Source organism: Rhizomicrobium palustre (assembly GCF_011761565.1).
In the GTDB taxonomy this organism is placed as follows: Bacteria; Pseudomonadota; Alphaproteobacteria; order Micropepsales; family Micropepsaceae; genus Rhizomicrobium; species Rhizomicrobium palustre.
Genome location: NZ_JAASRM010000001.1, coordinates 1,881,581 through 2,112,266 on the forward strand (window position 1 = coordinate 1,881,581; position 230,686 = coordinate 2,112,266).

Consider the following 230,686-nt stretch of genomic DNA (forward strand, 5'->3'; position numbering starts at 1 on the left):
TCCAGCCGCAAAGGATAACGCGTCTCCAGAATTTCAGGATCGGTGATGCGGGTATTGGTCATTTGGGTATGGACAGCAGAGGCGCCATGAAATCCCGGCCCCGCGCCTGCACCGCCGCAGATGGTTTCATAATATTGATAGGCGTCGTTGCCGATCAGGAAGTTGTTCATGGTCGCTTGCGAGGAAGCCATGGTGGCGAGCGCGCCGAACAGCGCGTTGCATACCGCTTGGCTGACTTCCGTATTGCCAGCCACCACCGCGCGGCCAGGGCGCGGCGCAAGGAAACTTCCTCCCGGGATGATCAGCTTCAAGGGCTTCAAACAGCCTTCATTCAGCGGCAGCTCGTCGCCGACCAGACTGCGGAAGACGAACAACACCACCGCGCGGGTCACGGCGGGCGGGGCGTTGAAATTGCCCTCACGCTCCGGCCCCGTGCCGGAAAAATCGATCACCGCCTCGCGCGCGGCATGATCCACGCACACCGAAACGCATAACGGCGCACCGTCATCCATCACATAGTGAAACGCGCCATCCGACAGCCGCGCAATCGTGCGCCGCACGCATTCCTCGGCATTGGCCATGACATGGCCGGTATAAGCTTGCGTTGCCTCCCAGCCATAGCGCGCCACTAGCGTTTTCATCTCGGCAATACCGGCCTGGTTCGCGGCGATTTGCGCGCGGATATCCGCGACATTGGCATCGGCATTGCGGGCAGGGTAGGGCGCATCGGCGAGCAGAGCGCGGAAGGCTTCCTCGCGGAAGACACCATCACGGCAGAGAAGAAAATCATCGATCACCACGCCTTCTTCTTCCAAACGCTTGGCGTTGGGTGGGGTCGAGCCAGGAGTCGCGCCGCCAATATCGGAATGATGGCCGCGATTACCGACGAAGAATCGCAACACCATGCCGCTCTCGTCAAACACCGGTGCGATCACGGTGATGTCGGGCAGATGCGTGCCGCCATTATAGGGGTTGTTCAGCGTGAACATGTCCCCCGGGCGAATATCGCTGCCGCGCTTGGCCAAAATGCTGCGCACGCTCTCGCTCATGGCGCCCAGATGCACCGGCACATGCGGGGCGTTGGCGATGAGATTGCCGCTGGCGTCAAACACGGCGCAGGAAAAATCCAGCCGCTCGCGAATGTTCACGGAGGTGGCGGTGTTCTTTAGCACCACGCCCATGCGCTCCGCCGCCGCCATGAAAAGATTGTTGAACAGCTCCAGCAGCATGGGGTCGGCTTTCTCTGCCGCTGCAACGGTCGTGTTCCGCCGTGGCACCATACGGGTCAGCACCAGCTCGCCGCCGCGCTGCATCTCGGCGCGCCAGCCGGGCTCCACCATGGTGGTCGCGATCTCTTCGCTGATCAGGGCTGGGCCATCGATTTTGTCGCCAGCTCCCAAATGCGCGCGGGCATAAACCGGCGCCATCACGCTTTCGCCGCCGCACCACAGCGCGACACGCTCCAGCGCTGTTGGCACACCAGTCCCTGCCGCAGCGTTCGGTAGTTTCGGCCGCTCGCCCTTCTTCACGATTTCGCAGGTCACCGATTCCAGCACGATTGCGCGTTCCGGGGCTGCAAAGCCAAAGCGGCGGCGATGCGCATCTTCGAAGCTTGCGCGCATGGCTGTTTCGTCGGCGAATGCTACCGGCAACGCAGTTTCCGTGCCCTGATAGCGCAGGTTGGTGGTGGCGATGCGCTGTCCGCCAACCAGCTTCTGTTCAAGCTCGGCGGCCATCGTATCCAGCAGCGCCTTCGCCGCTTCAATCGCGCCTACATCCAGCAGTCGATCCACCGCTTGACGCGCCACCAGGCCTTCATCGGCCATGCCCATGCCAAAGGCCGAAAGAACGCCCGCGAAGGGATGGATCAACACGCTGCTCATGCCCAATTCGTCGGCCACAAGGCAAGCATGCTGCCCGCCCGCGCCACCAAAGCACTGCAAGGTGAATTCCGCCGGATCATGCCCCTTCTCCAGCGAGATTTGCTTGATTGCCTGGGCCATATTGGAAACAGCAATGGCCAAAAAGTCTTCTGCAAGCGCGCGCGGATCGCGGCGCACGCCGGTTGCCGCCAAAATCTCTTCCGCTAACGCCGCGAATTTCTCTGCCACCACTGCTGCATCGAGCGGTTGGTCGCCATGCGGCCCGAAAATCGTGGGGAACCGTTCGGGGCGAATTTTTCCACACATCACATTGGCATCGGTAATGGTGAGCGGCCCGCCCCGGCGATAACAGGCAGGTCCAGGGTCTGCGCCCGCGCTATCCGGCCCGACCGAAAGCCTTGCACCATCGAAATGCAGAATGGAGCCGCCGCCAGCCGCCACCGTGTTGATCGCCATCATGGGTACGCGCAAATCCACGCCCGCCACTTGGGTGTCGAAGACGCGTTCGAACTCTCCAGCATAAAGCGAAACATCGGTAGAGGTCCCGCCCATATCAAAGCCGATCACCTTCGCGATGCCTGCAGCCTCCGCGGTGCGGGCTGCGCCTACAATCCCGCCCGCAGGCCCCGAAAGGATTGCGTCCTTGCCTTGAAACAATGCCGCGTCCGCGAGCCCGCCGCTCGATTGCATGAAGGCGAGCGGTGCGCCGCCCAGTGCGGAAGATACCTTATCAACATAGCGGCGCAGCACCGGCGAAAGATAAGCGTCCGCCACCGTGGTTGCGGCGCGGGCTACGAGGCCTAAGAGTGGACTCACCGTATGGCTCAAAGAGACTTGGCTAAATCCCGTTTCGCGCGCCAATGCAGCCAAACGCAGTTCCATTTCCGGAAAGGCCCAGGCGTGGATCAGCGCGATCGCGACTGCGTCAAGACCTTCGCGCCGCCGCCGCACAAACATCGCGCGCGCCGCCTCTTCGTCGAGCGCCGCTAATACGCTGCCATCCGCCGCGATACGGGCCTGCACTTCTTCCACTGCCTCATAAAGCGGCGCAGGCTTCTTGATTTCCAGATCGAATAATTTAGGCCGTGCCTGCGGGCCGATCTCCAAGACATCTCCGAAGCCTCTATTGATCACAAACAAGGTCCGCGCGCCTTTGCGTTCCAACAACGCGTTGGTGGCGACCGTCGTGCCCATGCGCACGCTGTGCAGAGCTTCGCGCGGTGGTGTCGCGCTTTCCGGCAGGCCCATCAGCGTGGCAATGCCTGCAACCGCAGCGTCGCTATAACGCTCTGGACATTGGCTGAGCATCTTCACGACCGTAAAATGCCCATCAGGCCCGCGCCCCACCACATCGGTGAAGGTGCCGCCGCGATCAATCCAGAATTGCCACGTGTTTTGCATCTGGGAAACTTGCATAACTGGGCCTGATCCCGTCAACTCACCTTAGCGGCAAGAGGGCGCGGCAAGGGGGCTTCATGATCGTTCTGTCGGGCATCGGGGTGGTTATTTTAGGCTTTGCCTTGCGCCTCAATCCGCTCGTTGTTGTGGCGGCGGCCGCCATTGTCACCGGGCTTTGCGCTGGCATGGACCCCGTGGTGGTGATCTCCGCCCTGGGCAAGGCATTCGTGGATAACCGCTTCATGGCGGTGGCGTGGCTGGTGTTGCCGGTGATCGGGCTTCTGGAACGCGCCGGATTGCGCGAACGCGCGAAGACCTTGATCTCGCGAATGAAGGGTGCCACGGCCGGGCGCGTATTGATGGGGTATTTCGTTATTCGCCAGTTCACTGCGACGCTGGGCCTGACCGCGCTCGGTGGGCATGTGCCGATGGTGCGCCCCTTGATCGCGCCTATGGCTGAGGCCGCCGCTGAACGTCAAACCACGCTAACGCCGGAAAAGCGCGAGATGGTGCGGGCCAATGCGGCGGCGGCTGACAACATCGCGCTGTTTTTTGGCGAGGATGTTTTCATCGCTATTGGCTCCATTCTTTTGATCTGCGGCTTCCTTGCACAAAACGGGGTCAATGCCGCTCCCTTAGATATCGCGCTCTGGGCTATCCCTACAGCCTTGCTCGCGCTGGTGATCCATCTTGCACGGCTCTGGCGTTTTGATCGCCGGCTTGGAGCCAAGAAATGATTGGGCTTGAAACTATCTATGTTCTTGCTGGCGGCATGTTTGCGGCTTTCGCCTTCAGTCATGCCGTGGACCGCGCCAACCCCGCCCGCTGGCGCTCAACGCTGTTCTGGGGTGTTTTCGCAACGCTCTTGATTTTGGGCTCCTATCTTCCGCATTTCGTTTCCGGAGTGATGGTCCTGGTGCTGGTCGGGCTCGCCTGGATCGGCCTAAAACCTGGCCCCGATGCAACCACGGATGAGCAAACGCGCAAAAAATCCGCCGCCCGCCTCGGCAATGCGCTTTTCATTGCAGCGCTTGCCATACCGGTGGTGACGCTCGCAGGTACGCTGGCATTTCCGCATTTCAAGTCTCTGGTGGATGCCAAGCATGTCACGCTGATCGCCTTGGCACTGGGGGCGACGGTCGGTCTGTTGCTGGCTATGAGTCTCACCCGCGCGCCACTCTCCGCCGCGGCTGCAGAGGGACGCCGTCTGGTCGATTCTATTGGCTGGGCCACGGTGCTGCCGCAAATGCTCGCCGCGCTGGGCGGCATGTTTGCAGCCGCAGGCGTGGGCGCTATTATCGCCAAGCTCACCAGTGCCGCCATTCCCATGTCGGACGCGCATGTGGCGCAAACGATCACGGTGGTGGTCTATACTTGCGGCATGGCGCTTTTCACTATGATCATGGGCAACGCTTTCGCGGCTTTTCCGGTGATGACAGCGGGGATCGGTCTGCCGCTGATCGTGGGAAAATTCGGCGGCGACCCGGTGGTGATGAGCGCGCTTGGCATGCTTTCGGGCTTCTGTGGCACACTGATGACCCCCATGGCCGCCAATTTCAATATTGTGCCGGCGGCAGTGTTGGAGCTAAAGGATCGCAATGCCGTGATTAAAGTGCAAATTCCCACGGCACTCTTGCTTCTTTTCGCCAACACAGTGCTTATGAGCATCTTCGTGTACCGGTGAGACGCCATGCTGCAACTCAATTCCGATATCGCTGAACGCTTTGCCTTGATCGCGCTGGGCCATGTCACCCGCGAATATCCCAGCAAGCTCGATCATATGATGTATAGCGCGAGCGATGCGCGGACGCCGCGCGATCTGCATCCCATCTTCTTCGGCAGTTTTGATTGGCATAGCTGTGTGCATGGCTATTGGATGCTGGCGCGCCTTGCCCGGCTCTATCCTGACATGGGTCCCGCCTCTGCCATCGCGGCGCGTTTTGAGGAAAGCTTCACGCCCGAAGCGATTGACGCAGAGCTTTCTTATCTCGAACAGCCTTCGTCACGCAGCTTCGAACGGCCGTATGGCTGGGCGTGGGCTTTGATGCTCGCCGCCGAATTACGCTTATGGAATCCCACACTGGCGGAAGCTTTTGACGGTATCGAACAGAATATCGTTTTGCGCTTTCACGCCTATCTGCCGATGCTGACCTATGCCGTGCGCACGGGCGTGCATTCCTCCACGGCCTTCGCGTTGATTTTGGCGAGCGAATATGCGGCGGTGGCAAAGGACACCTCGCTGCGCGATCTGTTATCCACGCGCGCCCGTCATTGGTATGGCAATGACCGTGCCGCTCAAGCCTGGGAACCGGGCGGCGATGAATTCCTTTCGCCCACGCTTTGCGAAGCCGAAGCCATGCGCCGCCTTCTGCCGCGCGCGGAATTTCTTAGCTGGTTCGATGCTTTTCTGCCGGAATTGGCGCGTGGTAAACCTGAAACGCTTTTCATTCCAGCCCATGTCAGTGATCGCAGCGATGGCAAGACGGCGCATCTCGATGGCGTCAATCTCAGCCGCGCCTGGTGCATGCGTGCGCTGGCCAGCTCGCTTCCTGATAAGGGGTGTCGCGATCTTTTGCGCCGGGCTGCCGAAGCTCATGTCCAAGCCGCTATGCCCCATGTCGCGGGGGATTATATGGGTGAACATTGGCTGGCGAGTTTCGCCACTCTGGCATTGACCACCTGAACTGCATAAGAGAACGGCGCTGCCGCCTAGTTTTTGCGCAAGTTTTAGCGATGCGCATTTCGCGGAACACTGCCTATTGCCAAGCCTTTAGCGCGATGGAACAGTCCTAAGCGGGCATTCGGGCGGGCAAATTTCCACAGATGAGCATCCAGGTCGCGCTGCATCATCGTACCTCCTATCGGTATGATCGTCTCATCGCCTTGGGTCCGCAGGTCATCCGGCTGCGCCCCGCCGCCCATTGCCGGACGCCCATCCTCAATTATGCGCTGAAGGTCAGCCCTGAGCCGCACTTCCTCAATTGGTTGCAGGATCCGCAATCCAATTGGCTGGCGCGTCTGGTGGTGCCTGAAAAAACCGATCATCTCGATGTCACCATCGATCTCACCGCCCAGCTCAACATCATCAACCCATTCGATTTCTTTCTTGAGCCCAAGGCTGAGGTCTTTCCGTTCGCTTACGACAAAGAAATTCAGGAAGATCTGAAGCCTTATCTTGCGAAGGGGCGGATGGGGGATGCCTTCAAGCAATATCTCGCGGGCGTGGACCGCAGCGAGAAGCCGACCACTGGTTTTCTCTTCGATTTGAACGCGCGGCTGCAGCATGACATCAGCTATCTCATCCGTATGGAGCCGGGCATCCAGACGCCCGAGCAAACGCTGCTCTTGCGTTCCGGCTCCTGCCGCGATTCCGCTTGGCTCCTGGTGCAGCTCTTGCGTCATCTTGGATTCGCCGCGCGCTTTGCCTCTGGCTATCTCATCCAGTTAAAGCCCGATGTGAAATCGCTGGATGGCCCATCGGGCACCGATCATGATTTCACCGATCTGCATGCCTGGTGCGAAGTCTATCTGCCGGGCGCGGGCTGGGTTGGGCTTGATCCTACTTCTGGGCTCTTCGCGGGCGAGGGCCATATTCCGCTCGCATGCACCGCCAATCCACGTCATGCCGCACCGATTGATGGCGCATTGGAAGATTGCGAAGTCGAGTTCGAATTCGACATGCACATTACCCGCGTGGTGGAGCCGCCGCGCGTCACCAAGCCCTATACGCCGGAAATCTGGCAATCGATCTTAAGCCTCGGCGATGAAACCGATGCCGCGATCAAGGCTGCCGATATGCGCCTCACCATGGGCGGTGAACCGACTTTCGTCTCCATTGATGATATGGACGGCGCCGAATGGACCACTGCGGCGGTTGGTCCCGCCAAGCGCGGCCTTGCCGATACGCTGATCCGCCGCTTGCAAAAGCGTTTCGCGCCGGGTGGGTTGCTGCATTATGGCCAAGGCAAATGGTATCCTGGTGAAAGCCTGCCGCGCTGGGCCTTCGCGCTCTATTGGCGTGGAGATGGTCAACCCTTGTGGCGCGATCCCGATCGCATTGCCGCGGAGCGCAAAGACTACAAGCCCGATGATGGCACTGCGCGTACTCTCATCACCGGCATCGCTCGCCGTCTCGACATCAATCCGGCCTACGCAATCGAAGCCTATGAATATCCTTGGCATTACATCGGCAAGGAGCAGAGCCTGCCGGTCAATGTCGATCCTTTGGATTCGAAATTGGAAGATGCGGAGGAGCGCGCTCGTCTTGCCAAGGTGTTCGCGCGTGGTCTGAAAAAGCCTGCGGGCTTTGTGCTTCCGGTGCAGCGCTGGAATACAGAAGCGGGCCGCAAATGGCGCTCGGAGCTTTGGCAAATCCGCGCCGGGCGCCTGCATCTGATGCCGGGCGATTCTCCTTTGGGCTTCCGTCTGCCGCTGAACGCCTTGCCCTGGGTGCCGCCAGCGGCAAGGCCTTTCATTCCACCGCCCGATCCATTTGACAATCTTCCCCCGCTGCCCGAGCGCGATTCCCTGCGCCAACCTTATCTTTCTAGAGCCACCGACGATTCAGCTTGGCGTCAGCGTCTGGTGCATCTGGAGCAAGACCCGCCGGTGGAGGGCGCCAGCGTGCGCACCGCGCTCACGGTGGAGCCGCGCGATGGACGGCTCTGTGTGTTCATGCCGCCGACGGACAACGCCGCCGATTATCTCGATCTTTTGATGGCGATCGAGGATGCGGCGGCTGAATGTGACGCGGCGATCCATATTGAAGGCTATCCCCCGCCGTATGACCCGCGCATCAACCTCATCAAGGTCACGCCTGATCCCGGTGTGATCGAGGTGAACATTCACCCCGCCAATTCCTGGCGCGAGCAGGTGGCGATCACCGAAGCGATTTATGAGGAAGCGCATTTCTCGCGTCTCGGTACCGAGAAATTCATGCTCGATGGCCGTCACACCGGCACTGGCGGTGGCAATCACATTGTGGTCGGCGCGGCGCACCCTTCCGATAGTCCGTTCCTGCGCCGTCCCGATCTATTGAAGAGCTTGATCGCGTTTTGGCAGAATCATCCCTCGCTCTCGTATCTCTTCTCCGGCCTCTTCATCGGCCCAACCTCTCAGGCGCCACGTATCGATGAAGCCCGTCACGATTCGCTCTATGAGATGGAGATTGCCTTTTCCCAGGTGCCTGATCCCGGGCTTGGATATATTCCGCCTTGGCTGGTGGATCGCATCTTCCGCAATCTCCTGGTCGATGTGAGTGGCAATACCCACCGCAGCGAAATCTCCATCGACAAGCTTTATTCGCCTGATGGCCCCACGGGGCGATTGGGTCTGGTCGAGTTTCGCGGCTTTGAAATGCCTCCCCATGCCGAGATGAGTCTCGCACAGAATCTTCTTCTTCGGGCGCTGTTGGTGCGGTTCTGGAATAAACCCTATCCTGGCAAGCTGGTGCGCTGGGGCACGGCGCTGCATGACCATATGCTCTTGCCGCATTTCCTCTGGGCCGATTTCTCAGACGTCATCACCGATCTCAACGAGGCCGGCTTTGCTTTCGATGCGGAATGGTTCCGCCCGCATTGGGAATTCCGTTTTCCGCTTTACGGCAAGGTGCAATATGGCGGCGTGCGGCTGGAGCTGCGTCAAGCGCTCGAACCTTGGAATGTGATGGGCGAGGAGGGCGCGGTGGGCGGAACTGTTCGCTTTGTCGACAGTTCTGTGGAGCGGCTCGAGGTGAAGGCAGATGGTTTGGTCGATGGCCGCCACAAGATTTTGGTCAATGGCCGCTGCGTTCCGTTAAAACCCGTATCGGTGGGATCGGCGGTCGGCGGGGTGCGTTATCGCGCCTGGCTTCCGGCCTCTACGCTTCATCCCACGATTTATGCGCACGCGCCCCTCACGGCAGAGGTGTGGGATGGTTGGCGCAAGCGTTCGTTAGGAGGTTGCACCTACCATGTTGCCCATCCGGGAGGGCGTAACTACGTAACTTTCCCAGTGAATGCCTATGAAGCAGAAGGGCGCCGTCTTGCGCGGTTTGAACCGTTCGGCTTTACCTGTGGCCTCTTCAGCCCACCGGTTGAGTCGCCGAATGCCGATTACCCGCACACCCTCGATCTGCGCCGTCCCGTAAATTCCTGAGATAAGCATCTTGATCCGCAAGAAACACAGCACGGAAACCGCAAGCCGCTATGACGAGATGCATGGCGCGGGCGGCCGCGTGCGTGAAGCTTGGCAGCCTTTGGCCGAGGCGCTCGGCGCCATGTCGTCTCAAGAATATGCCCGCCGTCAGGATGCGGCGCAGAGCATGCTGCGCGACAATGGCGTCACTTATAATGTCTATGACGAGCAGGATGGCCAATCGCGCCGTTGGCGGCTGGATATTCTTCCCTTTGTCATCGCGCCCGAGGAATGGGAAAAGCTCGAGGCCGCTGTCATTCAGCGCGCGCGTCTCGCCGATGCGCTCCTCGCTGATATCTATGGCCCGCAGAAGCTCATCGCCGATGGCGTGCTGCCGCCGCATATCGTTTCCGGCCATCCGCAGTTTCTGCGTCCGCTGAAAGGTGTCGAGCCGCCGGGCGGCGTTCATATCCATCTCTACTCGGTCGATCTTGCCCGCATGCCCGATGGTGGCTGGAAGGTTCTGGCCTCGCGCGCGGATTCGGTCAGCGGCATCGGCTATGCCCTCGAAAACCGCATCGTGGTGGGGCAAGTCTTTTCCGATCTTTTCCGCGATATGCATGTGCAGCGGCTGGCGGCGTTTTTCCAATCTTATCGCGAGAGTGTGCAGGGGTTGGCTGGCCCTGGTCGCGCCGTGCTGCTCACCCCTGGCCCGCATAACGAAGCCTATTTCGAACACGCCTTCCTTTCGCATTATCTCGATCTCACCTTGGTCGAAGGCGATGATCTGGTGGTGCATGACGATCGCGTCTTCCTCAAAACCCTGCATGGGCTGGAACGCGTCTCGGTGATTTTCCGCCGGGTGGATTCGGATTTCTGCGATCCCTTGGAGCTGCGGTCGGATTCCGCGCTGGGTGTGCCGGGCCTGTTGCAGGCGGTGCGTGCGGGTAATGTCGTGCTCGCCAACAGCCTTGGCGCCAGTGTGGTGGAAAGCCCCGCGCTCGATGCTTATCTGCACGCAGTCTCTCACGCTCTCCTCGGCGAAGAGCTTGTCATTCCCGATATCCCCACCGTGTGGTGTGGCACCGAATGGGGGCGCCAAGAAGCGTTAGCGCGGATTGATCGTTCCATCCTGCGCGGCGCTTTCGATTCCCGCCCGCTGTTTTCGCGCCGGTCCACCGCAAGGCTGGGACGCGAACTCTCCGCCGCCGATAAGCGGGCGTACAAGGCGCTGCTCACGCGGCGGGGCGCCACGCAAGTCACGCAAGATGTGGTGCCGCTGGGCGGTGCGCCGATTTTCGCCGATGGCAAGCTCACCCAGCGCCCTGTTTCGCTGCGCCTCTTCGCGGCTTGGACCAAGAATGGCTATGTGGTGATGCCCGGCGGGCTCGCGCGTGTCGCCGAGAATGAAACCGTGCGCGCCCTCTCGCTGCAATCAGGTGCGGTGTCGAAAGACGTCTGGGTGCCGACGCCGGGCCCGGTCTCGACCTTCAGCCTGTTGAAGCAAACCCGCGAAGACGTCGCCATTGTGCGCACCGGCAATTCGCCGCCCAGCCGCGCCATGGATAATCTTTTCTGGCTCGGCCGTTATAGTGAGCGGGCCGACAATCTCGCCCGCGTTTTGCGCGCGGTGGTACAGCGTTTGGGTGAAGGCGCGCCTGCCGATCCTGCCGTGCATGGCTTTCTCGCGGGCCTCACCGAATCTTTCTTGCCCGCGCGTTTGCCGCGCAAGGATGGCCTGCTATCCGATTTGCGCAGTCTCATCTCGGATCGCACCAATTTCGCAGGCCTGCCGCAAATCCTGGGCTGCGTGCGCCGCACCGCCTGGTCCGCGCGCGACCGTCTCTCGCTCGATACTTGGCAGACCATCCATTTGATGACCGAGCCGGATGTCTTGCCGCCCACCAATCGCCCCTTTGATAGCGCCGAGGCGCTCTCCAGCCTCGATATGCTGGTGCGGCGCAGCGCGGCCTTCGCGGGTCATTGCGCGGAGAACATGACGCGCGGCCCCAACTGGCTCTTCACCGATCTTGGCCGCCGTGTCGAGCGCGCCCAGCATCTGGCTTGGCTGGTGGGGCGCATCGCCGAGAATGGCGAGCTTGCCGAAAGTGAACGCATCCGCATCGGGCTTGAGATTTCGTCGAGCGTGATGACCTATCGCTCGCGCTATATGAATATCTTCCATATGGCGCCGCTGCTCGATCTCTTGCTGCTCGATGAAACCAATCCCCGCTCGGTGGCTTTCCAATTGATCGCCGCCGAGAAATCGCTGGAAGAACTCGCGCGTTTGACGCCAGAAGGGCAGGGCACGGCGGCCGTGAAATTTGCTGCCAACCTGCGCGGGCTTTGCGTCCGCCCGAGCTTGCTCGACGATCTCGCCACAGACCCCGCCAGTTTGAAGACCTATCTGGCTGAGGTTGAGATCGGTGCCGCTGGCATTTCCGACGCCCTTACCGATGCTTATTTCCGCCACGCCATTCGCCGGCGCACCGGCAGCCGCGAGGAGTGAGCATGGAATACTTCGTCCGCCATCGCACCGCTTATCGCTACTTGCAGGATGTGTCCTCGTCCTGTCACCTCGCGCATCTTTTGCCGCGTTCCACCCCGCGCCAGAGCGTGACGGAGTCCAAACTGATTTTCTCGCCCGAGCCGCAGCGCAATGAGGCGGGCACGGATTATTTCGGCAATCAGAAGAATCTCTTCACCATCGAAGAGAGCCACACCGTGCTCGAGGTGATTTCCGAAAGCCGGGTGACGGTGCAGCCCGCCCCAAGCTTCGCGCCCGGCCATGATCTTGCCTGGGAAAAGGTGCGCAGCCTTTTGGAAGAAGCTGGCGATGCGCAATCGCGTGCTGCCGCCGAATTTCTTTTCGATACGCCGCAAGTGGTGGCGAGTGCCGAGCTCGCTGCTTATGCCGAAGAAAGCTTCACGCCGGGAAGGGGCATCCTTTCCGCTGCGGCCGATCTTACGACACGGGTACATAGGGATTTTCGCTACGACACCACTGTGACCGATGTGTATACGCCGGTGGAAAAGGTCTTCCGTATCCGCGCAGGCGTCTGCCAGGATTTGGCGCATGTCGCGATTGCCGCGATCCGCGCCATTGGCCTGTCGGCACGCTATGTCAGCGGCTATCTTCTCACCTCACCGCCGCCGGGGCAGCCCAGGCTCGTCGGTGCAGATGCCAGCCATGCCTGGTTTTCGATTTGGGTGCCCGAGTGCGGCTGGATCGATTTTGATCCCACCAACAATATGCAAGCCGGTGAAAGTCACATCACCGCCGCTTGGGGGCGCGATTACGCAGATGTTGCGCCTATCGCGGGCGTTATCACCGGTGGCGGCGATCATATCGTCGAAGTCGGCGTCGATGTCGTGCCCGTGAGTGAGCTGGAAGCCTAAGCGAATTGTTGGCCGGCCGGGCTGGTATCATAACCGCCCATGGCTTCCAGTTCCTGGCGGAAACTCGCGCGGCCCAGTGTCTCGCATAGGGTCTGCACCTCGGCCATGTCGAGATTTTTCTTCCTCAGCACCAAATCATAGCGCTCGCGCAGCAGCGGTACGAAGCCAAGCCCGAACACCCTGGCCGCGCTCTTGCTTGCGATGGCGGCGTCGGCGGCGCCGGAATGGATTTGCATCGCGGCAGGCAGATGTCCGCTGGTGAGCCGGTCATAGCCTTTCACTGCTTTGGGTGAAATCCCTAGCTTGGCGATTTCCGCGTCGAGGAGAATGCGCACCGCCGCGCCCTTCTCGCGATTGACGATGGTGATGTCCTTGCGCTTGAGGTCAGCGATGGAGGTGACCGCTTTGGGATTGCCCCGCGCCACCACCAGCCCTAACTCCCAATGGGAGAAACCGATCACCGCGGCGCTGCGCCGGTCGAAAAGCTTCTTCACTTCGGCAAGATTGGATTCGCCGGTTTCGCTATCGCGCAGATGCGTGCCTGCGATATGCACCAGCCCTTCGCGCAAAAGCCCCAGCGCCGTGGTGCTGTTGCGGTTGACCACCACAAGCTCGATCCCCGCGCGGCGCAAATGGCGCGCCAGCACCGAAATCCCCGGATCGCAGCCCGCCACCAGCAGCCGCTTACCCAGCTCCAGCCGTCCGTGAAACGGCAGCACTTCAACGCGTCCGCCCGATTTGGGTTTGGTCAGCAGCACGGCATCGGCAGGCGGCAAGCTCCAGTCCACGCTATCGGGCGCTGCCGCGATCAGCTGCCCGTCGACCTGGCAAAGCTGCACCGGCTGGCCTTCATAGGCAGTCTGGCCACCACCGAGGAGGGTGGCTTCCAGGCTCTCGGCGGGTTTGGTCTCTTCTTCTTCGAGCTGGAAAAGATCTTCCACCTTGGTGGAAAGGGCGCGGGCGAGCTTCAGCGCCACGATGGTATTGGGCACATAGCTGCCCGCCTCGATGGCATAGATGGTCTGACGCGAAATCCCGACCTCCGCGGCGAGGGAGGCGGCGGCCATCCCGCGTTTCTGCCGCATCTCGTGAAGCTTGTTGCCTGCCGTCATAGCCAAATCCTCCGCACCCCTGCATAACACGGGATGCGCAAGAGGGTGAGGCTACTTCGCGCCGCCAAGAAGCTTGCGGGCCAAAGCCGCGGCGCCATCCGCCGAAATCCCTTTCGCTTTGCCACAGAGGGGGATGCCGTCGTTTTTCAGCACATGCCAGAGCATGGCGCCATCTTTGGGATTGGTTTTGGAGGCCAAGGGTCCATCGCGCAGGCTGCGCTCTACGCTATAAGGTTTGGAGGAAGCCTGCTCAAACTGATCGGTTTGAAGTTTGGCGTTCTTGCAGACGGCGTCCTGATCGCGCCCCACCAGAACCGCCTTGCCCCAGCCTTCGGGGGCGGGTTCGAAGCCGATATTCACGATCACCCGGGCCGGAAGCAGAGCCCGGTAAAGCTGCCAGCCCAAAACGGGGTCATAGGCGAGCCCGGCGTCATAGCTCATCACCTCGACCATATCGATGGCGGCCGCTGCCGCGGGATCGCGAAACACCAGCCGCTCGCGGCCGGTATTGGCGTCGGTTTCGCCCACTTTCCCGCCGCAAGGGGCTGTGCCCGTCGCCTTTGTGCAATCGGCACCCGTGGACCAGGCCGCCAGGGAGAGGGTTTTGCCTTGGGCGGCGCGCCGAAGGCTTAAGATCGCGCCGCGATAGGGGGCGATATCGCCGCCTTCGATCTCGTAATCGACATCGATTCCGTCAAAACCCAATTCGCGGACGAATCGGGCGATCTGGTTTGTGACAGGCCCCGGCTTGCCTGCCTCTGCCGCCAGCGCGTCCCATTTCAAATAGCTCGTGCCGCCCACGGCCAAGAGCACCTTGGTGCCGCGCTTCTTTACCGCCGCGATCTGGCGCTTCAGTTCAGCAGGGCTGCCTTCGAATTGCAGCCCGGTCCCGGCAAAGCTTTTTCCATCCCAGGAAAAATCTGGTCTCGCAAAAGCGACAATGACATGGCTGTAAGCTGGGTTCACCGATGACAGCGCTGACGCGCTCTCCCAGCTCGGAAAATAGCCAGCCACCACACGGGCCTGCGCCGTTTGTGCCAAAACGGCAAAAAGGAGGGCGGCTGAGATCCGCCAGGGAAAAATCTTCTGCATAGCTGCCGAGCGCCGAAATTCCTTTAAGGCTTAGCATGTTGGTGCGCGGCTGGGCAGCGGGTGATCTCGGGCGGGGAATTCCTCGCGCTTCTTCCTGTGTGGGGGCGAAAAACCTCAAATTTCCCAGGATACTTCGTTGTCTCAGATCGGCTCCATCCGGTTTCCCACCGCGAATTTGCCCGAGAGCCTATCAGACGACACAAATTTTATCGGTTACACGCATGTGCCTTCTGGTGGCGGTACGGAAGTTTCGCTTACCATCGTCAAGAGAAATCTGACATTGAATGTAATGAGTGCTGCTCCAAAACCTCGGAACCACAATCTCTCCAAAAGGACCAGTGACACCGATGTCTTGATCGGGTCCCGGTTGCGCCTGTGGCGCCGGACAATGGATGTCGATGCTTGTGCCTTAGCGGCCAAGATTGGCATCACGTACCAGCAGCTTCAGAAATACGAAAAAGGAATGAACCGCATCAGCGCGTCGCGGCTATTCACTATTGCGAAAGTGCTGGATGTACCGATTGAATATTTCTATCGCGATGTGGCCTTGGCTGAGCCGGGCGGCGAAGCGGTACCGCATGCCGAGCAGATCTCGCTTTTGGCCAATGGCGCGGGAACAGATGTGCTCCGGCATTATCTGACGATTCCGAAACCGGAGGTTCGCAAGGCGCTGCTCGCATTGATGCGCAGCCTCGTCCGGCGCGAGGCAGACGCCCCCGGTACTGATTCTCCCGCCTGATCCAAGCGCGCCACCGCCACGTTTCGAGCGGTGGTTTCGCAAAAGGATCCTTGGGAATGGCCTATCTGATCGGCTTTGCCGCTTCGGCTCTCGCTTTTGTGATCGCCGACATGTTCTGGCTCGGCACCATGGTGGGGCGGCTTTATCGTCCGGCCCTCGGGGATCTCCTGCTTGAAGGGGTGAATCTGCCGCCGGCGATCATTTTCTACCTTCTTTACCCGGCAGGGCTTTTGCTTTTTGCTGTTCTGCCGGGGATGAAGGCGCAATCCCTTGCGCTCGCTGCATTTTATGGCGCGCTCTTCGGGCTGTTCACCTATGGCACCTACGATCTTACCAACTTTGCCACGCTCAAGGGCTGGCCGCTTTCGATCACGCTGATCGACATGGCGTGGGGCACGGTGCTGGGCGGATTCGCGGCCCTGATTGGCACTGCGGCAGCGCTGCGCTGGGCCGCCTGATCAGCCAAATTCTGGATCAGAGCCGGACGAGGGGCGTCAGCAGCGCCCCCAGCCAGCCGGTCAGCCTCAAATGTCCTTCCATGGCCACCAGGCAAAGGCAGTCCGCGCCAGGATCGACTGTCGGCTGATGATTGATGCCGGAATCTCCGAAATCGAAATCGCCCGGGCCGAAATGGCCGCCGTCATGGGAAAAGCCGCCCTCAATCACGCAGGTTAGCTCGGTTCCCGCATGGGTATGGTGGCGCAGCTTTGCCCCCGGTGCGGATTTCAAGAGGAACACCCGCGCGGCGCTCGGCACCGGCAGATGAATCGGACGCATAGAAAGACCCGGCGCCACCATACGCCACTTCCCGGCATTGTACCGCCGTACGAAAGCTGGCAGGCCTGCCACTGGAAGAGAAGGTGGCGCTGCAATGGATGCGCGCGGCGGCGCAATGGTGTCGAGCTTCGCCGAAAGCGCGACGAAAGCGCCTTCGCCCATGGGGGCGGGCGATAGGTCGGCAAACAAAGCTCCGCCCACTTCGGTGAACAGGGAGACGGCCTTTTGGCAATCGGCGCAAGCAGCCAGGTGAGTCGCCACAGCAATATGACGGCCAAGATCCAGCGTTCCGGCGGCATAGCCGGTGAGCAGGCTTTCATCGGGATGATGTTCGATGCTCATGCGACTGAACCCAAACGCTTGCGCAGCCGCTCCATGGCGAGACGCAGCCGCGATTTCACCGTACCGAGGGGTAAACCCAGAAGAGCGGAGATTTCGCCATGCGCCCGCTCCTCAAAGAAGGAAAGCTCCACCACTTTGCGCTGATCCGTAGGCAATTCGCTTAAGGCGGCGCGAAGCTGGGCCTGCTGTTCCGACGTCATCAGGGTCTCATCTGCCAGGGCGCCGCCATCGACGCGAAACTCCGCTTCGACATCTTCCACTTCCTTGATGCCGCCGCGCTTTGCCCGCCGCGCAGCGTCGATGCGCACATTGCGCGCGATGGTGAAAATCCAAGCCGCCGCGCCATGGCTCGTAGCATCGAAAAGCTCGGCTTTACGCCAAACCAACAGCATCACTTCCTGGGCCAGCTCCTCGGCTTCAGCGTCCTTCGCCGAGAGGCGCAGCATGTAGCTCTTCACCCTTGGGGCGAAATGACCGAACAGCCGCGCGAACGCTTCGCGGTCCCGGGTGGAGGCTACCGCCGCAATTGCTTCAGACCAGTCCGTCTCGCAGGCCTGGAGGTTCACGCTTTTCCCCATACGGCGTCCACCAGCCGGAAACGGCAGGACACGCGCTGTGAGTTCGACTGCCGCAAGCATATCGCCTGTAACGGCGCGGTGCATCTTTTGGATCACTGATCCAAGCCCGCCAAATCCACGTTCTGGTCAGGGAATATCTAATGGGACGGTTGGGATGGAGCGGCGCAGGATCGCTGTGGTGGGGTCGGGCATTTCGGGGCTGTCGGCAGCTTGGCTGCTCGCGGGTCGCCATCAGGTCACGCTCTATGAAAAGGGCGAGCGTCTCGGCGGCCACAGCAACACGGTGGAGGTGATGCTGGATGGCGCCCCCGTCGCGGTGGATACCGGCTTTATTGTCTTCAACCGCAAAACCTATCCCAATCTCACTGCGCTCTTTGCCCATCTCGGGGTGCGGGCCGCAGATTCCGATATGTCCTTCGCCATCTCATTGGAGCGGGGGCGCACCGAATATCATTGCGGCGGGCTTGCTGGAATTTTCGCCCAGAAGCGCAATCTTTTCTCGCCGCGCCATTGGCGCATGGTGGCCGATATTGTCCGCTTCCAGCGCGAGGTACGTGCAGATATGACCCGCCCTGGATCTTCCTCGCTCTCCTTGCAGGAATATTTCGATAGGGGCGGTTATGGTCCCGCCTTCCGGGAAGATCATCTTCTGCCTATGGCGAGCGCGATCTGGTCTTCGGCCCATGCCGACACGCTGGGGCTACCGGTCGAGGCATTGGTGCAGTTCTTCGACAATCACGGTCTTCTCACCCTTGAAAAGACGGTGAAATGGGAAACCGTTCTAGGTGGATCGAAGAACTACGTGAAATCCCTGGCCCAGGGCTTCGAGATCAAGCTTGATCGCCCGGTAGCTGCCATTCGCCGGCAGAAGGATGGTGTGGTGATCGAGGATGGTGCGGGCGGATCGGAGCGCTTCGACGATGTGGTGATTGCCGCCCACGCGGATCAGGCGCTGAAGATGCTCGTGGATGCGGATGCAGCGGAACACGAAACCCTCGGCGCATTCCGTTACAGCCGCAATCTTGCGGTGCTGCATCGCGATGAGAGTTTTATGCCGAGGAAGCGCAATGTTTGGTCAAGCTGGAACTTTGTCGGCCGCCGCGGTGCGCCGCAGGATCGCGTGGCTGTGACCTATTGGATGAACCGTTTGCAGCCGCTCGCCACGAAGCGCGATCTCTTTGTTACGCTCAACCCGGAGCACACGCCGCGCCATGGCACGCTGCTCCACAGCGAGGTCTATCATCATCCGATTTTCAACAGCCAGACCGCCGCCGCGCAGAAGAAGCTCTGGTCCCTGCAGGGGCGCCGTAACACCTGGTTTGCAGGCGCTTATTTCGGCGCTGGCTTTCATGAGGATGGTCTTCAGGCTGGTCTTGCCGTCGCCGAGCAATTGGGCGGGGTGCGCCGTCCATGGAATGTGATGAACGAATCCGGCCGCATCCATGTCGGAGAGCCTGTCATGGCCAGCCTCGCATGACCCCGGCACTCTATGCGGGCACGGTGATGCATCGCCGCTATAAGCAGCGCCATCACGCCTTTCGCTACCGCGTTTTCTGGGGGTTGTTCGATCTCGATGAGATGGGCGCGCAAGGCTTGCGGCTCTTCTCCTATAATAGGCCCAATCTCTTTTCGCTCTATGACCGCGATCATGGCGATGGCAGCGATACGCCCTTGCGTCGTCAAGTGGATGTCCTGCTCGCCCGCCATGGTCTCGATCTGAGGGATGGCAAAGTCTTCCTTTTGGCCATGCCGCGTACGCTGGGCTACAGCTTCAATCCCTTAAGCCTCTATTTTTGCCACGACGCGGGCAGTGCGCTGAAGGCGGTGATCTATCAGGTCCACAACACCTTCGGCGGGCGGCACCATTATGTGCAGATGCTCGACCACGCGGCCCCGCAGATCCGGTTTTCCTGCGCCAAGAATTTCTATGTCTCGCCATTTCTGGAGATGGACCTTGCCTATCGGTTCCGGCTTACCTTGCCGGGCGAGCGTGTCGCCGTGGCCATTCAGGCTTCTGAGGCTGGGCGGGCTGTTCTGGATGCCGCCCTGACGGCAGAGCGGCGCCCCTTTACGGATTGGGCGCTCTTCAAGCTCGCGCTCTCTATCCCCGCGGTCACGTTGAAAGTGATCGCAGCGATCCATTGGGAGGCGGTGCGGTTGCGGATCAAAGGCATCGCACCGAATTTCCCTGAGGTTTCGAAGAGCGTTCTAAGAAAATAGCTATTCCGTAAGAACGAAATTGCTACTTTTTTATGCGTGCCTAATTTGTTCTCAATGCGGTTGAGGATTTCGAATAATAGCCGTAAACTCAACGCCAACTGGGGATGGAGTTATTTCACAGCTCAGTGGTTGTACTCAGATTTCCTCGCCGATTAGCGGAGATATGATGCGTAAAGTGGTTCTCGCGGGAGTTTTGCTATTCGGGCTTGCTGCGCCAGCCCTAGCTGACGGGGTCGATCCCCAAGCCGCAGCGGACGAAGCGCATTTGAACGAGGTGGTGTGCAAAAAGCAGCCGCCGCCGGTTGGTTCACGCATTGGCGAGAAGACGGTATGTCTCACCAATCGCGAATGGCAGGCCAAGTGGGCCGCCGCCAAACGTGATTCCCAGGCGATGCAGAGCAGTACGATAGGGGCTGGCGGCGCGGGCAAATAACCCATCCTGCCGGCTTGGCTGAAAGGGGGTAAGTATGCGCTTGTTGATTTGTATGGGAGTCTTCGCGGCCGCCATTGCCGGTCCGGTGATGGCAGAGGAGAATGTCCAGCAGCCGTCCGAGATGTCTACGACCAGCGAGGCTTGGCTGAATCAGACGGTTTGCAAGCGACGACCGCCGCCGACCGGCTCACGCATTGGCGGCGAGAAAGTCTGTATGACCAATCGCCAGTGGCAATTCATGTGGTCAGAGGCGCGGCATGGGGTGGATCGTATGCAGAACAAGCCCATATCCAAGGGCGGCAGTGGCAGCTGATCCTTTTTAACGCAAGCCCTTTGTGCGCAGGAACTCGCCGTAATCCCGGTCGAACGTCAGAATGTGCCGCGTCAACCATTCCTTGAGGAAGGTGCTGAGCGCGTTCATAGCCTCTTCATCGGGATCGGCAAGCAGCTTGCTCTGCAAGGCGAACACCTCGCGGCGAAGCTGCTTATGGGCATTGCGGTGAGCCTCTTTCTGAGGATAGGCCCAATCGTCGAAATACATTTCCTCGTGCCGGAAATGTTGAATGGTATGCTCCATCAGCCGGTAGCACAAAGATTCCAGCCGGTAATGATCGCCTGCTTCCAACGCCTCATGGAGCTGGTTGAGGATCGCGATCAGTTCCAGATGCTCTTTGTCGAACAGCTCTACGCCCATGCTGTAGTGCTCCGACCAATCGATAAGGGCCATGTCAGCGCACTCCTTTATTCATGAGGTAGGTGCCATAGGCTTGGTCTTCGATCAGGATGTGATCGAACCACCAGCTCTTCAGGAATTTCAGCATCTCTTCCGTGGCCCTCAGGCCGTGAAAGCCGGAGCCATTGCTCGAGGTGATGGCATGGCGAAAGCCGCACATTTTTCCATACAGCGCGGCATGGCTGGCGCAATGAGGTTTGGCCGCGGGATAGGACCAGTCGTCGAAATACATTTCCTCATGGCGAAAATGCATCGCGGTATAATCGATCAGGTGATCGACCTCTCGCAACAGATCGGCCTGGCCGCACCCCGCCTGAAGCGCCTCATGCAGCCGGTTGATGACTGCGATCAACTTTTTGTGCTCATCGTCGAAAATGGCGATGCCGACCTTCAGGGCGGTGTTCCATTCCATGTAAGCCATTCGGACACCCCCTTTTGGCGTAGCGCTTCCCCCATAGGTAGGGTATCCCGGCTGGGGTACCTCTCCGGGCGCGACAAGGTGTCCGTTTGGGAAGTGGGTTGTCGCAGGGTGAGCGCAAATTGACCCGGCCTAGGCGCTTGACTTGCACAACGCGTCCGCAGACTGTAAGCGCTGTCAAGAGTTCAGGGAAAGCGACGACATGGAAGCGGCCGAGGCCGACTTTCGTCCGCCAGAGGCACAAAGCTGGGCGGGCCGGATCAAGGGCGAACTGGCAGGAAACATCCTGCCTTTCTGGCCCCGCTATGTCTTGGACCGGGAAGGCGGCGGCTTTTTCGGTGAGGTCGGGCCTGACCTCTCCATCCGCAAACAGGCGCCGCGCGCTTCCGTCCTGAACACCCGTCTTTTGTGGACCTATGCCACGGCGGCGCGCGAAATTTCCCCCGAATGGCGGCCTATCGCCGATTGGGCGTTCGAATATGTTCGTAAGAACTTCTGGGACCCGCAGCATGGTGGCCTCTTCTGGCAGCTGGATGGTAAGGGGGCGCCGCTAGACCCGCGCAAGCAGACCTATGCCCAAGCCTTCGGGATTTACGCGCTGGCCGAATATCACCGCCTCACAGGCGATGCTGCCCCGCTTGAGCTTGCCAAGCGGCTCTACCTTTTGATCGAACAACACGCTTTTGATCCTGAATTCGGCGGCTATATCGAAGCGCGCGGCCGCGCTTTCGAGCCCCTGGCCGATATGCGGCTCTCGGAGAAGGATCTCAACAGCCCCAAATCCATGAACACGCATCTGCATGTTCTGGAGGGCTACACCAATCTTTTGCGCGTCTGGCCAGATCCAGGGCTGAAGGAAAAGCAGAAGGCCCTGATCACGGTGATGCTTGACCGCATCGCCGATGCGGAAACCGGCCATTTTAAGCTCTTCTTTGATGAGCGTTGGGCCTCGCTCAACGATCACGTCTCCTTTGGTCATGACATCGAAGGTAGCTGGCTCTTGTGGGAAGCCGCTGAAGTGCTCGGCGATGCAGCTCTGATCGAACGGGTCCGCATTGTTGCGATTAAAATGGCGCGCGTGGCATTGGCTGAAGGTCTCGATGCCGATGGCTCCATGCTCTTCGATGCCGATACAACCGGCCGCCTTCTCGATGTGAAGAAACATTGGTGGGTGCAGGCCGAGGCGGTGGTGGGCTTCTACAACGCCTATCAATTGACCGGTGAAGAGGCGTTCCGCGCAGCGTCCTTCAAAGCCTGGGAATTCATCGAACATCATGTCGTGGATCGCGTGCATGGAGAATGGCACGCCAAGCTCAGCCGCGAGGGTGTCGCCCTCACGGAGGCCGAAGATCCCGATTCCGTATTAGCCGGCCCGTGGAAATGCCCCTATCACAACGCACGGGTCTGCTACGAAATGCTCAATCGCCTAATGCCCAATATCCTGGGGAGGAGTGAAAACAAAACGCCATGAAATACGGCTATTTTGACGACAAGGCCCGCGAATACGTCATCACGCGCCCGGATACGCCGATGCCGTGGATCAACTACATCGGCTGCGAGGGATATTTCGGTATCCTCTCCGCAACGGCCGGCGGCTACTCCTATTACAAGGATGCGCGCCTGCGCCGCCTCACGCGTGGACGCTACAACAACGTGCCGCTGGATTTCGGCGGCCGTTACATTTACGTGCGTGACAATGCCGATGGCAGCTTCTTCTCGCCGTCCTGGATGCCGGTACGCGGCAAGCTCGACGACTATTCCTGCCGCCATGGCATGGGCTATTCGGTGATCTCGGGTAAGAAGAACGGCATCGCTGCCTCCACGCGCTATTTCGTGCCGATGGGCGAGAATCTCGAAATCTGGGATTTCACCGTCACCAACGAACGGGCGGAAAGCGCTGACCTTTCTATCTTCTCCATCGCCGAGTTCTGCCTCTGGGATGCGCAGGACGATGCCACCAACTTCCAGCGCAATTTCTCCACCGGCCAGGTCGAAGTGGAAGATGAGGTCATCTATCACAAGACCGAATATCGCGAGCGCCGCAACCACTTCGCCTGGTTTGCCTGTTCGGAAAAGCTGACCGGCTTTGATACGCAGCGCGAAGCGTTCTTGGGTCCCTGGCGCGGCTGGGAGGACCCAAAGGCGGTCGCTGAAGGCAAGTCGGGTGACTCTATTGCACATGGCTGGCAGCCGGTGGCGTCCAACCACATCAAGCTGAGCCTTAAGCCTGGTGAAACCCGCCGCATCGTCTTTGTGCTTGGTTATCACGAGAACCCGAGGGATCAGAAATTCGATCCGCCGAACTCGCAGACCATCAATAAGAAGCTGGTGAAGCCCACCATCGCCAAGTTCCGCGATCCCAAGAATGTGGATGCGGCTTTCGCGGCGCTGAAGGAAAACTGGGACACGCTGCTCGGCAAGATTCAGGTGCAGACCCCGGACGTGCATACCGACCGCATGGTCAATGTCTGGAACGCCTATCAGTGCATGGCGACCTTCAACATGTCGCGTTCGGCTTCGACCTTCGAATCCGGCATCGGCCGCGGCTTGGGCTTCCGCGATTCCAACCAGGACCTTTTGGGCTTTGTGCATATGGTGCCGGAACGCGCCCGTCAGCGCATTCTGGATCTCGCCGCCACGCAATTCGCCAGCGGCGGGGCCTATCACCAGTATCAGCCGATGACCAAGAAGGGGAACAACGACATCGGCGGCGGCTTTAACGACGATCCGCATTGGCTGATCATCGGTGTCGCACAGTACTTGAAGGAAACCGGCGATTTCTCGATCCTCGATGAAAAGGTGCCCTTCGACACCACGCCGGGCACCGAAGTTCCGCTCTATGAGCATCTGCGCCGTTCGATCCAATACGCGCTCGACAATATCGGTCCGCATGGTTTGCCGCTGATCGGTCAGGCCGACTGGAACGACTGCCTCAACCTCAACTGCTTCTCCGACGAGCCGGGCCAATCCTTCCAGTGCCTGAAAGGCGCGACCGACGGCAAGACCGCGGAGTCCGTCTTCATCGGCGGCTTGATGGTTCTGTCCTGCAAAGAGCTTGCGGGTGTTGCCAAAGCCGCGGGCAAACCGGGCGATGTCGAAACCTATCTCGAACTCGCGCAGAAGATGGACGAAACCGTCAGGAAGCATGGTTGGGACGGCGAATGGTTCCTGCGCGCGTATGACAATTTCGGCAAGAAGATCGGCTCGCACGAAAACGAAGAAGGCAAGATCTATATCGAACCGCAGGGCTTCTGCGTCATCGCCGGCATCGGTGTGGAAGACGGCACGGCCCGCAAGGCATTGGATTCGGTGAATAAGCACCTCGCCACCAAACATGGCATCGTGCTGCAGCAGCCGGCTTATACCCGCTATTACATCGAGCTTGGCGAAATCTCGTCCTATCCGCCGGGCTACAAGGAAAACGCGGGCATCTTCTGCCACAACAATCCCTGGGTCATCATCGCTGAAACCATTCTGGGCAATGGCGATCAGGCGCATGATTACTACACCCGCATCTGCCCCTCGGCGCGTGAGGAAATCTCGGATCTGCACAAGAACGAGCCCTATGTCTTCTCACAGATGATCGCTGGCAAGGATGCGCCCACCCATGGCGAGGCCAAGAACTCCTGGCTGACGGGTACCGCGGCCTGGACCTTTTTTGCCGCGACCGCGTACATCCTCGGCATTCGCGCCGAATATGATGGCCTGCGCGTGCAGCCGGTCATTCCGAAGGCTTGGGATGGCTTCACCGCCACCCGCGTTTTCCGCGGCGTGACCTTCGACATCAGTGTGAAGCGCGCGGGCAAGGGCAACCGCGTTGCCCTCACCGTGGATGGCAAAGCCATCGACGGCACCATTGTTCCGCTGCCGAAAGACGGCGCCAAGACGGTGAAGGTCGAGGCTGTGCTGAGTTAAGTCTCGCTTCCTCCTGAAGCAGTGAAGGGGCCGGTCCATTTCATACGAAGGGCCGGCCCTTTTGTTTTGGTGTCAGGCAAAGCGCCGTTGCAAACGGGCCATGATAATGAGAAGGAACGGGATCGGCACCCAGGCCCATTGGGCAAGGCCGACTTCGGCTTTTAGGCCGAAGAATATGCCCGCCGCGAAGCAGAGGCTGGGGCTGAAAGTGCGGGCTGCATTGAAATAACGCCGCGCCGCCGTGGTGCCGCCTACCAGCTTTCCGCCGCTGCGCGTGGCCATCAGCACCAGCAGGGTAAGGGTGGCCGAGCTGCCCAGATTGACCGACCAATAAATCGCCCAGACCAGGCCGGTATTAACGCCATGGGAGAGCAGCGCCGCCGCGAAGGGCATCAGTGTGACCGTCAAGAGAAAGAGGAAATTGCAGATCGCCACCGGCCAGTCAAAAATCTGAATGAGTTTGGTCACCCGCATATGGATGAACCACCATAGCCCGGCCAAGCAGAAGCTGTTGATGAAGGAAACGAAGGCGCTCGCCATCCCGCCCAGGGTATCGGCAATACTAGCCTCCAGATGCTCGGGCGGGCGCAAATCCAGAACAAGCAGCGTCAGGGCGATGGCAAAGACGGCATCCGAGAAAAAGAGCATGCGGTCCAATAGCCGCTTGTTGACCTCCGCTTCGGTTTGCGCATGACCAGCTTTGTGTTGCACGCAGATCTCCCCACTAGATGCGTAGCTGCCAAGATGGCACTCGGCGCAATATTTGCGGCCTGCTCGCGCAACACGCAAGCGTGAATGCCGCTTTCTCCCATAGCTGGTGCCGCCCCGCCGCGATTTTGGCTATGCTGGGTCTCAAAAGATCAGAAAACCTAGGGAGAACGCTATGGCAGACCTCATGCATCGTCGTGGTCTTTTGCAGATGAGTGGCGCGGTTATCGCGGCACCTTATCTTTGGCTGCCGACAAGGGCCGAAGAACCGCAATGGGCAACGCAAACGGTGGCGCCTTTTGTAGAGGTTGAGATCGCAAGCGGAAAAATCAAGGGCGGCCACAGCCGCGGCGCGCTTGCCTTCAAAGCCATTCCTTATGCGGGCTCGGTCTCGGGCAAGAACCGCTTCAAGGCGCCGCCGCCGGTCGAGTCTTGGACTGGCGTGCGGGACTGCACCCGCCTTGGGTCTCCTGCGCCGCAAGGTCCCGGCACCACCTTCGGTGAACATGAGCCCAAGCCAGCCGAGGATTGTTTGATCCTCAATGTCTGGACCCCAGCCGTGAAAGACGGCGGCAAGCGGCCAGTGATGTTTTATCTGCATGGTGGCGGCTTCACCACCGGCTCGGGCGGGCAGAATATTCAGGATGGATCGCATCTTGCCGCTACCTATGACGTGGTGGTGGTGGCGATCAATCATCGCCTTGGCCTGCTGGGGTATCTCTATCTCGGCGAGCTCGGCGATTATCCCGAAAGCGGCAATCAGGGTCAGCTCGATATGGTTGCCGCGCTCTCCTGGGTGAAGCAGAATATTTCCGTTTTCGGCGGCGATCCGAACAATGTGATGGTGTTCGGCGAATCCGGTGGCGGTTACAAGACCGCCATGCTGATGGGCATGCCATCGGCGCACGGATTATTCCACAAAGCCGGTATCCAAAGCGGTCCTGGTTTGCGCGGCATGAGCAGAGCGGAGGCAACCGAAACAACGCGCCGTGTGCTCGCAGCCTTTAATCTCACCGATCCTGCCAAGCTTTTTGATGTGCCGGTGGAGAAGATTCTCGGCCTTCAGCTGGCGGAAGGCAAAGGTGCCCTCGCCACGCCCACCAAGGAATGGGCCGCGCATCATGCTCCAAAACCGGGTGACCGCAGCATGGCTGGCACATTCGGTCCAGTCACGGATGGAAAAGTCCTGCCCGCCGATCCTTTCGATCCGGTGCCAACGCCGCTTTCGGCCAGTATGCCGCTTCTCATCGGCAACACGCGGGACGAGGCGGTGTTCTTTTATCGCGATGATCCGGCCTTTTTCAAAAAGGATGAGGCGGCCGTCCGAGCCATGGCGCAGCAGGCGCTCGGCGCCAAGGGTGATGAGGTTCTCGCGCTGTATAAAAAGAACCGTCCGAATGCCTCGCCTGCGGAACTCGTCATCGCGGTCGCGACGGCGATGAGCTTCGGCAATGACACGATCACGCTGGCGGATCGCAAATCCCAGCAGCCCGCGCCGGTCTATCGTTATCGCTACGACTATCAATCCAATGCGCCGGTCAAGGGCAGTGATTGGACAATCCGCGCCGGACATGCGAGCGACATTTCGCTCGTCTTCCTCAATCAGGAAATTCTCGATCTGCAAGGCAATGGCCCCGGCCTCAATGAAGCCGCGCATGCCATGAGCAGCTATTTCACCAGCTTCGCCCGCAACGCCGCGCCCAAAGCCGCAAACCAGCCCGCATGGCCGCGCTACTCCACGGCAAAGCGCCCGGTGATGCTGATCAACAGCCAATGCCAGGTGGTGAACGACCCCGATAGCGAGGAGCGCAAATTCTGGCAGAGCCGGGGGTGAGAGGTCTCTGTCGTAAAATGTAAACCCGCTTCTGGGAATGGTTTTCGCGTGCGCCCAATCGCGTTAGCCTGAATCGCCATCTCGGGGGCGGGTTTCATGATCTGTCGTTCGCTGGTTGCTGCAGTATTTCTTGCGGGCCTGATGCCTGTTCTCGCTGCGCCTATCGCACCGGGCATTGGCGAACAGACCGCGCCGCTCACCGAGCCGCTGGAAATTTTCACCTACCGTCCGGCGAACTGCACGCCAACGGGCTACCTGCTCGTCTTTCATGGTGTGGACCGCAATGCCGATACCTATCGCGATGATGCCGAGCCTCTAGCGGATCGCTTTTGCCTCATTGCAGTGGCACCGCTCTTCGATAAGCAGCGCTTTCCCAATTGGCGTTATCAGCATGGCGGGGTGGTGCATCGTGGTGCTGCGCAGCGGCCGGAGCACTATACGGCCAGCTCGTTCTCAATCTGGTCGATTGGCTGAGGCAGCAGAATGGGGCTCTGCCCTATACGCTGATCGGCCATTCGGCGGGGGCGCAGTTTCTCAGCCGCATGGCTGCCTACACGCCGAATGATGCGCGCCGGATTTTGATTGCCAACCCTTCCACCCACGTGCTGGCAAGTCTGGACGAAGAGCCGCCCTATGGCTTTCGCGGAATGAAGGAAGAGGCGCTGAAACGCTATCTCGCCGCGTCGGTCACTATTCTTTTGGGGCAGGAAGATACCGGCGCCAAAAATCTGGCCGAAGATGAGCGCGCCGAAGCGCAAGGCAAGACCCGCTACGAGCGGGGCAAGAATGCTTTTCAGCAAGCCCAAGCCACGGCGCAACAGCACGGCTGGGCTTTCAATTGGGTTTTGGTGGAGGTGCCCGGCGTTGGTCACAGCGCCAGATCGATGTTCGCTGCCGCCGCGCTTGCACCGCATTAGCCCATGTGCTGCGGCGCTCAGGCGCCCTTGCGAGCTGGGCTCGACGACTCCACTTAAATAGGTTGTTTGACATCGCCAGGAATAAATGTTGTCGCCCGCGCGGGGAGCTCCCCCCTCCCTTCCTCGCCCAAACACGACAATCAATGATCAATCGCTTGTGGTTTTAGGCATCGCGGGGTCTACAGCTTGAAAGCCTCCCCCAAAACAAAAGGGCCGGATGTCTCCGGCCCTTTCGCATCTTGAAATCGGTTTGCCTTATTCCGCCGGAACGGCTTCCGGCTTCTTGGCGATCTCGTGATCGGGATAGGCATTGTCGAGGTGGCGGAACCAGGTGAAGAACAGGGTCAGGCTCGTCACCACCACGATGGCCAGCGCAATTTCGGCCCGCTCATATTCGCGGATCACGAAATAGACCGGCATCGCCACCAGCGAGGTCTGCCAGATGATGCCCACGGCGATATTGAACATGTCGCGGACAAAATCCGGATTGGGCTTGAAGCTCGGGTCTTCGGCCTGGACCTTCTTCAGGATCGGGCCCCAGAAACCCCAGGGGCGCGTCTTCTTATAGAAGGCTTTCAGCACTTCCTCATCTTCCGGCTTGGTCAGGAGCGTACCGGCGAAGCAGCCGACCAGCGAGACCAAGAGGATAACGGGGAAGCAGACCAGCGCGGTCGGCAGGGTCATGAAGTCCCGCACCAGCGCCGGCATGTCCGGGTTGGCGTGCAGCGCGGCTTGCAGCTCGGCCGGGAACATGAAGGGCAGCAACATCGCCGAGACGATGCCGGTCACCATACCCCAGAAATAGCCGTAGCCGTTGAAGCGCCACCAATACCATTTGATCACGTTAGAGGCCGCATAGCCGCCCCACAGCGCCGCCGTGATCCAGCCCACCACGTTGTTGATGGAGGTGATGAACCAGCCGATGCAGATGCCGATCACCACAATAGTGAGGGAGGAGATGATGGAGAGCCGCACGCAGGTCTTTTCCGACGCATTCGGATTGATGAAGCGGCGGTAGATGTCGTTGACGATATAGGGCGGGGCGGCATTCACCGTCGCCGCGAAGTTGGACATGAAGGCGGCCAGAAGACCGGCCACCGTGATGCCGAGCAGGCCCGGCGGCACGTATTTGAACAGCGCGTCGGGCAGGATCTTTTCGAAATCCATTGCCGCGCCCATCTTGTTGATGTCGCCGGTGTAGAAAGCCAGCGCCAGGATGGCGAGGCCCGCCACCATGAAGTAACGCGGCACGTTGAGGACGACGCTCACCACCGCGCTCATCTTGCAGGCTTCGCGGGCATTGCGGGTGGAGAGGACGCGCTGCATATCGTAGTTCGGGGCGGGACCCGCTGCCGAAACCAGGATGCCTTTGGAGAGCAGCATCAGGAAGAGCAGGCCAAACAGCGAGGAGCCGTCTTCCAGAATCTTCTGATTGGCCGCAGGAACCAGTTTCGACCAATCGAGCCCGGTCTGCCAGCCGAAAAAGATGTTGTCCCAGCCTGCCGGAATTGCAGCATGGACGGCTTCGGGGCTCACCTTGTTCATGGCGATGATGCCAATGGCAATCGCGGCAATCGATAGCAGGCAGAATTGCATCACCTCGGTGATCACCACCGAGAACATGCCGCCCTTCACCACATAAGCCGCGGTCAGGCCCATCAGGATGAGGGCATAGAGATTGGCATTGGTGACCGGATCGCCCGAGAGCTGCCAGGGCAGGAATTCTGTGGCGAATTTGCCGATGCCCTTGAAGCCATAGGTGAAGAAGGAGATCACGCCGACGAGCGCGAACACCACCACAATAATGTGGGAGAGCTGGGCGCCTTTATTGTCGCCGAAGCGGAATTTGATCCATTCGGCGCCGGTGGTCACGCCAGAGCGGCGCAGCCAGCCCGAGAGATAGACCATCAGGAAAATCTGGTTGAAGACCGGCCACATCCACGGGATCCAGACCGATTTCAGCCCATAGATGAAGAGCCAGTAGACGAGCAGCATGGTGCCCGCCACGTCGAACATGCCCGAGGCGTTGGAGACGCCAAGCACCCACCAAGGCAGCACATTGCCACCCAGGAAGTAGGATTTGGTGTCACGCGCGGCGCGGTGAGATACCCAGTACCCAACGATGACGCTGGTCGCCAGGAACGCGAGGATGATCGCGATATCTAAGAGGCTAAGAGTCACGGCGGTCCCCCTGTAGACCTTTATTGTGGTAGGCGCAGACCTTCTTGCATCCCCCGGACAGTGTCAAGAAAGCGCTGTCATAAGGTGAGGCGCAAATACAGCGACCAATTGTGCGCTGGGGAACAATTAACCGTTACGGGCAGATTGGGAGCGCTATCGCTGGGTTTTTCGACGCCACAGGGCAAAGCCCCCAAGCCCGGCCAGCACCAACAATGCCGCGCCGCCGCCTGCAAACCACCAGCGATGATGGGAAACATACCGCCGCGCCGCTTGCCACATCAGCTTGCGTTCCAGCGCTGCGGCGGCTTTGAAGTCGGGCGCCGGGCATTGGCGGCCAAAGCTCTTGGCAAAGGGCACACGCGCCCCTTCCTTTACATAGCGGTGCCAGATTGCCGCGGCCCGCGCTGGATCGCGTCCAGACCATGCCGCCGCATGGCAGAGAATGGCCGCAAAGGCCTGGCTCTTGGCCGGTACGAGGCTCGCCGCCCGCATGGCCTCGTCAATGGCGAGATAGCGGTAATGGAAGCGTTGGTCGGGCTTGGGCGCACTTGCAGTGAAGCGCTCCACCTCACCTTTGCTGATCAGTGGCGCTGACGCGAGCTTGGGCCGGCCTAATCCCGTGTCGAAATCCCCACCGGTATAGAAATAGTCGGGCGCGCCCTCCGCCCCCAAGATCTCCATGCCGGATTGGCGCGCGAGGCTTGCCGCCGCAAACAGCTTCTCGGCCTCGTTCACATGGCTCCAGCTTCGCGCCGCTGAGGTGAGGGAGGCGATATAGGCCTTGGCGCCCGTCCGCACTTTGTCATCGCTGAAATAGGCTGGGGCCTCATCAAAGCGGCCATCACGCATCAGCCGCCGTGCCAGAAGATCGCGCAGCGCTGCATGGGCGTTAAAACTGGTCTGCCAGGCGTTGGGTTGATCAGATTTCGTCACCGTGACCGCGGGTATGTGCGTGTCGACATATTTCTTTAGTTCGTCCGTCGTCAGAACCCGCTCGGCGAGATAAGCCACGTCCGGCCAATAGGTGCCCGACACCGGCATCAGCCGATCGAGTGCCTCGACATATTCACCCCGTGCCAAGGTAACCACCGCGCTTTCGCCTAGCACCACCTTCTTGTTCGCGTCTTCCAGCGTGTCCGAGGTGGGAAAGCGCTTGGCGGCTTCGGCGTAGAGTTTCTGTGAACCCGCAAGGTCACCCTTCTGTGCCGCGAGCTTCGCCTTGATCCAGAAGGAGAGGGCACCGTCTTTCTTCTGCGCGAAGTTTGCCGCGCATTTCCAATCGCCCTGATCGTAGCAAAGCGCAGCAATACGGTCCGCACCAGCCGGATGGGCGTATTTGGAAAGGATGGCTGTGAGGTCCTTGAAGGCGCTGCGATATTGCTGCTGCTCCGGCCATGTCGAGTTCAACCTGACATTATCGATATGCTGCCCCCCGGCGCTGCCGGTCGGGTTGGAGGAAAACCGAAGCGCGTACGCGACCATGATCTCTTGCGCTTGGGGCAGATGCGCCACCGCCTTCATGCGATCTGGCGCATCCAGCAGCAGCTCCGCTGTCAGCCTAAGGGATTGTGTGCCGTTATTGGAGCCGCGCGCCGCCTGTTCGGCATAAAGTGCTACAGCCTTCTCTATCTCTTTGGCAAAGGCAGGTGCGGCTGCGGCGGGAAGTGTGCGGCCTCGATATTTCGTGGCCTCCGCCGCTAACTGCGAATCCGATGAAACCGTGCTTCCGCCTTCCAGCAAGACTTCCGCGGCCCGCAAATGCAGGCGCGCCTCTTCACCGAAGCTTGCGACCGCTAAGCCTAACGGATCAGGCGCGCCCTTCTTGGCTGCCGCCCGCGTCTTTTCAAAATATCCGGCCGCGGCAGCCGGATCGTCCCGTTCCGCAGCGAGTTTGCCGAGCATGAAATGGGCCCAGACAATCCGCGATTGGGCCTCGTGCGCGGGAAGTCCGAGGATTTGCGAGAATTCGCCGGCCGCAAAATCCGCATCGGATTTGTGATAGGCAACCGCACCCGCGGCGTAATGAAGGATCGCTTGCGGCAAGCCTTGGCCTTTGCTTAAGGCTTCTGCCCCGCTTGCCGAGGCCCGCACCGCTTTTAGAAGAGCTTTTTGCGCTTGCGGAAGTCCCGCACTCTCTGCCGCTGCTAATTCCCGGGCGGCATTGGCTGCCCGCTCATCGCCTGCGGAAAAGCTCCAGCCGGTCACTACGGTTTCGACCGCTTTCAGTTTGTCTTTGGGCGCTGCAATATGCGCCGCCTCGAAATCGAAACTGTTCGCGGGGGTGGCTTTCAGTGTGGCTTGGCGGTCATCCAGCAATTGCCAGGGAAAGAAGGGTCCGCAGGCGATAGCCGCCGCACCACACAGCGCCAAGATACTCGTGCCTGCTACCCAGTTACGGCTCTGCATGGAAATCCCCCGGCGCGCAGCGCGCCCAGCCAATGACCAAGCCATGATGACCAGGAATGAAAGCGTTTTGAAGACGGAGTAGCTGGTTTTTTTGCGCCTCATAGCGATAGGCGCCAATCCCATCGGCGACGTGGCACGCCCGCGGCAGGGAAATTTCGGCCGGCAAAGTAAGATCCGTAGCACCGCGATTGATCAGCATTATATCCACCGCGCCAGGAACGCTCCCCGGCTGCGCCTCAAGGGTAAGGTTGTGTTTCGGCGCTTCCCCCCGCATTACCAATTTCAGCGTTTCGAGCGACCAGATGCGTTTGTCGCCCGCAACCGGCAATCGGAACCAGACCAGGCCCGCGAAATGCTTCGGCGGGTTGCGCATCAAGTCGCCGACAAGCGGCGCCACGTTTTGCGGCTCGGCCAGAAGTTCCTCCGCCGAGGCACCGCTGACCAGTTTCGGGCTTTCGCTTTCCATGGCGACCACCGCGCCGCCTGCTCCCCGGATGATGCGGGTGCCATAATCTGGCAAGGCAACCCTGAAGGGTTTGTTGGTGATGCGATCAAACCGGTCAATCCATCGCCGCGCCAGTTTGGGATCGAACAGTCCTTGCGCGGGCGAGCGCACGGCATGCACTTGCAGCACGGTTTCATCGCTCGCCGCCAACACGGCGGGCAGGTTTGGTGCATCGAGCCAGGCAGGTAACACGGTGATCGAAATCCGGCGTGGGATGGCCGCGTGCAACTCTGTCAGGAAGCGGGTGTAATCAGCCAGCCTTGCGCTGCCGCAGTCGAAATCGATCTCAAGCCCAGCTTGCTTCGGCCATGCTGCGGTAAGGCGGCGGATATCCGCAATCAGCCGCTTGCGATCAAAGCGCGCCAGGGTGCCATCAATCCGCACCACGCCTGTCACCGGCTTTGTTGCGAGTGCCGCCCATTCTATCGCGAAGGGACGAAGATGCCCGTCCAATGTTGTCTCGGCGGCCAAAACGCGCCGCTCGCCAAACAATTCCAGGCTATTGCTGAGCGCAGCCTTGAGCGCCGGTGTCCAAACCCGCTGCCAAACATAGACATCCTGGGACAGGGCGCCCGCCTGACTGGCGCTCAGGAACGCCAAGCTCGCCGCGATGACCCATTTGTGCATATGCCCTCCGGATTTTCGTGCGCTTTTCAAAAAGTCTTGTCGTAATCGCCTTAGCCTCGTCTCAATTTTGCCTGCCATAAGAGGCGGCAAGGCGATGTGAAATTCGGCAACCACTGCAAACGGCCTCATCTTCTAGGCGAATTTTATGCCATTCTGAAGCTATTCGCGTCTGCGTTGCTTAAAATTTGAAGCACCGATCTCTATTTCACCCGATTCTTTCCCTCTCGCAGCCTTGGAAGCTTCATCGGGCGGACAAATCATCCGTGCACGGTATGAGCATCGAAACGTTGTTCAAAACCCACGCGGAGATCAAATAATTATGAAGCGTATCGTCCTTGCCCTGTCTGCCGTTGCCCTTCTCTCGAGCGCCGCTTCTGCTGGCGAAATCGTGCGTCACAAGGAAGTTTCTTTCGCTGACCTCAACCTCGCGAGCAAGGATGGCGCCGCCGAACTTCATGCGCGCCTTCTCAATGCCGCCAATGACGTCTGCGCCGATACGAAGGACGCCACGACCGCGCCGTATTACGAAGATTGCCGCGCCGCCGCTGTGAAGCAGGCGATCGCCGAAGTGGGCGTGAAGCTGTCCAAGCGGATTGCCGCTGCCCGCTAAGCCTTAGCGCAGGTGACGAGAACTGGGCGGGCCCTTTGGTCCGCCCTTTTTCTTTGGGTTGGGATTCAGGAATAGCTGGCTAAAAGTTCGGCGGCGAATTGAGACAGGGTGTCGTCGCGCGCGCCCATCACCACAATGCGATCGCCAGGCAGGGCAAGAGAGAGCAGATTCTCGCCGCAAGCTTTGCGGTCGGCAAAGGCAAAAGCTTGGCGCCCCCTTGTGGCGACGGCAGTGGTGATTTCCGAGCTGGAAATGTCGCGATCCACTGTGCCGCCGAAATAGACCGGCTCCGGCATGACCAGAACATCGTCTGGGCCAAGCTCGCGCGCAAAGGTGTCTATAAAGTCTTCGCGCATCATTTTTAATGGCCCGTAGCCATGCGGCTGGAACATCACCAGCAAGCGCCCCGGAAAGTCATGCAAGGTGGAGAGCGTGGCGGTGATCTTGTCGGGGTTATGTGCGAAATCGTCGATCACAGTCACGCCCTTGGCCGTGCCGACCACATCCATCCGCCGCTTGACGCCTTCAAAATGCGATAAGGCTTCGGCGGCATCGCCAAGCGCCACCCCTGCCGCCCGCGCCGCCGCCAGCGCCGCCAGACCATTAGCGACGTTGTGACGCCCGGGTACGCGCAGCTTCAGCCGCGCTTCATGTGTGCCCTCGCGCACGGCAAAGCTGATTCCATCCTGGGCTGGGCTGAGATCGTGACCATAGAAATGGGCGGAAGGGTCTTTCAGGCTGAAGGTGATGGCATTCGCACCCTTAAGGGCGGCTGCTTCCGCATTGTCGAGGTTGACGACCGCGGTGGTGGCGCGGCCAAGGAAGGCTCTAAACAGCGCCCGCAGCTCTTCCATCGATTTATGGTCATGAGCGATGTTGTTGAGCACCGCGATGTTGGGATTATAGAGCGCGATAGAGCCATCGCTTTCATCCACCTCCGAGACGAAGGTGTCGCTTTTGCCGACGACGGCGCTGGCGAAGGGAATTTCAGGGCGGACGAAATTCTTCATCACCGCCCCATTCATGATCGTGGGCGCGCGCCCCGTGGCGGAAAGGATCCAGCCGAGCATGCCGGTGGTGGTGGATTTGCCGCTGGTGCCGGCCACCGCAATAGCGCAATGGGAGGCGTTGAAGAGCTTGGCCAGGAGCTGTGCGCGGGTCTCGATCACCGCGCCGATGCGTTGGGCTGCCGCGACATCGGGCACGCTTGATTCAATCGCCGCCGAGACGACCACGGTCGCCGCAGGATCAACGACTCCGCTGCCATCCTGCGGATAAAGGCTGATGCCATTTGCTTCCAGAAAGGCGAACTTCTCGGGCGTGCGGCCCTGGTCGCGTGAGCGGTCGGAGCCGGAAATTTCCGCGCCCTTGCCTTTGAGGATAAGGGCAAGCGGCAGCATTCCGCTTCCGCCGATGCCGCAAAAGAAATAGCGCCTGTTCAGACTCATGGGTCACGTTTATAAGTGCCCGCCGCCGAATGGGAAAGCCAGATGGTCATAAAACGCATCGGGATTGTCGCCCCGGCCGCGAGGCTGGACCCGGCTGTTGCCGAGCGTGTGCGCCTTATGGCGGCCGCGATGGCGGATGGTCCAGAACTTGTCATTCACCCGCAATGTTATCTCTCAGAGGGCCATTTCGCCGGTCCGGATGCGGCACGGGCGGAGGCTTTTCTCGATGTGGCCAATGACCCGGATATCGATGCGCTTTGGGTGGCGCGCGGCGGCTATGGTTCTTGCCGGATCGCTGAAGCGGTTTTGGGCCGGCTGAATGATGCGGCGCGCGAAAAAGTCTATCTCGGCTATAGCGATGCCGGCTTTCTTCTGGCCGGACTTTACGCCAAAGGCTGCCGCGTCGCGCATGGCCCCATGCCGATGGATTTGAACCGGCAAGGCGGAGAGGGCGCAGTGGCGCGGGCCTTATCCTGGTTTGCCGCAGGCGATAGTGGCGCGCTCGAAGCCTCTCTTGATGCCGAGACGCCCACCTGCGCCTTCAATATGGTGATCCTCAGCCATCTCCTGGGAACATCATTGGAGCCAGATCTCAGAGGTCATGTTCTGATGCTGGAGGAGGTGTCTGAGCATCTTTACCGTATCGATCGCACCATGTTTCATCTCACCGCCCATCCGGCCTTGCGTCAGGTGGCGGGGATAAAACTCGGACGGGTCAATGATATTATCCCGAATGATCCGGTCTTCGCCGAAACCGAAGAAGAGATCGTCATGCGCTGGTGTCGGCAGTCTGGCATAGCCTATTTGGGACGCGCCGATATCGGCCATGACGCCGATAACAAGATCGTGCCGTTCGGGCTTTTCCGCAGGCCTTAGGCTTCGTCTGAGCTTTGCGTCTCGGTCTGGTGCTTTTGCAGCCAAGCGGGCAGAGCGGTTTGGGTGAGCTGCACGGCGGCGATCAAGCCTGCATGCGCCGGTTCGATATTTTCCCCTTTGCGGCAGGCATCCCGCAGCGCTCCGGCCGCAGCTACGAGCTTCATTGCCCCTACATTTGCCGCGGTGCCTGCGAGTTCATGCGCAATTCTGGCTGCCCCTGAGACGTCCTGATGGGCGATCGCTTCCGCGATGGTGGTGGCCTGCACCTTAAGATTGGCAAGGAACAGATTCAGGAAGCTGTCCGCTTCGGCCTTGCCGAGAACCCGCTCGAGCCCTTCCAGAACGGAGGAATCGAGCTCTTCTGGTCCGCTCTCCTTTGGGGCGCTTTGTCCTGCCGCGATGGTGGCGATTTTTTCCATCAAGGCCTGGGGTTGAATCGGCTTGGCGATGTAATCGTCCATCCCCGCCTTCAGATATTCTTCGCGGGCGCCCATCATGGCGTTGGCCGTCATAGCGATGATCGGGACCTTGCCCTTGGGGCCGTTCAACTTGCGAATGCGGGCGGTGGCGGCAACCCCGTCGAGTTCCGGCATCTGGATGTCCATCAGCACGACATCGTAATCGCTGGTCATCACCGCCTGGACGGCTTTCAGCCCGGTATCGACGACATCGATGCTGTGGCCGGTGTTTTCCAAAAGCGCGAGGGCGAATTTCTGATTGATGCGGTTGTCTTCCGCCAAAAGGATCCGCAGCGGCTGGGAGGAGGAAGGGGCGGCAATAGTTGCTTGCTGGGTTTTCGCGTCTTCTTCGTATTGCGGCTTTGTGCTGATGATGCTGACAAGGCAATCGTGCAGGAATTGCTGGCGCAGCGGTTTTTCCAGCACATAGTCGAGATGGATGCTCTTGTCCTCAATGGCTTGGCGTCCGGCCGAGGTTACCAGCACCAGCTTCATGTCGCTCATATGCGGGGTGGCGCGAATCTGCTTGGCGAGTTCGACACCGGTCTGTCCCGGCATCATATGATCGAGGAACACCACGTCGTAAGGCTTGCCGCGATGCCAGGCGCGCTGCAATTCGGCCATCGCAGCAAAGGCGTCTTCGCAAGCGGCGGTTTCCATGCCGAGCATGCGTAGCTGGCGGCCGAGAAGCTCGAGATTGGTCTGGATATCGTCCACCATCAGCGCGCGCAGAGTTTTCGTTTGTGCCGGCAAGGCATCGCTGCGAGCGCTTACCGTGCGAGTACGCGGCAATTTGAGTTCGAACCAGAAGGTCGAACCCTTGCCGGGCGTGGAAACCATATCGATATGGCCACCCATCAGCTCGACAAGCTGGCGGCAGATGGCAAGGCCCAGGCCTGTGCCGCCAAAGCGCCGTGTGGCGGAACCGTCGACTTGCGAGAATTTCTGGAAGAGGTGCTGGCGCTCATTCTCCGCGATGCCCATGCCGGTGTCGGTGACTTCAAAGCGCAAGGGCACGCAGTCATCGCTCAAGGAGGAGGTTCGCCGGACGAGCACGGATACAGCGCCGGTATCGGTGAATTTGATGGCGTTGCTCATCAGGTTGAGCAGCACTTGGCGAATCCGCAAAGGATCGCCCATGTAACAGCCGCGCGCATGCGGCTCGACAAATACAATGAGGTCGAGATTTTTCTCCCGCGCCTTGCCGGACATCACCGCCACGGTGCGCTCCACGATGGGCAGAAGATCAAATTCGCTATTGTCGATTTCGAGCTTGCCGGCTTCAAGCTTGGAAAGATCCAGAATGTCGTTGACGACGGTGAGAAGGGCCTCGCCGGATTCGTGAATGATTTCGGCGAAGCGCCGCTGCTCGGGGTTAAGCGGCGTATTGAGTAGAAGCTCGCTCATGCCCAACACGCCGTTCATGGGCGTGCGCACTTCATGGCTCATATTGGCGAGAAATTCGCTCTTGGCGCGGTTGCCGGCTTCGGCTTGTTCCTTGGCCGCCAGGATTTCGGCTTCCATGCCTTCTCTGCGGCGCAACTGCGCGATCAACAATGTGCCAAGCCCGATGATGAGAAGCGAAATGAGGCCGAGCCCAAGGCCTTCGGTGCGCGCGCCTTCGCGCCAGGAATCGAGCGCGGTCGCACGCGGCCTTACAGCAGTAACCGTCAAGCCATAGCGTTCAGCCGAAGCTGACAAATAGGCCTGATCGGGAGGAACTGGCACTGCGCCGCTGGTCGAAATGCTGAGCCGCGTATCTTTGGGCAACGAGAGACTCTCGCGAAAATGCTTCAGTAGCCCGGCGGTGTAAGCGGTATCAGTGGTGGGTTTGGTCTCTTCGGCATTTCCTAGCGGGACGGAAAGCTCAAACCTGTTCAGCATCGCCGCGTAATCAACATAGGCCCGCGCCACGGTGTTGAGAGCGTTACGCTCTTCGCTGAGACGGTCGTTGTATTCGCTGATGGTCAGCCAGCCATAGCCAGCCCACATCACCGCGAGCAGGATGGTGATCGCGGTAATGACCCAGAAGCTGGGTGGATGTGTGCGGGCGGCCGGCTCGGACATGAGACCCTTGATCAAGTACTACTATTTGGCTCGCTTTTTGAGCCTGATCCAATTGGGGCTAATACCCAGTTAAGTCTACCAGTGCGTGTTAGTACCTATACGTCAGCTCTGGCCTTGAGGGAAGTTCTCATTTTGTTCTAATATGCCTGCCCTTTGAAATCGGCAGGTCCTGTGACCCTCACCAGCACACAGAATATAGAAAAGGTCGCCGCGCTGCGGGCGGTCCTGGTTTCTGCTGGTGAAACACAGAAGCGGGTGCGCTTGGGGCCCGCCCGGCTGGATGATGTTTTGGGGGGCGGGCTGAAATGCGGGGCTTTGCACGAAATTTTCGCGGCGCCCTCGCATGAAACCGCAGCGAGCGGATTTGCCGCTGGCTTGGCGGGCCGGATCGGTGGTCCGGTTTTCTGGATTGCTCAGGAATACAGCCTCTTAGAGCATGGGGGGCTGGCGGCCACTGGATTTACCGAACTCGGCCTCCCTCCCGACCGGCTTTATCTTTTACGCGCGCCGGATGTAACGGGGGTGCTGCGGGCGGGGTTGGAGGCTATGTCCTGCCCGGCGCTTGGCGCTGTGGTGCTCGAAGTGACCGGTGATTCGAAGCTTCTGGATCTCGTTGCCTATCGCAAACTGACTCTGGCTGCGGCGGAAAGCAGAGTGACGGTGTTGCTCTTGCGCTTCGGCTCCAGGCCCAGCCTCGGGGTGGCCGAAACCCGCTGGCGGATCCGTAGTCTTCCCTCTGGTGAAAATACCGAGGTCTGGGGTGCGCCTGTGCTGGAGGCGGAATTGCAGCGCAACCGGGCGGGGCGTGGCGGGTGTTGGAGTATAGAGTGGAGTTGTGACGATGGCCTCTTCCGAGCGGCGAATCCTGGCGCTGTGGTTTCCGAGGCTGGCGACCGATCGTTTGCGGCGCCGCTGGCGGAGATCTCCGCCGCCTGGTGCCTCGCTGCCGCTGATCATGGTGGCGAAGGTAGAGAATGCGATGCGGCTTACCGCTGTCGATGCCAAGGCCGAGTGGCTTGGGCTTCAGCCGGGCATGGCCTTGGCGAGCGCGCGCGCGCGGGTTCCCGCGCTGAAGGTCATGGCCGCCAATGCGCCGGCCGATTCGAAACTGCTCGCCCGTCTGGCCGATTGGTGTGACGGCTATTCCCCCTTTGTCGCAATGGATGCGCCGCGGGGCCTGTTTCTGGATGTCACCGGCTCGACGCATCTCTTCGGTGGCGAGCAGGCCATGCTGCAAACCTTGAAGAAAGATCTGCGCCGCCAAGGCTTCGAAGTGCAGGCCGCGCTGGCTGGAACCGCCATGGCCGCGCGGGCACTGGCGCGCTACCGCGATGAAGCGGTGGTACCGGTGGGCGGCGATCACGAGGCGCTATCCGGCTTGCCGGTGGAGGCCTTGGCGCTGGACGCATCCGTCACCCATGCCTTTCGCCGGGCGGGGTTGAAGACTGTGGGCAAGGTCGCTTCACGCAGTCGCGCCGAACTCACCGCTCGTTTTGGCGCCGCCATGGTGGCGCGTCTCGATACGGCTTTGGGATATGCTGAAACCCCCATCAGCCCGCGCCTGACATTGCCCCCTTATCGGGTTGAGCGTCGTTTTCCTGAGCCGGTGTCGACAGAAGCAGTCATGCTTGCCTGCCTCAAACAGCTCGCAGGCTATCTGGCCAAGAGCTTGGAGGAGCGGGGCGAGGGCGCCAGGATGCTGGAAGCAGTGTTCTTCCGCGCCGATGGTGCTATCCGGCGTATCGCGGTCGAAACCGGTAGCCCCACCCGCGATCCCGCCCTTTTGGAGCGGCTTTTCCGCGAAAAGCTCGATGCGCTCATCGATCCGCTCGATCCAGGCTTCGGCTTCGATCTCATTCGCCTGGAAGCGCTGCGCAGTGAAGCCTGCCGCGATGATGCCGCCCAGCTTGGCGATAAGGCTGCCGACGAAAAACAGATTCACCACTTGATCGACCGCCTCGCGGCGCGCTTTGGCAGCGCGCGCGTTCTCGCTTTCCGCGCCCAAGACACCCATATTCCCGAACGCGCTTTCGCGGCGGTTCCGGCCCAATATGCAGAGTCTGCTAAGCACGCCTGGAAAGCGCTGCGCCGTTCGGCAGAAGCCCCCCGCCGTCCCTTGCGCCAGATGGTGCCGGAGCCGGTCTCGATCCTGTCCGATAACCGCTTTCGCTGGCGCAATGTGGTGCACCGCATCTCCCGCATGGAAGGGCCGGAGCGCATTGCCATGGAATGGTGGCGCGCCCCGGGACCGGCCCGCGATTACTTCCGGGTAGAGGATGACGAGGGGCGCCGCTATTGGCTCTATAAAGAAGAGGGTGAGCGCTGGTTCATGCACGGGGTGTTTGCATGAACTCCTATGCGGAGATCGCCGTCACCACCAATTTCTCTTTTTTGCGCGGCGCCTCACATCCGGCTGAGATGGTAGAAACCGCTGCGTGTCTGAAATACGCCGCCATCGGTATTGCTGACCGCAATTCTCTGGCAGGCGTGGTGCGCGCCTATGATGCCATTCAACAGCTAGAGGGCGAGAAGCCTAAGCTCCTGGTCGGGGCGCGGCTGGTTTTCGCGGACGGCACGCCGGATATCATTGCCTATCCCAGTGATCGTGAAGCCTATGGGCGGCTCTGCCGTCTCATAAGTGTCGGTAAGTTGCGTGCCGCGAAAGGCGAATGCGTCTTGGCGCTGGACGATCTCTTGGAATGGCAAGAGGGTCTGTTGCTGGTGGTGATGGCGCCGCGCTTCGGGGAAGGAATAGAGGCACCAGAGCATAAGCATGCTTGGAATATTTCCGCGCTCGGTGTGGTCCATCCAGAATGGCAGGCGCGCGAGATCGCATCGCTTCTGCCGATACTGACGGCGGAGGCGCAGGGTCGGGTCTGGCTTGGGGTGTCGATGCCGCTCATGGGCGATGATGCCCGCCGTCTCACCTATTGGAAATGTGTGGCAGATGCCGCCAGCGTGCCACTCATCGCCACCAATGATCCCGTCTATCACATTCCTCAACGCCGCCCGTTGCATGATGTCGTCACCTGTATTCGCGAACATGTCAGCCTCGCCAATGCAGGGCGCCGGTTGGAAGCCAATGGGGAACGGCATCTGAAATCCTCGCGGGAGATGGCCGAGCTTTTTGCGGCGGCACCAGAAGCGATCACCGAAACGCTGAAGCTGGCGGAACGGGTCGGTTTCAGCCTTGATCAGATTCAATACAATTACCCCGACGAGCCGGTGCCCGAGGGCAAGACTGCGCAGCAGCATCTCGAAGACCTCACCTGGGCGGGCGCCAAAGCGACGTATCACGGCTTCGTGCCGGAGAAGGTGGAAAAGACTCTGAAAAAAGAACTGCGTCTGATCGATCAGATGCAGATCGCGCCGTATTTCCTCACCGTGCACGACATTGTTTCTTTCGCTAAGGAAAAGGAAATCCTCTGCCAGGGGCGTGGCTCGTCGGCCAATTCCGCGGTCTGCTTTGTGCTTGGCATCACCGCTGTCGATCCCACTGAAGTCGATCTCTTGTTCGAGCGCTTCGTCTCCCAGGAGCGCAAAGAGCCGCCCGATATCGATGTCGATTTCGAGCATGAGCGCCGCGAAGAGGTGATCCAGGAAATCTATAGCCGTTATGGCCGCCACCGCGCCGCGCTTGCCGCCACGGTGATCCGCTATCGCCCAAGGAGTGCCATTCGCGAGGTCGGCAAGGTTTTTGGTCTGACCGAGGATGTCACCTCGGCCCTGGCTTCAGGGGTATGGGGAAGCTGGGGCGGGCGGCTGAAAGACAGCGAGGTGCGCCAGGGCCTGCTCGATCCCAGGAATGCGTTGATCGCCCGCGCGGTGGGGCTTGCCAATGAGCTGATCGGTTTTCCCCGCCATCTCTCGCAGCATGTCGGCGGCTTCGTGCTTACCCATGACCGGCTGGATGAACTCGTGCCGGTGGGCCCGGCCACCATGAAGGACCGTTGGTTCATCGAATGGGATAAGGACGATATCGACGTCCTGCGCATGATGAAGGTCGATTGCCTGGCCCTCGGCATGCTGACCTGCATCCGCAAGGCCTTCGATCTCATCCGGGTGCATGAGGGCAAGACCCTCACTCTGGCGGGCATCCCGCGCAAGGATGAATCCGTTTACAAGATGCTGCAGGAGGCCGACGCCATAGGCGTCTTCCAGGTCGAAAGCCGGGCGCAGATGAACATGCTGCCACGGCTTAAGCCGGAAAATTTCTACGATCTTGTCATCGAGGTTGCGATTGTCCGCCCCGGTCCGATCCAAGGCGACATGGTGCATCCTTATCTTCGCCGCCGCTCTGGGAAGGAAGAGGTCACCTTTCCCTCGCCTGCGCCCGAACATGGCCCGCCCGATGAGCTTTATGAGGTGCTTAACAAGACCAAGGGCGTGCCGCTGTTTCAGGAACAGGCGATGCGGCTCGCCATTGTGGCAGCGAAATTCTCGCCTGAAGAGGCCAATGGTCTGCGCCGGGCAATGGCAACCTTCCGCAATCTCGGCACCATCGACAGTTTCCGTGAAAAATTCGTCGGCCGCATGGTGGCGCGCGGCTATGAACAGGACTACGCCGAACGCTGTTTCCGTCAGATCGAGGGCTTCGGCTCTTATGGTTTTCCCGAGAGCCATGCGGCGAGCTTTGCCCATCTGGTCTATGTCTCGGCTTGGCTGAAGAAGCACCATCCGGCGGCGTTCTGCTGTGCGCTGCTCAATTCCCAGCCCATGGGCTTCTACGCCCCCGCCGAAATCGTCCGCGACGCCCGCGAGCATGGGGTCGATGTCCGCCATGTCGACGTCAATTTCAGCGATTGGCATAACACGCTGGAACCCGGCCTTGCGGTGCGGCTGGGTTTTCGCCAAGTCGAGAGCTTTCGCGAGGACTGGGCCGAGACCCTGCGCCTTGCCCGTGGCAATGGCTATCGCAGCGTCGAATCGCTCGCCAAGCGCACGGTGCTGCCCAAGCGCGCCATGGTGATCCTCGCGGAAGCTGATTCTTTCCAGTCTTTGGCCACCGACCGGCGCGAAACCTTGTGGGCAGTTCGTCGCATCGCCGACCCGTCGGGCCTGCCGCTCTTTGACGCGCAGTATGTCGAGGCGCAGGAGCCGGAGAATATCGCGCCGCTGCCTGTGATGCCGCTCTCTGAACATGTGCTGGCCGATTATCAGATGCTGCGCCTGTCGCTGCGCGCACATCTCATGGAGTTCTTGCGGCCGCTCTTCGAAATCGAAGGCAGCAAAAGCTGTGCCGAAATCAATCAAGCCCCGGACGGCACGCCGGTCGCCTGCGCGGGAATTGTGCTCGTGCGGCAGATGCCCGGTGACGCGGGCGTAGTATTTGTAACATTGAGTGATGACACCGGGGTCACCAACGTTGTGGTCTGGCCACGTCTGGTCGAAACCTTCCGGCGTGAGATTATGTCTGCACGTCTCTTGCTCGTTTGCGGAAAAATTCAGCGCAGTGAAGAGGGCGTGGTGCATTTGGTCGCGGAGCGCATTTTCGACCGGACAATAGAGCTGGAGCGTCTTTCCGAAGACGGAGATGCTGTTTCAGATGGCCTGAGCGCGATGCATCGTCATCCGCGCAATGTGCGGGCCGTGCCGAAGTCGCGTGATTTCCATTAAGCCTGAGCGCGATGAGAATCGCTATCAGCCCAAACTGTGCCGATAAGATGCATTCAGAATGCCTAATAATAGGCACACCTAACAGTTTCCTCATAAGACAATTGAGTACGCGTCGTATTTGATTTTCCGCAAAAGCGGGGCTGTTTGTCGCGATACCCCAAATTTGCGTTTTCGCCTATGTATCCTGTTGCACTCTGCGATTACAGCAGAGGAGAAAAAAAGAGGCCCACACGGATTTGCGTGCCTCATCAGGGTTCGCGTCCAGGCGAGGTCTCTCTGCATAACTAAAAAGCAGGGAACCAGGATTATGTCACATATCGTCTACGGCGTCTGGAACGGAGCCGTTCACGACTACCGCGATCCAACAAAACCGGCGCCGGAAAATCCCGTTGCGTTGAAAAACATCGACGTCTTCAACGAAGGAAACCCCGTGCGCGCTTTCGTCGGCGACCGGGGTTTTTTCGTGTTCGACAAGGGCGTCAGCCTGATCGATACCTTCTGGCGCTATATGGACAAGGCTGCTGAACAGTCTTGCGGCAAGTGCACCCCCTGCCGGATGGGCACGGTGCTAGTCCGTGATGCGCTCGCTTCCCTGCGCAAGGGCGAGCTTTCCGCCCTCAACCTTGATGATATCACGGCGCTCGCCCGCCAAATGAACGATACCTCGCTTTGCGGTCTCGGCATGACCTGCGGCCGGGCGCTGCTCGATGCCCTGGAAAATTTCCGTGACGAGTTCGAGGCCGAGATCGAAGAAGGCAAGCAACCCGATCAGGAAGGCATGGTCTATGTCACCGCGCCCTGCATCGAGGCTTGCCCCTCCAAGATCAACGTGCCGCAATACATCGATTACATCCGCGACGGTAAGCCGTCCCATTCGCTCGGCGTCATCCTGCAGAAATACCCGATGGCCGCCACCTGCGGCCGCGTCTGCGTGCGCTTCTGCGAAATGGCCTGCCGCCGTAATCTGGTTGACGAAGCGGTGGGCATCAAAACCCTGAAGCGCTATGTCGCCGACTATCAGAAAGACACCGGCGCGCTCACCTTCTCCAAGAGCATGATCGCCGAACCGCTGCCGTCCTCCTTCAAGGTCGCGGTTGTGGGGGCCGGCCCGGCGGGCGTATCCGCCGCCTATCACCTTCTGTTGCACGGCTATCATGTCGATATCTATGAAGCGATGCCGCAAGCTGGCGGCATGGCCGCGATCGGCATTCCCTCCTACCGCCTGCCGAAGGACATCCTGAAGTCCGAAATGGACATCATCACCGCGTTAGGTGGCCGCTTCCTCTTCAACCAGAAGCTCGGCAAGGATTATTCGGTCGACGATCTCTTCGCCAAAGGCTACCGCGCCGTGTTCCTCGGCCTTGGCTGCCAGGAAGGCACCAAGATGGGCGTCGCCAACGAAGACACCTCGCTCAAGGGGTATGAATCCGGCATCGGCTTCCTGCTCAAGGTGCATGACCATGTGGCGGGCATCAAGCCGGTCAAGCTGGAAGGCGATGTCGTGGTCGTCGGCGGCGGCAACGTCGCGATGGACTGCGTCCGCTCGGCTATCCGCATGGGCGCGCGCACGGTGCATCTCGTCTATCGCCGCACCCGCGATGACATGCCCGCCGACAAGGAAGAGATCACGGCCGCTGAGGCGGAAGGCATCGTGATGCATTATCTTACCAACCCGACCGAAATCCTTTCGGAAGACGGTAAGGTGGTGGGCGTGAAGCTGGTGCATATGCGCCAGACCGAGAAGGACGCCAAGGGCCGCCGTAATGTCGAGCCGATCCCCGGCACCGAACGCGTGCTGGCGTGCTCGACCGTGATCGCCGCCATTGGCCAGCAGGTCCAGTCCGGCGCCATCCAGGACAAGGATGGGGTCAAGCTCAACAAGTGGAAGTGCATCGACGCCGATCACGCCTCGCTGATGACCTCGCGCGAAGGTGTTTTCGCGGGCGGTGACTGCGAGACGGGTGCGGCGACGCTTATCAGCGCCATGGCGGCAGGCCTAAAAGCGGCGCGCGCCATCGACGATTGGGTGCGTCTCGGCAAGGTGCGGTTTTTCCCGCGCTCGCGCATGCGCCAGATCCTGAAAGACAACAACGTGCTCGCCCATGGCGTCGAGGAAATTCCGGTCAAGTCGGAATACCGCGTCCACCATCCCGAGCTTGATCCTGAAATCCGCAAGCAGATGTTTGAGGAGGTGGAGCGGCCGATCAGCCGCGAAGAGGCCTATCACGAGGCCAAGCGCTGCATGCGCTGCTATCGCGTCTATTCGGTGGTCACGGCGCAAGCCGTGCCCGAGTCCCACAATTAAGGAGCGCCCCACCATGGATAATCATCACAACAACGGCGGCGGCGAAAAGAAGATCCTGCACGCCACCATCAACGGCATGGCCGTCGAGGCCGAGGAAAACGAAACCATCCTGCATTGCGCCCGCCGCTATGGCGTCTATATCCCGACGCTGTGCGAGCTCGACGATATCGATCACACCCCCGGCACCTGCCGCGTCTGTCTGGTCGAGTTCGAAGTCACCAATGGCTCGGGCGTGAAGCTCGCCACCTCCTGCAATACACCGGTGGTGGAAGGCATGGTGGTGCAGACCCGCTCCCCGCGCGTCCGCAGCGCCCAGCGTTTGCAGGTCGAACTCCTCCTGGCTGACCACGATCAGGATTGCGCCACTTGCGTGCGCCACGGCAATTGCGAACTGCAAGACGTGGCCCAGTTCGTAGGCCTGCATGAAAACCGCTTCTTCAAGCCGGAATTCGTGGAGAAACGTCCGATCGACGATTCTTCGCCCGCCATGATCCGCGACATGTCCAAATGCATCCGCTGCCAGCGCTGCGTCGCGATTTGCCGCGAAGGCCAAGGCGTGGATGCGCTGGTGCAGATCGGTATCGGCCAGGAAAAGGCCGTCGGCTTGCGCAATGGTCTGAACCAGAAGGACTCTACGTGCGTCACTTGCGGCCAATGCGTGCTGGTCTGCCCGACCGGTGCGCTGGGAGAGCGTGACGAAACCGATAAGGTGCTCGATTGGATCTATGATCCCGAGATCGTCACCGTCTTCCAATTCGCCCCGGCTGTACGCGTGGCCTTTGGCGAGGAGTTCGGTCTTCCGGCGGGTGCCAATGTCCAAGGTCAGATCATCACGGCCCTAAAGCAGATCGGCGCCGATATCGTGCTCGATACCAACTTCGCCGCCGATTTGGTGATCATGGAAGAAAGCGCCGAGCTCTTGAAGCGGCTCTCCGCCGGCAAGCGCCCGACCTTCACCTCCTGCTGCCCGGCTTGGATCAATTTTGCGGAAATCCATTATCCGGAAATCCTGCCCTATCTCTCTTCGACCAAATCGCCGATGCAGTCGATGGGCGTGATCTGCAAAACCTATCTACCGGAAAAGATGGGCCTGGACCCGAAGAAGGTTCGCACCATCGCTATCATGCCCTGCACCGCGAAGAAGGACGAAGCGGCCCGCGGCCAGCTCAAGCTCGAAACCGGCGATGCCGAAATCGATGCCGTGCTGACCACCCGCGAATTCGCCCGCATGCTGCGCCGCGAGGGTGTCAACATCGCCAAATGCGAACCGTCGGATTTCGACAACCCGTATATGAGCGAGTTCTCCGGCGCGGGTGCCATTTTCGGTACCACCGGCGGCGTGATGGAAGCAGCCGTCCGCACCATGTACTACGTCGCCAATGGAAAAGAATATGACCTCATCGAATTCGAGCAGCTGCGCGGCTTCGATGGTGTGCGTTCGGCGACCGTCGATATGGGCGGCTCCATCGGCATCGTGAAAGTGGCGATGGCCCATGGGCTGAAGCCCGCGCGCGAACTGGTCGAGCAGGTACTCGCGGGTAAGGCTGATTTCGATTTCATCGAGATCATGGCTTGCCCGGGCGGCTGCGTCGATGGCGGCGGCAACCTTCGCTCCAAGAAGGCCTATATGCCGAACGCCATGAAGCGCCGCGGCACGCTCTACACGGTCGACCGTCAGCAGAAGGTCCGCCAGTCGCATAACAATGAGCAGATCAAAGCGCTCTATCGCGACTTCCTGGAGAAGCCGTATTCCGACAAGGCCCATCACCTCCTGCACACCATGTATAACGACCGCAAACTCGACCTGAAGCGGACAGTGAAGGAAATCTGGGACGATCTGACGATCTCCGATCCTCTGTATTAAAAAGCCGGTGGCGCGCCCGGGGGCGAGCCGCTGATAAGAACCAAGCCGTTGATACGGCTGTATCCTTGAGGGGGCCGAAAGGTCCCCTCTTTGTTTTTTGGGTCTTGATCTTTCGCAAGGAAAGAAAATTTCACCCCTGATTTTATGGGTTTGACCGGCGCGGGCCGGATCAAGCGGGACGTGTTCTTTCGAGCGTGTGCCCGGTCTTTTCGTTTGGGCATGCGCCGCCGTCCCTTTTTCGAGGGAGGAGCGGCATGGATGCGCAACAGCAATGGCGGACCGAGGTCGAACAGCTCGTCCGTGTCCATGGACGCAGCCGCACGGCCTTGATGCCGATCCTGCAGGATATCAACCGCGCCCATAGCTATATCCCGGAAGGCGCGATGCTGGCGGTCTCCTCCGCACTGTCTGTGCCACGCACCGAAGTCTATGGCGTCGCCAGCTTCTACGCCTATTTCAGCGTCAAGCCGCGCGGGCGTTATGTCATCCGCGTCTGCCGTACCATCTCCTGCGCCAAACAGGGCGAGTATCACCCCGCCATCGCCACCCTCATCACCGAGCTTGGTATCGGCTTTGGCGAAACCACGCCCGACGGCCTCTTCACGCTCGAGCAAACCAATTGCTGCGGCATGTGCGATCAAGGCCCCTCCATGGTGGTCAATGAAGACGTGCATGTGCGCCTCAGCGAGGCGAGCGTACGGGCGCTGCTGACTGAGTATCGCCAGCGTGCCGGAGCCGAATTGAAACATTAGGGGAGGCCAAAATGCCAGAATCCAAGATGGACCCGAAATCGGTACGCGGTTTTGTCGGCAACAAGCTCTCCTTCTCGGATATCTCCGCCAGCGAAGCCTTGAAATCCGCGGCGCAAATGGATGGCGAAGATATCGTCGCCATCGTCAATGCCTCCGGCCTTAAAGGGCGGGGCGGGGCAGGCTTTCCCACCGCCAAGAAATGGGAATATGCCCGCGGCCAGGAAGGCCATCCCAAATACATCATCGGCAATGCCGATGAGGGTGAGCCCGGCACGTTCAAGGACAGGCTGATCCTGACCGATTTTCCCGAACTCGTCTTCGCAGGCATGGCGATTGCTGGCCGCGCCGTAGGGGCGGAGTTCGGCATCCTGTACCTGCGCGCCGAATATGGCTGGCTGCGCGCCCATCTCGAAACCGCCATCGAACGCTGCCGCGACGAAGGCATGCTCGGCAAGGTGATCGGCGGGGCGAAGGATTTCTCCTTCGACATTTCCATCCGCATGGGCTCGGGCGCCTATATCTGTGGCGAGGAAACCGCGCTGCTGGAATCCCTTGAAGGCCGCCGGGGTGATGCACGCAACCGCATCCCCTTCCCGGTGCAGGCGGGCTATCTCGGCAAGCCCACCGTGGTGAACAATGTCGAGACCCTGGCCTGGGTGCCCTGCATTCTCCTGAAAGGCCCTTCCTGGTTTGCATCCCGCGGCACCCGAAAGGCGCCCGGCGCTTGGCTCTTTTCGGTCTCGGGCGATTGCAAGCGGCCCGGTGTTTACGAATATCCCTTCGGTACCTCGCTTCGCCAAATCCTCGCCGATGTCGGCGCGGAGGATGCCAAGGCGGTGCAGGTGGGCGGGGCGAGCGGAACTTGCGTGCCGCCCGCAGAATTTGACCGCACGCTCACACCCGGCGATCTTGCCACCGGAGGCTCGATTATCGTCTTCGGCCCGGGGCAGGACATGTTCGCGGTGGCGGAGAATTTCCAGCATTTCTTCGCCGATGAATCTTGCGGCCAATGCATTCCCTGCCGGGTCGGCAATCAGCGCCTTCTGGAAGCCATCGCGCGCATGCGCAAAGTAGGGCTCGACCGCGAGGCCGAACGCAATGTGCGTCAGCTCGCCCAAACCATGAGCGTCGCCTCAAAATGCGGTCTCGGCCAGATGAGCCCGCGTGCCTTTCTTTCCATCCTCAACACTTTCGCGGGCGATCTGCCTGCCAAGCATGCGTGAAGGGGATCACCATGGACGTCGAAACCATCACCCTCACCATAGACGGCAAAGACATCTCCGTCGCGCCGGGCACCACAGTCCTGGAAGCAGCCCGCATCGCGGGGATTCATATTCCCACCCTCTGCCATCACGACGATCTCTGCTCGGAAGCGCTGTATTCCCAGACCAGCGAGAGCGATCGGCCCAAGCATGAAGAAAGCGGCATGCTGGCGACGCCGTCCTCCTGCCGCCTCTGTCTGGTGGAGGTGGAGGGGCTTTCCAAGCTCCATGCCTCCTGCGCTTTGCCGGTGCATGGGCCGATGACGGTTCGCACCACCTCGGCCGCGATCCGCCATGCCCGCCGCGATATTCTCGAATTGATGATGAGCGAGCATTACGGCGATTGCTTCGCCTGCGCCCGCAACGGCACCTGCGAATTGCAAAAGCTCTGCGAGGATTACGGCGTCACCAGCGAGCGCTTTGGCCGCCCCCGTGCGCCGCTCTTCGACAAGGCCGCGCCCGGCAACATCATCATGCGCGACATGAATAAATGCATCCTCTGCCGTCGCTGCGTGCGCATGTGCGCGCTCTATCAGGGCGTCTATGCGCTGACCACCGAGGGGCGCGGCGATCACAGCCGCATCTCGACCTTCATGGGCCGAGAAATGAAGGATGCAGCATGCATCAATTGCGGCCAATGCATTAATCGCTGCCCAACCGGGGCGCTGACCGAACGCGACGACACCGAAGCGGTGTGGCAGGCGATCGAGGACCCGGACAAGATCGTGGTGATCCAGACCGCGCCTGCGCCCCGCGCCGCGATTGGCGAGGCTTTTGGCTGCGAGCCCGGCACCGCGCTCACCTATCAGCTCAACACAGCGCTGCGCCGGATCGGCTTCGACAAGGTGTTCGACACCACCTTCTCCGCCGACCTCACCATCATGGAAGAGGGCGCCGAGCTGCTCTCCCGGCTTTATAAAGGGCTTGTGCTCAAGGATAACGCGGCGCGGCTGCCGCAATTCACCTCCTGCTCGCCGGGCTGGATCAAATTCATCGAGCATTTCTATCCGGCGTATCTGCCCAACCTCTCCTCGGCCAAAAGCCCGCAGCAGATGATGGGCGCGGTGATCAAAACTTATTTCGCCGAAAAGAATGGCTGGGACCCGTCCCGCATCGTCTCGGTCTCGCTGATGCCTTGCACCGCCAAGAAATTCGAAGCGGCGCGGCCCGAGATGGATTCCAGCGGTTTCCGCGATGTCGATTACGCGCTGACCACCCGCGAGGTGGCGCGAATGCTGAAACAGGCGGGCATTGAACTACCCAAGCTGGAAGGCTCGCCTTTCGATGATCCCTTCGGCGTGTCGTCCGGTTCCGGGGTAATTTTCGGGGCGACGGGCGGGGTGATGGAGGCCGCGCTCAGAACCGTGGTCGAACTCGTGACCGGCGAAAAAGTGGAATACCTTTTCGACAAGGCCGACATCAAACCGGTGCGCGGCTTCGATGGGGTGCGGATGGCCGAAATCCCCATCACGTCGGTTGGGCCGGTGCCGAAGCTGCTCGCCCATCTAATGCCGGATTTCGACTGGCTGAAAGGCGTCACCCTCCGCGTCGGTTTGGCACATGGCACCATCAATGCCATGCGGGTGCTGCAGGATGTCGCTGAGGGCGGGCCGCTTTCGACCTGTCATTTCATCGAATTCATGGCTTGCCCGGGCGGCTGCCTGGGCGGGGGCGGGCAGCCCATTCCGACCGACCGGGAAATACGTACCGCCCGCGCCAAGGCGCTCTATGGCGAGGATGCGCATGACGTGGTACGCAAGTCTCACGAAAATGCGGATGTGTTACGCATCTATCGCGAGTTTTTCACGGAAGGGCCGCTAAGCCGCAAGAGCCATGAACTTTTGCACACCCGCTACAAAGAAAGGGTCTAGGCCTTCCTCGCCAGAATTCGCTGAACTGGCGGCAAAGCCGGAGCTCACGCGCGCCGATCTGATCAAGCTGCTCTCTGCCAAGGCGGAAGACGAAATCGAAGCGGTCCGTGCCGAAGCCGAGCGGGTGCTACTGGCCGAATGCGGCAATGGTGTTTACCTGCGCGGGCTGGTCGAAGCCTCCAACGCCTGCGCCTGCGATTGCCTTTATTGCGGCATCCGAAAATCCAACCGCGAGGTTAACCGCTACACGCTTTCGCTGGAAGATATCCTCTCCTGCGCCCGCCAATGCGCCGAGATGGGCTATGGCTCGATGGTGATCCAATCGGGCGAGCGTGCGGACAAGAAATTCATCGATCTCATCGAAGAGGCGGTGCGCCGCATCCGCATCGAAACGGTCAGCGAGAAACAGCCCGAAGGTCTCGGCATCACGCTCTGCATCGGCCAGCAGACGAAGGAAACCTATCAACGCCTCTATGCGGCCGGAGCGCATCGCTATCTGCTGCGTATCGAGAGCACCAATCCCAAACTCTTCGCAGCCATCCATCCCGCCGAGCAAAGCTTCGAAAGCCGGGTGGAATGTTTGAAGCTGTTGCGCGAGGTCGGCTATCAGGTCGGCACCGGCGTGATGATCGGCCTGCCGGGCCAAACCCTCGAAGACCTCGCTGACGATATTCTCTTCTTCTCCACCCTCGATATCGACATGATCGGCATGGGTCCGTTCATCCCGCATGCAGGCACGCCTTTGGGCGATTTGCCTTGCCCAGATGTGGCCGAGCGCTTACGGCTGGCTTTCCTGATGATTGCCGTGACGCGCCTCAAGCTTCGCGACGTGAACATCGCGGCGACCACCGCACTTCAGGCGCTCGATCCCATCGGGCGCGAAAAGGGCCTTCGTTTCGGGGCCAATGTGATCATGCCCCAGATGTCGCCCACCGAAGTGCGCGCTGATTACCAGCTTTATCCCGGCAAGCCTTGCATCGACGAGAATGCGAAAGACTGCCAATCCTGCCTGAATATGCGGGTGGAATTTGCGGGCCGCAAAATCGGGCTTTACGCCTGGGGCGACTCTCTCCATGCCAGGAAGCGTCAAACTGGGGGCGGGCATGGCTGAACGGCAGGAAAGCGATGGCCTCGGCGAAATTGCGATTGCCGACGGCGCTTTGTGGGGCATCCATACAGAACGGGCGCGGCTGAATTTTCCCACCACGGGGCGGCGCGTACCTTATGTGCTGATCGCCTCCATGGCGGTGGTCAAACACGCCTGCGCGGTGACCAATGCCGAGCTTGGGCATTTAAAGCGCGACGCCGCTGACGCGATTATTGCCGCTTGTGCTGAGGTGTGTGAGGGCGGGGCGATGGAGCGCCAGTTTCCGCTCGACGCGTTGCAAGGCGGGGCCGGCACCTCCACCAATATGAATCTCAATGAGGTGATTGCCAATCTCGCATTGGCGCATCTCGGCAAGGCGCCGGGCGACTATGCGAGCGTGCATCCCTTGCACCACGTTAATCTCCATCAATCGACCAACGACGTATATCCCACCGCCTTGCGCATAGCCGCGATTGCGGGCGTGCGGCGGCTCGCCGATTCCTTCGCCAAGCTGCAAGGCGCCTTCCAGGAAAAGGAAACCGCCTTTCAAGCGATCCCGAAAATGGGCCGCACCGAATTGCAGCCCGCCGTGCCGATGACGCTGGGCCAGGAGTTTTCCGCTTTTGCCGAAGCCATCGCGCGCGACCGCTGGCGCACCTTTAAATGCGAAGAGAGGCTCAGGCTCGTCAATCTTGGCGGCACCGCGATTGGCACTGGGCTGACCGCGCCGCGCGCTTTCATCTTCCGTGTCATCGAAGTCTTGCGCGCGCTGACCGGCATGGGTCTGGCACGCAGCGAAAATGTTATCGACGGCACGGCCAATGCAGATGCCTTTGTCGAGGTTTCGGGAATCCTCAAAGCCTCCGCCGCCAATCTCTCCAAGATCGCGGCCGATCTGCGTCTGTTGCATTTCCTGGGCGAAATCGCGCTGCCACCCTTGCAGGCGGGGTCCTCCATCATGCCGGGCAAGATCAATCCGGTGATGACGGAGTCGGTGATGCAGATCGCCATGGCAGTCAGGGCCAATGATGCGGTGATCGCCGAATGCGCCGCCCATGGCACGCTGCAGATCAATGAGTATATGCCGCTTCTGGCCTTCACGCTTCTGGAAAGCCTGGAGATGCTGAACTCCGCCGCGCGTGCTTTCACCAAACATGTTGCCGCTATCGAAGCGGATGCTGCGCGCTGCGCCGCGTATCTTTCCGACAGTCCGACGCTCGTCACCGCCTTTCTGCCCAAGATCGGTTATGAGCGCGCCGAGGTACTGGCGAAAGAATACGCCGTTGCCAAAGCCGGTAAGCCCGAACTTTCTTTGCGGGAGTTTCTGGTCTCGCGCCTCGGTCACGGCATCGTGGACGAAGTTCTCTCCGCACCCAACCTCATCAAACTTGGTCACTAGCTTCATGCGGAAGAGGGTCGGATAATTTTACGTCATGGCCGGGCTCGACCCGGCCATCCAGTCTTTTGCGTGGCCATGACGGTGATACAAAAACAAAAAGACAAATCGGGATTTGGAAACATGGATCTGCCGGTTACTCCTAAAGCCAGCCGCCTTCATATCGGCATCGCCGGGCGGGTGAATGTCGGCAAATCCTCTTTCCTCAATATGTTGGCGGGCCAAGACCTCGCTATCACCTCCGCTCTGCCGGGCACCACTACCGATGTGGTTGAAAAGACCATGGAGCTGTTGCCGCTCGGCCCTGTAACCCTGATCGATACGGCAGGTATCGATGATGCGTCCGAGCTTGGCAGCCAGCGCATCGCCATGACCCAAAAGGCGCTGCGCCGTGCCGACATATTGGCGCTGGTGGTCACGCCGGACGCCTGGAGCGCTTACGAGGATAATCTCATCAACGAGGCGCGCGCCGCCAAGGTGCCGGTCCTGATCGTGATCAATAAGACCGACCTTGCCGAGCCTTCGGCGGATTTTCTCTCGCTGATCGACGTCAAGCGGCTGGCCTGGATTTCCGGCAGCGCCACGGGCGGAGCTGCGGAAAGCTTCCGTCAAGCCTTCAAGGATGCGGTGCGCGGTCTTTTGCCCACATTATATACAGCACCACCGAGCCTTCTGGGCGATCTCTTGCCGCCGGGCGGTCTCGCGGTACTGGTGGTGCCGATTGATCTGGGCGCACCCGCAGGGCGATTAATCGTGCCCCAGGTCCAAGCTTTGCGCGATCTGCTCGATAGCGATGCCAGCGCTCTGGTGGTGAAGGATCGCGAATACGCCGCGACCCTTTCGCGTCTCAAAACGCCGCCTGATCTCGTCGTTTGCGATTCCCAGGTGGTAGCGCGTGTCGTTGCCGATACGCCGCAGGGTATTCCGCTCACGACCTTCTCGATCCTCTTTGCCCGTTTTAAAGGCGATCTCAATGCGCTGGCCCGCGGGGCAGGCGTTTTGAACCGGCTGAAGCCCGGCGATCGCATCCTGATTGCGGAAGGCTGCTCCCACCATCCCCTGGAAGACGATATCGGCCGGGTGAAAATTCCGCGCTGGCTCCGGCAATTTTCAGGCTGCGAACTCGATATATCCACCTGCGCCGGCCATGATTTCCCGGCCGATCTCAAGGATTATCGGCTTATTATACACTGTGGCGGATGTGTGATGACGCGCCATGAGGTCTTGGCGCGCATGGGTGAAGCCGAGACGGTTCAGACAGAAATGACCAATTACGGGCTCGCCATTTCGGTGCTTCAAGGGGTGCTGGAAAGGGCACTATCGCCATTTCCAGGCGCTTTAGCAGCCTATAAGGGGCATTTTGGTACGTAAAAACGCCTAAGCGGCCCTTGCAAGTCAGTTATTCTTCACTAGCTATTCCCCGTAATGTGACTGGTATTCGTCGGCGGAGGGCATTATCGCCCTGTCGCGCACATTTTTACGGGAATCACAATGGCACGCGAAGAAACCTTGCGCGACGGTAGCGCTCTGGCGATGCAGAGCTCTGGCCGCTTCATGACCGGCCGCATGCGCTGGGTTTTGATCATTTCCGGGATCGTCTTCGCGCTTTTGATCCTCTGGCTGAAATTCGTGCCTTGGCTGTTCATGAATGTGATCATGTCCAAGAGCGACTTTATCCAGCCGCAGGCGGTTTCGACCACCCATGCCGTCAAATTGCCGTGGCAAGGCCAGGTTTCCTCTGTGGGTACGTTGCATGCCGTGCAAGGCGCGGATATGGCCGCGGAAGTGGCCGGCATCGTCACCAAGATCAATTTCCAGCCCGGCCAGGACGTCCAGAAGGGTGATCTCCTCATCCAGCTGCGCGATGACAGCGACCGGGGCACGCTCGCCGCGCTGCGTGCCACCGCCGATCAATATACCGTGACCTACAAGCGCAACGCCGCGTTGGCCCAGTCCAACGCTATTTCCAAGCAGGCCTATGATCAGGCGCTCGCCAATTGGAAGTCGGCGGTTGCTCAGGCCGAAGCCCAAGCCGCGATGGTGGAGAAGAAAGCCATTCGTGCCCCCTTCTCGGGCCGCATCGGTATTCGTCAGGTGGATGTCGGCCAGTATGTCAATGCAGGCACCACGATGGTCACCCTGCAGCAGCTCGATCCCATCAATGTCGATTTCACCGTGGCCCAACAGCAGGCTGTGATCCTGAAGCCGGGCGATCCGATCACGGTGACGACCGACGCGGTGCCGGGCAAGGTCTTCAAGGGCAAGATCCTGGCGCTCGACCCCAAGGTGGATTCGGCCACCCGCAATGTTCGCGTGCGCGCCGAAATCAGCAATCCAGGCAAAATCCTCCTGCCGGGCATGTTTGCAAATGTCAGCACCGATATCGGCACGCCGCGTCCGCAGCTCACCCTGCCGCAGACCGCCGTCACTTATAATCCCTATGGTGACGTCGTCTATGTGGTGACGCCGGCCAAGAACGATAAGGGCAAGGACATTCTGGTTGCCAATCAGCGCTTCGTCACGGTTGGCGAAACCCGCGGCGACCAGGTGGCCATCCTGTCGGGGATCACCGAGAAAGACGTGGTCGTCAGCGCCGGTCAGCTCAAGCTGAAGAATGGCGCTGTCGTCTTCGTCAATAATTCGATCCGTATGCCCAATGACGCTGCGCCTAACCCGATCCAGCAATAGGCCCGTTTAAGAGATAGGCGCGACGCCCATGAATTTTACCGATCTCTTCATCAAGCGCCCGGTCCTTGCGATCGTGGTGAGCTTGGCCATTTTCGTGATCGGCCTAAGAGCAATCACCTCTCTGCCGGTACGCCAGTATCCGGTGATGCAGAACGCCGTGGTGACCATCACCACGGCCTATTACGGCGCCAGCCCTGAAACGGTGGCGGGCTTCATCACCACGCCGCTGGAAAACGCGGTCGCCCAGGCGGACGGCATCGACTACATGTCGTCCAAATCGGTGCAGGGGATGTCGACCATCACCGTCAATCTGCGCCTCAACCAAGACGCCTCCAAAGCGCTGGCGCAGATCATTACCCAGGTCAATTCGGTCAAGAACCAGATGCCACCGCAGGCGCAGGCCTCGGTGATCTCCATCGCGGTCGGCCAATCGACGGCGGCGCTCTACATCACCTTCAATTCCAAGGTGCTGCCGACCAACAAGATTACCGACTATCTGATCCGCGTGGTGCAGCCACAGATTCAGGCCGTGCCGGGCGTGCAGCAGGCCCAGATTCTCGGCGGCAAGACCTTCGCCATCCGCGTCTGGCTCGATCCCCAGAAGCTCGCCGCCTACAACCTCACGGCTACGGACGTTTATAATGTCCTTGGCTCGAACAACTATCTTTCCGCTGTGGGCCGTACCCGCGGGCAGATGGTGCAGATCAACCTGACCGCCTCGACCAATCTGCATTCGGTGGCGGAGTTCGAAAATCTCAACATCAAATCCAGCAACGGGGCCTATGTACGGCTCGCCGATGTAGCGCAGGTGACCCTCGGCTCGACGGATTACGATTCCCAGGCCCGCTTCGACGGTAACCAGGGCGTGGTGATCGCGGTCAACGTCACCCCCAGCGCCAACGTGCTGGATGTGATCAAGGGCGTGCGGGCGACGTTGCCCACCATCAATGCCCAGCTGCCGAAGGGGTTGGACTCCTTTGTCGCCTATGACTCGACCAAGTTCATCTCCTCGGCCATCGATGAGGTGGAGCACACCCTGATCGAGGCGATCATCATCGTGATTTTGGTGATCTTCGTCTTCCTGGGGTCTCCGCGCGCGGTGATCATCCCCATTGTGACCATCCCCTTGTCGCTCATCGGCGCGGGGATATTCATGATGGCCTTTGGCTTCACGCTGAACCTTCTCACCCTTTTGGCCTTCGTGCTTGCCATCGGCCTGGTGGTGGACGACGCCATCATCGTGGTGGAGAACGTCAGCCGCCACATCGAGGAGGGCAAGAGTCCCTACGACGCCTCGATCCTGGCGGCACGCGAGCTTGGCGGGCCGATCATCGCCATGGGTATCGTGCTCATCGCGGTCTATGTGCCGATTGGCTTCATCGGCGGCTTGACCGGCGCGCTCTTCACCGAGTTCGCCTTCACCCTGGTGGGCGCGGTGGCGATCTCGACCATCGTGGCCTTGACCTTGTCGCCTATGATGTCGAGCCGTCTGCTCCTGCCGCATGGTGCGCGCCGTTCCGATCTTGAGCGCCGCATCGTTACTTATATCGACGAGAAGTTCGAGAAGCTGCACACGGCCTACAGCAAGGCGCTGCATAGCGTTCTGAACGACCTGCGTGTGGTGGTGGTGTTTGCCGCGATCATCTTTGTGATGATCGGTTTCCTCTTCGTCTCGTCCAAGAACGAACTGGCGCCGAGCGAAGACCAGGGCTTCATGCTGGCCATGCTGACGCCCTCGCCGACCTCGACTCTGGAACAATCCTCTATCTGGCAGGCCCAGGCCCTGAAAGTGGCGCGGTCTTTCCCGGAGACGGACCACACCTTCCAGATCTCGTCCTCGACCATGAACCTGATGGGCATCGTCTTGAAGCCCTGGAGCGAACGCAGCCGTTCGGCCGATCAGATTCAGCAGTCGCAGGATAAGACCAAGGTCACGTTGCAGTCGGAACTCTCCAAGATCGCGGGCGTGCGCGCTGCGGCCTTCCAGATTCCGCCGCTGCCGGGCCCGGGTGGCCTTGGCGTCCAGTACGTCATTCAGACCACGCAGGGCTTCACCCAGCTCAACGAGGTGACGCAGAAGATCGTTGATGAAGCCGAGAAATCGGGCAACTTCTTCTACATCGACTCCAGCCTGAAATACGACAACCCGCAGATCGAAGTCGTGATCGACCGCGATAAGGTGGCGGGCATGGGGCTGACCATGAGCGATGTCGGCAATGCGCTGACCTCGATGCTGGGCGGCGGTTATGTCAACTACTTCGACCTTTCGGGCCGCGCCTATCAGGTGATCCCGCAGGTGCAGCAGAACTTCCGCCTCAATGCGAGCCAGCTCTCGAGCTATTACATCCGCTCGTCGAGCGGCTCCTCGATCCCGCTGTCCACCGTGGCGACGCTGAAGAGCAAGGTCACCCCGGAATCGCTCGATCACTTCCAGCAGCAGAATGCGGCCACTTTGACCCTCATTCCGCGGCCGGGCATCACCACGGGCGATGCCGTCAATATCCTGAACGGGATCGCCGAAAAGGTGATGCCGCCGGGTTATAAGGTGGACTATGCCGGTGCCACCCGCCAGTTCATGCAGGAATCGAGCGCGCTGATCGAAACCTTCGCTTTCGCGCTGATCATCATCTTCCTGGCGCTGGCGGCTCTGTTCGAAAGCTTCCGCGATCCTCTGACCATCCTTGTCTCGGTGCCGATGTCGATTGCCGGTGCGCTTCTCTTCGTCGCCTTGGGCGTCGGCGGGGCGAGCCTCAACATCTACACCGAGGTGGGTCTCGTCACCCTGATCGGCCTGATCTCCAAGCACGGCATTCTGATCGTGCGCTTCGCCAACGACCTTCAGATCCACCAGGGCTATTCCAAGCGCCAGGCGGTGGAAGAGGCCGCGGCGATCCGCTTGCGCCCGATCCTGATGACCACCGCAGCCATGGTCTTGGGCGTGATGCCTTTGATCTTCGCGGCGGGTGCAGGCGCGGCAGCGCGCTACAACCTCGGTCTGGTGATCGCGACCGGTCTTGCCATCGGCACGCTCTTCACCCTCTTCGTGGTGCCCGCGATCTACGTCCTGATCGCCCAGCAGCACAAACATGAAGAAGCTGAACCCGCAGCGCATTAAGCCGCTGAAGTTCTTCGAAAAAACGAAAGGCCGCTGGGAACAGCGGCCTTTTTTCTTTCGTCATGGCCAGGTCAGGTCCGGCCATGACGGGTAGAGTAGGGGGGCGATCTCCCAAAAACAAAAGGGCCGCCTTTTGGGCGACCCTTGGAATTCTTGCGATATAACGAATGTGGGAATTAGGGGCGCAGGGTTCAAGGGGTAATTCGAAAATTTCCTCGAACCCGGACCGCGCGCCCCTTACCAGTTACACATCGCGCCGCCCTGTTCCAGGCGGTTCACCGGCAAATACGCCCGCTTATAGGGATACTTGGCGGCTTCCTTCTCATCGATATCGCAGCCATGGCCCGGGGTTTCGCTCGGATGCATGAAGCCGTCCTCGAAGGTGTAATTGACCTTGAAGATGCTCTCCATCTGCTCGGAATGGGGCATGTGCTCCTGAATACCGAAATTATGGATCGCCATATCGAAATGCAGGGCGCTCGCCATGGTGATGGGGGAGAGGTCGGTGGCGCCATGAAAGCCCGTCTTCACATTGAAGAGATCGGCGAAATGCGCGATCTGGCGCAGATGCGTGATGCCGCCCGCATGCACGATGGTGGCGCGGATATAATCGATGAGCTGCTCTTGGATCAGGGTACGGCAGTCCCAGATCGAGTTGAAGATTTCGCCAATCGCCAAGGGCGTGGTGGTGTGCTTGCGGATGATGCGGAAGTTTTCCTGATTGTCGTCATCCACCGTGTCTTCCAGCCAGAAGAGGCGATAGGGCTCCAGATCCTTGCCGAGGCGCGCCGCTTCGATCGGGGTGAGGCGGTGATGCACGTCGTGGAGCAGATGCACGTCATCGCCCAAAACGCGGCGGCCCTCTTCGAAGAGCTTCGGCAGCGAGCGCATGTACTTCTCGGTCGACCAGAGGTTTTCGGTCGGGATATCGGCATCGGCGGGCTCGTAAGCCTCTTTGCCTTTCGGCACGCCATAGGTCGATTTCAGCCCCGGCACGCCCGCCTGCAAGCGGATGGCCTTATAGCCCATCTCCTTATGCTTCACGGCGTCTTCCAGCGTGTCCTCGATGGTTTTGCCATTGGCATGGCAATAGACCAGCACGTTGTCGCGGCTCGCCCCGCCGAGGAGCTGATAGAGCGGCAGACCCGCCACCTTGGCCTTGATGTCCCACAGCGCCATGTCCACCGCGGCAATCGCCGACATGGTGACCGGTCCCCGGCGCCAATAGGCTCCGCGATAGAGGAACTGCCAGATGTCCTCGATACGGTGAGCGTCGCGCCCGATCAGGCAGGGGATGACGTGATCTTGAAGATAGCTGGCTACGGCCAGCTCGCGGCCATTCAGGGTGGCATCGCCGACGCCATAGACGCCATCCTTGGTTTCGATCTTCAGGGTCACGAAATTGCGGCCCGGACTCGATACGATGACGCGGGCGGCTTCGATCTTGAGCATGGCAGTTCTCCCTGGGCGATGCTATTGTGACCGGTAACACAAGCGGTGGGGCAGGGCGAGTCAAGGGGCTGTATTGCCGGGGGCCAGCATGCCGCATCGCAGGATCGGTTTTCAAACGGCTTGGGCAGCGGCGGCGCTAAAACGCCCGTTGCTCTTTGATAACGCTAACACTAAGCTTTGTGTCCATAAACGAGCTGCCGGATGAACGCAAATGTGGAGGGGCCATTGCGATGCCCGCCCCCATTGCGAAGTTTGAGGCGGTCATAACAAAGTGAGGGCCGCCGTCTCCCAAGGAGCGAGCGGAAAAGAGCCCGGCAAAAGCCGGCGACAGGGAGGGATGAATGAGTCACAAACTTTCTTTCACCGAGAAGGCTGGCTATGCCCTCGGCGATCTGGCAGCCAATTTCGTCTTCCAATTCATGATCTCGCTGCAGGTGACGTTCTATGTGGACGTCTTCGGCCTGCCGCCAGATCAAGCCGCCTTCATGTTCCTGGTGGTCGGCATCGCGGTCGCCTTCGTCAACCCGATCATGGGCGTGATCGCGGACCGCACGGTGACCAAATGGGGTAAATTCCGCCCCTGGCTGATCTGGACGGCGCTGCCTTTCGGCGTCATCGGCGTCTTGACCTTCACCACCCCCGATATCTCGCCCGCCGCCAAGCTGATCTATGCCTGGGTCACCTATGCGTTGCTGCGCGGCATCTACACGGTCAACAACGTGCCTTACGCCTCGATCAATGCGGTGATGACCGATGATCCCGATGAGCGTAACTCGGCCTCGCAATTCCGTCAGATCGCGGCCAATTCCGCAGGCTTCATCGTCGGCGCCCTGGTGGTGCCGCTGATCAACATCTTCGCGGGCGGCTCCAAGAACCCGGCCGATCTGGCGCGCGGTTATCAATACACCATGGGCATTTTGATGGTCACCGCCATGGTGATGTTCGTGATCTGCTTCCTCACCACCAAGGAACGCATCATTCCCGATCCGCAGCAGAAGCGCTCGCTGAAGCAGGATGTGTCCGATCTCTTCTCGAACAAGCCCTGGGCGATTCTCTTCCTTGCCACGCTGTTCTATTTCGCCGCCCTCTGCATGCGCGGCAATGCCATGCTGCCCTATTGCAAGCTCTTCCAGGGCGATGAGAACATCTTCTCCTGGCTGAACGGTTTCGGCCTCGCCTCGCTGCTCGTCGGCGTCGCCTGCTCGAACTTTGTTTCGATCCGCATCGGCAAGAAGCATCTCTTCTTCATCTCCATGCTGCTTACCGGCCTTCTCACCGTTTCCTTGATCTTCCTGCCCGCGGGTAACACCCCGCTGGTGGTCGGTGTGGAAGTGCTGCGCCAGTTCTCCTTCGGTATCTCCGGTCCGATCCTGTGGTCGATGATGGGCGACGTCGCCGATTACGGCGAATGGAAGAAGGGCCGCCGCGCCGATGGCATCATCACCTCTGCGGTGGTGTTCGCCCTCTGGATCGGCCTCACCCTCGGCCAGGCGGCTGTGGGCGCGCTGTTCTCCTTCTATGGCTATGCCGCTGGCACCGCGACCCAGACTCCGGAAGCCGTTCATGGCGTGGTGTTGACCGGCGGTCTTTATGCCGGTGCCTGCTTCCTGATCGCTGCGGCGCTTCTCATGGTCTATCCGCTTAACCGCGCGGAAAATAAGAAGATCGCCGAGGATTTGATCGCGCGCCGCAAGGCCCGTCAGGCCTGATCGCCGCGCTTTATCTTAAGACCGGCAGCGCCCATGAAAACTTGGGGGCTGCCGGTGGTTCCCCCACAATAAAATAAGAGGAAACCCATGAGCATCCGCCGTCCGCTTTCCGGCCCGATCGGGTTCAATGCCCAGCATTCGCCTATGGGCGCCTTCATGAGCTTTACCTGCGGCAATCCCGGTACCAAAGGCGGTATCGGCCTGCAGATCGGCCAGCCCGCCGACCAGGAAGTCTTCATCGGCCTGATCGATGGCGACCGCTATGCCGACGCCACGCTGAAGTGTCTGCCCTTCTATGTCGGTGCGGCCTCCAACGCTGCCGAAGCCTTCATGGTGGAACAGGCTGGTCCCTCTGAAGCCAATGTGCGTCCGGATGCCGAACCCTTCGCCGAGAACGAAATCAAGCGCTCTTATGGCTGGGCGACCGATAGCTGGGAAGCCGGCGATCTCACCTTCACGGTTTTCTCGCCCTTCGGCCCGATCCCGGACCCCTCCAAGTCCTCCGACCGCGATATGCGCGATGCGCTGCGCCCCGCCGTGGTGGCTCAGCTCATCATCGACAATACCAAGGGCACCAAGCCCAAGACCGGCATCTTCGCCCTCAACCATTCGCGCCCCGGCCCACGCATGATCACCGACGATCTCGGCGGCTCGGCCCGTGTCGGTTTTGCCTTCCGCCGTGAGGCGGGTGTTGCCGCCGAGGTGGTGGATATCACGGGCAATGGTGCGAGCGATAAGCCGCATGCTTTCGGCTTCATGCGCTGGTCGGCGACGGATGGCATCCGCGAGAAGTTCAACCCCGTGCATCTGTTGGGTTCCTGCCCGGGCATCGGCTTCGAAGTTCCGGCGGGCAAGCGCTATGCGATGACGCTGGCGATCGGCTCTTATCTGGAAGCTCCGGTCACCACGGGCCTGTCGGGCAAGTATCTTTATACGCGCTACTACACCGATCTCACCGATGTGCTGCGTTCGACGCTGGATGCCGCTGCCAAGGTGATCGAAAAATCCGATGCGCTCGATGCCAAGCTCGAAGCCGCCACGCTCTCCGATGATCAGAAGTTCCTCATCGCGCACGCGACCCACAGCTATTACGGCTCGACCCAGCTCCTCGAAATCGACAAGCAGCCCTTCTGGGTCGTGAACGAAGGCGAGTACTGCATGATGAACACGCTCGACCTTTCGGTCGACCATGTGTTCTGGGAACTCGACCATAATCCCTGGGTGGTGAAGAACCTGCTCGATAATTTCGTCAGCCATTACAGCTACACCGACAAGGTGAAGGTCTATAAGGATGCGGGCGTGTCGGTGCACAGCTTCGACCATGACCCGAGCCAGCCGCCGCCCCCGCCGGATGCAGCCCAGCTCTCGCGCGCCTATGAGACGGCGCCGGGCGGCATCAGCTTCTGCCATGACATGGGTGCGCATAATAACTTCGCGCCCAAGGGCCGTTCCTCTTACGAGCTTGCCAACCTGACCTCGACCTTCAGCTATATGACGGTCGAACAGCTCTGCAACTGGACGCTGACGGCGGCCTGCTATCTCGCCAAGACGCGCGACACCTCCTGGCTGAAGAAGAACAAGAAGATCGTCGAGGAAGTCCTGGAAAGCTTCGTCAATCGCGGCGGCGAGGTGGGCTTTGCCCAGTTCGACTCCGACAAGACGGCGGGCGGCCAGGAAATCACCACCTATGACAGCCTCGACCATAGCCTCGCCCAGACGCGCAACAACGTCTATATGGCGGTGAAGTGCTGGGCCTCCTATCGCGCCCTGAACCTGTTGTTCCGCGACCTTGGCGACAAGAAAGCCGCCCAGAAGGCGCAGGAGCTGGCCGAGAAGGTAGCTGGTTTCGTCGCCGATCAGGCGGTCGATGGCGTTTTGCCCGCGATCTTCGAGAAGGACAATCCGGGCTACAATTCCCGCATCCTTCCCGCCGTTGAGGGCTGCGTCTATCCCTACTACTTCGCCAAGACCGGTTATGCCGGCATCAAGCCGGAAGAGGTGTATGCCAGCGCCGCCGAGAAGCGCATGTATGACGCGCTGAAGCTGCACACCGAAAAGCTGCTGCTCGACCCGGAAAAGCGCTCGGTCTTCGCCGATGGCGGCATTAAGCTCTCTTCTACGTCTAACAATAGCTGGATGAGCAAGATCTCGATCTTCCTCGATGTGACGCGCCGCGTGTTTGGTCTGAACGCCAATCCGGCGGTGGCTGAGGTGATCAAGAAGGCCGACGCCGCACATGTTACTTGGCAGGCAGTGGGTTCGGCCTATTGGGCTTGCTGCGACCAGATCGTGTCGGGCGAGGGTAAGGCGAGCCGCTATTACCCGCGCATCATCACCAGCGCGCTTTGGATCGACTAAGCGCCGCTGCGAGCATCAGGCGTTGGAACGGCCGGGCGAAAATCCGGCCGTTTCTTTTAAAAGCAAGAACACACGGGAGAAACTAATGCGCAAATTTGGGATGTTTGCCGCCGCCGCAGCGATTACGGCGCTGATGGTTCCGGCCATGGCCGTCGAGACGCTGAAGGACGCCTTCAAAGGCGATTTCGTGGTGGGCGCCGCGCTCAACGCACGTCAGATCACTGGGCGCGATGCCAAGGGCGATGCCATCGTCTTGAAAGAGTTCAACACCATTTCGCCCGAGAACGATCTGAAATGGGAACGCATTCATCCCAAGCTCGGCGGCTATGATTTCTCCATCGCCGATCAGTATGTGGAATTCGGCCAGAGGAATAATCTCTACACCGTCGGCCATGTTCTGGTGTGGCACGCTCAGACGCCGAAATGGGTGTTCGAGAATGCCGATGGCACGCCCGTCAGCAAGGACGAGCTTTTCGCCCGCGTGAAAGAGCACATCTTCACCATCGTCGGTCGCTATAAGGGCAAGATCAAAGCCTGGGATGTGATCAACGAAGTCGTCGGCGACGATGGCAAGATGCGCCAATCGCTCTGGTATAAGATCGGCGGCGAAGAGCTGTTCGTGCAAGCCTTCAAATGGGCGCATGAAGCGAACCCCAAAGCCGAACTGACCTATAACGACTACAACATCGAAAATCCGGGCAAGCGCGAAGAGGCGTTGGCGCTGGTCAAGCGGCTGAAAGCGGCGGGCGCGCCCATCACCACCGTCGGCATTCAAGCCCATTACACCCTTGCCGAACCCGACCTGAAACTTCTCGACGAGGCCATCACCAAATTCTCCGCCCTTGGCGTGAAGGTGGCGCTGACCGAGCTTGATATCGACGTGTTGCCCCGCCCCAATATGGGCGCGACCGCTGATGTCTCGCTGAAATTCGCGTCTGACCCGAAATATAATCCCTATGTGAACGGGCTTCCGGATGACGTGCAGGCCAAACTCACCGAGCGTTACGCGCAAGTCTTCGCCATCGCGAAGGCCCATAAGGATGTGGTGAACCGCATCACGCTCTGGGGCGTGACCGATGGCGATAGCTGGCACAATGGCTGGCCGATCCCGGGCCGCACCGCCTATTCGCTGCTCTTCGACCGTGCCGGAAATCCCAAGCCTGCTGTGGCGGCCATTCTTAAGGATGCTGGGAAGTAAGCCCGCTTCTGACGAAAGTCAGAAAGGTTTCCCAATTAGGCTGCATCGTGTGACCGAAGGGGTGTTGGCGCCAAGCCAGCGCCCCTTTTGTTACGAGGGTGCCAACGGCAGGCATTTCGGTCGTGCCAAGCGCGCCCGCGCCGAGAAGCTGATAGACCGGGCTTGCCGCGACTGTCGCCAAAAACATGCCGCGCTGATCGGTCCAGGCATCTTCCATCGGGTTGGTGCCATCGCCGATACCGGCACTGATCAAGACGGGGCGCGGGGCTGCGAGCGCGATCAGCTCATGGCCGTCTACCGGCAGATCGGCAGCGGTTTTGGGGCCGCCATAGGCGATGAAATTGCCCGCCATCCAATGATGCTCACCTTCGCCGGAAAGGTTCTCAAGCTTTTCCCCGAAATTTCGCCGCAGCAATTTCGCCCCGCCCGCGCCCGACGAGGAGATGTAGCCAAAAGCGAGGCGCGGCTCGAACGCCATCGCCACCAACGCCGCCTTGCCATAGCGCGAATGCCCCGCCACACCGATCTTTCGCGCATCCACGCGCTTGTCCGTGGACAGAAGATCGATCACCCGGCTCACGCCCCAGCCCCAAGCGCGCAAAGCGCCCCATTGATCGGGTGTACGATAGCCGCCGCGATTGGTGAGCCCGATAATCCCTTCACGCAGTTTCTTGGGGTCATCGGCCTGCACGCTGGTCGGCACATATTCGACATAGCCCCAGCCCGCTTTCAAAAGCTGGTCACGCCAATCTTCGCCTTGCCCCGCGGGGACCGGCATATTCTCCCAAGGTCCTTTGAAGGTCAGCACGATCATCACCGGCACTGGGCCTTTGACACCTGCGGGCAGGGTGACGTCGGCGACGATATCGACTTTCAGCGCAGGGTAGGCACTGTTATCGGCATGGCCGATATAATGGGTGGTGACGGCCTTCACGGCGCGGGCCGGGGGAACCTCCGCGCCGGTCATTTCCCAGCGCACCGCCGGGACCTCTTTCGGCACGCGGCCATAGATCTCGCGCTCGAACAGTTCCGCGATTTCTGGGCGGCGTTTGCTCCACCAATCCTTCGGCGTTTTCACCGCGGTTCCATCCGCCGCGACCAGCGGATCGGGCAGGGTGTAGCTTCCGGCTTTTGTCTCATCGAAATTGGCAAAGTTGGGCGAGGCGCGGTTGAAGCCTTCCGCACCGGGCCGGACGGAGGTGATAGACAGCACCTCTAACATCCTCTGGTAATCGGATGGCTCCGCCGACACTTTTTCCGCGATGAAGGGGATGATCAAAAGGGCGAGAGAAGCTCGCAGAAACCGTCGCATGCCGTAAAGCCTCGTTGAGCCATTCGGGGATCGGTGATACCGGTATCAGCACCGTACAAAACAAAGAGCCGCTGGATGATAAACCCAAAGCCGCGGCCGACAAGGAGGATGCCATGACCTTATCGCGCCGTCAGTGCATTGCCGCGAGCCTTGCCGCCGCAGGCAGCCTTGCGATGCCCGAAGCTCTGGCGAAAACCGTGAAGGCTGGCACCGCACCGGATTCCCTGAACGCCATCGCCAAAGGCAAAGGCCTGATGTTCGGCAGCTCCATCGGCGAGAAATCGACCGAAGGCGAAGTGGCGCTTCTGCCGCCCGAAATCCGCGCTCAGCCCCGCCGCGCCGCCTCCTTTGCCGATCCCAAAGTGCGCGAGATCACCTTGCGCGAATGCGGCATCGTGGTGCCGGAAAATGAACTGAAATGGTATGCGGTGCGTCCCGACCCCGTGACCTATGATTGGTCCGGCGCCGACACCATCATCCATTGGGCCCGCAAGAATGGACTTTTGGTGCGCGGCCATAACCTTTTCTGGAATGCCATGCGCTGGACGCCCAAATGGGTCTCCGAGGTCGATTTCGGCTCGCGCCCAGCCACGGCCGCTGAAAAGATGCTGCGCGATCACATCTTCAAGGTCTGCAAACGCTACGGCAATGCGATCTTCAGCTATGACGTGATCAACGAGACCATCGATTCCAAGACCGGCGAGCTGGAGCCGACGCCGTTCACCAAAATTCTCGGCTACAACGTGATGGACATCTGCTTCCACGCCGCCAAGGAAGCCGCTCCCCATGCCGAGCTGGTCTATAACGATTTCCCGAGCTGGGGCGCCGACGGCACCCATCGCGCCGCTATCGTCAAGCTGCTCGAATATGCCAAGAAGAAGAATCTGCCGCTCGATACCCTCGGCGTGCAGGCCCATATCGGCTTTGGCAATACCGGCGGCGGCCCGGGCAGCCAGCGCGACGAGACCGCCTGGCGCAAATTCCTCGATGATGTGACGGGCGAGGGCTTTGGCCTCATCATCTCGGAATTCGACATCAACGATAAATCCGCCCCCACCGAGATCAAGGCCCGGGACGCGGAAGTGGCGGCGCTGACCAAGACCTGGCTCGACATCATGCTGGCCTATCCCCAGATGCGCTATGTCATGGCCTGGGGGCTGGTCGATAAATACTCCTGGCTGCAGGAATTCATCCCGCGCGCCGATGGCACGCCGCAGCGTTGCGCCCTTTATGACAACGACTACCGCGCCAAGCCCTTGCGCGAGGCCTTCGCGGCGGCTTTTGCCGCGGCCCCGGCCCGCCCGCCCATGAAAGTCAGCCCCTGAAAGCCTTCAAACCTTGATGAGGCAAGAATAACCATCTTGGCCGAACCAGCCCGGCGGCAGTACGCTCGCCGCCTTGTTGGACCGGAGTGATAGATGACCTCCTTTTCCCGCCGCAATTGGCTTCTCTGTGCTGGGGCTTTCGCCGCTGAGGGCGCTTTCGCGGGCGCGCCTAAGCGCGAGAAGAAACATGGCCGTGGCCATATCCACCACCACACCAATTTCGAGGCGGCGGGCAGCGCGCCCGATAGCCTGAATGGTCTGGCGGTAGGAAAGGGCCTCGCCTTCGGGGCTTGCATCGGCACGGCCTCCAAGAAGCCGCCGCTTCTGAAATCGACCACAGCCAAGCCCGCCAAGCCGCGCCCCGCGGCCTTCGATGATCCCCAGCTTCGCGGCCTTTTCGTCTCGCAATGCGGCATCCTGGTGCCGGAGAATGAGCTGAAATGGTACGTCGTGCGCCCCGGCCCCAAGACGTATGATTTTGCCCGTGCCGATATGCTGATGGCTTTCGCGGCCCAATATAAGCTTGCGGTGCGCGGCCATACGCTGCTCTGGAACCGCTCGAAATGGTCGCCCGAATGGCTGAACAGCTATGACTTTGGCTCCAAACCCGTCGCGGAAGCCGAGCGGCTCTTGAAGGACCACATCAAGACGGTCGCCACCCGCTATGGCGAGCACATCTTCTCTTATGATGTCGTGAACGAGACCATCGCGCCTGCCACCGGCGAGATGGAAGACGCGCCCTTCACCAAGGTCCTGGGGCCGGAGGTCGTGGATCTTGCTTTCCGCCTGGCGCGCGAAGCCGCCCCCAAGGCGCAGCTCGTCTATAACGACTATATGGGCTGGGCGCCCAAAGATGCCGCCCATCGCGCGGGCGTCTTGAAGCTGCTCGAGCGCTTGAAGAAGAACAATGTTCCGATCGATGCTTTGGGGCTGCAATCCCATATTGACGCCGCCGCCATCTCGGGCGGAGTTCCTTCCAATGCCGATCTCGCCGAATGGAAGAAGTTCCTCGATGCCGTGGTGGCGATGGGGCTCGATATCATCATCAGCGAGTTCGACGTCAACGATAAGGGCCTTACCGGCAGCATCGCCGAGCGTGATCGGGCGGTGGCCGATTATGCGAAAGTCTATCTCGACACGGTCCTCGCCTATCCCCAGACTCGCTATGTAATGGCCTGGGGTCTGGCCGACCGCTATTCCTGGCTGCAAGGCTATGCAGCGCGGCCTGATGGGTTGCCGCAAAGATGTTTGCCTTACGACGATTCCTACCGTCCCAAAGCTTTGCGGCAGGCCATGGCTGATGCTTTTGCCGCCGCCCCCGCCCGTCCACTTCTGCCGTTGAAACCCGCATAAGGAGTTATCAGCATGGCTAGCCGGAGACAGGTCTTAAGCGGCGCGGCTGCCGCAATTCTTACCTCTGGCTGGCGGGCTTATGCCGCCGGGCGCCCCTATCGTGTGGGTGTGATCGGTTCGGCCTGGATGGGTCGCTGCAATCTTTTCGCCCTGATGCAGGTCGCGCCGGTGGAGGTGGTCGCCTTCGCTGATGTGGATGCGACCGCGCTGAAGAATCTCGTCAACGCCACCATGGCGTTCCCCGATTCCGTGGTGAAGCCGAAAAAGGCGCCCGCGACCTATAAAGACTATCGCCAGATGCTGGCGCAGCATCACTTCGATATCGTCATCGTGGCGACGCCCGATCATTGGCATGCGCTGCCCGCGCTCGCCGCCATGAAGGCTCGCGCGCATGTCTATCTCGAAAAGCCGATCACGGTGGACATTGCCGAGGGCAAGGCACTCGTCACTGCGGCACGCAAATATAATCGCGTGGTGCAGGTCGGCACCCAGCGCCGCGCTTCCCCGCCCCATGCCGAAGCATGCAAACTGGTGCGCAGCGGCGAACTTGGCAAGGTCGGCATGGTGGAGCTTTATGGGCTTTATCATCAGCGCCCGGCGAAATTCAGCCCCGTTGTGGCGCCGCCCAAGACGCTTGATTGGGATTTCTATTGTGGACCCGCGCCGCTGGTGCCCTATCGCGCCGAGATCAATCCGATCAATTGGCGGGCCTTTCGCGAATTCGGCAATGGCTATATCGCCGATCTCGGCGTGCATTTCATCGATTGCGTGCGCTGGATGCTGGAGCTTTCCTGGCCCAAGACCATCAGCTCCGATGGCGGGGTCTATGTCGACAAGGCTTCGATTGCGAGCGTGGTCGATACCCAGACGGCGGTGTGGGATTACGGCGATACGCTTTTCACCTGGAAAGGCCGCCAATGGGGCGAGATTCCGGAAAACGAAGCCTGGGGCGCAAAGCTCTATGGCGAGAAGGGCACGCTGACGCTCACCTCTTCGGCCTACGAATTTTCGTCCCTGAAGGGTGCGATGCGCAGCGGCGATCTTTCGGAGGAACGCAAAAAGTTCCCCAATGATGTGAAGCTTGATCGCATGGATCGCGAACTGGTGCCACTGACGCGCCCGAATATGCGCGATTTCCTCGCCGCCATCGAACAGAACAAGCGCCCCATCGCCGATGTGGAGGAGGGCTATATCTCCACCTCCACCGCGATCCTCGCCAATATGGCGATGGATTTGAAACGGCCCTTACATTGGGATGCCAAAGCCGAACGCCTGATCGGCGATGACGAAGCCAATAAGCGGCTGATCCGGCCCTATCGTGCCCCTTGGGTGCATCCGGCGTTAGCCGCATAAAAACAAAACGAGGAAACGATGCTGCGCAAATTTCTGGTAGCTGGTGCCGCGCTCGCGCTTGCGGGTTGTGCGTCCGTTCCGCAATCACCGGTGCAACAGGCCGCGCCTGCGGTCAATCCCGCGCGCATCGATGCCACGCTGAAAAACTTCACCGATGCCGGAAAGCTCGCGGGCGCTTCGGCGCTGGTGACGGTCGATGGCAAGGAAGTTTATTCGGGCGCCTTTGGCTATTCCGATCGTGAAGCCAAAAAGCCGATGGCGCGCGATACCATTGTGCAGATCTATTCCATGACCAAGCCCATCACCGGTGTTGCGCTGATGAAGCTTTGGGAAGAGGGCAAGTTCCGGCTCGATGATCCGGTCGCCAAATACATTCCCGAGCTCGCCAATGTGAAGGTGCTGCAAGGTCTCGATGCCAAGGGCAAGCCCATCCTGGTGGCGCCGGTGCGCCAGATGACCATCCGCGATGTCACGCGCCACACGGCGGGGCTGACCTATTGCGGCGGCGATATCCGCCCCGAGATGGCGCAGTTCTGTGCCGATAAGCCGATGAAGCCGGAATATACGCTGGATGAATTTGCCCGCCGTTTGGGCCAGATCCCGCTGGAATACCAACCCGGCGAGCAGTGGAAATACTCTTTCGGTGTGGATGTGCAGGCGCTTCTTGTGCAGCGCATTTCCGGCATGCCCTTCGATCAATATCTGAAGAAGACCGTGCTTGATCCTCTCGGCATGAAGGATACCGGCTTCTATGTGCCGCCGGAAAAGCAGAACCGCCTGATGGCCGTCTATGATGTTGGGACCGACGGCACGCTGACGCGCGAGAATGACGCCGATGCGCTTTCCTTCCCCACCAAGCGCTGGCCGCTCACGCCCGGCGGCTATGGGCTTTCTTCCACCCTTGATGATTACAGCCGTTTTGCCCGCATGCTTTTGGGGGAAGGCGCGCTCGATGGCGTGCGCATTTTGCAGCCCTCCACCGTGCGGCTGATGTCCACCAGCGTGCTTGATCCCGCGGTGACCGATCGCATCTGGCTGCCGTCTAAAGGGCAGGTTGGTTTCGGGATTGATTTCGCCGTGCGCATCGCCCCGCCCAAGGCGGCGGATGAATCCAGCGGCGCGGTCGGCGAGTTCTTCTGGGATGGGCGCAATTACACGCTCTTCTGGGTGGATCCTAAAAACAAGCTCACCGCCGTCTTCTTCACCCAATACGTCCCCTTCGGACGTGTACCCGCCCACAAGGCTTTCCGCGATGCCGTCTATGAAGGATTCGATCCTTCGGCGGTCGCACCCAAACCATGAAAGACCAATAGGAAACACTCATGAAATTCCTGCCGCTTCTGGCGCTTGCCGCGCTGGGACTGACTGCCGCCGCGAGAGCCGATGACGGCTATGATCTGTGGCTGCGCTATCATCCGCTGGAAAAGCCGCTGGCTGCGCGCTATGCGCCTGCCGCGACCGAGGTTGTCAGCGCCGCCCATTCGGCGACTGCCGATGTTACCCGCGCCGAATTGGTGAAAGGGCTTTCGGGCCTTTTGGCCAAGAAGGTCGCGGTGGGTGAAAGCGTGCATCAAGCGGGCGCGGTGCTGTTCGGCACGCCGGAAAATTCCGCCACCATCAAGAACCTGAACCTGCCGCTTGGGCAGCTCGGGCCGGAAGGCTACCTCATCCGCTCGGCGGTGGTGGGGGGCAAGAAGCTTACCGTGATCGCAGGCAATAGCGATGTCGGCGTGCTTTATGGCGCCTATCGCTTCTTGAAGCTGATCCAGACCCATGAGGCCATCGACAAGCTCGATATTGCTTCGGCGCCGAAGGTGAAGCTGCGGCTTCTCAACCACTGGGACAATCTCGATGCCACTATCGAGCGTGGTTATGCCGGGTCGTCCATCTTCAAATGGTGGGAATTGCCCGAGCATGTCTCGCCGCGCATGGTCGATTACGCCCGCGCCAATGCCTCCATCGGCATCAATGGCACGGTGCTGATCAATGTGAACGCCTCTTCGCTGGTCCTGACGCAGGAATATCTGCAAAAGGCCGCCGCGCTGGCCGATACTTTCCGCCCCTATGGCATCAAGGTCTATCTTGTCGCCCGCTTTTCCGCACCGATTGAAATCGGTGGCCTGAAAACGGCGGACCCGCTTGATCCGCAGGTGCGCGAGTGGTGGAAGCACAAGGCGGATGAAATCTATCACTACATCCCCGATTTCGGCGGCTTTTTGATCAAGGCCAATTCCGAAGGCCAGCCCGGCCCCGGCGATTACGGCCGTACCCATGCCGAAGGCGCCAATATGTTTGCCGAAGCCTTGGCCCCGCATGGCGGCGTCGTGATGTGGCGCGCTTTCGTTTACAGCCACGAAGTGCCGGATGACCGCATCAAACAGGCCTATAACGAGTTCAAGCCGCTGGATGGCAAGTTCCTGCCGAACGTCATATTGCAGGTGAAGAACGGGCCGTTGGATTTCCAGCCGCGTGAGCCCTTCAGTGCTTTGTTCGGGGCGACGCCCGCGACCAATACCGGTCTCGAAGTGCAGATCACCAAGGAATATCTCGGTTTCAACACCCACCTCGTTTATCTCGGCACCATGTGGCAGGAGCTCTTGGGCTCCGACACCTTCGCCAAAGGCCCAGGCTCGACGGTTGCCAAGGTGATCGATGGCTCGATGTTCGGCTATAAGCAGACCATGATGGCCGGTGTCTCCAATATCGGTTCCGACCGCAATTGGTCCGGCTCGATCTTCGATCAAGCCAATTGGTATGCCTTCGGGCGCCTTGCCTGGGACCCGGAAGCGAAAGCCGATGTCATCGCGTCGGATTGGGTGAAGCAGACCTTCACCTCCAATCCCGCTTTCCTAAAACCCGTCACGGCCTTGATGATGGGCTCGCGTGAAACCGCGGTCGACTACATGACCCCGCTCGGCCTTGCCCATCAGATGGGAACCTCAGGCCATTACGGGCCGGGGCCGTGGGTGGATAGCGCGGGTCGCGCCGATTGGAATCCGGTCTACTACAATCGCGCTGACAAATCGGGCATCGGCTTTGAGCGCGGCCCCTCGGGCTCCAATGCCGTGGCGCAGTATTTCCCGCCGCTCTCCACCATCTGGGCCAAGCCCGAAACCACGCCGGAAAATCTGCTGCTCTGGTTCCATCATGTGCCGTGGAACTACGCCATGAAATCCGGTCGCCCCCTCTGGGATGAGCTGGTCGGGCGCTATGACCAGGGTGTTGCCAATGTCGATGCCATGGCGGCGGAATGGTTGAACCTGAAGCCCTATGTCGATGACGAACGCTTTGCGCTCACCGCCGATTACCTCACGATCCAAAAGCGTGATGCGCGGCTCTGGCGCGATGCTTCGATTGCCTATTTCCAATCGGTTTCGGGCCTGCCTTTGCCGGCAGGGGTGAAGAAACCCCCGCATAGCCTCGGGTTTTACGAGCAGCTCGAATGGCCTTATGCGCCGGGGCAGGGCGCGCCGGGCCGCAAGATCAAACCGCCGCCAGTCGAAGTGGCGCAATAAGAACAAACGAAGGGCAGATACTGATGAAACGGGCGATATTGGCTGCCGTGGCGCTGGCGGCGGTGGCAGGCGCGGCCAAGGCCGAGGATGGTTATGACCTCTGGCTGCGCTATCGCCCGTTGGAAAAAGCGGTTATCGCGCGCGATGTGCCTTATGCCTCCGCCATCATGGCGCAAGGCGCATCGCCCACCATCCTCGCGGCGCGCGAGGAATTGCAGCGCGGGCTTTCAGGGTTGTTGGGCAAGCGTGTCCCGCTCGCCACGGCGCTGAAATCCGGCACCATCCTGATCGGCACGCCGAAAGATCTCGCCATCGCCAAACTCGCCCTGCCGCTCGAAAAGGCGGGGGCAGAGGGCTATGTCATCAAAACCGTCGGCCGCACCACCGTGATCGCAGGCAATAGCGATGTCGGCGCGCTGCATGGCGCTTTTGCCTATCTGCGTTTGGTGCAAACCCGCGGCATGCTCAACTCTCTGGATATTGTGTCCGCGCCCAAGATCGGCCTGCGCATGCTCAACCATTGGGACAATGTCGATCGCACGCTGGAGCGCGGCTATTCGGGCATTTCCATCTTCAATTGGTGGGAGCTGCCGGGCCATCTTGATCCGCAGTATAAGGATTATGCCCGCGCTAATGCCTCGCTCGGCCTTAACGGCACGGTCTTGACCAATCCCTCAGGTGTTTCGGCGGCGACCAGCCTTGAAACCGCCTGGATCAAGAAAGCCGCGGCGCTGGCGGGCGTGATGCGTCCTTATGGCATCAAGGTCTATCTCTCGGTGCGTTTCTCTGCGCCGATGGAAGTCGGGGGCCTCAAAACCGCCGATCCGCTCGATCCCCAAGTCCGCCAGTGGTGGAAGGACAAGGCCGACGAGATCTACACCCTGATCCCCGATTTCGGCGGCTTTCTCGTAAAGGCCAATTCGGAAGGCCAGCCGGGGCCGCAGGATTACGGCCGTTCCCATGCCGATGGCGCCAATATGATGGCCGAAGCCTTGGCCCCGCATCACGGCATCGTCTTGTGGCGCGCCTTTGTCTATTCGCCGAGCCCCGAAGATCGCGTCAAACAATCCTATAACGAGTTCAAGCCGCTCGACGGCAAGTTCCTGCCTAATGTGATCGTGCAGTCGAAGAACGGTCCTCTGGATTTTCAGCCGCGCGAGCCCTTCAGCCCTGTTTTTGGCGGGTTGCCCAACACCTCCACGGGCATGGAATTTCAGATCACCAAGGAATATCTCGGTTTCGAAATCCATCTCGTTTATCTCGCGCCTCTCTGGCAGGAGGTGCTGCGCTCGGACACCTTCGCGAAGGGCGAGGGCTCGACGGTGGCCCGCGTGGTGGATGGCAGCCTCTTCCAGCGCCCGCTTTCCTCCATCGCGGGTGCGTCCAATATCGGCACCGCGCGTAACTGGTCGGGTTCGATCTTTGATCAGGCCAATTGGTATGCCTTCGGACGTCTCGCCTGGGACCCTGACCTCGACAGCAAAACCATCGCTGAGGAGTGGCTGAAGCAGACCTTCACCGCCGACCCCAAATTCGTGGAGCCCGTCACCGAGATGATGCTGGGGTCGCGCGAGACCGCGGTGGACTACATGACGCCGCTTGGCCTCGCCCATCAGATGGCGACCAGCCATCATTATGGCCCCGGCCCTTGGGTGGATGATGCCGGACGCCCCGATTGGAATCCGGTCTATTACGCGCGGGCCGATGAAAACGGCATTGGCGTGGATCGCACCGCCACCGGCGCCAATGCGGTCAGCCAATATGCCGCGCCCGTGGCGAAAGCCTTCTCCGATCCCAAGGCCACGCCTGAAAATCTGCTTCTATGGTTCCATCATCTGCCTTGGAGCTATGCGATGCCATCAGGTGGCAATTTATGGGAGTCTTTGGTGCATCATTACGCGCATGGCGTGAACAAGGTCGCTGAAATGCAGACGCGCTGGCAGGCGATGAAGCCCTTCGTGGACGCAGAGCGGTTTCAAATCACCGCTGATTTCCTTGCGATGCAGAAAGAGAACGCAGAGCTGTGGCGTGATGGCTCCATCGCGTATTTTCAGAGTGTCTCGCATTTGCCTTTGCCAGACGGCGTACCTGCGCCAGCGCACCCGTTGTCGTTTTATAAATCGCTCAAATTGCCTTTCGCGCCCGGCAGTCCCGGCCGTACAGCCTCGCCATTCGCACTGACGGGAAAGTGATTGCGGCGCGAAACTGTTCTGAAAATGGCGCCCAGGGTGATCGTAAGTGACGCATACGCAATTTCGCTGGGTGCAAGTTTTGTGGGTATGAGACCGATAACACTACTTGGTGCCATTTCAACGCGTTGTGCAATTCCTTAGAGTTATTCTATTCCTGATGAGGCGTGAAAGTGATGGTTCGAACATCAGAATTTTGAGTTAGACCATCACTTGCATTGGTGTCCGGCTGGCAACACACGCCCCTAAATGTCCAAATTCCTGCCTTTGTATTCTTGACCGGCCCCGGGCACAGGCTTAATCCTTTTCGCGACTGATACCGCTAACATCAGCAACGCGCCGGTAACGGCCAGGGTGGCAGTTAGGGAGACCGACAGCTTAAGCCTATAGGCCAGCCATAAACCGGCGAATGGTGGGTTACAGAACCCGCAAACAAAGCCATCGCACTAAGGGGAGGAATTGATGACATCCAAAGCGATGACTCGTACCCGCTTGTTGGGTACGACAGTATTGGCAGGCGTGGGCCTCGTGCTCGCCTCTGCGCCTGCTTTCGCGCAAGACCAGCTCGAAACGGTCACCGTGACCGGCTATCGCGCCTCTCTGGCGGAATCGACCAGCGCCAAGCGTGAATCGGTGAACTTCCAGGATTCGGTGTTCGCGCAGGACATCGGCAAGTTCCCGGACACCAACATCGCCGAAGCCTTCAACCGCATCCCTGGTGTGACCATCAACCGTGAGAACGACGGTTCGGGTATGCGCATCGCCATCCGCGGTCTCGACACCAACCACGTCAAGATCACGTTGAACGGCGCGACCGTGCAGACGGCTTCGACCGGCAACACCGATGCCGGCGGCGCCAACCGCGAAGTCGACCTCAACATCTTCCCGATCGAATTGTTCACCCAGCTCACGGTCGACAAGACCGCGAAGGCCGACCAGCTTGAAGGCGGCGCAGCGGGTAACGTGAACATGCGCAGCGCCCGTCCGTTCGACAATCCGGGCACGCATTTCTCATATAACATGCAGGCCACGGATTATGCCCGAAATGGCAACCCCGGCGGCCGCGGCACTCTGATTGCCAGCACCACCCAGGGCAAATTCGGCGTTCTCGTTGGTCTGTCGGGCGCCTGGAACCGCGTGATGATCACCGGTTACGAAGGTGCCTTCAACAGCCTGACCGTGCCGAGCCTGAGTGATGTGCAGTACTACACTCAGAAGCAGATCACCGCGTTTGAAGCCGCGGCTGGCGTGGCGCCGGGCGCCTATCCCGCGGGCAAGACCTCCTGGTGTACCACCAGCAACGCGACTTCGCCGAACACCACCTCGACTGCTCCGGTCTCGACCTGTAACCCCATTGGCGGCCAGAACGGCTGGAATCCCCCGAAGGTGTTCCCGAACACCGGCGTGCCTGCTGCGTATGTCGGCAAGACGGTGACGGGCGATGCGCTGCTCGCCTTGAACCCCGGCCTGACCCAGAACCAGATCGCCTCCGCGATCGTTCCGCGTACCGGCCGCCCGATGTTCGAAAAGGGCACCCGCAACCGTTACAACGGTATTCTCTCCTTCGAATACCGTCCCACGGATGCGATGCACTTCTACCTCGACAGCATCTTCGGCGTGCTCGAGAACAACCTGAACCGCGAAGACCTGATGTGGGGCGCGCGCTCGGGTGCCGCGATCCCGATGAACATGCAGGTCGATAAGAACAATGTCGTCACCTATGGCGACATGGCCAACGCCTATATGACGCTCGAAGCGCGTCCCTATAAGGAAAAGTCGGACTATATCAGCCTCAACCCGGGCATGGACTGGCAGGTTTCCGACCTGCTGAACGTCAAGGCCCAGGTCAACTACAGCCGCGCGCACTTCTTCCGCGACTCCCCGTCCTTCTTGTTCTCGACTCCGAACGCCATCGTGCATTACGACAACACTGGCGCGACGCCGACCTTCTCCATGTCGGGTCTCTCCGGCGCGAATGGTCTGCAGGATCCGACGAACTACGGCTGGTATTCGACCTCGGCCCTGCGTCTGCAGCAGGAACGCCGGTCTGAATTCACCGACGGCGCCCATCTCGACGTCTCCTATGGCGGCGACGAGTTCAGCGTTCAGGGCGGCTTTGCTTTCGACGATCAGTATCGCCTGATCCGTGGTTACGACAACGGTGGCCTCTTCGGCGAGGCTGGCTGTAACCTCAACCCGACGACCTATATCCCGGGTCCGAACAAGACCTTCTCTTGCGCGGCCACGCCGGACGCCATTCCGGGGGATTGGACCAAGTGGTGGGGTGTTACCGACATCAACGGCAATGGTTATACCAAGGGCATGGCTTTCCCGAAGGCGCAGGGCCCGCTCCTGCCGAACTCGGCCATCCCGCAGTATCTGTCGCCTGGCCCGAATGGCTTCGTAAATGTGAACTACGACGGCCTCAAGACGGCGACCAACTACCAATACTATGCCACCACCCCGCCGCCGGGTGCGCCTGCCAACCTCCAGGATCCGGGTCGTACCGGCTTCTCGACGGGCACGAACACCAACATCTCTTCAAGTATCATCGACGAGAAGACGACCGGTCTTTACTTCATGATCAACGGCACGCTGCATCGCGGCGAGCAGAAGCTGAAGTATAACATCGGTGCGCGTTGGGCTCGCACGATCCAGACGGTTACCGGCTACACCTCGGCCGTCGATCCGCGTAACACCTGGACGATCGATTGCGCCAATCCGACCTATGCCTCGCTTGTTCCGCTGGATGCCAACAAGAATCCGACCTGCACCACCGGCACTATCAATGTGGCGGCGCCGGATGGCACGCGTTATCCCAACTCTGTCGTCCCGACGACGGCGAAGTCCACCTATGAGGCTTTCCTGCCGTCTGTGAACCTGGTCTGGGAAGTGTTTGACGACTTCCAGATCCGCGGCGCTGTTTCGCGCACCATGACTCGCGCCAATCCCGCGAACATGCTGCCGAGCCTTGGTGGCGGCGGCTCGGGCGGCGACGCCTTCAGCCTCGGCAACCCGAATCTGCGTCCGTTCTACTCCACCAACATCGACCTCGGCGCCAACCTCTTTACCGGCGGCGAAGGTTATTTCGGTGTCGGCATCTTCAAGAAGATGGTCACGGGCTTCCCGAGCAACTACACCTCGTACCAGAAGTATCCGTGGCTGGCGCAGTACGGCACCGTGTTCGCCAACAACGCGGTCGGTTCTTCGCAGTACATCAACCTCGTCAATCTGGCGACGGCTGGCGGCTGCTGGGATCCGGCGAAGGGTTCTGCCAACACGCTGGATTGCGTCAACGTCCAGGTCACCCAGGCGCGCAACGCCTCTGGTCTGGAAACCATCAAGGGCGTCGAGCTGAACTGGGTCCAGCCGCTCGACTTCTACCTTGAGCAGTTCGGCATGAAGGGCTTTGGCTTCACCGCGAACGCGACCTTTGTCTCGACCAAGACAACGCCGAACTCGGCGGCTCCCTCGGTCGTCTTGGGCGTGTCGCCGATGACCATGAACCTGACCGCCTACTACGAAAACGACGGCATCATGCTGCGTGGGTCTTACTCCTACCAGCGCGGCACCATCGTCGGCTCGAACGCCTACGGCATCATCGCGGGCATCCCGAGCTTCACCGAAGAACGTTCGATGGACTATGGCCAGGTCGATATCTCCTCGAGCGTCAAGCTCTCCAAGTTCTTCGGAGAAATTCCGACGGATCCGGAGCTGACCTTCGACGTGCAGAACCTGACCCATGCCCTGAACGGCCGTTCCTACAAGCAGTATCCGAACCTGATGAACTACTCTTATCGTCCGGGTTCGCTGTTCCTGCTCGGCGTTCGCGGCAGCCTGTAAGTCATTTCCCACCGGCCCTGCCCAAAAGGCAGGGCCGGGTTACCTCCCTCGAACATTACGGCGCATCGCAAGATGCGCCGTTTTTTTGTTTGGGCGCAGGGCATCGCAAGATGTGCCGTAATGTTCGGGCGGGGTGGTCAGGCTGTGATTTCGCGTCTTCGCGTCACCGCGCCGCTGGAATTTTCCGTGACCAGAGGGTGGGATTTGCGGTAAAGATACCGGTACCATGACCGAAAAAACCGCCCCCCGCCTCAGCGCCAAGACCCTGCACCTCGCCAAGCAAGGGGTCGTGTTGCCCACATACGATCGCGCGAAAACAAGTATCGGTATCGTGCATTTTGGCCCGGGCGCTTTTCATCGCGGTCACCAGGCCTGCTATTTCGATTCCCTTCTCGCGTCTGATCCGCGCTGGGCGATCTCGGGCGCCGAGCTGATGCCGAACGGTCTGGCCGAGGCGGCGGTGGAGCAGGACCATCTTTATGTCGTGGCCCAGCTCGATGCGCAGCTTCGCTATCGCGTCGTTGGTTCGCATACGGAATATTTGAAGGCGCATGGCCAGACCGAAGCGATTTTCGCGCGGCTGATGGATCCGCGCGTCAAGCTCGCCACCATGACCGTGACCGAGAAAGGCTATTATCTCGGCGGTGATGGTAAGCTCGATCTTTCCAATCCGGCCATCAAAGCCGATCTCGAAAATCCCCATGCACCCAAGACCGTGATCGGCTGGGTGACCGAAGGCCTGGCGCGCCGCAAGGCTGCGAAGATGGTGCCGTTTGTGCCGGTCTCCTGCGATAACATGGTGATGAATGGCCATAAGCTGCATGCGGCTGTTCTGGCCTTTGCCGAAGCGCGCGGCGATAAGGACCTTTTGGCCTGGATTACCGATAACGTCCGCTTCCCCTCCACCATGGTGGATTCCATCACGCCTGCGGCTACCGATGAGCTGAAAGCGCGCATCGAAGCTGAAACGGGCCTTCGCGATGAAGCGCCGGTGCAGCGTGAAGCCTTCCTGCAATGGGTGGTGGAAGACATGCTGGGCGAGGATGCGCCCGATCTCGCCAGCGTCGGCGTGTTGATGGTGAAGGATGTTGCGGCTTACGAATTCGCCAAGCTGCGTCTTCTCAATGGCGCCCATTCCACGCTCGCTTATGCCGGGCTGATGCGCGGCCGCGAGTCGGTGGGCGAGGCGATGGCCGATGGAAAGCTCAGCCATGCCGTCGAACGCATGATGCGCGAAGATATGGTGCCGACGCTGCATCCCGCGCCCGGCCTCGACTTCTCAAGCTACATCACCGATCTGTTGAACCGCTTCCGCAATCCCGCGCTGACCCACAAGCTGATTCAGATCGCCTCCGATGGCTCCTTGAAGCTGCCGATCCGTATCCTTGGGCCGGTGGAAGATGCGCTCGCGGCAGGCCGTCCCATCACCCGCTTCATGATTTCGCTCGCTGCCTGGATGCGCTTTGTCGGCCGTCAGGCCAAGGCGGGCGTGGTGCTGGCCGATCCGATAGCCGCCAAGCTTGCCGCGGTCGGGGCGAGTCTCACAGGCAATCCGGCCACCGATGTCGCCGCGTTTCTCGCCTTAAGCGAAGTCTTCCCTGCCAAGTTGGCTGGGAACGAACAATTTAAGTCAGCGTTGACAAAGGCTTATGCGGATTTTGAGGCGCTGCTGGATTAATTGCGGCAGCGTCCATTTCCCCAGGTGAAAAGCCTGTGCGCAGCGTTATTTTGTCCATTGGCGGCGGTATAATCCTGTGTATGATAACGCTACCAAATTTAATCCGACTAGCGTAGTCTGGTATATAAGAGCCTCAAAATAAGCGTCCGGCCGTGAGCCGGGCCGGGGAGCGGCAGGAAGCATGTATCTAGGTATCGATATCGGCACCTCGAGTGTCAAAGCCGTCCTGATGGACGAAAAGGGTGCGCTGGTGGCGCAGGGTTCGTCCCCGCTCACCGTCGAGCGCCCGCATCCGTTATGGTCGGAGCAAAATCCCGATGCGTGGTGGCGAGCAACCGTTGCCGCGGTGCGCGCGCTGCCGGAGCGCGAACGTCAGACGGTGAAGGGCATTGGCCTTTCGGGCCAGATGCACGGCGCCACGCTGCTCGACGCAGCCGACAAGCCGCTGCGTCCCGCGATCCTGTGGAATGACGGCCGCTCGGAAGCCGAGTGCGCTGAGCTCGAAAAGAACGAGCCCCGTTCGCGCGCCATCACCGGCAATATCGCGATGCCGGGGTTCACCGCGCCGAAGCTGCTCTGGGTCAAGCACCATGAGCCCGAGATCTTTGCGAAGACCAAAACGGTTCTGCTGCCCAAGGATTATGTCCGCTTGAAACTCACCGGCGAGAAGGCCGGTGATATGAGCGACAACGCTGGCACGTTATGGCTCGATGTCGCCAAGCGCGACTGGTCTGATGAGATGCTGGCCGCGACCGGCCTCACCCGCGATCATATGCCGAAGGCTGTGGAAGGCACTGCGCCGACCGGCAAGCTGACGGCGGAAGCCGCTGAAGAACTCGGCCTGCCGCAAGTCGTGGTGGCGGGCGGTGGCGGCGACAATGCTGCTTCGGCGGTGGGCGTTGGCGTTGTGGCGCCGGGTCAGGCCTTCCTCTCGCTCGGCACCTCGGGCGTGCTTTTTGTCGTCAATGACAAGTTCCGTCCCAATCCGGAGAAGGCGGCGCATGCCTTCTGCCACGCCATTCCGGGCGTCTGGCACCAGATGGCGGTGATCCTGACGGCGGCGTCTGCGATCGACTGGGTTGCTAACCTCACCGGCATCAATGATGTGGTGGAAACGGTGGCGGGCGCCGAGCGTCGCGGCCTTCGTCCGCAAACCCCGATTTTCCTCCCTTATCTTTCCGGCGAGCGCACCCCGCATAACGATCCCTATGCGCGCGGCGTGTTCTTCGGCATGGGCGCCGACACCACCCAAGCTGATCTCGCTTATGCGGTGCTTGAAGGCGTGGCGTTCGCCTTCGCCGATGGCATCGATGTGTTGCGTGAAGCGGGCTCGGCCATCAACGACACCACTGTCGTTGGCGGCGCGGCGCGTCTTCCCTTCTGGGGCCCGATGCTCGCATCGGCTCTCGATATTCCGCTGACCTATCGGGAAGGCGGAGAAGTGGGCGGTGCTTTCGGTGCGGCCCGCCTTGGCCTCCTGGCCGCAACCGGGGCTGACCCGGTTGAAGTTTGCACGGCACCGAAAGTGTCGCGCGTCGTTGAACCAGTACAGCAATTGAAGGACCAGATGGCGCCCCGGCGGGCTCTGTTCGTGGACCTCTACAAGAGCCTCAAACCATCTTTCAGGGAGTTTGGCAGATGAGCATTTTTTCGGAAGTCGGGCCGATCAAGTATGAAGGTCCGGAAAGCACCAACCCGCTGGCCTATAAGGTCTATGACAAGGACCGCGTGGTTCTCGGCAAGAAGCTCGGCGAATGGCTGCGCTTGACGGTTGCCTATTGGCACTCGTTCTCCTCTTTCGGCTCCGACATGTTCGGCGGCGGCACCTGGAACCGTCCGTGGTCCGGTCATGTCACGCAGGAATTGGCCGCTGCCCGCGCCGATGCCGCGTTTGACTTCTTCACCCGCCTCGGCACGCCCTATTTCGCGTTCCATGACGCGGACGTGATCGCTGATGCGGCCACGATCGGCGAGCACATCGACAATCTGAAGAAGATGGAAGAAATCTTCCAGAAGAAGATGTCGCAGACCGGCGTGAAGCTGCTCTGGGGCACCGCGAATGCCTTCTCGCATCCGCGTTATGCCGCTGGCGCCGCCACCAATCCCGATCCGGAAGTGTTCGCCTATGCGGCGGCGCAGGTCCGTGCGGCCATCGAAACCACCCATCGCCTCGGCGGTGAGAACTACGTCCTCTGGGGCGGCCGCGAAGGCTACGACACGCTCCTCAACACCAACCTCAAGAAAGAGCTGGAGCATTTCGGCGCCTTCTTGAAGATGGTCGTCGAGCACAAGCACAAGATCGGCTTCAAGGGCACCATCCTGATCGAGCCGAAGCCCTTCGAGCCGACCAAGCATCAATATGACCGCGACACCGCCACCGTCTTCGGCTTCCTGCAGAAGAACGGCCTGGAAAAGGAAGTGAAGGTCAATATCGAAGTGAACCACGCCACGCTCGCCAACCTCGACTTCGAACATGAAGTTGAAATGGCCTATGCGCTCGGCATCATGGGCTCGCTCGACATCAACCGCGGCGACCCGCGCTCGGGCTGGGATACGGACCAGTTCCCGAACAATTCGCAGGATCTCTCGGTGGCCTTCCTGCCGATCCTGGAACATGGCGGCCTCGGCACCGGCGGCTGCAACTTCGACGCCAAGCTGCGCCGTCAGTCGGTCGATGTGAACGACCTCTATGCCGCGCACGTTGCCGGTATCGACACGCTGGCCCGCGCCGTTCTCTCGGCCGAAGCCATCATCAAGGACAAGCGCCTGGCCGATGCTAAGGCCGCTCGCTATGCCGGTTGGGAAGCCGGTCTTGGCAAGGACATCGAGGCTGGCAAGTACACCCTCGACACCCTGGCCGACCACGCGATCAAGGCGAACCTCAACCCGGCGCCGAAGTCGGGCAAGCAGGAAATCCTGGAATCGATCGTCTCGCAGTGCCAGAAGGTCTAAGCCTTACGGCCTAGAGCTTCGGGTCTACGCCTGAACCGAAGAACCTCCCTCTGCATCGCAGGGGGAGGTTTTTTGTTGTCTTTTTCACCTCCCCCTTGCGGGGAGGTCGATGCGCCGAAGCAGAGCGCAGGCGGATCGGGTGGGGGTAAGCGCAGACGCAAGCACTGCGCTTTCAGCATCGTGTCACCCCTCACGCATTTTCGAAATCACTTCGCCCGCGTCGCGATCCCTTCACCCGAAATGCTCCGCTTACGCTCTCGCATTTCGACCTCCCCGCAAGGGGGGAGGTTAAAATAGGTCCATATTCTGCGCCAGCGGTAACAGCATTTTCCCCTTTCACCTCCTCCTTGCGGGGGCGTGTAGCCCCAGCGTGCGAGCGAAGCGCGTAGGTGCTTCGGGTGGGGGTAAGCGCAATGGCTTGCCTCTATGCCAACGTCCGCTTTGAGCCAGAAGTTGCCGCTCATCCCGTTCAAAGCGCGCCCAAACTTCGCTACGATTAGGCGGGTGAGCACGGCAGGTGCCGTCAGAGGATGCATGTTCAAAAAGCTATTTTCGTTCCTGCGGTCATCGCCTCACATCCACATCCGACAAACTCCCCCAGGACGGATTTTGAACTCGTGGAGCTGCTAGACCGCTTTCTCGACGATCGCCTAAAATACGAGTTGGAATGGGACGATTTCATTTCCTGGGAACACGACAATCCGAACATTGAAGCAATCAGATTGCGGATTGCGGAAACCGAAAGCCTATTTTTCTCCAGTGCCATCTCTGATCGACAGTGTGCGGTGGATTTGCTGGTTGCCGAGCGAAACAGGGCTGCGGCCCTGGTTGGCGTGTCAGCTCGCACAAGCCCCGTCGTACAACTGCCCCTTCGCTGATCGTACTATGTGTGTCTGGCTGGCCTTCCAATGACAGCCTTGCTTTGCATTACAAACGGCAACAATTGGCGCAAAGCAGACTCCCGCATCTGCCTCTCACTGGCGTCATCAAATGTGATCGCTTCTTTGCTTGAAGCTATGCACCGCGCTTCCCATCTCAGTAAGGTTCTTTGACCGCGCTGAATCCAGAAATGCCCATCTGCTTCCACGCCTCCTCCGGGCCACGAGGGGGGGGAATCACGAAAAGTGAAAAACAGAAATCCGCGTTTCGGCTCCGCTTGCGCGCAGCCCTCTTGTAAGAAGGCGAATGTCGTGGCGCTCCAGGGGGTTGCCGCCCAAATCGGGGATTTGTTTTCACGTTTTTACATTTGGCGGAGCACTGCCCACGCGCACCGTCTTCCCAGCTTTCGCTGTCTTTCCCTTCATGAACTGAACAGTGTTTTTCTGCTGCTGACCGCGCGAAAGGTTCATTTTTCGGCAGCCTGACCGCGAAGCTGCCTCATCGGTATTCATTTACTAAAGAAGCGCAGGTTTTCTACGGCTTTAGCTTGAGCTCCCGCAGAAATTTAACAAAGATCAGCGACAGTGCCCCTGGGGGGTGATTCTCGCCCTTCCACTTGCGACAGGATTTTCGGACATAGACCATGGTCACCACGCCCCTTTTGGAATTGCCGGACGAAATTGCGAGCTTGCGATCCATTGCCTTGGATCTGCGCTGGACCTGGAGCCACGAAGGCGATGCGCTCTGGGGCTATATCGATGAGAAGCTGTGGGATCGCACCCTCAATCCCTGGACTGTGCTCCAGGGTGCCAGCCGCGAACGCTTGAAGCAGCTTGCCGCTGACAAGGCCTTCCTTGCCAAGCTCAAGGCCTTCGAGGATGCCCGCACCGAATACCTCACGACACCCGGCTGGTTCCGCGATGCGGGCGGCCATGCCAAAGTCGGCGGTATCGCATACTTTTCCATGGAGTTCGGTCTTGGCTCTTCGCTGCCGATCTATGCCGGCGGTCTCGGCATTCTCGCCGGTGACGTGCTGAAATCGGCGTCCGACCTCGACATTCCGGTGGTCGGCATCGGCCTTTTGTATCAGGAAGGCTATTTCCGCCAGCTGATCGACTCTGCGGGCATGCAGCTCGAAACCTATCCCTATAACGAGCCTGCCGCGATGCCGGTCGAGCCGGTGATTCTGCCGGAAGATGGCTGGCTGCGCATTGGCCTCGAACTGCCGGGCCGTATTGTCTATTTGCGCGTTTGGAAGGCTACCGTCGGCCGTGTCACCCTTTATCTTTTGGACTCCAACGATCCGGTGAACTCGCCGCTCGATCGCGGTATCACCGCGAAGCTTTATGGCGGCGGTCCGGAACTGCGCCTGATGCAGGAAATCGTGCTCGGCGTCGGCGGCTGGCGCGTGATCGAGGCGCTGCATCCCGAAGTCGAAATCTGCCACGTCAATGAAGGCCACGCCGCCTTCGCGATCATTGAGCGCGCCCGTCAATTGGCGCTGAAGTCGAATCTCGATTTCTGGGAAGCTTTGTGGGCGACGCGCGCTGGCAATCTCTTCACCACCCATACGCCGGTGGCGGCGGGCTTTGACCGCTTCCCCGCCGATCTCTTGCGCAAATATCTGCCTTATGTCGAAGGCGCGCTGCATGGGCGCGGCGTCAAGATCGATGATGTCATCGCCCTTGGCCGCGCCGATCCCAGTAATCACGACGAAGCCTTCAACATGGCGTTCCTGGCCGCGCGCGGCTCGGGCATCACCATCGGCGTGTCGCGCCTGCATGGCGAAGTCTCCCGCCGCATCTTCCAGCCGCTTTTCCCGCGCTGGCCGTCCTGCGAAGTGCCGGTCGGCTATGTCACCAACGGCGTGCATATCCCGACTTGGGATTCCACGGGCTCGGATCGCATCTGGAACAAGGTCTATGGCAAAGGCCGTTGGCGCACGCCCACGGGCAAAACCCGCGAGCCGGTTTCGCCGGACGTGATTTCGGATGAAGAACTCTGGTCGATGCGCGGCGAAGGCCGCCAACGTCTGGTGCGTTATGCCCGCCAGCACTTAAGCCGTCAGCTTCGTGAAGGTGGCTTCAGCCTCGATGAGATCCGTAGAGCCGACACCGTGCTGGACCCGAATGTCTTGACGCTCGGCTTCGCGCGCCGCTTCACTGAATATAAGCGCCCGAACCTTTTGCTGCGTGATCTCGAACGCTTCGACAAGCTCCTGCACAACGCCGCTTTCCCGGTGCAGATCGTGGTCGCAGGCAAGGCTCATCCGGCCGATGGCGTCGGCAAGGAAATGATCCAGAGCTGGATCAACCTGGCGCGCAATCCGCGCTATCGCCACCACGTCCTGTTCCTGGAGGATTACGACATCTCCCTGGCGCAGGAACTGACCCAAGGTGTCGACGTGTGGATCAACACGCCCCGCCGTCCGTGGGAAGCTTGCGGCACCTCCGGCATGAAGGTGCTGGTCAACGGCGGCATCAACTGCTCCACTCTCGATGGCTGGTGGGACGAGGCCTATACCGATGAGGTGGGCTGGTCGATCGGCGATGGTTCGGGCGGCGCGGCCGAAGATGTCGATGCCCGCGATATCCAGAGCCTCTATGAAGTGTTGGAAAAGAAGGTCATTCCGGAATTCTATGACCGTGACAGCACCGGCCTGCCGCGCGCTTGGCTGAATCGCATTCGCGAAAGCATGGGCCGCTTGACGCCGCAATTCTCCGGCGCGCGCATGATGACCGATTATGTCGAGCAGGCTTATTACCCGCTCGCCAAGACGGTGCGTGAACGCCTGAAGGACCGCTGCGCCGAGGCCAAGGCGATGAATCAGTGGGCGCGCCTACTGCATTCGCGCTGGAACTCGCTGCATATCGGCCAGCCGGTCATCAATCAGAACGATGGCGCGCCGCATGTGGTGGTGCCGGTCTATCTTGGCGAAGTCGAGCCGGGTTCGGTGCGGGTGGAAATGTTCGCCGATCAAACCGCCGAGCATGCGCCAGAGGTGATCATGCTCCATCAGGAGCATCCCATCGTGGGCTCGACCAATGGCTATATTTTCGCGGGCGCCATTTCTTCGCCGCGGCCGTTGGAAGATTTCACCGTGCGCGTGGTGCCTTATCATCCCGGCGCGCATCTGCCCGCCGAACTGCCGCTGATTTCCTGGCAGAAATAGGCCAGGAAATAGATATGTAAAATAAACAAGCCCCCGAGGAGATCTCTTCGGGGGCTTTGATTTTTTCCGTACGCTCAAAAGAAAAAACAAACAGCAATGCGAGGGCGAGAAACGCCCTCGAGCTTTGCCATGATCAGATGGTCAGACCACCTTCTTCAGATCCGCATCATCATGCGCGAGCTTGTCGGACACGCTCTTGGCCGGCGGGGTCGAGATCGGCAGCACCGGCAGCACAAAATCGGTCGACTCGCCGCCCATGGAAGCCATTGAAGCTTCTTGGACTTTTGCCGCGGCTTCACGTTCAAGCTCTTCCTTGGCGCGCAGCCAATATTCGGCGTCCTTGCCGTGCTGGCAGCCTTCGCTCTCCCACAGCAAATAGCTGCGGGTGCGGATTTCATCATCGGTGACAATGGGTGTCGTGGGCATGACGTTCTCCTGCCCGTCTTCGTTAGATGCCGGCTAACACGCGGCAATCTGCGCGACTGGCGCACACATCTTAACCAATCAAACTGCGGCTTGTCTTGTTGTTTCTGGTTCAGCAACGGATTTGTGTTGGTCCCTGTCGCCGAGGTCGATGGCGATGCCGCTCGCCGCGCTGTAGAGCGCTGCATATTGGGTGGCGCTGGCATCCCAACTGAAGTCTTGCGCCATCGCTTGCAGTTGCAGCCGCCGCCATGTCAGCGGCTCACGATAAAGTGTGAGAGCCCGTGTGATCGCCGCTTTCAGATCGTCGACAGCAATCTTGTCGAATACAAACCCCGTCGCGCTGCGGTCAGCAATGCTTGCCGCAGATGCGTCGACCACGGTGTCGGCAAGACCGCCCGTGCGGCGGACGATGGGCAAGGTGCCGTATTTCAAGGCGTAAAGCTGGGTCAGGCCGCAAGGCTCGAAACGCGCGGGGGCCAAGAGGATATCGGCGGCGGCTTGCAGGCGGTGCGCCATGGCTTCGTCATAGCCGATCACCGTCGCGCAGCGATGGCTATAGAGCTCGCGCGCCTGATCGAAGCCGGCTTCCATCTTGGGATCGCCTTCGCCGACGGAGACGAACTGCGTATCCTGGTTACAGAGCCAGGGCAGCGCCTCCAGGATCACGTCGGCCATCTTCTGGTGGGTGATGCGGCTGACAAAGCCGATCAGCGGCACATCGGGGCGCAGCGGCAGGCCAAGTTCCTCCTGCAAGGCGGCTTTGCAGGCCCGTTTACCGGAGATATCGCTCGCATGGAAATGATGCGGCAGCGCCGGATCGCTCGCGGGATTCCAGAGTGCGTCGTCTATCCCGTTGAGGATGCCGCTGAAATCGGCGCCACGCAGCTTTAAGACCCCTTCCATGCCACAGCCGAATTCGGGAGTGAGGATTTCGCGGGCGTAGGTCGGGCTGACGGTGGTCACCCGGTCGGCATAGCGAATCCCCGCCTTAAGGAAAGAAATCTGATTGTAGAACTCGATCCCGCCCGGCTGGAAATAGGCGCGCGGAAGGCGGAGCTTACTCAGCCATTCTGGAGAGAAATTGCCCTGGAAGGCCATGTTGTGCGTTGTAAAGATAGTCGCCGGACGTTCGGCCTCTTCGAGGGACAAATAAAAGGGCACCAAACCGGCATGCCAATCGTTGGCATGAACGATATCTGGCCGCCAGGATATGCCCAGGCGGTTCATTGCGAGGGCGGCGCTGACGTGAGCGAGATAAGCAAAGCGAAGAGGGTTATCCGGCCATTCCGCGCCGGCTTCGTCCTGATAGAGCCCGCCCGGGCGGCGGAAAAGGCTGTGGCTGTCGATCAGATAGACCGGCAGATCGCTGCCAGGAAACTTGCCTTCGACCAAGGTGGCATCGGCAATGCCGAGCAGCGGCGGGATTTTGGCAATGATGCGGGGTTTCTCGATGCGCATGAAAGCGCTCGGATAAGCGGGCATGACCAGACGGACATCGAGGCCGAGACGCCGCAAAGCCAGGGGCAGCGCACCCGACACGTCCGCCAGCCCTCCGGTCTTGGCGAGGGGGTAAGCTTCCGCCGTGGCAAACAGAACCCGCATATGGTCCTCTCGCGGAGACCTAGCATCGAAAATAATCGAATACGTCGGCCCGCTGTATTAGTCGGAAACTATAAAACCCTATTCTGGTAAAACTCTTATTACTGGAGCGAATCAAAAATGACACTCAGACCATCGTGACTGCAAATTTCATCTTCGTAAGATCAATGCACCTCCAAAAGGTCGGATAAAGCAATGCCGGAATCAGCAAAGCGTAGTGCCCCAGTGATGAACGTGCCGCGTGACGAGCGTATGCAAAGTATCGTCGGGGGCGATGATCACGATCCTTTTTCCTATCTGGGCCTGCATCACGATCCGGCCTCTGGCAGCTATGTGGTGCGGGTTTACCGCCCCGGCGCGGACCAGATCGCGGTACTGAACCGCTCCAGCGGTGCCGAAATTGCCAAGCTTTCCAAGGTACATGACGCGGGTCTCTTCGCAGGCACCATTGGCAAGGAGGGCGTTGATTACCGTCTCTCCGTTGATGGACGAGTGGAAGAAGACCCCTATCGTTTCGGGACCATTCTGGGCGATCTCGAGCGCTATCTGCATGCTGAGGGTAATTATTTGCGCGCCTACGAGAAAATGGGTGCGCACCCCACCGTTATGGATGGTGTCGAGGGCACCAGCTTCGCGGTTTGGGCGCCGAGCGCGCGCCGTGTCAGTGTCGTTGGTGACTTCAATCATTGGGATGGCCGTCGCCATGTCATGCGCCTGCATCCCGGTGCCGGCATCTGGGAAATTTTCATTCCGGAGGTGGGCGCGGGTGCGCGCTACAAATTTGAGATCAAGACGCAGGACGGCGCCGTTCTTTTGAAGGCCGATCCCTTCGCATTCCAGGCCGAGCTGCCGCCGAAGACGGCCTCGGTCGTCTCCGCCGATGCGAAGATTGGCGCGGTGCGCGAAGCCACGGGCAAGGGCCCGTCCTCAGACCGGCACGCGCCGATTTCGATCTATGAAGTGCATCTCGGCTCCTGGCGGCGAATCCCTGAAGAGGGCAATCGGGCGCTTAGCTATCGTGAACTCGCCGATACGCTCGTGCCCTATGTGAAAGAGATGGGCTTTACCCATATCGAAATGATGCCGATCAACGAGCATCCCTTTGGCGGCTCCTGGGGCTATCAGCCCACAGCACTTTTCGCGCCGACCAGCCGCTATGGCTCACCGGAAGATTTTCGCCATTTCGTGCGGGCCTGCCATGAGGCGGGCATTGGCGTGATCCTGGACTGGGCGGCGGGGCATTTCCCCTCCGATGCCCATGGCTTGCATCTTTTCGATGGCTCATATCTCTACGAGCATTCCGATCCGCGCGAAGGCTTCCACCCCGATTGGAACAGCTACATCTATAATTTCGGCCGTAACGAGGTGAAGGGCTTCCTGCATTCCAATGCGCTGTTCTGGCTGGACCGCTATGGCATCGATGGGCTGCGCGTGGATGCGGTCGCTTCGATGCTCTATCGCAATTACAGCCGCAAGGATGGCGAATGGGTGCCGAACAAATTCGGCGGCATCGAGAATCTGGAAGCTATCGACTTTTTGCGCCGTATGAATGAGCTCGTTTATGCCGAGCATGGCGACACGGCCACCATCGCAGAGGAATCCACCTCTTGGCCGATGGTCTCGCGGCCGGTCTATCTCGGCGGGCTCGGCTTTGGCTATAAATGGAACATGGGCTGGATGCACGACACGCTGCAGTACATGTCCAAAGAGCCGGTCTTCCGCAAATACCACCACAATGATCTGACCTTCGGTCTGATATATGCCTTCAGCGAGAATTTCATCCTGCCCCTCAGCCATGACGAGGTGGTACATGGCAAGGGTTCGCTGATCTGCAAGATGCCCGGCGATCTCTGGCAGAAGTTCGCCAACCTGCGCGCCTATTACACCTTCATGTATACGATGCCAGGCAAGAAGCTGCTCTTCATGGGGGCGGATATCGGCCAGTGGAACGAATGGAACCATGACGCGAGTCTGGATTGGCATTTGCTCGAACATAAGGAACATGCCGGGCTGAACCTTGCCCTGAAGGATCTCAACTGGCTCTATCGCAATCGCACGGCGCTCCATCAGAAGGATTGCGAGCCGGAAGGGTTCTCCTGGATCGATTGCAACGATACTGAGGCCAGCGTGATTTCCTATATTCGTCGCGGCAATGATCCTGACGACTTTGTAGTGGTCGTGTGCAACTTCACACCGGTGGTGCGCGAGAAATACCGCGTCGGCGTGCCGAAAGCGGGCAGCTATTACGAGGCCTTCAATTCGGATTCCGAATATTATGGCGGTAGCAATGTCGGCAACGGTGCGAATTTGAAAACGACAGGTCAAGCGGTTCACGCTCAGCCCGACAGCCTTTGCCTGACGCTTCCGCCGCTTGGCGCGATTGTCCTGGTGCCGGAGGGCCGCTGAACGTGACCACGGGCTTGCGGCTCAAACAGGGCCGTCCTTATCCCCTCGGCGCCCATTTCGACGGCGAGGGGGTGAATTTTGCGATCTTCTCCGCCCATGCGGAAAAGGTGGAACTCTGCCTGTTTGATGAGGCTGGGCATGAACGCGCCCGTGTCGCCTTGCCGGAAAAGAATGAGGATGTCTGGTTCGGTTATCTGCCTGTGGCCCGACCAGGGCTGCTTTATGGCTATCGCGTCTATGGGCCTTACGATCCATTGGGTGGGCATCGCTTCAATCCCAACAAGCTTCTTATCGATCCATACGCGCGGCTGTTGACGGGACCGATCGAATATAGCCCCCTGCAGCGCGGCTACCGCCAGGACGATCCGAGAGTGGATCTTTCTTTCGATACACGCGATTCCGCACCAGTGGTGCCCAAATGCATTGTCACTGCGCCGCTCGATGGTTTGATTGAAACGGCGATGCACACGCCGCGTTCGCACAGCGTGATCTATGAGTTGCATCTGCGCGGCTTCACCAAGCAGCACCCGGATGTTGACCCCGCGCTGCGTGGAACTTGCGCCGGCCTCTCTTCACCCGAGGTGGTGCGCTACATCCGCGATCTCGGCATTACGGCTGTCGAGCTGTTGCCCATTCACCCCTTCACCACCACTTCGGTGCTTGCCGCTGAGGGGTTGAGCGAATATTGGGGCTATAACTCGGTCAACTTCTTCGCCGCTGAGCCACGCTATCTCTCCAAGCCCGATATCTCCGAGTTCCGCCGCATGGTGCGCGCCTTCCATGATTCCGGGATCGAGGTGATACTGGATGTGGTTTTCAACCATTCCGGTGAAGGCAACGAGCTTGGCCCGACGCTTTCCTTCCGTGGCATCGACAACGCCAGCTATTACTGCCTTGCCGAAAACAAGAGCCGCTATCGTGATGTGACCGGCTGCGGCAATACCCTCAACCTCGATCATCCGCGCGTTCTGCAGATGGTGATGGATTCCCTGCGTTATTGGGTCGAAGTCATGGGGGTTGATGGTTTCCGCTTCGATCTCGCAGTTACCTTGGCGCGGCGCGAAGGAGAGTTCGATCCCACGGCTGCGCTCTTTGCCTGCATCGCGCAAGATCCGGTGCTGGTGAAAACCAAGATGATCGCCGAACCATGGGATCTTGGCCCAGGTGGTTATCGCCTTGGCGGCTTTCCCACGCGCTGGGTGGAATGGAATGACCGCTTCCGCAATGACATCCGCCGCTTCTGGCGCGGAGACGCGCGGGTGGGTGATCTGGCACAACGTCTCGCTGGTTCCAGCGACGTCTTTCCGGAGCGGCTGCCGACAGCGGGGGTGAATTTTATCACCGCGCATGACGGCTTCACGCTGGAAGATCTGGTTTCCTATAACTTCAAGCACAATGATGCCAATGGCGAAAACAATCGCGATGGCACGGGCGAGAACTTCTCCTGGAATTGCGGCATAGAAGGGGTGACCGAAGATCTCGCGGTGCTCAAGCTGCGTGAACGCCAGAAGCGCAATCTTTTGGCTAGCCTTCTTCTCTCGCAAGGCATCCCCATGCTGGTCGCTGGTGATGAATTTGGCCGGACCCAAAAAGGCAACAACAACGCTTATTGCCAGGACAATGAGATTGGTTGGGTGGATTGGAACGCGCTCTCCAAGAACCGCGATCTCGTCGCCTTTGTCCGCAAGCTGATCAAGCTTCGGGCCGATCATCCGGTGTTCCGCCGCTCCGCCTTTTTCCTCGGCGATCCCGCGGAAGGAAGTTATGTCAAGGATATCGTCTGGTTGGCGCCAGATGGCGAAGAGATGGGCGAAGCCGATTGGCAAGCCATGCATATGCGCGCGCTGGGCGTTCGCTATGCGGCCACCGCTGAAATGGACCTTGAAACCTATTCCCGGCGGCTCGATCCACATTCCTTCCTTTTGCTTGTGAATGGGGGAGAAGAGCCGGTCGAATTCGTGCTGCCTGATGTGCCGTTCGATTCCCGCTGGCATTGGATCGTCGACACCGGTGCGCCGGATGGCGAGGCTTCGGGCCGTTTTGCCGCTCAAACGAGATTTCACCTCGCAGCCCATAGCTTGGCGCTGTTCGAGGGTGATGTGTAACCAGGATAGTTCATGGACGCGAAAGAAGTTCTCCTGAAACTCGCCGCCGAGGCCGGCATCGAGGATCATTACTGGGATATGCATGGTGAGCGTCACGACACGACGCTTGAGACCATTCGCGGCCTGTTGAAGGCTTTCCACATTCCGGCCGAAACCGATGAAGAAGCTCTCGCGAGCCTGAACGCGTTCTGGCGCGAGCCCTGGATGCGTCTTCTGCCGCCTGTGCTGGTGCTGCAAGAAGGGGCGCCAGCTCTTATTCCCTTGCGCGCATGGGAAGAAGATGGGCAGAAGAGCATCAATTGGCAGCTCGTGCTGGAAGATGGCGAACCTTCTGGCGGTGTTGCGCGATTGGGCGATCTTCCCCATGACGATATCGCCTATTTCGATGGCAAGCGCGTTTTCCAGCATCGCTTGAAGCTCGACGCATTGCCCCCCGGTTATCACCGCTTTTCTGCAGATGGCTTCACCACACGGCTGATCGTGGCGCCTGCGCGCTGCTATCTGCCGGAAAAACTTAAGACCCAGCGCGTCTGGGGACTGATGCTGCAGCTCTACTCTCTCAAGTCCAAAGCCGATTGGGGTGTGGGCGATTTCGCCGATTTGAAAAAGCTCAGCGATACGGTGGCGGAGGCTGGTGGGGATGCCATTGGTCTTAACCCGCTACACACGCTGTTTCTCAATACGCCGGAAAACGCCAGTCCTTATTCCCCGGCGAGCCGTCTCTTTCGCAATCCGCTCTATCTCGCCATTCCCGAGATGGCGGATTTTGCCGAATGCGAGCCTGCGCAAACCCGCGCTGCGTCTGCCGATTATCGTGCAGCCTTGGAAAAGTCGCTTCATGAAGAGTTGGTGGACTACAAAACCGTCGCGGCACTGAAGCTGCCGGTGTTGGAGCTTCTCTATCAGAGCTTCGTCTCTCAGCATCTCGAAAAGAATGATGCGCGCGCCCAAGCCTTTAACGCCTATATCCGTGACAAGGGCCGCGATCTTGAGGGGCTGTGCACCTTCCAGGTGTTGGTCGAAAAACTCGGCACCCAGAACTGGCTGGAGTGGCCGCAGGAATTGCGTGATCGTGATGAGCCTGCCCTAACAGCCTTCCGAAGCGAGGCTTCCGCGCGCATCGGCTTCTACCAGTACCTGCAATGGCAATCCGAATTGCAGTTCGCCGAAGCCGCCAACCATGCGCGCGAGCAGGGCATGGCGGTGGGTCTTTATAACGACCTCGCCGTCAGCGTCGATGCCAGCAGTGCCGACCATTGGAATAACCAAGCCCTCTTTGCCACTGGTGCGCGCGTGGGTGCGCCGCCCGATCCCTTTAATGAGAAAGGGCAGGATTGGGGCGTGGTCCCGCTCAATCCCTTGCGCTTGCGCGAGACGGGCTACGACTATTTCACCGCGCTGCTGCGCTCCAACATGCGCCATGCAGGGGCCTTGCGCATCGATCATGTGATGGGGCTGACGCGGCTTTACATTGTGCCGCCGGGCGGCAAGCCTTCCGATGGTGCTTATGTGCGCTATCCTTTGACGGACCTGCTTGCGATCACCGCGCTCGAAAGCCAGCGCAACAAATGCCTCGTCATTGGCGAGGATCTCGGCACGGTTCCGGCGGGTTTCCGCGAGCGCCTGCAGGAAAGCGCGATCCTCTCCAGCCGTGTGCTTTACTTCGAGCGGTCACATGACACGTTTAAAGAACCTGCTGAATATCCCGGCCTTGCGGCGGTGTCGGTCTCAACCCACGATCTTGCCACTCTGTCGGGCTTCTGGGTGGGAGACGATCTCGCGGCCAAGGATCGCCTGGGTCTTTTCAAGGATGCGAAGGAACAGGATTTCGCGACCAAGATTCGCGCTGGGGATAAGGAGCAGCTTCTGGCGGCCCTCGCCAAACACAAGCTTTTGCCGAAGAGTGTTGATCCGGAAGCGGCATCCGATTTTGCGTGGTCGCCCGAGCTGACCTCAGCGGTGCACCGCTATATGGCCTCTGCGCCGTCGGCCCTTTTCATGGTGCAGATGGATGATTTCCTGGGGCAGGTGCATCAGGCCAATCTGCCGGGTTCGATCACGGAATATCCCAATTGGCGACGGAGGCTGGAACGGCCCTTGGAGGAGCTTTTGGCAGAGCCTGACCTCAAAGCGGCTATGGCGGCGATCACCAAAGCGCGCCAGCCGTTATAGCGCCGCGTTGCGGCGCAGTAGACAAAGGCCTACCGTCACCAAGCTTTTAAGGATGCGTCGCCATGGAAGGGCTTCATCGGATCGTCGCGGGCCACAGCTTCTTCGCCGGCATGGCGGAGGAGCACATCAATGTGCTCACCGGCTGCGCCAAGAATGTCCGCTTCGAGCCGGAGGAGTATCTCTTTCACGAAGGCGACACCGCAGATCAGCTTTACCTCCTGCGGGCGGGTACAGTGGCGCTGGAGGTGAACAAGCCCGGCGCATCAATCACGATTCAGACCGTGGGTGAGGGCGAGATCGTCGGTGCTTCCTGGCTGGTGCCGCCCTATCGCCGCGGTCTATCGGCTCGGGCTGTGGATCTCACGCGTGCGCTTGCCTTCGATGCGGCTTGCCTGCGCGGTAAATGCGAGGCCGATCACGACCTCGGCTATGAAATGATGAAGCGCTTTCTGCCGATCCTGATTCAGCGCCTGCGCGCGGCACGGCGGCAAATTCTGGAAGGCTAGGCGTTCTTCTCGCCTTTGGGTTTGGCTGCCTTTTTCGTTTTGGGGGCGGTAGTCTTTGCGGCCGTTTTCTTCGCGGCCGTCTTGCCGGGCTTTTTCGGCGCAACCTCTTTTGCGGTTTCCGCAGCGGCGAGTGCGACTGGCTCTTTGGCGGCGGGCTTCGCCACTTTGGTGGCTGCCTTTTTCACAGGCGTAACGCTCAGGATCTCGGCTTCGGCCTGTGCCCAATGTTCGTGCTCTTTGCCATGCGGGCGGCCATCAGCCTCCCACAGATAATAGGCCTTCAGGGCGATTGCCTGACGGATGTCATCTGAAATCGGTGCCTTCGCTTTCATCTCTACCTCCGAAGCACAACTAGTACGGCAGTCTTCAGAAAAACCGAAAACAATTTTTTCCGCAGCGATGGTGCAAAAGAAAACGCCGGCCCCGAAGGACCGGCGTTGCAAGTTCAGATGTGGAGGGTTTCTCAGAGGCCGTGTTTGCTGCGGCTCTCGGCTTCTTGAACCTTGAACTGATTGAAGCGGGGCAGGAACTTGTCCCAATCAATCGTATGGGCGTCGAGTTCCGGCCCGTCGATGCAAGCATGCTTGCGCACCATCTTGCCATCGATATTGACCGGCACCATGCAGGCGCCGCACATGCCCGTCGCATCCACCATGATGGAGTTGAGGCTGACGACGGTCGGAACCGCGTATTTCTGCGTCAGTTCCGAAACCGCCCGCATCATCAGCGGCGGGCCGATGGCGATGACTTCCGCGATGTGGCGGTCACCCACCTTCTTATCCGCATCCAGCCAGCGCTGCAGCGGGGTGGTGACAAAGCCCTTCTCGCCGAAGGTGCCGTCATTGGTGCAGTAGACGACGTTGAGCTGATCGCCGAACTCGGCCTTCAGCGCGTCCACGCGTTCGCCTTCACCGATCCAGAACAGGGCGCTCTGGGTGCGATAGCCGGCGATCAGAGTGACGTGATTGCCGAGGCGCAGGTGCTCACGGGCGATCGGATAGACCGGCGGCAGACCCAGGCCACCAGCGCAGAACACGACCGTTTCTGTCTTCGGGTCGTATTTGTGCAGGTGAGAGGGCAGGCCGAGCGGGCCCGCGATACCTTCCAGGCTTTCGCCCGGCTGCATCTTGTTCATCAGGAGCGAAGACACGCCCACGCCCTGGATCGCCAGGGTGATGGTGCCGTGTTTGGCGTCCCAGTCGGCGAGCGTCAGCGGGATCAGCTCACCTTTGGCGGTGGGCAGCACGCGGACGAACTGACCGGCCTTGGCGGATTTCGCCACCATCGGCGCCTTCACCGTGATCTCGACGATGTTGTCGGCGATTTCGCGGCGCTGGACGATGGTGAACTTGGTCTGAGCCTTGTTGGTGTATTCCCCAGCCTTGGCGACCATTTCCTTGATCTCGGCAGGCGAGTAGGGATTTTCGGCCGCGATCTGAATGGCGGCGGATTTGCCGTCGCCAGCCGCGTTCACCGCGGTGGAGCCGCCGCGGGTGGCATCGCCGCCCGAGTAGACATCCTTCAGCGTGGTCTCCAAGCCGTTCTCGACGATCAGCGTGCCCCATTTCGAGGTTTTGATACGGGGTTCGCTGTCCTTGATGATCGGGTTGGAGTCATTGCCCAGCGCCATGATGACGAGATCAACCGCGATGGTCTCGGTCTGACCCGTCGCCACCGGCGAACGGCGACCGGAGGCATCGGGAGCGCCCAGTTCCATGACGTCGAGGATGGCATGGCAGACCTTGTGATCGCCGCCCGAGACGAACTCGCGCGGGGACCGAAGGACGGCCAAGTTGATATCCTCTTCCAAGGCATGGGCCAGCTCTTCCACGCGGGCCGGCATTTCCTTCTTGGTGCGGCGATAGACGATGGTGACATTCGCCCCCAGGCGCTTGGACGTGCGCGCCGCATCCATCGCGGTGTTGCCACCGCCGATGATGATGACGTTCTTGTCCTTCACGATGGGAAGCGGCGTCTCGTATTCGTCCAGACGCGCCTGCATGAGATTGACGCGGGTGAGGAACTCATTGGCGCTCATCACGCCATTGAGATGCTCGCCCGGGATGTTCATGAAGCGCGGCAGGCCGGCGCCGGTACCGACGAAGATGCGATAGAAACCGGCATCTTTCAGGTCCTGCAAGGTGGCCGTCTTGCCGACGACGAAGTTCTTCACGAACTTGCCGCCGAGACGGTTGATCTTGCCGACCACATTGTCGATCAGCGCGTTGGGCAGACGGAATTCAGGAATGCCGTAGCGCAAGACGCCGCCGAGGTCGTGAAAGGCCTCGAACACCGTCACCGGATAGCCTTCGACCGAGAGGAGGTAGGCGTTGATCAAACCGGCGGGACCGGAACCGACCACCGCGATTGGCGGCTTCTCGGCGCGAGCCCATGGCGTGACGTAGTCCTTCCACTCGTTCTCGTCGATGCCGTTCTTCTCTTCTTCCAGGCGCTGGCGTTCCGGCAGATACCATTCAAGCTGGCCGATTTCGATCGGCTGGCCTGAGATATTGCAGACGCCTTGGCACTGGTGCTCTTGCGGGCAGACGCGGCCCGTCACGTTGGGCAGCGGGTTGAGCTGTTCGATCAGCTTCAAGGCATCCTTGAGTTTGCCTTGGCCCATGAGGTTGAGCAGATCCGGAATCTTGATGACCAGCGGGCAGCCGCCTTTTTTGCGGCCCTTGGCATCGAGACAGCCGGTCTGGCAGGGGCGGTCTTCGCACTGCTTGTCGCGCAGGACTTCAAGCCAGACGAAGAGGTCGACTTCGCGCATGGAGTAACCCAGCGCGCGATAGCCGAGATAACCCGTGGTCACCAGTTCGAAGTCGTTTTTGCGATCTTCGGCGGGGCGGACGTAGGGGTGAATGAAGTTTCCGCTCGGCCAGTTCTCCGACAAGCCCTTGAACATCGGGTATTTGTCGGAGAGATGCTTGTCGATCGCCTGGATGAACTTGCGCTTGAACTTGAGCGGAACCGCCCAGATGAACCGTTGCAGAATGGTCGACATTTCGTCGTCCTTCAGCAAGAGGTTCCACAGCACCTTGGTGAAGTCGGCGCCAAGTTCGTTCTGCTTGAACTCCCAGACAATCGCCGCCGTGCCGTCGTCAATGAAGACTTGGCGCAGAGACTTCGGATCGTTGAGGAGGCGCTTCCGCAGCAGCTGAAGCTGCTTTTGGAAGACCTGGAAGGCTTCTGTGCCTTCCAGCTCCTCGATCTGGGCTTCCGTCGTTTCGCGGGCCAGCGCTACCTGACGGTAGCGCGCAAGGTCCTCGCCGACGTTGTTTTTAATGGCCTCACTGCTCATGAATGATCTCCGCATCGCAATTGGCGGCGATACGCGCCAGCTTGGTCTTCAATTCGGCGCTCGGAGCCACCTTGGTTGCCGCGCCCGGGATGAGGTGCGCCACTTCCTTGGTTGAGCCATCGACCACCAGCTTGGTCTTTTCGAAGAGTTCAGGCAGTTCGGTGTAGCAGGTCTTGCAGTTGGTGCATTTGGACACGTCTTCGTCCATCGCGACCACCGCGCCATTGGCCGGAGCTTCCGCCACCGCTGCCGCTGCCGCCGGAGCGCCGCCGCCATTGAGGGCAAAGCCGACACCGCCAGCCGCCGGAGCCTTGGAAGAGGCCGCAAGTTCGCTCATCGCGCGGGCAATGGAGTCGATCGCGTTTTCGCGGTCGTCCACCGCCGCCTTATAGCGGGCCTGCAGAGCTTCCAATTCCACCTTGTGACCAGCATCCAGCTTCTGGACGTTGACGCCCGCCAGATACTGCATGGTGCGCCAGTATTTGCGGCGTTCTTCCACCAGATGGATGACCGTCTGGCTGACTTCCATCTTCACGAGCTCTTTCTTGTCGTTGACCGCATAGACGAACGGCACGACAGCGCTGCGCTCAGACACCGGCAGGTCGATATATTCCACGACTGGAACCGCCGTCAGATTGGCAGCAAGCTTGCGGAACTGCTTCTTGAAGCGGGTTTCCGTACGCGCGAAGTCCGCCGGGGTGTAGGGGAGATCAAGAAGCTTGGTCTCGCCATTCTCGACATATTCGAGCGTGAAGGTCGCCCAGTCCTTTGTCGGTTCCGGATTGCCGTCGATGGAGAAGCGTGCGTGCAGGTCTGCACCTTTCCGGGGATCATGGATGAACACCGGGCTGATGCGGGCTTCCACCGCCATACGGGCATGTTCGCTGGCAGCAGCATCCGCAATGCCATGCTCGGCTTGGCAAGGCGTATAGACGTCCAGCAGCGACGGGCCGTCATTGTGGTTCAGGTATTCCATCACCGCATGCAGGAAGTGACCCTGCATCGCCGTGGCGGTCTGCACCACAAAGACATTGGGATGGAAGGCGGCGATCAGGCCGAGATCCTTGCGGTCTTCCTGCTTGCCCGCATGGGCCGCACCGAAGCGCGAAAGGTCCGAATCCTGACCAGTTAGCGACGAGGTAGAGGCCTGGCCGCCGGTGTTCGAATACACACCGGTGTTCAAGACCACGACCTTGATCGGGGTGGAGGTGGCGAGCACGCGCGACAGGGCACCGAAGCCGATGTCGTAGGTGGCGCCGTCACCGCCCATGGAGACGATGGTCGGGAGCAAGTTCAGTTCTTCGGTGGTGAACTGGTTCCAGCCGAAGGTGCGGAAGAACTTGTCATGGACCTGCGGGTCATACTCGTCTTCCAGTTCCAGCTTCGCCGTGCGGAGCGCGATCACGTCCGTGGTGGCTTCCTGGGCAATACCTTCAAAGATGCCCTTGGCAACAGCCGGGGTGTCCTGGAACAGGCTGTTCACCCAGGGATCGTTGTAGGGGTTGAAGGGGAAGGTCGAAGCATAAACGCTCGAGCAGCCGGTCGCATTGGCGATGACGGTCGAGGCAGGGCCATTGCCGGTCGGGCCGCTTTCGAGATTGAAGAGGCGCTTTTCGAGCGTCTTGATCGTCTTCTCGATGCGGGCGGCGCGGGCGGGTTCGTCCACCGAGGCAAGCTTGGCGGTCAGTTTCGCCAGGATGGCCTCAACTTCCTTGGTGTGCTCTTTGCGGCGGCGTTCCTGGATCGCCCGATTGGTCGAGGTCACAAGGCGGATCGCCGTCACTTCACCGCAACCGCGGCAGCCGCCATGGCCGCCCGTCGTGGCGTAGTAGTTGTTACGGTCCAGCATCAGCCGCTTGATTTCACCATCGGGCTTGGTGGCGCTTTCGGTGAAGCGAGCGGGCGTGTTGGGCGTACGGCTGAGGAATTCGAAGCGGGTCTGGAGGTTTTCCAAGAGCGCTTCGTCCTGATGCTTGGTGACCAGCGCGTTCGGTCCGCAGACTTCCACGCATTCCTGGCAGCCAGAGCACTTCCACGGATCGATGGACACGGAATAAAGCCCACCCGCACCCGGGCTCGTCTTTTCCATGGCATCGAAGAAGGGACGGGTCCGCGCCACCGGGAAGACCGAAAGGGCGGTCGCCAGCTTGCCGAGGTTCTTCTTCAGGATGGCATTGTCCGTGCCGAGGGCTTCGACAGCCTGCGCCACGACGTCGTGGAGCGCCGGCGAGCCTTTGGCCTGGCGATAGGTCTCGCGCACCGCATCCGACAGGGCCGGGATCTGCTCTTTGATGGCATCGATCTGCGCGGGCGCAAGGTCGAGCTGGCGCACTGCCGTGTTGAGCAGGTCGCGGATGTCATGCACGGTGTTCGGGATCGCCGCATCCGGGCAAACCAGGGTGCATTCCATGCAGCCGGTGCAGAGTTCGGCGTTGAACAGGGGCACTTCACGGCGGAAGAGGCCCTTATCCTTGGCCGCGGCGCTGCCGGCGGGCAGGAACATGCCGGTACCCGGCAGAACCGGCGCTTCGCCGATGGTGCCATCGCGGAACGGTTTCGCCACCATATCCTCGAAATACTCATGGTCGAGGAAGTTGGAGGAGGCCGCCGGGCGGTTCGCCTTGCACAGGCTGGCCGAGATCGCATTGGTCTTGGTGCTGACCTGCACCGGGGCCTTTTCGGCTTCGAGGAATTCCGGCTTGGTGTAGTCCACCTTCTGGGTCGCCTCGAAGGCTTCCTTGATGACGGTGAGGTTGCCTTCGACAACCGCCGCACCCTTGGCGCCGAACTTCTTCTGCAAATCCTTGCGGATCTTCTCGAGCATGGCTTCTTCCGAAGCGTCCGCCACGATGCGATCGACATGGCCGCAAACCGCGCCGATGAAGGCGATGCCCATCATGCGGGTTTCGAGTTCCGGGGTCGGGGCATGGGGCTTGGCGACCTTGAAGCCGTCGATGACGAAGAATTTGATCTTCTTGTCACGGATGGTCTTACGGGCCGCGGCCGGCAGTTCCGCCCAGACTTCCAGCGGCGAATGCTCGGACTGCAGGATGAAGGTGCCGCCCTCGACAATGCCGCGCAGAGGATTGGAATGCGCGAACACCTTGTGGTCAGGGGAGACGACGATTTCGACATCCTCGATTTCGGCGTTGGATTGCAACACCGTCTCGGGGCTGAGGGTGATGTAGTAGTTGGTCGGCGCACCCGATTTTTCCGAGCCGTATTTCGGCGCGGCCTTGGAGTGCAGTTCCAGCACGGAAGCCAGAATATCCGTCAGGAGCTTGCCAGTAGCCATGGTGCCGTAGCCGCCCACAGAGTGGAAGCGGATGCGGAAGGCGCCCGGGGGCAACAGGTTCGGGTTGGCTTCGGTCTCGAGCTGCATCAGCTCGGTTTCCGGATAAGCTGCTTTAAGCTTTTCCTGGAGAGCGGCGATGCGCGGGGTCGGGTTCTTGGAGAAGAAGTTCGAACCCAGATAGATGAACGGCGCGTTCTTGGTTTCCATATTCTTGAACGCGGCGATCAGATGGCGGGGCTGCACGTCATGGGCGCCAAGGCCGAAGATGGCCGTGGTGAATTTGGGCAGCTTGTCGATGGCCGGGATGCCTTCATGGCGCGGACCAGCGGCATTTTCGACGCCCTTGAACATCGCCTGGGTCACGAAGGTGGTCAGCGCGGTGACGTCCGAGCGTTCCAGGATGGTGACGGCCTTCTTGCCTTTAAGAGCGGCGACGATTTCGGCTTCCGGGAAGGGCTGAAGGAGCTTCACGGAGATGACGCCGACCTTCTTGCCCTGGCTGCGCAGATATTTCGCAACCGCCAGCGCATCGTCGGTGCCCGAACCGAGGCCGACCATGACGTTTTCCGCGTCTTCGCAGAAATAGGTTTTGATCGGAGCGTATTCGCGGCCCGTCAGCTTGGTGTATTCGGCCATGGCTTCGCGCACGAATTTCGGCACGTCGCGGACGAAGTGGGTGCGATGGTCAGCGGAACCGGCCTGGAAGTCGGGCTGGTTCTGCACCGCGCCGGTCAGGCCCGGATTGTGGATGTCGACCAGCGAGGGAACGCGCTGGCGGGTGCCCTTCTCATAGGCGTTGACCCACTGGCGCTTGAACTGCGCCTGGAGCTCTTCCGGCACGAATTCGAGGACCTTGGAGACGAGCTTGCCGTCATTGTCCTTCTCGATCGCGTCAGCATTCTTGTCGAGGAAGGCTACCAGGCTCTTATAGCCGTCCACCGCGAAATCGGCTTCGTGCTTGGCAAGGTACTGCTTGACCTGCCAGACGCGGCCCTTGGCGCCGAACAGCATTTCCTGCGCCACGGTCGGGCAGGGGATGCGGTCCTGGGGATCGCCGAGGAACTCTTTGATGAGTTCTTTTTCCGGCATCAAGGTTTCGGACAGCATGTGGCTGGTGGTGAAGCCGTCCATCGTGTTGGTGACGGGGATCAGCGAGTTGGCGCTGACTTTATAAGAGATCACCGCAAGGTCGGCCGCTTCCTGGGGATTGGAGCCGAACAGGATGGTGTAGCCGGACTGCAGAAGGGCATAGACGTCGTCATGGCCCGCCATCACGTTCAGCGAATGCTTGGAGACGACGCGGGCCGCGCATTGCAGCACGAAACCGCCGACGCGTTTGCCGACGGTGACATAGTGGGATTCGATGCCGTACAGGATGCCCTGGCTAGACGAGGCGTTGGAAATGTACTTGCCGCCCGTCAATGCCGCGCCCAGCGCGCCCGATTGGGCGGAGTGCTCACCTTCCGGCTCGAAGAAGAAGGGGTGCTTGCCCCATACGTTCACGCCGCCTTGGGCCCGGAAAGCCTCATAGAGTTCCGCAATTTCCGTGGACGGAGTGATCGGGTAGCCGATAACGCCGCCGCACACATTGCCCATGACTTCGGCTACGGCGCCGTTACCGTGAATGACTGTAGGTGTACCTGGATATTTTACGTTCATGTTTTCCGCCCATTGCTTGTACGTTGATCGCACTATGGCGCGCCGAATAAGCGCACTTGTTGTTGTTGCTAAAGCCGCGCTCGTCTGCGAAATCGCGGTCAGCGATGTTCGCACCTTGCACTCCGGCATCGCCCCCGAACATGATTTGGATCAAGTTTCTCTCCTGGGCACCGGCGCTAAAAAATTTGCGGCCAGAAAAAGGCGATAAACTTGTGATGGTTATTGGGGAATAGTGCGTAAACGCGCAGCGGTGAGACGCAAAGGCGCACCGCGAATGCTGCTACAGATTCGTGACAGGATTGTAAGGCAGATCAGCAAAAGAAGTATGCAATGCACTTCTTTGTTTGCTCCACTAACTATCTGTGTTTGAGCTTCACCCGCATCTGCCGCTGCTCTGCAGCGTGAAATCGTGCTGCTTCGCAGCATGGGTGGTCGGCGGGTGCGCTAACCGAGCAGTCAAGCCCGTGCATCCAAAAGAGCTGTACCTCTTCGCCGTTGAATCCATAAGAAGATCAGACGGAATGGGCGGTATTGATAAAGGCGCCAAAAGAAAACGGCGACGGTCGCTTTCGCCACCGCCGCCGTTTCTCGGCCGCCAGGATTGGAGGAGAGGTTAGGAGTGAGGGGCGAACTTGAGGGGGGTGAAGTTGCCCTCATCCTGGCTGGTCCGGGGTTCTGCCGGCGGGGCCACGCGATAGGCCGCCGCAATCACGAGGTCGTCGCGTTCGCGCCAAAGGGTAAGGCCGCGTTCACGCGCCAGAGCCGAGCGGCGCGGAGTTGTGCTGCGGTTCTGAGCCCGCTGCCTCGGAACGCCTTCACGGAAAATCACGCGGATCAAGGTACCCATTTGGACTCACGAACCTTGTTGTTTCTGGAGATGATGAAACGCGAATGGAGCCGCGCTTGCTATGCGGATTGTCCCCTATTCCGCTGCGTTACCCCTGGTAACAAGGGTCGGTATTTAGCCGCATAAGCGCTTCTCCCGATCAGTATTTGCACGTTCAGTTATCCAATTTTTCATCGCAGATACGCGTGCGCGAGGGCGGCTTTGCGCTTCACAGATGCCAGTCTTCGGCTCTAGGGTTTGGCGATACCTTCCTGCCGCTTTCACAAGGATTTTCCATGCTGCAGACGACCCGCGCCGCCGCATTGGCCGCGCTTCTGGTTTTGGCATTCGCGGTCACTACGAGCCCTGCCGAGGCCCGCCACCGCCACCATCCCCATCATGCCGTTGCAGCCGCTAAGGCAGATCCCGCTTCGGTTGAGAGCAATGTTCTTCGGGCCAAGCTGAAGAACGGTCTGCGTGTAATTCTGATTAAAAATACCTTATCACCCGTGGTGGCGACCTCTGTGAACTACCTGGTGGGCTCCGATGAGACCCCGGAAGGCTTTCCCGGCACCGCCCACGCGCTCGAACACATGATGTTTCGCGGCAGCCCGGGGCTCTCGGCCGATCAGCTCGCCAATCTTGGCTCGATCATGGGCGGGGAGTTCAACGCCAATACCCGCGAGGCGCTGACGCAATATCTCTACACAGTTCCTTCGGAAGATCTCGACATTGCGCTTCGCATCGAGGCCTTGCGCATGCGCGATGTCGATGCCGATCAGGCAGCTTGGGAGAAGGAGCGCGGCGCCATTGAGCAGGAAGTGGCGCAGGATATGTCGGCGCCGGGCTACAAGCTTTATGAGCGCCTGCGCAAAGAGCTCTTCGCCGGCACGCCCTATGAGCACGATGCGCTGGGCTCACGCCCCAGTTTCGAAAAGACCACGGGCGCGATGCTGAAGGATTTCCATCGCACCTGGTATGCCCCCAACAACGCCATCCTGGTCTTGGCGGGCAATCTCGATCCGGCCGCAACCCTCGAAAAGATCAAGACCCTGTTCGGCGATATCCCGGCCAAGAAGCTTCCGGCGCGCCCTAAGATGACCTTCAAGCCGATCAAGGCGGGCGGTATCTTCACGATCGATTCCGACATGGCGAATTTCACGCGTGTCATTGCCATGCGCTTTCCCGGCCTGAAATCGAAGGATTTTGCAGCGCTGGAAGTGCTCGCGGATGTCCTCTCGAGCCGTCGTTTCGCGCTCTTCGATCTGGTGGCGCAAGGAAAGGCGCTTTCGGCCTCTTTCAGCATTCAGCCTTTGAAGGAAGCCTCCATCGCCTATGCCTCGGTCAGTTATGCGCCGGGTGTGGATGGCAATGCGCTTGAGGCAGATGTGCGGGCGATCCTGCAAAAGGTGGTCAAGGAGGGCGTCCCGGCCGATCTCGTGGAAGCGGCCAAGCTGCAGGAGAAGCGCGCTACCGAACGGCAAAAGAACTCGATCACTGATCTCGCCGATGTCTGGTCGGATGCGGTGGCGCTTTATGGCCTGAAATCCCCCGACGAGGACTTGAAGCGGATCGAAAAGGTTACGGTGGAGGACGTGAACCGCGTCGCCCGCCAATATCTCAACCTCGATCAGTCTGTCTCTGGCCTGCTCCTGCCCAAGGGTTCAGGCAAGGCGGTCGCCTCCACCAGCGCCACGGGCGGTATGGAGACAATCAATCTTGGCGAGGCCAAATCGACCGAGCTGCCGGCTTGGGCCAAGACAGCGGTGAACCGCCTCTCGGTGCCCGAGACTGCGCTAAAGCCCGTGGTCTCCGTTCTGCCCAACGGTCTTAAGCTGATTGTGCAGCCGGTCGCGGTCAGCGATACGGTCGGTGTCTTCGGCCATATCCGCAATCGCCAGGAGACGCAGGCAGCTCCGGGCAAGGATGGGGTCGCGACGCTGCTCGGTGCGCTCTTTAATTTTGGCACCGAAAAGCATGATCGTCTTGCCTTTGAGAAGGAGCTCGACGCTATCGGGGCGCAGGAGCATGCCGGGACCGATTTCCAGATTCAGCTTCTGTCTCAAGATTTCGAACGCGGCGTGGAACTCCTCGCTGAGCATGAGCTGTCCCCGGCTTTGCCGGAGATGGCGCTGAACGCGATCAAGCCTCAACTCGCGCAAAGCGTGGAATCGCGTAACCATACCCCCGGCTATCTCGCCCAGCGCGCCTTTGTGGAGCATCTCTATCCGGCGACTGACCCCGCCTTGCGTCAGGCCACGGGGGCAAGCGTCATCACCCTCACACTCGACGATCTGAAGGCCTATTACAAAACCGTCTACCGCCCGGACATGACGACCATTGTGGTAATCGGCAATATCACCCCGGAACGGGCGCGTGCGGCCATCGAGAAGTATTTCGGCGGCTGGAAGGCGGAAGGCCCCAAGCCTGTGGTCGATCTGCCGGACGCGCCCCCCAACAAGCCCGCCACCATCACCGTGCCGGATAGCGCGCGCGTGCAGGATCAGGTCTTGATGGCCCTCAATCTGGCCCTGAACAGATCCAACCCGGATTACTACGCGCTTGAACTTGGCAATCAGGTCTTGGGCGGTGGCTTTTATTCGTCGCGGCTCTCGATTGATCTGCGCAAGAATGCGGGGCTGGTCTATTCGGTGGGCTCCTCGCTCGCAGCCGGGCGCACTCGCGGCTATTACGTCGTGCAATATGCCTCCGATCCCGAAAACGTTTCCAAGGCGGCCAATATCATCACGCAGAATCTGAAAGCGATGCAGGAAAAGCCTGTGCCGCAGGAGGAGCTTGATCGCGTCAAGGCGATGGTGCTGCGCCAGATTCCTTTGAGCGAGGACAGCGTGGATGAAATCGCGCATGGCTTCCTCGAGCGGTCCGATCTCGATCTGCCGCTGGATGAGCCGAGCTTGGCCGCCAAGCGTTATGCCGAGATAACCGCGGCAGAAATCCAGGCCGCCTTCGCCAAATGGATCCGCCCGGGCGATCTGGTGCGGGTCAGCCAAGGTCCGGAACCGAAGTAGGCAGAGTGAGCCTATGCGTGGTTCTTAGCGAAAAGGGGCTTGATGGAGAGATTCGCCAAGCCCCTTTTCTATTCGCTATTCGCGACGCGAACTTTCTTATCGGATTTTCCCGCGTCCAGCATGGCATCGATGAGGTGATGCACCTTCAATGCCTCTTCGGCGGAAACACGCGGCGGGCGCCCTGTCGCGATGGCCCCGAAGAAATCAGCCCAGGCGGCCTGATGCAGATCATGCGGGAAGGCCATGGGATCGGCGGTTCCCCCAGTTGTGGCGCCCATGGTCGCGATGGGGGGCTCGAAGACTTCCGACGTGCCGTCCATCAGCTGCAAGCTATAGCCATAGCCGGAAAGCACCGCAGTGCCTTTGGTGCCGATGAATTCGATACGTTCGGCGGCGCCTGGATAAAAAGCGGTGGTGGCTTCGATCACGCCGAGGGCGCCATTCTGATAACGCACCGCTGAGGCGGCATAATCTTCGGTTTCCATCTGATGCAGGGCTGTGGTCGCGGTGAAGCCGCACACCTCTGCAACAGGTCCCGCGAGCGACAGCATCAGATCGAGCACATGAATGCCCTGTGTAATAAGCACCCCGCCGCCATCACGTGCGAGTGTGCCGCGTCCGGGCTCGTCGTAATAGCTTTGCGGGCGCCACCATGGGATGCGGGTGGAGCAGGAGACGATCTTGCCCAGCCTGCCGCTTGCCAGAATTTCAGAAAGCTTCTCCGCCGCCGGTTTAAAGCGATGCTGCAGCATCACCGCGATGGTGACGCCCGCTTTCTTGCCTGCTTCCACCACGGCTTTCGCCCGCGTGGTGGAAACGTCCAGCGGCTTTTCGAGCAGGATATGTTTTCCTGCCGCCGCGACCTGTTCCACCAATTCCAGATGCGTATTCGGCGGGGTCAGAATGCCCACCGCGGTGATGTTGGGGTCGGAAAGGATCGCCCCTAAATCATCGGTGGTGGGGAAGGGAAATTTCGTCGCGAATTGCGCCCGCCTTGCCGCACTGGGGGCGTAGGCCAAAGCCACATCCGCCCCTAGATCGATCAGGCTTTTGGCATGCGGGGTCACGGCCATGCCGAGCCCGATCAGCGCAACCCGGGTCATTTGCGGAAGAAGAAGCTCATCAGGAAGCGGCGCAGCGGCGGCACGGCGCCCAAGACCGCGCCTGCGACGATCGCCCCGATCATGACCTGAATCGGGTTTTTACCCGCAGAGCGATAAATCTGTTCGCCGATCATGCGCCCGATTTCGAGGCCGATCTCGGCGGTGGCGGGGCCGCGCTTCTTGCGCTCGCTCTTCTCCACGGCCTTGGCGATGGCAAGGCCGACGGAGAGAATGATCATCGACAGCAACAGCAGCACAGCCGCCGTTGACAGCGCTGCCAGAGCGGGCGCCAGCACCAGCTTCAGCCCCTCGTAAAGCGCTACGCAGAGAAATGCGCCGGTCGCAATAAAGCAGACCGCGGCAATCAAAATCGCCGCGGTCATAATCGCGACGCGAATGGCCATCGCTTGCATGAAGGTTTAACGGCGGCCGAAGAGCAAACCGACCAGCAGGCCGACGCCAAAGGCGACGCCCACTGCAACCACCGGTTCTTCATGGATCTTCTGCTTCACGCCTTCGAGCTGTTCCTTGGCTTCGGCCCAGGTGTCTTCGGCGGCGCGCTCGACGCGGGCGGCAGCTTCCTGGCTGCGCTGGCGCACGAGGTCGGACAGGGTGTCGGCGATTTTCGAGAAACCGGCCTTCAGCTCACCCACATCATCCGACAGCTTCTTGACGTCTTCGTTTGCCATGAGAGTTCCATCCTGTTTTGAGCAGGGTCCGGTTGAACCCTGGTGCGAATCTAGCCCCGGCAGTGTACCCGCACTGCGGTGTACCCCAAGCGGCGGCAACATAATGCCGCAGCCCCGGCCAGGAGATTGAGTCATACGGGAAAATACTTGGCAAATACAGAAAGAAGCTTGGTCGCAGGCAAGAGCGATCAGATTTTGATATAGCGCAATGCCGAAGGCGCTTGGGGCCTCCTAAACAGGGCCGCTCCCGAGGGGAAACCAGCCATGCAACATGCATTGATCGTCGCCCACCCCAATCCGAAGAGTTTTGTCGCTTGCCTCGCGGTTGCATATGCCGAGGCCGCCGAAGCGTTGGGCCATAAAACAATCATGCGCGATCTCTATGGCATGGAATTCGATCCTTGCCTCAAGGCAGATGAGATTCCCTCCGCCGCCGGTTACGCCCCGCGTCCAGATGTGGTCAGCGAGCGGGCTTTACTGGCAGATGTAGATGTCTTTGCCCTGTTTTATCCGTTTTGGCTGAATTCCCCGCCCGGCATGCTGAAAGGCTATCTCGATCGGGTGTTCGGCTATGGCTTTGCCTATGGAAAGGGCAGGGCCGGGAATGAACCCCTGCTTGTGGGGCGCAAGCTTATCAGCTTCACCGCTTCGGGCACCCCCAGCGAATGGGTGAGGAAGTCCGGGGCTTGGGAAGCGGTTCGCACCCTGTTTGACGAGCATGTCGCCGCTGTATGCGGCTTAACCGTTACTGACCACATTCATTTCGGAAGTGTTGTCCCGGGAATCAGGGGCGACGTTGTGGCACGCCACCAAGAGTCCGTACGTGAAACCGTGGCGAGACAATTCGGCCCACATTGACCGGCTGGCCAAGTGAGCTTTCAAGGTTTAACAGGCCCAAAACCTAAAGAGGCGCGACGCATGTCGATAAAGAACATTGACGCATTCTTTCATCCGAAAAGCATTGCACTGATCGGTGCGAGCACCCGCGATCGCTCCGTGGGCGGCATCTTGATGTCGAATTTGCTGAATGGCGGCTTTAAGGGCCCCATTATGCCGGTCAATCCCAAGGCTTCTGCCGTCAATGGCGTGGTCGCCTATAAGGATGTGGCCAGCCTGCCGGTGACCCCTGATCTCGCCGTGATTGCGACGCCGCCCGGCTCCATCCCGCAGACCATCGAAGAACTTGGCAAGCGTGGCGCCCGCGCCGCCATCGTCATCACCGCCGGCCTGCGCGATATCAAAGACGAGCAAGGTGTCAGCCTTGAGCGCAAGATGCTCGACGCTGCCCGCAAATACGGTATGCGCATCGTTGGCCCGAACTGCCTCGGCATCATCTCGACCCCGGATGGCATCAACGCCTCCTTCGCCGAAGTCCCCGCCAAAAAGGGCAAGGTCGCTTTCGTCGCCCAGTCGGGCGCGCTGGTTGCCACCATGCTGGATTGGGCCGTGGCCCGCGGCGTCGGCTTCAGCCATTTGATCTCCATGGGTGACCAGGCCGATGCCGCCTTCTGCGACATGCTGGACTATCTGGCCCAGGATCCCGATACCGACTCCATCGTGATGTATGTCGAAGCCGCCGGTCACGCTGCTGATTTCAGCGCCCGCGCCTTCATCTCGGCAGCCCGCGCTGCCGCTCGCGTCAAGCCGATCATCGCCATCAAGTCCGGCCGTAGCGCTGCTGCCGCTGCTGCCGCTGCTTCGCACACGGGCGCTCTGGCCGGTGCCGATGGTGTCTATGACGCGACCTTCTCGCGTTGCGGTATCCTGCGCGCCAACGACCTCGACGAAATCTTCGACGCCATCGAAACGCTCTCCAAGCGCCTGCGCGTTTCCGGCGACCGTTTGATGATTGTGACCAATGGCGGCGGCGCCGGCGTGATGTCGGTTGACGCTCTGTCCGATCTCGGCGGCCAGCTCGTGACCGTGACCGACGACACCAAGAAGAAGTTCGACGCGATCCTGCCCGACACCTGGAGCCACGGCAATCCGGTCGACATCATCGGCGATGCTTCCGGCAAGCGCTGGCACGATTCGGTGAAGATCGCCCTCGAAGCCCCCGATGTGGATGGCATCGTGTGCCTTTATTGCCCGACCGCGACCGCCTCGTCGCTGGAAGGCGCCCAGGCCGTGATTGAAGCCGCGAAGGGTTCGACCCGTCCGGTTCTGACCAACTGGCTGGGTTCTTCGGAAGAAACCGAAAAGGCTCGCGCCGCCTATCGCGCCGCTGGCATCCCGACCTTCGAAACCCCGGAAAAGGCCGTGCGTGGCTTCATGCACCTGGCCAAGTACAACCGCGTTCAGAACCTGCTGCAGGAAGTTCCCCCGTCCAAGGCGGAAAACTTCACGCCGAACTATGAGAAGGCCAAGTCGATCATCGATGGCGCCGTCAAGGCGAAGCAGCTCTGGCTCGACGCGATCAACCTCTCCGATCTCTTCGAATGCTACCAGATCCCGATCGCGCGTTCGAAGGCTGCCGTGACTCCGGCCGATGTGGCCGCGATCTCGGCCGATTGGAAGGCGCCGATCGTGATCAAGATCATGTCGCCCGACATCACCCACAAGTCCGACGTCGGCGGCGTGAAGCTGAACCTCGAGACCCCGGAAGAAGCCAAGGCGGCCGCCGAGCAGATGCTCGTCACCGTCAAGAAGAACTGCCCGGATGCGAAGCTGGAAGGCTTCCTGGTGCAGGAAATGATCAAGCGTCCGCGCGCTTATGAGCTGATCTGCGGCGTCGCCACCGACGTCACCTTCGGCCCCTACCTCCTGTTCGGTCAGGGCGGCGTGTCGGTGGAAGTGGTCAACGACTCGGCTCTGGCTCTGGCGCCGATCAACACCACGCTCGCCATGGACATGATCACCCGCACCCGCATCTACAATCAGCTCAAGGGCTATCGTGACCGCCCCGCCGCTGCCATCAACGAAGTGGCCGATGTGCTGGTGCGCGTTTCCAAGCTGATCAGCGACTTCCCGGAAATCAAGGAACTCGACATCAATCCGCTGCTCGCCGATGAAAAGGGCGTGATCGCGGTCGATGCCCGCATCAAGCTCGGCGAAGCTGTTGCCGGCCCGCGCGATGCGCATCTGGCCATCAAGCCCTATCCGAAGGAGCTTGAAGCCCATGAAACGATCAGCGGCAAGGGTGAGTTCTTTGTCCGTCCCGTGCGTCCGGAAGACTACAAGGCGTTCAACGAATTCTTCGGCAAGCTGACGCCGGAAGACGTTCGTCTGCGCTTCTTCTCGACCATGCGTTCGCTGCCGACGGCGCTGCTCAGCCGCCTGACGCATATCGATTATGACCGCGACATGGCCTTCGTGCTCTTCAACGACAAGAGCGAGATGATCGGCGTGGCCAACTTCGCTGCTGACCCGGACAAGTCGAAGGCCGAGTACTCTGTCATCGTCCGCTCCGACCTCAAGGGCCACGGCCTCGGCACCGCGCTGATGAAGCGCGTCGTCGAATACGCCAAGTCCTTCGGCGTTGGCGAGCTCTATGGCGATGTGTTCGAAGAGAACACCCAGATGCTGGCGCTCTGCAAAGAGCTCGGCTTCGCGGTCTCTGAAGGCAAGGATGGCATCGTCGTCACCTCGCTGAAGTTGAAATAAGCCCTAGTTTTTGTAAGGAAATCTGGGAAAATACAGACGGGGGGCGGCTCTTTACAGAGGGCCGCCCCCCGGTTCTATTCTAGGGTGCGCCAAGTTCGGGCGGCCCCCGGCTTATGGCGCTTGAGGAGCACGCGTTGCACCGCAGGCTTGCCCAGACCTTGATCGAACATCCCGCAGACCGTCCAGCGGGTTGCGAGCATAATTGCCGCTTCTTTTCCGATGCGGGCTGCATCAGCAAAGCGGAGATGGAAAGCCTTGGCGCGGCGGTACGTTTCGCGCGCAACGAGACGATCTATGCCAAGGGTGATGAGGCCCGCTATTCCTACAAGGTGGTGGAAGGGGCGGTGCGCCTTTCGCATATTTTCGCCGATGGCCGGCGCCAGATCGTGAATTTCTTCCTGCCGGATGAGACCTTCGGCATCGAGCTCTCCGAAGAGTATTCAGCCACGGCGGAAGCGGTGGGCGATGTGGTCGCTTTGCGATGCCCCAGGCTCTGTATTTCGCATCTGACCGAGGGCGATCCCGATATCAGCCAGAAGCGGCTTGCCATGTTTGCCAAAAGCCTCGCGGCAGCGGAGCGCCATGTCGCCATGTTGGGCCACCAAAGCGCTAAGGAGCGGGTGGCTTCCTTCTTTCTGGCGCTGGAGATGCAGCGGCGCACTGGCGAATCCCACACCCTTGATCTGCCGCTGTCGCGCCAGGACATCGCCGATTATCTTGGCCTTACCATCGAGACGACCTGCCGCGCGCTTTCCGAATTGAAGCGGCTGAATATCATTGCCGCGCCCAGCCGCAGGCGCATCGTGATCCGCAACCTGGAGGGGTTGCGGGCCTTGGCGGAAGGCGCCTGAAGCTTCGATTTACCCGTCCGCTAATTGACAAGTCTCAATGTCTCGCGCCGCCAACAGGGCTTTCTTCCCTGAGGGCCACAGCTTTATTCACGTGAGGCATGTCATGTCGTTCCGCAAAATCCTGGTGCCGGTTTCCGGTGTTAATCGTGATCGTTTCGCGCTCGGAACGGCGCTCGCCGCGGCCAAGCCTTTCTCGGCGCATGTCGAAGCTCTGTTCGTGCATGCCGATCCGCGCGAGTGCGTGCCGTATGGCGAGCTGCCGCTGTCGCCCGACATCGTGCAGGATCTGATCGACACCGCCGCCGATCTCGAAAAGGCATCTTCTAAATCGGCGCGTTCCAATGTTGCCGCCATGGCCGATGAATCCTCAGTGCGCATCGTGGCCGCACCGCAGCGCGGTGAAGGGGTGACCATCTCTTATCTCGAACTGCGTGAGCATCTGCCGCGCGCCCTCGATAAGGCGGCGCGGCTCTGCGATCTCGTGGTCTTCCCCCCGATCCGGGAGACAGATGACGCCGAGGTGCAGGATGCTTTCATTCGCACGCTGATGAAGGTCGGCCGCCCTGTGCTGCTTTCTCCGGAGCATTGCCCCGCCACTGTCGGCCAGGCGGTGATTATTGGCTGGGATGGTTCGGTCGCCTCCGCCCATGCGCTGACTGCCGCCTTGCCCTATTTAAAACAAGCCGGACGTGTGGAAATTCTCACCGTCCAGAGCGGCGCCATTCCCGGTAATGGCAGCGATGTGGTTGCTTATCTTGCCTTGCATGGGGTGGAGGCGAAAACCCGCTCCCTTTCAAGGGGTGGCGCGCTGACGGCAGAGGTGCTTTTAGACGTCGCGGCCCATGAGGGATTCGATCTTCTGGTGGCGGGCGGCTATGGCCATAGCCAGATGGCAGAGGCCATTTTTGGCGGGGTCACAGAACATATCGTGTCGCACCCGCGGATTCCGGTATTCATGATGCACTAAATCGGCGCCCTCATTCGCATTTTCCTTGCATTGCGTCCGCTCGCTAGGCTTTTCTCGGGCGGCAAAGGAACCATGCGATATGACGACTAGCCTGCAGCTCGACAGCCGCGAAACCATTCGCCTTTTGGGGCGCATTTTAGGGCAGGTCATCAAAGAGCAATACGGCCAAGGGACGGTCGAATTGTCCCGCGGTCAGGCCGATTTGGACCTTGTGGAGCATATCCGCCGCCAATCGGTGGGCGAACATCGCACCGGCGTCAAAGAAGTGCCGCTGGATAAGCGCCTCTCCGAGCTCACCCCGCGCGAAGTGCAGCTTCTGATCCGTGCCTTCACGATCTTTTCCCAGCTCGCCAATATCGCCGATGACCATTGGGCGCATTCGGAAAAGGGGCCCGGCCCCTTGCAGCAGCTGGAGCATCATGCCCGCGTCAGCGCCCGTCAGGTTTCGGCCTATTTCAGCCAGGCGCTGCTGTCGCCGGTAATCACGGCCCATCCCACCGAAGTGCGCCGCAAGTCGATTCTGGATCGCGAAACCGACATCGCCCAGCTATTGGACCGGCTCGACAGCGCCAATCTGCATGAAGGCGAAGATGTCGAGATCGAGCAGGGGCTGAAGCGCGAGATTCGCACCCTGTGGCAGACCCGCATGTTCCGCGCGGTGCGCATTCACGTCACCGACGAGATCGAGAATGCGATTTCGATTTTCGCGCGCACCTTCCTCTCGGAATTACCGATGGTGAAGCGCCGTCTGGCGAAACTCTATGGCCTGAACGGTTCAGTACTGCCTTATCTCAAGCCCGGCTCCTGGGTCGGCGGCGATCGCGACGGCAATCCTTTCGTCACGGCCCAGACGCTCGAATATGCGGTGCGCCGCCAATGCGAGACGGTGCTCGATTACTATCTGAATGAGATCAACACGCTCGGCTCGGAGCTCTCGGTCTCGGACGAATTCGTTGGCACCTCGGCGGCGCTGAATGCGCTGGCGGCGGGTCCCGATCACGTCTCGCGCCATCAGATGGACGAGCCTTATCGGCGCGCTCTGATCACCTGTTATTCGCGGCTCTCGGCGACTCGTAAGGTTCTCACCGGCAGTGCGCCTGCGCGGCTGCCGCGCTGGGAAGCAGAGCCTTATGCGACGCCAGAGGAATTCTCCGCCGACCTCACGGTGATCATGGATTCGCTGAAGGAAAATGGCGATGCCGATTTGGCGGATGGCCGTCTTCTCACGCTGCGCGAAGCGGTGGGCTCTTTCGGCTTCCATCTCGCCACTATGGATATGCGCCAGAGCTCCGACGTGCATGAGCGCGTGGTCTCCGATCTGTTGCGCGTCGCCGGGGTGACCCCCGCGTATAGCGAGCTCTCGGAAAACGAGCGTATTCAGCTTCTTTTGAACGAACTGCAGAATCCGCGCCTGTTGCGCTCGCCTTATCGCGAATATGCCGACATTACCCGTTCCGAGCTCGATATCTGCGATAAGGCCGCCGAGCTGCGCCGCCGCTTTGGCGATGGCGCTATCACCAATTATGTCATCTCTCATACTGAGAGCATTTCGGACTTCCTGGAATGTGCGGTGGTGATGAAGGAAGCCGGGCTCTTTGTGCCGGGTGAAACCCCGCGCGCGGCTTTGCGTATCGTGCCTCTGTTCGAAACCATCCGCGATCTTCGCGCCGCAGATGACATCATGCGCGGCTGGCTCGACATGCCGTTTGTCCAGCGCCTGTTGGAAGGCCAAGGCTCGATCCAGGAAGCGATGATCGGCTATTCCGACTCCAACAAGGATGGCGGCTATCTCACCTCGAATTGGGAAATCCGCACCTCCATCGCGCGGCTGACCTATCTCGCCTCTGTGCGTGGCATCCGCATGCGCTTCTTCCATGGCCGTGGCGGTGCTGTGGGCCGCGGCGGCGGCTCGTCCTTTGATGCTATTCGCGCGCTGCCTTGCGGGGCATCCTCCAGCGGTATCCGCATTACCGAGCAGGGCGAAGTGGTGTCGTCGAAATACGGCAACCCCGATATCGGCAAGAAGAGCCTTGAGACCATCATCGTGGCGGCGCTGCTTTCGGAGCTGAACCACGAGACTGACGCGGCGGATGGCGAAGCGGCCATTCTTCTGTCCAATATGAGCGAGGAGGCCTTCAAGGCCTATCGCGCCTTGGTCTACGAAACCCCGGGATTCGATCAGTATTTCCGCCAGTCGACGCCTCTGCCGGAAATCTCCGATTTGAAGATCGGCTCGCGCCCGGCTTCGCGCACCCAATCGGCCCGCATTGAAGATCTGCGCGCGATTCCTTGGGTGTTCTCCTGGTCTCAGGCGCGCATCATGCTGCCGGGCTGGTATGGTTTCGGCACGGCCGTGCGCGAAACCGGTATCGACCATTTGCGTCCGCTCTATAAGAACTCGCCGTTCTTCCGTACGACTGTATCAAACATGGAAATGGTGCTCGCCAAATCCTCGCTCACCATCGCGCGGCGCTATTCGGAGCTGGTGGAAGACAAGGTGATGGCACGCGGGATTTTCGCCCGCATCGAAGAGGAATGGCGCCGGACCGTGGAAGCGATTTTGCAGCTTACCGAGCAATCAGCGCTGCTTGAACGCAGCCCGAAGCTGCGCAATTCGATTCGCCTGCGTTTGCCCTATATCGATGCGCTGAACCACTTGCAGGTGGATTTGCTCCGCCGACGCAGGGCGGGCGACGACAGCGAAGGCACCAGCCGCGCCATTCACATGTCGATCAACGGTGTCTCGGCGGGCCTGCGCAACTCCGGCTAAGCCGAGATGAAAGCGAGAGCGAAATCGCCCTGAAGTTTGGGGGCGACTTCGCTCTTGAGAGGCGGCTTTAGACCGTCTCTTCGCTCACAGCATAAAGCTCGGCGTTCTTGCCCTCGGCCAATTGCTTGGCGAGGTTGAGAATCGCGCGCCGGTGCTTGGCCGACGTGATCGAGGCATAGGCATCGAGCAGCTCGGTGGCGCCGGGCTCGCTCAGCGAAGCCAGATGCCGCGAGAAGGGTTCTGCCCCATTAGGACGATCAAGATCGCCGATAATATCGACGATGCCGCACTTCAGGGCCTGCGCGATTTCGACCAGGCGCGAAAAGCTGACGCGATTCGTGCCGTGTTCGTATTTTTGAACCTGTTGGAACGTGATCCCGACTTCGCGGGCGAGTTGCTCCTGAGAGAAGCCGAGCTCGCGGCGGCGGAGGCGGATGCGCGATCCGAGGGCCACATCAAGGGGATGCGGAGAACCGGTCTCCGTGGTCTTCGACATAACTGTGCCTTCTATCCTTCAAAAAGTAAGCACCCCAACTCCTGCAAGCGTCTGTGCCCCAGATTTTTAGTGCGCGTCCCTCGCGCAGCCGGGAGTTGAAGCGAATTCGATGCGATTTTCACCGCTTCTCTGGACCTAAAGTTAATCAGCCATTGTGGCGCAACTATAGCGATCCTTTACGCCTGGTTGCACCGCACTGTGCCCGGAGCAAATCCCCCATATGTCTGCGCCGGTTGCGTGTGATCTTTGCGTTGCGTCGGGGATGAATTCAAGTCCGACTTGTTAGCGGCCTTTACCATTTGCTGTCCCGAAGCGGTACGCTCGCCTCCTCGTATGTTTACCTATCTTGTACAAGCGGGCTCTTTCCGTCGCGATTTGGGACGGCAAATGTGCCTTTCTCCTGGCACCGCTCCTGCAATGGCAGCCCCGAGACCTTTCGGGGGCAAGCATGCAGCACGACATCGCCTATGACACCGCAGCCGGCAGCCAGAGCATTACGCGTGCGATTGGCCGTGTCATCTCCCCTATCGCCTTTCTTCCGGCCGATGCTGCCGAGTTTTTCACGCCCGTAAATACCAACAAAAACTGGCTTTCCGGCGAGGGTAAACGGCTTTTCGATCTTGCTATCGCCTTGCCTCTGCTCATCGTTCTCGCCCCCTTGCTAGCCGCGATCGCGCTGGCGGTGCGCCTGGAGACCAAGGGCCCGGCGCTGTTTCGCCAGACCCGCTCGGGAATGTGCGGGCGGCCTTTCAAGATTTTTAAATTCCGCACCATGACGGTGCAGGAAGACGGTGCCAGCGTGGTACAGGCGCGCGAGGCTGATCCGCGTGTCACCCGGCTTGGTGCATTCTTGCGCCGTTACAGCCTGGACGAGCTGCCGCAACTTCTGAACGTAATTTTGGGCGATATGTCGCTTGTCGGTCCTCGTCCGCATGCCATGGCGCACGATGATTTCTACCAAAGCCGTATCAGCGAATACCGCCACCGCTTCGCCGCCAAGCCGGGCATGACGGGCTGGGCCCAGGTGAATGGCCTGCGTGGACCGACCCCCGCCCTTGAGCAGATGACCTCGCGGGTTTCCCACGATGTGTTCTACGTCCGCCGTGCGAGCTTCTCCTTCGATCTTAAAGTTCTTCTCAGCACGCCGATCGAAATCATCCGGCCAAGGAACGCCGTCTGATGCGCACGACGCTCGCCCGCAAAGCCGATCCGGCCGCCGCGCCCATGGCACATCTTCGTGAACGCCGCTCCGGCGCCCGTGTTTATTCACGCGCCACCGTGGGAGGTCTGCCGACGGCCTGCGTCTCGCGCCAGCAGCTTGTGCAGGTGATGGTGGGCGATTGTCTTGCCGCCCGCGAAGGCAACCGCGCGCCGAAACTGGTGTTCGCCTCTAACGGTCATGCTATCGCGATGGCGGCGATGGATATGAATTTCCGGGAGCTGTTTCACAAAGCCGATCTCATCCATGCCGATGGCGAGCCGGTGGTGTTTGCTTCCAAGCTTCTGGCTGCCACGCCTGTCCCGGAACGCAGTGCCACCACCGATTTTATTTTCGATGCGGCCAAGGCCGCCGGAGAGCATGGGCTCAAATTCTATCTCCTCGGCTCGACCGAAGAGATCAACGCGCGCGCAGTCGAAAAGCTGAAAGAAGCTTATCCCGGCGTGGAAATCGTCGGCCGCCGCAATGGCTATTTCAGCCGCGACGACGAAGCCGCCATTTGTGAGGACATCAACGCCTCCGGCGCGGATGTGCTTTGGGTGGGGCTTGGCGTGCCATTCGAGTACGAGTTCACCCTGCGCAACAAAATGCGGCTTAAGGCCGGCTGGGTCGTGACCTGCGGCGGCTGTTTCAATTTCGCCGCTGGCGATTACGTGCGGGCGCCGGGCTGGATGCAGAAAACCGGGCTTGAATGGCTGCACCGGCTGTGGCGCGAACCGCGCCGTCTGTTCTGGCGCTATGCCATCACCAACCCTGTCGCGATCGCGATGCTGGCCATGAAAACTTCGTAATCCAAACTGGCGCGCGCTTTGCGAGGTGATGCCCGAACGTTTCACTTGGGCACAGCCATGTCATCTTTGGGTCTCGCCGACGGTAGCTCTGCCGTTCTGAAATCGGCCTACCGCTATGCGGTGTCGGCGGCTGGCCCGGTAGCGATTTCGGGGGCCCATTTCCTGGCCTCGCTGTGCTTTCTGCGCCTTTTGGCACCAGCCGATTTCGGCCATTTCTCCTTTCTTCTGATCGTGGTGCCGTTCTGCCTCTCGCTCACCGGCGCGGCCTTGGGGGCGCCCGCCTCCATGACCCGAGGCAGGGATGCGGTCACGGCCCGCGCGGAGCTTCTCACGCTGCAAAAGGCAAGTCTCATCGTCTCGCTCCTGGCCGGCATCGGCGTGACGGCCATGATGGCGCTGACGGGCGCCCATTTTGAAACCGCGCTGCTCTTCGGGCTTTATGGGGCGGGCACGACGCTGCGCTGCTTCGCCCGCTCGCACGCCAATGTGCTGGCGCGGATTGAACGGGCGGCGGGCTCTGATCTTGCCTATAGCCTCGTTCTGGTGATGGGGCTCGGCCTTCTAGCCGCTACGGGTCGTTTTTCGCTCGATACCGCCGCGATGATGATGGTCGCCGCCACCGCGGTTTCGCTTCTCCCCTTTGGGCAGGACTATGCCGCCAGCCTTGCCGCCTCCCGCAATGCGCCGCTGAAAACCTATCTGCCGATGTGGCAGGCGGTCACCCGCTGGTCGCTTCTGGGCGTCGCCCTCACCGAGGTGGCGGTCAACTGCCATGCCTATCTCGTCACCTTCCTCAGCGGGCCGGGGGCGTTCGGCCTTTTGGCGCTGGGAGCCTTATTCATGCGTCCGGCCTCGCTGGTGCTGGGTGCCTTGCCGGATATCGACCAGCCGCTGATGACCAAGAAGCTCGCCGCGGGGGACGTCAAAGGCGCCTTTCGCGTGGTTAACGAATTTCGAACGGCAGCCGGTGCAGTCTTGGCGGGAACGGTAGTTTTGGCGGTCGTGCTCGTGGTGTTTTTTCCCACCTTGTTGCTGAAGCATTACGCGGTGAACGACGTCTGGGTGGTTCTGGCCTTCTGGACGGCGATTACAGCCTTGCGCGCCCTGCGCACGCCTGAGGCTGTGTTTGTGATGGCGACAGGCGGCTATTCCAAGCTCGCCTGGATATCGGCTGTATCGGGCGCGGTGGCATTGGCTGCCACGCTGGCGTTGCTGCTGTCTGCGGGGCCCCTCTATGCGCTCGGCGGTATCGCGCTGGGCGAAGTGGTGATGCTGGCCATGCTTCTCCCCCTCAACAAACCGTGGAGGGCGCGGCGTGGCTGAAATCATTGTCGCCATCCCGACGTTTAAGCGCCCGGAAAGCCTCAAACGGCTTCTGATCGCGCTGGAAACTCTGGAAACCCAGCATCGCGTGATCGTGGTGGTGGCCGACAATGACGCCGAAGACCGTCAGGGCTATGATCTCTGCCGCAAGCTGTCGCTCTCCTATCGCTGGCCGCTCGACCCGATCCTGACACCTGAGCGGGGTATCGCTCAGGTCCGAAATTCGTTGGTCGTGCGCGCGCTGAGCTATCCTGCCGCTACCTATATCGCCATGCTGGACGATGATGAATGGCCATCGGCGCAATGGCTCGATGAACTCGTGCGTGTGCAGGCGGAAACCGGCGCGGCGGTGGTAGAAGGCTCCATCCTGTTCGAGACGGGCGAGGGTGCTCCCGATTTTCAGCCCGGTTTCGATGGCGTCTCTTCCATGCGCCGTCCCACGGGACCGACGCCTATGCTGGAAGGGGCGGGCAATATCCTCATCACGCGCGCGTGTCTCGAAGCCATGTTGGCGCCCTGGTTTGATCCGGATTTTGCACTGACAGGTGGGGAAGACAGAGATTTCTTCGAGCGGGTGAAAGCCTCTGGTGGACATTTCGCCTGGTCAGATGAGGCGCTCGCCTACACAAGTGTGCCCGCCTTGCGCCAAAATCTGGGTTGGGTGCTGCGCCGCGCCTATGGCATCGGCAATACCGAGATGCGGATATTCCTGAAATACCGCCCAACACTCGCCGCGCGCTTGCGCGAATGCGCCAAGGTGGTCGTCGCTTTATTCGCCATGCCGGTGATCGGCCTGGCCACGACACATTCGCCGCGCCGCTCGGCCGAGGCTTGGCGCAGGTTCTACCGCAATATGGGCAAGCTCGCTGCGCTCGCGGGGCATGTCCATCAACCCTATGCGGTGACCCATGGCGATTGATACCGCCGCGCCACTGATCTGGTTCGACGCCGCCCGCAAGAAGCGCGTGGAGGAGGCGATTGTTCTCGTCTTTCTGTTTCTCGCCTTCATCGGTGTGACCCCTTTCAAGGCGAGCGATACGCTGGCCGAGCAATTGGGCGCCGTCAGCCAGACAGGGGCGGGCGATAGCCTGCGCCAGATCTGTTATCTCGCCGTCTTTGCGCTCATCGTGTTCGCCGCGATCCGCCGTCACGGCGCGGCCTTCCTGGAATGCGTGCCGTTCGTTTTGTTAGGGTTACTCTGCTGGTGTGTGGCGAGCGCGCTATGGTCGCCGGAACCCGCGGTCACGGTGCGCCGCGCGGGACTTGGCGTCGTTCTGGTGCTTTCAGGCTTTTTAAGTGTGGAGGCTGTGGGGGCACAAAAAGCACTGCGTATGTGGCGTTGGGTGCTGCTGGCCGTTCTTGTCATCAACTTTGTGTCGGTAAAATTCGTAGCCGCCGCGGTGCATCCGCCGAGCGAGCTTGATCCCGCCTTGATCGGCAATTGGCGCGGCATTTATGGCCACAAAAATATCGCCGGTTCCGTCGCCGCCATGACGGCGCTGATTTTCGTCTTTACGCCGGGGCGAAGCCTTTACGGCAAGCTCTTCGACCTCGCCGTCGCGGCAGCGTCGCTGGTATTTCTCCTCGGCACCCATTCCAAATCGTCGCTGGGGCTTTTGCTCGTCGGTCTTTTGGCGGGTGGTATCTATCGCCTGGCCTGGAAGCGCGAACTCGATCGCGCCATCGCTTTGATTGCCGTCATGCTGGGGCTCATCGCCATCACGGTGTTTCTCATTGCCGATCAAAATATGCTGACGCGCGTGCTTGACGATCCCACCGGCTTCACCGGCCGCACCGAGATATGGAAAGCGGAAGTCGCTTATATCCGCGATCATCCGATTTTCGGGGCGGGCTTTGGCACTTTTGCCAATACCGGCAAAGCCTCGCCGCTGGCCCATTATGTCGGAAGCTGGGTGACCTCGGCCAATCACGGCCATAACGGTTATCTGCAACTACTCGTCACGGTCGGCGGGGTAGGGTTTCTCTTTGCCTTTTTGGGGCTGGTGCTGTTGCCGCTCGCCGATTTCTGGCGCCGGGGCGCGGTGCCGATGAAGGCGCTGCTGTTCTCGCTCTTCGTCTTTCTCATCCTGCACAATCTGATGGAAACCGATTTTCTCGAAGGCGACGGCGTCACCTGGGTCGGATTCATTCTGTTGCTCGCCATGCTGCGCAACTTGCGCAAGGAAACGCCATGACCCCGTTCTTCTCGGTCGTGATCCCCGTCTATAACCGCGCCCATCTGATCGGCGAGACGCTGCGCTCCGTCTTGGCGCAGAGTGAACAGGATTTTGAGATCGTCGTCGTGGATGATGGCTCCAAGGATGATCCGAAGTCGGTCATCGAGGCTTGCGCTCATCCGCGCATCGTCTTCATTCGGCAGGAGAATGGCGGTGGTGGCGCGGCGCGCAATACCGGCATTGATCGCGCCCGCGGGCGTTTCATCGCTTTCCTGGATTCCGATGACCGTTTTCTGCCGCATCATCTCGCCCATATGCGCGCGCTTCTGGAGCACACGGAAAATACCGGTGCCTATTCGCGCTTCATCGTCGATCGCGGGGCAGGGCGCACCTTGCTGAAACCGCCGCGCGCCATCCGTCCGGGTGAGGATATGGCGACTTATCTACTGTGTGATCGCGGCTTTCTCGCCACCTCCACCATTGTGGTGCCCGCCGAGTTGGCGCGAAAAATCCGCTTCGATGAAAATCTTCCGGCGGCGGAGGATACCGATTTCGCCATCCGCGCAACGCTCGCTGGCGCGCGCTTCCTGATGGCCAGCGAGCCGTCGATGATCTGGCGTGATTGGGCGGACCCCAACCGGCTCTCTGCCGGGCGGCGTTGTGAATCCATGAAGGCCTGGATCGATAAGCTGAAGCCCGCCATCCCGCGCAAGGCCTATCTTGGCTGCATGGGTTGGGCTTATGCGAAATATGTGGCGATGAGCGATAAGCGCGCTGCCTTCGGGCTCTATCTGCGCGCCGTCTTGAATGGCTGTTATGCGCCCGGCTTGGCGCTGATCGTCTTCTTGCAGATTTTTCTGCCAGACGGGGCCTATCGCGGCCTTGCCGATCGGGCGATTTCTTTTTTGGGGCGGTATTGGGACGCTCAGGCCAAGGAGAGGCCCAAAGCTTAACACTTCCTTTTCTTCCCGTGTTCACGCCCCGTTGACTCGTCCGGTTTAGGCTTGCCGCATGCGGACGAAAATTCTCCTCGTGACCACAGTGAACTGGCCCTCGGCGGCGCGGCTGGCGGGTGCCTTTGCCAATCTCGGCGCCATGGTGGAGGCGGTATTCCCGCGCGGCCATGTATTGAGGCTTTGCCGCTATCTCAGTAAGGCCTATCGCTATCGCCCGCTGGATGGGGCGGCCTCTCTTTCCGAGGCGATTGTGGCAGCAAAGCCTGACCGCGTGATACCTTGTGACGACCGCGCCTTATCACTGCTCTTGTCCCTTTCGGAATTTTCCCCGCTCCTGGAAACCTCCCTTGGCCCGCGCGGTGCTTACGAGGTCCTCACCGCGCGCGCGCCTTCCATCGCGGCGGCGCGGGAGATCGGTGTGTGCGCGCCCTTGACCTTGGCGGTCGAAAGCCGCGCCACCTTGCGGGATGCCCTTTACGAGGTTGGGCTTCCTTGCGTGATGAAAGCCGATGGAAGCTGGGGCGGCGGCGGGGTGAAATTCGTCTCCAGTTTTGGTGAGGCGACGCGCGCCTATGACGAGCTTGAAGGCCCGCCCAACCGCTTGCGCAGCTTGGCGCGGGCCATGATGCGGGGTGATGCGCATTTTCTTCTGGAAGCGCGTAATCCCTTGCCGTCGCGCGTAAATGTCCAGGCGCTGGTGCCCGGAAAGCCCGCCACCTCGGTTTTCGCCGCGCGCGAGGGCCAAGTACTCGCTGCGTTGCATATGGATGTGCTGTCCTGGAGCGGCGATACCGGCCCTGCGAGCCTGATGGCGCGGGTGGATGACCCGGTGATGCAGATCGCCTGCGAAAAGATCGCCAAGCGCTTTGCCCTGAACGGTCTTATCGGGCTCGATTTCATGCGCGATGCCCAAGGCGCGCCGCATCTCATCGAGGTCAATCCGCGTGCCACCCAGATCTGTCATCTGGCACTCAACGCTGACCTGCCCGCTGCGCTTTTGGGTGCGCTTGCCCGTGATCCGGTCACGACGGGACGTCAGATCGCGCTTTTCCCGCAGCTTCTTTCGGCGGGGATTCTGCCGCATACGATTTACCAGGATATCCCTTACGACGACCCGGCGGTGCTGGCTGAGGTGGCTGGCGCTCTTCTGCCGGAAGCCGAGGCGTTGTGCGAAATCGGCGAATTTCTGCGCCCGGATTATGCCCCGCCCATTCACCGTAAATCGGCCTGATTTGCTTACCGTTAACTAAATCCTCAGCGCTGCGCCCTTAAATCGCTGGGCAGGCTGGCGAATGCATGTCTAATCACGAACCAAACAAGGCTGTGACCGCGCCTCCCGAAGCCGTTTTCGGCTTTGGTGATTTTGTGCGCGTGGTGCGGGCACGGGCGGGGCTCATCCGTCTCGTGACGCTGGCCGTGTTGGTTGCGACAGCCGTGGTGATGTTCGCTCTGCCGACGCTCTATTCCACCTCGGCGGTGGTGATGCTGGATCAGCGCAAGAATGCGGTGGCCGATGCAGCAACGGTACTGTCGTCACTGCCAACCGACCCCTCTTCGGTCCAGAACCAGATCCATGTGCTGGCTTCGCGCGACCTTGCGCTGAAGGTGATCGAAAAATTGCATTTGGATGCTGATCCAGAATTCAATCCGGCGCTTGGCGGCGGGCAGAGCTTGAATCCCTTGCAGCTCTTGCGCGGCGCTCCTGCGGCCAGCGGACCCGGCAATCGCGATCAGATCGTTTCGGCCTTTCTCTCCCGCCTGGATGTCTCCAGCCTTGGCGTCTCGACGTCGATCGAAGTCACCTTCACGTCCAAGGACCCGGAAAAAGCGGCACGGATCGCCAATACGCTGGCGGAGAGCTATACCGAGACCCTCACCGCCGCCAAAGTTTCGGCGGCGCGCAAAGCGGCAGGCTGGCTCACCGAACGCATGCATCAGCTCGCCACCCAGGTGCAGCAGCAGGAATCGGCGATCGAGCTCTATAAAGCCGAGCACGACATTGTGGAATCCCAGCCCGGCACCTCGCTCACGGATCAGCAATTGGTGGCGATCAATACCCAGCTTGTGAATGCCCAATCCGAGCTTGCCGAGAAGCGCGCGGCGTATGATCGGGTCGCGGCGCTCGCCAAGACCGGCAATGGTGCGGCGGTGACCCCCGTCGTCTCCAATAAGATGATTGGCGATCTGCGCGCTCAAGAGGCCGAGCTTGTGCGCCAGGAAGCCGATCTGGCCTCCCGTTATGGCCCCAACCATCCCAAGATGGCCGCCATTCGCAACGAAAAACGCGACCTCGCCGCCAAGATCGATCGCGAAGTCACGGGCATCGCCGGGTCCATGGAAAGTGATCTCGCCGTCGCCAAGGCCCATGTTGGTGCCATCGAGGCGAGCCTTGCCCGTGTCAGCCGCCAAGCCCGCCAGGATGCGCAATCGCGTGTCCGGCTCAATGCCATGCAGGCCAATCTCGCCTCCACCCGCACCATGTATGAAAGCTTTGTGCAGCGCCTTCGCGCGGTTCAGGATCAGGATGATATCCAGCTCCCCGAGGCTGAGGTGATCTCGACCGCGCCCGTGCCGGTGGCGCCGTCCGCACCGCATCGCAAGCTCTTCATCGCAGCCTCGCTCCCGGGCGGGCTTCTTCTCGGCGTTCTTCTGGCCCTGGTCCTGGAACGGTTCGGAGCCCCGCTGGCGCCCCGTTCCACGCCGGAACGGGTGGTAGCGCCCCGGCCTGCCATGCAGCCCTTCCAAGCCCCCGCCATGGCCCTTGCTGGCACTTCCGCTCTCAGCCCCGAGCTTGACCGCGCCGCTCGGAATTTCGTGCGCCCGCGCGGCGCGGCACCGCAAAAGCCCGCCAAGCCAGTGGTGCTTCCGCCCGTTCTGGCCGAATTGGCCGGTTCGGCCGACATGCGCCTTGCCGATTGGGTTTTAGATAACCCGGCTTCTCCCTATGCCTTGGCGCTGAATACGCTTTTAGAGGCCCTGATGCCCCATCGCGATGCAGTGGGGCGGGTGGTGGCGGTCGCCGCGCCGGCGGCCGAGGCCTCCAAATCAGTAGCTCTTTTGGCGCTTGGCCGGGTGGCGGCGACCCGGGGCGTGCGCACCGTGCTTTTGGATGCTGATCTTGGGCGCTTGGTTCCGGCAAGCCCGCAAACCGGGCTTTCCGCCTATCTGGCTGGCCAGCCGCTGGCCTCGCTCCTGCGCAAGGACCAGCGCACCCATCTTCAGGTGATGGCGGCGAGCGGGCCGGTTTGGGCCGATCCCCGGGCGGATGGGCTCCTTCTGGCCCTGAAGCAGCATTTCGATCTGATTCTGATCGATGCCCCTGTGCCCCAGATCCCGGGACCCTGGCCTAAACTCGGCCATTTGGCGGATTCGGTTGTGATTTATGCGCCCGCCAAGGCCGCGCAGGCCCAATTGGACGGCGCACTGCGCTCGCTAGTCGCAATGAGCGTTGCCGCCAAAGGGCTCATTTTGGCCGCGTAAGTTGCTGAAAACTTTGACGCAATCGGCTCCCACTGGGGGTCTTTTTTGTGTCCGCCAGATTAACCTGTCGAATTATTTTATTGAGATTGCGGCAAGATATGGATACGCGATGCGCCGGTCTTGCTATCAGCATCCCCGTTTCGATCCACCGTAACAAAGCGAACTCCCATGAGCGAACTGTCTCCTCCGCCGACGCGTACGAGCTTCGTTGGCGGGCTGCCCCCCATCGCCAAGCAGGCGGCGATTGGTGCGGGCATTTTCGTCGTTGCAGCATTGCTGGGCTGGGTTGGCCGCGGCGTGCTGGCCGGCGCCCCCGACGTGCCCTCCATGCTGGTCTATCAGGACTGGCGCCTGTCTTGCCCGGCCCGCAAGGACAAAGATGCCAACTGCCGCATGAGCCAGGACATCATCGACTCCAAGTCCGGTCAGTCGGTGGCGAGCTTGGTCCTCTTCAAGGAAGTGGCCAAGGACACCAAGAAAGAATCGACCGTTCTGGCCGTCAACGTGCCGCTTGGCGTGTTGCTTGAGCCGGGCGTCGGTCTGAAGTTCGGCAACGATCTCAAGACCTATCCCTATAAGACCTGCCTGGAAGGCGGCTGCCTGGCCACCGTCCCGGCGGATGAAGCGCTGATCAAGTCGGTCGCCACCACCGATGACGCGGCCATCTCGGTCGCCCGTCTCGATGGCAAGACGGTGCAGCTGCCCTTCTCGACGAAGGGTTTTGCCGACGCGCGTAAGGCGTTCAAGAACTTCGAAGCGAAGCGTTCCTCCTGGTTCTGGAGACTGTGGTCATGAAATCTTTCCGTATTGCCTTTGCCTTTGCCGCAGCGCTCCTCGCCGCGCCTGCCATCGCGCAGGATGCCGGTCCGCAAAAGCCCATGCAGCCGAGTGAAGAGAAGCTGTTCAAGGATTGGACGGTTCGCTGCTTCCCGGTGCCGTCGCCGTCGCCGTGCGAAATGATCGAAGTGCGCGTCGCCAAGAAGACTGGCCAGCGCATCCTCGGCGTTCTTCTGGCTTATGTTCCGGCCCGCAACGCCCACATTCTGCAGATCTCGGTGCCGCTCGGCATCTCGATCCAGAACGGCCTTGTCATCAATGCCGACACCTACAAGTCGCCGGTCCTGAAGTATCGCCGCTGCGATCAGATGGGCTGCTATGTTGAGGCGGCGGTGGGCGATGATGTGATCGGCCAGCTCTCCAAGGCGACCAAAGCCGAAACCCAGATCGTCACCGTTGATGGCCGTAAATTCAATCTGGTCTTTTCGCTGGATGGCTTCAACGAAGCGCATAACACGCTCGTCGAGCTGACCAAGGCAAAGGCCAAGGCTCCGGCTGCCGCCCCCGCCGCTCAGTAAGGCTGGCGCGGTAAATTTATCGTCATGCGAATACCAAGGGCGCGCGGAGAAATCCGGGCGCCCTTCTTCTTTCGCGACAATTACGACAAAGTGACCGGAAATTCCTTTGCTATCCGACGGGTTGGCGCTGCCGCTCCGTTAGACAGCCTATGAGCCGAGCATCCGGACCGAGCATGAGCAACCAGAATTTCGAAGCCGATCAGGCGCGCCGTAATTTCAATGAAGCCCGCCACCGCTTCGGCACCTCGCCGCAGGAGCAAAAGGGCTGGGTTTCGCGCCATATCCCGGGCGGGCCAAAGATCCTTTGGATTCTGCTGATTGTTCTTCTGGTGGCGTTGTTTGTCTGGTGGATACTGCCCGGCAAATCCCGTTCCATGCCGCGTGGCATGATGGGCGGTCCGCAGCCGGTAGGCGTCGCCACGGTGCAAAAAGGCCCGATTGATGTGACGCTCAATGCGCTTGGCACGGTGACCCCGCTCGCCACCGTCAGCGTCCGTCCGCAAGTTTCGGGCACGATCATCCGCTTCTCTTTTAAAGAAGGGCAGATGGTGAAGGCTGGCGATGTTCTCGCCGAGATTGATCCGCGCCCCTTCCAGGCCTCGCTCAGTCAGGCCCAAGGCGCTCTCACGCGCGATCAGGCAAGCCTCGCCAATGCGCGCCTCGAATTGAAGCGTCAGAAATCGCTGATGGCAGCCAATGCGACCAGCCAGCAGAATGTCGATAACCAGATTGCCGCCGTCAAACAGTATGAAGGCACGGTGATCTCGGATCAGGCCAATGTCACCTCGGCCCAGGTCAATCTTGGCTACACCAAGGTTTCGTCACCTGTGGCGGGGCGCGCCGGTATTCGTGGTGTGGATGTCGGCAATTTCGTCAGCGCCGGTCAGACCACCGCGATTGTTACCGTGACCCAGATCACGCCGATTTCGGTGCTTTTCACCATTCCCGAAGATCAGGTCCATGCCGTGCTCGAGCGCTTCAACGCGGGCGAGGGGATGCAGGTGGATGTCTATGATCGCGCCCAGGCGGAGCACCTCGCCACCGGCCGCCTCACGGCGGTGGATAGCTATGTCGATACCTCGACCGGTACGGTGAAGCTGCGCGCCATGTTCGCCAATGATGACGGCCAGCTTTTTGCCAATCAGTTTGTTAATGTCCGCCTGCTTGTAAACACGCTGCAGGGTCAGGTCATCATTCCGGCTGCCGCCGTGCAGCGTGGCGCCAGCGGCACCTTTGTGTTTGTCGTCCGCAACGACGATACCGATAAGTCCAAAAAGGTCGTCACCATGCGCGCCATCAAGACCGGCGTGCAGCAGGGCGATAAGGTGGCAGTGCTCTCCGGACTTAATCCGGGTGAAACCGTGGTGACCGATGGCGGTGATCGTCTGCGCGATGGCGCTGAAGTCTCGATCCCGACCGGCCAGGCCGTGAAGGATGTGGCGGCGCCGTCTGGTTCGGGCGCGCCCTCCGGCATGAGCGAAAAGGAACGCGCCGAGCGCCGCGCCAAATTCCTCGCGGCTTGCGGCGCCGATCTCAAGAAATACTGCGCGGGCGCGACCGGGCGTGAAGCCATGATGTGCATGGCAGAGCATCGCGACGATGTTTCCGACACCTGCAAAACCGCGATGAAATCGATGCGCCGCCGCGGCCCAGGCGGTGGTCCTGGCGGCCGTCCCCCGGGCGGACCGTAAGGGCGGATAAAGGCCATGAACCCTTCAGCGCCTTTTATCACCCGCCCGGTGGCGACGTCTCTTTTGATGATCGCCATCTTCCTCCTGGGCGTGCTCGGCTATCAGTTCCTGCCGCTCTCGGCGTTGCCCCAGGTGGATTATCCCACCATCCAGGTGCAGACCTTTCTGCCGGGTGCCAGTCCGGACGTGATGACGACCTCCGTCACCGCGCCATTGGAGCGCCAGTTCGGCCAGATGCCGGGCTTGAAGCAGATGTCGTCCATCTCCTCGGGCGGCGCTTCGATCATCACCTTGCAATTCGATCTGTCGCTGTCGCTCGATATCGCCGAACAAGAAGTGCAGGCCGCGATCAATGCCAGCAGCAACTTGCTGCCCTCCAGCCTTCCGGCCCCGCCGATCTATAATAAGGTCAATCCGGCTGACGCGCCGATCCTGACGCTTGCCGTTCATTCCAAGACCAAAACCCTCACCGATCTCGAGAACCTCGCCGAAACTCGTATCGCGCAGAAGATCTCGCAAATTTCCGGCGTTGGCCTTGTCTCCATCAATGGCGGCCAGCGTCCCGCCGTGCGTGTGCGCGCCAATATCCAGGCGCTCGCCCATTACGGCCTCAATATCGACGATCTTCGCACCACGATTTCGAACGCCAATACCAACGCCCCCAAAGGCAGTTTCGACGGGCCGAGCCGCTCCTACACCATCAACGCCAACGACCAGATCCAAGACCCCAACGATTATAAGAAGATCGTGGTTGCCTATAAGAACGGCGCACCGGTCTACCTCTCGGATGTGGCGAGCGTCGATAACAGCGCCGAGAACACCAAGCTCGCGAGCTGGATGAACACCACGCCTGCGATCATTCTCAACATTCAGCGCCAGCCGGGCGCCAATGTGATCCAGGTCGCTGACAAGGTGAAATCGATCCTGAAGGATATCGAGGCGGGGCTGCCCGGCTCGGTTCAGGTTGATGTCGTCACCGACCGTACCAACACCATCCGCGCCTCGGTTGCCGATGTGCAGTTCGAGTTAGCGCTTGCCGTCGTGCTGGTCGTGCTGGTGATCTTCGTATTTCTGCGCAACGTCTCGGCGACCTTCATTCCCTCGCTCTCGGTGCCGCTTTCCATCGTCGGCACTTTCGCGGCGATGTATCTCTTCGGCTATTCGCTCAATAACTTGTCACTGATGGCGCTCACCATCGCGGCGGGCTTCGTGGTCGACGATGCGATCGTGATGATCGAGAACATCACCCGCTATCTCGAAAAAGGCATGTCGCCGTTCGAGGCGGCAATGAAGGGCGCGGGCGAAATCGGCTTCACCATTGTGTCGCTGACCATTTCGCTGATCGCGGTGCTGATCCCGCTCCTCTTCATGCAAGAGGTGGTGGGGCGCTTGTTCCGCGAATTTGCCGTCACGCTCGCCATCACCATCCTGATCTCGGCGGTGGTATCCCTCACGCTCGTGCCGATGCTTTGCGCCAAGCTTTTGCGCCATAGGAACGAGAACCGCCCGATGAGCCCCCTCGCGCGCAAATCGGAAGAATATTACGAGCGCCTGGTCGCGGCTTATGACCGCGGCCTGATCTGGGTTCTGGATCACCAGCGCTTCACGCTGATGGTTACAGTCGGCACGCTGGTCTTCACCGTCTTTCTTTATGCGGTGATCTCCAAGGGCTTCTTCCCGATGCAGGATACCGGGCTGGTGCAGGGCATGAGCCAGGCCGGGCCCACCGTCTCCTTTGCCGAGATGAGCAAGCGCCAAGAAGCGCTCGCCGCCGAACTGATGAAAGACCCCGACGTCGCCGGGCTTTCCTCTTTCATCGGCGTGGATGGCACCAACACTACCCTCAATACCGGCCGCTTCCTGATCAATCTGAAACCCAAGGAAGATCGCTCCTCCAGCTTCTCCGATATTCTGGCAAGGCTTTCGGACACCTCTAAGCGCGTTACCGGCATCTCGCTTTATCTGCAGCCGGTGCAGGACCTCACCATCGACGCCACGGTCGGTCGGGCGCAATACAGCATCGTGCTGGAAGATGCCTCCACCGCGGTCTTGAACCAGTGGGTGCCGCGCCTCGTCGCCGAGATGCAGAAGCAGCCCGAGCTTGCCAATGTCTCGAGCAATTTCACCGATAAGGGACTTTCGGCTTATATCAATGTGGATCGCGACAGTGCCGCCCGTTTCGGCATTACCGCGGCTACCATCGATAACGCGCTCTATGACGCTTTCGGTCAGCGCATCATCTCGACTATCTTCACCCAGTCGAACCAGTATCGCGTGATCCTGGAATCGGGCGGGCCCGAGCAGAAATCGCTCGCCGCGCTGAACGACATCTATCTGCCGTCCTCCGGTGGCGGGCAGGTGCCGCTTTCCTCTATTGCCAAGGTCGAGGAAAAGCTCGCGCCACTCGAGAACGACCATCTCGGCCAATTCCCGGCGGCCACCATCTCCTTCGACGCGGCGCCCGGCTATGCGCTTGGCACGGCGGTGGAGGCGGTGAAGAAGGCTGAGGCCAATGCGAAGATCCCGGGCTCGATCAATTCGGCCTTCCAGGGCTCGGCGCTCGCCTTCCAGTCGACACTCGGCAATGAGGTGCTCCTGATCCTCGCCGCCATCGTTACGGTCTATATCGTGCTGGGCGTGCTCTATGAGAGTTTCATTCACCCGGTGACGATCCTCTCCACCCTGCCGTCTGCCGGCATCGGCGCACTGCTCGCCCTGATGGTCACCGGTAACGAGCTCAACATCGTTTCCATCATCGGCATCATTCTTCTCATCGGTATTGTGAAGAAGAACGCCATCATGATGATCGACTTTGCGCTCGAGGCTGAACGCCATGAAGGCAAAACCGCGCGCGAGGCGATCTATCAAGCCGCGCTCCTGCGCTTCCGTCCCATCATGATGACCACCATGGCCGCCATGCTGGGTGCTCTGCCCTTGATGATCGGATCGGGCACGGGCTCTGAACTGCGCCACCCGCTCGGGCTTTCCATCGTCGGTGGGTTGTTGGTCAGCCAGCTTCTGACCCTCTTCACGACGCCGGTGGTCTACATTTACTTCGATGAGATGGTGACGCGTTTCCGCCGTCGCAAGGGTGGGGCTGCCGCATGAATCTCAGCCGCCCCTTCATCGAGCGTCCGGTCGCCACCACGCTTCTGACGATGGGTTTGGCGCTGGCGGGATTGGTGGCCTATTTCCTCCTGCCTGTGGCGCCACTCCCCAGCGTCGACATGCCTGTCATATTCGTCCAGGCGAGCATGGCGGGGGCGAGTCCCGAAACCATGTCGACCAGCGTGGCGACACCTCTGGAGCGCCATCTCGGTACCATCGCGGGCGTCAATGAGATGACGTCCTCGTCCTCAACCGGCTCCACCCGCATCGTGCTGCAGTTTGATATGAAGCGCGACATCGATGGGGCGGCGCGCGACGTGCAGGCGGCGATTGTGGCGGCGCGGGCTGATCTTCCCACCGCGCTCAGGTCCAATCCGACCTATCGCAAAATGAACCCGGCGGACCAGCCGGTAATGATCCTGGCCTTGACCTCGGACACGCTGACGCCGGGCCAAATCTATGACGCCGCCTCCACCATCCTTTCGCAGAAGCTCAGCCAGGTTTCCGGCATCGGTCAGGTGCAGGTCTCCGGTTCCTCCTTGCCGGCGGTGCGCGTTGATCTGAACCCGCGCGCGCTCTTCAAATACGGCATCGGTCTTGAGACCGTGCGCGCCGCCTTGAGCGCGGCCAATGCCAATGCCCCCAAAGGTGCCCTCGAAGTTGGCCCCAAGCGCTATCAGGTCTATGTCAACGACCAGGCGCGCACCGCCAATGACTTCAAGACTCTCATCGTTGCTTATCGTAACGGCGCGGCGGTCCGGCTCCAGGATGTCGCCAATGTCAGTGACGGCGTGGAGGACATTCGCAATCTTGGTATGGCCAATGGCAAGCCAGCGGTGCTGGTCATCCTCACCCGCCAGCCTGGCGCCAACATCATCGAGACAGTCGATAATGTGAAGAAGGTCCTGCCGGTGTTGCAGGCCTCGCTGCCGCCAGCGGTGCATGTGGATGTCGCCAACGACCGCACGCTTTCGATCCGTGCCTCGGTCACCGATGTGCAGATCACCATGGGCATCGCAGTGCTCCTGGTGATGGTTGTGGTCTATCTGTTCCTGCGCAACGGGCGCGCAACCATCATCCCCTCCGTGGCGGTGCCGCTCTCCATCCTCGGCACTTTCGGGGTGATGTATATCGCGGGCTTCACCATCGACATCCTGTCCTTGATGGCGCTGACCGTAGCGACGGGGTTCGTGGTCGACGACGCCATCGTGGTCTTGGAAAATGTCACACGCCATATCGAAGGCGGCATGCCGCGCCTGCAGGCGGCGCTGGTCGGCACCGGCGAGGTCGGCTTCACCGTCCTCTCCATGAGCATGTCGCTGATCGCGGTCTTCATCCCGATCCTTCTCTATGGCGGCCCCATCGGCAAGCTGTTCCAGGAATTCGCGGTGGTGCTGGCGGCCTCGGTGCTGATCTCGATGGTGATTTCGCTTACCACCACGGCGATGCTCTGCGGCCATCTCGACCTTAAGCATGGCGAGGGCAAACAAGGCTGGCTGCTCAATGCTTCCGAACGCTTCTTCGAGGCCATGCGCAGCGTCTATACGCGCAGCCTCGGCTGGGCGCTCAACAACCCGCGTGTCTTCGTGTTCTGCTTCTTCGCGACGCTGGGGCTGACCATTTTCCTCTTTGGCAAGATGCCCACCAGTTTGATGCCCGCCGAAGATACCGGCCAAATCCAGGGCAATATCCGCGCTGATCAGTCGATTTCCTTCCAATTGATGCAGGGCAAGTTTCAGTCCTTTGTCCAGATCATCGCGAAGGACCCGGCGGTGCAAAGCGTGGTGGGCTTTACCGGCGGTGGCGGTGGCCCGCGCGGGGGCGGCACCAATTCGGCCTCGGTCTTCATCCAGCTTAAGCCGATCAATGACCGTGGCGGGCTATCGACCGATGATGTGGTCGATCGTCTGCGCAAGAAGCTCACCGGCATCGCGGGGGCGCGCATCAGCCTGATGGGCGCGCGGAATTTCCGCACCGGCGGGCGCTCATCGGATTCTTTCTATCAATATGCCATGCTGGGCGAGAGCATCGAAGATCTCGACAAATGGGTGCCCAAGATTGTCGACGCCTTGTCTGCCTTACCGGAGTTCGAGGACGTCAACTCCGACCGTCAGGATGCCGGGCTCGAGGTGCAACTTTCCATCGACCGTCAGGCAGCAGCGCGGCTGGGCATTTCCACCACTCAGATCACCTCGACCCTCTACGACGCCTTCGGGCAGCGCCAAGTTTCGACCATCTATGAAGACATGAACCAGTATCATGTCGTCATGGGCGTGGCGCCGGAATTTTGGCAGAGCCCGGAAACGTTGAAGGACATCTATGTTTCCAAAGCGGGCGGTGCGGTGTCGGGCAGCCAGGCGACCGCTGCGGTGGCAAGCACGGTGACGGCGCCGGCCGGCTCCACGGCTGCGGGCACGACGGCGGATGCCTCCGCCGATAGCCGCCGCAATCAGCAGCTCAACGCCCTGGTCTCCACCGTGAGCGGCTCCGCCTCCACGGCTTCGGCGCTTTCCACTTCCAAAGAAACCATGGTGCCGCTCTCGGCTTTCACAAGCTATGGGCCGGGGCTGACGCCGCTCTCCATCGGTCACCAAGGCCCCTTCGTGGCGACGACGATTTCCTTCAACCTCGCCAAAGGCAAGACGCTGGGCGATGCGGTCGCGGCCATCAACAAAACCATGGCTGATCTTCATGTGCCGCAAAGCATCCATGGCGAGTTCGGCGGTAATGCGCGGCTGTTCCAGCAGAACACCGGCAATATGGGCATTCTCATCCTCACCGCCATCATCGCGGTCTACATCATCCTGGGTGTGCTCTATGAGAGCCTGATCCATCCCATCACGATCATTTCTACCTTGCCGTCTGCGGGGCTCGGCGCGCTGATCGCACTCTTGGTGGCGCGCAAGTTCAACGATGCCATCGATCTCAACATCATCTCCGAGATCGGTCTTATCCTGCTCATCGGCATCGTGAAGAAGAACGCCATCATGATGGTGGATTTCGCATTGGATGCGGAGCGCCGCCGCGGCCTCACCCCGCGCGAGGCGATCTATGAAGCCTGTCTTTTGCGTTTCCGCCCGATCATGATGACGACCTTCGCTGCCATTCTGGGCGCGCTGCCATTGGCTTTCGGCTTTGGTACCGGCGCAGAGCTGCGCCAGCCGCTCGGTATCGCGATTGTGGGCGGGCTGATGGTCAGCCAGCTTCTGACGCTCTACACGACGCCGGTCATTTATCTCTACATGGATCGCTTCCGGCTTTGGGCCGGGCGGCGCTGGAACCGCTTCTACGCCCGTCTCCTGGGCGATCCCATTCAGGATGCGGCGGAGTAACCCGCCAATAAAAAAGGCCCCGGACATCGGGGCCTTTTCTTTTATGCGGTGTTCGATTTTTAGAAATCCGGCGTGTCGCCGTCCGAAGTATCGGGCATGCCGTTGCGAATTTCTGAATTGCGATACTGGCGATAGAGGCTGCGCGTTGTGGCATAGACGTCGATCGAGGTACGTTCGATCTGATCCAGCGTATCGATATTGCGGGCACGGAAATCCAGGATCGAAACGCCGGAGCGCACCGCATACCAGGTGTCGGAGCCATGGAAGCGGATATAGGTGGTCGGATCCATGAAGGTGTCGGCTACGCGGCCGGCGAGATCACGCGGCGGATTCGGGCCCATGAAGGGCAGCACCAGATAGGGGCCTTCGCCGACGCCATAGACGCCGAGAGTCTGGCCGAAATCCTCATCGTGGTCGGGAATGCCGATCATGCTCGCCGCATCGACAAGACCGCCGATGCCCAGCGTGGTGTTGACCACGAAGCGGAACATGGTCTGACCCGCACGTGAGCCTTCGCCTTGCAGAACGTCATTGGCGAAAACCACGGGCTTATCGAGGTTGGTCAGGAAATTGTGCACGCCGGTACGGGCTGGCTGGGGCACGACGTAATTGTACGCCTTGGCCACCGGCTTGGCGAAATTGTTGTCGATCTTGGTATTGAGCCGGGTGATGGCGCGGTTGGTCGGCTCATAGGGGTCATTCTGGGCAAGCGAAGCTGGGTCGCTCGTCTGCGCGCAACCCGCGACCAAAACGGCCATCGCCACCATACCCAAAAGCTGCTGTCGCATCATAACCCCACTGGGACCTTCTCATCATCTGGCGCCGCACACTAAGTCGACAATGTGCAACGCCGAGATGAATATCGGGTTTCATCTGTTCCCCTTCAAGGGGGATCACCCCTTAGATTCCCGCATACCAGCTATAGCCCTGGTCTTCCCAATAGCCGCCGCGGCCTCCGCCGATACCATCAAGCGCCGATACAAGCTCGATTTTATTGATGTATTTCGCCATTTTATAGCCGAGTTGGCGCTCCGCCCGAAGTCGCACCGGCGCACCATTGGCAATTGGCAATGGCCGTTCATTAAGCTCATAAGCGAGAATTGTTTGCGGGTGCGTGGCCTCGAGAAGGTCGAGACTCTCGTAATAAAGCTGTGGTACCTCCTCGGGACCGGCCATATTGTCTGCGCAGTAAAAGACGACGTAACGGGCCGCCGCTTTTGGCTTTGCCGCAGCCAGAACGCTCGCCAAGGGTGTGCCCTTCCATTGCCCTATGCAGCTCCAGCCCTCAACGCAATCATGACGCGTTATCTGCGTGCGGGCGGGAAAGGCTTTCAGCGCATCCAGGGTCAGTAACAGCGGCCGTTCCACTAAGCCCATAACGGGAATCTTCCAGTTCTTAAAACCGTTTGCGGCGTGGCTGCTATAATTCTCCCCTTCGGGGCGAAGCGTGCCGTTGGCGCGGAAGACCGGCGCGATATCGGCCTTACTGAATTCCGGCGCCAAGGCATGGCCGCCTGCGAAAAGCCGCTGGGCGCGCCGCGTCAGATGTTCCACCTCATGTAAGAGATCAGACACCCACCGCTTTTCGGAAAGCCGCGAGCAGCCTGCAAGGCCGACTCCGAGTAAGCCAAGGCTCGCCCCGGCGCGGGTCAGAAATTTACGACGACCATCATTGCGCTCCTCAGCCATGGTCTTCCTCCGTCACCCGATACCGGCCCGTAATCATGGATCTCAAATTGTTCCAGGCGCCCGACAAAATCACCATGGCGATATGGATGAGGAAAAATCCGAAAAACGAAAAGGCACAGAGAAAGTGAATGGTGCGGGCGCTTTGCCGTCCGCCAAACAACGCCAATAGTCCAGGCACGGCGGCATCCATGGTCGGCGACATGGTGAGCCCGGTCAGTAAGACGAGCGGCCCAAGCCCGAAGATCACGACCGTGTAGGAAATCTTTTGCAGCACGTTGTAACGGGCGGTGTGGGCGAAGCGCAGCCTGAGATGATCCAGAATATCGCGCGGCAGGGCACGCCAATCCTCCCCTTTGGGAAGGAGGTCGCGGGTCAGATGTCGGCGGGCGACGGCCCAAAGCGCGAAAACAAGCCCGTTGAGAATGAAGATCCAGGCAAAGGCGAAATGCCAAAGCCGCCCCATCGCCAGCCATTGCGGGCCGGGCAGGGTGGCCCAGGCGGGAAAGCCGCGCGCCGTGACCATTCCTTCGCTCTCAGAGGCGCCGAACAGCCCCGTGGTGTTGAAGGCGCGGTCCCCGATAGTGGTCACGCCCTTGATCCCATTCGCCCCCTCCTCAGCCGTCATGGAGAGCAGGGGGTGGTCGAAATCGGAGGTTTTGCCCCAGTAAAGCGCCGGGTGGGCATTGAAAATCTGCAGCCCGCTCATGAAAAGGACGATGAGACAACCGGCATTGATCCAGTGGGAAAGGCGCACCACCAGCGTGTGGCGCTCGACCAGCGGCCCCGCCGGGCCGCGGATTTTGGCCCAAAAGCCTTTCATCTGTTGCCCCTCCTAGCCTGCACGAATATTCTGGCATCGTAACAGCGCCCGGCCGGCCTTGCGATGCGTTGCCACCGGTAGACTGTCGTGAATAGACATTCGTTTGGCGGGCTGTTTAGTTACACCACAGTGACCCAGCCAGGGTCCGAGCCCAGGAACTTCCCCATGTCCAAGCCCCTCCATCTCGATCCCGACCGTTTCTTTCAAGCTGATGGCGTTACCGGTAACATTGCGCGCCGGCTCTTCGCCGAGATCGAAAATCTTCCGATCATTTCTCCCCATGGCCATACCGACCCGTCCTGGTTCGCGAACGACACGCCGTTCGAGGATGCGACCAGCCTCTTTCTCTGGCCGGACCACTACGTCCATCGCATGCTCTACAGCCAGGGAATCAAGCTGACCCAACTGGGCATGGCGCCCAAGGGCGGCACCGCCGAGCCCGACCGCCGCAAGGCCTGGAAGATTTTCGCCGAGCATTATTATCTCTTCCGCGGCACCCCCTCGCGCACCTGGCTCGACCACGCTTTCTCGACCGTGTTTGGCATTGACGTGCGCCTGGATGGCGAGACTGCCGATCACTATTACGATGTGATCAAGGAGAAGCTGGCGACGCCCGCGTTCAAGCCGCGCGCCCTCTTCAAGCGCTTCAACATCGAGCTTCTGGCGACCACCGAAGGCGCCACCGATCCCTTGGTGCATCATCAGAAGATCAAGAAGGAATGGGATGGCCGTGTCATCACCACCTTCCGCCCCGATGGCGTGGTCAATCCCGATATCGATGGCTTTGCCAAGAACATGGCCGATCTCGCCGAGATCACTCATGAAGACGTTGCCACCTGGAAAGGCTATCTCGCCGCGTTGAGGAACCGCCGCCAGTATTTCCGCGAAATGGGCGGCGCGACTGCGACCGATCATGGTCATCCCACGCCGATCACCGCCGATTTGCCGGAAGTGGAATGCCAGCGCATGCTCGATCGCGCCCTAAAGGGTGCGTTGACGCCGACCGAGGCTGAGATGTTCCGCGGCCAGATGCTGACCGAGATGGCGCTGATGTCCATCGAAGACGGCATGACCATGCAGATTCACCCCGGCTCTTTCCGCAATCACAATGCGGAACTTTTCGCGGGCTATGGCCCGGATCGCGGCGCCGATATCCCGATGCGCGCCTCTTATGTCGATAATCTGAAGCCCTTGCTCGACAAGGTCGGCAATCGCAGCGATCTCACCATCCTGCTCTTCACCCTGGATGAATCGAACTACGCGCGCGAGCTGGCCCCGCTTGCTGGTCACTATCCCTGCCTGACGCTGGGCCCGGCATGGTGGTTCCATGATTCACCGGAAGGCATGATCCGCTTCCGTCGCAACTGCACGGAAACGGCTGGCTTCTACAACACCGCAGGCTTCAACGACGATACCCGCGCCTTCCTCTCCATCCCGGCTCGCCATAACGTCGCCCGCCGCATGGATTGCGTCTATCTCGCCGAGCTTGTCGCCACCAAGCGCTTGCCGGAAGAGGAGGCGGTCGAAGTCGCCAAGGCGCTTGCTTACGATCTGCCGAAAAAGGCCTATCACCTCTAGGCCCACAGTTAAGCCAACAAAAAAGCCCTCGCCGAAAGGCGGGGGCTTTTTCTTATCAGCTTTCAGGAAACGCTTATTTCTTCGCTTTTTTGGCCGCTTCCGCTTCGGCTGCAGCTTTGGCTTCCACCGCCTTCTGGGCGTCGGCGAGCTTATCCTTCAGGAATTGGCGGTCAGGATCGAGCGACACGGCATCTTTCAGCTTCTCCACCGCACCCGCCGGATCATCCTTCATCAGCAATTGCGCTTGAGCGACATCGAGGTTGATGCGCGCCGACTTATTGTCGGGCTGTACCTTCAAGACTTCCTCGAATTTGGCCACAGCGCCCGCGTAATCACCCGCTTTCAGCGCAGCAATACCATCGGCATTGGTCTTCTGGCCTTTGATGGCCATAAGATTGTCCTTGGCGGCCTGGAAGTTCGGCATCAGCGTCAGGGCTTCTTCCAGGTAGGCCACGGCGGCGGCATCGTTCTTGGCCTCGTGTTTGGCGACGGCGGCGGAGTTCAGCGTGCGCGCCGCGTTTTCCTTGAAGGATTTGTTCTTGGGCGCCAGTTGCAAAGCTTCGCGGTGCTTAAGCACGGCGTCGTCGAATTTGCCCGCTGCTTCCAGATCCAGCGCGGCGATTTCCGCGTCATCGGCGGCCGCTGAGCCGGCATAGGCGCTGTGCCAGCCCGTCACTGGTGCTGCCGCCAGAACTGCGGCAAGGCCAAGAATTTTAATCGAAATCCGCATAGCAATCTCCCCCGTTCCAGATTTTGTGGTTCCGGTTTTCCGAGCCGGAATTTTAGTGCAGTGTGTTTGCCTCGGCCACGCAGGCGACAATTATGTCGCATGGGGCCGGAGCGCCACGAGGCTTTCGCGTTCGGGCGCTATTATTCGGGTCCATTCGACAACAGAGGTGAGCCTATGCACATCCAGACAAGCTTCCTTTTCGATCTTGACGGGACGCTGGTCGACAGCGTGTACCAGCACGTGCTGGCCTGGATGGAGGCGCTGGATGCCGAAGGCGTCGATCTCTCCGTCTGGCGCATTCACCGCAAGATCGGCATGAGCGGGGGCCTGTTCGTCGATCAGTTCCTGCGTGAGACCGGTCTCACTACCACGCCGGAGCTCTTGAACCGCCTGCGCGAGCGCCACGCCGCTGCTTATAACCGCAACGTGCACATGGTGAAGCCGCTGCCGGGCGCCAAAGAACTGCTCGCGGCGCTCAGCGAGGGCGGCATTCCATGGGCCATCGCCACCTCGGGCCGGCTCGAGACCGCCAAGCCCAATCTCGATGCCTTGGGCGTCGATCCTTCCAAGAATGTCGTGATCACGCGCGACATGGTGCAATACGCCAAGCCCGACCCGGACCTGTTCCTGACCGCGGCGGGCAAGCTCAATGTGCCGATCACGAGCTGCATCGTCGTAGGCGATTCGATCTGGGATATGCTGGCGGCCTTGCGTTGCCGCGCCCTCGGTGTTGGGCTTTTGTCCGGCGGCTATGGCCAGGACGAGCTTGAGCGTTCCGGCGCCATGCGCGTCTATGAAGATCCCAAGGATCTGCTCAAGCATCTCGATGAAGTGGGCGGGCGGCGCTAACCGCCCTTTAGAGCTCCACCTGTGCGCCCAGCTCAACCACGCGGTTGGGCGGCAGGTGGTAGTAGCGCGCGGGCGCCAGTGCGGTGGCGGCGAGCCAGCGATAAAGCCACAGCCGCCAGCGCCCCAAGACGGGCTGCTCGGCTTCCACGATGGTGTAGCGGCCGAGAAAATAGCTCGTCATTTCCGGTTCGATGGCAAGGCCGAACTTGCGCGCTTCCAAAAGCGCCTTGGGGATGTCCGGCGTTTCGAAAAAGCCATGCCGGATTTGCACCGCATAAAAGCCCTTGCCGAGCTTTTCCACGTCTAGCCGTTTTTCCGGCGTCACCGTCGGCACTTCACAGACCTGTACGGTTAGAAGCACGACCCGCTCATGCAGCATGCGGTTATGCTTGAGATTGTGCAAAAGCTGGCCCGGCACCGAATCCTGGCGCGGCGCCAGGAACACGCCTGTGCCCTGCACGCGCACTGGAATGCGGTCCACGCTGGTCATGAAGGTCGAAAGGGCGATGGCATGGTCGCGCTGGCGGTCGGCCTGCGCTTTACGTCCGCGCCGCCAGGTATCCATCACCGCGAACACGCAGAAGGCCATGAAGAGGGGCAGCCAGCCGCCATCGAAAATCTTCAGCGCATTGGAGGCGAGGAAGGCGAAATCGATCAGAGCCAAAAGACCGAACACCGGCAGCACGAAAATAGGCTTCCAATGCCAGTGCTTGATGGCGACGATGCCGACCAGCACGGTGGAAAGCCCCATCACGCCTGTCACCGCGATGCCATAGGCCGCCGCCAGCGCGTTGGAGGTGCGGAAGATCAACACCACCAGCACCACGCCGATGCAGAGATAGAGGTTCATGCGCGGCACATAGATCTGGCCGGACTCATGCGCCGAGGTATGGCGGATTTCCATGCGCGGAAACTGGCCGAGCTGCACCGCCTGCTGGGTGATGGAATAAACGCCCGAGATCACCGCTTGGCTGGCGATGATGGTGGCGATGGTGGCCAGGATCACCAGGGGATAATGTGCCCAATGCGGTGCCACCGAATAAAAGGCGATCGGGGCGTTGGCCGGATCGCGTAGGATCGCCGCGCCTTGGCCGAAATAGGTTAGCACCAGCGCCGGAAAGACAAAGCACAGCCAGGCAAAACGGATCGGGCCTTTGCCGAAATGACCCATATCGGCATAGAGCGTCTCACAGCCCGTCACCGCCAGCACGATGGAGCCGAGCGCCACAAAGGCCGTCCACGGTTCCTCAACAAAGAGGTTGAGGCCATAAACGGGGTTCAGCGCGTAGAGGATTTGCGGCGTCTTGGTGATGGAGCCAAGCCCCAGCGCGGCCAGCACTAAAAACCACACCACCATGATCGGGCCGAAGAGGCGGCCCACTTGTTCCGTGCCCCGCGATTGCAACAGGAACAGCCAGATCAGGATGAAGAGCGACAAGGGCAGCACGAAGGGTTCGAAGCTTTTGCTTTCGACCGAAAGTCCTTCCACCGCCGAGAGCACGGAAATCGCAGGCGTCAGAATGCCGTCGCCGACAAACAGCGCGAGGCCGAAGATCGCCGCCATGGCGATGGCCATCTTGGCCTTGCGGCTCATGCGGTGGCAGCGATGGGCGAGCGAGGCAAGAGCCAGAATGCCGCCTTCGCCATCATTATCGGCGCGCATGATCAGGAGGACATACTTAACAGTCACCACCAGGATCAGTGCCCAGACGATCAGCGAGGTCACGCCCATGATCGCATCGGCGAGCGCCACATGGCGTCCGGCCGCCAAAGCGGATTCGCGCAGCGCGTAAAGCGGGCTGGTTCCGATATCGCCATAAACGATGCCCAAGGCACCTATGGTGAGGACCAGATTACGCTTGAATTTATCAGGTTGCGCCGGCGTAGCAGAGGCAGGCAGGACAGCGATATGTTCGCTCAAAGAATGGTGACGAGACGGGCTCGCTCCCGGTTGTTTCACGGCGGCTGACGCCATGCCTCGCGACGCTCGCGAAGGTCGCGGAACATATTCGCGTTTGTAGGCGGCGCAAGCGGCAAAAAGACCGATGCCCCCTCAAAATCCCTCTTTTGCCCGGAAATAAGGCACTCTTTTCTGCGAGGCACCTATGCGGAACTTGCAGGTGTAGACTTCCGAAGCGCAATCCTGCGTCCAGGCATGAATGTCGGCAGAATTTACCACGTGGGTCACCCCATCAGCCCTGCTGATGGTGCCGCCCGCATGTTGATGGCTCAACCATCAAGTTTTGGCCGGCTTGCCTCTGTTTCAGCTTGGCCGGGGTTTTACCGAAGGCACCCGTCTCATTTGCTTCAATCGGCCTTCTGGCTGGGGATCATAGAGGATGCACACAAAGGCGGGGAACGCGCTTACCCATTTCGCGTTGTCTTGCAGCGCCGGGTAGGGGCGTTGGCCTTGTCCCTACACCCGTTCTCTTGCGCTCTGCATGTATCAGGAGGGTGATGTAATGCACGGAAAGCCTGAAAAAGCGCAACGCGTAGCGGCAGTCTCGCGACTATGATCATTCGCGCTGGCTTTTCGATCTCCTTCACGTGTACGGCCCCGACGCCGATGCTGCTTTTGCTTAATGTGCGTCCCGAACGGGAAGCAGATTTGCTCGCGCCGGAGAATTTCCGAGCTTTTCCGGAGGTGCCTCTGCGGCGCTATCAGGACCGTTTCGGGAATACCTGCACGCGCCTTGTCGCGCCGGTGGGGCAGATTACCTTCACCAATGACTTCCTGATAGAGGACAGCGGCTTGCACGAGCTTCTGCCGATTGGCGCCCCAGAGGCGCCGGTGGATAGTTTGCCCGATGACATTCTTATGTACCTCATGGGCAGCCGGTACTGCGATACCCAGCGCTTGATGACCATCGCTTGGGAATTATTCGGTAATGTCGCGCCGGGATGGGCACGGGTGGAGGCGATCCTCAATTACACCCATAACCATCTCACTTTCGGCTACGGCTATGCCCGCAACGACCGCACCGCGTTTGACGCCTATGCCGAGCGTGTCGGCGTCTGCCGGGATTTCGCCCACCTCGCCATCACGCTATGCCGCTGCATGAATATCCCTGCCCGCTATTGCACAGGATACCTCGGCGATATCGGCGTCCCAGCCGATCCCAACCCGATGGACTTCTCGGCGTGGTTCGAGGTCTATCTTGGTGGCGCCTGGCACACGCTTGATGCCCGCCATAACGAGCCGCGGATCGGACGCATCTTGGTGGCGCGCGGTATGGATGCAACCGATACCGCCATCAGCATGGCTTTCGGCTCGGCGAACCTGTCGGAATTCACGGTTGTCACGGAAGAAGCGTCTGATCAGCAGACCGGCTTCCAAAGCGCGGACAATTCGGTCTCGACGTCTCTGGGTGTCGCGAGCTGACACAGCCGGACCTTGGCGGCGCGCCGGGCCTCTGCGTTTGCCGGATAGGGAGCCTGCTCGATGTAGGCGGCGAGATGTTTGCGGAACACACGCAGCCCGAAGCGCTCGCCATAGAAGTCTAGCGTATCGCGAAGATGCGCCAGAGCGATGGTAAGGCGCTCCTGCATTGCCGGTTCCTGCATCGGACGGTTGTCGTTCAGCGCCTGATCGATGGCCGCTGCGATCCAAGGACGTCCACACGCGCCGCGCCCGATCATCACCGCATCCGCGCCCGATAGCGCAAGGGCTTGGCGTGCGGAGACGTCATCAACGATATCGCCATTCACGATCACCGGCAGGCGCGTTGCCGCTTTCACGGCGGCCACCGCCGCCCAATCGCAGCTTCCCTTGTAAAACTGATTGCGGGTGCGCGCATGTACCGTCAGCGCTTTAACACCGGCATTTTCCGCCCGCACCGCGAGCTCGGGCGCGTTGCGGTTTGCATCATCCCAGCCCAGACGCATCTTCAAGGTAACCGGCCGCGTGGTGGCGCTGACAGCCGCCTCAATTAGCCGCTCGGCCTTGTCGAGATCTTGCATCAGAGCTGCGCCGCAGAGAACGCCCGTCACCTCGCGGGAGGGACAGCCCATATTGAGGTCGATAATGTCGGCGCCTGCCTCTTCCGCGAGTTTTGCGCCAAGCCCGATCCAATGCGCCTCACGCCCGACAAGCTGCACGATGTTGAGCGCCTCTCCGGAAGGCTCATCCATGGCGGCGCGCTGCACCACATCGCGGCGGCCTTGCGCGAGCTGATCTGCGGCCACCATTTCGGTCACGACATAGCGCGCGCCCTGCTGCGCCGCCGCCCGCCGGAAGGGAAGGTCCGAAACGCCGCTCATGGGGGCCACCAAAGCCCGCATGCCAATTGCGACACCGCCGATGGAAAAATCCGTCATGGGGGTGATGTGGCAGAGCAGCGGGCTGGGGGCAAGTCCATCCTCAGCCGCGCGGCAGGCGCTTAGGGTCGAAACCTGGCCCCATGTTCAAAATCGTGACCCGGCCAAAATCGATCACCTGTTCCCCGCTGCCCAAGAGCATACCCGCGCTCAGTGTGCCCACAGGGTAATCGCGTTTTGCGGTGCCCGAGACGTAATATGTCCGCCATTGCTTGCCGAGGATGCAATGGGTTTCGCGGCTGACATTCCGGCCCGAAACACCAGCCTCATAAATCTGCGCTGTCACCATCACAAGATCGCTGCCTTCGGCTGGCTTCTGCGCTCTGGCTTCAAATTTGAGAATCAGCACATCGCCCTTCTTCACCGCCATGGGAACAGCCGTCACCGTGCCCGCGTCCCAGAGGTTTTTCGGCTTGGGGATCACGCTAACCCTTTGGGCGGCGCCTTCTTTTGGCTCATCGGCGGTGACGTATTTCGCGCTGGCATTGCCCCAGACGATCCAGAAGACCCCGGGGGTGGACTTGGCAGCAAGATCCCCGCCCCATGCGGGAAGCACGGCGAAGGCCAGTAAGGCGAGGCCACGCCCGATGGCGTTGAAATGCTGTCTCATGGCGGGCGCCTTATTGTTGTGCCTTCGTATAATCCGTGTGCGCCCGTTAAGATCGGTAAAAAGACCTCTCGCGCGGGCCGAGAGTGGCCGAAAAGTCCGGTGGCGCGTATAAGTAGTTTCCCTCTGTACACGGATAGAAAGCATCAATGCTTTGCCGCCTAGGGTTAATCGTCCTGGAGCGGCGGACGGATGAACATCTATTGGCAGATCACAATCCTGGAAACGCTGGAGAACGTGGCGGTTTTTGCCGTCGCGGTGGTGGCGTTTGGACAGGTGTATCGAAATGCCAGCCGTCTCTTTCCCAAACATTCCTGGGCGGGGTCCGCCGCGGTAGGCGTGCTCTTCGGGCTTTCGACCTCGCTGTCTCTCTTGCTTCCCATCCATGTCGGTGGTGGGGCGCTGACGGGCACGGACTCTGCGCTTCTGGGGCTCGTGGGCTTTCTGGTCAGCCCGCTTGCCGCTTTGATCGCTTTCACGCTCTCCCTTGCCGCGGAATTCGTCTCAGCCCAGAGCGCTGAGCGTCTGGATCTGGTGAGCATCGCCATTTCGCTCTTCGCCACTTTGGCGGGGTTGGCAGGGCGCTTCGCCTTAAGCCTTGCGGGGCATAAGCGCCGGGCCTCTTACCTGCATCTGCCGGCTTTCGGCGTGTTGCTCGGCCTCTCTGCCACCGCCGCGACAGGGCTTGTCTATGGTGAAGCCGCGGCGCGGGACTGCGCCTCTGCTTCCATTCTTGCCGGGATCATGGCTGCCACCGCCCTTGGCACGCTGCTTATTCATGAAACCCGGCGCGATAGAGCCGAACGCGAACTGCGCGAAAGCGAGGCACGGCTTGCACTACAGACTCGGGAATTGGCGGCTGCCCGCGATGCGGCCGAGCGCGCCAATGAAGCCAAGAGCGCCTTCCTTGCCAATATGAGCCATGAGCTGCGTACGCCGCTCAATGCCATCATCGGCTTTTCCGAGATCATGTCGGGGGAGAGTTTCGGACCCTTGGGCTCGCAGCGGTACAGGGAGTATGCCTGCGATATCCATGATTCCGGGCTGCATCTGCTCAGCCTCATCAACGATCTTCTCGATGTCGCCAAAATCGAGGCGGGCCGGATGGATGTGCAGAAGAGCCGCGTGGATGTCTCGCAGGCCTTGGATGTTGTCGCACGGTTGATGACGGCGAAGCTGCGGGAAAAATCGCAATCTTTGCGTACCGAGATCGCCCCAGAAACGCCGCCGCTTTATGTCGACGAGCGCGCCTTCAAACAGGTCATGCTCAACATCCTTTCCAATGCCGTAAAGTTCACCCAGCTTGGCGGCGAGATTGCGTTACTGGCTGAGCCAGGTGAGGAGGGCGGGGTAGAGATCCGCTGCATCGATAATGGTCGTGGCATTCCCAAGGACAGGCTGGAGGCTGTTTTCTCGCCCTTCAATCAGATCGATGCGAGGTTTGATCGTGTCGAAGGCGGCACGGGGCTCGGCCTGTCGCTGGTGCGCGGCCTTGTCAAACTCAATGGCGGAAAAGTCTGGCTCGAAAGCGATGCTGGCAAGGGCTGCACGGTCGTGCTGGTGCTTCCAGCCGCACCCCCGGAAGCCGCCACAGCTGCGGCCTAAAAACACTCGTCTTCCAGCTTGATGAGCGCCGCCAGAGCATCAGCGTCTTTGTGTTCTTCGAACAGCTCGACCATGTAATAGGTGTGGGCGTGCAAGAGCAGCAGCTTATCGGCAACCGGCACCGCATCGGCCTCTGCCTTGGCAAGTCGTTCCTTGAAGCGGTCCCAAAAGGCGTTGCTATGAGCCGGGTCATCGATATAGCGGCGCAGATGATTCAGGACGGCGGCCATATTCGCCTCGAAATCGATCTTAGCGAAACTGACATAACGGTCGGCTCGTCCGTCGGCGGGCGGGTCGCGATCGGGCACGGCATTTTCCTCTATTAGAACGGATTGCGCAGCGCGCCATCGCTTACGAACGGATTACTGCGGCGTTCGTCGCCGAAGCTCGACATGGGGCCATGCCCCGGCACAAAACGCATGTCATTTCCAAGCGGCCAAAGCTTCTCGGTGATGGAGGCGATCAGGGTCATGTAGTTGCCGCGCGGAAAATCCGTGCGCCCGATCGAGCCTTTGAACAGCACATCGCCGCAAAAGGCGATCTTCGCTTCAGTATCGTAAAACACCACATGCCCGGGGGTATGGCCGGGGCAATGGACCACCTGCAGTGTCGCCTCGCCAAACGAGACGGTATCGCCATCGTTCAGGAAGCGGTCCGGGGTGCAGGCTTCGGCCTTTTCAAAGCCGCGCGTCTTGCGGTTTTCCTCCAAGGCCTCGAGCAGAAAGGTGTCGTCCTGATGCGGGCCTTCGATCGGCACACCGGTACGGCGCCGAAGTTCGTTAGCCCCAGAGGCATGATCGAGATGGCCATGGGTGAGAAAAATCTTTTCCACCGTGATGCCGTTCTCTGCTACCGCGGCGAGCAGGCGCCCCACTTCGCCTCCTGGATCGATGATGGCGCCTTTCTTCGTCGCCTCGCACCACAGAATGCTGCAGTTCTGCTGATAAGGGGTGACGGGAAAAATCGCGGCACGAAACTGGGACATGGAAGCCTGCACGAAATCACGGCGCCATCTTTGCCTGCGGACGGCCGCTTGTGAACCCGTCAAATCGGCGCGCTAGCGGTTCAAATAGCCGGAGACTGCCTCCAGAAACACCGCCCCAAATTCTTGCAGTTTGGTCTTGCCGACACCATTCAGGCTGGCGAACTCGGAAAGATCGCGCGGCGCTTTGCGGGCCATTTCCTGCAAGGTGCGATCCGGGAAAATCAGATAGGCGGGCACGCCGCGTTCTTGCGCCAGTTCCAGCCGCACCCGCTTCAGCGCCGCGAAAAGATCATCGCGCGCGGGGCTCAGCGGTTCATCTGTGCTCTGTTCGCGGCGGCGGGCGCGGGCCTCGATACGGGCATTGAAGCGCTTCTGACCGCGTAAAAGCTGATCACCTTCAGGTGAGAGCGAGAGCCCGCCAAATCCGGCGACGTCATGGATGAGATAGCCGCCCGCGACCAATTGGCGGATCAGCGAGCGCCATTCTTCTTTCTTGCGGTGTTTGCCTGAGCCATAGCCGTTCAGTTGGTCATGCCTGGCATTCTCTATCTTTTCCGTTGCCGCGCCGCGCAGCACATCCACGATATGGGTGGCGCCATAACGCTCGCCGGTTTTCGCGATCACATCAAGCACCATCCAGGCTTCGCCCGTGGCATCGAAGGTCGCGGCGGGCTCCAGGCAGGCATCGCAATTGCCGCAAGGCTCGGCGCTTTCGCCGAAATAGGAAAGCAGCGCCTGGCGCCTGCAGCTCGTCGCCTCGCAATAGGAGAGCAGCGCGCCCAGGCGTTGATGTTCGCGCCGCTTATGCTCGTCGGAGCTTTCGGCCTCGTCGATGAAACGGCGGCGCATGGTGATATCGCCCGCGCCATAGAGCATGTAGGCTTCGGCAGCGTCACCATCGCGGCCCGCGCGGCCGATCTCCTGGTAATAGCTTTCGGGGCTCGCGGGCAGATCGGTGTGAAAGACATAGCGCACATCGGCTTTATCGATGCCCATGCCGAAAGCGATGGTGGCTGCCATCACCGTGTAGGGCTCGGTCATGAAGGCGTTCTGATGGGCCTCGCGCTGTTCCGCGCTCATCCCGGCATGATAGGCGAGTGCCTTAACGCCGTGCTCACGCAGGAATTCGGCGGTCTCCTCGGTCTTCTTGCGCGAGAGGCAATAGATGATGCCGCTCTGGCCTTTGTGATCTTTCACAAAAGCGAGGAGCTGCTTCTTCCAATCCTGTTTGGGCGCGACGGTTAAGCGGATATTGGGCCGGTCGAAACCGAGCACGATTTCATCCACTTTGCCACCGAACAGCCGCTGCGCGATGTCGGCGCGGGTCGATTCATCGGCTGTGGCCGTCAGCGCCATGATCGGCACATTGGGAAAGGCGGGGCGCAGCCGCGAGAGGGCTTCGTAATCGGGGCGGAAGGCGGGACCCCACTGCGAGATGCAATGGGCTTCATCCACGGCGATCAGCCGTACCGGCAAGCGCGAGAGCGCTGCCAGCATGGACTCCGTCATCAGCCTTTCGGGCGAAAGATAGAGAAGCCGCACCGCGCCCGCCGCGACCCGCCGCCAAGAGGCGACATTTTCTTCCCGGGAACGCGAGGAATTGATGGTCTCCGCCGCAACACCGGCGAGGCGCAAGGAATCCACCTGATCCTGCATCAGCGCCATCAAAGGCGAGACCACGATGCAAAGCCCGCCCAGCGCGAGTGCGGGCACCTGAAAGCACAAGGATTTGCCGGAACCGGTGGGCATAACGCAGAGCACATCGCGCCCCGACAGCGCAGCCGACATCGCCGCTTCCTGCCCGCGGCGGAAATCGGCATAGCCGAACACATCTTTCAGTATCTGCCGGCAGGAATGCGCCGGAAGAGGCACCGCGCCCATTCACCCATCACCCGAATCGCTATCCCCCTTGGTAGCCGATTTTGCGGGGCGGGCGGGCGGAATAGTGTGGGAGATAGACGTGGGCGCCTATCCATCCAGATCCGAGAATCAACGTTCGTACCAATCCGGCGGTTCGCCACCGAGAATAATGCAGCCACCGACGCTGGATTCCATGGCCACCATTATTTGGCGCTGCTCCTCCGGGGTTTTGGCCGTTTTTTGAATCTCTGCTCTGGACGGTCCGCATTGGGGGCGAGAATAGAGGCGGGAGGGATAATCCCGTAACGCAGGCTCGAATGGATGTGGGCTCGCAGTCACCCAAATTATAAAGGCCGTCGTCACTGCAACAAGACCGACGCCTCCTCCGATGCTTGCTACCCGGATTAGGGTTCGCCGTGGGACCTTTCTCATTGCAGCGACCGCGGTTGGAATCGCACCTGCAATCAGCACCGCGTTAATCAGTAGTGTCGACCAAAGGGATAGTTCTTCGGCAATGTTGTGGAATTCGTTCCAGCTCAAGCGCCCCTCCTTTGTGCGGGTGAAGGCACAAGATGCCCTGACTGCCACGGCGCTCAGCTATTTCCGGGAAATGCGAACGTTAATTCCTAGAAAATGGCGCCGGAGGGAGCCATAAGTGTGGTTTAAGTAACTGAAAAACAAAGGAAATCAAATTTTTGAATTTTTCAGATACCCCCAAATATGCCCCCAATTACTGATCAGGATTTTTGTCACCTGCGGCTGGAGGGCAAAGTGCACCGTCTTTGTCACATCGTTCGACCCTAGCTGCATGTGGGGCTGTCACAGGCTCTATAGGGGGGCGGCTCTGTTCACTAGCTGATGCGGGCAATCATACGGTGCATCGCCGCCGAACAGGAAAGAGCACCCTTCGTATGTAACCACATAGATGTTCATGTTGAGTCTGCTGTGCGTGCGAGGGGCAGGCTATCGCGCTCTGAAACGACTTTACTCGATCCTTCGCCTTTTCACTCGATCTATGCGGGAATTGTTTGTGAATGCAACAAGCATCCTAATGCACACGCATGAGCCTATGAAGGTTTTCGATTCATCCTGCAATTGTCTGAACCGTTTTGGCGTCAGTCCTGTGGTGCCCACAATTCGGGCGTTTGTTGCAAAAACAATGTCCATAGTGACTGATAGTTGGCCGTTCTTGTACTTAATGAGAAATTTTATTGATGGTTCGCTGACACTTTTTTTCCGTTGCCCGTCATTCAACTTGGGAAGGCCAATGGGGGCCGCTCTTTTCGGTTTGGCGGGGTAGTTATGATGCGTTTGGGAATGAATGGGGCAGCCATACTTGCAGTTGCTGCGATTGGGCTTGCATCACCGGTATGGGCAGGCGAGCAGACATATTCCATCAATGTCGCTGCGGGATCGCTGGATTACGTTTTAACCCAGCTCGCGTCGCAAACCGGGCATCGGATCGTTTTTGATCCTTCGCTTGTAGCAGGCCTCAAGTCTTCGGGGATCTCTGGGAATTACAATCCTGAGGCGGCGTTCGAGCAGGTGCTCGCCGGGACTGATCTTCTCTTCAAAGTTTCAGAGGGCGGTGAATGGATCATTCTGGCGCGCAATAAGAACGCTGCGCCGCGCTCCGTCTCGGGCAAGCTTTTGAGCACGGTGCGCGTGCAGGCGGATGGGAAGTCCTTCATCAGGGCTGGCGATAACGGCTCCAGCGATCCGATCGCCACCGAAGGCACCGGCAGCTACACCGCGAAGGCCACGGTGCTCGCGTCCAAGACGCCATTGTCCATCCAGGAAACCCCTGCAGCGGTTTCGGTGATGACTCGCCAGATGCTGGACGACCGCCAGATCACAAGCCTTTCCGACAGCCTCAGCCAGCTTCCGGGTATTACGGTGGCACAGGGCGGCATCATCTCGCGCGGTTTTGCAATCACCAACATTCAGATCGATGGCGGCTCGCCGATCAACGTCGGCCAAAACAGCAGCGATTACCGCTCCGATTATTCCATGATCGATGACCTGTCCATCTATGACAGTGTTGCGCTTTTGCGCGGCTCTGCCGGGCAGTTCACGGGCGTCGGCGATCCCGGCGGTGTCATCAGCCTGGAGCGCAAGCGTCCGCTGGACCACGAAATGGTCGCCGTCGAACAGGGGTTCGGTTCTTATGACCACTACCGCACCGTGGTCGATGCCTCGTCGCCCTTTCTGTTCGGCGATCTCATGCGTGCGCGCCTGGTTTTGACGCGGGAGACGAACAATTATTTCTACGACATCGCCTCGCGTTCTTTGCAGCAGGGCTATCTCAACGTCGAACTGGATCCGACACCATCGACCACCGTCAATCTCGGCATGAAGGTCAACAGCTCCCGCAATACGCCGTGGAGCGGCCTGCCGACTTTGGATAGCGGTGCCATCGTTCGCTTTCCGCGCAACGCCTGCCTTTGCACGCCTTGGAGCTATGTTAAGACGTCGGGCCAGGAATATTTCGCGGAAGTTGGTCAGAAGCTCGGGGAGGATTGGTCCTTCCACCTCAATGCTTCCGCCAATATCCAGCACTCCAAGTCGGAGATATTCCAATACAAAATCGGCCGCGGCTATACCGGCGTCGTTGCCGGTGATCCCTTTTCCACGGTCGTTTCCACCTTCAAAACGCCGACCAAGTCGAACCAATATCTCCTCGATGCCAGCATGAACGGCAAGTTTTCCGTCCTGGGCGTCGATGTCGATGTGACGGGCGGCACCAATGTTCAGACCATCAATCAGAAGATCACCGGCACGTCTCTGGCGTATTGGTATAACAATGCCGATATCATCAACTTCGATCCGAACAACTTCCCCAAACCGGCGGATTCTCAATATTACGACAACCAGGATGCCACGCCGCTTTCCAAGCAGACACAGGCCGGCGGCTATCTGACGGTGCGCATCTCGCCGGTGAATTGGCTGCATCTGACGGTGGGCGAGCGCTACAGCTACTACTCCTTCAAAATCATGCAGTACGGGCAACTCACTTCCTCGAGCTATGACAATCTGCCGACGCCGAGTTTCGGCCTGGTGGTCGATCTCAGCAAAGACACGTCTTTGTTTGCGACCACGCAGTCGATCTTCGATAGGGGCAATTACCTGAAGAAGTCCGGCGGTCTGGTCGATCCTTCGACCGGTTCGAATATGGAAGCCGGCATCAAGCAAAGCTGGGATGGCGGCAAGTTGATCGCCAGCCTTTCCGGCTACTACCTCAAAAAGAACAATATACCGAATTTCGACCCAACTGCCGGGTTCTCCATCGACCCGACGACGCAGGCGCAGTGCTGCTTCATCAGCGACGGCACCCAATACGAAGACCACGGTGTAGAGTTCTCGTTGCAGGGCGCTTTAACCGATCGCCTGCAGACCGACATCTCCTATACCTTCAGCGAATTCAACGCCCATAACGGTTATCTGACGAGCAATAGCCCGGTGCCTCTGACGGCGCCGAAGCATATGGCGAAGATTTGGTTTTCGTGGCGGCCCGAAATTCTCGACGACAAGCTCGTTTTGGGCTTTGGCGGGCATCTCGAAAGCAAGCTCACCGCGTCCGCGGAAACCATCTCCTGGGATCCGGTGAAAGGCAAAACCGTGTACATCTTCACGAAAACGCCCAGGCCGGGTTTTGGCGCCTGGGATGCGATGGTCAAATACGACATCACCGAGAACATTTCGGCGCAACTCAACGTCACCAATGTTTTCGACCAGACTTACTTCTCCAGCGTCCAGGTGGGCTCCGGAAATATTTACGCCCAGCCGCGTTCCTATCTGCTGACATTGCGCGGTCAGATCTAAAGCAAACCTGGAGGATGTTGGGTATGAGTGGTTCGTTCGACCAAGCCAAGGCGAGAGCGTGGCGTCTCGATGCAGCAGCGCTGTTGCCGATGCTGCATATGGCTTGGCATAGGGAGGTGCTTGCCAATGGCCTCACCGTCATTGTGCATAGCGATCCCTTGGTCCCGATGGTGTATGTCGATCTGACCTATCGTGTCGGGGCGATGGACGAGCCGCGGGGAAAAACGGGGTTATCGCATCTGTTCGAACATCTGATGTTCACCGGAACAGACCGCTTCCCCGAGAACTACTCGACCCGCATGCAGGAAGCCGGGGCGGTCATGGTCAACGCCATGACCTCCCACAATCTGACGCGCTACTACCAGACCGCACCGGCTGCGATGCTCGATTTCATTCTGCAGGCGGAAGCCGACAGAATGGAAAATTTTGTGCCGTCTCTCACCCATGAAAAGCTCGAACAGCAGCGCGCGATCGTGCTGGAAGAAAAGAGCGAAACGGAAGGAAAGCCATACGGAAAGATCAATATCTGGATGGCGGAAGGATTGCTGCCGGCGGGCCATCCGCGCCATCACCCCATCATCGGGTATGCGGACGACGTTAAGGGCGTGACGCTGGAAGTCGCGCGAGAGTGGGGTGCCAAACACTACACCCCCGCCAATGCCGTGCTGGTCATTTCGGGCGGTGTCGATGTGGATGCCGCGATTGCCTCGGTGAAGCGCTTCTTTGGACCGATTGAACCGGGCCGGGCTTCCGAGCAGGTCGTGGCGCGTTCCGGGCCGTGGCAGCCTGCTTCTGCACTCAGGGCCCAGGCGGCCATCGAAGTGCCGGGTAGACTCTATGCCTGCTGGTCCACGCCATCGGTCTGCACGGAGGGCCGCGATAACGTCGCATTGGAATTGGCGGCGCGCTTGCTCGCCGACAAGGCAGGCCCCTTGCATAAATACTTCGTCGAAGAACGCGGCGTGGCGGCTGGCGCGGGCGCCGTATTATGGCCCGGTCGGGGCTGTGGCAATTTCATCGTCGATCTCACCTTGAAGGCGCCGGGCACGGAGTCTCTGTCGGAAGACGTCAGCCGCGTGATCACGCAATGGCTGGAAAATCCAATTCCTGATGGGCAGTTCCAAGCTATTCGCACGGCCTGCTTGGCGCAGTCGGTTGCCGCGCTGGAAAGTTTCGAGCGCAAGGCGCGCCTGCTGCAGGATGGCGAAGTCTTTCATGGCGATGCAGGCTGGTTCTTGCAGGAAGGGCGTATTCTCGCCGAGCTTACGGAAGAAGATGTGCGTTCGCTGGCAAAGCGCTGGTTGCGCCCGGAATTCTTTTCCCTGTTTGTCGATGCCGCACCGAAACTGAGCGCCGATGGGGCGCACACGGACGATAAGGTGGTGTCCTTCTCGCTGGATAATATCGCAGCCAGACCGCCACAGTGGCAGGAGGCGGTGCTCGCATGCGGGGCGCGGATTCGCCTTGTCCGCCGTCCAGGCGACGCGAGTTTTCACCTCCGGGCAATCGGCAAGGGCGGCATTGCCGCCGAACCGCGCGGCAAAGAGGGTATTGCGACGCTCGCCGCCTCAGCGCTTCAATTCGGGGCGGGACCGGATGACGGCAAAGCCCTGGCAGCAAGGCTTTCGGGCAGCGGTCTCAACGCGCGGCTGTCGGCGGCGGTTTCGGCGCAGCAAATGGATATCTCCGGCACGCGTCCTGCGCTCCACGCGGCCATTGCGTTGCTAGCCGATGTGATTCAGGAGCCGCATTTCTACGGCGAGGATTTCGAACGGCAGCGCTCCGCTATGGCGGGTATGGCCGAAACGCGTGCACAGCTGGCGCGTCAAAAAGCGATGCGGGCGCAATTCGCTGCGCTTCTCGGCAACGCGCACCGCTTGGCGTCGGCATGGCCCACCTCTCCCGAGCTGGCGCGTTCGGTGTCCACGCAAGACGTACTGTCTTTTCACGAAAGCGCGTTCGATCCGTCGCACACCGTCTTCTTTCTCGCTGCGGATATCGAACTCGACAGCATCGTTGGCATGCTGAATGCGGCGTTCAGCGCGCCGCGGCACCCGGTTTCCGGCGTGGCCGCAAGCGAGGAGGTCGGCCTCCGGCGCCAAGGCGGGATTTATCTCTTCGATGCGCCGGGCAGCACCTCGGTCGAGATTGCCGCACGTTGGCTGATGCGGCCGAGAAACGCCGACGTGGAAGCTGCGGCGCTTGCCTTCATGGAGGCGTTTTGCGGCAGCTTCACCTCGCGGGCCAACCAGCGCATTCGCGAAGAGCTGCGCTGGAGCTACGGCGTCACCGGTCAGATGTTCCAGCTGTTTCCGCGCGATCACCTTCGGCTTTGTACGCTCGATACGACCGTGGCGGTGCCGCAGGCCGCAGCCTCCATCGGCGAGATCGAGACCATGCTTTCGGGGTTTCGCCAGGACCTCCCGCCGACGCAAGGCGAGATCGATCGCTTTAGAAGGTCGGAGCGGCAGCGTCTGGCGCGCATGAGCGAAACACCGATCCGCGCAATCGAAGCGATGGAGGACATGTACTACCGCGGTGTGGCCAGCGGGGATCTGTCTTCCTATGTCGAGGCCTTGGAGGCGCTGGATACCGGTCGTATCATGGCTTTGTCGGATGCGATTATGCCTGCTGGCGGCGAATTGGTGTGGACCGTGATTGGCGATGCCGCCATTGTCGGACCGCAGCTTGCGGACGCCGGTTACGCGGTTGGCGATACCGCCAAGCTTTGGGGCGATGCATGAGCAGCCCAGAGGCTGGTTCCTCCGGCTCACATGTGCAATCTGATCCCCAGAACTTCCGCCTGAACGCTCTTTTCTTCCGGCGGCTGGGCGGTCTCTTGCGCCCCTATTGGTTTCGCAAAGGCGCATGGCTTTCTTGGGCTATGCTGCTGGTGATGACCTTCGCCGGGTCCACCTACAGCATCGTGGGTGGTGTGGTTTCCACGCTGACAGCGCGTCAGGCCGATGCCTTGGTCGCAAAGCAGGTAGGGCAGTATTGGTGGTTCTGGGGGCTGCTGACCGGCCTTGTGGTTCTGCGCTATCTCACCATCAATCTGCAGAATTACGTCAGTGCACGGCTTAATTTGGGCTGGCGCCAGTGGCTGAGCACGGAGCTCATCGACCGCTATTTGCGCAACAAGACCTACTATCAGATCAACATCGATCGCGATCTCGACAATCCGGATCAGCGAATCCAGGAAAGCGTCTTTCCTTTTTGCGATGCCATGACCCAGGTTCCCCAGCGCGTGATGACGGCGGGGATCGATATCATGGTGCAGGTCGTCATTCTGATGGCGATTTCGCCCGCGATGTTCGTCGCGACATTGGTCTTTACGGCGGTTCAGGCCGTCCTGACCTTGGTGGTCTATAAGCCGCTCATTCGTCTGCAATGGAACAGCACGATTTCGGAAGCGGATTTTCGCTATGGCCTGCTGCACGTCCGCGATAACGCCGAGACGGTGGCGTTCTATAGAGGCGAGGAAGCCGAGCGCAAGCATCTCCTGGCGCGCCTCACCGATGCGGTCAAGCGGCAGCTCGACATCAAATACTATCAGATCAGGGTGAACATCTTTTACCAGATCCTGGAAATTGTTTGGGACGTTATGCCGATGTTCCTGATCGCGCCGCTCTTCTTCCAGGGGCATATCAGCTTCGGTGCTATCGCGCAGGGCGCTGCCGCCGCGATGATGATCAAGCAGAGCCTTGGTCTGTTCAGCCAGTTCATCCCGATCCTCAGCGCTGCTGCGCCCAATGTCGTTCGTCTGGCCGAGATTCAGGAGAAGTTCGATCGCCTCGACGCCGATGCGCCGCGGGACGAGAAATCTTCTCGCACTCCCCGCATCAATCTGGTGCGCGGCGCCGAAATGGTTCGATTGCAGGATCTCTCGCTCACCACGCCGGGCGGGGAGCAGAGCCTGTTTCGGAACCTCGATTTGACGGTTCCCAATTCCAGGCGCTTGTTGATCACGGGCCAGACGGGGGTTGGGAAAAGCTCTCTGCTGCGCGCTATCGCAGGATTGTGGAACCGCGGCAATGGCGTGGTCGAAGTCCCCTCTTCGGACAAGATGCTATTCCTGCCGCAAAAGCCTTACATGGTGCTGGGTGATCTTCGCAGCCAGCTTATTTATCCCCGCCAGGAATCGGACATTAGCGACGAGGCCCTCGAGAAAGTGCTGGAGCGGGTTCGCCTGGGCGGCCTGGCGCAGCGCTTTGGCGGATTTCAGTCAGAACGCGATTGGGCGCGCGTACTCTCCTTAGGGGAGCAACAGCGCATTGCCTTTGCGCGGATTTTGACAAACCGGCCGTCCTACGTTTTGCTCGACGAGGCAACCAGTGCCGTCGATTTGGCAACGGAAGAACTGCTGTATCAGCTTTTATTGGAAACCGGGGCTACGGTTATCAGCGTGGCGCACCGCACAAGTGTGGTTCAGTTTCACGATATGACGCTGCATCTGGATGCAAATGGGCACAAAATTCGCATGCGGACGGATGAGCAGGAGAGTTCGTACGTAAGGTCCCAGATTTCGGAACAGGTTGGGTAGGCAAAATGAAAAACTTCAAGCGTGATAGAGCCCGTATTGGCCTAAAAGCAGGCGTGATCGTTGCGTCCCTGCTTGTGCTTTGTGCGGCTCCGGCGAATGCCCAAGGGCTGGGGCCTCAGGATGTCGATGCCTTTGCAATGTTCGCTGGCGCTGTGCCGGTGGTAAAGGCCGTGATGCTCGCCCTGATCTTAACCTCGTTCTGCAGCTGGACCTTCTTTGTTGCCAAGCTGCTTCAAATCCGTGGCTTGAGCCAACGCGCGGCGCACGCCGCCGGAATTGTCGCCGAAAGCCATGTGCTGGAAGACCTTCGCGGCGTGAAGGACCGGGTCGTCCTGGAAATGACAGAGGCGGTGCAGCGCGAGATGTCCCGCTCCTCGGCATTTATACAGGCCGGTATGATCGAGGGGAGCAAGGAACGCATCACCGATGGCGTGGTGCGTATCGAGGCACGGCATGTTTCCCGCGTGCGTGGCGGTATGCCGATGCTCGCTTCGGTTGGCTCCGTGGCACCCTTCGTCGGCCTGTTCGGAACGGTTTGGGGCATCATGCACAGCTTCATGGGCATTGCCGGTGCGGGATCCACAAGCCTCGCCGCGGTGGCGCCTGGTATTTCGGAAGCCTTGCTGGCAACGGCCTTGGGCCTGGTCGCGGCCATTCCCGCAACCATTATGTACAACATCCTCACCCGTTATCTGCAGGCCTATAAGCAAAACCTCTCGGAATGCGCTTCCGAGGTCTGCTGCATGGCCGGGCGTGAAATCGACAGTAATGTTTTGCAACAGGATGCAGGTAGCCAGCGGACAATCCCCCTGGTGGCCCGCCGGGAGGCGCTTCATGGCTATGCCGTCTAAAGCCCATGAGGAGGATGGCGAGCTCAGCGAAATGAATCTGACGCCGTTCATCGACGTCATCCTGGTGCTTCTGATCATTTTCATGATTGCCGCGCACAGCTCGGCGGTGTCGCAAACCGTCGATCTGCCGGGCTCTCGCGCGGCGCCGCTGGCGGTGACCAAGCCGCCTGTCGTGCTGACCATTCGGGCGGACAAATCCATATTGCTGAACGATCACCCCATTGGCTCTACGGGGCTGGCGGTCGCGCTGGCACGCGCAGGCACCGATCCCAAGGATCGCGTTCTGCTCGCTGGCGATAAGGCTGTGTCCTATGACAAGCTGATGGAAGTTCTCGATGATTTGCGGGCCGGTGGTTACACCCATATCGGACTGGTTGGCGTCGAGCGGGGGATCGCAAAGTGACGAGGTCGGCCTTGGCGTTTGATAGCAACTGGCGCAATGGCTTTGGTGTTGCGCTCGCGGTGCACGCGGGTGTTGCGCTGGTGATGATGACACATTTGCGCGTTGCGGAGCGGATACAGGCTCCGCCTGCATTTTCCATCGAGCTCGCAGCCTCGCCGTCAAGTACTTCGCCGAATGTCTCCACCACGCCTCCCGTGCCTGTTGAAGCGGCGCCTCCGCCTGTGCCGAAGGCGAGTGTTGCCCTGTCGCGCAGCACGGATGCTGTCGTGGCGCAGGATAAAAAAGCTGCCACCCCGTCCCGCGATGAGGCGTACGAAATCAAGCAAGCCGACGCGGCGCATCCACTCACGCCCACAGCTCCGCCCGCAATGCCGCCCGCACCGATGTCATCCCATCAGGGCGCTATATCGACCAAGGCGGTGAGCGATCCAGATGCCAAAGCGCGCAATTCCTGGGAGGCTGAGGTTTTAGCGCGTCTGGAGGCGGCCAAGCGTTATCCTGCGACTGCCCGGTTTGGCGGTGAAGAAGGCGTCGCTTATGTGAATTTCACCGTTTCAAGTGCGGGCGAGGTCCTCTCGGTGCGGATCCTGCGCAGCACCGGATATAGCGATCTTGATCGCGAGGTTGCCGCTTTGCTTCACCGCGTCCGGTTGCCGCCGCCGCCGCCCGCCATTCAAGGCAGCGGCCTTGAATTCACGGTTCCGATTTCTTTTACTATCAACAAGGGCTCGAATGGTTGAGAGTTCTGATGAGGGGAAAGCGAATGCAATGCTGTAAATGGGCGGTCAACGGCAGGGCTGCCGGTTAGGTGTCCGGCGGATGAGGGAGCTGGGCGGCAATGCGTGAGGGAGAAGCTACGGCGGATCGTTCGGTCTCGTTGGATGCAATCTTCCGCGAAAATTACGCATGGCTGCAACGCTGGTTGAGCCGACGCGTTCGCCCGCATCAGAGCGCGGAAGACATTGCGGCAGAGACCATTGCGCGGGTCGTTGCGCTTTCTGCCCAATCCGCCATCCGCGAGCCGCGGGCCTTGATGGTGACCATCGCCCGGCGAATTCTCTACGATCTTTCGCAGAAGCATGATCTGCATCGCGCCTATGAAGCCGCGCTTGTGCATCTTCCTCCGGCGCTGGAGCCCTCGGCCGAAGAGCGGGTCATCACCATACAGGCCTTGCAGGAAATTGAGCGCAAGCTGCGTCCGTTACCCTATAAGGCGCGCTGCGCATTTCTTCTTTACGAACTCGATGGCATGCGCCACGCGGAAATCGCCGAAGTTCTGGGAGTATCCGTCAGTATGGTGCGCAAATACATAGCCTCGGCGTTTCGTACATGTATCGAAGGTGCTTTGGATCATGAATGATCTCGGCGGGCATGACGACATTGTAGAGGAAGCGATCGGCTGGAAGCTGGCGCTGCGCGACGGCGCCTTGCCGCCGGAAGAACAAGCTGAGTTCGAATCCTGGCTGTCGGCTGACGAGCGGCATCGGCGCGTATGGCAGAAGCTGGAAGGCTCTCTGGACGCCTTCAAAAAGATCAAGCAGAGCCAATTGTCCGGCTACGATCTCGTTGAGAACTTGCAGAAGGAAAGAGCGTCCCGCCGCACCTTCCTGCGCCGGAGCGTTACGGCGGTCGCTGTAGGCTCGTTGGGCCTGGGAATAACCGATCGCGTAACGCCGTTGGCGGCGTTCGGTGCGGATTTCAGCACGCCGACAGGGCAACGCCGCCTCTATTCCTTGGCGGATGGCAGCAAGCTGGCGCTTAACGCGCGCAGCAGTGTCGATCAGATCTCCGATGCAGGGCGGCGCGGCGTCGTCTTGCATGAAGGAACGATCATTGCGAAAGTCACGCCTGGTCCAAAGCCTTTTCAGATCGCAGCCGGTGCGCTGAGTGTGCATGTGCGCGAGGGCAGGGTCCTGGTCGCCAATACGGCCAAGCGCCTCCACGCCATCGCGCTTGATACGAATACCGTGCATCTTATGGCCGGTAATTCGGAACGCGATGTTGCTGCGGGCGCTGGATATCGCTGGGAGGACGGAAGCCTCTCCGCGATGCTCCCGTCGGAGACGATGGATGCAGGCGCCTGGCTCGACGGTAAGCTTATCGTACACGACCACACGCTAGGCGAGGTTGTGGCCGCGCTCCGTCCCTATAAGCGGGGCATCCTCTCCATCTCGGATCGTGCCGCGGCGCTGCGCGTCAGCGGTGTCTTTGGTCTCGATCAGCCGGTGGGAACGCTGGCGATGATCGGCCGGCTCTATCCGGTATCGGTACTGGAGGTTGGTCCATTCTACTCTCGCGTCGATTTGGTGGGTTGAATTGATCCGGATTTGGTGGCGGCGTCGGTATCTCTTCGAGAGGTTCGCGGTACCTTTGTTGAGCATAGGTCAGAGCTCTAGATTGTATGGGTGAGAAATCAGATCCCCCCAAAAATGTGGTGGACTGGCAATCCGGCAGTTAATGGCTGATGCGTGCAAACCTCGACCACTGATGGCATGCGCTTTATCCTATCTCGAGAACACCGCCGAGCCAGTGGGCTTTCTTCCGATTGTCTCGGGTGCATTCTGTCAAGCTTCTCGATCTATCCGATCCCAAGCGCTCATCCGTTTTTCGGGCCCAGTCAAGGCTGCAACCCGTTACGCGGTGGCGCAAAGCAACAGCCTTGACGGGGGTTGGGAATCGGAGAATTTGGTGGGATCGAATTGACAGCGCGGCACGCCCAGATTGTCTAATAGGAAGGTTTTTTCTCCGCTTCAGCCTTAAATGCTCGACTGCCTCGCCGTTGCCAAAGCGCGATTACTTGTTCGCGATTTTCAGCTTGAAGGGTCAGCGCGATTTCGAGGAATGCACCGTAGAGCGCTGTCCGGTCGTCTTTGGTGAGTTCGACCAGCCCGGACTTGACGACCAGCCCGCCGAGTTCGATCAGATGGCGAGTGCGTTCGCGCCGCTTCACGACCCAGCCTCGCGTGTCAGCTCTTGCCTGCTCCGCTTCGAGACGGCGTAAAGAGGCTATCGCTTGCTTGAGTGCTTTCCGGTTGGCTTGCATCTGCGCTCTGAGCGGCTTTTGCCTTCCGAAAAAATTCCACCCCCGTTTTCTTCCATCCCTGCTTTTGTGCGGCATCAGTGGATTGCACAGTCGCAATCAACGCTCCGGCGAGTGTTTCAATGTCGAGAGCGTCGGCGCCAGTGGCAACGATCAGGTCACCGAGCTGGCGGCGCTTGGATTCTTTGAGGGCCTTGGTCTTTTCGGTGAGAGTTTTGAGAGCGGCGTCAAAGTCACGAGGTTTGCGCATGGTGGGCTCCGTCATTCCTGTTGTCTGAATAATAACGTGAGCCCCTGCCGAATGCGCCATTGAGCGTGAGACAGTCTGGTACCAAGCGATCCCTCACGGGATTTTTTCTCGTGAGGGCGCGCTTATACGTCGTGCCGACGTGCGCTTCGAAGCGTATCTGGTAGGCTATGGCGATCTACCACTTCTCGGCCAAAGTTATCAGTCGCGCCAACGGATCGAGCGCGCTGGCCTCGGCTGCCTATCGCTCCGCCGGGCGGCTCTATGATGAGCGCCTGGATCGCCATCACGATTTTACGGGCAAGGGTGGCGTGGTTCATTCCGAAGTGTTGACGCCGGAGAACGTGCCCGACGCGTTCCATGATCGCGAGCAACTTTGGAACGCGGTCGAAGCCGGTGAGAAGCGGCGTGATGCCCAGCTTGCCCGCGAAATCGAGTTCGCCATTCCGCGCGAGCTTGATCAATCCGATGGGATAGAGCTCGCGCGGGACTTTGTCCGGGACGAGTTCGTCTCGCGTGGGATGATCGCCGACCTCAATGTGCATTGGGATATCGGCGCGGATGGTCAGGCCAAGCCCCACGCCCATGTCATGCTGACGATGCGCAGCGTCGACGAGGCCGGGTTCGGCGCCAAGGTGCGGGAGTGGAACCGTAGTGAGCTCTTGGAGCATTGGCGCGAAGCCTGGGGCTCCCATGTCAATCAGCGCTTACGGGAACTTGGGATCGAGGCCCGGATCGATCACCGCTCCTTCGAGGATCAAGGCATCGATCTTGAGCCCCAGCACAAGATCGGCCCTGCTGCGGCACGGATGGCCGGGGATGGGCTGCAATCGGAGCGGCTGGACGATCACCGGGCTATTGCCCGGGAGAACGGCGAGAAGATCATTGCCAACCCGTCGATTGCCTTGGATGCCATTACCCATGGACAGGCAACCTTCACCCGGCGGAATTTGGCGATGTTTGTCCATCGCCATTCTGACGGGCTGGAGCAGTTCAATGGCGTGATGGCGGCGGTGGAAGCCTCGCCAGAATTGGTTCGTCTTGGAAGGGACGGACACGGCGAAGACCGCTTCACCAGCCGGGATATGGTTCGGATCGAAGAAAGCCTTCACCGTTCAGCCGATCGCTTGGCTGGACGAGAGCACCACGAAGTCAGGGAGTATTCCCGAGATCGAGCGTTGCTGTATGCGGGGAAGCGGGGTTTGGTTCTCTCCGGCGAGCAGCGCCGGGCCCTACTCCATATTACGGACGGGCGAGACCTGGTCCTCGTCATCGGCTACGCCGGGACCGGCAAATCCGCCATGCTGGGTGTGGCCAAAGAGGCGTGGGAGCATGCCGGGTTCGAGGTCCGCGGGATTGCACTCTCTGGTATTGCCGCCGAGAACCTGGAAGCCGGTTCCGGAATCACCTCTCGCACCATTGCCAGTCTGGAGCACCAATGGGCGCAAGGCCGGGACCTTTTGGACCGCAACCATGTGCTGGTGATCGATGAAGCCGGCATGGTCGGCTCACGGCAATTGGAGCGGGTTCTCTCGGAAGCCGAGCGCCGGGGCGCTAAGGTGGTTTTGGTCGGCGACCCCGAGCAGCTCCAGGCCATTGAGGCCGGTGCTGCCTTCCGGTCTCTCGGCGAACGCCATCCCCATGTCGAGATCACAGAAATCCGCCGCCAGCGGGAGGTATGGCAGCGTGATGCTACAAGGCATTTGGCGACCGGGCGGGCCGACGAAGCGCTTGAAACCTATCGCAGCCACGGCATGGTTCATGCCGAGCAAACCCGCGACGATGCCCGGGGCAAGTTGGTCGAGAGCTGGGATCGAGACCGCCAAGCCTCTCCCGGCAAATCCCGCATCATTCTCACCCACACCAATGAGGAGGTGCAAAGCCTCAATCAGTTGGCACGGGAGAAGCTCCGGACGGCTGGAGATTTGGGTGAAGATATCGCCGTCAGCGTCGAGCGCGGCAAACGAGACTTTGCCTCCGGTGACCGGGTGATGATGCTCAAGAATGAGCGCGGCCTTGGCATTAAAAACGGCACCCTTGTCACCGTCGAACGGGTCTCCAAATCCCATATGGATGTCCGCCTGGATGATGGGCGGCAGGTTGGCTTCGACTTCAAAGATTACAATCAGCTCGACCACGGCTTTGCCGCCACCATCCACAAAGCCCAAGGCGTCACCGTGGACCGGGTGTATGTGCTGGCAACGCCGGGTCTGGACCGCCATGCCGCCTATGTTGCGCTATCGCGTCATCGCGAGCGGGTGGACCTGCATTTGGGCCGTGACGACTTCGCCGATGACAGCAAACTCGCCCGCACTCTCTCGCGCGAGCGGGCCAAGGATATGGTGAGCGACTACGGCCGGGAACGCTCTTCGGTTCGCAAGATGGGGCAGGATCAATCCCAGGGTGCCGCTGCCTTGGAACCGCGCCAGCAGCAAGCCAAGCGTGGATTGTTCGCGAGCTTCCGGCCCCGCATGCCGGAACCGGACCAAATAAGTCAGCAGCGAAACGCTGGTCGCACTGTTGCGTCTGAGCGCACAGCCGAACGTGATGCGGCCATCGGCCAATACGGTCGGGCACGGAGCGACATTGACCGCATGCGCGCCAAAAACCTGCCGGTGCTGCCGGAACAGGAACGCGCTCTGGAAAACGCGCGAACTCGCCTCGACGCGGTGCGGCCCAAACTGGCCGCCGATATGGAAAATGCGCTCGCGCACGATCCTTCACTGCTCTCCGATGCCGCCAAGGGGCAGACAAACCGGATCATCCGGGCCCTTCAAGCCGAGGCCGAAATCCGCACCAATCCTTCGCTCCGCGCCGACCGGTTTGTTGCCGATTGGCAAGGGCTGTCGAAAGCGCACAGCCGGATGGAACGGGCTTACGATTTTGATGGCGCCCAAGCGGTGCGCGCCAACATGGCCGGGATGGCGAAAGCTCTGGAGCGCGACCCGCAACTCGAATCGATCCTGCGCAACCGGAAAATCGAGCTTGGTCTTGGCGCATCCACCGGTCCCAGCATCGGCGCCGACCTGATGAACCAGTTGGGGCTTGGCCGTAATCGGGGGCTTGGTTTGTGAAAATGTGGAGATGACCATGCGTGATGAACCCGAGGTTTTGTCCGAAGCAAAGACGCAAACACCGGCTGTCCAGGAGCCGCAACAAACCCCTTCCGGCGATCCAGCCGCCGCAGCGTTCGAGGAATTGCGAAGAGAGGTGGCAATGGTTCATCGCGCCATGGGCGGCCTTGCTGCCGAGCGCGCCACCATTCCCGATTACAGCGAAACCCTAGGCCAGATTTTGCAGGCCTGCGCGGCTGCGGCGTGGCGGTTTGAAAAGCTGGGAGAACTACCCGCCTTGCGCCTGACACCGGAAGTTATCGGGCGGCAAATTGATGAGGCTGCTGACGTCTCACGGCGTGCGCATGAAGCGGTGCTGCAGCAGACGACGCGGGAGCTGAACGCCTGTTTGCAATCGGCTCGTACTGCGAAGTCACAGAATATTTGGTTAGCCGCCATAGGGGCTATATGCCTTGTGGTCGGCATAGCTTTGGGTGCCGTAATTGCTGGTCGCGCAGAGAGCTCCCATACGGATGATCATCAATCGCCAGAAGCAAAAGCGGCAGCGGTCCTCGGCATGGATCAGACCTCAGCCGGAGAGCACCTTATCCAAACCTCAGCACCTCAGCTTTGGCAGGATATTGTGTTCGGTAATCGCATCATCGTTGCCAACCGGCACACGTTGGATGTTTGCCTGAAAAACAACCCGCACAAACGCTGTGTGATCACAATGCCTGCAGCGAAACCATAAGCGGCCAAAACCCGCCGTCGATCCGATCCTGGCAGAAGTTCCGCTGCCCGCACCCTGTCAAGGCTGGCGCGTTGCGCCACCGCGGAGCGGCTTCGGCCTTGACAGGGCGCGGGCAGCGGATAGGGGCTTGGGATCGGATCGATGGCAGTCTGCTAGAATTTGCATGAAGCACTTCAAGCAATAACAAAGTGATTGTCCTTGTTCGCGGATCGAGGTTTCCTGGAGCCCTCACCAGAGTTCCGTAGAGCCTGGACCATGAGTGCTACACCGCCAAGTGCCGCCAAGTAACGCCAACCACCGCCAAATAACGCCACCTGTACGCTGTACCCGCCACGCTAGAGAATGGCTATTGCGTGTACGGATTATTGTGCTGATAAATTTACTCTAGCTCTGTAGAGGATGCTTATCATGGCTGAACCAGAACGGATCCTTAGAATGCGCACCGTCCTGCAGCGCATCGGACTTAGCCGCTCCACCGTTTATCGCAAGATGAAGGAGGGGACATTCCCGAGCCAGGTCCGGCTCAGTGAGCATTGCTCCGGCTGGCGGGAGTCGGAGATCAATCGATGGATAAACGATCCTGTGCATTACGGTGGGGGTGACCGGAAGCGGAGTAATCCGTCAAAAGACGCAGAATCATTCACCGGGGGCGCGCTAGGATAGGAAATTATAATGCCTCGAAGCGCCTAGCTGATGTGTGGCACTGTGGCGGCAACGCCGTATTACGACTTGTCTTGCCGGTTTTGCCGGTATTTCCCCTATTTTGCCGCTAGGTCTCTGTCGAAATTTGGTGCCCATGAATGCATTATAGCTATCTGCTTGGAAGGTGGTTTTATGCGGATGTTCACTCCTAACGGCGGCGCGATCCGGGTTCTGCGCAAACGACGCTCACATCGTAAGACGCAGGAGGCATTCGCCCGTGAAATTGGAGTGTCTGAACGGACCCTTCGCGATATTGAGAACCTAAATAAGCCCATTGATGAGCTACAGGCGGATCGCATAGCCTCGGCCCTGAAGGTTGGTCGAGGAGACGTGGTTTTTGCGACTGAGGGGCCACGTCTTGTGGCCACTCCACCAACTCAGTCCCCTATGCCTGCATCGGTTCATACAACGCGCGGTAAGCAGCTCGTTCCAAGATTCGATAAGGATACCGCTTGCGATGTTGGAAGCGGCGAGAGCTTGTACGATCTCGCTTGCCGCTGCGACTTTGTTATCGCGGAATCCCGCATTCCGATGAATGGCGAGATTAGCAGCTATGTATCTGAACTGGTCAGTTTGATTGAAGCCGCAAGCTGGATGAAACGCGAACGCTTCTCCAAGCTGGAAGCTGAAGTTGAAAAGTCACAACGGAACTGCATGCGCCATCTTCTTGTGCAGCTTCGCGGCAATGACGTCTGGACCTATGCCCTACATCACACCAAGCACTTGCCTGTGAGTGACGAGGTGCCTGAAATATCAAGTACGGACGTGGAATGGCATGCGATTGTAGTGTTTGATTCGCCAGGTGAATACGGCGAGAACACCGTTGAAGTCGATGTCGATAACGGTCACCCTTGGATCATCGACTGGGATAAGCCAATGCACTGTCCGACGCGCAGAGCTTAGAGTGAACCGTCGCAGGCGAGATGTTCCGGCGCCGACGACAACTATCAGCACTCACCTATGTGACCAAATAGCTGAGCGTTACGCGCGCTACTCCGGCTTCTTAAACTTCCCAACAATCACCTTGCCTCTGTTTCCTACGTCGTCGAGGTAGTTCGCCCAGGCTTGCATCATCTTGCGGCGGTCATCGAGGTATTTGGTCCGATCATAGGCCGCGTCCACCTTGTTGCGTGGGGCGTGCGCGAGCTGGCGGTCCACGACCTCGTGCGGGTACTTCAGCTTCTCTTTGATCGTTGTCATGGCCAGAGAGCGGAAGCCATGGCCGGTCATGCGGCCCTTGTAGCCGAGCCGCTCCAGCGCCTTCAGGATGGTGTTGTTGCTCATATGCCGGAGCGGTTTGGTCGGGCTGGCGAACACCCATTGATACTTCCCGTTCATCGCGTGCAGTTCGCTCAGGATTGCGAGCGACTGCCGCGACAAGGGAACGATATGGGGTTTGCGCATCTTCATGCGCTCGGCCGGGATGGACCACCGTGCTTCTTCGAAATTGATTTCGTCCCAGGTGGCTTTGATCAGCTCCCCGGTTCGTACGAAGGTGAGCAGCATCAGCCGGATCGCCAGCCGGGTGAGGGGATATAGCCGGGCATCATTCCGTCCGAGAGCGCCGAGGAACTCCGGCAGCTCTTCCGGCTCTATTGATGAGAAGTGGCCATGGCGTACCGGCTTAAGGGCACCTTTCAGGTCGGTGGTCGGGTTGCGCTCGGCCCGCCCGGTCACCACGGCGTAGCGAAATATCTGCCCGCAATATTGTCCCGCCCGGCGAGCCATTTCGCCCGCTCCGCGATTTTCGATCTTCTTGAGGGTGTTCAGGACCACAAGCGGCGAGATATCGCTAACCGGGCGCTGCCCGATGACGGGGAATATGTCCATTTCCAGCCGGTGCAGGATTTCGACGGCGTAAGCCGGGGTCCACTTCTCCCGGTTCCGCTCATGCCATTCGCGGGCGACGGCCTCGAAGGTGTTGGCCGCGTTTATCTCGGCAAGCTGCCGCCGATCCTGTTTGGCAGAGGAGGGGTCTATTCCTTCTGCCAGCATTTTCTTGGCAACGGCCCTCTTTTCCCGAGCCTCGGCCAGGGACGTCTCGGGATAGACTCCGCAAGCCAGCCGTTTTTCTTTTCCCAGGAAGCGATATTTCAGCCGCCAGTACCGACCCCCGTTGGGGGCGACCTCCAAATAGAGGCCACCGCCGTCAGCCTTCTTATACGGCTTGTCCTTGGGTCGGGCACCTTTGCAGGCCGCGTCGGTGAGGGGCATGGGGGCATTTTTCCTCTGCCGGATTTCCCAGATGCCCCCAAAAATGCCCCCAGCCGGTTGAGATGGCAGGAGACGTCCTTGGATGGCACGGTGCAGATTATGCCTGATTTTATTGGGTTTTTGAAGGTTTTGCGGGATGGCGTGAGACACCCTGGGAAGGAATTTTGGCGGAGCCGGAGGGATTCGAACCCTCGGTAGGGCTTTACAACCCTACAACGGTTTAGCAAACCGCCGCCTTCAGCCTCTCGGCCACAGCTCCGCATCGCCCTGATGCCTGGGTTCCCAGGCTGGGGACGCGTTCTTGCCCCGGTTTGCGGTGCTTCGCAAGCCCCGCCTCCCCCCGATTTTGCAAAAACCCCTGGGGGTTCAGACCGATACGCTGGTTTTGCGGCCATTCGCGCGGTGGGACCTGTTTTGCGGGCAGAGTCAGCAGCACTCTTGCCATCTGGTCGCATTCGAGTCAGCGTTCGCTCTGCGCGATTGTCGCAGGGAGAAACAGCTCTGGGTTTCCGTGACGGAGCCTTTGGGCGATCTGGGTGCTTCAAGGGCAAAGCCCGAAGGCCCTTAGCAGGAGGTGCGTGCGATGCAGGTCCTAGACATTCTTCGCCAAAAGGGTCGGGAGGTGACGTCGTTGCCCCTCGATGCCAATCTTTCGGATGCCACGATCGTTTTTGCCGCCAAGCGGATTGGCGCCGTGGTCATTCGTGATGAGGCCGGCGGCTTGGCCGGAATTCTCTCTGAGCGCGATGTGGTGCGGGCTTTGGCGGCGGAAAGCGTGCGCGCTTTGGCGCTGCCGGTGACCAAATACATGACGAGCCCCGTGGCCACCTGTGTGGAGGCCGATACAGTCGATTATCTCATGGAGATGATGACCCAAGGCCGCTTCCGTCATGTGCCGGTGCTGGACGCGCAGAACCAGATCGCAGGCATCATCTCCATCGGTGACGTGGTGAAGACCCATGTCGAGGAGACGACGCGCGAGGCTTCCAACCTTCGCCAATATATCGCGGCGGCGGGCTGAGCATTTTTGTGGGCGCACATGAAAAAGGCGGGCAGCCCTAAAGCCGCCCGCCCGATATTCATTGCGTTTTAAGCGCTTCAGGCCTTGGCGGTGACGATATAGCTGTCGATCACCTTACCCAGCGTGTCGAGTGGCAGGGCGCCCGATTTCAGCACCGCGTCGTGGAAGGCCTTGATATCGAATTTGGCGCCCAGCGCCGTCTTGGCGCGCTCACGCAGCTTCAGAATCGTGCGCTTGCCGACCATGTAGCCGCAAGCCTGGCCCGGCCAGACGCAATAGCGCTCGATTTCCGAAATCGCCGCCCCTTCGGGATCTCCCAGCGTGTCGGTGAAATAGGAAAGCGCCTTTTCGCGGCTCCATTTCATCTGATGCATGCCGGAATCGACCACCAGGCGCACGCCGCGGAACATGGCGTCGTGGAGCTGGCCGATATGACCCCAAGGGTCGTTGTCATAAAGCCCCATTTCGACAGCCAGCTGTTCGGCATAGAGGGCCCAGCCTTCGACATAGGCGTTATACCCGCCGATGCGCCGGATCAGCGGCAAATCAGTTTCCTGGGCAATCGAGATCTGCAAATGGTGGCCCGGAATGGCTTCGTGATAGGTGAGGGTGGGCAGGGTGAAGCTCGGCTGTTCGGCCGTGTCGCGCAGGTTGATGTAGTAGGCGCCGGGGCGTTTTCCGTCGAGCGTGGCGTTCTGATAATAGCCGCCCGGCGCGCCGCTTTCGATATATTTGGGCACGCGTTTGATCTCGACCGGCGCTTTGGGAAGGGTCGCGAAATACTGCGGCAAGCGCTTTTGCACCTCGGCGACCTTCACATTCAGGTCCGCAATCAGCTTTTCCTTGCCTTCATCCGTATTCGGATAAACGAATTTCTGCTTGTCCTCATACATGCCGCGCAGACGCTGACCGACCGTGCCTTTGGTCAGGCCATTGGCCTTCATGATGGCATCGATTTGCGCGGTGCATTCGGCGACCACCTCAAGGCCAAGCTTGTGGACTTCGGCCGGGCTCATATTGGTGGTGGTCTGGTTGGCAAGAGAGGCGGCGTAATATTCATCGCCCTTGGGAAGGCGCCAGACGCCGCCGTCATGCACGGCTTTGGCTTTCAGGCTTTCGAAGAGGGCGATTTGGCGGTCGAGTGCGGGATAGACTTTCTCGGCGACGATCTTGGTGGCGTCCGCGCCCCAATTGCCGGCGATTTTCTTTTCCGTGGTGCGCCGGACGAGCGAGGCGACCATCACGGCTTTGTCTGCCGCAGGGCTGCGCAGATTGCCCATCTGCTTCAGCGTGCCAGCGATGACGAAATCGGGCGGGGTGACGCCTGCGGCCACGTCGTGGCGCACTGCTTCGCTCTCTTCGTCCAGGGCCGTGGCAAAGCCTGCCAGGCGGGCGAGGAAGGCGTCGGCGTCATCTTTGGTCTCGATGGGATGCTGACTGTCCAGGAAGTCGGGAAGATCGTGATAGGCGCCACCGAGCTGGTTGATGGCATAGGGGCCGGCAAGCCCGCCATAATTGGTGAAGCGCGTATCGGCGTCGGCGGATTGTTCCGCGCCATAGAGGACGGCGTCGTAATTGGTGGCATCGATGCCGGTGAGGGCGGGGCGGTTGATGGCCTTCAGGCGCTTGAGGATAGAAGCGTCGAGCTTGGTGCCTTCTGCGCGGGCCTTGAGGCCGCGGGCACCGAGCTTGAAGCGGTAAGAGGCTTTGGCGCCGGTATCCACTCCTAAGCTGGTGGCAAATTCCGGCGCCATCTGCATCACCTCATCCATGATGGTCTCATAGAGGGCGTTGGCCTTGGCCGCCTCGGCGGCGGGGGCGGCAGCGCCTGGAAGGGTGACGGCGGCGGCCGCGGCAGTGGTGGCCAGCATTTGGCGGCGGTTCAGCACAGTTAATAGCTCCTGCAACATGAGTTCGTGTTTACGGCGGACTAGTTCAGCGGCGCGCAACGCGATGGGCAAGCGGTAAAGCGAATTTCTGCCAAACATTTGCGCGAGCGGCCCAGTCGACTGTTTTTAAGGCAGGTGCGCTAGTGGCCGTGCATGCAAAATTCGAAAACCTCCGCGCCTCAGCCATGGCCGATTCCGATTTCTCGCGGACTTGAAAAATATTTGCTCCCGCCTAGATGGAAGTGGGCGGTTCGGTCAGCTTTCGCGGGCCAAATAGGCTGAGGCGGAGCGGCTTTCGACTGTACGGCACAATAGGTGGAAACGCCTGGTAGCCCACCACATCTTGAGGCCGCGCGGCTAGAAGCTGGGTTTTGAGCTGATTTTCCGCAGGCGGATCAGGTCATCCACAGGGCGCTGAAAAAATGTGGCCCAGGGACCGTTTTTGCGTTTGACACCGCCTGAGGACGAACCTATACACCGCCCCCTCGCCGACGCGCTGCTTCGCGGTGCCGCCGACGAAACGATTGAGACGAAAGCGTTTTGCGAAAGTCTTATTCGAGTTGTTTGACATAGTGATGAAGGAAGGGGAACGTGGGCGGCGTTAAGCTGGCTGCGTGGTTCGGGAGAGATCCTGAACTACTTAAGTATCAAGCGAAGACGTTTAGATTGCTTACGTTCCTTTTTGCATAACACTTAGATGTTCGATTTTCTTGGAGCTGTGACGGCGCCAAGAAGATCAAACCTCGTCAAATGTGTAATGCGAACACGTGAACGAGAGCGATCAGCGTCGTTTGCTTAGGATCATAACTTGAGAGTTTGATCCTGGCTCAGAACGAACGCTGGCGGCAGGCCTCAAACATGCAAGTCGAGGGGGTGTAGCAATACATCACCGGCGGACGGGTGCGTAACACGTGGGAATGTACCTAGTGGTTCGGAACAACGCTTGGAAACGAGTGCTAATACCGGATGAGCCCGAAAGGGGAAAGATTTATCGCCACTAGATCAGCCCGCGTAGGATTAGCTAGTTGGTAGGGTAACGGCCTACCAAGGCGACGATCCTTAGCTGTTCTGAGAGGAAGATCAGCCACACTGGGACTGAGACACGGCCCAGACTCCTACGGGAGGCAGCAGTTGGGAATCTTGGACAATGGGCGAAAGCCTGATCCAGCCATGCCGCGTGAGTGATGAAGGCCTTAGGGTTGTAAAGCTCTTTTGCCCGGGAAGATAATGACTGTACCGGGAGAATAAGCTCCGGCTAACTTCGTGCCAGCAGCCGCGGTAATACGAAGGGGGCTAGCGTTGTTCGGAATTACTGGGCGTAAAGCGTGCGCAGGCGGCTTTTCAAGTCAGGGGTGAAAGCCCAGAGCTCAACTCTGGAAATGCCTTTGAAACTGTTAAGCTTGAGTGCGGGAGAGGTGAGTGGAATTCCCAGTGTAGAGGTGAAATTCGTAGATATTGGGAAGAACACCGGTGGCGAAGGCGGCTCACTGGCCCGTTTCTGACGCTCATGCACGATAGCGTGGGGATCAAACAGGATTAGATACCCTGGTAGTCCACGCCGTAAACTATGGACGCTAGCCGTTGGGTAGCTTGCTATTCAGTGGCGCAGCTAACGCCTTAAGCGTCCCGCCTGGGGAGTACGGCCGCAAGGTTGAAACTCAAAGGAATTGACGGGGGCCCGCACAAGCGGTGGAGCATGTGGTTTAATTCGACGCAACGCGCAGAACCTTACCAGGGTTTGACATCCCAAGACCGCTCTTGAAAGAGAGTTTCCCCGCAAGGGGCTTGGAGACAGGTGCTGCATGGCTGTCGTCAGCTCGTGTCGTGAGATGTTGGGTTAAGTCCCGCAACGAGCGCAACCCTCGCCTTTAGTTGCCATCATTAAGTTGGGCACTCTAGAGGGACCGCCGGCGGCAAGCCGGAGGAAGGTGGGGATGACGTCAAGTCCTCATGGCCCTTACACCCTGGGCTACACACGTGCTACAATGGCGGTGACAGTGGGCAGCTACTTCGTAAGAAGATGCTAATCTCTAAAAACCGTCCCAGTTCAGATTGTACTCTGCAACTCGAGTACATGAAGGTGGAATCGCTAGTAATCGCTGAACAGCAGGCAGCGGTGAATACGTTCCCGGGCCTTGTACACACCGCCCGTCACGGCATGGGAGTTGGTTTTACCCGAAGACGGTGCGCTAACCGCAAGGAGGCAGCCGGCCACGGTAGGATCAGCGACTGGGCCGAAGTCGTAACAAGGTAGCCGTAGGGGAACCTGCGGCTGGATCACCTCCTTTCTATGGATGATCTTGCGATCAACTGCACTCATGCAGTTTCCAAGATCTCATAAGACAATGGCTGGCTTGACGCCGCCTTCGTTTCCCTTCCTTCCGTTGAGACCGACGCCCCGTATGGGGGTATCGGTTTGCTGCGTGATTGAGACACCTCTATGGGCTCGTAGCTCAGGTGGTTAGAGCGCACGCCTGATAAGCGTGAGGTCGAACGTTCAACTCGTTCCGGGCCCACCACGCCTAGCTTTTGTTGGCGAGCGCGAGCGAGCTTAGAAAAGCTGGCGCTAATTACTTGCTTGATCCGAGCCAAAGATCCTTTCGGGGCCGTAGCTCAGTTGGGAGAGCGGTAGCTTTGCAAGCTTCAGGTCGTCGGTTCGATCCCGATCGGCTCCACCAAGGTTTTGGTTGGCAGATGATTGGTCCAGCAGCACTCAACGGATATGTAAGGACAAAAGCTTCGTCCTGGTTTCCTCCAAGATCCAGAGACGATGAACTACCCATGACATTGTGAAAGCGAGATCTTCCGATTGCACGATCGGTTGATCCATACGACACCAAAAAACTGATCGTAAGAAATCCGTGAACGGATGGATTGCGGGGCACGGGAGACGATTCCGTGATCTGGCTTTCTTTCTGGGCATGGAACGAATTGCTGAGCGATCAAGCGTTTAAGTAAGGGCGTTTGGGGGATGCCTTGGCACACACAGGCGATGAAGGACGTAGCACGCTGCGATAAGCTGCGGTGAGAGGCGAGCACTCTTTGACCCGTAGATCTCCGAATGGGGAAACCCAATCCGCAAGGATTATCTTTGACTGAATACATAGGTCAAAGAAGCGAACGCGGGGAACTGAAACATCTCAGTACCCGTAGGAAAGGACATCAACAGAGACTCCGTTAGTAGTGGCGAGCGAACGCGGACCAGGCCAGTGGTCTTCAATTAAGAACCGGAACGATCTGGAAAGATCGGCCATAGCGGGTGATAGCCCCGTACGGGTAGAAATTTTGAAGATCCTTGAGTAGGGCGGGACACGTGAAATCCTGCCTGAAGATGGGGCGACCACGCTCCAAGCCTAAGTACTCGTGTGTGACCGATAGCGAACTAGTACCGTGAGGGAAAGGTGAAAAGCACCCCGGCGAGGGGAGTGAAAGAGACCTGAAACCGAACGCCTACAAACAGAGGGAGCCGCAAGGTGACCTCGTACCTTTTGTATAATGGGTCAGCGAGTTAGTTTGTCTAGCAAGCCTAAGCCGACAGGTGGAGGCGTAGCGAAAGCGAGTCTGAATAGGGCGACTGAGTTAGACGGATTAGACCCGAAAGCAAGTGATCTAGCCATGACCAGGTTGAAGGTGCGGTAACACGCACTGGAGGACCGAACTCACGCCTGTTGAAAAAGTCGGGGATGAGTTGTGGCTAGGGGTGAAAGGCCAATCAAACTTGCAGATAGCTGGTTCTCTGCGAAAGCTATTTAGGTAGCGCCTCGTGTATCACCTTTGGGGGTAGAGCACTGGATGGGCTAGGGGGCTTCACCGCTTACCAAACCTAACCAAACTCCGAATACCAAAGAGTGCTGAGCACGGGAGACACACGGCGGGTGCTAACGTCCGTCGTGAAGAGGGAAAAAACCCTGACCTACAGCTAAGGCCCCTAATTCGTGGCTAAGTGTGAAAGGATGTGAGAATCCCAAAACAACCAGGATGTTGGCTTAGAAGCAGCCATCATTTAAAGAAAGCGTAACAGCTCACTGGTCTAAATAAGGGTTTTTGCGCCGAAAATGTAACGGGGCTCAAGCCACGAGCCGAAGCTTAGGATACACGCAAGTGTATGGTAGCAGAGTGTTCTGTATGCCTGCGAAGAGGAAGGGCGACCGACCTTGGAGGTATCAGAAGTAAGAATGCTGACATGAGTAGCGATAAAGAGGGTGAGAGACCCTCTCGCCGTAAGTCCAAGGGTTCCTGCGTCAAGTTAATCTGCGCAGGGTTAGCCGGCCCCTAAGGCAAGGCCGAAAGGCGTAGTCGATGGGAATCAGGTGAACATTCCTGAGCCAGCTGGAAGTGACGGATGACGTAAGTTGTATGACCTTACTGGATTGGTCATGCCGCGAAGTTGTCCCAGGAAATAGCTCCAGCGTAGCCCGTACCCTAAACCGACACAGGTGGACTGGCAGAGTATGCTAAGGCGCTTGAGAGAACGGTGTTGAAGGAACTAGGCAAATTGCCCTCGTAACTTCGGAAGAAGAGGGCCCGGTCTCGACGCAAGTCTTGGCCGGGGGCACATAGCAGGGGGTGGCGACTGTTTACTAAAAACACAGGGCGCTGCGAAATCCAAAGATGACGTATAGCGTCTGACGCCTGCCCGGTGCCGGAAGGTTAAGAGGAGATGTGAAAGCGTCGAATCGAAGCCCCGGTAAACGGCGGCCGTAACTATAACGGTCCTAAGGTAGCGAAATTCCTTGTCGGGTAAGTTCCGACCTGCACGAAAGGCGTAACGACTTCCCCACTGTCTCCAACACCGGCTCAGCGAAATTGAATTCCCCGTGAAGATGCGGGGTTCCCGCGGTCAGACGGAAAGACCCCGTGCACCTTTACTGCAACTTTGCACTGGCATTAGGACTGTGATGCGTAGGATAGGTGGTAGGCTTTGAAGTCTGGGCTCTGGCCTGGATGGAGCCGTCCTTGAAATACCACCCTTTGCGATCCTGATGTCTAACTGCGGCCTCGAAACGAGGTTCAGGACCATGCATGGTGGGCAGTTTGACTGGGGCGGTCGCCTCCCAAAGAGTAACGGAGGCGCGCGATGGTAGGCTCAAACCGGTCGGAAATCGGTTGTTGAGTGCAATGGCACAAGCCTGCCTGACTGCAAGGCCGACGGGCCAAGCAGAGACGAAAGTCGGTCATAGTGATCCGGTGATCCCGAGTGGAAGGGTCATCGCTCAACGGATAAAAGGTACGCCGGGGATAACAGGCTGATCGCACCCAAGCGTCCATAGCGACGGTGCGGTTTGGCACCTCGATGTCGGCTCATCACATCCTGGGGCTGTAGCCGGTCCCAAGGGTATGGCTGTTCGCCATTTAAAGTGGTACGTGAGCTGGGTTTAGAACGTCGTGAGACAGTTCGGTCCCTATCTGCCGTGGGTGTTGGAAACTTGAGAGAACTTGTTCCTAGTACGAGAGGACCGGAACGAACGCACCTCTGGTGGACCGGTTGTGGCGCCAGCTGCATTGCCGGGTAGCTAAGTGCGGACGAGATAACCGCTGAAAGCATCTAAGCGGGAAACTCATCTCAAAACCAGGTTTCCCTTGAGAGCCGTGGAAGACTACCACGTCGATAGGCCAGGTGTGTAAGCGCAGCAATGCGTTGAGCTTACTGGTCCTAATCGCTCGATTGGCTTGAACGCCAGCACCTCGTTCCATGTCTGGAAAGAAACCCAGACATCATCCCTATCGCCCTCATAGGCGGCCCTAACCGGGCAAGGATGAATACAAGTCTTTCGGTGTCGTATGCTCTGTCTTTTGCCGGACCGGTGATACTAGCGGGGGAATTCCACCCGATCCCATTCCGAACTCGGCCGTTAAAGCCCCCAGCGCCAATGGTACTGCGTCTCAAGACGCGGGAGAGTAGGTCGTTGCCGGTCCTGCTAAAGACAGAGGTTGCGCGTTCGCGAGAGCGAGAGCGCATCGAATATGTCGCTTCACAAGTCATGCTCAAAACCCCGTCAGCTAATCGCTGTCGGGGTTTTTTGTTGTCTAAATCAATTAATCAGTAGACGGACGGAATGGCGGCGATATTTCACCCGTCCACACTGGAGATTTCATAAGTTCCCTGGAATATTGCCTGATAGTTTTGCATGCCTGGGGAATGAACAAATGATGGTAAGGTGCGTGGCGGCGCTGATCGGCGCCGTTTTGGCTATTCTGCCGGCTTCCGCCGAGGTGCCTAAGGAGCGGATCGTTCTGCCAAGGGCCGTCGTGCCGCTCCATTATGACCTTGCCATCGTTCCCAATGCCGAAAAGAAGACTTTTACGGCCACGGTCTCAATCCGGCTGAAGGTGGAGACGGCGACGAGCGATATCGTGCTCAACGCGGCCGATCTCGATCTCAAATCCGTGCATCTTTCCGGCCGTAAGGCTGCGCCAGAGATCTCCTTCGACAAGGCGCAGGAAACGGCGAGCTTCCATTTCGCAAAACCGGTCAGCCCTGGCGAGTACACGCTCTCCATTGCTTATAGCGGCAGCATCAATGATTCCCCCGCAGGGTTGTTCGTGCTCGACTACGATACCAAAGCCGGCAAGAAGCGCGCGCTCTTCACTCAATTCGAGAATTCCGACGCCCGCCGTTTTGTCCCCTCCTGGGATGAGCCCGGCGTAAAGGCGAGCTTCACGCTCACTGCGACGCTGCCGCAAGCCGAGCTGGCGGTATCCAATATGCCAATCGCTTCTGAGGCAAAGCTGCCGGGCGGGCTCAAGAAGGTGACCTTCGCGCCCTCACCTAAAATGTCGTCCTATCTGCTCTTCTATGGTCAGGGAGACTTCGAGCGCGTGTCGCGCCAGGTCGGCGATGTCGATGTCGGCGTGATCGTGAAACGCGGCGATAAGGAGCGAGCCTCCTATGCGCTCGACGCGGCCAGCGAGATCTTGCCCTATTACAACGCCTATTTCGGTACGCCCTATCCGTTGCCCAAGCTCGACATGATTGCAGGACCGGGCCAGAGCCAGTTTTTTGGTGCGATGGAAAACTGGGGTGCGATTTTCTATTTCGAGCGGGCACTGCTCATCGATCCCAAGATCTCCGACGAAGCGAGTCGGCGCAGCGTCTTTTCGGTGATCGCGCATGAAGTGGCGCATCAGTGGTTTGGCGATCTTGTCACCATGGCGTGGTGGGATGATCTTTGGCTGAACGAAGGCTTTGCTTCCTGGATGCAGAACAAAGCGGCTGAGGCGCTGCATCCGGATTGGAAGCCCTGGATGGCGACCGTCGCCCGCAAAGATGGCGTGCTCAGCAGCGATGCCCGTGTCGGCACGCACCCCATCATTCAGCCCATTCATGACGTGCAGCAGGCGAGCCAGGCCTTTGACGACATCACCTATTCCAAAGGCGCCGCGGTGATTCGGATGCTCGAGAACTATCTCGGTGAGGAGAGTTTTCGCGCCGGGGTGCGCAGCTATATGAAGCGCTACGCCTATTCCAACACTGTCACCGATGATCTTTGGGGCGAGCTGCAAAAAGCATCCGGCCAGCCGGTCGCCGAATTCGCGCATGATTTCACGCTGCAAGCCGGCGTGCCGTTGATTCGCGTCTCGCGGACTGCAACCGGGCTCAGCCTCACGCAATCGCGCTTTGCTGTCGACGAGAGCGGAGCGGTTAAGCAGAACTGGCATGTGCCAGTGATCGTGGCTGGCTTTGATGGCAGGCCCATTTGGCGCGGGCTTGTCGGCAGCGCGCCGGTGAGCGTAGCGGTGCCAGCTGGCAGTATGGCTGTCGTCAATGCGGGCCAGGCGGGCTATTACCGCACGCTCTATGATCCTGAAATGTTTGCCGCGCTCGCATCCAAATTCGGTGCGCTTTCCTCCTATGATCAACTCGGCCTTTTGAACGATAGCGGCGCGCTCAGCAGAGCGGGGCTGGAGCCCGTGGCCGATCTGCTGGCGCTTCTTTCCAACGCGAGCACGCAGATGGATCCGGTCGTGCAGCAGGCGATTTCGGACCATATCTCGAGCCTGGTTTGGTTGTTCAAGGATCTTCCGGGAGAGGCGCGGGCCAAGGCCTTTGGCGGTGCGGTTTTATCGCCGCTTTTTGCCAAGGTGGGATGGGATGCAAAGCCGGGCGAAGATCGCAACACCGCGCTTTTGCGCAACCAGTTGATCGAAGCGCTTGGGGCCTCTGTGGGCGATCCCGCGACGCTGGCAGAAACGCGCAAGCGCTTTGCGGCTTTTCTCAAGGATAAGAACAGCCTTTCCCCCGCTATTCGCTCCACGCTGCTGAGCGTGGTTGCGCATACGGCGGATGCGGTAACCTGGGAAGATCTGCATCATCTCGCCCGCACCGCCGAAAGCTCTCTGGAAAAGCAGGAGTATTACCCGCTGCTCGCCTGGGCCGAAGACAAGGCTGTAGCGCAGAAAGCGCTGGATTTGGCGATGTCGGATGAGCCACCTGCCACCATGAAGCCCAGCATGATCGCGATGGTGGCAAAGAATCATCCTCAAATGGCGTTTGATTTCGCCGTCGCGCATAAGGCTGAGCTTGACGCACTGATCGAGCCGGCAAGCCGCAATCAGTTCTATGTGCGTCTGTTCGCGAGCGCACGTGACACGGCCATCCAGCCCAAGCTTGATGCGTTTGCAGAAGCCAATATTCCGCAAAGCGCCAGGGCGATTGTGGTGCGAATCAAAGGCGGCATCGCTGTCGCGGCGAAGCGGCGGGCAGAAGCTGCGCCAAAGATCGACGCTTGGCTGATCACCCGCTGCAAAGGTGAAGGGGCCGAGACGGTTTGCACCAAGTAAGCCGGAGTTGCCTGGAAGACGTGAAAACCCCGCCGGAGTGATCCTGCGGGGTTTATCTTTGAGAAGAGCTCCATCGCTTTCATGAAATCGACGAGGTGGGGTGCAGTGAGCTCGAATCCTTTGCTGGGTAGGATTTCGATTCATGTCGCGACGATGATTCCGCGACCGCAGAAAATATTTTTCCGATTTTCTTATCGCTGGGCGCGATCAGCAGGAGGCATGACTCCTTTTTGCGCGTGTTGCGCACCCCGCTCTCGCCAATTTCGCAGAATCTTTTTCTGGTCGATACGCTTTTGGGTGCCGTTATTTTCTCCTCGCGCAAACAAATCGCCTGATCGGTGTGCGGCTGCAGTTTCCGAAAAGCCTATAAAACCTACGTTTTTCGCAGCTGCGACAGGGGTGCGGCATGGCAAAGCAACTTTTTTCATTTTTGCGTTTGACTCCTCGGCGAGGCCCCCGTATACACCCGCCCTCGCCGACGCGCTGAGCGCCACGAAAAACCGGCGAAACGATTGAAACAAAAGAGTTTTTTGGTTCTTTCGCGTTGTTTGACATAGTGATGAAGGAAGGGGAACGTGGGCGGCGTTAAGCTGGCTGCGTGGTTCGGGAGAGATCCTGGATCGCAAAGTATCAAGCGAAGACGTTTTGATTGCTTACGTTCCTTTTTGCATAACACTTAGATGTTCGATTGGCTGTTTCCTGTGACGGGGAGCAGTTAGTCAAACCTCGTCAAATGTGTAATGCGAACACGTGAACGAGAGCGATCAGCGTCGTTTGCTTAGGATCATAACTTGAGAGTTTGATCCTGGCTCAGAACGAACGCTGGCGGCAGGCCTCAAACATGCAAGTCGAGGGGGTGTAGCAATACATCACCGGCGGACGGGTGCGTAACACGTGGGAATGTACCTAGTGGTTCGGAACAACGCTTGGAAACGAGTGCTAATACCGGATGAGCCCGAAAGGGGAAAGATTTATCGCCACTAGATCAGCCCGCGTAGGATTAGCTAGTTGGTAGGGTAACGGCCTACCAAGGCGACGATCCTTAGCTGTTCTGAGAGGAAGATCAGCCACACTGGGACTGAGACACGGCCCAGACTCCTACGGGAGGCAGCAGTTGGGAATCTTGGACAATGGGCGAAAGCCTGATCCAGCCATGCCGCGTGAGTGATGAAGGCCTTAGGGTTGTAAAGCTCTTTTGCCCGGGAAGATAATGACTGTACCGGGAGAATAAGCTCCGGCTAACTTCGTGCCAGCAGCCGCGGTAATACGAAGGGGGCTAGCGTTGTTCGGAATTACTGGGCGTAAAGCGTGCGCAGGCGGCTTTTCAAGTCAGGGGTGAAAGCCCAGAGCTCAACTCTGGAAATGCCTTTGAAACTGTTAAGCTTGAGTGCGGGAGAGGTGAGTGGAATTCCCAGTGTAGAGGTGAAATTCGTAGATATTGGGAAGAACACCGGTGGCGAAGGCGGCTCACTGGCCCGTTTCTGACGCTCATGCACGATAGCGTGGGGATCAAACAGGATTAGATACCCTGGTAGTCCACGCCGTAAACTATGGACGCTAGCCGTTGGGTAGCTTGCTATTCAGTGGCGCAGCTAACGCCTTAAGCGTCCCGCCTGGGGAGTACGGCCGCAAGGTTGAAACTCAAAGGAATTGACGGGGGCCCGCACAAGCGGTGGAGCATGTGGTTTAATTCGACGCAACGCGCAGAACCTTACCAGGGTTTGACATCCCAAGACCGCTCTTGAAAGAGAGTTTCCCCGCAAGGGGCTTGGAGACAGGTGCTGCATGGCTGTCGTCAGCTCGTGTCGTGAGATGTTGGGTTAAGTCCCGCAACGAGCGCAACCCTCGCCTTTAGTTGCCATCATTAAGTTGGGCACTCTAGAGGGACCGCCGGCGGCAAGCCGGAGGAAGGTGGGGATGACGTCAAGTCCTCATGGCCCTTACACCCTGGGCTACACACGTGCTACAATGGCGGTGACAGTGGGCAGCTACTTCGTAAGAAGATGCTAATCTCTAAAAACCGTCCCAGTTCAGATTGTACTCTGCAACTCGAGTACATGAAGGTGGAATCGCTAGTAATCGCTGAACAGCAGGCAGCGGTGAATACGTTCCCGGGCCTTGTACACACCGCCCGTCACGGCATGGGAGTTGGTTTTACCCGAAGACGGTGCGCTAACCGCAAGGAGGCAGCCGGCCACGGTAGGATCAGCGACTGGGCCGAAGTCGTAACAAGGTAGCCGTAGGGGAACCTGCGGCTGGATCACCTCCTTTCTATGGATGATCTTGCGATCAACTGCACTCATGCAGTTTCCAAGATCTCATAAGACAATGGCTGGCTTGACGCCGCCTTCGTTTCCCTTCCTTCCGTTGAGACCGACGCCCCGTATGGGGGTATCGGTTTGCTGCGTGATTGAGACACCTCTATGGGCTCGTAGCTCAGGTGGTTAGAGCGCACGCCTGATAAGCGTGAGGTCGAACGTTCAACTCGTTCCGGGCCCACCACGCCTAGCTTTTGTTGGCGAGCGCGAGCGAGCTTAGAAAAGCTGGCGCTAATTACTTGCTTGATCCGAGCCAAAGATCCTTTCGGGGCCGTAGCTCAGTTGGGAGAGCGGTAGCTTTGCAAGCTTCAGGTCGTCGGTTCGATCCCGATCGGCTCCACCAAGGTTTTGGTTGGCAGATGATTGGTCCAGCAGCACTCAACGGATATGTAAGGACAAAAGCTTCGTCCTGGTTTCCTCCAAGATCCAGAGACGATGAACTACCCATGACATTGTGAAAGCGAGATCTTCCGATTGCACGATCGGTTGATCCATACGACACCAAAAAACTGATCGTAAGAAATCCGTGAACGGATGGATTGCGGGGCACGGGAGACGATTCCGTGATCTGGCTTTCTTTCTGGGCATGGAACGAATTGCTGAGCGATCAAGCGTTTAAGTAAGGGCGTTTGGGGGATGCCTTGGCACACACAGGCGATGAAGGACGTAGCACGCTGCGATAAGCTGCGGTGAGAGGCGAGCACTCTTTGACCCGTAGATCTCCGAATGGGGAAACCCAATCCGCAAGGATTATCTTTGACTGAATACATAGGTCAAAGAAGCGAACGCGGGGAACTGAAACATCTCAGTACCCGTAGGAAAGGACATCAACAGAGACTCCGTTAGTAGTGGCGAGCGAACGCGGACCAGGCCAGTGGTCTTCAATTAAGAACCGGAACGATCTGGAAAGATCGGCCATAGCGGGTGATAGCCCCGTACGGGTAGAAATTTTGAAGATCCTTGAGTAGGGCGGGACACGTGAAATCCTGCCTGAAGATGGGGCGACCACGCTCCAAGCCTAAGTACTCGTGTGTGACCGATAGCGAACTAGTACCGTGAGGGAAAGGTGAAAAGCACCCCGGCGAGGGGAGTGAAAGAGACCTGAAACCGAACGCCTACAAACAGAGGGAGCCGCAAGGTGACCTCGTACCTTTTGTATAATGGGTCAGCGAGTTAGTTTGTCTAGCAAGCCTAAGCCGACAGGTGGAGGCGTAGCGAAAGCGAGTCTGAATAGGGCGACTGAGTTAGACGGATTAGACCCGAAAGCAAGTGATCTAGCCATGACCAGGTTGAAGGTGCGGTAACACGCACTGGAGGACCGAACTCACGCCTGTTGAAAAAGTCGGGGATGAGTTGTGGCTAGGGGTGAAAGGCCAATCAAACTTGCAGATAGCTGGTTCTCTGCGAAAGCTATTTAGGTAGCGCCTCGTGTATCACCTTTGGGGGTAGAGCACTGGATGGGCTAGGGGGCTTCACCGCTTACCAAACCTAACCAAACTCCGAATACCAAAGAGTGCTGAGCACGGGAGACACACGGCGGGTGCTAACGTCCGTCGTGAAGAGGGAAAAAACCCTGACCTACAGCTAAGGCCCCTAATTCGTGGCTAAGTGTGAAAGGATGTGAGAATCCCAAAACAACCAGGATGTTGGCTTAGAAGCAGCCATCATTTAAAGAAAGCGTAACAGCTCACTGGTCTAAATAAGGGTTTTTGCGCCGAAAATGTAACGGGGCTCAAGCCACGAGCCGAAGCTTAGGATACACGCAAGTGTATGGTAGCAGAGTGTTCTGTATGCCTGCGAAGAGGAAGGGCGACCGACCTTGGAGGTATCAGAAGTAAGAATGCTGACATGAGTAGCGATAAAGAGGGTGAGAGACCCTCTCGCCGTAAGTCCAAGGGTTCCTGCGTCAAGTTAATCTGCGCAGGGTTAGCCGGCCCCTAAGGCAAGGCCGAAAGGCGTAGTCGATGGGAATCAGGTGAACATTCCTGAGCCAGCTGGAAGTGACGGATGACGTAAGTTGTATGACCTTACTGGATTGGTCATGCCGCGAAGTTGTCCCAGGAAATAGCTCCAGCGTAGCCCGTACCCTAAACCGACACAGGTGGACTGGCAGAGTATGCTAAGGCGCTTGAGAGAACGGTGTTGAAGGAACTAGGCAAATTGCCCTCGTAACTTCGGAAGAAGAGGGCCCGGTCTCGACGCAAGTCTTGGCCGGGGGCACATAGCAGGGGGTGGCGACTGTTTACTAAAAACACAGGGCGCTGCGAAATCCAAAGATGACGTATAGCGTCTGACGCCTGCCCGGTGCCGGAAGGTTAAGAGGAGATGTGAAAGCGTCGAATCGAAGCCCCGGTAAACGGCGGCCGTAACTATAACGGTCCTAAGGTAGCGAAATTCCTTGTCGGGTAAGTTCCGACCTGCACGAAAGGCGTAACGACTTCCCCACTGTCTCCAACACCGGCTCAGCGAAATTGAATTCCCCGTGAAGATGCGGGGTTCCCGCGGTCAGACGGAAAGACCCCGTGCACCTTTACTGCAACTTTGCACTGGCATTAGGACTGTGATGCGTAGGATAGGTGGTAGGCTTTGAAGTCTGGGCTCTGGCCTGGATGGAGCCGTCCTTGAAATACCACCCTTTGCGATCCTGATGTCTAACTGCGGCCTCGAAACGAGGTTCAGGACCATGCATGGTGGGCAGTTTGACTGGGGCGGTCGCCTCCCAAAGAGTAACGGAGGCGCGCGATGGTAGGCTCAAACCGGTCGGAAATCGGTTGTTGAGTGCAATGGCACAAGCCTGCCTGACTGCAAGGCCGACGGGCCAAGCAGAGACGAAAGTCGGTCATAGTGATCCGGTGATCCCGAGTGGAAGGGTCATCGCTCAACGGATAAAAGGTACGCCGGGGATAACAGGCTGATCGCACCCAAGCGTCCATAGCGACGGTGCGGTTTGGCACCTCGATGTCGGCTCATCACATCCTGGGGCTGTAGCCGGTCCCAAGGGTATGGCTGTTCGCCATTTAAAGTGGTACGTGAGCTGGGTTTAGAACGTCGTGAGACAGTTCGGTCCCTATCTGCCGTGGGTGTTGGAAACTTGAGAGAACTTGTTCCTAGTACGAGAGGACCGGAACGAACGCACCTCTGGTGGACCGGTTGTGGCGCCAGCTGCATTGCCGGGTAGCTAAGTGCGGACGAGATAACCGCTGAAAGCATCTAAGCGGGAAACTCATCTCAAAACCAGGTTTCCCTTGAGAGCCGTGGAAGACTACCACGTCGATAGGCCAGGTGTGTAAGCGCAGCAATGCGTTGAGCTTACTGGTCCTAATCGCTCGATTGGCTTGAACGCCAGCACCTCGTTCCATGTCTGGAAAGAAACCCAGACATCATCCCTATCGCCCTCATAGGCGGCCCTAACCGGGCAAGGATGAATACAAGTCTTTCGGTGTCGTATGCTCTGTCTTTTGCCGGACCGGTGATACTAGCGGGGGAATTCCACCCGATCCCATTCCGAACTCGGCCGTTAAAGCCCCCAGCGCCAATGGTACTGCGTCTCAAGACGCGGGAGAGTAGGTCGTTGCCGGTCCTGCTAAAGACAGAGGTTGCGCGTTCGCGAGAGCGAGAGCGCATCGAATATGTCGCTTCACAAGTCATGCTCAAAACCCCGTCGGTGAAAACCGCCGGGGTTTTTTGTTGGCTAAATCAATTAATCAGTAGACGGAGGAATGGCGGCGGCGATGCGGCTGCCATAAGCCAATCATCGCGCCGGTAGGATCGATGATCAGCGAAAACGCGCCCTTATCTTCGATCAACACATTGGCCTGAACGATTTTGGCGCCCAGCTCGCGCGCTTTTTCGGTCGCCGCCGCCAGATCGGGAACTTCCGCATAAGGCAGCCACTGCGACGGGGCGCCCGGAACCGGATGTTGCATCATGCCGCCGCCGGTGCCTTCCCCGACGCCGATCAGCGTGTAGCGGCCATGTGCCCCCATATCCAGATCGGTGAGCTCCCAACGAAACAGCGTTCCGTAAAACGCTTTCGCTTTGGCAAGATCGGTGGTGTTGAGTTCTACGTGTACAAAGGGATTGGCCATATGCAGTCCTCCTCGGGATGAGCGCGGCTATGACCCGCGCGCCCCAAACTCAACCCGTAAGGATGCCCCCAGCCATGGTCCCGGCGTCATAGCCGTCCCGGCATTCCTGCACTTGTACTGAGAAATTCAGCGGTCGACCGGCTGCGGCCGGCCGTTGTCGTCGATGGCAACGTAGATGAACTTGGCCTCGGTCACCCGCTCACGCACCTGGCTGAGGAAGCGTCGTGCCCAGCATTCGATATGAATAGTCATTGAACTGCGGCCAATCTTCTCGATTTCGGTGTAGACGCAGAGCGTGTCACCGACTTTCACCGGGCGGTGGAAGACCATGGCATCCACCTTCACGGTGGTGATCCGGCATTGGGCGCGCTCCGACGCCGTGATGCCGCCGGCGATATCCATCTGGGACAGCACCCAGCCGCCGAAAATATCGCCATTGGCATTGGTGTCCGCTGGCATCGCTTTCACACGTACCGTCAGTTCGCCACGCGCGCCGCTCATTTCGGGGCATTTCTCGTCGCTCATGTACTGTCCTTGTTGTCTACGCCGCCAACTTACCCGCCGGACGCGCTCCTCGCCATAGGGCGCTTTTGTTTTACGCGCCGCGGCGCCAGAATGGAGCTTGAGAGGATCTCATGCGCGTTTTCGATTTTACCCATGCCATCGTGCGCGAACCTGGCCCTTCTGTCGTGAAGGGGCTGCGCAGCGTCGCTGTGCCAGACCCCGCTTATGAAGATGTGCTGGCGGAGCATCGCGCCTATGTGGCGGCGCTCGCGGAGGCGGGGCTGGTGGTCGATATCCAGCCGCCGCTCGAGGATTTTCCGGATTCCGTCTTCATGGAAGATCCCGCGCTGGTCTTCAGCGAGGGCGCTATTCTTCTCAGCCCCGGAGCGCCGTCCCGGCTGGGAGAACGCGATCATATGCGCAACGCACTTGCGGCTCATTTTGAGACACTGCATGAGCTGGCGCGGGATGAATACGCCGATGGCGGTGATGTGCTGGTGACGCCCAAAGCCGTGTTCATCGGCCTTTCCGCCCGCACCACCCGTCCTGGGGCGGAGGCCTTGAGTCGCGCGCTTGCCAGCCTTGGAAAGAGCGTGCGCATTGTCGAACCGCCGCCCGGCGTGCTGCATTTCAAGACGGCCTGCGCGCTTCTTTCAGAAGATACCATTCTGGCAACGCCTACCTTGGCAGCCAGTGGACTCTTCGAGGGCTTTCGCGTGGTAACGACCCCGGAAGGCGAGGAGCCCGCCGCCAATCTTATCCGCATCAATGATCTGGTGCTGGTGTCGGGCGCCTATTTGCGCACTGCCGAACGCCTCACAGAGCTTGGCCTTTCTGTTCGGCTGATGGATGTGCGCGAGATCGCTAAGCTTGATGCGGGGCTTTCCTGCCTCTCATTGCGCTGGGCCAAACGCTAAAGTTCTGGACGGCGCGCATAAAGATGCGCGTGCTCCTTGAGATGGCGCGCATATTTGGCATCCTCGACCAGGATGTGAACGTGATACCAGCGGCGCAGGAATTGCGCGAGTTCCTCCGCAACACTGGGGCAATTCTCCAATTGCACGCGATCGCGAAAGGCAAAAACCGCCGCCTTTAGCGCGTCGTGAAAGCCCTTGTGCTCCTCCGCTTCAGGGTAATCGCACTGCGCGAAATACATTTCCTCATGGCGGAAATGCAGGGCGGTATATTCGACCAGCCGCGCGCAGATGAATTCGAGCTCGGTCTTTTCGCAGCCCGCCTCTTGCGCGGCATTGAGATCATTGATGATCGCGACCAGCTTTTTGTGTTCCTCGTCGAAGATATCGACGCCGGTGTAATAGCTGTTATCCCATTCCATAAAAGCCATAGGCAGGGCTATCCGCGCGAGATTCGCGGAGAAATTGCCATTACAACTATAAGTGTAGAAGGTGGCAAATGCGCCGGACACCGCCGTTCACTTTAGGGGGCCACTGCCTTACGGGGCATTTTTCACCACCGCGCCGCCCTTCATCACGAAGCCGACCTTTTCCAGAACGCGCACATTTTCCAAGGGATTGCCGTCGACCGCGATGACATCGGCGAAATGGCCGGGCGCGATCTCACCCACCTTGTCTTTCCAGCCCATCAGATCGGCGGCGTTAAGGGTCGCGGCGCGCAGCGCGTCGATCGGCTTCATGCCCCATTCCACCATCTTGGCAAATTGCTTGGCATTGTCACCGTGGGGATAGACCGCGGCATCGGTGCCAAAGGCCATCGGTGCGCCGCCCTCAAAGGCCTTTTTGAAATTCTCGCGCTGCAAGCGGCCGATCTTTTTTTCCTTTTCGATGGATTCAGGCAGCATGCCGCTCTTGAGCCCTTCGGAGAGGATGTAGTCGTCGTTATAGATATCGAACACCAGATATGTGCCATGCGCCTTGGCAAGCTTGATGCCTTCCGCATCGATCAGGCTTGCATGCTCGACCGAATCCACACCCGCCAGGATCGCGTCCTTGATGGCGAGTGTGCCATGGGCATGGGCGGCAACCTTGCGGCCAAGCTTATGGGCCTCCGTGACAATGGCCTGCATTTCTTCCAGGCTGAGCTGTTCGGCCCCCGGCGCATCGCCTTTGGAAAGCACCCCGCCCGAGGCGCTGATCTTGATCAGGTCGGCGCCGTATTTCACGATCTCGCGCACTTTGGTGCGCAGCGCCCAGGGCCCGTCCGCCACGCCTTCATCGCTGCGATGATATTCATAAGGCAGAAGATTGTTGTCACCGTGTCCGCCGGTGATGGACACCATCGGGCCGGAAACAAGCAGGCGCGGTCCTTCCACATCGCCCGCATTAATCCCATCACGCAGCGCGACATCGCTGAAGCCTGTAGCGCCCACATTGCGCGCGCTGGTGAAGCCTGCTTCCAGGGTGATGCGGGCATTCTTCACGCCCTTGATGGTTTCTGCCGGAACCGAAACGCCGAGCGCCTGAAATCCATGATCTGTAGCATCTCCGGTCAGATGCACATGCGCATCGATGAGGCCAGGCAGACAGGCCTTGCCGGGAATGGAGATGGCGTCGGGCGGAACGGTCGTGCTTGGGCCAACGCTGGTGATCACGCCCGCCGTGTCGAACTGGATCACCTGATTGGTCAGAATTTTTCCTGACCGCACATCAATCAGTCTGTCGCATTTTAAGGCACCGGCTGCCGCCGATCCCGTCATCACGCAAGCAGCCAGGATGAATGTCGAAATTCCTGAAGTCATTCGCGAAATCGACATCTTGCATCCCCCGGTGTGAAGCTTCTATGCAGCATGGCGCCCACTTATCCACAGTGCAAGAAAAAGCTGTCACAGAAGGATTTTTTTAAAGCCGCGCAGAGATGAAAACACTCTGTTTACGAGCCGGGCGTATGCCCGTTGCGATGCCTTGCAGTGCAAGGCACTCCAAAGCGTAAATGAGTCGTCCGCGTCGGGGGATAGAATGGAACTGTACAATTTGTTCGCGCGCTTCAGCCTCGAATTCGAAGTGGATTTTCCGCAAGACGCGTCCGAGACGATGCTGACCGTCAAAGACGTGCGCGATTTCGTGCGCCGCGAATATGTCCGCGAAGGCATCGAATGTTCGGCGGGCGTGATTTTCGACCGCATCACCCGCTTGATGGCGATTCTGTTGCGTGTCGATGTGATGAGCGTGCGGCCCGAGACGCGCTTTGCCGATCTGCTCCGCCGCCCGGCGGCGTAAGGTGGGATGAGAAGCCGGGCTAAATCAGCCCGGCTTTCTTCAGCGCCAAAAGCTTCGCCTTCACGGTTTCCGCGGGCAGAAGCGCCAGCGCGTCGGCCCCGTAATAGGCCAGCGCTGTATTCTCGAACATGGCATAGCGCGCGCTATCGCTCTTGGCATAGCCGTAATCGGCGGCCACATCCGCCAGCACCGCCCGGGCTTTCTTCAAGGCGGGGCCTTCGCTCGACCAGCTCTGGTCTGAGAGGAAGTTCACATGGCATTCGGCGCCAAAGCTGGCGGAGAGTTTTCCATCCGCGGCTTTGGTGAGGTAGCCCGCCCTCACCGGATCGACCCGGGCGATGATGGCGCCCGCTTTCAACCAAGAAATGACATTCTGCCCGCCTGGCTCTTTGGGCAGATCGTGAGCGCAGGCCTGGGTCATGACAAAGCGCGGCGGCATCTTGCGCGCCATGGCCTCTGCCAATCCCAGAATGTGATGCGAGCCGGTGCCCGCGATTTTGCTTTCATAGTTGATCAGGCGGCCGTCCTGCCACTGGAACTCGACCGTCTTGGCCCAATCATGCCAGACCACCGCGGCGGTGACTTGGGTCATGTCTATGGCGCTCGGCTCTCCGGTCTCGGCGCGGAACTGGGTCACGAAATTCTCCGCCAGATGCAGGTTAGAGGCTTCGTGCACGGCGAGCCCGCCCGGCCAGGCGTGATGTCCCTCCCAATCGCCGCCTGGGGCGACGCGGACGCTCTGCAGGCGGGCGGGGCAGGTTTTTCCCGCATGCGGATAGCCGAACAGGCTCTTTTCCGCCGCCGCCCGGTCGGTGATGAATTTCTCCGCTGCCAGAGAATCGAGAATCGCCGTTTCCCCCGCCTTATCCAGCCCTTTCAAATAGGCGATGCAGCCGGTCTCCGGGAAAAGCGCCTCGCGGGTTTCAGCTTGGGCTGGCTCCGGCAGGCGCTCGACAGCCTTCTCCAGCGCCGCCACAGCCCCCTTCGTCAGGGGAGAGCGTGCGGCCAAATCCTCCAAGGGGTTCGCGGGTGCCCCAAGCGCAGGTGCCGCGAAAGACAGGCAGAGAAGGGCGCAAAAAGCAGAGCGCATTGCACAGAACTCCCAGAACGGATCGGCGGATAGCTTATGCGATGATTTTGTCGCTTTGCCCAAAAGCAAAACCCCTCGCGGGGTCGCGAGGGGCTTCACAAATTCGTTTCGGGGAACCGGCTTAGTTGGAGGCCAGGCGCTGAGCGATGAAGCCCTTCAAGGAATAGGCCGTCGTGCCCATCTTGTTGGCCTTGACGTTCCACACCTTCACCAGCGACCAATCGTTGTTGGCGCTCACGTCCACCACCGGGGCGTTCAGATAGATGCTGCCATCGCGGCCCCAATTGGCGTGATCGATCAAGACTTCGCGTGGCGAGACTACCTTCTTCACCACGGCGACATGGCCGCTGCGCATGGTCTTGCGGCCAGCGAACACCATCACGGCGCCGGGCAGGGGATCGGTCAGCTGGGCATAGGCGCTGCGGGCCTGATCCCACCAGGTGCGGGCGTCACCAAAAAGCGCAATGCCAGAGGCCAAGCGGGCGAATTCAACACAGAAAATCCGCCGGCCAGGGCGCACCACCGCTGGGGCTTCGGCGACCTTCTCATCACTAATGATGCTGACGGTGGGATCGGAAAGCACCACGCCCGGCTGTGCGGGGGTGGCGTCTTCGGTCAGCGCAGTCAGCACAGGGCGAGCCATCGGAACGGGGATGCCAGCATGGTGCGCCACAGAATGCGTCACGGCGTGGCGTGACGAATGTTGGGGGGCCTTGCGGGCTTCCGCGCTCGTCGCCGAGAAGGCGAAGAGGGCTGCAAGAAAGGCTATGGCTGTCGCGTGTCCGGTACAGTCAAGTCGATTCATAAACCCTCTTTAGCCTACTGAAATCGCTCTGCCAACCTGAGTGCCAACGGCAACAGTGATGCAAATCAGCCAGTTGCATGAGTCTGACGATTTTGGCAGACGATCTCTGACCAGCCTCTAAACGCGATGTGTGACAACATGTCGCACAGGCTTGGCTGTGTATTAATCGGTAATGGACCGTGTTCTCAACGACTTGGGACGGCTTCTAGAGCTGTCACAAAACTCCCCTCGGCTGTTGCGTCTCGTGATTCGTGTCCTGGCTTTGCGAGTCTGACTGCGATGGTTATGATGTCCGCAAGAGCTACGGGCTGGGGGGTATTGTGGCGTACGATCCTAATTTTCTTGTCGTGGGCGGCGCGATTCTGACGTTTTTCGTGCTCGTCTTCGCGGTGGTCCGGGCCGCCCGTGGCCGATCAGCCACTGCGGCCGATTTGCGCAGCGTACCCTCAGGTCCGGCGGTAGCGCCCGTCTCTGCGCCGCCTCTGGCGATGAATTTGGCAGGGGCGCCGTTCGGCGAGAATTTCTCATCTCCACAAAGGGATGCGGCGATTTCCATCCCGCTGCCGCGCCCCGGCATGTCACCCCATTCGCCCGTCGATACGGGCGGGCGCAAGCTCATCGCCATCGTCCATGATTTCGGCCATCCGCGGGATGTGCCCTCCGAGGGGCGGCGCTATCTCACCACCCGTGAGGCCTTCGAGATCCTCGCCGAAATCCGCTCCGTGCCCGCCGACCGTCCCATCGACATTGTGCTGCATACGCCGGGCGGCGAGGCTTTCGCCTGCGAGCTCATCGCCAGCGCGTTGAAAGACCGGCCCAACACCACGACCTATGTGCCCTATTGCGCCATGAGCGCAGGCACCATCATCGCGCTTTCTACCGAGAAGATCGTGATGGGCAAGTTCGCCTGCCTAGGTCCCATCGATACGCAATTCTATGGCTTCCCGATCGAATCCTACATCCGCCTCCTGAAGGAAAAGCCGCTCGCGGCGGTGTCCGACGAAATCGTGCTTCTGGGCTATCTCGCCGAGAAGGAGATGAAGACGGCGAGGAAACGCGCCTGCGAGCTTCTCAACAAGTCCCATTTTGGTCAGGACGACGCCTGCCAGCTCACCGATTTCCTGGTGGCTGGCGACATGCCGCATAGCGAGCAGATCAGCCGCGAACGCGCCATCGAGCTCGGCGTGAATGTCGTCAGCGCCGAATGCCCGCCGATGGTCTATGAAATGGTGGAGCAGCGCCTGCGCCTCTTCCAATCCTTTGATGGCTCGGATGGATTCGGCCCCAATTTTCAGGCCCGCGGTTTAATGCTGGGCCATCGCCTGCCGCCCGCCTCGCATGTCTTTTTTCCCGGCGGGGCGTTTAACGATATCTCCGGCATGGCGCGAAAGCCTGCCGAAGCGGCCACTGCCGAGATCGTGCGCCACCTCGTCAACGCGGCCTATGGTTTTATCGCGCAGAAGATAGCCTCCCATACCCCGACCAAAACCCAGGTGCGGGCCTTCGAGGCCGAGCTGCGCGGCTATTTGAAAGAGGCCTTCGAGAATCTCTCCTATTTCATCGATAGCCATTGGAAGATGATCTTCGAGAAGATTCTGGCGGCCTTCCCGGATTGAGGCCGCCATTCGAACGAAAAAAGGCCCGGTACGAGACCGGGCCTTTTCTTTTTGCATAAGGGAAAAAACTTAGTCCTTGGCGCGCTCGATATAGGAGCCGTCTTCGGTCATCACCACCACGCGCGTGCCTGCCACAATGTGAGTCGGCACCATGGTGCGTACGCCATTGGAGAGCACGGCCGGCTTGAAGGAGCCGGAGGCGGTCTGACCCTTAACTACCGGTTCGGTCTCGGTAATTTCGAGGGTAACGCGCTGGGGCAGTTCAATGGAGACCGCCGCGCCATTGTGCAGGGCCAGGGTCACTTCCATGTTTTCCTGCAGATAGGGGGCGCGATCGCCGACCACCGAGGAATCGACCGGGAGTTGGTCGAAATGTTCGGGGTCCATAAATACGAAGTGTTCACCATCCTGATAGAGATAGGTGTAGGTCCGTTCTTCTACGAACGCCTTTTCCACGCTGTCCGTGGTTTTATAGCGGTCTACGACTTTGACGCCGTCGGAAATCCGGCGCATGTCAATCGTCGTGGTAGGTGTACCCTTGCCGGGGTGAAAGCTCTCGGCCTTGAGAACAACATAGAGTTTGCCCTCTTTTTCGAGGACGTTGCCTTTGCGGACGGAGCTGGCGATAACCGAAACCACGGATGTACCTCGTTCGTCATGGGGCGGGCTAGCCGCTTTCGAGCGGCACTGGCCGCGAAGACGGGGCCTATAGCAGGAGCATACGCCTTTGGCCAAGATGGGTTCTTCCTGGTGGGCTCCCCACCGCCACACTGACCGCCGCCCGGCGCTTCTGTCGCGGGGGCGGATCAAGAAAGCCGTGGTTTCCCACCTGGAATCTCAGGGCTTTATCGAGGTTGAGTGCGGCGCCTTGGCGGTTTCGCCGGGGAACGAGGCGCATTTGTCGGCTTTTGCCACCGAGGCAATCACCCCGGACGGGGTGGGGCGCCCGCTCTATCTGCACACTTCACCGGAGTTTTCCTGCAAAAAGCTGCTCACGGCTGGGGAAACCAAGATTTTCGACTTCGCCCGGGTTTTCCGCAATCGCGAGTCGGGGCCGCTGCACGCCCTCGAATTCACCATGCTGGAATGGTACCGCTCCGGCGAGCCCTATACGGCCGTTATCGACGATTGCCTGGATATTGTCTGGCTGGGCTCCGAAGTCGCGGCCACGGGGCAATATACCTATAAGGACCGGGTCTGCATGCCGCATATGCCGGCCGAGCGGCTGACCGTCGCCGAGGCCTTTTCGCGCCATGCTGGCATCGATCTCTTGGCCACTCTTTCGCCGGAAGGTGAGGGTGACCGTGAAGCCCTCGCCGAAGCCGCCCGGGTGGCCGGGTTTGAGCCCGCCGAAAGCGATAGCTGGTCGGACATCTTCTCCAAGATCATCGTCACCATCGAGCCCAAGCTCGGGGTGCCTGCGCCGACCATCCTTTATGAATATCCGCGCTGCGAGGCCGCGCTCGCGCGCGCCACGGCGCATGACCCGCGTGTGGCCGAACGCTTCGAGCTTTATGTCTGCGGCGTGGAAATCGCCAATGGCTTTGGCGAGCTCACCGATCCGGTGGAACAGCGCGCCCGTTTCGAGACCGAGATGGCCGAGAGGGAACGTCTCTATGGAGAACGTTATCCAATCGACGAGGATTTCCTCGACGCGCTCGGCCAAATGCCTCAAGCCTCCGGCGTGGCGCTTGGCTTCGATCGCTTGGTGATGCTGGCGGTCGGCGCACCCAGCCTCGAAGATGTGATATGGACGCCAACGCCGTAAGCGGCGTGAACGGCCAGCGGGGACGCATAGATTATGTCGGAACGCGAATTGGGGGCGGTGATCGCGCGCCGTGAGTTTTCGTCTGCCGCGGGCCCGGTGATCCTTGAACTCGCCGCGCCGGTTGATGTCGGCGGCAACACCTTCTGTCATTTCCGCATTACCGGGCTCGGCGACGATCATATCCTTAGGGTCGGCGGAGCTGACGCCATTCAGGCGCTGCAAAACGCACTAACAATGGCCGCCTCCACGCTGTACACAAGCGGGACGGAGATCACTTGGCACGGCCAAAAAGATCTCGGCCTTCCTGTTACCGGCGTTATTGCCGCTCTTGTTCCTAAAGCTCACACCGAAACCTGCTGCCACCACCATGACTGACGTGAAGTCCATTTACACGCTCGCTGAGGCCGGCCTCATCGCCGAAGACCGTCTCGCTGGGCTGGAACCCGTGGCAGAGCGTTATGCGGTGTCGCTGACCGAAGCCGTGGTCGGGCTGATCGATCGCCAGGACCCTTTTGATCCCATCGCGCGCCAATTCGTTCCTTCTGAGGAAGAGCTTTTGTGCACGGATGAGGAAATGGGCGATCCTATCGGGGATGACACCCATTCGCCCGCGCCCGGCATTGTGCACCGCCATCGCGACCGCGTGCTTTTCAAGCTGGTGCATTCCTGCCCTGTCTATTGCCGCTTCTGTTTCCGGCGCGAGATGGTCGGCCCTGGCGGCGATACCGCGCTCCTGCCGGAAACCTTCGACAAGGCGCTCAGCTATATCCGCAGCCATGGCGAGATCTGGGAAGTGGTGCTGACGGGCGGTGATCCCTTTGTGCTGGCGCCGCGCCGTATCGCCAAGGTCGGCCAGGAGCTCGGCTCCATCCCGCATGTGAAGATGCTGCGCTGGCATACCCGCGTGCCGGTGGTCGATCCCGCCGCGATCACCGATGAAATGATTGCCGCGCTGCATGCGCCCGGCGCCGCCACGGTGATCGCGGTGCATGTCAATCATCCGCGCGAACTCTCCGAAGAGGCGCGCCGCGCCATCGCCAAACTGATCGATGCGGGCATTCCCGTTGTCAGCCAGACGGTGCTCCTGCGCGGCGTCAATGACGAGATTTCGACCATGGAAGCCCTGATGCGCGCCTTTTTGGAATGTCGCATCAAACCGTATTACCTGCACCATCCTGATCTGGCGCCCGGTACCTCGCATTTCCGCGTTTCGATCGATGAAGGGCTCACCTTGATGCGGGCGTTGCGGGCGCGGCTTTCGGGCATGGCCATTCCAACCTATGTACTCGATATCCCGGGCGGCTTTGCCAAGGTGCCGCTGGAATCACGAGACGTCGAAAAGACTGATGGCGGCTGGAAAATACGCGATCATGAAGGCCGCTGGCATCCCTATCCGCCGATTTTCGATTAAGGCTGAACCGGCACGGCGTTGGAGGTGACGCCTTCGGGCACGCTGTCCACGATCAGTATCTTGACCGGCACTTTGCCCCGGTTCTCGCCGTAATGCGCCGTGTTCTGCATCTCGACCAGGAACTCGCCCGCCTTGATTTCGAACACCTTGCCGGTTTCGACATTGGTCAGGGTCAAAACACCCTCCAGCATATAGCCGTAATGCGGATAGGCATGTTTGTGCACGACCGTTTTGTCGCCCGGCTGGAAGGTCAGCATGGTGGCGAGCACGGTGGGATGGTCGGGGCTGACAATGGGCTGGCCGGTAACGGTCTTGTCGGTCGATAAAAGCTTCTCGGTTTGGGGCGCGGCGCTGGCCGGAGCTACGATCAGAAGCGCCGCACACAAAATCTTCCTGAGCATCGTGTTCTTCCTTTCCAGCCGTCACGCCATCATGGCTGAGCCAAGCCTGAAAAGAAAAGAGGGCCAAAAGAAAAGAGGGCCAAAAGAAAAGAGGGAAAGCCCGCCGGCCTTCCCTCTTTCCCTAGAGCGCCTCGAAACCGCCCCCGGGAGGCGCATCACAGCATTCAGTTGGGATTGGTTGAGTAGTGGATGATCTGGGCGCTGTTGCCGACCGCGCTAGAGCTAACGCCGACCGAACCGACAACATTGCTGACGGTGGCGCCGGTGGCCGCCACGATGGCCGAACTGTTGATCTGCTTGTTATTGATCGGCATGTTGGCTGCGTTGGTATCGGCCTGCAGCGTGTTGCCGATGGCTGAATTGGCGAGGCTGAAATTGCCGCCGATATTGTTGACGGCCACGGTGGCGGTCGCGGTCGGGTCCTTCGCCGCGCATTCCTGGTAATTGGTCACCGCAGTGAGCGAAGGATCGGTGGAGACGCTCGCGCTGTTGCACACTGCCTGGTTCACGACGCCGACGCTGCCTGCGACGTTCGTAATCGCCGCGGTGGTGGTGGAGGAAATCTCCGCCGCGTTGTTGTACTGGCTCGTCTGCACTTCGGTGTCGTTCATGGTGGTGATGTCCACCGCATTGCCCGCCGCGCTCGATTGCACCGCGACATCGCCGCCGACATTGGTGATTCCAGCCTGCATCACAGAGATCGCGTTCTGGAAGTTCACCTGACCATTCAGGATCTGACTGCCAGCCGTATTACTGGTCGAGCTGTCGGCGCAGGCCGGGCTGAGCATCAGTGCTAGCATTGACCCAGCGATAAGGATCTTGGCGGGCTTTCTCATTGGAAATCTCCTGGTTCTGGCCGACAGAGTTCTGGGCAGTCTGGGTATGACGGTCGGCGAGCGGATCGCTCGCAGTGTTGATGGTACCGCCGCAAGAAGACTGCGGCGCGCGATAGAGGCGCGAAATCATTTCGAGGGTGGCGCGTTCCAGCGTGGAGCGCACCGCGAGTTGGATCGGCTCCAGCGCGCTTTCGCCGAGCGAGGCATCGAAGAAGGTCTGGCCGAGGAAGTCGAACACACCGGCGGAAATCTGACGGCCAATAATCTGCTTCTGATAGGAGATCACGTCCACGACTTCGAGGGTGTTGGTGTCGACGAGGCGCAGATCGATGCCGACATTCATCACATAGAGCGAAGCACCCGCGGTGCCTTTGAGAGCGTTGGAAGCGGTGCCGCCGCCATTGCCCGAAGCGCCCATGGAACGGACATTGAAGTTGAGCTCGGTGATGCCGCCGACGATGTAGTAATCCGAGCCGGGGATCGAGCCCGCGAGAATTTTGCGGAAATCGCCAGGGGTCTTCTCATCGCCGATCAGCTTGTTGTTGGCGTATTTCAGCTCCATCTCGGCAACAGAGGTGTCGAAGCGTTCCACCATCGGCACGCCGGCCTTGGCGAGCGCGCTCATTTCCATCAGGGCGGCACCCTGGGTGAGCTTGCGGCCCGAATTGTCGCTTTCATATTTGCCGGTGTAATCGGCGATCTGGCCGACGGCGATGCGCAACGGCCGCTGCAAGGTATAACGGCCAAGGCAGCGCAGCGCGGTGGAATAGGGCGTCTCGTTGGAGATCACCGGCGAGCCGCCAATCGGCAGGGTATAGCGGCCGGTTTCACCCGGCACCGGACTCACGCAACCGGCAAGCCCGACAGCAACCGCGGCAACGGCAAGGCTACGATAGAGATATTTGCGCGCGCGCGATGTCATTGGGCTTTGCTCCCATTGATGGCCACCGTGGCCGTCTGATTGCCGTTGTTGATCTGGTTCGAATTGACGACCACCGTGTTGTTGTTGCCCACGGTGACGACATTGAGCGAGTTACCGATTGCCGAGGCGGTGCCATAGGTGGTGCCGGCGCCAGTGCCCAGTCCGGCGAGGCTCGAGGAACTGATCGTGCCCATCGTCTGCACGCCGGTCTGGTGCGAGAAGCTGGAGGAGGTGAACTGCCCGTTGACCACCGTCAGATTGCCGTTGCCGTCGCGCAGGCTCGGGTTGATCGCCTGATTTTCCTGCCCAGCATTCATGCCATAGGGGCTGTTGTAGCTGGCGGCGGAATTGTAATCGGCTGCCCAGCCCGCCTGAATGACGGCGGCAGTTGCCAGAAGAAGGTGCCTGAAGCGGAACGGCATGGCGGGGCGTCCATAAGTCTCACGCCTCTATGAGCAACCCCTATGCCAGCCGATTTGCCCCGCTTTGGCCTTCCCACGTCCCATATCGGTACGGAAGACGGGGTTTTGGCGGGAGAATCGCCCCGATTGTCCGCTCGCCTGGCACAACTTGGTGCCAAGCGCCGTGCAAATGCCCCGCGCGTTCCTATATGAAACAGACCTGACCTGTCCCAAAGGAACCCCGAATGGCCTTTTTGCAAGCCGCCCCGCCGCGCGAGCCGTTTTTGCAAGCGCCCGCCAGCGTGCTCTGGCTGATCGGGGTGCTGATCGCCGCCCATCTGGCATTTTTGTATGGGCCCTGGCCGGAAAGCTTCTGGGATAGCCTCGTCTTTGTGCCGGAACGGCTCGCCAATGGTGTTACGGCGGAAGGGCTATGGCCGCTCGTCACCCATATGTTTCTGCATGGCGGCACGCTGCACCTGACCTTCAACTGCCTCTGGCTTTTGGTGTTTGGTGCTCCGGTGGCCCGCCGCTATGGCACGGGCCTGTTTTTGTTGCTGTTTTTCGCTTGTGGCATTGCCGGCGCATTGACCCATCTGGCGCTGCATTGGGGTTCCTCAATCGCTATTCTGGGGGCGTCGGGTGGAGTTTCGGGCCTGATGGGCGCCGCGTTTCGCCTGATCCATTGGCCAGGAACGCCCCAAGGCGTGCGGCTGGTGCCGCTTTTCAGCCGCCCCTTATTGACGGTGAGCGCGCTCTGGCTCCTCACCAACCTCATTTTCGGGCTCACCGGCTTCGAGGGCCAAGCCATTGCCTGGGAAGCCCATATGGGCGGCTTCTTCCTCGGCCTTTTGGGGATCGGTGTGATCGATCGCCTCTCCCGCCGCGACGCGTATTACTCGGCGGGCTGAGGCGCGGGCTTGCCGCCCCCGATCCAGGCGCCCAGCCGGTCCATATAGATATAGATCACCGGCGTGATGTAGAGCGTCAGAAGCTGGCTGACCATCAGCCCGCCCACCACGGCGAGGCCTAAGGGGCGGCGCGCCTCTGAGCCTGCACCAAGCCCGATGGCGATCGGCAGCGTGCCCATTAGCGCGGCCATGGTGGTCATCATGATCGGGCGGAAGCGCACCACGGCGGCTTCATAGATCGCTTTGGCCGGATCGACCCCTTCACCGCGCTGACGCGCCAGCGCAAAGTCGATCATCATGATGGCGTTCTTCTTCACGATACCGATCAGCATGATCATGCCGACAAACGCGTAAAGGCTTAAGGGCACACCGAAGAGCAGAAGTGTCAGAAGCGCCCCCACCGCCGCGGACGGCAGACCGGAAAGAATGGTCAGAGGGTGGATGAAGCTCTCATAGAGAATGCCGAGCACGATATAGACCACGATGATGGCGATGAAGAGCAGCACGTTGATGTTGCTCATCGAGCTTTGGAAGGCTTTCGCCGTGCCCTGGAAGCTTGTCTGGATCGAGGCCGGAATATTCATCTGCTCCTTCACCCGCGCGATGGACGATACCGCGTTGGAAAGAGCCGTGCCCGGTGCAAGGTTGAACGAGATGGTGGCCGAGGGAAGCTGGCCCACATGGTTGACGCTCAAAGGCGTCGTCGTGCTCGAAATCTTCGTGACCGCCGTTAGCGGCACCAGCATGCCGGTGGTGGAGGTGACATAGAGCTGGCTGAAGGTGGTGGCGTCGGCCTGATAGCGCGGTTCCAGCTCCATGATGACCTGGTATTGGTCCGAGGTACCATAGATTTGCGAGATTTGCTGGCCGCCATAGGCTGCGCCCAGTGCGGTTTCGATGGCTTGCGGCGTGACACTGAGCGAGGCGGCACGGTCGCGGTCGATAGTCACCTGCACCGTCGGAGTGGTCAGGCGCAGATCGTTATCGACATCCTGAAAACCCGGCTCCTGGCGCAGCGCTGCCGTCAGTTTCTGCGTCACGTCCTGCAGCTCGTTCATATCGAGGTCTTGCAGCGAGTATTGGTACTGCGAGTTGGTTCGCATGCCACCGATATTGATGCTGGGCGGGTTGCGATAGAACACGTTGAGGCCCGGAATGTTGCCGGTCTTCTTGCGGAAGTCCTGGATCAGATCGTCGGCGGATTTGCGTTCGCCGCGCGGGATCAGCCGCATCACCATGCGGCCGGTATTGTTGCCGTCCACTGAGCTCATCGCGCCTGCGATATTGGGATCAGCCCAGATCACGCTGGAGAGCTTCTCCTGGTATTTCACCATTTGCGGATAGCCGGTGCCGTTGGCCGCTTCGGTGGAGGCCTGGATCATGCCGATATCGGAAGAGGGTATGAAATCGGACTGGCTGACCATGAAGAGCACGACGGTGGCGACCAGCGTGCCCAGGAAGACCACAAAGATCAGCTTGCTGCGGGAAATGGCCCAGGCGAGCGAGGTCTCATAGCCCGTCTGCAGGCGCTGGAAGGCGTTCTCGCTCCAGGTAAGAAAGCGGTTCGGCTTGGCCTCGCTGGTATGCTGGTCTTTCAGGAAGCGGCTGCACAGCATCGGCGTCAGGGTCACGGACACGATGCCCGAGATGACGATGGCAAGCACGATGGTGACGGCGAATTCGTGCAGCAGGCGCCCCACGATGCCGCCCATGAACAGCACCGGAATGAACACCGCCGCCAGCGATACGGTCATCGACAAAATGGTGAAGCCGATTTCCTCCGCGCCTTTCAGGGCGGCGTCGAAAGCCGTCTCGCCTTTTTCGACATGGCGCACGATGTTCTCGAGCATGACAATGGCATCGTCCACCACGAAGCCGACCGAGAGCGTCAGCGCCATCAAGGAGAGATTGTCGAGACTGTAGCCGAGGAAGCTCATGCCCGCGAAGGTGCCGATTACCGCGATGGGCAGGGCAAGCGAAGGAATGATGGTGGCCGAAAACGTGCGCAGGAAAACGAAGATCACCGCCACCACCAGGATCGCGGCGATGACCAGGGTCCATTGCACGTCTTCCACAGACGCGCGGATGGAGGAGGAGCGGTCGAACACGACATTCAGTTCGACCGAGGCCGGGAGCTGCTCCAGAAATTGCGGTACGATCTTCTTGATCTCATCCACCACCTGGATGGTGTTGGCGCCCGGCTGACGGAAGACGGCCAAGGTGATGGCGCGTTTGCCGTTGAACCAGCTCGCGTTGCGGATGTTTTCCAGGCTGTCGGATACGGTGGCGACATCGCCGAGGCGCACCGGCGCGCCACCCCGATAGGCGACGATCTGCTGCTTGAAGGCGGCCGCGTTCATGAGCTGGCCGTCGACATCGATCACCGCCGAACGCGTATTGCCGTTGATCGAGCCGGTGGCGAGATTGACGTTGGTGTTGTTCACCGCGTCGGCAAGCTGGTTGATGCCGATCTGGCGCGAGGCCATGGCGGCGGGATTGGCCTGAATGCGCACCGCATAGCGCGCCGAACCGAACACGCTTACCTGTGCCACGCCATCGAGCACGGAAATTTGCCGCGTCAGGATGGTCTCGGCATATTCGGAGACTTTGGAGATGGGCAGGGTTGAAGAGCTCATCGCCAGGAACAGGATCGGAGCATCCGCCGGGTTCACCTTGCGCAAGGTGGGCGGCGTCTTCATCTGCGTCGGCATCTTGCGCATCACCGCAGAGATGGCCTGCTGCACATCCTGGCTCGCCGCGTCGATATTACGGTCCAGCTTGAACTGGATGGTGATCTGGGTAGAGCCCAGGCTCGAAGACGAGGTCATCGAGTCGATGCCCGCGATCTGCGAAAGCTGGGCTTCGATCGGGGTGGCGACCGAGGAGGCCATGGTCTGCGGGTCGGCGCCCGGCAGGCTCGCGCTCACCTGGATGGTGGGATAGTCGACGCTCGGAAGCTCGCTGACCGGCAGGGTCGAATAGCCGAAGATGCCGAAGATCACCATCGCCGCCATGACGAGGGTCGTCATCACGGGGCGCAGGATAAAGGGGCGCGAGATGTTCATTGGGCGTGTGCCGGTTTGTTCGATTTGCCGCCGCGGGCCTTGGCGAATGCGACCTTGGCGCCGGGAAGAACCCTGAGCTGTCCGTCGGTGATGACCTTCTCGCCCGGCTTGACGCCTTTCACCGCCATATTGGTTCCGTCATCGAACAGAACCGTGACGGGGCGCATCTGGGCAGTCATGTCGGCGCCTACCACAAAGGCATAGCGCCCATTGGGGCCGTCATTCACGGCCTCGCGCGGCACCACGGTGGCTTTGGGGATATTGCCCAGCGCGACATCTACATCGACCTGCGCGCCCGGCACAAGCTGATGATCCTTGTTGTCGTAATCGGCTCTGAGCTCGATGGTGCCTGTGGTGCTGCTCACCTGATTGCCGACGAAATTCACTCTAGCGCTGAGCTTTGGTGTGCCCGGCTTGTGGTTGTCGATCATCGCGAAGAGCTTACCGGCTTTGTCGCGGGCCTGAATGGCGGGCAAATCCGATTGCGGCAGCGCGAAAGAGACCTTCACCGGCTCGATCTGGGTGATCACGACCAAAGGATTGGCGGTGGTGTTGGCGGTGATGAGATTGCCCGGCTGGATCAGGATGGCGCCCGTTTTGCCGTTCACCGGCGAGCGGATTTGCGTGTAATCGAGATTGAGCTTGGCGGCATCCACCGCAGCGCGGTCCGCATCCACCGTGGCCAGCGCCGATTTAGCGGCGGCATCGGAGGTGTCGCGCTGCTGGGAGGAAATCGCATTGGCGGCGAAAAGGGCGTCATAGCGTTTCTTGGTCGCCACCGCGTTTTCGGCCTGGGCCTTGTCCTTGGCGTGCGTGGCCTGGGCTTGTTCAAGCGCCGCCCGGAAGGAGCGCGGGTCGATCTCAAACAAAAGATCGCCTTTGTTGACGATCTGGCCTTCCTGGAAATGGGCCTTAAGAAGCTGGCCGGTGACCTGCGCCGTCACAGAGACGGTGGCGTTGGCCATCACGGTGCCCACCGTATGCTCCACCACCGTGACGTCTTTGGCGGCGGCGGTCGCGGTTACCACCATGGCGGGCGGACGGCCCCGGTCCTTTTTCCCGCCTGGGCCGAAGACGGCATAGGCGCCCACAGTAGCAATAACGAGGATCGCGACCCCCAGGATCACGCGCGGGCGGGTATAGAAGGGCTTGGGGCGCGCGCTCTGGTCGGGAAGAATGGGAGAGTATCTCATATTCATGCTTTCGACCCGGCGCGTAAGGCAAACGGTTCGGTGGCATCACGCCCGCCTGCCAATTGTAGTACAAGAACGTTCCCGCGCGGTCTCCTATCATATCGCCGCTGGCGGGAAACGCGGCGGAACGGATATTTCACGCAATCGTCATCGTCCCTGCGAGGCGTGGTTGTAAATCCGCAAATCCCCTTTAACGCAGTCCAAGGCGCGATCCGGCGGTCCGGGTGGGACAAATCTGCTCTCTTCCGGCGGGGCGAACGGATCATGACATTGCTGTGGCAGAATCCGCCAAGGCTCTGATGATATTCAGGGGTTTTGGTCTTTCGCCGCGCGCTAAGGGGGCAGTTTACCACATCCGCGCACCCTGGGACCCAAAGACCGCGCCGGAATTCTGAGAATTGGTTGCCGATGCGCTTTCGCGCCGCTATAAGCCGCGCACAATGGACATCCGAAATATCGCAATTATTGCGCACGTCGACCACGGCAAAACGACTCTGGTTGATCAGCTTTTGAAGCAATCCGGGGCCGTGCGCGACAATCAGCACATGGCTGAACGCGCTATGGATTCGAACGATCTCGAGCGCGAGCGCGGGATCACGATTCTCGCCAAGTGCACGAGCGTTGAGTGGGAGAACTTCCGCATCAACATCGTGGATACCCCCGGCCACGCCGATTTCGGCGGCGAGGTGGAGCGTATCCTGTCGATGGTCGATGGCGTGGTGCTCCTGGTGGACGCCGCCGAAGCGGTGATGCCGCAGACCAAATTCGTGCTGTCGAAGGCCCTGAAGCTCGGCTTGAAGCCAATCGTGGTGATCAACAAGATCGACCGCCAGGACGCCCAGCCGAAAGAAACCCTGGAATCGATCTTCGATCTCTTCCTGGCGCTGGAAGCCAATGATGATCAGCTCGATTTCCATGTCCTCTACGCGTCCGGCCGTCAGGGTTGGGCGGTGGCCAGTCTCGAGGATGAACGCAAAGACCTTTCGCCTTTGTTTGCCCGGATTGTCGCAGATGTTCCCAAGCCGAAGCCGATTGCCAAGGCGGGCGATGAGTTCCCCTTCACCATGCTGGTCACGACCTTGGAGGCCGATAACTTCCTCGGCCGCATCCTGACGGGCCGCATCGAATCCGGCGCCATCACCGTCAACCGCCAGATCAAGGCGCTGAACCGTGACGGCACCGTCGTGGAACGCGCTCGCGCCACCAAGCTTTTGGCTTTCCGCGGCCTGGCCCGCGTGCCGGTGGAACGCGCCGAGGCTGGTGACCTGATCGCCATTGCTGGCCTTCAGAACGCCACCGTCGCCGACACCCTCTGCGATGTGACCGTGGAAGAGCCGATTGCCGCCCATCCGATCGATCCGCCGACCTTGGCCATGACCTTGGCGGTGAACGATTCTCCGTATGCGGGCCGTGAAGGCGATAAGGTGCAGAGCCGCGTCATCCGTGACCGCCTCCTGCGCGAAGCCGAAGGCAATGTCGCCATCCGTATCACCGAGACTGGCGAAGGCGCCTTCGAAGTGGCGGGCCGCGGCGAACTCCAGCTCGGCGTTTTGATCGAAACCATGCGCCGCGAAGGCTTCGAGCTCTCCATCAGCCGCCCGCGCGTGCTCTATCAGACCGACCCGGAAACCGGCGAGCGTCTGGAGCCGATCGAAGAAGTCTCCATCGACGTCGATGATCCTTACACCGGCGTGGTGATCGAGAAGATCTCCGGTCGTAAGGGCGAAATGACGGATATGCGCCCGACCGGCGCCGGCAAGACGCGCCTGACCTTCCTGGCGCCCTCGCGCGGCCTGATCGGCTATCACGGCGAGTTCCTCACCGATACCCGCGGTACCGGCGTGATCAACCGCATGTTCCATTCCTACGCGCCCCATAAGGGCCCGATCCAGGGGCGGCTCAACGGTGTCTTGATCTCCAACGGCCAGGGCGAAGCGGTAGCGTATTCCCTCTGGTATCTCGAAGAACGCGGCAAGCTCTTCGTGGTGCCGGGTGCCAAGATCTATGAAGGCATGATCATCGGCCAGCACGCCAAGGATAACGATCTGATCGTCAATCCCTTGAAGGCCAAGCAGCTCACCAACATCCGCACCACCTCCAAGGACGAAGCGGTGCGTCTCACCCCGATCGTGCCGATGACCCTGGAACAGGCCATCGCCTATATCGAGGATGACGAGCTGGTGGAAGTCACGCCGCAGTCGATCCGCCTGCGTAAGCGCGTGCTCGATCCCAATGATCGCAAGCGCGCCGAGCGTTCGAGCGCCGATTAAGGCATCGGATAATGGATAAGGAAATGGCCGGGGCGACCCGGCCATTTTCGTTTTTGATTCAATCCTCCCGTTTTAGCCCCAGTGCGGCAGCGTAGAACTTATCGGCGAGGCGTTTGGGGATGTGCTTTTGCAGGGCATGCACAATGGGGTCGGGCACGATTTCATAGCGTATTTTGGGATGTTTCGCGGTCAGCGCCTTAGCTACCAACTCGCCGACGCGCTCGGGTTTTAAACCCTTTTCTTTGAGCTGCCGCATCAGCAGGCGCAGTTTCTGAAGGCCAGGGGCGAAAGGCGTTGCCGCGTAAGGGCTCGAATCCTCCGCCTCGGCCTTGTCCCAGATCGGGGTGTCGATCGCGCCCGGCGCGATCACGATCACATCGATGCCGAAGATCATCAGCTCGCGCCGCAAACTTTCCGAAAGTCCTTCGAGGCCGAATTTGGAGGTGTGGTAGGGCGCCAGAAACGGCACCGCGTTCTCGCCGCCGATGGACGACATCATCACAATCCGTCCTGGCTTCTTACCCATCAACAAAGGCGCGAAGGCCTGGGTCACGATCACTTGGCCGGTGAGGTTCACCTCAAGCTGGCGCCTGAAATCGGCGATGGGCAGATGCAGCACAGGTCCACCCACCGCGATGCCCGCATTATTAACAAGCCCCAATAACGGCGCGCCCTGTAAGGCCTCTCGGACCTGCAGCGCGGCCGATCCCACCGCCTCGACGTCGGTGACATCGAAATACCGCGGCGTGAAACGGGGGCCCAATTCCTCAACCAGCCGCGCGCCGTCCTCGCGCTTGCGCACCGCGCCAAAGACGGAAAATCCCTTCCTCAACAGCGCCGCCGCGGTTGCTTTGCCGATTCCTGTGGAAGCCCCCGTGACAACGACAAACTTGACGCTTTCTTCTGCCATGGGTCCTCTTCCGCATTCATCCGTGCTTTAAGACTATACGGCACGCCCAAGGAATCAGATCATGCCCAGTCCCGCCGATATTGCCCTCATGCACCGTCTTGCCGATGCGGCGGGAGAGGTCATCCGGCCCTATTTCCGGGCAAAAATCGATGTCATCGATAAAGGTGCCGCGAAAGCCGAGATGTTCGATCCCGTTACTGCCGCTGACAAGGGGGGTGAGGTCGCGATCCGGGCACTGCTCGAAGCCGAGCGGCCTGAAGACGGCATCTTGGGCGAGGAATTTCCCGCGAAGCCCTCTTCGAATGGCCGTACCTGGGTGATCGATCCTGTGGATGGCACCCGCGCCTTCATTACCGGCCAGACCCAATGGGGCACGCTGATCGCGCTGAACGAGAATGGCTATCCCACTCTGGGTGTGATGGATCAGCCCGTCACCCGCGAGCGCTTCATGGGCACCAAGGATGGCGCCGAGCTGCACAGCCCCGCCGGAGTCACCAAGCTTGCCGTACGCCCTTGCGAAAGCCTGTCCAAGGCGGTGCTGATGACCACCCATCCCTGGGCCTATTTCGACGACGCCGAGCAGACCGCCTTCCGTCAGCTGTCCAATGCCACCATGATGTCGCGTTTCGGCGGGGATTGTTACGCTTATGGCCTTCTCGCCATGGGCTTTGTCGATGTGATTGTGGAAGCGAGCCTCAAGGCCTGGGACATTCAGGCCCTTATTCCCATCGTGGAAGGGGCTGGCGGCGTTATCACCGATTGGAAGGGCGGGCCTTGCGCCGAAGGTGGTCGTGTTGTGGCTTCCGGCGATAAACGCGTGCATGAAGAAGCGCTGAGGTATCTCGCAGGATGAGCGACCACCTTCTCATTCTCTTAAAAGACCAGTTCCAGCGCGCTTTTGCTGCCGCCAAAGTGACCGCGCCCAAAGGCGTGTTCGAGGCGCTGTGCGACCGCTATCGCGAGCCCCATCGTGCCTATCACACGCTGCAGCACATCAACGAATGCCTCGGGCATTTGAAAACCGTGCGCAATGCTCCGCCCGCGGTGGCGATCGCGCTGTGGTTTCATGATGCGATCTACGATCCTCAGCGCCAGGACAATGAAGAGCGCAGCGCCGCCTGGGCGCGGGAGATTCTGGGCAAGACGCCGCTCGCCGATCAGGTCGAAAAGATGATCCTCGCCACCAAGCACGGCGCGATCACCATCGATGTATATGAGCGGCTGGTGGCCGATATCGATCTTGCCATCCTTGCTGCGGGTGAGCCGCGCTATTCGGAATATGAGGCGCAGATTCGCCGCGAATATGCCTATCTCGATGATGCCGCCTATCGCGCCGAACGCTTCAAGCTTTTGCGCAGCTTTTCCGACCGGGTCTACATCTACGGCTCGGCGGAGTTCCGCGCTTTAGAAACCCGCGCCCGCAAAAACCTCGAGCGCTCCATCAACGCGCTGATCGTGGGCAAGAAGTAGATCGCTTTATCCCATAAACCCGTCGAACGCCCGCCAGAACTCTTCGCGTATCGCGTCGGCTTCCATCAGGATTTCGTGTTCGGCGTCCGCGATTTCGACATAGCGTCCGTTCGGCAAGCGGCTCGCGAAGCGGCGCACCGCTTCGGTCAATACAATCCGGTCCTTGCCTGCACCAAACACCAAGGTTGGCGTCCTGATCGCCTCGGCATAGCCCGCCTCGGATTGCCGCTTCATCGAGCGATAGGCCGCCTCGATCCAGCCCCAGGTCGGCCCGGCCAGCCGTAATTCGGGATGGGCGCGCAAAATTTTCTGGGTCCGCTCGAAACGCGCGCTATCGCTGGTGCAAAGCTGGCGGGAGAAATCGATCAAAAAGGGATCACGCTCCGCCATGCCCCAGGCAAATTCGCGGCCCTTTCCGGCGAAGGTTTGCAGTGCCGTCATGGCGCGCGCGAGTGATCCGGGATAGCCGCGCGTTGAAATGCCGACCATAGGTGCCACCAGCATCGCGCGTGAAAACATCCCCGGCTGGTCGTGCAAGGCGCGCAAAGCCATGTGTCCGCCCATGGAATGGGCCAGCACCAATGGCGCTGTGGCGCTTATGGGTGCGACTACCTCCGCCATGAAGCTTTGAAGATCATCATCATATTCAGCGAAATCGCCGACATAGCTTTTCAGGGGCTGGGTGAGGGCGCGTGCGCTGCCGCCTTGGCCACGCCAATCGAACGTCGCCACGGTGAAGCCGCGCGCATTCAGCTCGCCGATCACCTCGAGATATTTCTCGATGAACTCGGATTGGCCCGAGAGCAGCACCGCCACGCGTCCGCGCGGGCGTTCGGGCGCGAATACGCCGGTGCGCAGGCGGCGCCCATCACTGGCCGAGATGAATTTGAAATCGAACTGCGCCATGACACTCCCCCCGAGACCGCTAGAAAAGCCCGGGGAGTGTGACAGCGTCAATCGTTGCCGCGTTTAGCCTGCTGAGCGCTGCAGGAGCGGTCCGAGCTTCATGGCCAGGCCCATATCGCCCGCGACTCGCAGCTTGCCCTGCATGAAGGCACTGGTGGGGTCGAGCTGGCGCGCGATCAGCTTCTCGAAAGTCTCAAGGCTCATGGTGATGGTGCAATCGGCGTTCTTGCCCAAGCCATCGCTCACCGTGTTCGGCTCGGAAACGCCATCAATGAAAACGCTGCCCGGATCGCCGAATTCGAATTTCAGCGTTCCGCCCAGGCCTGAATTGGTCCCCAAATGGCTTCCCATCGCCGTGATGATTTCCGCAACCCGCGCGTCCATGAGAGTTCTTCCTGAATTTCGATAAGAGTCCAGCTCGGCAGGGCCGGTGCACGAACTGGGGCTAATTGAGCATTTGTGCGGCGCCTGCACAACAGGCATGCTCGAAACCCACAGGAACGAGCAACAGGGGGCATTGTGGCTCATCCGCGCGATCTCCTCGGCCGCGTTTTTTTCGCCGTGCATATTTTGGTGGTTGTTTACAGCCTGACCGCCTGGGCTTTCCGGCCGGGGCTTGTTGTCTATGTCTTTTTTGTCCCGCTGATGGTGCTGCATTGGCCACTGAATCGGGGCGCCTGCATTCTCAACAATCTTGAGAACCTTTTGCGTAACGGACGCTGGCGCAACCCCGCCAACCGCGAGGAAGGTGCTTGGGTGCGTTGCTTGATTGTGGATGGAACAGGGCTGGACCTCACCCCGCACCAAATCGCCGTCATAAGCTATGGCGTGGTGGGGCTGTGCTGGCTCCTGGGCGTCTTGCACCTTTTGGGTGTCGGTATTTTTTCACGCTTCTGATCCCCAATCCCCCCTTGAAACGGGGCGGGGACCTTCCCACCTAAGATTTGTCGGGAGGCCCATAGGGCTCCCGGCAGGAAAATGGTCCTCAAAATTGGTCCTGGCCCCATGGGCAGGGCCGCTTTGGCAAACGCTTCTTAGGAGGTTTGAATCATGCGTAGCTTCGATTTTTCCCCGCTGTTCCGCTCTACCGTTGGCTTTGACCGTCTCTTTGATCTGATGGACAGCTACACCGAGCAGTCGAACGGCTATCCCCCCTACAATATCGAGCGGTCCGACGAGACCCATTACCGGATTTCCCTGGCCGTCGCGGGCTTCGGCGAGAAGGATCTTTCCATCGAAGTGAAGGAAGGCGTTCTCACCGTCACAGGCCAGCGCGGCAATGAAAGCGAAACTCAGCCGCGTGCCTTCCTCTATCAGGGCATCGCCGGGCGCAGCTTTGAGCGCCGCTTCCAGCTTGCCGAGCATGTGGAAGTGCGTGCCGCCCGCCTTGAGAACGGGCTCCTGCACATCGATCTTGAGCGCGTCGTCCCCGAGGAGAAGAAGCCCCGCCGCATTGCGATTAATGCGCCCGAGTTTGCCTCCCAAGAGGTGAAGACCCTCGAGGGCCGGGCTGCGTAACGCCAGCGTCCCTTTTTTGTTAACCGAAGAGCCGGGCTTTTCCCGGCTCTTCTTTTTTTGCGATGCAGCTTGGAGTACACCTGTCGGCGAGGTCTGGGTGCGTGCAAATGCCTAGCTGGCAAAGCTCTTTTTTTGATCGCTATTCGCGTATGGCCAAGCCGCGCGCGGTGGAAGCTGATACCGACATCGCCGAATTACGCCGCCAATATACTTACTTGTCCGACCGCTTTGGCGCGGTTCCGCGCGAAGCGATTTTCGAGCAGGCAAGCCTTGGTCCCGTCAAAGGCGAGTGGGTGAAGACCAGCAACGCCTCTGCCGGCCGTGTGATCCTCTATTTCCATGGCGGCGGCTACATCGCCGGCTCGCCGGAATCGCATCGCGCGCTGGTGGCGAAACTCGCCCACACCTCCGAAGCCGCCGCGTTTTCACTCGCCTATCGCTTGGCGCCGGAATTTGCGTTTCCCGCCGCGGTGCGCGATGGGCTTGATGCCTATCGCCAGTTGACGGCGCGCGGTGTTTCTCCGTCTTCCATCGTTTTGGCGGGGTCTGGCTCGGGTGGCGGATTGGCTTTCTCGGTGCTGCTCGCCATTCGCAATGCCGGGCTGACGATGCCCGCGGGCTGCCTTGCCATGTCGCCTTGGGCTGACCTCACCCTCTCGGGCTGGAGCGTGATGAACAACGCTCGGGACGACACCGCGCTGTCCTGGGAACTTCTCTTCGTCAGCGCGCGCCATTACCTCAAGAAATCCTCTCCGGCCGATCCTTATGCCTCGCCGGTCTTCGCCAATTTCAAGGATTTCCCGCCCATCATGGTGCATGCGGGCTCGCTGGAAATGCTGAAGGACGATGCCTCGCGCTTAGGTGACCGGGCAGCAGAAGCGGGTGTGCCGGTGAGCGTCGAGATCTATGACGGCATGCAGCATGTCTTCCAGGCCAACAGTCATGTGCCGGAGGCGAGGGTGTCGTTGCAGCGCCTTGGTCAATTCGTCCGCCAGCGGACAGCGCCCCGGGCCGAAACCTACGTCGCCGCGAAATAAGCAGGCTCAGGGTGTAGGGGGCAGGTTCGCCAGCGCCTCGCGGAACTCTCGCGACAGGCGTGCGCCGGGGAATTTGGCGCCGCCGAGCGCGTTATCGCGGAAATGGACATCGGTGAGATTGGCGTAGGAGAAATCACCGTTCTTCAGGCTCGCCCCGCGCATATCCGCGCCGCGAAAATCGGTATAGCGCGCTTCCACCCCGTCCAGCCGCGCCGCCAGCAGGCGCTCGCTGTCCAAGACCAGAGGCCCGAGCTTGGCATCGCGCAGATCAGAGCGCGTCAGCTTCGCACCGGAAAGATTGACCCCCCGAAGGTCGGCGCCGCAGAGCCGGACCGAGCGCAGATCGGCGTTTTGCAGGCTCGAACCCTGAAGCGACACCCCCTCCAGGTCGAGGCCATAAAAGATCGAGCCCTTGGCCGTCAGGGCGGTGAGCTGGCGGGCATTCATCCCTGCAAGGCCGCGCAGATCGAAGCCTGAGAGATCGGCGGGCATGCCCTCGCGCCCCTCGCTCTCGGCCCATTTGGCATGGGCATCGAGCATGGCTTCCAGATTCATGGGCAGCTTGCCGGGATCGGGCCCGACCATCTTGGCGGTCAAGACATTGGAGAGATCGGCCCCATCCATCACCGCGAAATCGAGCTTGGCCCCGACCAGTACCGAGCCCGACAGATTGGCCCCGGCGAGATTGCAGCCCGAGAGGTCCGCATTTTCGAGGTTACAACCCACGAGGCAGGCCTGGCGCAAATTCGCCCGGACCAGGCGGGCATTTTTCATGATGGCGTCGGAGAAATCGGCCTGCACCGCGATTGCACCGTTCATCTTGGCACGCTCGAGATTGGCGTGGCGCAGCAAGGCCTCGGGTAATTCGGAGGGCCCGATATCGTGCTGCATGACCCTCAGATTTCCGCTGCGCTCCTTCTGGGCAATGGTGCCTTCGCGCAAGTCGGCCTCGAAGAGGTCGGCGCCTGTCAGATTGGCGCCGCGCAAGGACACGCCCCTCAGATCGGCTCGGCGAAGCGAGGCTTGCGTCAGATTCGCGCGTCTAAGATCAGCTCCGAAGAAGCTCGCGGAATCCAGGCGGGTCTTGGCGAAATTGGTTTCGGAGAGAATGGCGCCGGTGAAATCTGCATCGGCGAGGTTACGGCCGGAAAAGTCGATCCCGGTAAGATCGGTGAAGGCGAAAACCGCTCTGGCCCCGCCCAAGCGACCAGAATAGAGCATCTCGTGGCGCGCTGCCGCGGCCGAGGCCTCTTTCTGGGTAAGCTTGGCAATGACCTTTCGGACGCCATCCATTGCTGTTTTTCTACCGTGCCGTTAACCTTCTGTCCCGGAATGGCATCTTTGGGCCGAGAGGCTAATAGCTGATTAAAAACGAGAAATTTGCCTTTATCAGCGGGCAACGCTAGGTCATGTCTGCGAAACTATGTAAAGTTCGCGGGCCTGCGGTTGGGACTGGGTAATCGCAAAGCTTTGAGACATAAAACCCGGGGCGACCGTCGCCAGCGTACCCGGACCCTTGGCCATGAGGAAGAGGTAAACCCTTGAGCAAGCGCAGTTTGATGCTCTCCACCGCCGCCGTCGCCCTGCTCACCGGCGCGGGCTTGGCCGATACTACGATCGATAGCTCTAAATCCGACGCCTACACCACGGGTGCTAAGGCCTCGAGCAATACCGGTCAGGAAAAAGCGGGCAACATCATCATCAAGAGCGGCGGTTCTATCGGGGCCTCCGTGGCTAGCCAGGGCGCGTTGACGATCAACGACAACAGCTATGCCCTGGTACAGGGGACGATCACCAACAAGGACAAGGACAACGCCTCTGCGATCCGTGTCGATCTGTCGACCAACCCCGATCTGCATGGCGCGACATTCCAGAACTCCTCCGGCGCCACCATTGCCGGCACGGGCATCTACCTCGACTCCGGTTCGAGCGTCTCGGTCACGGGCAGCAATACCGGCAAAATCGGCCTCTATCTCGATTCCACGGGCTGCACCTCCAGCGGTAGCTGCAGCTATACCGGCAATGTCCAGGTCGGCGCCGGTTCCACGCTTGCTGTCAGCGGCGACAAGGGTACGGGCATCCAGATCGGCAACAGCGCCAACACCTTTGGCACGCTGAAGGGCAATCTGCAGATTTCCGGCGTGGTCACGGCTACTGCCGCCACCACCACCAACACTTCTACCAGCATGGTCGGCGTGGCGAGCTACGGCACCATCGACGGCAATTTCATTCTCGACAACACCGGCGCGATCAACGCCTATGGCCACGGCGCGACGGCCTTGTTCATCGGCGGCAATGGCATCACCGGCAGCATGACACTGGGCGGTTCGGTGACCTCCTCGGTGCTGGCCAATCAGACCCTCAATTATACGCAGAAGATCAACACCACCACGAATGCGGAAGCCGGTCCGGCCCTTTCTATTGGGGCCTCGGTGCTGAAGGGTATCGAGATTCTTGGGCCCACCAGCACGGGTGCCTCGGCGGCGACGGGCTCGATCACCGCGCAAGGGGCGGGCCCTGCGGTGTCGATTTTCGCGGGTACCAATGGATCAGTGATCGGGGTTTACAGCGCCGATACGGCCAATCCGGGCTTCAGCTTCTATAACCGTGGCGGCATCACCGCGAGCTATACCAATTACGACAAATCCACCACGGCGATGTCGATCTCTGGCGGTTCCAGCACGGCGCAGACGGTATTCACCGGCGGTATTTTCAATTCCGGTACCATGCGTGCGGATGCCGTCAGCTCCGGCACGACCGGCGCTTCCAATAAATTGGTGGCCACGGGTCTGTTCGTCGGCGATTACGTCCAGCTCAGCGCCAATACCGGCGGCAAGCTCGCTGGCACGGGCACGACGGTGCCGGGTGACCAGGCGGCGCTGGTGAATTCCGGCCTCGGCAGCGCCTCGAGCGGAGGTCAGATTGTCGCCAGTGTGACGGGCACGCGCGGCGGCATCGCCCAGGCGCTGGTCATCAGCGGCAATGCCACGGTTCCGTCGATCATCAACACGGGCACCATCGCGGCCAGCGTCACCACCAATGATGCCACCCTTTCGGGCGCGTACGGCTCCAACAATCCGGTCGCCGCTTTCGCGATCTGGGATTCTTCGGGCACGCTCACCAGCATCGTGAACTCGGGCACCATCTCGGCGTCGGCGGGTTATCAGGCGTCGACAAACGGGACTATCTCGGCCCTCGACAACAACCAGCAGACGGCGATCGCCATCAAGCTGGGCGGCAGCGCCTCTTCGCCGTCATCGGCCTCTACCTCGATCAAGAACTATTCCTCGTCCAACCGCGCGGCCACCATTGTCGGCGACATCTATTTCGGCACCGGCAACAATCAGGTGCTCGATCTCGTCGGCAACGGCCCCAGCCTTCTGTCCACCGTCACCGGCAATGTCACCTATGGCATGATCGCGGGCGGTTCGACCTCGGGCGATAAGCTGCATATCGGCAATTACGCGGTCCTCACCGGACAGGTGAACACGCTGGAAAGCGTGCGCGGCGCGGGCGTGCAGGTCGATATCGACACCCATGGCACGCTGAACCTTCTCAACGCCGCAACGGCGATGAATGCGACGCAGGTGACGGTGAATACCGGCGGCACGCTCAACCTCGGCGTTTCGCGCTCCTTGACCCAGAACGGTGTGCTCGCGGCCCAATCGGTGACCTTTGCCGATGACGCGACCTTGACGGCGAGCTATCAGAGCTATGTGCCCCAGGGCACCAATCAGTTCGTGCTGATGACGGCCAATAAGGGCCAGCTCCAGATCAGCCCGACCGTGATCGCGAACTTCAACAACGCGCGCGATTCGCAAAACAACCTGCGCACACCCTTCCTGCTCAAAACGGCGTCGATGTGCTCGACCCAGAACGACGCCAATTGCGCCCGTCCGGCAAGCCTGCCCTCCACCCAGGATGCGCTGCTGATTAACGTGGCGATGAAGAATGCCTCCGAACTGGGCCTGACCGCGGGCAGCATCGCCACCCAGGCGACGACCACCGCCAACGGCAAGGCGACCACGCTGTTCGAGCAGGCCAATCTTGCGCTCGGTATCGACAACGATCTTGGCGCGGCCTTTGTCAACGGCATCACCAACACCAAACAGGCGGCGGCGGCCTATAACAACATGGCGCCTAACGTCACGGGCGGCACCCGCGCCATCGCCATCTCGATCACCGATTCGGCCACCGGTCCGGTGGCGGCGCGTCAGCGTGCTCTGCGCATGTACGACAAGACCCAAGGCGACATGACAATCTGGGGCCAGGAATTCGTCCAGATGCTGAAAGATCCGGGCACCGGCGCGATCGATCCCAACACCGGCTTCAAGACCAATTCCGGGTTTAAGGATCATGGCTTCGGTCTCGCCCTCGGTATCGATAGCGGCAGCCCGAAATACGGCTGGTACGGCCTCGCGCTCACCTATTACCAGGGTGATGTGAACGAGCTGGCTCGCAACGCGCATTCCAACGAGCAGTGGTATCTGCTCAGCGGTTATACGAGCTGGCGCGGCAAGGGCCTGTTCCTCGATACGAAGATCGACGCGGGCTATGGCAACATCACCGGCAAGCGCGTCCAGCTTCTCGGTATTCCCAATTCCGCGGGCACAGGCGTGAGCTACTATTCGCGTCAGGCCGACAACAAGCATGCCGGCGCGTTGGTGTCGGGCAGCGTCGTGACCGGCGCGGCCTTCTCCTATGGCGCCGCCACCTTGATGCCGCAAATCAACCTCGATGGCATGTTGCTGCGGGAAGAGGGCTATACCGAGAAGAATCCGGGCACCACCACGGTGGGCGATGGCTTCGATCTCAAGGTGCAGCAGTACTATGCCAAGTCGCTGCGCGCCTTCGTCGGCCTCAATGCCCGCTACGACCTCGATCTGGGCGGTATCTTCCTGCAGCCGGAAGGCCGCGCGGGCTATCGCTATGACTTCCTCAATGATCCGGCCAAGGTCAAAGCGGCCTTCGCCTATGCCAACATCACGGCCAATTCGATCACGGCGGGTGACACCTTCACCCTCACCGGGCCCGAACCGAGCCAGGGCTCCTTTGTGCTCGGCGGCTCCTTGGCGGCGACCACCGATGCCTGGACGCTGGGCCTCAATTTCGACTTCGTGAAGGGCTCCAACGGCGCCTTCCAGCAGATCGGAACGGTCCATCTGCTCGGCCGCATCTAAACGCCGTTCTCACGGATACGAAAAAGGCCCGGAGCAATCCGGGCCTTTTTTTATTTTGACGCCAGTTCTACGAACCGCGCGACATCCTCTGGCGGCGTGGCGAAAGAGGTCACCAGCCGGATCGTGCTCTTGGCGTTCTCTGGCGGGCTCCAATCATAGAACCGCGCGCCGCCGCTTCGCAGTGCCTCGGCCAAAGTGGTGGGCAGGCGCAGGAACACCTCATTGGCTTCGACGGGATAGAGAATCTCCACCCCGGCGATACCTTGCACGCCCTCGGCCAGATGCTGGGCAAGCCCATTGGCATGGCGTGCTGCCTTGAGCCAGAGATCATCCGTCAGATAGGCCTCTAGCTGGGCCGAGACGAAGCGCATCTTGGAAATCAGATGGCCGGATTTCTTGCGCCGGTACTCAAAATCCCCTGCCAAGGCAGGATCGAAGAAGATCACCGCTTCGGCACCCAGCGCCCCGTTCTTGGTCGCGCCGAAGGACAAGACATCGATGCCTGCCTTCCAGGTAGCTTCCGCTGGGCTGATACCAAGTCGCGCCATCGCATTGGCGAAGCGCGCCCCATCCATATGGACCTTCAGCCCATGTGCCTTGGCCAGTTTCGCGAGCGCGGCGATCTCCGCCAGGCTATAGACCGTGCCCATCTCGGTGGATTGCGTCAGCGAGAGCACCGCAGGCTGAGCTTGATGCACAAAGCCCTGATGGAATCGGGCGAGAGTCGTCTCAAGGCTTGCCGGTGTCAGCTTGCCGTGATGGCCCTCAATACCGATGAGCTTGGCGCCATGAGTGAAAAACTCCGGTGCACCGCATTCATCCACCGCAATATGCGCTTGGGCTTCGCAAAGCACCGCGCCATGTGGGGGACACAACGTCGCCAAGGCGAGCGCATTTGCCGCCGTGCCCGAGATGACGGCAAAGGCGCGCAGCTTGGTCTCGAAAATTTCCGCCAGCCGTGATTCGACCCGTGCGGTGATGTCATCGCCACCATAGGAGGACGCGGTGCCGGCGGCTGCCGATGACAGCGCTGCCACAATCTCTGGCAGCGCTCCGTAGGCATTGTCGGAGAGAAAATTCATCGCCTCTACCAGCTCCCCGTATTGGGCATGGAGGCCCAGGGTTCGGCGGGGGCAAGGCTCTCGCCCTTCTGTAAAAACTCGATCGAGATGCCGTCTGGAGAACGTACGAAAGCCATATGACCGTCGCGCGGCGGGCGGTTGATCAGAACACCGCCATCCATCAGCTTTTTGCAGGTTTCATAGATGTTTTCGACTTCGAAGGCCAAGTGGCCGAAATTGCGTCCGCCGCTATAGGTCTCCGGATCCCAATTGTATGTAAGCTCAACAAGCGGAGCGGCTTCTTGGCCGGCGCGGGGCAGGTCGGCAGGGGCAGCCAGGTAAACGAGTGTGAAACGGCCCTTCTCGCTTTCCATGCGGCGGACCTCCAGCAACCCAAGCTTGCTGCAATAGAAATCGAGAGCCGAGTCGAGGTCGGCAACGCGGACCATGGTGTGCAGATAGCGCATGAAAGCCTCTGGTGTGGGGTGATCTAGGATGCCGAAAATTTTTTCGGCGTGCATTTTTTTATTGTGCGCTGCCGAAGAAAGCTTGGGTGAAACCCTCAGCCGCACGGCCAAGCCCAATTACTGCAACATGATTTTTAAATCTCGCAGAGCAGTAATTTCTCTCCCGTGCGTAAATCCGCCACAACGAGCCTGCCCATTTTTGACCACTTTCTCCTGCGTTCCTAACATTCGTGTTATCGAGCATCTCCACCCAAGAAATGTCTTGAAAGACCAAGGCAATGTTAACCAAACTTGTCCAGAACTGGCATTTGTCAACGGACCCTCTGGACCGGCTGGCGAACGATGTTTACGATTGCGTAACCGACGATGCGCCCAGGGGTGGGCGCCCGGTGGGGGACGCGTGAGCTTGGTCAGCTACAGCAGCATGGCCCGGTGCGCAGGCGCCGGGTCGTAGTTTTACAAAAGGTACCGGTAAACACCCATGGAACAGCCATTTCACGCAATTCGAGCTCAAAGCTCAGGACTAACGCCAACGCGTATCGCAGCGCTCGCCGTTTCGACCGCTATTGTCGTTGGATTCGGTTGGGCTTTGTCGTCCGGTTTGGCAAGCGCTCTCGTGGAGAAACTCCCCGACGTGATCCAGATCGACGTGATCAAGGAAAAGATCGACAAGAAGGAGCCGCCGCCGCCGCCGCCGGAGACGAAAGCGCCGCCGCCGCCCTTCGTGCCGCCGCCGGACATCGTCATTCAGGTCGATGCACCGCCGCCGCAAAACACCATCACGACGCAGAGCAAGCAGCCGACTCCGCCGCCGGTTTCGTCCCCGGCCTCGATCGGTCGCCCGCACGTTTGCGGCGATGATTACTATCCGGCGATTTCCAAGCGCCTCGGCGAACAGGGCACCACCCGTCTCGGCTTCACCATCACGGCGGATGGCCGTGTGGAGAACGTCCACGTGGAAGCCTCTTCGGGCTCCGAGCGTCTGGATAATGCCGCCGTCACTTGCGCAACCCCCTGGCGCTATAAGCCGGCGGTGCGTGAAGGTCAGCCGGTCGCCGTGCAGTGGCACACCGAAGTGAAGTGGGTTCTCCACTAAGCGAAATCGCCACAAACCAAATTCGACAGCAGTAACGCGTTTAATTCGACAAGCTACGGAGTTGTACAGCAATGATCACGAAGAAACTGGCGATGGCTGCCGCTCTCGCCCTCATGACCGGCTTCTGCGCCGCCCCGGCGTCCGCTCAGGCCACCGACCAGGCCGCTCCGGCCGCCACGGCTGCGGCTCCCGCCGCCGGCCAGCAGGTTGTGAAGGCCGCCGCGCCCGGCGCCGTCAATAAGAACCCCTACGGTCTGGCCCACATCCTGGCCGAAAAGAACCCCGTGTCCTACACCATCCTGGGCATCCTGCTCGTGATGTCGGTCGGCACCTGGTACATCTTCTTCGTCAAGTTCTTCGAGCAGTCCCGCATCCTCGGCCAGGCCAAGACGGTCGAGAAGCGCTTCTGGACCTCTGCCTCGCTGAACGAAGGCATCGAGAAGCTGCCGAAGACCTCTGAGTTCCGCGCTCTCGCCGAAGCCGGCGTCCGCGCTTCGCAGGGCGGCACCACCCTCGTCGGCCTCAACGATTGGATCGGCATGACGCTCGCCCGTCAGCTCGAAGACGCCAACGGCAAGCTCGCCGGCGGTATCTCCTGGCTCGCTTCGGTGGGTTCGGT

Annotated in this window: 164 protein-coding genes, 5 tRNA genes and 6 rRNA genes (2 of these 175 cut by a window edge); 114 read left to right on the plus strand and 61 right to left on the minus strand. The window is 59.9% G+C overall.

Annotated features, from left to right (window positions below; all coding sequences use genetic code 11):
• A protein-coding gene (locus tag FHS83_RS08560; protein ID WP_208414325.1) for a hydantoinase B/oxoprolinase family protein crosses the window boundary here: on the minus strand, window positions 1-3,284 show its 5' portion. Its footprint begins 292 nt before the window's first position; the window shows 3,284 of its 3,576 coding nt (coding positions 1-3,284); the start codon lies at window positions 3,282-3,284; its stop codon lies beyond the left edge, outside the window.
• A gap of 74 nt (window positions 3,285-3,358) precedes the next feature.
• Here FHS83_RS08560 and FHS83_RS08565 point away from each other — a divergent pair, with 74 nt between their 5' ends.
• From FHS83_RS08565 to FHS83_RS08590, 6 genes are all read left to right on the plus strand, one after another.
• Window positions 3,359-4,018, plus strand: a complete 660-nt coding sequence (locus FHS83_RS08565) for a DUF969 domain-containing protein (RefSeq protein WP_167082570.1) — start codon at window positions 3,359-3,361, stop codon at window positions 4,016-4,018.
• Window positions 4,015-4,965 carry a DUF979 domain-containing protein gene (locus tag FHS83_RS08570; RefSeq protein WP_167082571.1) on the plus strand — a complete coding sequence of 317 codons (951 nt, stop codon included), beginning with the start codon at window positions 4,015-4,017 and terminating at the stop codon, window positions 4,963-4,965. Before FHS83_RS08565 ends, FHS83_RS08570 begins: the two co-directional genes overlap by 4 nt.
• A 6-nt stretch (window positions 4,966-4,971) precedes the next feature.
• Window positions 4,972-5,964, plus strand: coding sequence for a DUF2891 domain-containing protein (locus FHS83_RS08575; protein ID WP_167082572.1), 993 nt, complete (start codon window positions 4,972-4,974; stop codon window positions 5,962-5,964).
• A 140-nt stretch (window positions 5,965-6,104) separates the two neighbouring features.
• Window positions 6,105-9,416 carry a transglutaminase family protein gene (locus tag FHS83_RS08580; protein ID WP_167082573.1) on the plus strand — a complete coding sequence of 1,104 codons (3,312 nt, stop codon included), beginning with the start codon at window positions 6,105-6,107 and terminating at the stop codon, window positions 9,414-9,416.
• Window positions 9,417-9,426: 10 nt separating this feature from the next.
• The gene (locus FHS83_RS08585; RefSeq protein ID WP_167082574.1) at window positions 9,427-11,904 is read left to right on the plus strand and encodes a circularly permuted type 2 ATP-grasp protein; all 2,478 of its coding nucleotides are present in this window, start codon (window positions 9,427-9,429) and stop codon (window positions 11,902-11,904) included.
• Between the two features lie 2 nt (window positions 11,905-11,906).
• Window positions 11,907-12,794 (plus strand): transglutaminase family protein, encoded by an 888-nt coding sequence (locus tag FHS83_RS08590; RefSeq protein ID WP_167082575.1) that lies wholly within the window; start codon window positions 11,907-11,909, stop codon window positions 12,792-12,794.
• On the opposite strand, the gene FHS83_RS08595 is transcribed toward FHS83_RS08590, so the two are convergent.
• Both FHS83_RS08595 and FHS83_RS08600 read right to left on the minus strand, forming a co-directional pair.
• Complete coding sequence (locus FHS83_RS08595; RefSeq protein WP_167082576.1) at window positions 12,791-13,906, minus strand: substrate-binding domain-containing protein; 1,116 nt, start codon at window positions 13,904-13,906, stop codon at window positions 12,791-12,793. The two genes, FHS83_RS08590 and FHS83_RS08595, sit on opposite strands and share 4 nt — an antisense overlap.
• Window positions 13,907-13,957: 51 nt before the next feature.
• Window positions 13,958-14,998, minus strand: a complete 1,041-nt coding sequence (locus FHS83_RS08600) for a glycoside hydrolase family 18 protein (protein ID WP_167082577.1) — start codon at window positions 14,996-14,998, stop codon at window positions 13,958-13,960.
• A 136-nt stretch (window positions 14,999-15,134) separates the two neighbouring features.
• Here FHS83_RS08600 and FHS83_RS08605 point away from each other — a divergent pair, with 136 nt between their 5' ends.
• Complete coding sequence (locus tag FHS83_RS08605; protein ID WP_167082578.1) at window positions 15,135-15,737, plus strand: helix-turn-helix domain-containing protein; 603 nt, start codon at window positions 15,135-15,137, stop codon at window positions 15,735-15,737.
• Window positions 15,738-15,793: 56 nt separating this feature from the next.
• A complete protein-coding gene (locus FHS83_RS08610) occupies window positions 15,794-16,195 on the plus strand; it encodes a DUF2177 family protein (RefSeq protein WP_208414327.1) in 402 nt (133 codons plus the stop codon).
• Between the two features lie 16 nt (window positions 16,196-16,211).
• Here FHS83_RS08610 and FHS83_RS08615 read toward each other — a convergent pair whose 3' ends face one another.
• On the minus strand, window positions 16,212-16,856 hold the full coding sequence (locus FHS83_RS08615; protein WP_167082580.1) for a ChrR family anti-sigma-E factor: 645 nt from the start codon (window positions 16,854-16,856) through the stop codon (window positions 16,212-16,214).
• Window positions 16,853-17,518, minus strand: a complete 666-nt coding sequence (locus tag FHS83_RS08620) for a sigma-70 family RNA polymerase sigma factor (RefSeq protein ID WP_208414329.1) — start codon at window positions 17,516-17,518, stop codon at window positions 16,853-16,855. Before FHS83_RS08620 ends, FHS83_RS08615 begins: the two co-directional genes overlap by 4 nt.
• A gap of 70 nt (window positions 17,519-17,588) precedes the next feature.
• Here FHS83_RS08620 and FHS83_RS08625 point away from each other — a divergent pair, with 70 nt between their 5' ends.
• The 4 genes from FHS83_RS08625 to FHS83_RS08640 all read left to right on the plus strand — a co-directional run bounded on the left by FHS83_RS08625 (window position 17,589) and on the right by FHS83_RS08640 (window position 20,400).
• Window positions 17,589-18,911, plus strand: a complete 1,323-nt coding sequence (locus FHS83_RS08625) for an NAD(P)/FAD-dependent oxidoreductase (protein WP_167082581.1) — start codon at window positions 17,589-17,591, stop codon at window positions 18,909-18,911.
• Window positions 18,908-19,654, plus strand: a complete 747-nt coding sequence (locus FHS83_RS08630; protein ID WP_167082582.1) for a DUF1365 domain-containing protein — start codon at window positions 18,908-18,910, stop codon at window positions 19,652-19,654. The genes FHS83_RS08625 and FHS83_RS08630 overlap by 4 nt, the downstream gene beginning before the upstream one ends.
• A 163-nt stretch (window positions 19,655-19,817) precedes the next feature.
• Entirely contained in the window at window positions 19,818-20,087 is a 270-nt protein-coding gene (locus FHS83_RS08635) for a hypothetical protein (protein WP_167082583.1), read from the plus strand.
• A 34-nt stretch (window positions 20,088-20,121) separates the two neighbouring features.
• Complete coding sequence (locus FHS83_RS08640) at window positions 20,122-20,400, plus strand: hypothetical protein (protein ID WP_167082584.1); 279 nt, start codon at window positions 20,122-20,124, stop codon at window positions 20,398-20,400.
• A gap of 6 nt (window positions 20,401-20,406) precedes the next feature.
• On the opposite strand, the gene FHS83_RS08645 is transcribed toward FHS83_RS08640, so the two are convergent.
• Entirely contained in the window at window positions 20,407-20,814 is a 408-nt protein-coding gene (locus FHS83_RS08645) for a bacteriohemerythrin (protein ID WP_167082585.1), read from the minus strand.
• Window position 20,815: 1 nt separating this feature from the next.
• On the minus strand, window positions 20,816-21,241 hold the full coding sequence (locus FHS83_RS08650; protein ID WP_167082586.1) for a bacteriohemerythrin: 426 nt from the start codon (window positions 21,239-21,241) through the stop codon (window positions 20,816-20,818).
• A gap of 199 nt (window positions 21,242-21,440) precedes the next feature.
• On the opposite strand from FHS83_RS08650, the gene FHS83_RS08655 reads away from it, so the two are divergent.
• Window positions 21,441-22,709 (plus strand): AGE family epimerase/isomerase, encoded by a 1,269-nt coding sequence (locus tag FHS83_RS08655; RefSeq protein WP_167082587.1) that lies wholly within the window; start codon window positions 21,441-21,443, stop codon window positions 22,707-22,709.
• Complete coding sequence (locus tag FHS83_RS08660) at window positions 22,706-25,153, plus strand: glycoside hydrolase family 94 protein (RefSeq protein WP_167082588.1); 2,448 nt, start codon at window positions 22,706-22,708, stop codon at window positions 25,151-25,153. The genes FHS83_RS08655 and FHS83_RS08660 overlap by 4 nt, the downstream gene beginning before the upstream one ends.
• A 72-nt stretch (window positions 25,154-25,225) precedes the next feature.
• On the opposite strand, the gene FHS83_RS08665 is transcribed toward FHS83_RS08660, so the two are convergent.
• Window positions 25,226-25,864 (minus strand): TMEM175 family protein, encoded by a 639-nt coding sequence (locus tag FHS83_RS08665; protein WP_167082589.1) that lies wholly within the window; start codon window positions 25,862-25,864, stop codon window positions 25,226-25,228.
• Between the two features lie 172 nt (window positions 25,865-26,036).
• Between FHS83_RS08665 and FHS83_RS08670 the strand changes: the two genes are divergently transcribed.
• The 3 genes from FHS83_RS08670 to FHS83_RS08680 all read left to right on the plus strand — a co-directional run bounded on the left by FHS83_RS08670 (window position 26,037) and on the right by FHS83_RS08680 (window position 28,612).
• Window positions 26,037-27,695 carry a carboxylesterase/lipase family protein gene (locus FHS83_RS08670; RefSeq protein WP_167082590.1) on the plus strand — a complete coding sequence of 553 codons (1,659 nt, stop codon included), beginning with the start codon at window positions 26,037-26,039 and terminating at the stop codon, window positions 27,693-27,695.
• A gap of 96 nt (window positions 27,696-27,791) precedes the next feature.
• Complete coding sequence (locus FHS83_RS08675; protein WP_167082591.1) at window positions 27,792-28,169, plus strand: hypothetical protein; 378 nt, start codon at window positions 27,792-27,794, stop codon at window positions 28,167-28,169.
• Window positions 28,170-28,237: 68 nt separating this feature from the next.
• Window positions 28,238-28,612 carry a hypothetical protein gene (locus FHS83_RS08680; protein ID WP_167082592.1) on the plus strand — a complete coding sequence of 125 codons (375 nt, stop codon included), beginning with the start codon at window positions 28,238-28,240 and terminating at the stop codon, window positions 28,610-28,612.
• Window positions 28,613-28,867: 255 nt separating this feature from the next.
• Here FHS83_RS08680 and FHS83_RS08685 read toward each other — a convergent pair whose 3' ends face one another.
• From FHS83_RS08685 to FHS83_RS08695, 3 genes are all read right to left on the minus strand, one after another.
• Window positions 28,868-30,793, minus strand: a complete 1,926-nt coding sequence (locus FHS83_RS08685; protein ID WP_167082593.1) for a sodium:solute symporter family transporter — start codon at window positions 30,791-30,793, stop codon at window positions 28,868-28,870.
• A gap of 153 nt (window positions 30,794-30,946) precedes the next feature.
• Window positions 30,947-33,199: a hypothetical protein gene (locus tag FHS83_RS08690; protein ID WP_167082594.1), complete on the minus strand. Its 2,253-nt coding sequence runs from the start codon at window positions 33,197-33,199 to the stop codon at window positions 30,947-30,949.
• The gene (locus tag FHS83_RS08695) at window positions 33,186-34,331 is read right to left on the minus strand and encodes a DUF3142 domain-containing protein (protein WP_167082595.1); all 1,146 of its coding nucleotides are present in this window, start codon (window positions 34,329-34,331) and stop codon (window positions 33,186-33,188) included. The genes FHS83_RS08690 and FHS83_RS08695 overlap by 14 nt, the downstream gene beginning before the upstream one ends.
• Before the next feature lie 319 nt (window positions 34,332-34,650).
• Between FHS83_RS08695 and FHS83_RS08700 the strand changes: the two genes are divergently transcribed.
• Window positions 34,651-34,941, plus strand: coding sequence for a UrcA family protein (locus FHS83_RS08700; RefSeq protein ID WP_167082596.1), 291 nt, complete (start codon window positions 34,651-34,653; stop codon window positions 34,939-34,941).
• 65 nt (window positions 34,942-35,006) lie between these two features.
• Here FHS83_RS08700 and FHS83_RS08705 read toward each other — a convergent pair whose 3' ends face one another.
• Window positions 35,007-36,389 (minus strand): UDP-N-acetylmuramate--L-alanine ligase, encoded by a 1,383-nt coding sequence (locus FHS83_RS08705; RefSeq protein ID WP_167082597.1) that lies wholly within the window; start codon window positions 36,387-36,389, stop codon window positions 35,007-35,009.
• Between the two features lie 42 nt (window positions 36,390-36,431).
• Between FHS83_RS08705 and FHS83_RS08710 the strand changes: the two genes are divergently transcribed.
• Complete coding sequence (locus FHS83_RS08710; protein WP_167082598.1) at window positions 36,432-37,265, plus strand: LD-carboxypeptidase; 834 nt, start codon at window positions 36,432-36,434, stop codon at window positions 37,263-37,265.
• Here FHS83_RS08710 and FHS83_RS08715 read toward each other — a convergent pair.
• Entirely contained in the window at window positions 37,262-39,790 is a 2,529-nt protein-coding gene (locus FHS83_RS08715) for a response regulator (protein ID WP_167082599.1), read from the minus strand. The genes FHS83_RS08710 and FHS83_RS08715 overlap by 4 nt on opposite strands.
• 841 nt (window positions 39,791-40,631) lie before the next feature.
• On the opposite strand from FHS83_RS08715, the gene FHS83_RS08720 reads away from it, so the two are divergent.
• From FHS83_RS08720 to FHS83_RS08775, 12 genes are all read left to right on the plus strand, one after another.
• Complete coding sequence (locus FHS83_RS08720) at window positions 40,632-42,140, plus strand: Y-family DNA polymerase (protein ID WP_167082600.1); 1,509 nt, start codon at window positions 40,632-40,634, stop codon at window positions 42,138-42,140.
• Complete coding sequence (locus FHS83_RS08725; protein WP_167082601.1) at window positions 42,137-45,406, plus strand: error-prone DNA polymerase; 3,270 nt, start codon at window positions 42,137-42,139, stop codon at window positions 45,404-45,406. The genes FHS83_RS08720 and FHS83_RS08725 overlap by 4 nt, the downstream gene beginning before the upstream one ends.
• Window positions 45,407-45,713: 307 nt before the next feature.
• Complete coding sequence (locus FHS83_RS08730) at window positions 45,714-47,711, plus strand: FAD-dependent oxidoreductase (protein ID WP_167082602.1); 1,998 nt, start codon at window positions 45,714-45,716, stop codon at window positions 47,709-47,711.
• A gap of 13 nt (window positions 47,712-47,724) precedes the next feature.
• Window positions 47,725-49,575 (plus strand): [FeFe] hydrogenase, group A, encoded by a 1,851-nt coding sequence (locus FHS83_RS08735; protein WP_167082603.1) that lies wholly within the window; start codon window positions 47,725-47,727, stop codon window positions 49,573-49,575.
• Window positions 49,576-49,829: 254 nt separating this feature from the next.
• Window positions 49,830-50,327: an NADH-quinone oxidoreductase subunit NuoE family protein gene (locus FHS83_RS08740; RefSeq protein WP_167082604.1), complete on the plus strand. Its 498-nt coding sequence runs from the start codon at window positions 49,830-49,832 to the stop codon at window positions 50,325-50,327.
• Window positions 50,328-50,338: 11 nt separating this feature from the next.
• Window positions 50,339-51,550, plus strand: a complete 1,212-nt coding sequence (locus FHS83_RS08745) for a complex I 51 kDa subunit family protein (RefSeq protein WP_167082605.1) — start codon at window positions 50,339-50,341, stop codon at window positions 51,548-51,550.
• An 11-nt stretch (window positions 51,551-51,561) separates the two neighbouring features.
• Window positions 51,562-53,460: a 2Fe-2S iron-sulfur cluster binding domain-containing protein gene (locus FHS83_RS08750; protein WP_167082606.1), complete on the plus strand. Its 1,899-nt coding sequence runs from the start codon at window positions 51,562-51,564 to the stop codon at window positions 53,458-53,460.
• A complete protein-coding gene (gene hydE, locus FHS83_RS08755) occupies window positions 53,423-54,571 on the plus strand; it encodes a [FeFe] hydrogenase H-cluster radical SAM maturase HydE (protein WP_167082607.1) in 1,149 nt (382 codons plus the stop codon). Before FHS83_RS08750 ends, hydE begins: the two co-directional genes overlap by 38 nt.
• Window positions 54,564-55,946, plus strand: a complete 1,383-nt coding sequence (locus tag FHS83_RS08760; RefSeq protein ID WP_167082608.1) for an aspartate ammonia-lyase — start codon at window positions 54,564-54,566, stop codon at window positions 55,944-55,946. Before hydE ends, FHS83_RS08760 begins: the two co-directional genes overlap by 8 nt.
• A gap of 120 nt (window positions 55,947-56,066) precedes the next feature.
• On the plus strand, window positions 56,067-57,314 hold the full coding sequence (hydF, locus tag FHS83_RS08765; RefSeq protein WP_208414331.1) for a [FeFe] hydrogenase H-cluster maturation GTPase HydF: 1,248 nt from the start codon (window positions 56,067-56,069) through the stop codon (window positions 57,312-57,314).
• Between the two features lie 120 nt (window positions 57,315-57,434).
• Window positions 57,435-58,631 carry an efflux RND transporter periplasmic adaptor subunit gene (locus FHS83_RS08770; protein ID WP_167082609.1) on the plus strand — a complete coding sequence of 399 codons (1,197 nt, stop codon included), beginning with the start codon at window positions 57,435-57,437 and terminating at the stop codon, window positions 58,629-58,631.
• Between the two features lie 28 nt (window positions 58,632-58,659).
• The gene (locus FHS83_RS08775) at window positions 58,660-61,746 is read left to right on the plus strand and encodes an efflux RND transporter permease subunit (protein WP_167082610.1); all 3,087 of its coding nucleotides are present in this window, start codon (window positions 58,660-58,662) and stop codon (window positions 61,744-61,746) included.
• 237 nt (window positions 61,747-61,983) lie between these two features.
• On the opposite strand, the gene manD is transcribed toward FHS83_RS08775, so the two are convergent.
• A complete protein-coding gene (gene manD / locus FHS83_RS08780) occupies window positions 61,984-63,198 on the minus strand; it encodes a D-mannonate dehydratase ManD (RefSeq protein ID WP_167082611.1) in 1,215 nt (404 codons plus the stop codon).
• A 341-nt stretch (window positions 63,199-63,539) separates the two neighbouring features.
• Between manD and FHS83_RS08785 the strand changes: the two genes are divergently transcribed.
• From FHS83_RS08785 to FHS83_RS08795, 3 genes are all read left to right on the plus strand, one after another.
• Window positions 63,540-64,907 carry an MFS transporter gene (locus FHS83_RS08785; RefSeq protein ID WP_167082612.1) on the plus strand — a complete coding sequence of 456 codons (1,368 nt, stop codon included), beginning with the start codon at window positions 63,540-63,542 and terminating at the stop codon, window positions 64,905-64,907.
• An 87-nt stretch (window positions 64,908-64,994) separates the two neighbouring features.
• Window positions 64,995-67,265, plus strand: coding sequence for a glycoside hydrolase family 52 protein (locus FHS83_RS08790; RefSeq protein ID WP_167082613.1), 2,271 nt, complete (start codon window positions 64,995-64,997; stop codon window positions 67,263-67,265).
• Between the two features lie 85 nt (window positions 67,266-67,350).
• A complete protein-coding gene (locus FHS83_RS08795; RefSeq protein WP_208414333.1) occupies window positions 67,351-68,463 on the plus strand; it encodes an endo-1,4-beta-xylanase in 1,113 nt (370 codons plus the stop codon).
• On the opposite strand, the gene FHS83_RS08800 is transcribed toward FHS83_RS08795, so the two are convergent.
• Window positions 68,444-69,775 carry a glucuronyl esterase domain-containing protein gene (locus FHS83_RS08800; protein WP_167082614.1) on the minus strand — a complete coding sequence of 444 codons (1,332 nt, stop codon included), beginning with the start codon at window positions 69,773-69,775 and terminating at the stop codon, window positions 68,444-68,446. The genes FHS83_RS08795 and FHS83_RS08800 overlap by 20 nt on opposite strands.
• Window positions 69,776-69,888: 113 nt before the next feature.
• Here FHS83_RS08800 and FHS83_RS08805 point away from each other — a divergent pair, with 113 nt between their 5' ends.
• The 12 genes from FHS83_RS08805 (at window position 69,889) to glgP (ending at window position 92,034) form a co-directional block, all read left to right on the plus strand.
• Complete coding sequence (locus tag FHS83_RS08805) at window positions 69,889-71,100, plus strand: endo-1,4-beta-xylanase (protein WP_167082615.1); 1,212 nt, start codon at window positions 69,889-69,891, stop codon at window positions 71,098-71,100.
• Window positions 71,101-71,193: 93 nt separating this feature from the next.
• Entirely contained in the window at window positions 71,194-72,453 is a 1,260-nt protein-coding gene (locus tag FHS83_RS08810) for an endo-1,4-beta-xylanase (RefSeq protein WP_167082616.1), read from the plus strand.
• A gap of 12 nt (window positions 72,454-72,465) precedes the next feature.
• Window positions 72,466-73,806 (plus strand): Gfo/Idh/MocA family protein, encoded by a 1,341-nt coding sequence (locus FHS83_RS08815; RefSeq protein ID WP_167082617.1) that lies wholly within the window; start codon window positions 72,466-72,468, stop codon window positions 73,804-73,806.
• An 18-nt stretch (window positions 73,807-73,824) separates the two neighbouring features.
• Complete coding sequence (locus tag FHS83_RS08820) at window positions 73,825-75,108, plus strand: serine hydrolase domain-containing protein (protein ID WP_167082618.1); 1,284 nt, start codon at window positions 73,825-73,827, stop codon at window positions 75,106-75,108.
• Between the two features lie 20 nt (window positions 75,109-75,128).
• Complete coding sequence (locus FHS83_RS08825) at window positions 75,129-77,321, plus strand: alpha-glucuronidase family glycosyl hydrolase (protein ID WP_167082619.1); 2,193 nt, start codon at window positions 75,129-75,131, stop codon at window positions 77,319-77,321.
• A gap of 23 nt (window positions 77,322-77,344) precedes the next feature.
• Window positions 77,345-79,513, plus strand: a complete 2,169-nt coding sequence (locus FHS83_RS08830) for an alpha-glucuronidase family glycosyl hydrolase (RefSeq protein WP_167082620.1) — start codon at window positions 77,345-77,347, stop codon at window positions 79,511-79,513.
• A gap of 459 nt (window positions 79,514-79,972) precedes the next feature.
• A complete protein-coding gene (locus FHS83_RS08835) occupies window positions 79,973-83,353 on the plus strand; it encodes a TonB-dependent receptor (protein WP_167082621.1) in 3,381 nt (1,126 codons plus the stop codon).
• Between the two features lie 226 nt (window positions 83,354-83,579).
• The gene (locus FHS83_RS08840; protein WP_167082622.1) at window positions 83,580-85,031 is read left to right on the plus strand and encodes a mannitol dehydrogenase family protein; all 1,452 of its coding nucleotides are present in this window, start codon (window positions 83,580-83,582) and stop codon (window positions 85,029-85,031) included.
• 181 nt (window positions 85,032-85,212) lie between these two features.
• On the plus strand, window positions 85,213-86,673 hold the full coding sequence (xylB, locus tag FHS83_RS08845; protein ID WP_167082623.1) for a xylulokinase: 1,461 nt from the start codon (window positions 85,213-85,215) through the stop codon (window positions 86,671-86,673).
• Window positions 86,670-87,983, plus strand: coding sequence for a xylose isomerase (xylA, locus tag FHS83_RS08850; RefSeq protein WP_167082624.1), 1,314 nt, complete (start codon window positions 86,670-86,672; stop codon window positions 87,981-87,983). The genes xylB and xylA overlap by 4 nt, the downstream gene beginning before the upstream one ends.
• A gap of 530 nt (window positions 87,984-88,513) precedes the next feature.
• Complete coding sequence (locus FHS83_RS08855; RefSeq protein ID WP_167082625.1) at window positions 88,514-88,861, plus strand: hypothetical protein; 348 nt, start codon at window positions 88,514-88,516, stop codon at window positions 88,859-88,861.
• A 644-nt stretch (window positions 88,862-89,505) separates the two neighbouring features.
• Window positions 89,506-92,034 carry an alpha-glucan family phosphorylase gene (glgP, locus tag FHS83_RS08860; protein WP_167082626.1) on the plus strand — a complete coding sequence of 843 codons (2,529 nt, stop codon included), beginning with the start codon at window positions 89,506-89,508 and terminating at the stop codon, window positions 92,032-92,034.
• Between the two features lie 141 nt (window positions 92,035-92,175).
• On the opposite strand, the gene FHS83_RS08865 is transcribed toward glgP, so the two are convergent.
• Complete coding sequence (locus tag FHS83_RS08865; RefSeq protein ID WP_167082627.1) at window positions 92,176-92,460, minus strand: DUF2934 domain-containing protein; 285 nt, start codon at window positions 92,458-92,460, stop codon at window positions 92,176-92,178.
• 78 nt (window positions 92,461-92,538) lie between these two features.
• On the minus strand, window positions 92,539-94,062 hold the full coding sequence (gene glgA, locus FHS83_RS08870; protein WP_167082628.1) for a glycogen synthase GlgA: 1,524 nt from the start codon (window positions 94,060-94,062) through the stop codon (window positions 92,539-92,541).
• Between the two features lie 225 nt (window positions 94,063-94,287).
• On the opposite strand from glgA, the gene glgB reads away from it, so the two are divergent.
• From glgB to FHS83_RS08890, 4 genes are all read left to right on the plus strand, one after another.
• Window positions 94,288-96,465 (plus strand): 1,4-alpha-glucan branching protein GlgB, encoded by a 2,178-nt coding sequence (gene glgB, locus FHS83_RS08875; protein ID WP_167085366.1) that lies wholly within the window; start codon window positions 94,288-94,290, stop codon window positions 96,463-96,465.
• Window positions 96,466-96,467: 2 nt separating this feature from the next.
• The gene (glgX, locus tag FHS83_RS08880) at window positions 96,468-98,570 is read left to right on the plus strand and encodes a glycogen debranching protein GlgX (protein WP_208414340.1); all 2,103 of its coding nucleotides are present in this window, start codon (window positions 96,468-96,470) and stop codon (window positions 98,568-98,570) included.
• 12 nt (window positions 98,571-98,582) lie between these two features.
• Window positions 98,583-100,742 (plus strand): 4-alpha-glucanotransferase, encoded by a 2,160-nt coding sequence (gene malQ, locus FHS83_RS08885; protein WP_167082630.1) that lies wholly within the window; start codon window positions 98,583-98,585, stop codon window positions 100,740-100,742.
• 62 nt (window positions 100,743-100,804) lie between these two features.
• Complete coding sequence (locus FHS83_RS08890) at window positions 100,805-101,248, plus strand: Crp/Fnr family transcriptional regulator (RefSeq protein WP_167082631.1); 444 nt, start codon at window positions 100,805-100,807, stop codon at window positions 101,246-101,248.
• Here the strand turns inward: FHS83_RS08890 and FHS83_RS08895 are convergent.
• The 3 genes from FHS83_RS08895 to FHS83_RS08905 all read right to left on the minus strand — a co-directional run bounded on the left by FHS83_RS08895 (window position 101,245) and on the right by FHS83_RS08905 (window position 109,506).
• Window positions 101,245-101,580: a DUF2934 domain-containing protein gene (locus FHS83_RS08895; RefSeq protein ID WP_167082632.1), complete on the minus strand. Its 336-nt coding sequence runs from the start codon at window positions 101,578-101,580 to the stop codon at window positions 101,245-101,247. The two genes, FHS83_RS08890 and FHS83_RS08895, sit on opposite strands and share 4 nt — an antisense overlap.
• 131 nt (window positions 101,581-101,711) lie before the next feature.
• The gene (locus tag FHS83_RS08900; protein WP_167082633.1) at window positions 101,712-104,552 is read right to left on the minus strand and encodes a sulfide/dihydroorotate dehydrogenase-like FAD/NAD-binding protein; all 2,841 of its coding nucleotides are present in this window, start codon (window positions 104,550-104,552) and stop codon (window positions 101,712-101,714) included.
• Window positions 104,542-109,506 carry a 2-oxoacid:acceptor oxidoreductase family protein gene (locus FHS83_RS08905; protein WP_167082634.1) on the minus strand — a complete coding sequence of 1,655 codons (4,965 nt, stop codon included), beginning with the start codon at window positions 109,504-109,506 and terminating at the stop codon, window positions 104,542-104,544. The genes FHS83_RS08900 and FHS83_RS08905 overlap by 11 nt, the downstream gene beginning before the upstream one ends.
• On the opposite strand from FHS83_RS08905, the gene FHS83_RS08910 reads away from it, so the two are divergent.
• Entirely contained in the window at window positions 109,505-109,714 is a 210-nt protein-coding gene (locus tag FHS83_RS08910; RefSeq protein ID WP_167082635.1) for a hypothetical protein, read from the plus strand. The two genes, FHS83_RS08905 and FHS83_RS08910, sit on opposite strands and share 2 nt — an antisense overlap.
• Before the next feature lie 405 nt (window positions 109,715-110,119).
• Here FHS83_RS08910 and FHS83_RS08915 read toward each other — a convergent pair whose 3' ends face one another.
• Complete coding sequence (locus FHS83_RS08915) at window positions 110,120-110,353, minus strand: hypothetical protein (protein WP_167082636.1); 234 nt, start codon at window positions 110,351-110,353, stop codon at window positions 110,120-110,122.
• Between the two features lie 275 nt (window positions 110,354-110,628).
• Between FHS83_RS08915 and FHS83_RS08920 the strand changes: the two genes are divergently transcribed.
• Complete coding sequence (locus FHS83_RS08920; RefSeq protein WP_167082637.1) at window positions 110,629-113,361, plus strand: M16 family metallopeptidase; 2,733 nt, start codon at window positions 110,629-110,631, stop codon at window positions 113,359-113,361.
• A gap of 68 nt (window positions 113,362-113,429) precedes the next feature.
• On the opposite strand, the gene FHS83_RS08925 is transcribed toward FHS83_RS08920, so the two are convergent.
• The 3 genes from FHS83_RS08925 to FHS83_RS08935 are packed head-to-tail and all read right to left on the minus strand — an operon-like array spanning window position 113,430 to window position 115,153.
• Entirely contained in the window at window positions 113,430-114,464 is a 1,035-nt protein-coding gene (locus FHS83_RS08925) for a Gfo/Idh/MocA family protein (RefSeq protein WP_167082638.1), read from the minus strand.
• Window positions 114,461-114,868 carry a hypothetical protein gene (locus FHS83_RS08930; RefSeq protein WP_167082639.1) on the minus strand — a complete coding sequence of 136 codons (408 nt, stop codon included), beginning with the start codon at window positions 114,866-114,868 and terminating at the stop codon, window positions 114,461-114,463. The genes FHS83_RS08925 and FHS83_RS08930 overlap by 4 nt, the downstream gene beginning before the upstream one ends.
• 15 nt (window positions 114,869-114,883) lie before the next feature.
• On the minus strand, window positions 114,884-115,153 hold the full coding sequence (locus FHS83_RS08935) for a glycine zipper domain-containing protein (RefSeq protein ID WP_167082640.1): 270 nt from the start codon (window positions 115,151-115,153) through the stop codon (window positions 114,884-114,886).
• A 264-nt stretch (window positions 115,154-115,417) separates the two neighbouring features.
• On the opposite strand from FHS83_RS08935, the gene FHS83_RS08940 reads away from it, so the two are divergent.
• The 5 genes from FHS83_RS08940 to ppc all read left to right on the plus strand — a co-directional run bounded on the left by FHS83_RS08940 (window position 115,418) and on the right by ppc (window position 123,344).
• Complete coding sequence (locus tag FHS83_RS08940; protein ID WP_167082641.1) at window positions 115,418-116,011, plus strand: NAD(P)H-dependent oxidoreductase; 594 nt, start codon at window positions 115,418-115,420, stop codon at window positions 116,009-116,011.
• 60 nt (window positions 116,012-116,071) lie between these two features.
• Window positions 116,072-118,756: a bifunctional acetate--CoA ligase family protein/GNAT family N-acetyltransferase gene (locus tag FHS83_RS08945; RefSeq protein ID WP_167082642.1), complete on the plus strand. Its 2,685-nt coding sequence runs from the start codon at window positions 116,072-116,074 to the stop codon at window positions 118,754-118,756.
• Between the two features lie 134 nt (window positions 118,757-118,890).
• Window positions 118,891-119,607, plus strand: a complete 717-nt coding sequence (locus FHS83_RS08950) for a helix-turn-helix domain-containing protein (protein WP_167082643.1) — start codon at window positions 118,891-118,893, stop codon at window positions 119,605-119,607.
• Between the two features lie 103 nt (window positions 119,608-119,710).
• A complete protein-coding gene (locus tag FHS83_RS08955; RefSeq protein WP_167082644.1) occupies window positions 119,711-120,574 on the plus strand; it encodes a universal stress protein in 864 nt (287 codons plus the stop codon).
• Between the two features lie 79 nt (window positions 120,575-120,653).
• On the plus strand, window positions 120,654-123,344 hold the full coding sequence (gene ppc, locus FHS83_RS08960; protein WP_167082645.1) for a phosphoenolpyruvate carboxylase: 2,691 nt from the start codon (window positions 120,654-120,656) through the stop codon (window positions 123,342-123,344).
• Window positions 123,345-123,411: 67 nt separating this feature from the next.
• On the opposite strand, the gene FHS83_RS08965 is transcribed toward ppc, so the two are convergent.
• On the minus strand, window positions 123,412-123,840 hold the full coding sequence (locus FHS83_RS08965) for a helix-turn-helix domain-containing protein (RefSeq protein WP_167082646.1): 429 nt from the start codon (window positions 123,838-123,840) through the stop codon (window positions 123,412-123,414).
• Window positions 123,841-124,288: 448 nt separating this feature from the next.
• Here FHS83_RS08965 and FHS83_RS08970 point away from each other — a divergent pair, with 448 nt between their 5' ends.
• The 13 genes from FHS83_RS08970 to FHS83_RS19380 all read left to right on the plus strand — a co-directional run bounded on the left by FHS83_RS08970 (window position 124,289) and on the right by FHS83_RS19380 (window position 143,272).
• Window positions 124,289-125,020: a sugar transferase gene (locus tag FHS83_RS08970; RefSeq protein ID WP_167082647.1), complete on the plus strand. Its 732-nt coding sequence runs from the start codon at window positions 124,289-124,291 to the stop codon at window positions 125,018-125,020.
• A complete protein-coding gene (locus FHS83_RS08975; protein ID WP_208414341.1) occupies window positions 125,020-125,850 on the plus strand; it encodes a WecB/TagA/CpsF family glycosyltransferase in 831 nt (276 codons plus the stop codon). The genes FHS83_RS08970 and FHS83_RS08975 overlap by 1 nt, the downstream gene beginning before the upstream one ends.
• A 57-nt stretch (window positions 125,851-125,907) precedes the next feature.
• Window positions 125,908-127,173 (plus strand): hypothetical protein, encoded by a 1,266-nt coding sequence (locus FHS83_RS08980; RefSeq protein WP_167082648.1) that lies wholly within the window; start codon window positions 125,908-125,910, stop codon window positions 127,171-127,173.
• Window positions 127,166-128,092 (plus strand): glycosyltransferase, encoded by a 927-nt coding sequence (locus FHS83_RS08985; protein ID WP_167082649.1) that lies wholly within the window; start codon window positions 127,166-127,168, stop codon window positions 128,090-128,092. Before FHS83_RS08980 ends, FHS83_RS08985 begins: the two co-directional genes overlap by 8 nt.
• Window positions 128,082-129,368, plus strand: a complete 1,287-nt coding sequence (locus FHS83_RS08990) for an O-antigen ligase family protein (RefSeq protein ID WP_167082650.1) — start codon at window positions 128,082-128,084, stop codon at window positions 129,366-129,368. Before FHS83_RS08985 ends, FHS83_RS08990 begins: the two co-directional genes overlap by 11 nt.
• Window positions 129,365-130,303 carry a glycosyltransferase family 2 protein gene (locus FHS83_RS08995; RefSeq protein WP_167082651.1) on the plus strand — a complete coding sequence of 313 codons (939 nt, stop codon included), beginning with the start codon at window positions 129,365-129,367 and terminating at the stop codon, window positions 130,301-130,303. The genes FHS83_RS08990 and FHS83_RS08995 overlap by 4 nt, the downstream gene beginning before the upstream one ends.
• A gap of 58 nt (window positions 130,304-130,361) precedes the next feature.
• Window positions 130,362-131,537 carry an ATP-grasp domain-containing protein gene (locus tag FHS83_RS09000; protein ID WP_167082652.1) on the plus strand — a complete coding sequence of 392 codons (1,176 nt, stop codon included), beginning with the start codon at window positions 130,362-130,364 and terminating at the stop codon, window positions 131,535-131,537.
• 65 nt (window positions 131,538-131,602) lie between these two features.
• Complete coding sequence (locus tag FHS83_RS09005; protein ID WP_167082653.1) at window positions 131,603-133,786, plus strand: GumC family protein; 2,184 nt, start codon at window positions 131,603-131,605, stop codon at window positions 133,784-133,786.
• Window positions 133,787-133,954: 168 nt separating this feature from the next.
• On the plus strand, window positions 133,955-134,581 hold the full coding sequence (locus FHS83_RS09010; protein WP_167082654.1) for an invasion associated locus B family protein: 627 nt from the start codon (window positions 133,955-133,957) through the stop codon (window positions 134,579-134,581).
• Complete coding sequence (locus tag FHS83_RS09015; protein ID WP_167082655.1) at window positions 134,578-135,141, plus strand: invasion associated locus B family protein; 564 nt, start codon at window positions 134,578-134,580, stop codon at window positions 135,139-135,141. The genes FHS83_RS09010 and FHS83_RS09015 overlap by 4 nt, the downstream gene beginning before the upstream one ends.
• A 173-nt stretch (window positions 135,142-135,314) precedes the next feature.
• Window positions 135,315-136,832 (plus strand): efflux RND transporter periplasmic adaptor subunit, encoded by a 1,518-nt coding sequence (locus tag FHS83_RS09020; RefSeq protein WP_167082656.1) that lies wholly within the window; start codon window positions 135,315-135,317, stop codon window positions 136,830-136,832.
• A gap of 15 nt (window positions 136,833-136,847) precedes the next feature.
• On the plus strand, window positions 136,848-139,940 hold the full coding sequence (locus tag FHS83_RS09025) for an MdtB/MuxB family multidrug efflux RND transporter permease subunit (RefSeq protein WP_167082657.1): 3,093 nt from the start codon (window positions 136,848-136,850) through the stop codon (window positions 139,938-139,940).
• Window positions 139,937-143,272, plus strand: a complete 3,336-nt coding sequence (locus tag FHS83_RS19380) for an efflux RND transporter permease subunit (protein WP_167082658.1) — start codon at window positions 139,937-139,939, stop codon at window positions 143,270-143,272. Before FHS83_RS09025 ends, FHS83_RS19380 begins: the two co-directional genes overlap by 4 nt.
• Before the next feature lie 59 nt (window positions 143,273-143,331).
• On the opposite strand, the gene FHS83_RS09035 is transcribed toward FHS83_RS19380, so the two are convergent.
• From FHS83_RS09035 to FHS83_RS09045, 3 genes are all read right to left on the minus strand, one after another.
• Entirely contained in the window at window positions 143,332-144,063 is a 732-nt protein-coding gene (locus FHS83_RS09035) for an MlaA family lipoprotein (RefSeq protein ID WP_167082659.1), read from the minus strand.
• Window positions 144,064-144,172: 109 nt separating this feature from the next.
• Window positions 144,173-144,961: a molybdopterin-dependent oxidoreductase gene (locus FHS83_RS09040; protein ID WP_167082660.1), complete on the minus strand. Its 789-nt coding sequence runs from the start codon at window positions 144,959-144,961 to the stop codon at window positions 144,173-144,175.
• Complete coding sequence (locus FHS83_RS09045; protein ID WP_167082661.1) at window positions 144,954-145,781, minus strand: cytochrome b/b6 domain-containing protein; 828 nt, start codon at window positions 145,779-145,781, stop codon at window positions 144,954-144,956. Before FHS83_RS09045 ends, FHS83_RS09040 begins: the two co-directional genes overlap by 8 nt.
• Before the next feature lie 165 nt (window positions 145,782-145,946).
• Here FHS83_RS09045 and uxaC point away from each other — a divergent pair, with 165 nt between their 5' ends.
• The gene (gene uxaC, locus FHS83_RS09050) at window positions 145,947-147,359 is read left to right on the plus strand and encodes a glucuronate isomerase (protein ID WP_167082662.1); all 1,413 of its coding nucleotides are present in this window, start codon (window positions 145,947-145,949) and stop codon (window positions 147,357-147,359) included.
• Between the two features lie 73 nt (window positions 147,360-147,432).
• Here uxaC and FHS83_RS09055 read toward each other — a convergent pair whose 3' ends face one another.
• Window positions 147,433-148,089, minus strand: a complete 657-nt coding sequence (locus FHS83_RS09055; RefSeq protein WP_167082663.1) for a tetratricopeptide repeat protein — start codon at window positions 148,087-148,089, stop codon at window positions 147,433-147,435.
• A gap of 174 nt (window positions 148,090-148,263) precedes the next feature.
• Between FHS83_RS09055 and FHS83_RS09060 the strand changes: the two genes are divergently transcribed.
• Window positions 148,264-148,938 (plus strand): HAD family hydrolase, encoded by a 675-nt coding sequence (locus tag FHS83_RS09060; protein ID WP_167082664.1) that lies wholly within the window; start codon window positions 148,264-148,266, stop codon window positions 148,936-148,938.
• A 7-nt stretch (window positions 148,939-148,945) separates the two neighbouring features.
• On the opposite strand, the gene FHS83_RS09065 is transcribed toward FHS83_RS09060, so the two are convergent.
• Window positions 148,946-150,859, minus strand: coding sequence for a potassium transporter Kup (locus FHS83_RS09065; protein ID WP_208414343.1), 1,914 nt, complete (start codon window positions 150,857-150,859; stop codon window positions 148,946-148,948).
• Between the two features lie 591 nt (window positions 150,860-151,450).
• On the opposite strand from FHS83_RS09065, the gene FHS83_RS09070 reads away from it, so the two are divergent.
• On the plus strand, window positions 151,451-152,320 hold the full coding sequence (locus tag FHS83_RS09070; protein ID WP_167082666.1) for a transglutaminase-like domain-containing protein: 870 nt from the start codon (window positions 151,451-151,453) through the stop codon (window positions 152,318-152,320).
• On the opposite strand, the gene dusB is transcribed toward FHS83_RS09070, so the two are convergent.
• Together dusB and FHS83_RS09080 are read right to left on the minus strand one after the other, a co-directional pair.
• Window positions 152,257-153,255, minus strand: a complete 999-nt coding sequence (gene dusB / locus FHS83_RS09075; protein ID WP_167082667.1) for a tRNA dihydrouridine synthase DusB — start codon at window positions 153,253-153,255, stop codon at window positions 152,257-152,259. The genes FHS83_RS09070 and dusB overlap by 64 nt on opposite strands.
• 43 nt (window positions 153,256-153,298) lie before the next feature.
• Window positions 153,299-153,865 (minus strand): hypothetical protein, encoded by a 567-nt coding sequence (locus tag FHS83_RS09080; RefSeq protein WP_167082668.1) that lies wholly within the window; start codon window positions 153,863-153,865, stop codon window positions 153,299-153,301.
• A 189-nt stretch (window positions 153,866-154,054) separates the two neighbouring features.
• Between FHS83_RS09080 and FHS83_RS09085 the strand changes: the two genes are divergently transcribed.
• Window positions 154,055-155,467, plus strand: a complete 1,413-nt coding sequence (locus FHS83_RS09085; protein WP_167082669.1) for a sensor histidine kinase — start codon at window positions 154,055-154,057, stop codon at window positions 155,465-155,467.
• On the opposite strand, the gene cowN is transcribed toward FHS83_RS09085, so the two are convergent.
• The 4 genes from cowN to FHS83_RS09105 form a co-directional block, all read right to left on the minus strand.
• Window positions 155,464-155,775 carry a N(2)-fixation sustaining protein CowN gene (gene cowN / locus FHS83_RS09090; protein ID WP_208414345.1) on the minus strand — a complete coding sequence of 104 codons (312 nt, stop codon included), beginning with the start codon at window positions 155,773-155,775 and terminating at the stop codon, window positions 155,464-155,466. The two genes, FHS83_RS09085 and cowN, sit on opposite strands and share 4 nt — an antisense overlap.
• A 14-nt stretch (window positions 155,776-155,789) precedes the next feature.
• The gene (locus FHS83_RS09095) at window positions 155,790-156,452 is read right to left on the minus strand and encodes an MBL fold metallo-hydrolase (RefSeq protein ID WP_167082670.1); all 663 of its coding nucleotides are present in this window, start codon (window positions 156,450-156,452) and stop codon (window positions 155,790-155,792) included.
• 72 nt (window positions 156,453-156,524) lie between these two features.
• Window positions 156,525-158,333 (minus strand): DNA helicase RecQ, encoded by a 1,809-nt coding sequence (gene recQ, locus FHS83_RS09100; protein ID WP_167082671.1) that lies wholly within the window; start codon window positions 158,331-158,333, stop codon window positions 156,525-156,527.
• Window positions 158,334-158,441: 108 nt separating this feature from the next.
• Complete coding sequence (locus FHS83_RS09105; protein WP_167082672.1) at window positions 158,442-158,852, minus strand: hypothetical protein; 411 nt, start codon at window positions 158,850-158,852, stop codon at window positions 158,442-158,444.
• Window positions 158,853-159,614: 762 nt separating this feature from the next.
• Between FHS83_RS09105 and FHS83_RS09110 the strand changes: the two genes are divergently transcribed.
• The 8 genes from FHS83_RS09110 (at window position 159,615) to FHS83_RS09145 (ending at window position 170,246) form a co-directional block, all read left to right on the plus strand.
• A complete protein-coding gene (locus tag FHS83_RS09110; protein WP_167082673.1) occupies window positions 159,615-162,134 on the plus strand; it encodes a TonB-dependent siderophore receptor in 2,520 nt (839 codons plus the stop codon).
• Between the two features lie 23 nt (window positions 162,135-162,157).
• Window positions 162,158-164,878, plus strand: coding sequence for a M16 family metallopeptidase (locus FHS83_RS09115; protein ID WP_167082674.1), 2,721 nt, complete (start codon window positions 162,158-162,160; stop codon window positions 164,876-164,878).
• The gene (locus FHS83_RS09120; RefSeq protein WP_167082675.1) at window positions 164,875-166,677 is read left to right on the plus strand and encodes an ABC transporter ATP-binding protein/permease; all 1,803 of its coding nucleotides are present in this window, start codon (window positions 164,875-164,877) and stop codon (window positions 166,675-166,677) included. The genes FHS83_RS09115 and FHS83_RS09120 overlap by 4 nt, the downstream gene beginning before the upstream one ends.
• Window positions 166,678-166,682: 5 nt before the next feature.
• Complete coding sequence (exbB, locus tag FHS83_RS09125; protein ID WP_167082676.1) at window positions 166,683-167,528, plus strand: tonB-system energizer ExbB; 846 nt, start codon at window positions 166,683-166,685, stop codon at window positions 167,526-167,528.
• A complete protein-coding gene (locus FHS83_RS09130; protein WP_167082677.1) occupies window positions 167,512-167,931 on the plus strand; it encodes a biopolymer transporter ExbD in 420 nt (139 codons plus the stop codon). Before exbB ends, FHS83_RS09130 begins: the two co-directional genes overlap by 17 nt.
• Window positions 167,932-167,942: 11 nt before the next feature.
• Window positions 167,943-168,671, plus strand: coding sequence for an energy transducer TonB family protein (locus tag FHS83_RS09135; protein ID WP_167082678.1), 729 nt, complete (start codon window positions 167,943-167,945; stop codon window positions 168,669-168,671).
• Window positions 168,672-168,769: 98 nt separating this feature from the next.
• Window positions 168,770-169,291, plus strand: a complete 522-nt coding sequence (locus FHS83_RS09140) for a sigma-70 family RNA polymerase sigma factor (RefSeq protein WP_208414347.1) — start codon at window positions 168,770-168,772, stop codon at window positions 169,289-169,291.
• Window positions 169,284-170,246 carry a FecR family protein gene (locus FHS83_RS09145; protein ID WP_167082679.1) on the plus strand — a complete coding sequence of 321 codons (963 nt, stop codon included), beginning with the start codon at window positions 169,284-169,286 and terminating at the stop codon, window positions 170,244-170,246. The genes FHS83_RS09140 and FHS83_RS09145 overlap by 8 nt, the downstream gene beginning before the upstream one ends.
• Window positions 170,247-170,656: 410 nt before the next feature.
• Here FHS83_RS09145 and FHS83_RS19640 read toward each other — a convergent pair whose 3' ends face one another.
• Entirely contained in the window at window positions 170,657-170,881 is a 225-nt protein-coding gene (locus FHS83_RS19640; RefSeq protein ID WP_341801553.1) for a conjugal transfer protein TraD, read from the minus strand.
• 16 nt (window positions 170,882-170,897) lie between these two features.
• Window positions 170,898-171,221, minus strand: coding sequence for a conjugal transfer protein TraD (locus tag FHS83_RS09155; protein WP_167082681.1), 324 nt, complete (start codon window positions 171,219-171,221; stop codon window positions 170,898-170,900).
• Window positions 171,222-171,388: 167 nt separating this feature from the next.
• On the opposite strand from FHS83_RS09155, the gene traA reads away from it, so the two are divergent.
• The 4 genes from traA to FHS83_RS09175 all read left to right on the plus strand — a co-directional run bounded on the left by traA (window position 171,389) and on the right by FHS83_RS09175 (window position 176,627).
• Window positions 171,389-174,292, plus strand: a complete 2,904-nt coding sequence (gene traA, locus FHS83_RS09160; protein ID WP_167082682.1) for a Ti-type conjugative transfer relaxase TraA — start codon at window positions 171,389-171,391, stop codon at window positions 174,290-174,292.
• Between the two features lie 16 nt (window positions 174,293-174,308).
• Window positions 174,309-175,022, plus strand: a complete 714-nt coding sequence (locus FHS83_RS09165; protein ID WP_167082683.1) for a DUF6118 family protein — start codon at window positions 174,309-174,311, stop codon at window positions 175,020-175,022.
• 408 nt (window positions 175,023-175,430) lie between these two features.
• Window positions 175,431-175,685 (plus strand): helix-turn-helix transcriptional regulator, encoded by a 255-nt coding sequence (locus tag FHS83_RS09170; RefSeq protein WP_167082684.1) that lies wholly within the window; start codon window positions 175,431-175,433, stop codon window positions 175,683-175,685.
• A 156-nt stretch (window positions 175,686-175,841) separates the two neighbouring features.
• Window positions 175,842-176,627: a helix-turn-helix transcriptional regulator gene (locus FHS83_RS09175; protein ID WP_167082685.1), complete on the plus strand. Its 786-nt coding sequence runs from the start codon at window positions 175,842-175,844 to the stop codon at window positions 176,625-176,627.
• Between the two features lie 87 nt (window positions 176,628-176,714).
• Here the strand turns inward: FHS83_RS09175 and FHS83_RS09180 are convergent, their stop codons facing one another.
• Together FHS83_RS09180 and FHS83_RS09185 are read right to left on the minus strand one after the other, a co-directional pair.
• Window positions 176,715-177,938 carry a tyrosine-type recombinase/integrase gene (locus FHS83_RS09180; protein WP_167082686.1) on the minus strand — a complete coding sequence of 408 codons (1,224 nt, stop codon included), beginning with the start codon at window positions 177,936-177,938 and terminating at the stop codon, window positions 176,715-176,717.
• A 165-nt stretch (window positions 177,939-178,103) separates the two neighbouring features.
• Window positions 178,104-178,197 (minus strand) — tRNA-Ser (locus FHS83_RS09185).
• Window positions 178,198-178,560: 363 nt separating this feature from the next.
• Between FHS83_RS09185 and FHS83_RS09190 the strand changes: the two genes are divergently transcribed.
• A complete protein-coding gene (locus FHS83_RS09190; protein ID WP_208414349.1) occupies window positions 178,561-178,959 on the plus strand; it encodes a CBS domain-containing protein in 399 nt (132 codons plus the stop codon).
• 77 nt (window positions 178,960-179,036) lie between these two features.
• Here FHS83_RS09190 and FHS83_RS09195 read toward each other — a convergent pair whose 3' ends face one another.
• Complete coding sequence (locus tag FHS83_RS09195; protein ID WP_167082688.1) at window positions 179,037-180,848, minus strand: DUF885 family protein; 1,812 nt, start codon at window positions 180,846-180,848, stop codon at window positions 179,037-179,039.
• A gap of 804 nt (window positions 180,849-181,652) precedes the next feature.
• Between FHS83_RS09195 and FHS83_RS09200 the strand changes: the two genes are divergently transcribed.
• The 6 genes from FHS83_RS09200 (at window position 181,653) to FHS83_RS09225 (ending at window position 189,629) form a co-directional block, all read left to right on the plus strand.
• A 16S ribosomal RNA gene (locus FHS83_RS09200) occupies window positions 181,653-183,136 on the plus strand.
• Window positions 183,137-183,290: 154 nt separating this feature from the next.
• A tRNA-Ile gene (locus tag FHS83_RS09205) sits at window positions 183,291-183,367 on the plus strand.
• A gap of 83 nt (window positions 183,368-183,450) precedes the next feature.
• Window positions 183,451-183,526 (plus strand) — tRNA-Ala (locus FHS83_RS09210).
• A gap of 270 nt (window positions 183,527-183,796) precedes the next feature.
• Window positions 183,797-186,526 (plus strand): 23S ribosomal RNA (locus FHS83_RS09215).
• 122 nt (window positions 186,527-186,648) lie between these two features.
• A 5S ribosomal RNA gene (gene rrf / locus FHS83_RS09220) occupies window positions 186,649-186,763 on the plus strand.
• Together the 16S, 23S and 5S rRNA genes with 2 tRNA genes alongside form the textbook arrangement of a ribosomal RNA operon.
• 232 nt (window positions 186,764-186,995) lie before the next feature.
• Entirely contained in the window at window positions 186,996-189,629 is a 2,634-nt protein-coding gene (locus FHS83_RS09225; RefSeq protein ID WP_167082689.1) for a M1 family metallopeptidase, read from the plus strand.
• A 191-nt stretch (window positions 189,630-189,820) separates the two neighbouring features.
• Here the strand turns inward: FHS83_RS09225 and FHS83_RS09230 are convergent, their stop codons facing one another.
• Window positions 189,821-190,057 carry a hypothetical protein gene (locus FHS83_RS09230; protein ID WP_167082690.1) on the minus strand — a complete coding sequence of 79 codons (237 nt, stop codon included), beginning with the start codon at window positions 190,055-190,057 and terminating at the stop codon, window positions 189,821-189,823.
• Window positions 190,058-190,416: 359 nt separating this feature from the next.
• On the opposite strand from FHS83_RS09230, the gene FHS83_RS09235 reads away from it, so the two are divergent.
• The 5 genes from FHS83_RS09235 (at window position 190,417) to rrf (FHS83_RS09255) (ending at window position 195,527) form a co-directional block, all read left to right on the plus strand.
• Window positions 190,417-191,900 (plus strand): 16S ribosomal RNA (locus FHS83_RS09235).
• 154 nt (window positions 191,901-192,054) lie between these two features.
• Window positions 192,055-192,131 (plus strand) — tRNA-Ile (locus FHS83_RS09240).
• A gap of 83 nt (window positions 192,132-192,214) precedes the next feature.
• A tRNA-Ala gene (locus tag FHS83_RS09245) sits at window positions 192,215-192,290 on the plus strand.
• Window positions 192,291-192,560: 270 nt separating this feature from the next.
• Window positions 192,561-195,290, plus strand: a 23S ribosomal RNA gene (locus tag FHS83_RS09250).
• A gap of 122 nt (window positions 195,291-195,412) precedes the next feature.
• Window positions 195,413-195,527, plus strand: a 5S ribosomal RNA gene (rrf, locus tag FHS83_RS09255).
• A 124-nt stretch (window positions 195,528-195,651) separates the two neighbouring features.
• Here rrf (FHS83_RS09255) and FHS83_RS09260 read toward each other — a convergent pair.
• Window positions 195,652-196,035, minus strand: a complete 384-nt coding sequence (locus tag FHS83_RS09260) for a VOC family protein (RefSeq protein WP_167082691.1) — start codon at window positions 196,033-196,035, stop codon at window positions 195,652-195,654.
• Window positions 196,036-196,161: 126 nt separating this feature from the next.
• Window positions 196,162-196,560, minus strand: a complete 399-nt coding sequence (locus FHS83_RS09265) for an acyl-CoA thioesterase (protein WP_167082692.1) — start codon at window positions 196,558-196,560, stop codon at window positions 196,162-196,164.
• A 110-nt stretch (window positions 196,561-196,670) separates the two neighbouring features.
• Here FHS83_RS09265 and FHS83_RS09270 point away from each other — a divergent pair, with 110 nt between their 5' ends.
• Complete coding sequence (locus FHS83_RS09270; RefSeq protein WP_167082693.1) at window positions 196,671-197,456, plus strand: dimethylarginine dimethylaminohydrolase family protein; 786 nt, start codon at window positions 196,671-196,673, stop codon at window positions 197,454-197,456.
• Here the strand turns inward: FHS83_RS09270 and FHS83_RS09275 are convergent.
• Entirely contained in the window at window positions 197,453-197,884 is a 432-nt protein-coding gene (locus FHS83_RS09275) for a bacteriohemerythrin (protein WP_167082694.1), read from the minus strand. The genes FHS83_RS09270 and FHS83_RS09275 overlap by 4 nt on opposite strands.
• Window positions 197,885-197,992: 108 nt before the next feature.
• Window positions 197,993-199,270 carry a Xaa-Pro dipeptidase gene (locus FHS83_RS09280; protein WP_167082695.1) on the minus strand — a complete coding sequence of 426 codons (1,278 nt, stop codon included), beginning with the start codon at window positions 199,268-199,270 and terminating at the stop codon, window positions 197,993-197,995.
• 202 nt (window positions 199,271-199,472) lie between these two features.
• Here FHS83_RS09280 and FHS83_RS09285 point away from each other — a divergent pair, with 202 nt between their 5' ends.
• The gene (locus tag FHS83_RS09285) at window positions 199,473-199,733 is read left to right on the plus strand and encodes a hypothetical protein (protein ID WP_167082696.1); all 261 of its coding nucleotides are present in this window, start codon (window positions 199,473-199,475) and stop codon (window positions 199,731-199,733) included.
• 19 nt (window positions 199,734-199,752) lie between these two features.
• Here the strand turns inward: FHS83_RS09285 and FHS83_RS09290 are convergent, their stop codons facing one another.
• Both FHS83_RS09290 and FHS83_RS09295 read right to left on the minus strand, forming a co-directional pair.
• The gene (locus tag FHS83_RS09290) at window positions 199,753-200,823 is read right to left on the minus strand and encodes a hypothetical protein (protein WP_167082697.1); all 1,071 of its coding nucleotides are present in this window, start codon (window positions 200,821-200,823) and stop codon (window positions 199,753-199,755) included.
• Between the two features lie 121 nt (window positions 200,824-200,944).
• Window positions 200,945-201,466, minus strand: coding sequence for a CHAP domain-containing protein (locus tag FHS83_RS09295; protein ID WP_167082698.1), 522 nt, complete (start codon window positions 201,464-201,466; stop codon window positions 200,945-200,947).
• A gap of 482 nt (window positions 201,467-201,948) precedes the next feature.
• On the opposite strand from FHS83_RS09295, the gene FHS83_RS09300 reads away from it, so the two are divergent.
• Window positions 201,949-203,244 (plus strand): SDH family Clp fold serine proteinase, encoded by a 1,296-nt coding sequence (locus tag FHS83_RS09300; protein ID WP_167082699.1) that lies wholly within the window; start codon window positions 201,949-201,951, stop codon window positions 203,242-203,244.
• A 69-nt stretch (window positions 203,245-203,313) separates the two neighbouring features.
• Here the strand turns inward: FHS83_RS09300 and efp are convergent, their stop codons facing one another.
• Window positions 203,314-203,883: an elongation factor P gene (efp, locus tag FHS83_RS09305; RefSeq protein ID WP_167082700.1), complete on the minus strand. Its 570-nt coding sequence runs from the start codon at window positions 203,881-203,883 to the stop codon at window positions 203,314-203,316.
• A gap of 88 nt (window positions 203,884-203,971) precedes the next feature.
• Between efp and epmA the strand changes: the two genes are divergently transcribed.
• From epmA to FHS83_RS09320, 3 genes are read left to right on the plus strand one after another with little or no spacing between them, the layout of a single operon-like run.
• On the plus strand, window positions 203,972-205,012 hold the full coding sequence (gene epmA, locus FHS83_RS09310) for an EF-P lysine aminoacylase EpmA (RefSeq protein WP_208414353.1): 1,041 nt from the start codon (window positions 203,972-203,974) through the stop codon (window positions 205,010-205,012).
• A 33-nt stretch (window positions 205,013-205,045) separates the two neighbouring features.
• Window positions 205,046-205,387, plus strand: a complete 342-nt coding sequence (locus tag FHS83_RS09315) for a DUF6968 family protein (RefSeq protein WP_167082701.1) — start codon at window positions 205,046-205,048, stop codon at window positions 205,385-205,387.
• Window positions 205,380-206,423, plus strand: coding sequence for a lysine-2,3-aminomutase-like protein (locus tag FHS83_RS09320; protein ID WP_167082702.1), 1,044 nt, complete (start codon window positions 205,380-205,382; stop codon window positions 206,421-206,423). Before FHS83_RS09315 ends, FHS83_RS09320 begins: the two co-directional genes overlap by 8 nt.
• Here FHS83_RS09320 and FHS83_RS09325 read toward each other — a convergent pair.
• The 4 genes from FHS83_RS09325 to hfaA all read right to left on the minus strand — a co-directional run bounded on the left by FHS83_RS09325 (window position 206,420) and on the right by hfaA (window position 209,004).
• Window positions 206,420-206,824 (minus strand): cupin domain-containing protein, encoded by a 405-nt coding sequence (locus FHS83_RS09325; RefSeq protein WP_167082703.1) that lies wholly within the window; start codon window positions 206,822-206,824, stop codon window positions 206,420-206,422. The two genes, FHS83_RS09320 and FHS83_RS09325, sit on opposite strands and share 4 nt — an antisense overlap.
• A gap of 164 nt (window positions 206,825-206,988) precedes the next feature.
• Window positions 206,989-207,612 (minus strand): hypothetical protein, encoded by a 624-nt coding sequence (locus FHS83_RS09330; protein ID WP_167082704.1) that lies wholly within the window; start codon window positions 207,610-207,612, stop codon window positions 206,989-206,991.
• Window positions 207,575-208,582: a holdfast anchoring protein HfaB gene (gene hfaB / locus FHS83_RS09335; RefSeq protein ID WP_167082705.1), complete on the minus strand. Its 1,008-nt coding sequence runs from the start codon at window positions 208,580-208,582 to the stop codon at window positions 207,575-207,577. The genes FHS83_RS09330 and hfaB overlap by 38 nt, the downstream gene beginning before the upstream one ends.
• Entirely contained in the window at window positions 208,579-209,004 is a 426-nt protein-coding gene (gene hfaA / locus FHS83_RS09340; protein ID WP_167082706.1) for a holdfast anchoring protein HfaA, read from the minus strand. Before hfaA ends, hfaB begins: the two co-directional genes overlap by 4 nt.
• Window positions 209,005-209,228: 224 nt before the next feature.
• Between hfaA and FHS83_RS09345 the strand changes: the two genes are divergently transcribed.
• A complete protein-coding gene (locus tag FHS83_RS09345; RefSeq protein ID WP_167082707.1) occupies window positions 209,229-209,894 on the plus strand; it encodes a rhomboid family intramembrane serine protease in 666 nt (221 codons plus the stop codon).
• Here the strand turns inward: FHS83_RS09345 and FHS83_RS09350 are convergent.
• Together FHS83_RS09350 and FHS83_RS09355 are read right to left on the minus strand one after the other, a co-directional pair.
• Window positions 209,879-212,959: an efflux RND transporter permease subunit gene (locus FHS83_RS09350; RefSeq protein ID WP_167082708.1), complete on the minus strand. Its 3,081-nt coding sequence runs from the start codon at window positions 212,957-212,959 to the stop codon at window positions 209,879-209,881. The two genes, FHS83_RS09345 and FHS83_RS09350, sit on opposite strands and share 16 nt — an antisense overlap.
• Entirely contained in the window at window positions 212,956-214,158 is a 1,203-nt protein-coding gene (locus tag FHS83_RS09355) for an efflux RND transporter periplasmic adaptor subunit (protein ID WP_167082709.1), read from the minus strand. Before FHS83_RS09355 ends, FHS83_RS09350 begins: the two co-directional genes overlap by 4 nt.
• A gap of 434 nt (window positions 214,159-214,592) precedes the next feature.
• Between FHS83_RS09355 and typA the strand changes: the two genes are divergently transcribed.
• Entirely contained in the window at window positions 214,593-216,422 is a 1,830-nt protein-coding gene (typA, locus tag FHS83_RS09360) for a translational GTPase TypA (RefSeq protein ID WP_167082710.1), read from the plus strand.
• A gap of 58 nt (window positions 216,423-216,480) precedes the next feature.
• On the opposite strand, the gene FHS83_RS09365 is transcribed toward typA, so the two are convergent.
• A complete protein-coding gene (locus FHS83_RS09365) occupies window positions 216,481-217,332 on the minus strand; it encodes an SDR family NAD(P)-dependent oxidoreductase (protein WP_167082711.1) in 852 nt (283 codons plus the stop codon).
• Between the two features lie 61 nt (window positions 217,333-217,393).
• On the opposite strand from FHS83_RS09365, the gene hisN reads away from it, so the two are divergent.
• Window positions 217,394-218,185, plus strand: a complete 792-nt coding sequence (gene hisN / locus FHS83_RS09370) for a histidinol-phosphatase (RefSeq protein ID WP_167082712.1) — start codon at window positions 217,394-217,396, stop codon at window positions 218,183-218,185.
• Window positions 218,182-218,802, plus strand: a complete 621-nt coding sequence (locus tag FHS83_RS09375; protein ID WP_167082713.1) for an HD domain-containing protein — start codon at window positions 218,182-218,184, stop codon at window positions 218,800-218,802. Before hisN ends, FHS83_RS09375 begins: the two co-directional genes overlap by 4 nt.
• A gap of 6 nt (window positions 218,803-218,808) precedes the next feature.
• Here FHS83_RS09375 and FHS83_RS09380 read toward each other — a convergent pair whose 3' ends face one another.
• Together FHS83_RS09380 and FHS83_RS09385 are read right to left on the minus strand one after the other, a co-directional pair.
• The gene (locus FHS83_RS09380) at window positions 218,809-219,708 is read right to left on the minus strand and encodes an alpha/beta fold hydrolase (protein WP_167082714.1); all 900 of its coding nucleotides are present in this window, start codon (window positions 219,706-219,708) and stop codon (window positions 218,809-218,811) included.
• A 63-nt stretch (window positions 219,709-219,771) separates the two neighbouring features.
• A complete protein-coding gene (locus tag FHS83_RS09385; RefSeq protein ID WP_208414355.1) occupies window positions 219,772-220,092 on the minus strand; it encodes an SCP2 sterol-binding domain-containing protein in 321 nt (106 codons plus the stop codon).
• Between the two features lie 135 nt (window positions 220,093-220,227).
• Between FHS83_RS09385 and FHS83_RS09390 the strand changes: the two genes are divergently transcribed.
• The 3 genes from FHS83_RS09390 to FHS83_RS09400 all read left to right on the plus strand — a co-directional run bounded on the left by FHS83_RS09390 (window position 220,228) and on the right by FHS83_RS09400 (window position 222,263).
• The gene (locus tag FHS83_RS09390) at window positions 220,228-220,605 is read left to right on the plus strand and encodes a hypothetical protein (RefSeq protein ID WP_167082715.1); all 378 of its coding nucleotides are present in this window, start codon (window positions 220,228-220,230) and stop codon (window positions 220,603-220,605) included.
• A gap of 153 nt (window positions 220,606-220,758) precedes the next feature.
• Window positions 220,759-221,226: an Hsp20 family protein gene (locus tag FHS83_RS09395; protein WP_167082716.1), complete on the plus strand. Its 468-nt coding sequence runs from the start codon at window positions 220,759-220,761 to the stop codon at window positions 221,224-221,226.
• Window positions 221,227-221,333: 107 nt separating this feature from the next.
• Window positions 221,334-222,263 carry an alpha/beta hydrolase gene (locus FHS83_RS09400; RefSeq protein WP_167082717.1) on the plus strand — a complete coding sequence of 310 codons (930 nt, stop codon included), beginning with the start codon at window positions 221,334-221,336 and terminating at the stop codon, window positions 222,261-222,263.
• A 6-nt stretch (window positions 222,264-222,269) separates the two neighbouring features.
• On the opposite strand, the gene FHS83_RS09405 is transcribed toward FHS83_RS09400, so the two are convergent.
• Window positions 222,270-223,556, minus strand: a complete 1,287-nt coding sequence (locus tag FHS83_RS09405; protein WP_167082718.1) for a pentapeptide repeat-containing protein — start codon at window positions 223,554-223,556, stop codon at window positions 222,270-222,272.
• 248 nt (window positions 223,557-223,804) lie between these two features.
• Between FHS83_RS09405 and FHS83_RS09410 the strand changes: the two genes are divergently transcribed.
• Window positions 223,805-227,443 (plus strand): autotransporter outer membrane beta-barrel domain-containing protein, encoded by a 3,639-nt coding sequence (locus tag FHS83_RS09410; RefSeq protein ID WP_167082719.1) that lies wholly within the window; start codon window positions 223,805-223,807, stop codon window positions 227,441-227,443.
• 50 nt (window positions 227,444-227,493) lie between these two features.
• Here the strand turns inward: FHS83_RS09410 and FHS83_RS09415 are convergent, their stop codons facing one another.
• Together FHS83_RS09415 and FHS83_RS09420 are read right to left on the minus strand one after the other, a co-directional pair.
• A complete protein-coding gene (locus FHS83_RS09415) occupies window positions 227,494-228,525 on the minus strand; it encodes a threonine aldolase family protein (RefSeq protein WP_167082720.1) in 1,032 nt (343 codons plus the stop codon).
• A gap of 5 nt (window positions 228,526-228,530) precedes the next feature.
• A complete protein-coding gene (locus FHS83_RS09420; RefSeq protein WP_167085378.1) occupies window positions 228,531-228,971 on the minus strand; it encodes a VOC family protein in 441 nt (146 codons plus the stop codon).
• Window positions 228,972-229,605: 634 nt separating this feature from the next.
• Here FHS83_RS09420 and FHS83_RS09425 point away from each other — a divergent pair.
• Together FHS83_RS09425 and FHS83_RS09430 are read left to right on the plus strand one after the other, a co-directional pair.
• On the plus strand, window positions 229,606-230,067 hold the full coding sequence (locus FHS83_RS09425; protein ID WP_167082721.1) for a TonB family protein: 462 nt from the start codon (window positions 229,606-229,608) through the stop codon (window positions 230,065-230,067).
• Window positions 230,068-230,138: 71 nt separating this feature from the next.
• Window positions 230,139-230,686: the 5' portion of a MotA/TolQ/ExbB proton channel family protein gene (locus FHS83_RS09430; RefSeq protein WP_167082722.1), read on the plus strand. The gene runs 265 nt beyond the window's last position; only the first 548 of its 813 coding nucleotides appear in the window; the start codon lies at window positions 230,139-230,141; its stop codon lies off the right edge, out of view.

What these genes read in the sequence shown, in the direction of transcription:
- FHS83_RS08635 (WP_167082583.1), top strand. Translation starts at nt 19,818, where the DNA reads ATGATGCGTAAAGTGGTTCTCGCGGGAGTTTTGCTATTCGGGCTTGCT.
- FHS83_RS08865 (WP_167082627.1), bottom strand. Translation starts at nt 92,460, where the DNA reads ATGCCCACGACACCCATTGTCACCGATGATGAAATCCGCACCCGCAGC.
- FHS83_RS09145 (WP_167082679.1), top strand. Translation starts at nt 169,284, where the DNA reads ATGAATGATCTCGGCGGGCATGACGACATTGTAGAGGAAGCGATCGGC.
- FHS83_RS09180 (WP_167082686.1), bottom strand. Translation starts at nt 177,938, where the DNA reads ATGCCCCTCACCGACGCGGCCTGCAAAGGTGCCCGACCCAAGGACAAG.
- FHS83_RS08595 (WP_167082576.1), bottom strand. Translation starts at nt 13,906, where the DNA reads ATGACGGCAGGCAACAAGCTTCACGAGATGCGGCAGAAACGCGGGATG.
- FHS83_RS09265 (WP_167082692.1), bottom strand. Translation starts at nt 196,560, where the DNA reads ATGAGCGACGAGAAATGCCCCGAAATGAGCGGCGCGCGTGGCGAACTG.
- FHS83_RS08745 (WP_167082605.1), top strand. Translation starts at nt 50,339, where the DNA reads ATGCCAGAATCCAAGATGGACCCGAAATCGGTACGCGGTTTTGTCGGC.
- FHS83_RS09155 (WP_167082681.1), bottom strand. Translation starts at nt 171,221, where the DNA reads ATGCGCAAACCTCGTGACTTTGACGCCGCTCTCAAAACTCTCACCGAA.
- FHS83_RS08905 (WP_167082634.1), bottom strand. Translation starts at nt 109,506, where the DNA reads ATGAACGTAAAATATCCAGGTACACCTACAGTCATTCACGGTAACGGC.
- FHS83_RS09320 (WP_167082702.1), top strand. Translation starts at nt 205,380, where the DNA reads ATGACTGACGTGAAGTCCATTTACACGCTCGCTGAGGCCGGCCTCATC.
- malQ (WP_167082630.1), top strand. Translation starts at nt 98,583, where the DNA reads ATGGACGCGAAAGAAGTTCTCCTGAAACTCGCCGCCGAGGCCGGCATC.
- FHS83_RS09055 (WP_167082663.1), bottom strand. Translation starts at nt 148,089, where the DNA reads ATGCGGATTTCGATTAAAATTCTTGGCCTTGCCGCAGTTCTGGCGGCA.
- glgB (WP_167085366.1), top strand. Translation starts at nt 94,288, where the DNA reads ATGAACGTGCCGCGTGACGAGCGTATGCAAAGTATCGTCGGGGGCGAT.
- xylB (WP_167082623.1), top strand. Translation starts at nt 85,213, where the DNA reads ATGTATCTAGGTATCGATATCGGCACCTCGAGTGTCAAAGCCGTCCTG.
- FHS83_RS08930 (WP_167082639.1), bottom strand. Translation starts at nt 114,868, where the DNA reads ATGGCCATTCGCGTCGCGATTATGACCGCGGCGATTTTGATTGCCGCG.
- FHS83_RS08820 (WP_167082618.1), top strand. Translation starts at nt 73,825, where the DNA reads ATGCTGCGCAAATTTCTGGTAGCTGGTGCCGCGCTCGCGCTTGCGGGT.
- FHS83_RS08995 (WP_167082651.1), top strand. Translation starts at nt 129,365, where the DNA reads ATGACCCCGTTCTTCTCGGTCGTGATCCCCGTCTATAACCGCGCCCAT.
- FHS83_RS08750 (WP_167082606.1), top strand. Translation starts at nt 51,562, where the DNA reads ATGGACGTCGAAACCATCACCCTCACCATAGACGGCAAAGACATCTCC.
- FHS83_RS09045 (WP_167082661.1), bottom strand. Translation starts at nt 145,781, where the DNA reads ATGAAAGGCTTTTGGGCCAAAATCCGCGGCCCGGCGGGGCCGCTGGTC.
- FHS83_RS08735 (WP_167082603.1), top strand. Translation starts at nt 47,725, where the DNA reads ATGGATAATCATCACAACAACGGCGGCGGCGAAAAGAAGATCCTGCAC.
- FHS83_RS08640 (WP_167082584.1), top strand. Translation starts at nt 20,122, where the DNA reads ATGCGCTTGTTGATTTGTATGGGAGTCTTCGCGGCCGCCATTGCCGGT.
- FHS83_RS08970 (WP_167082647.1), top strand. Translation starts at nt 124,289, where the DNA reads ATGCAGCACGACATCGCCTATGACACCGCAGCCGGCAGCCAGAGCATT.
- traA (WP_167082682.1), top strand. Translation starts at nt 171,389, where the DNA reads ATGGCGATCTACCACTTCTCGGCCAAAGTTATCAGTCGCGCCAACGGA.
- FHS83_RS09080 (WP_167082668.1), bottom strand. Translation starts at nt 153,865, where the DNA reads ATGAGACAGCATTTCAACGCCATCGGGCGTGGCCTCGCCTTACTGGCC.
- FHS83_RS08895 (WP_167082632.1), bottom strand. Translation starts at nt 101,580, where the DNA reads ATGAAAGCGAAGGCACCGATTTCAGATGACATCCGTCAGGCAATCGCC.
- FHS83_RS08705 (WP_167082597.1), bottom strand. Translation starts at nt 36,389, where the DNA reads ATGAGTCTGAACAGGCGCTATTTCTTTTGCGGCATCGGCGGAAGCGGA.
- FHS83_RS09095 (WP_167082670.1), bottom strand. Translation starts at nt 156,452, where the DNA reads ATGTCCCAGTTTCGTGCCGCGATTTTTCCCGTCACCCCTTATCAGCAG.
- FHS83_RS08795 (WP_208414333.1), top strand. Translation starts at nt 67,351, where the DNA reads ATGCGCAAATTTGGGATGTTTGCCGCCGCCGCAGCGATTACGGCGCTG.
- FHS83_RS08690 (WP_167082594.1), bottom strand. Translation starts at nt 33,199, where the DNA reads ATGCAGAGCCGTAACTGGGTAGCAGGCACGAGTATCTTGGCGCTGTGT.
- FHS83_RS08700 (WP_167082596.1), top strand. Translation starts at nt 34,651, where the DNA reads ATGAAGCGTATCGTCCTTGCCCTGTCTGCCGTTGCCCTTCTCTCGAGC.
- FHS83_RS08830 (WP_167082620.1), top strand. Translation starts at nt 77,345, where the DNA reads ATGAAACGGGCGATATTGGCTGCCGTGGCGCTGGCGGCGGTGGCAGGC.
- FHS83_RS09325 (WP_167082703.1), bottom strand. Translation starts at nt 206,824, where the DNA reads ATGCTCAGGAAGATTTTGTGTGCGGCGCTTCTGATCGTAGCTCCGGCC.
- FHS83_RS08655 (WP_167082587.1), top strand. Translation starts at nt 21,441, where the DNA reads ATGGAAGCGGCCGAGGCCGACTTTCGTCCGCCAGAGGCACAAAGCTGG.
- FHS83_RS08900 (WP_167082633.1), bottom strand. Translation starts at nt 104,552, where the DNA reads ATGAGCAGTGAGGCCATTAAAAACAACGTCGGCGAGGACCTTGCGCGC.
- FHS83_RS08935 (WP_167082640.1), bottom strand. Translation starts at nt 115,153, where the DNA reads ATGGCAAACGAAGACGTCAAGAAGCTGTCGGATGATGTGGGTGAGCTG.
- FHS83_RS09170 (WP_167082684.1), top strand. Translation starts at nt 175,431, where the DNA reads ATGGCTGAACCAGAACGGATCCTTAGAATGCGCACCGTCCTGCAGCGC.
- FHS83_RS09015 (WP_167082655.1), top strand. Translation starts at nt 134,578, where the DNA reads ATGAAATCTTTCCGTATTGCCTTTGCCTTTGCCGCAGCGCTCCTCGCC.
- FHS83_RS08785 (WP_167082612.1), top strand. Translation starts at nt 63,540, where the DNA reads ATGAGTCACAAACTTTCTTTCACCGAGAAGGCTGGCTATGCCCTCGGC.
- hisN (WP_167082712.1), top strand. Translation starts at nt 217,394, where the DNA reads ATGCCCAGTCCCGCCGATATTGCCCTCATGCACCGTCTTGCCGATGCG.
- FHS83_RS09005 (WP_167082653.1), top strand. Translation starts at nt 131,603, where the DNA reads ATGTCTAATCACGAACCAAACAAGGCTGTGACCGCGCCTCCCGAAGCC.
- FHS83_RS08890 (WP_167082631.1), top strand. Translation starts at nt 100,805, where the DNA reads ATGGAAGGGCTTCATCGGATCGTCGCGGGCCACAGCTTCTTCGCCGGC.
- FHS83_RS09355 (WP_167082709.1), bottom strand. Translation starts at nt 214,158, where the DNA reads ATGAATATGAGATACTCTCCCATTCTTCCCGACCAGAGCGCGCGCCCC.
- typA (WP_167082710.1), top strand. Translation starts at nt 214,593, where the DNA reads ATGGACATCCGAAATATCGCAATTATTGCGCACGTCGACCACGGCAAA.
- FHS83_RS09130 (WP_167082677.1), top strand. Translation starts at nt 167,512, where the DNA reads ATGGCTATGCCGTCTAAAGCCCATGAGGAGGATGGCGAGCTCAGCGAA.
- FHS83_RS08915 (WP_167082636.1), bottom strand. Translation starts at nt 110,353, where the DNA reads ATGGGTACCTTGATCCGCGTGATTTTCCGTGAAGGCGTTCCGAGGCAG.
- dusB (WP_167082667.1), bottom strand. Translation starts at nt 153,255, where the DNA reads ATGACGGATTTTTCCATCGGCGGTGTCGCAATTGGCATGCGGGCTTTG.
- FHS83_RS09415 (WP_167082720.1), bottom strand. Translation starts at nt 228,525, where the DNA reads ATGAATTTTCTCTCCGACAATGCCTACGGAGCGCTGCCAGAGATTGTG.
- FHS83_RS08925 (WP_167082638.1), bottom strand. Translation starts at nt 114,464, where the DNA reads ATGACCCGGGTTGCGCTGATCGGGCTCGGCATGGCCGTGACCCCGCAT.
- FHS83_RS08565 (WP_167082570.1), top strand. Translation starts at nt 3,359, where the DNA reads ATGATCGTTCTGTCGGGCATCGGGGTGGTTATTTTAGGCTTTGCCTTG.
- FHS83_RS09040 (WP_167082660.1), bottom strand. Translation starts at nt 144,961, where the DNA reads ATGGCTGAGGAGCGCAATGATGGTCGTCGTAAATTTCTGACCCGCGCC.
- FHS83_RS08570 (WP_167082571.1), top strand. Translation starts at nt 4,015, where the DNA reads ATGATTGGGCTTGAAACTATCTATGTTCTTGCTGGCGGCATGTTTGCG.
- FHS83_RS09400 (WP_167082717.1), top strand. Translation starts at nt 221,334, where the DNA reads ATGCCTAGCTGGCAAAGCTCTTTTTTTGATCGCTATTCGCGTATGGCC.
- FHS83_RS09140 (WP_208414347.1), top strand. Translation starts at nt 168,770, where the DNA reads ATGCGTGAGGGAGAAGCTACGGCGGATCGTTCGGTCTCGTTGGATGCA.
- hfaB (WP_167082705.1), bottom strand. Translation starts at nt 208,582, where the DNA reads ATGACATCGCGCGCGCGCAAATATCTCTATCGTAGCCTTGCCGTTGCC.
- ppc (WP_167082645.1), top strand. Translation starts at nt 120,654, where the DNA reads ATGACGACTAGCCTGCAGCTCGACAGCCGCGAAACCATTCGCCTTTTG.
- FHS83_RS09110 (WP_167082673.1), top strand. Translation starts at nt 159,615, where the DNA reads ATGATGCGTTTGGGAATGAATGGGGCAGCCATACTTGCAGTTGCTGCG.
- FHS83_RS19380 (WP_167082658.1), top strand. Translation starts at nt 139,937, where the DNA reads ATGAATCTCAGCCGCCCCTTCATCGAGCGTCCGGTCGCCACCACGCTT.
- FHS83_RS08660 (WP_167082588.1), top strand. Translation starts at nt 22,706, where the DNA reads ATGAAATACGGCTATTTTGACGACAAGGCCCGCGAATACGTCATCACG.
- FHS83_RS08815 (WP_167082617.1), top strand. Translation starts at nt 72,466, where the DNA reads ATGGCTAGCCGGAGACAGGTCTTAAGCGGCGCGGCTGCCGCAATTCTT.
- FHS83_RS09020 (WP_167082656.1), top strand. Translation starts at nt 135,315, where the DNA reads ATGAGCAACCAGAATTTCGAAGCCGATCAGGCGCGCCGTAATTTCAAT.
- FHS83_RS09405 (WP_167082718.1), bottom strand. Translation starts at nt 223,556, where the DNA reads ATGGATGGCGTCCGAAAGGTCATTGCCAAGCTTACCCAGAAAGAGGCC.
- FHS83_RS08945 (WP_167082642.1), top strand. Translation starts at nt 116,072, where the DNA reads ATGTCGATAAAGAACATTGACGCATTCTTTCATCCGAAAAGCATTGCA.
- FHS83_RS09225 (WP_167082689.1), top strand. Translation starts at nt 186,996, where the DNA reads ATGATGGTAAGGTGCGTGGCGGCGCTGATCGGCGCCGTTTTGGCTATT.
- FHS83_RS08920 (WP_167082637.1), top strand. Translation starts at nt 110,629, where the DNA reads ATGCTGCAGACGACCCGCGCCGCCGCATTGGCCGCGCTTCTGGTTTTG.
- xylA (WP_167082624.1), top strand. Translation starts at nt 86,670, where the DNA reads ATGAGCATTTTTTCGGAAGTCGGGCCGATCAAGTATGAAGGTCCGGAA.
- FHS83_RS08720 (WP_167082600.1), top strand. Translation starts at nt 40,632, where the DNA reads ATGGCCTCTTCCGAGCGGCGAATCCTGGCGCTGTGGTTTCCGAGGCTG.
- FHS83_RS09070 (WP_167082666.1), top strand. Translation starts at nt 151,451, where the DNA reads ATGATCATTCGCGCTGGCTTTTCGATCTCCTTCACGTGTACGGCCCCG.
- FHS83_RS08965 (WP_167082646.1), bottom strand. Translation starts at nt 123,840, where the DNA reads ATGTCGAAGACCACGGAGACCGGTTCTCCGCATCCCCTTGATGTGGCC.
- FHS83_RS09010 (WP_167082654.1), top strand. Translation starts at nt 133,955, where the DNA reads ATGAGCGAACTGTCTCCTCCGCCGACGCGTACGAGCTTCGTTGGCGGG.
- FHS83_RS08670 (WP_167082590.1), top strand. Translation starts at nt 26,037, where the DNA reads ATGGCAGACCTCATGCATCGTCGTGGTCTTTTGCAGATGAGTGGCGCG.
- FHS83_RS08955 (WP_167082644.1), top strand. Translation starts at nt 119,711, where the DNA reads ATGTCGTTCCGCAAAATCCTGGTGCCGGTTTCCGGTGTTAATCGTGAT.
- FHS83_RS08575 (WP_167082572.1), top strand. Translation starts at nt 4,972, where the DNA reads ATGCTGCAACTCAATTCCGATATCGCTGAACGCTTTGCCTTGATCGCG.
- FHS83_RS08760 (WP_167082608.1), top strand. Translation starts at nt 54,564, where the DNA reads ATGGCTGAACGGCAGGAAAGCGATGGCCTCGGCGAAATTGCGATTGCC.
- FHS83_RS09375 (WP_167082713.1), top strand. Translation starts at nt 218,182, where the DNA reads ATGAGCGACCACCTTCTCATTCTCTTAAAAGACCAGTTCCAGCGCGCT.
- FHS83_RS08695 (WP_167082595.1), bottom strand. Translation starts at nt 34,331, where the DNA reads ATGCACAAATGGGTCATCGCGGCGAGCTTGGCGTTCCTGAGCGCCAGT.
- FHS83_RS08580 (WP_167082573.1), top strand. Translation starts at nt 6,105, where the DNA reads ATGAGCATCCAGGTCGCGCTGCATCATCGTACCTCCTATCGGTATGAT.
- FHS83_RS08645 (WP_167082585.1), bottom strand. Translation starts at nt 20,814, where the DNA reads ATGGCCCTTATCGATTGGTCGGAGCACTACAGCATGGGCGTAGAGCTG.
- exbB (WP_167082676.1), top strand. Translation starts at nt 166,683, where the DNA reads ATGAAAAACTTCAAGCGTGATAGAGCCCGTATTGGCCTAAAAGCAGGC.
- FHS83_RS08910 (WP_167082635.1), top strand. Translation starts at nt 109,505, where the DNA reads ATGTTTTCCGCCCATTGCTTGTACGTTGATCGCACTATGGCGCGCCGA.
- FHS83_RS09270 (WP_167082693.1), top strand. Translation starts at nt 196,671, where the DNA reads ATGCGCGTTTTCGATTTTACCCATGCCATCGTGCGCGAACCTGGCCCT.
- FHS83_RS09025 (WP_167082657.1), top strand. Translation starts at nt 136,848, where the DNA reads ATGAACCCTTCAGCGCCTTTTATCACCCGCCCGGTGGCGACGTCTCTT.
- FHS83_RS08740 (WP_167082604.1), top strand. Translation starts at nt 49,830, where the DNA reads ATGGATGCGCAACAGCAATGGCGGACCGAGGTCGAACAGCTCGTCCGT.
- hfaA (WP_167082706.1), bottom strand. Translation starts at nt 209,004, where the DNA reads ATGCCGTTCCGCTTCAGGCACCTTCTTCTGGCAACTGCCGCCGTCATT.
- FHS83_RS08715 (WP_167082599.1), bottom strand. Translation starts at nt 39,790, where the DNA reads ATGTCCGAGCCGGCCGCCCGCACACATCCACCCAGCTTCTGGGTCATT.
- FHS83_RS08940 (WP_167082641.1), top strand. Translation starts at nt 115,418, where the DNA reads ATGCAACATGCATTGATCGTCGCCCACCCCAATCCGAAGAGTTTTGTC.
- FHS83_RS09285 (WP_167082696.1), top strand. Translation starts at nt 199,473, where the DNA reads ATGGAACTGTACAATTTGTTCGCGCGCTTCAGCCTCGAATTCGAAGTG.
- FHS83_RS09295 (WP_167082698.1), bottom strand. Translation starts at nt 201,466, where the DNA reads ATGGCTCGCCCTGTGCTGACTGCGCTGACCGAAGACGCCACCCCCGCA.
- FHS83_RS08810 (WP_167082616.1), top strand. Translation starts at nt 71,194, where the DNA reads ATGACCTCCTTTTCCCGCCGCAATTGGCTTCTCTGTGCTGGGGCTTTC.
- recQ (WP_167082671.1), bottom strand. Translation starts at nt 158,333, where the DNA reads ATGGGCGCGGTGCCTCTTCCGGCGCATTCCTGCCGGCAGATACTGAAA.
- FHS83_RS09115 (WP_167082674.1), top strand. Translation starts at nt 162,158, where the DNA reads ATGAGTGGTTCGTTCGACCAAGCCAAGGCGAGAGCGTGGCGTCTCGAT.
- FHS83_RS08710 (WP_167082598.1), top strand. Translation starts at nt 36,432, where the DNA reads ATGGTCATAAAACGCATCGGGATTGTCGCCCCGGCCGCGAGGCTGGAC.
- FHS83_RS08855 (WP_167082625.1), top strand. Translation starts at nt 88,514, where the DNA reads ATGCATGTTCAAAAAGCTATTTTCGTTCCTGCGGTCATCGCCTCACAT.
- FHS83_RS08980 (WP_167082648.1), top strand. Translation starts at nt 125,908, where the DNA reads ATGTCATCTTTGGGTCTCGCCGACGGTAGCTCTGCCGTTCTGAAATCG.
- manD (WP_167082611.1), bottom strand. Translation starts at nt 63,198, where the DNA reads ATGCTCAAGATCGAAGCCGCCCGCGTCATCGTATCGAGTCCGGGCCGC.
- FHS83_RS08610 (WP_208414327.1), top strand. Translation starts at nt 15,794, where the DNA reads ATGGCCTATCTGATCGGCTTTGCCGCTTCGGCTCTCGCTTTTGTGATC.
- FHS83_RS09275 (WP_167082694.1), bottom strand. Translation starts at nt 197,884, where the DNA reads ATGGCTTTTATGGAATGGGATAACAGCTATTACACCGGCGTCGATATC.
- hydF (WP_208414331.1), top strand. Translation starts at nt 56,067, where the DNA reads ATGGATCTGCCGGTTACTCCTAAAGCCAGCCGCCTTCATATCGGCATC.
- FHS83_RS08615 (WP_167082580.1), bottom strand. Translation starts at nt 16,856, where the DNA reads ATGAGCATCGAACATCATCCCGATGAAAGCCTGCTCACCGGCTATGCC.
- FHS83_RS08650 (WP_167082586.1), bottom strand. Translation starts at nt 21,241, where the DNA reads ATGGCTTACATGGAATGGAACACCGCCCTGAAGGTCGGCATCGCCATT.
- FHS83_RS09085 (WP_167082669.1), top strand. Translation starts at nt 154,055, where the DNA reads ATGAACATCTATTGGCAGATCACAATCCTGGAAACGCTGGAGAACGTG.
- FHS83_RS09385 (WP_208414355.1), bottom strand. Translation starts at nt 220,092, where the DNA reads ATGGACGCGCGGGTTGCGGAAATCATCACGGCGATGGGAAGCCATTTG.
- FHS83_RS09290 (WP_167082697.1), bottom strand. Translation starts at nt 200,823, where the DNA reads ATGCGCTCTGCTTTTTGCGCCCTTCTCTGCCTGTCTTTCGCGGCACCT.
- FHS83_RS08600 (WP_167082577.1), bottom strand. Translation starts at nt 14,998, where the DNA reads ATGCAGAAGATTTTTCCCTGGCGGATCTCAGCCGCCCTCCTTTTTGCC.
- FHS83_RS09315 (WP_167082701.1), top strand. Translation starts at nt 205,046, where the DNA reads ATGTCGGAACGCGAATTGGGGGCGGTGATCGCGCGCCGTGAGTTTTCG.
- FHS83_RS08835 (WP_167082621.1), top strand. Translation starts at nt 79,973, where the DNA reads ATGACATCCAAAGCGATGACTCGTACCCGCTTGTTGGGTACGACAGTA.
- FHS83_RS08725 (WP_167082601.1), top strand. Translation starts at nt 42,137, where the DNA reads ATGAACTCCTATGCGGAGATCGCCGTCACCACCAATTTCTCTTTTTTG.
- glgP (WP_167082626.1), top strand. Translation starts at nt 89,506, where the DNA reads ATGGTCACCACGCCCCTTTTGGAATTGCCGGACGAAATTGCGAGCTTG.
- FHS83_RS08840 (WP_167082622.1), top strand. Translation starts at nt 83,580, where the DNA reads ATGACCGAAAAAACCGCCCCCCGCCTCAGCGCCAAGACCCTGCACCTC.
- FHS83_RS09260 (WP_167082691.1), bottom strand. Translation starts at nt 196,035, where the DNA reads ATGGCCAATCCCTTTGTACACGTAGAACTCAACACCACCGATCTTGCC.
- FHS83_RS08805 (WP_167082615.1), top strand. Translation starts at nt 69,889, where the DNA reads ATGACCTTATCGCGCCGTCAGTGCATTGCCGCGAGCCTTGCCGCCGCA.
- FHS83_RS08990 (WP_167082650.1), top strand. Translation starts at nt 128,082, where the DNA reads ATGGCGATTGATACCGCCGCGCCACTGATCTGGTTCGACGCCGCCCGC.
- uxaC (WP_167082662.1), top strand. Translation starts at nt 145,947, where the DNA reads ATGTCCAAGCCCCTCCATCTCGATCCCGACCGTTTCTTTCAAGCTGAT.
- FHS83_RS09330 (WP_167082704.1), bottom strand. Translation starts at nt 207,612, where the DNA reads ATGCTCAGCCCGGCCTGCGCCGACAGCTCGACCAGTAATACGGCTGGC.
- FHS83_RS09420 (WP_167085378.1), bottom strand. Translation starts at nt 228,971, where the DNA reads ATGCGCTATCTGCACACCATGGTCCGCGTTGCCGACCTCGACTCGGCT.
- FHS83_RS09000 (WP_167082652.1), top strand. Translation starts at nt 130,362, where the DNA reads ATGCGGACGAAAATTCTCCTCGTGACCACAGTGAACTGGCCCTCGGCG.
- FHS83_RS08620 (WP_208414329.1), bottom strand. Translation starts at nt 17,518, where the DNA reads ATGCACCGCGCCGTTACAGGCGATATGCTTGCGGCAGTCGAACTCACA.
- FHS83_RS08625 (WP_167082581.1), top strand. Translation starts at nt 17,589, where the DNA reads ATGGAGCGGCGCAGGATCGCTGTGGTGGGGTCGGGCATTTCGGGGCTG.
- FHS83_RS08630 (WP_167082582.1), top strand. Translation starts at nt 18,908, where the DNA reads ATGACCCCGGCACTCTATGCGGGCACGGTGATGCATCGCCGCTATAAG.
- FHS83_RS09035 (WP_167082659.1), bottom strand. Translation starts at nt 144,063, where the DNA reads ATGATGCGACAGCAGCTTTTGGGTATGGTGGCGATGGCCGTTTTGGTC.
- FHS83_RS09120 (WP_167082675.1), top strand. Translation starts at nt 164,875, where the DNA reads ATGAGCAGCCCAGAGGCTGGTTCCTCCGGCTCACATGTGCAATCTGAT.
- FHS83_RS08590 (WP_167082575.1), top strand. Translation starts at nt 11,907, where the DNA reads ATGGAATACTTCGTCCGCCATCGCACCGCTTATCGCTACTTGCAGGAT.
- glgA (WP_167082628.1), bottom strand. Translation starts at nt 94,062, where the DNA reads ATGCGGGTTCTGTTTGCCACGGCGGAAGCTTACCCCCTCGCCAAGACC.
- hydE (WP_167082607.1), top strand. Translation starts at nt 53,423, where the DNA reads ATGAACTTTTGCACACCCGCTACAAAGAAAGGGTCTAGGCCTTCCTCG.
- FHS83_RS09060 (WP_167082664.1), top strand. Translation starts at nt 148,264, where the DNA reads ATGCACATCCAGACAAGCTTCCTTTTCGATCTTGACGGGACGCTGGTC.
- FHS83_RS08730 (WP_167082602.1), top strand. Translation starts at nt 45,714, where the DNA reads ATGTCACATATCGTCTACGGCGTCTGGAACGGAGCCGTTCACGACTAC.
- FHS83_RS08680 (WP_167082592.1), top strand. Translation starts at nt 28,238, where the DNA reads ATGGCTGCCTACACGCCGAATGATGCGCGCCGGATTTTGATTGCCAAC.
- FHS83_RS09230 (WP_167082690.1), bottom strand. Translation starts at nt 190,057, where the DNA reads ATGAAAAAAGTTGCTTTGCCATGCCGCACCCCTGTCGCAGCTGCGAAA.
- FHS83_RS09350 (WP_167082708.1), bottom strand. Translation starts at nt 212,959, where the DNA reads ATGAACATCTCGCGCCCCTTTATCCTGCGCCCCGTGATGACGACCCTC.
- FHS83_RS08790 (WP_167082613.1), top strand. Translation starts at nt 64,995, where the DNA reads ATGAGCATCCGCCGTCCGCTTTCCGGCCCGATCGGGTTCAATGCCCAG.
- FHS83_RS08775 (WP_167082610.1), top strand. Translation starts at nt 58,660, where the DNA reads ATGAATTTTACCGATCTCTTCATCAAGCGCCCGGTCCTTGCGATCGTG.
- FHS83_RS08825 (WP_167082619.1), top strand. Translation starts at nt 75,129, where the DNA reads ATGAAATTCCTGCCGCTTCTGGCGCTTGCCGCGCTGGGACTGACTGCC.
- FHS83_RS09165 (WP_167082683.1), top strand. Translation starts at nt 174,309, where the DNA reads ATGCGTGATGAACCCGAGGTTTTGTCCGAAGCAAAGACGCAAACACCG.
- FHS83_RS09365 (WP_167082711.1), bottom strand. Translation starts at nt 217,332, where the DNA reads ATGGCAGAAGAAAGCGTCAAGTTTGTCGTTGTCACGGGGGCTTCCACA.
- FHS83_RS08675 (WP_167082591.1), top strand. Translation starts at nt 27,792, where the DNA reads ATGATCTGTCGTTCGCTGGTTGCTGCAGTATTTCTTGCGGGCCTGATG.
- FHS83_RS09345 (WP_167082707.1), top strand. Translation starts at nt 209,229, where the DNA reads ATGGCCTTTTTGCAAGCCGCCCCGCCGCGCGAGCCGTTTTTGCAAGCG.
- FHS83_RS09280 (WP_167082695.1), bottom strand. Translation starts at nt 199,270, where the DNA reads ATGTCGATTTCGCGAATGACTTCAGGAATTTCGACATTCATCCTGGCT.
- FHS83_RS09380 (WP_167082714.1), bottom strand. Translation starts at nt 219,708, where the DNA reads ATGGCGCAGTTCGATTTCAAATTCATCTCGGCCAGTGATGGGCGCCGC.
- FHS83_RS08975 (WP_208414341.1), top strand. Translation starts at nt 125,020, where the DNA reads ATGCGCACGACGCTCGCCCGCAAAGCCGATCCGGCCGCCGCGCCCATG.
- FHS83_RS08770 (WP_167082609.1), top strand. Translation starts at nt 57,435, where the DNA reads ATGGCACGCGAAGAAACCTTGCGCGACGGTAGCGCTCTGGCGATGCAG.
- FHS83_RS09395 (WP_167082716.1), top strand. Translation starts at nt 220,759, where the DNA reads ATGCGTAGCTTCGATTTTTCCCCGCTGTTCCGCTCTACCGTTGGCTTT.
- FHS83_RS08800 (WP_167082614.1), bottom strand. Translation starts at nt 69,775, where the DNA reads ATGCGACGGTTTCTGCGAGCTTCTCTCGCCCTTTTGATCATCCCCTTC.